201 protein-coding genes, 1 tRNA gene and 5 pseudogenes are annotated in these 222,769 nt (G+C 37.9%); 125 read left to right on the top strand and 82 right to left on the bottom strand.

Features of this window, described 5'->3' with window-relative positions:
- Positions 1 to 643 (top strand): annotated as a pseudogene (locus BWI92_RS27205) (hypothetical protein); the annotation flags it as partial.
- Between the two features lie 117 nt (positions 644 to 760).
- On the opposite strand, the gene BWI92_RS03825 reads toward BWI92_RS27205, so the two are convergent.
- The 8 genes from BWI92_RS03825 to BWI92_RS03795 form a co-directional block, all read right to left on the bottom strand.
- Positions 761 to 1,456, bottom strand: coding sequence for a head GIN domain-containing protein (locus BWI92_RS03825; protein ID WP_095160801.1), 696 nt, complete (start codon positions 1,454 to 1,456; stop codon positions 761 to 763).
- A 94-nt stretch (positions 1,457 to 1,550) separates the two neighbouring features.
- The gene (locus BWI92_RS28595; RefSeq protein WP_310588854.1) at positions 1,551 to 2,189 is read right to left on the bottom strand and encodes an anhydro-N-acetylmuramic acid kinase; all 639 of its coding nucleotides are present in this window, start codon (positions 2,187 to 2,189) and stop codon (positions 1,551 to 1,553) included.
- Complete coding sequence (locus BWI92_RS28590; protein ID WP_310588853.1) at positions 2,183 to 2,749, bottom strand: anhydro-N-acetylmuramic acid kinase; 567 nt, start codon at positions 2,747 to 2,749, stop codon at positions 2,183 to 2,185. Before BWI92_RS28590 ends, BWI92_RS28595 begins: the two co-directional genes overlap by 7 nt.
- Before the next feature lie 172 nt (positions 2,750 to 2,921).
- Positions 2,922 to 3,872, bottom strand: a complete 951-nt coding sequence (locus BWI92_RS03815; protein ID WP_095160800.1) for a DUF1080 domain-containing protein — start codon at positions 3,870 to 3,872, stop codon at positions 2,922 to 2,924.
- 248 nt (positions 3,873 to 4,120) lie between these two features.
- Positions 4,121 to 4,648: an REP-associated tyrosine transposase gene (locus BWI92_RS03810; protein WP_095160799.1), complete on the bottom strand. Its 528-nt coding sequence runs from the start codon at positions 4,646 to 4,648 to the stop codon at positions 4,121 to 4,123.
- A gap of 139 nt (positions 4,649 to 4,787) precedes the next feature.
- Positions 4,788 to 5,597, bottom strand: coding sequence for a hypothetical protein (locus BWI92_RS03805; RefSeq protein ID WP_095160798.1), 810 nt, complete (start codon positions 5,595 to 5,597; stop codon positions 4,788 to 4,790).
- 107 nt (positions 5,598 to 5,704) lie between these two features.
- Positions 5,705 to 8,539: an excinuclease ABC subunit UvrA gene (gene uvrA, locus BWI92_RS03800; RefSeq protein ID WP_095160797.1), complete on the bottom strand. Its 2,835-nt coding sequence runs from the start codon at positions 8,537 to 8,539 to the stop codon at positions 5,705 to 5,707.
- A 300-nt stretch (positions 8,540 to 8,839) separates the two neighbouring features.
- Positions 8,840 to 9,346, bottom strand: a complete 507-nt coding sequence (locus BWI92_RS03795; protein ID WP_095160796.1) for a phosphoribosyltransferase family protein — start codon at positions 9,344 to 9,346, stop codon at positions 8,840 to 8,842.
- A 214-nt stretch (positions 9,347 to 9,560) separates the two neighbouring features.
- Between BWI92_RS03795 and BWI92_RS03790 the strand changes: the two genes are divergently transcribed.
- On the top strand, positions 9,561 to 9,965 hold the full coding sequence (locus tag BWI92_RS03790) for a DUF4783 domain-containing protein (RefSeq protein ID WP_095160795.1): 405 nt from the start codon (positions 9,561 to 9,563) through the stop codon (positions 9,963 to 9,965).
- A gap of 191 nt (positions 9,966 to 10,156) precedes the next feature.
- Complete coding sequence (locus tag BWI92_RS03785) at positions 10,157 to 10,708, top strand: YcxB family protein (protein ID WP_205690772.1); 552 nt, start codon at positions 10,157 to 10,159, stop codon at positions 10,706 to 10,708.
- A 399-nt stretch (positions 10,709 to 11,107) separates the two neighbouring features.
- Here BWI92_RS03785 and BWI92_RS03780 read toward each other — a convergent pair whose 3' ends face one another.
- Together BWI92_RS03780 and BWI92_RS03775 are read right to left on the bottom strand one after the other, a co-directional pair.
- Complete coding sequence (locus BWI92_RS03780) at positions 11,108 to 12,388, bottom strand: hemolysin family protein (protein ID WP_095160794.1); 1,281 nt, start codon at positions 12,386 to 12,388, stop codon at positions 11,108 to 11,110.
- Between the two features lie 96 nt (positions 12,389 to 12,484).
- A complete protein-coding gene (locus BWI92_RS03775) occupies positions 12,485 to 13,702 on the bottom strand; it encodes an MFS transporter (RefSeq protein ID WP_095160793.1) in 1,218 nt (405 codons plus the stop codon).
- Positions 13,703 to 13,938: 236 nt separating this feature from the next.
- On the opposite strand from BWI92_RS03775, the gene BWI92_RS03770 reads away from it, so the two are divergent.
- The gene (locus BWI92_RS03770) at positions 13,939 to 14,163 is read left to right on the top strand and encodes a hypothetical protein (RefSeq protein WP_095160792.1); all 225 of its coding nucleotides are present in this window, start codon (positions 13,939 to 13,941) and stop codon (positions 14,161 to 14,163) included.
- Positions 14,164 to 14,371: 208 nt separating this feature from the next.
- On the opposite strand, the gene uvrA (BWI92_RS03765) is transcribed toward BWI92_RS03770, so the two are convergent.
- Positions 14,372 to 17,245: an excinuclease ABC subunit UvrA gene (gene uvrA / locus BWI92_RS03765; protein WP_095160791.1), complete on the bottom strand. Its 2,874-nt coding sequence runs from the start codon at positions 17,243 to 17,245 to the stop codon at positions 14,372 to 14,374.
- Between the two features lie 389 nt (positions 17,246 to 17,634).
- On the opposite strand from uvrA (BWI92_RS03765), the gene BWI92_RS03760 reads away from it, so the two are divergent.
- From BWI92_RS03760 to BWI92_RS03750, 3 genes are all read left to right on the top strand, one after another.
- The gene (locus tag BWI92_RS03760; protein ID WP_095160790.1) at positions 17,635 to 18,222 is read left to right on the top strand and encodes a hypothetical protein; all 588 of its coding nucleotides are present in this window, start codon (positions 17,635 to 17,637) and stop codon (positions 18,220 to 18,222) included.
- A 4-nt stretch (positions 18,223 to 18,226) separates the two neighbouring features.
- Complete coding sequence (locus BWI92_RS03755) at positions 18,227 to 18,463, top strand: hypothetical protein (RefSeq protein WP_095160789.1); 237 nt, start codon at positions 18,227 to 18,229, stop codon at positions 18,461 to 18,463.
- A gap of 373 nt (positions 18,464 to 18,836) precedes the next feature.
- Positions 18,837 to 21,644, top strand: coding sequence for a pitrilysin family protein (locus tag BWI92_RS03750; protein WP_095160788.1), 2,808 nt, complete (start codon positions 18,837 to 18,839; stop codon positions 21,642 to 21,644).
- A 191-nt stretch (positions 21,645 to 21,835) separates the two neighbouring features.
- On the opposite strand, the gene BWI92_RS03745 is transcribed toward BWI92_RS03750, so the two are convergent.
- Together BWI92_RS03745 and BWI92_RS03740 are read right to left on the bottom strand one after the other, a co-directional pair.
- Positions 21,836 to 22,522 carry a response regulator transcription factor gene (locus BWI92_RS03745; RefSeq protein ID WP_095160787.1) on the bottom strand — a complete coding sequence of 229 codons (687 nt, stop codon included), beginning with the start codon at positions 22,520 to 22,522 and terminating at the stop codon, positions 21,836 to 21,838.
- A 314-nt stretch (positions 22,523 to 22,836) separates the two neighbouring features.
- Complete coding sequence (locus tag BWI92_RS03740; RefSeq protein WP_095160786.1) at positions 22,837 to 24,585, bottom strand: sensor histidine kinase KdpD; 1,749 nt, start codon at positions 24,583 to 24,585, stop codon at positions 22,837 to 22,839.
- Positions 24,586 to 24,889: 304 nt separating this feature from the next.
- Between BWI92_RS03740 and BWI92_RS03735 the strand changes: the two genes are divergently transcribed.
- From BWI92_RS03735 to BWI92_RS03725, 3 genes are all read left to right on the top strand, one after another.
- Positions 24,890 to 25,534 (top strand): hypothetical protein, encoded by a 645-nt coding sequence (locus BWI92_RS03735; RefSeq protein ID WP_095160785.1) that lies wholly within the window; start codon positions 24,890 to 24,892, stop codon positions 25,532 to 25,534.
- Positions 25,531 to 25,776, top strand: coding sequence for a T9SS type A sorting domain-containing protein (locus BWI92_RS03730; RefSeq protein WP_229362673.1), 246 nt, complete (start codon positions 25,531 to 25,533; stop codon positions 25,774 to 25,776). Before BWI92_RS03735 ends, BWI92_RS03730 begins: the two co-directional genes overlap by 4 nt.
- Before the next feature lie 629 nt (positions 25,777 to 26,405).
- Positions 26,406 to 27,329 carry an alpha/beta hydrolase gene (locus tag BWI92_RS03725; RefSeq protein WP_095160783.1) on the top strand — a complete coding sequence of 308 codons (924 nt, stop codon included), beginning with the start codon at positions 26,406 to 26,408 and terminating at the stop codon, positions 27,327 to 27,329.
- Positions 27,330 to 27,450: 121 nt separating this feature from the next.
- Here the strand turns inward: BWI92_RS03725 and BWI92_RS03720 are convergent, their stop codons facing one another.
- Positions 27,451 to 27,948, bottom strand: a complete 498-nt coding sequence (locus BWI92_RS03720) for a DUF456 domain-containing protein (RefSeq protein ID WP_095160782.1) — start codon at positions 27,946 to 27,948, stop codon at positions 27,451 to 27,453.
- Positions 27,949 to 28,002: 54 nt separating this feature from the next.
- Entirely contained in the window at positions 28,003 to 29,067 is a 1,065-nt protein-coding gene (locus BWI92_RS03715) for an endonuclease/exonuclease/phosphatase family protein (protein WP_095160781.1), read from the bottom strand.
- Between the two features lie 316 nt (positions 29,068 to 29,383).
- Here BWI92_RS03715 and rpmB point away from each other — a divergent pair, with 316 nt between their 5' ends.
- The 6 genes from rpmB (at position 29,384) to BWI92_RS03685 (ending at position 34,240) form a co-directional block, all read left to right on the top strand.
- Positions 29,384 to 29,623: a 50S ribosomal protein L28 gene (rpmB, locus tag BWI92_RS03710; RefSeq protein ID WP_095160780.1), complete on the top strand. Its 240-nt coding sequence runs from the start codon at positions 29,384 to 29,386 to the stop codon at positions 29,621 to 29,623.
- Positions 29,624 to 29,775: 152 nt separating this feature from the next.
- A complete protein-coding gene (locus tag BWI92_RS03705; RefSeq protein ID WP_095160779.1) occupies positions 29,776 to 30,585 on the top strand; it encodes a hypothetical protein in 810 nt (269 codons plus the stop codon).
- Positions 30,586 to 30,714: 129 nt separating this feature from the next.
- Positions 30,715 to 31,524: a hypothetical protein gene (locus BWI92_RS03700; RefSeq protein WP_095160778.1), complete on the top strand. Its 810-nt coding sequence runs from the start codon at positions 30,715 to 30,717 to the stop codon at positions 31,522 to 31,524.
- 153 nt (positions 31,525 to 31,677) lie between these two features.
- Positions 31,678 to 32,805, top strand: coding sequence for a molybdopterin-synthase adenylyltransferase MoeB (gene moeB / locus BWI92_RS03695; RefSeq protein ID WP_095160777.1), 1,128 nt, complete (start codon positions 31,678 to 31,680; stop codon positions 32,803 to 32,805).
- A gap of 78 nt (positions 32,806 to 32,883) precedes the next feature.
- A complete protein-coding gene (locus BWI92_RS03690) occupies positions 32,884 to 33,597 on the top strand; it encodes a head GIN domain-containing protein (RefSeq protein WP_095160776.1) in 714 nt (237 codons plus the stop codon).
- Positions 33,598 to 33,703: 106 nt separating this feature from the next.
- Entirely contained in the window at positions 33,704 to 34,240 is a 537-nt protein-coding gene (locus tag BWI92_RS03685; RefSeq protein WP_095160775.1) for an RNA polymerase sigma factor, read from the top strand.
- 61 nt (positions 34,241 to 34,301) lie between these two features.
- Here the strand turns inward: BWI92_RS03685 and BWI92_RS03680 are convergent, their stop codons facing one another.
- From BWI92_RS03680 to BWI92_RS03670, 3 genes are all read right to left on the bottom strand, one after another.
- Positions 34,302 to 35,705, bottom strand: coding sequence for a tetratricopeptide repeat protein (locus BWI92_RS03680; RefSeq protein ID WP_095160774.1), 1,404 nt, complete (start codon positions 35,703 to 35,705; stop codon positions 34,302 to 34,304).
- Positions 35,706 to 36,023: 318 nt separating this feature from the next.
- Positions 36,024 to 36,317 (bottom strand): hypothetical protein, encoded by a 294-nt coding sequence (locus BWI92_RS03675; RefSeq protein ID WP_095160773.1) that lies wholly within the window; start codon positions 36,315 to 36,317, stop codon positions 36,024 to 36,026.
- A 258-nt stretch (positions 36,318 to 36,575) separates the two neighbouring features.
- The gene (locus tag BWI92_RS03670) at positions 36,576 to 38,171 is read right to left on the bottom strand and encodes an amidohydrolase family protein (RefSeq protein ID WP_095160772.1); all 1,596 of its coding nucleotides are present in this window, start codon (positions 38,169 to 38,171) and stop codon (positions 36,576 to 36,578) included.
- 159 nt (positions 38,172 to 38,330) lie between these two features.
- Here BWI92_RS03670 and BWI92_RS03665 point away from each other — a divergent pair, with 159 nt between their 5' ends.
- The 3 genes from BWI92_RS03665 (at position 38,331) to rimO (ending at position 41,766) form a co-directional block, all read left to right on the top strand.
- Positions 38,331 to 39,269, top strand: coding sequence for a hypothetical protein (locus BWI92_RS03665; protein WP_095160771.1), 939 nt, complete (start codon positions 38,331 to 38,333; stop codon positions 39,267 to 39,269).
- A gap of 161 nt (positions 39,270 to 39,430) precedes the next feature.
- Entirely contained in the window at positions 39,431 to 40,243 is an 813-nt protein-coding gene (locus tag BWI92_RS03660; protein WP_095160770.1) for a hypothetical protein, read from the top strand.
- 212 nt (positions 40,244 to 40,455) lie between these two features.
- Positions 40,456 to 41,766 (top strand): 30S ribosomal protein S12 methylthiotransferase RimO, encoded by a 1,311-nt coding sequence (gene rimO / locus BWI92_RS03655; RefSeq protein ID WP_095160769.1) that lies wholly within the window; start codon positions 40,456 to 40,458, stop codon positions 41,764 to 41,766.
- Positions 41,767 to 41,848: 82 nt separating this feature from the next.
- Here the strand turns inward: rimO and BWI92_RS03650 are convergent, their stop codons facing one another.
- Positions 41,849 to 42,436, bottom strand: a complete 588-nt coding sequence (locus BWI92_RS03650; RefSeq protein WP_095160768.1) for a DUF4833 domain-containing protein — start codon at positions 42,434 to 42,436, stop codon at positions 41,849 to 41,851.
- A 237-nt stretch (positions 42,437 to 42,673) separates the two neighbouring features.
- Between BWI92_RS03650 and BWI92_RS03645 the strand changes: the two genes are divergently transcribed.
- The 4 genes from BWI92_RS03645 (at position 42,674) to infB (ending at position 48,635) form a co-directional block, all read left to right on the top strand.
- Positions 42,674 to 43,114, top strand: coding sequence for a GNAT family N-acetyltransferase (locus tag BWI92_RS03645; protein ID WP_095160767.1), 441 nt, complete (start codon positions 42,674 to 42,676; stop codon positions 43,112 to 43,114).
- A gap of 211 nt (positions 43,115 to 43,325) precedes the next feature.
- A complete protein-coding gene (gene rimP, locus BWI92_RS03640) occupies positions 43,326 to 43,796 on the top strand; it encodes a ribosome maturation factor RimP (RefSeq protein WP_095160766.1) in 471 nt (156 codons plus the stop codon).
- A gap of 103 nt (positions 43,797 to 43,899) precedes the next feature.
- The gene (nusA, locus tag BWI92_RS03635) at positions 43,900 to 45,147 is read left to right on the top strand and encodes a transcription termination factor NusA (protein ID WP_095160765.1); all 1,248 of its coding nucleotides are present in this window, start codon (positions 43,900 to 43,902) and stop codon (positions 45,145 to 45,147) included.
- 215 nt (positions 45,148 to 45,362) lie between these two features.
- Positions 45,363 to 48,635 carry a translation initiation factor IF-2 gene (infB, locus tag BWI92_RS03630; protein WP_095160764.1) on the top strand — a complete coding sequence of 1,091 codons (3,273 nt, stop codon included), beginning with the start codon at positions 45,363 to 45,365 and terminating at the stop codon, positions 48,633 to 48,635.
- A 175-nt stretch (positions 48,636 to 48,810) separates the two neighbouring features.
- Here the strand turns inward: infB and BWI92_RS03625 are convergent, their stop codons facing one another.
- Entirely contained in the window at positions 48,811 to 49,635 is an 825-nt protein-coding gene (locus BWI92_RS03625; protein WP_095160763.1) for an OmpA family protein, read from the bottom strand.
- Positions 49,636 to 49,758: 123 nt separating this feature from the next.
- Here BWI92_RS03625 and BWI92_RS03620 point away from each other — a divergent pair, with 123 nt between their 5' ends.
- The 3 genes from BWI92_RS03620 (at position 49,759) to BWI92_RS03610 (ending at position 52,705) form a co-directional block, all read left to right on the top strand.
- Positions 49,759 to 50,208 (top strand): hypothetical protein, encoded by a 450-nt coding sequence (locus BWI92_RS03620; protein ID WP_141234685.1) that lies wholly within the window; start codon positions 49,759 to 49,761, stop codon positions 50,206 to 50,208.
- A 104-nt stretch (positions 50,209 to 50,312) separates the two neighbouring features.
- Entirely contained in the window at positions 50,313 to 51,512 is a 1,200-nt protein-coding gene (gene lhgO, locus BWI92_RS03615; RefSeq protein ID WP_095160761.1) for an L-2-hydroxyglutarate oxidase, read from the top strand.
- 377 nt (positions 51,513 to 51,889) lie between these two features.
- A complete protein-coding gene (locus BWI92_RS03610; protein ID WP_095160760.1) occupies positions 51,890 to 52,705 on the top strand; it encodes a phytanoyl-CoA dioxygenase family protein in 816 nt (271 codons plus the stop codon).
- A gap of 183 nt (positions 52,706 to 52,888) precedes the next feature.
- On the opposite strand, the gene ruvX is transcribed toward BWI92_RS03610, so the two are convergent.
- Positions 52,889 to 53,314 (bottom strand): Holliday junction resolvase RuvX, encoded by a 426-nt coding sequence (gene ruvX / locus BWI92_RS03605; RefSeq protein WP_095160759.1) that lies wholly within the window; start codon positions 53,312 to 53,314, stop codon positions 52,889 to 52,891.
- 105 nt (positions 53,315 to 53,419) lie between these two features.
- Here ruvX and BWI92_RS03600 point away from each other — a divergent pair, with 105 nt between their 5' ends.
- Positions 53,420 to 55,117: a S41 family peptidase gene (locus tag BWI92_RS03600; protein WP_310588852.1), complete on the top strand. Its 1,698-nt coding sequence runs from the start codon at positions 53,420 to 53,422 to the stop codon at positions 55,115 to 55,117.
- Between the two features lie 35 nt (positions 55,118 to 55,152).
- On the opposite strand, the gene BWI92_RS03595 is transcribed toward BWI92_RS03600, so the two are convergent.
- Entirely contained in the window at positions 55,153 to 55,725 is a 573-nt protein-coding gene (locus BWI92_RS03595) for a Crp/Fnr family transcriptional regulator (RefSeq protein WP_095160758.1), read from the bottom strand.
- Between the two features lie 228 nt (positions 55,726 to 55,953).
- Between BWI92_RS03595 and BWI92_RS03590 the strand changes: the two genes are divergently transcribed.
- Complete coding sequence (locus BWI92_RS03590) at positions 55,954 to 56,244, top strand: YciI family protein (RefSeq protein WP_095160757.1); 291 nt, start codon at positions 55,954 to 55,956, stop codon at positions 56,242 to 56,244.
- 52 nt (positions 56,245 to 56,296) lie between these two features.
- On the opposite strand, the gene BWI92_RS03585 is transcribed toward BWI92_RS03590, so the two are convergent.
- On the bottom strand, positions 56,297 to 57,040 hold the full coding sequence (locus tag BWI92_RS03585; RefSeq protein ID WP_095160756.1) for a glycosyltransferase family 2 protein: 744 nt from the start codon (positions 57,038 to 57,040) through the stop codon (positions 56,297 to 56,299).
- Between the two features lie 268 nt (positions 57,041 to 57,308).
- Here BWI92_RS03585 and BWI92_RS03580 point away from each other — a divergent pair, with 268 nt between their 5' ends.
- From BWI92_RS03580 to mnmD, 32 genes and pseudogenes are all read left to right on the top strand, one after another.
- Positions 57,309 to 59,015 carry a GMC oxidoreductase gene (locus tag BWI92_RS03580; protein WP_229362670.1) on the top strand — a complete coding sequence of 569 codons (1,707 nt, stop codon included), beginning with the start codon at positions 57,309 to 57,311 and terminating at the stop codon, positions 59,013 to 59,015.
- 581 nt (positions 59,016 to 59,596) lie between these two features.
- Positions 59,597 to 60,213 (top strand): annotated as a pseudogene (gene rplC / locus BWI92_RS03575) (50S ribosomal protein L3).
- 107 nt (positions 60,214 to 60,320) lie between these two features.
- Positions 60,321 to 60,950, top strand: a complete 630-nt coding sequence (gene rplD / locus BWI92_RS03570) for a 50S ribosomal protein L4 (RefSeq protein WP_095160754.1) — start codon at positions 60,321 to 60,323, stop codon at positions 60,948 to 60,950.
- A 41-nt stretch (positions 60,951 to 60,991) separates the two neighbouring features.
- Positions 60,992 to 61,279, top strand: a complete 288-nt coding sequence (gene rplW / locus BWI92_RS03565) for a 50S ribosomal protein L23 (RefSeq protein WP_095160753.1) — start codon at positions 60,992 to 60,994, stop codon at positions 61,277 to 61,279.
- A 72-nt stretch (positions 61,280 to 61,351) separates the two neighbouring features.
- Positions 61,352 to 62,173, top strand: a complete 822-nt coding sequence (gene rplB, locus BWI92_RS03560; RefSeq protein ID WP_095160752.1) for a 50S ribosomal protein L2 — start codon at positions 61,352 to 61,354, stop codon at positions 62,171 to 62,173.
- A gap of 7 nt (positions 62,174 to 62,180) precedes the next feature.
- Positions 62,181 to 62,459: a 30S ribosomal protein S19 gene (gene rpsS, locus BWI92_RS03555; protein WP_095160751.1), complete on the top strand. Its 279-nt coding sequence runs from the start codon at positions 62,181 to 62,183 to the stop codon at positions 62,457 to 62,459.
- Positions 62,460 to 62,545: 86 nt separating this feature from the next.
- Positions 62,546 to 62,917, top strand: coding sequence for a 50S ribosomal protein L22 (gene rplV / locus BWI92_RS03550; RefSeq protein ID WP_095160750.1), 372 nt, complete (start codon positions 62,546 to 62,548; stop codon positions 62,915 to 62,917).
- Positions 62,918 to 62,944: 27 nt separating this feature from the next.
- On the top strand, positions 62,945 to 63,793 hold the full coding sequence (gene rpsC, locus BWI92_RS03545) for a 30S ribosomal protein S3 (protein ID WP_095160749.1): 849 nt from the start codon (positions 62,945 to 62,947) through the stop codon (positions 63,791 to 63,793).
- A gap of 90 nt (positions 63,794 to 63,883) precedes the next feature.
- Positions 63,884 to 64,303 carry a 50S ribosomal protein L16 gene (gene rplP, locus BWI92_RS03540; RefSeq protein WP_095160748.1) on the top strand — a complete coding sequence of 140 codons (420 nt, stop codon included), beginning with the start codon at positions 63,884 to 63,886 and terminating at the stop codon, positions 64,301 to 64,303.
- Between the two features lie 56 nt (positions 64,304 to 64,359).
- On the top strand, positions 64,360 to 64,548 hold the full coding sequence (rpmC, locus tag BWI92_RS03535) for a 50S ribosomal protein L29 (protein ID WP_095160810.1): 189 nt from the start codon (positions 64,360 to 64,362) through the stop codon (positions 64,546 to 64,548).
- Positions 64,549 to 64,633: 85 nt separating this feature from the next.
- On the top strand, positions 64,634 to 64,888 hold the full coding sequence (gene rpsQ / locus BWI92_RS03530) for a 30S ribosomal protein S17 (RefSeq protein ID WP_095160747.1): 255 nt from the start codon (positions 64,634 to 64,636) through the stop codon (positions 64,886 to 64,888).
- A 106-nt stretch (positions 64,889 to 64,994) separates the two neighbouring features.
- Positions 64,995 to 65,363: a 50S ribosomal protein L14 gene (gene rplN / locus BWI92_RS03525; RefSeq protein ID WP_095160746.1), complete on the top strand. Its 369-nt coding sequence runs from the start codon at positions 64,995 to 64,997 to the stop codon at positions 65,361 to 65,363.
- An 18-nt stretch (positions 65,364 to 65,381) separates the two neighbouring features.
- A complete protein-coding gene (gene rplX, locus BWI92_RS03520; protein ID WP_095160745.1) occupies positions 65,382 to 65,714 on the top strand; it encodes a 50S ribosomal protein L24 in 333 nt (110 codons plus the stop codon).
- 71 nt (positions 65,715 to 65,785) lie between these two features.
- On the top strand, positions 65,786 to 66,343 hold the full coding sequence (gene rplE / locus BWI92_RS03515; RefSeq protein WP_095160744.1) for a 50S ribosomal protein L5: 558 nt from the start codon (positions 65,786 to 65,788) through the stop codon (positions 66,341 to 66,343).
- A 98-nt stretch (positions 66,344 to 66,441) separates the two neighbouring features.
- A pseudogene (rpsN, locus tag BWI92_RS03510) lies at positions 66,442 to 66,710 on the top strand (30S ribosomal protein S14).
- A 128-nt stretch (positions 66,711 to 66,838) separates the two neighbouring features.
- The gene (gene rpsH, locus BWI92_RS03505) at positions 66,839 to 67,234 is read left to right on the top strand and encodes a 30S ribosomal protein S8 (RefSeq protein ID WP_095160743.1); all 396 of its coding nucleotides are present in this window, start codon (positions 66,839 to 66,841) and stop codon (positions 67,232 to 67,234) included.
- A 105-nt stretch (positions 67,235 to 67,339) separates the two neighbouring features.
- Positions 67,340 to 67,894, top strand: a complete 555-nt coding sequence (rplF, locus tag BWI92_RS03500; protein WP_095160742.1) for a 50S ribosomal protein L6 — start codon at positions 67,340 to 67,342, stop codon at positions 67,892 to 67,894.
- 45 nt (positions 67,895 to 67,939) lie between these two features.
- Positions 67,940 to 68,287, top strand: a complete 348-nt coding sequence (gene rplR / locus BWI92_RS03495) for a 50S ribosomal protein L18 (protein WP_095160741.1) — start codon at positions 67,940 to 67,942, stop codon at positions 68,285 to 68,287.
- Positions 68,288 to 68,401: 114 nt separating this feature from the next.
- Positions 68,402 to 68,920 (top strand): 30S ribosomal protein S5, encoded by a 519-nt coding sequence (gene rpsE, locus BWI92_RS03490; RefSeq protein ID WP_095160740.1) that lies wholly within the window; start codon positions 68,402 to 68,404, stop codon positions 68,918 to 68,920.
- A 73-nt stretch (positions 68,921 to 68,993) separates the two neighbouring features.
- Positions 68,994 to 69,173 (top strand): 50S ribosomal protein L30, encoded by a 180-nt coding sequence (gene rpmD, locus BWI92_RS03485; RefSeq protein ID WP_095160739.1) that lies wholly within the window; start codon positions 68,994 to 68,996, stop codon positions 69,171 to 69,173.
- Between the two features lie 75 nt (positions 69,174 to 69,248).
- Positions 69,249 to 69,695 (top strand): 50S ribosomal protein L15, encoded by a 447-nt coding sequence (gene rplO, locus BWI92_RS03480; protein WP_095160738.1) that lies wholly within the window; start codon positions 69,249 to 69,251, stop codon positions 69,693 to 69,695.
- A gap of 134 nt (positions 69,696 to 69,829) precedes the next feature.
- On the top strand, positions 69,830 to 71,149 hold the full coding sequence (secY, locus tag BWI92_RS03475; RefSeq protein ID WP_095160737.1) for a preprotein translocase subunit SecY: 1,320 nt from the start codon (positions 69,830 to 69,832) through the stop codon (positions 71,147 to 71,149).
- Between the two features lie 6 nt (positions 71,150 to 71,155).
- Positions 71,156 to 71,962 (top strand): type I methionyl aminopeptidase, encoded by an 807-nt coding sequence (gene map, locus BWI92_RS03470; RefSeq protein WP_095160736.1) that lies wholly within the window; start codon positions 71,156 to 71,158, stop codon positions 71,960 to 71,962.
- Between the two features lie 85 nt (positions 71,963 to 72,047).
- A complete protein-coding gene (gene infA, locus BWI92_RS03465; protein WP_095160735.1) occupies positions 72,048 to 72,266 on the top strand; it encodes a translation initiation factor IF-1 in 219 nt (72 codons plus the stop codon).
- A 90-nt stretch (positions 72,267 to 72,356) separates the two neighbouring features.
- Positions 72,357 to 72,473, top strand: a complete 117-nt coding sequence (gene rpmJ / locus BWI92_RS03460) for a 50S ribosomal protein L36 (RefSeq protein ID WP_044172008.1) — start codon at positions 72,357 to 72,359, stop codon at positions 72,471 to 72,473.
- Positions 72,474 to 72,546: 73 nt separating this feature from the next.
- Entirely contained in the window at positions 72,547 to 72,924 is a 378-nt protein-coding gene (gene rpsM / locus BWI92_RS03455; RefSeq protein WP_095160734.1) for a 30S ribosomal protein S13, read from the top strand.
- Between the two features lie 87 nt (positions 72,925 to 73,011).
- A complete protein-coding gene (gene rpsK / locus BWI92_RS03450) occupies positions 73,012 to 73,407 on the top strand; it encodes a 30S ribosomal protein S11 (protein ID WP_095160733.1) in 396 nt (131 codons plus the stop codon).
- A 143-nt stretch (positions 73,408 to 73,550) separates the two neighbouring features.
- A complete protein-coding gene (gene rpsD, locus BWI92_RS03445) occupies positions 73,551 to 74,156 on the top strand; it encodes a 30S ribosomal protein S4 (protein ID WP_095160732.1) in 606 nt (201 codons plus the stop codon).
- Between the two features lie 299 nt (positions 74,157 to 74,455).
- Positions 74,456 to 75,445 carry a DNA-directed RNA polymerase subunit alpha gene (locus tag BWI92_RS03440; protein WP_095160731.1) on the top strand — a complete coding sequence of 330 codons (990 nt, stop codon included), beginning with the start codon at positions 74,456 to 74,458 and terminating at the stop codon, positions 75,443 to 75,445.
- Positions 75,446 to 75,590: 145 nt separating this feature from the next.
- Positions 75,591 to 76,109: a 50S ribosomal protein L17 gene (gene rplQ / locus BWI92_RS03435; RefSeq protein ID WP_095160730.1), complete on the top strand. Its 519-nt coding sequence runs from the start codon at positions 75,591 to 75,593 to the stop codon at positions 76,107 to 76,109.
- A 237-nt stretch (positions 76,110 to 76,346) separates the two neighbouring features.
- Positions 76,347 to 77,444, top strand: a complete 1,098-nt coding sequence (gene carA, locus BWI92_RS03430; RefSeq protein ID WP_095160809.1) for a glutamine-hydrolyzing carbamoyl-phosphate synthase small subunit — start codon at positions 76,347 to 76,349, stop codon at positions 77,442 to 77,444.
- Between the two features lie 180 nt (positions 77,445 to 77,624).
- Complete coding sequence (mnmD, locus tag BWI92_RS03425; protein ID WP_205749620.1) at positions 77,625 to 78,278, top strand: tRNA (5-methylaminomethyl-2-thiouridine)(34)-methyltransferase MnmD; 654 nt, start codon at positions 77,625 to 77,627, stop codon at positions 78,276 to 78,278.
- Positions 78,279 to 78,310: 32 nt separating this feature from the next.
- Here the strand turns inward: mnmD and BWI92_RS03420 are convergent, their stop codons facing one another.
- The 3 genes from BWI92_RS03420 to BWI92_RS03410 form a co-directional block, all read right to left on the bottom strand.
- Entirely contained in the window at positions 78,311 to 79,729 is a 1,419-nt protein-coding gene (locus tag BWI92_RS03420; RefSeq protein ID WP_095160729.1) for a nicotinate-nucleotide adenylyltransferase, read from the bottom strand.
- Positions 79,730 to 79,949: 220 nt separating this feature from the next.
- On the bottom strand, positions 79,950 to 80,798 hold the full coding sequence (locus tag BWI92_RS03415) for an acetate and sugar kinases/Hsc70/actin family protein (RefSeq protein ID WP_095160728.1): 849 nt from the start codon (positions 80,796 to 80,798) through the stop codon (positions 79,950 to 79,952).
- 79 nt (positions 80,799 to 80,877) lie between these two features.
- Positions 80,878 to 81,108 (bottom strand): cytochrome b5 domain-containing protein, encoded by a 231-nt coding sequence (locus tag BWI92_RS03410; protein ID WP_095160727.1) that lies wholly within the window; start codon positions 81,106 to 81,108, stop codon positions 80,878 to 80,880.
- A 107-nt stretch (positions 81,109 to 81,215) separates the two neighbouring features.
- Here BWI92_RS03410 and BWI92_RS03405 point away from each other — a divergent pair, with 107 nt between their 5' ends.
- The 3 genes from BWI92_RS03405 to BWI92_RS03395 all read left to right on the top strand — a co-directional run bounded on the left by BWI92_RS03405 (position 81,216) and on the right by BWI92_RS03395 (position 83,458).
- The gene (locus tag BWI92_RS03405) at positions 81,216 to 81,680 is read left to right on the top strand and encodes a hypothetical protein (RefSeq protein ID WP_141234684.1); all 465 of its coding nucleotides are present in this window, start codon (positions 81,216 to 81,218) and stop codon (positions 81,678 to 81,680) included.
- Positions 81,681 to 81,785: 105 nt separating this feature from the next.
- Positions 81,786 to 82,811: a thiamine-phosphate kinase gene (gene thiL / locus BWI92_RS03400; protein WP_095160725.1), complete on the top strand. Its 1,026-nt coding sequence runs from the start codon at positions 81,786 to 81,788 to the stop codon at positions 82,809 to 82,811.
- A gap of 41 nt (positions 82,812 to 82,852) precedes the next feature.
- Positions 82,853 to 83,458 (top strand): hypothetical protein, encoded by a 606-nt coding sequence (locus BWI92_RS03395; protein ID WP_095160724.1) that lies wholly within the window; start codon positions 82,853 to 82,855, stop codon positions 83,456 to 83,458.
- A 62-nt stretch (positions 83,459 to 83,520) separates the two neighbouring features.
- Here the strand turns inward: BWI92_RS03395 and BWI92_RS03390 are convergent, their stop codons facing one another.
- Positions 83,521 to 84,234 carry a thioredoxin domain-containing protein gene (locus tag BWI92_RS03390; protein WP_095160723.1) on the bottom strand — a complete coding sequence of 238 codons (714 nt, stop codon included), beginning with the start codon at positions 84,232 to 84,234 and terminating at the stop codon, positions 83,521 to 83,523.
- A 214-nt stretch (positions 84,235 to 84,448) separates the two neighbouring features.
- On the opposite strand from BWI92_RS03390, the gene eno reads away from it, so the two are divergent.
- From eno to gpmI, 5 genes are all read left to right on the top strand, one after another.
- Positions 84,449 to 85,726, top strand: a complete 1,278-nt coding sequence (eno, locus tag BWI92_RS03385; protein WP_095160807.1) for a phosphopyruvate hydratase — start codon at positions 84,449 to 84,451, stop codon at positions 85,724 to 85,726.
- 210 nt (positions 85,727 to 85,936) lie between these two features.
- Positions 85,937 to 86,245 (top strand): septum formation initiator family protein, encoded by a 309-nt coding sequence (locus BWI92_RS03380; RefSeq protein ID WP_095160722.1) that lies wholly within the window; start codon positions 85,937 to 85,939, stop codon positions 86,243 to 86,245.
- A gap of 66 nt (positions 86,246 to 86,311) precedes the next feature.
- The gene (locus BWI92_RS03375; RefSeq protein ID WP_095160721.1) at positions 86,312 to 86,845 is read left to right on the top strand and encodes a low molecular weight protein-tyrosine-phosphatase; all 534 of its coding nucleotides are present in this window, start codon (positions 86,312 to 86,314) and stop codon (positions 86,843 to 86,845) included.
- A gap of 58 nt (positions 86,846 to 86,903) precedes the next feature.
- A complete protein-coding gene (locus BWI92_RS03370) occupies positions 86,904 to 87,521 on the top strand; it encodes a DUF1684 domain-containing protein (protein ID WP_095160806.1) in 618 nt (205 codons plus the stop codon).
- A gap of 149 nt (positions 87,522 to 87,670) precedes the next feature.
- The gene (gene gpmI, locus BWI92_RS03365) at positions 87,671 to 89,194 is read left to right on the top strand and encodes a 2,3-bisphosphoglycerate-independent phosphoglycerate mutase (protein WP_095160720.1); all 1,524 of its coding nucleotides are present in this window, start codon (positions 87,671 to 87,673) and stop codon (positions 89,192 to 89,194) included.
- A 119-nt stretch (positions 89,195 to 89,313) separates the two neighbouring features.
- Here gpmI and BWI92_RS03360 read toward each other — a convergent pair whose 3' ends face one another.
- Positions 89,314 to 90,438, bottom strand: coding sequence for an acyltransferase family protein (locus BWI92_RS03360; RefSeq protein WP_176464345.1), 1,125 nt, complete (start codon positions 90,436 to 90,438; stop codon positions 89,314 to 89,316).
- Between the two features lie 190 nt (positions 90,439 to 90,628).
- On the opposite strand from BWI92_RS03360, the gene BWI92_RS03355 reads away from it, so the two are divergent.
- Both BWI92_RS03355 and BWI92_RS03350 read left to right on the top strand, forming a co-directional pair.
- A complete protein-coding gene (locus tag BWI92_RS03355; RefSeq protein WP_141234683.1) occupies positions 90,629 to 91,165 on the top strand; it encodes a hypothetical protein in 537 nt (178 codons plus the stop codon).
- A gap of 24 nt (positions 91,166 to 91,189) precedes the next feature.
- Positions 91,190 to 92,149 (top strand): hypothetical protein, encoded by a 960-nt coding sequence (locus BWI92_RS03350; RefSeq protein ID WP_095160718.1) that lies wholly within the window; start codon positions 91,190 to 91,192, stop codon positions 92,147 to 92,149.
- 61 nt (positions 92,150 to 92,210) lie between these two features.
- On the opposite strand, the gene BWI92_RS03345 is transcribed toward BWI92_RS03350, so the two are convergent.
- The gene (locus tag BWI92_RS03345) at positions 92,211 to 93,443 is read right to left on the bottom strand and encodes an RsmB/NOP family class I SAM-dependent RNA methyltransferase (protein ID WP_095160717.1); all 1,233 of its coding nucleotides are present in this window, start codon (positions 93,441 to 93,443) and stop codon (positions 92,211 to 92,213) included.
- A 227-nt stretch (positions 93,444 to 93,670) separates the two neighbouring features.
- On the opposite strand from BWI92_RS03345, the gene BWI92_RS03340 reads away from it, so the two are divergent.
- The gene (locus BWI92_RS03340) at positions 93,671 to 94,603 is read left to right on the top strand and encodes a methylenetetrahydrofolate reductase (protein WP_095160716.1); all 933 of its coding nucleotides are present in this window, start codon (positions 93,671 to 93,673) and stop codon (positions 94,601 to 94,603) included.
- A 203-nt stretch (positions 94,604 to 94,806) separates the two neighbouring features.
- Here BWI92_RS03340 and cysM read toward each other — a convergent pair whose 3' ends face one another.
- Both cysM and BWI92_RS03330 read right to left on the bottom strand, forming a co-directional pair.
- Positions 94,807 to 95,691, bottom strand: coding sequence for a cysteine synthase CysM (gene cysM, locus BWI92_RS03335; protein ID WP_095160715.1), 885 nt, complete (start codon positions 95,689 to 95,691; stop codon positions 94,807 to 94,809).
- 98 nt (positions 95,692 to 95,789) lie between these two features.
- Positions 95,790 to 96,590 carry a serine O-acetyltransferase gene (locus BWI92_RS03330; protein ID WP_095160714.1) on the bottom strand — a complete coding sequence of 267 codons (801 nt, stop codon included), beginning with the start codon at positions 96,588 to 96,590 and terminating at the stop codon, positions 95,790 to 95,792.
- 541 nt (positions 96,591 to 97,131) lie between these two features.
- On the opposite strand from BWI92_RS03330, the gene fbaA reads away from it, so the two are divergent.
- Both fbaA and BWI92_RS03320 read left to right on the top strand, forming a co-directional pair.
- Entirely contained in the window at positions 97,132 to 98,214 is a 1,083-nt protein-coding gene (fbaA, locus tag BWI92_RS03325) for a class II fructose-bisphosphate aldolase (RefSeq protein ID WP_095160713.1), read from the top strand.
- A gap of 126 nt (positions 98,215 to 98,340) precedes the next feature.
- Positions 98,341 to 99,102 (top strand): LytTR family DNA-binding domain-containing protein, encoded by a 762-nt coding sequence (locus BWI92_RS03320; protein ID WP_095160712.1) that lies wholly within the window; start codon positions 98,341 to 98,343, stop codon positions 99,100 to 99,102.
- A 2-nt stretch (positions 99,103 to 99,104) separates the two neighbouring features.
- Here BWI92_RS03320 and BWI92_RS03315 read toward each other — a convergent pair whose 3' ends face one another.
- Together BWI92_RS03315 and BWI92_RS03310 are read right to left on the bottom strand one after the other, a co-directional pair.
- A complete protein-coding gene (locus tag BWI92_RS03315; RefSeq protein WP_095160711.1) occupies positions 99,105 to 99,689 on the bottom strand; it encodes a bifunctional precorrin-2 dehydrogenase/sirohydrochlorin ferrochelatase in 585 nt (194 codons plus the stop codon).
- A gap of 142 nt (positions 99,690 to 99,831) precedes the next feature.
- Positions 99,832 to 101,490, bottom strand: coding sequence for a fatty acid--CoA ligase (locus BWI92_RS03310; protein ID WP_095160710.1), 1,659 nt, complete (start codon positions 101,488 to 101,490; stop codon positions 99,832 to 99,834).
- A 658-nt stretch (positions 101,491 to 102,148) separates the two neighbouring features.
- Between BWI92_RS03310 and BWI92_RS03305 the strand changes: the two genes are divergently transcribed.
- Complete coding sequence (locus BWI92_RS03305; protein ID WP_095160709.1) at positions 102,149 to 104,545, top strand: T9SS type A sorting domain-containing protein; 2,397 nt, start codon at positions 102,149 to 102,151, stop codon at positions 104,543 to 104,545.
- Between the two features lie 85 nt (positions 104,546 to 104,630).
- On the top strand, positions 104,631 to 105,665 hold the full coding sequence (locus BWI92_RS03300; protein WP_095160708.1) for a YCF48-related protein: 1,035 nt from the start codon (positions 104,631 to 104,633) through the stop codon (positions 105,663 to 105,665).
- 95 nt (positions 105,666 to 105,760) lie between these two features.
- Here the strand turns inward: BWI92_RS03300 and BWI92_RS03295 are convergent, their stop codons facing one another.
- The 6 genes from BWI92_RS03295 to BWI92_RS03270 form a co-directional block, all read right to left on the bottom strand.
- Positions 105,761 to 106,678 (bottom strand): DMT family transporter, encoded by a 918-nt coding sequence (locus BWI92_RS03295; protein ID WP_095160707.1) that lies wholly within the window; start codon positions 106,676 to 106,678, stop codon positions 105,761 to 105,763.
- A gap of 316 nt (positions 106,679 to 106,994) precedes the next feature.
- Positions 106,995 to 108,317: a ribosome biogenesis GTPase Der gene (gene der / locus BWI92_RS03290; protein ID WP_095160706.1), complete on the bottom strand. Its 1,323-nt coding sequence runs from the start codon at positions 108,315 to 108,317 to the stop codon at positions 106,995 to 106,997.
- A 209-nt stretch (positions 108,318 to 108,526) separates the two neighbouring features.
- A complete protein-coding gene (gene era, locus BWI92_RS03285) occupies positions 108,527 to 109,432 on the bottom strand; it encodes a GTPase Era (RefSeq protein ID WP_095160705.1) in 906 nt (301 codons plus the stop codon).
- 208 nt (positions 109,433 to 109,640) lie between these two features.
- Positions 109,641 to 109,713 (bottom strand) — tRNA-Met (locus BWI92_RS03280).
- A gap of 262 nt (positions 109,714 to 109,975) precedes the next feature.
- Positions 109,976 to 110,686, bottom strand: coding sequence for an ABC transporter ATP-binding protein (locus BWI92_RS03275; RefSeq protein ID WP_095160704.1), 711 nt, complete (start codon positions 110,684 to 110,686; stop codon positions 109,976 to 109,978).
- 89 nt (positions 110,687 to 110,775) lie between these two features.
- On the bottom strand, positions 110,776 to 113,220 hold the full coding sequence (locus BWI92_RS03270; protein ID WP_095160703.1) for a tetratricopeptide repeat protein: 2,445 nt from the start codon (positions 113,218 to 113,220) through the stop codon (positions 110,776 to 110,778).
- Between the two features lie 514 nt (positions 113,221 to 113,734).
- Between BWI92_RS03270 and atpD the strand changes: the two genes are divergently transcribed.
- The 12 genes from atpD to BWI92_RS03210 all read left to right on the top strand — a co-directional run bounded on the left by atpD (position 113,735) and on the right by BWI92_RS03210 (position 128,326).
- A complete protein-coding gene (gene atpD, locus BWI92_RS03265) occupies positions 113,735 to 115,252 on the top strand; it encodes a F0F1 ATP synthase subunit beta (protein ID WP_095160702.1) in 1,518 nt (505 codons plus the stop codon).
- A 102-nt stretch (positions 115,253 to 115,354) separates the two neighbouring features.
- Positions 115,355 to 115,585, top strand: a complete 231-nt coding sequence (atpC, locus tag BWI92_RS03260; RefSeq protein WP_095160701.1) for an ATP synthase F1 subunit epsilon — start codon at positions 115,355 to 115,357, stop codon at positions 115,583 to 115,585.
- Positions 115,586 to 116,069: 484 nt separating this feature from the next.
- Positions 116,070 to 117,101, top strand: a complete 1,032-nt coding sequence (locus tag BWI92_RS03255) for a cyclopropane-fatty-acyl-phospholipid synthase family protein (protein ID WP_095160700.1) — start codon at positions 116,070 to 116,072, stop codon at positions 117,099 to 117,101.
- Complete coding sequence (locus BWI92_RS03250; protein ID WP_095160699.1) at positions 117,102 to 118,367, top strand: NAD(P)/FAD-dependent oxidoreductase; 1,266 nt, start codon at positions 117,102 to 117,104, stop codon at positions 118,365 to 118,367. It abuts the gene before it with no gap.
- Positions 118,364 to 119,158: a DUF1365 domain-containing protein gene (locus tag BWI92_RS03245; protein ID WP_095160698.1), complete on the top strand. Its 795-nt coding sequence runs from the start codon at positions 118,364 to 118,366 to the stop codon at positions 119,156 to 119,158. The genes BWI92_RS03250 and BWI92_RS03245 overlap by 4 nt, the downstream gene beginning before the upstream one ends.
- Before the next feature lie 20 nt (positions 119,159 to 119,178).
- Entirely contained in the window at positions 119,179 to 120,423 is a 1,245-nt protein-coding gene (locus tag BWI92_RS03240; RefSeq protein ID WP_095160697.1) for a cyclopropane-fatty-acyl-phospholipid synthase family protein, read from the top strand.
- Positions 120,424 to 120,608: 185 nt separating this feature from the next.
- Positions 120,609 to 121,637 carry a hypothetical protein gene (locus tag BWI92_RS03235; RefSeq protein WP_141234682.1) on the top strand — a complete coding sequence of 343 codons (1,029 nt, stop codon included), beginning with the start codon at positions 120,609 to 120,611 and terminating at the stop codon, positions 121,635 to 121,637.
- Positions 121,603 to 123,978, top strand: a complete 2,376-nt coding sequence (locus BWI92_RS03230) for a hypothetical protein (RefSeq protein WP_095160695.1) — start codon at positions 121,603 to 121,605, stop codon at positions 123,976 to 123,978. The genes BWI92_RS03235 and BWI92_RS03230 overlap by 35 nt, the downstream gene beginning before the upstream one ends.
- A 103-nt stretch (positions 123,979 to 124,081) precedes the next feature.
- Positions 124,082 to 124,618, top strand: coding sequence for a hypothetical protein (locus tag BWI92_RS03225; RefSeq protein WP_095160694.1), 537 nt, complete (start codon positions 124,082 to 124,084; stop codon positions 124,616 to 124,618).
- A gap of 195 nt (positions 124,619 to 124,813) precedes the next feature.
- Positions 124,814 to 125,554 carry a hypothetical protein gene (locus BWI92_RS03220; RefSeq protein ID WP_095160693.1) on the top strand — a complete coding sequence of 247 codons (741 nt, stop codon included), beginning with the start codon at positions 124,814 to 124,816 and terminating at the stop codon, positions 125,552 to 125,554.
- Between the two features lie 290 nt (positions 125,555 to 125,844).
- Positions 125,845 to 126,306 (top strand): MarR family winged helix-turn-helix transcriptional regulator, encoded by a 462-nt coding sequence (locus BWI92_RS03215; protein WP_095160692.1) that lies wholly within the window; start codon positions 125,845 to 125,847, stop codon positions 126,304 to 126,306.
- A 217-nt stretch (positions 126,307 to 126,523) separates the two neighbouring features.
- Positions 126,524 to 128,326: an acyl-CoA dehydrogenase family protein gene (locus tag BWI92_RS03210; RefSeq protein ID WP_095160691.1), complete on the top strand. Its 1,803-nt coding sequence runs from the start codon at positions 126,524 to 126,526 to the stop codon at positions 128,324 to 128,326.
- Between the two features lie 456 nt (positions 128,327 to 128,782).
- Here BWI92_RS03210 and rplS read toward each other — a convergent pair whose 3' ends face one another.
- On the bottom strand, positions 128,783 to 129,139 hold the full coding sequence (gene rplS / locus BWI92_RS03205; RefSeq protein WP_095160690.1) for a 50S ribosomal protein L19: 357 nt from the start codon (positions 129,137 to 129,139) through the stop codon (positions 128,783 to 128,785).
- 375 nt (positions 129,140 to 129,514) lie between these two features.
- Between rplS and BWI92_RS03200 the strand changes: the two genes are divergently transcribed.
- A complete protein-coding gene (locus BWI92_RS03200; protein ID WP_095160689.1) occupies positions 129,515 to 130,984 on the top strand; it encodes an NAD(P)H-hydrate dehydratase in 1,470 nt (489 codons plus the stop codon).
- 122 nt (positions 130,985 to 131,106) lie between these two features.
- Here the strand turns inward: BWI92_RS03200 and feoB are convergent, their stop codons facing one another.
- Both feoB and BWI92_RS03190 read right to left on the bottom strand, forming a co-directional pair.
- Positions 131,107 to 133,227: a ferrous iron transport protein B gene (gene feoB / locus BWI92_RS03195; RefSeq protein ID WP_095160688.1), complete on the bottom strand. Its 2,121-nt coding sequence runs from the start codon at positions 133,225 to 133,227 to the stop codon at positions 131,107 to 131,109.
- Between the two features lie 126 nt (positions 133,228 to 133,353).
- On the bottom strand, positions 133,354 to 133,572 hold the full coding sequence (locus BWI92_RS03190; RefSeq protein WP_095160687.1) for a FeoA family protein: 219 nt from the start codon (positions 133,570 to 133,572) through the stop codon (positions 133,354 to 133,356).
- Positions 133,573 to 133,955: 383 nt separating this feature from the next.
- On the opposite strand from BWI92_RS03190, the gene BWI92_RS03185 reads away from it, so the two are divergent.
- The 7 genes from BWI92_RS03185 to BWI92_RS03155 all read left to right on the top strand — a co-directional run bounded on the left by BWI92_RS03185 (position 133,956) and on the right by BWI92_RS03155 (position 140,858).
- On the top strand, positions 133,956 to 134,621 hold the full coding sequence (locus BWI92_RS03185; RefSeq protein ID WP_095160686.1) for a heme exporter protein CcmB: 666 nt from the start codon (positions 133,956 to 133,958) through the stop codon (positions 134,619 to 134,621).
- An 84-nt stretch (positions 134,622 to 134,705) separates the two neighbouring features.
- Positions 134,706 to 135,368 (top strand): cytochrome c biogenesis protein, encoded by a 663-nt coding sequence (ccsA, locus tag BWI92_RS03180; RefSeq protein WP_095160685.1) that lies wholly within the window; start codon positions 134,706 to 134,708, stop codon positions 135,366 to 135,368.
- A gap of 160 nt (positions 135,369 to 135,528) precedes the next feature.
- Positions 135,529 to 135,753 carry a CcmD family protein gene (locus tag BWI92_RS03175; protein ID WP_095160684.1) on the top strand — a complete coding sequence of 75 codons (225 nt, stop codon included), beginning with the start codon at positions 135,529 to 135,531 and terminating at the stop codon, positions 135,751 to 135,753.
- Positions 135,754 to 135,784: 31 nt separating this feature from the next.
- Entirely contained in the window at positions 135,785 to 136,225 is a 441-nt protein-coding gene (locus tag BWI92_RS03170) for a cytochrome c maturation protein CcmE (protein ID WP_095160683.1), read from the top strand.
- A gap of 164 nt (positions 136,226 to 136,389) precedes the next feature.
- Positions 136,390 to 138,963, top strand: coding sequence for a cytochrome c biogenesis protein CcsA (gene ccsA, locus BWI92_RS03165; protein ID WP_095160682.1), 2,574 nt, complete (start codon positions 136,390 to 136,392; stop codon positions 138,961 to 138,963).
- A 14-nt stretch (positions 138,964 to 138,977) separates the two neighbouring features.
- Entirely contained in the window at positions 138,978 to 139,265 is a 288-nt protein-coding gene (locus tag BWI92_RS03160; RefSeq protein ID WP_095160681.1) for a hypothetical protein, read from the top strand.
- Between the two features lie 285 nt (positions 139,266 to 139,550).
- Positions 139,551 to 140,858, top strand: coding sequence for a hemolysin family protein (locus BWI92_RS03155; RefSeq protein ID WP_095160680.1), 1,308 nt, complete (start codon positions 139,551 to 139,553; stop codon positions 140,856 to 140,858).
- A gap of 150 nt (positions 140,859 to 141,008) precedes the next feature.
- On the opposite strand, the gene BWI92_RS03150 is transcribed toward BWI92_RS03155, so the two are convergent.
- Complete coding sequence (locus tag BWI92_RS03150) at positions 141,009 to 142,253, bottom strand: chorismate-binding protein (RefSeq protein WP_095160679.1); 1,245 nt, start codon at positions 142,251 to 142,253, stop codon at positions 141,009 to 141,011.
- Between the two features lie 166 nt (positions 142,254 to 142,419).
- A complete protein-coding gene (locus BWI92_RS03145) occupies positions 142,420 to 142,842 on the bottom strand; it encodes a hotdog fold thioesterase (protein ID WP_095160678.1) in 423 nt (140 codons plus the stop codon).
- 257 nt (positions 142,843 to 143,099) lie between these two features.
- On the opposite strand from BWI92_RS03145, the gene BWI92_RS03140 reads away from it, so the two are divergent.
- The 3 genes from BWI92_RS03140 to BWI92_RS03130 all read left to right on the top strand — a co-directional run bounded on the left by BWI92_RS03140 (position 143,100) and on the right by BWI92_RS03130 (position 145,997).
- Positions 143,100 to 143,750: a histidine phosphatase family protein gene (locus BWI92_RS03140; protein WP_095160677.1), complete on the top strand. Its 651-nt coding sequence runs from the start codon at positions 143,100 to 143,102 to the stop codon at positions 143,748 to 143,750.
- A 353-nt stretch (positions 143,751 to 144,103) separates the two neighbouring features.
- Positions 144,104 to 145,195, top strand: coding sequence for a sensor histidine kinase (locus BWI92_RS03135; protein WP_095160676.1), 1,092 nt, complete (start codon positions 144,104 to 144,106; stop codon positions 145,193 to 145,195).
- A 64-nt stretch (positions 145,196 to 145,259) separates the two neighbouring features.
- Positions 145,260 to 145,997: a LytTR family DNA-binding domain-containing protein gene (locus tag BWI92_RS03130; protein WP_095160675.1), complete on the top strand. Its 738-nt coding sequence runs from the start codon at positions 145,260 to 145,262 to the stop codon at positions 145,995 to 145,997.
- A 93-nt stretch (positions 145,998 to 146,090) separates the two neighbouring features.
- Here the strand turns inward: BWI92_RS03130 and BWI92_RS03125 are convergent, their stop codons facing one another.
- Complete coding sequence (locus BWI92_RS03125) at positions 146,091 to 147,176, bottom strand: AI-2E family transporter (protein ID WP_095160674.1); 1,086 nt, start codon at positions 147,174 to 147,176, stop codon at positions 146,091 to 146,093.
- A gap of 128 nt (positions 147,177 to 147,304) precedes the next feature.
- Here BWI92_RS03125 and BWI92_RS03120 point away from each other — a divergent pair, with 128 nt between their 5' ends.
- The 3 genes from BWI92_RS03120 to BWI92_RS03110 all read left to right on the top strand — a co-directional run bounded on the left by BWI92_RS03120 (position 147,305) and on the right by BWI92_RS03110 (position 150,860).
- Complete coding sequence (locus BWI92_RS03120) at positions 147,305 to 148,126, top strand: hypothetical protein (protein WP_141234681.1); 822 nt, start codon at positions 147,305 to 147,307, stop codon at positions 148,124 to 148,126.
- 182 nt (positions 148,127 to 148,308) lie between these two features.
- Positions 148,309 to 149,004 carry a response regulator transcription factor gene (locus BWI92_RS03115; RefSeq protein WP_095160672.1) on the top strand — a complete coding sequence of 232 codons (696 nt, stop codon included), beginning with the start codon at positions 148,309 to 148,311 and terminating at the stop codon, positions 149,002 to 149,004.
- A gap of 326 nt (positions 149,005 to 149,330) precedes the next feature.
- Positions 149,331 to 150,860, top strand: a complete 1,530-nt coding sequence (locus BWI92_RS03110; RefSeq protein WP_095160671.1) for a glycoside hydrolase family 10 protein — start codon at positions 149,331 to 149,333, stop codon at positions 150,858 to 150,860.
- A 238-nt stretch (positions 150,861 to 151,098) separates the two neighbouring features.
- Here BWI92_RS03110 and BWI92_RS03105 read toward each other — a convergent pair whose 3' ends face one another.
- A complete protein-coding gene (locus tag BWI92_RS03105; RefSeq protein WP_229362666.1) occupies positions 151,099 to 152,841 on the bottom strand; it encodes a capsule assembly Wzi family protein in 1,743 nt (580 codons plus the stop codon).
- 93 nt (positions 152,842 to 152,934) lie between these two features.
- Here BWI92_RS03105 and BWI92_RS03100 point away from each other — a divergent pair, with 93 nt between their 5' ends.
- Positions 152,935 to 153,384 (top strand): hypothetical protein, encoded by a 450-nt coding sequence (locus BWI92_RS03100; RefSeq protein WP_095160669.1) that lies wholly within the window; start codon positions 152,935 to 152,937, stop codon positions 153,382 to 153,384.
- A 38-nt stretch (positions 153,385 to 153,422) separates the two neighbouring features.
- On the opposite strand, the gene BWI92_RS03095 is transcribed toward BWI92_RS03100, so the two are convergent.
- The 19 genes and pseudogenes from BWI92_RS03095 to BWI92_RS03010 all read right to left on the bottom strand — a co-directional run bounded on the left by BWI92_RS03095 (position 153,423) and on the right by BWI92_RS03010 (position 173,682).
- Positions 153,423 to 154,160 (bottom strand): glycosyltransferase family 2 protein, encoded by a 738-nt coding sequence (locus BWI92_RS03095; RefSeq protein WP_095160668.1) that lies wholly within the window; start codon positions 154,158 to 154,160, stop codon positions 153,423 to 153,425.
- A 39-nt stretch (positions 154,161 to 154,199) separates the two neighbouring features.
- Positions 154,200 to 155,156: a glycosyltransferase gene (locus BWI92_RS03090; RefSeq protein ID WP_095160667.1), complete on the bottom strand. Its 957-nt coding sequence runs from the start codon at positions 155,154 to 155,156 to the stop codon at positions 154,200 to 154,202.
- Between the two features lie 277 nt (positions 155,157 to 155,433).
- Entirely contained in the window at positions 155,434 to 156,495 is a 1,062-nt protein-coding gene (locus BWI92_RS03085) for an NAD-dependent epimerase/dehydratase family protein (RefSeq protein WP_095160666.1), read from the bottom strand.
- Positions 156,496 to 156,626: 131 nt separating this feature from the next.
- Positions 156,627 to 156,878 (bottom strand): hypothetical protein, encoded by a 252-nt coding sequence (locus BWI92_RS03080; protein WP_095160665.1) that lies wholly within the window; start codon positions 156,876 to 156,878, stop codon positions 156,627 to 156,629.
- Positions 156,879 to 157,039: 161 nt separating this feature from the next.
- Positions 157,040 to 159,349, bottom strand: a complete 2,310-nt coding sequence (locus tag BWI92_RS03075) for a BamA/TamA family outer membrane protein (protein ID WP_095160664.1) — start codon at positions 159,347 to 159,349, stop codon at positions 157,040 to 157,042.
- 45 nt (positions 159,350 to 159,394) lie between these two features.
- Positions 159,395 to 164,347: a translocation/assembly module TamB domain-containing protein gene (locus BWI92_RS03070; protein WP_176464344.1), complete on the bottom strand. Its 4,953-nt coding sequence runs from the start codon at positions 164,345 to 164,347 to the stop codon at positions 159,395 to 159,397.
- 108 nt (positions 164,348 to 164,455) lie between these two features.
- Positions 164,456 to 165,181, bottom strand: a complete 726-nt coding sequence (locus BWI92_RS03065) for a hypothetical protein (protein ID WP_095160662.1) — start codon at positions 165,179 to 165,181, stop codon at positions 164,456 to 164,458.
- 354 nt (positions 165,182 to 165,535) lie between these two features.
- Entirely contained in the window at positions 165,536 to 166,768 is a 1,233-nt protein-coding gene (locus tag BWI92_RS03060; RefSeq protein WP_095160661.1) for a DUF3570 domain-containing protein, read from the bottom strand.
- Positions 166,769 to 166,780: 12 nt separating this feature from the next.
- On the bottom strand, positions 166,781 to 167,248 hold the full coding sequence (locus BWI92_RS03055) for a protein-disulfide reductase DsbD domain-containing protein (RefSeq protein ID WP_095160660.1): 468 nt from the start codon (positions 167,246 to 167,248) through the stop codon (positions 166,781 to 166,783).
- A gap of 3 nt (positions 167,249 to 167,251) precedes the next feature.
- Positions 167,252 to 167,437: a DUF4266 domain-containing protein gene (locus BWI92_RS03050; protein ID WP_304529114.1), complete on the bottom strand. Its 186-nt coding sequence runs from the start codon at positions 167,435 to 167,437 to the stop codon at positions 167,252 to 167,254.
- Positions 167,438 to 167,607: 170 nt separating this feature from the next.
- Positions 167,608 to 168,551: pseudogene (locus BWI92_RS03045) on the bottom strand (FAD:protein FMN transferase).
- Complete coding sequence (locus BWI92_RS03040; protein ID WP_095160658.1) at positions 168,541 to 168,978, bottom strand: thioredoxin family protein; 438 nt, start codon at positions 168,976 to 168,978, stop codon at positions 168,541 to 168,543. The pseudogene BWI92_RS03045 and the gene BWI92_RS03040 overlap by 11 nt, the downstream one beginning before the upstream one ends.
- 66 nt (positions 168,979 to 169,044) lie before the next feature.
- On the bottom strand, positions 169,045 to 169,458 hold the full coding sequence (locus BWI92_RS03035) for a Rieske 2Fe-2S domain-containing protein (protein WP_095160657.1): 414 nt from the start codon (positions 169,456 to 169,458) through the stop codon (positions 169,045 to 169,047).
- Positions 169,459 to 169,779: 321 nt separating this feature from the next.
- Positions 169,780 to 170,010, bottom strand: a complete 231-nt coding sequence (locus BWI92_RS03030) for a Rieske 2Fe-2S domain-containing protein (RefSeq protein ID WP_255406673.1) — start codon at positions 170,008 to 170,010, stop codon at positions 169,780 to 169,782.
- Between the two features lie 45 nt (positions 170,011 to 170,055).
- The gene (locus BWI92_RS26970; protein ID WP_141234680.1) at positions 170,056 to 170,277 is read right to left on the bottom strand and encodes a hypothetical protein; all 222 of its coding nucleotides are present in this window, start codon (positions 170,275 to 170,277) and stop codon (positions 170,056 to 170,058) included.
- 135 nt (positions 170,278 to 170,412) lie between these two features.
- Positions 170,413 to 170,664: a hypothetical protein gene (locus BWI92_RS03025; RefSeq protein WP_095160655.1), complete on the bottom strand. Its 252-nt coding sequence runs from the start codon at positions 170,662 to 170,664 to the stop codon at positions 170,413 to 170,415.
- A gap of 2 nt (positions 170,665 to 170,666) precedes the next feature.
- Positions 170,667 to 172,112 (bottom strand): S41 family peptidase, encoded by a 1,446-nt coding sequence (locus tag BWI92_RS03020; protein ID WP_095160654.1) that lies wholly within the window; start codon positions 172,110 to 172,112, stop codon positions 170,667 to 170,669.
- A gap of 51 nt (positions 172,113 to 172,163) precedes the next feature.
- Positions 172,164 to 172,964 carry an SGNH/GDSL hydrolase family protein gene (locus BWI92_RS03015; protein WP_095160653.1) on the bottom strand — a complete coding sequence of 267 codons (801 nt, stop codon included), beginning with the start codon at positions 172,962 to 172,964 and terminating at the stop codon, positions 172,164 to 172,166.
- Between the two features lie 40 nt (positions 172,965 to 173,004).
- Complete coding sequence (locus BWI92_RS03010) at positions 173,005 to 173,682, bottom strand: hypothetical protein (protein WP_095160652.1); 678 nt, start codon at positions 173,680 to 173,682, stop codon at positions 173,005 to 173,007.
- A gap of 429 nt (positions 173,683 to 174,111) precedes the next feature.
- Here BWI92_RS03010 and BWI92_RS03005 point away from each other — a divergent pair, with 429 nt between their 5' ends.
- Positions 174,112 to 174,588 (top strand): RNA polymerase sigma factor, encoded by a 477-nt coding sequence (locus BWI92_RS03005; RefSeq protein ID WP_095160651.1) that lies wholly within the window; start codon positions 174,112 to 174,114, stop codon positions 174,586 to 174,588.
- On the top strand, positions 174,578 to 175,876 hold the full coding sequence (locus BWI92_RS03000; protein WP_095160650.1) for a hypothetical protein: 1,299 nt from the start codon (positions 174,578 to 174,580) through the stop codon (positions 175,874 to 175,876). Before BWI92_RS03005 ends, BWI92_RS03000 begins: the two co-directional genes overlap by 11 nt.
- A gap of 538 nt (positions 175,877 to 176,414) precedes the next feature.
- Here the strand turns inward: BWI92_RS03000 and rho are convergent.
- The 7 genes from rho to BWI92_RS02970 all read right to left on the bottom strand — a co-directional run bounded on the left by rho (position 176,415) and on the right by BWI92_RS02970 (position 183,217).
- Positions 176,415 to 178,169: a transcription termination factor Rho gene (rho, locus tag BWI92_RS02995; RefSeq protein ID WP_095160649.1), complete on the bottom strand. Its 1,755-nt coding sequence runs from the start codon at positions 178,167 to 178,169 to the stop codon at positions 176,415 to 176,417.
- 509 nt (positions 178,170 to 178,678) lie between these two features.
- Positions 178,679 to 179,308, bottom strand: a complete 630-nt coding sequence (locus BWI92_RS02990) for a Crp/Fnr family transcriptional regulator (protein ID WP_095160648.1) — start codon at positions 179,306 to 179,308, stop codon at positions 178,679 to 178,681.
- 165 nt (positions 179,309 to 179,473) lie between these two features.
- Entirely contained in the window at positions 179,474 to 179,815 is a 342-nt protein-coding gene (locus BWI92_RS28045) for a hypothetical protein (RefSeq protein WP_229362662.1), read from the bottom strand.
- Positions 179,816 to 179,862: 47 nt separating this feature from the next.
- On the bottom strand, positions 179,863 to 180,678 hold the full coding sequence (locus tag BWI92_RS02985) for an FAD/NAD(P)-binding oxidoreductase (protein ID WP_229362660.1): 816 nt from the start codon (positions 180,676 to 180,678) through the stop codon (positions 179,863 to 179,865).
- Between the two features lie 282 nt (positions 180,679 to 180,960).
- On the bottom strand, positions 180,961 to 181,458 hold the full coding sequence (locus tag BWI92_RS02980) for a DUF6691 family protein (protein ID WP_095160647.1): 498 nt from the start codon (positions 181,456 to 181,458) through the stop codon (positions 180,961 to 180,963).
- 94 nt (positions 181,459 to 181,552) lie between these two features.
- Complete coding sequence (locus tag BWI92_RS02975; protein WP_095160646.1) at positions 181,553 to 182,125, bottom strand: YeeE/YedE family protein; 573 nt, start codon at positions 182,123 to 182,125, stop codon at positions 181,553 to 181,555.
- Positions 182,126 to 182,728: 603 nt separating this feature from the next.
- A complete protein-coding gene (locus BWI92_RS02970; protein WP_095160645.1) occupies positions 182,729 to 183,217 on the bottom strand; it encodes a hypothetical protein in 489 nt (162 codons plus the stop codon).
- A gap of 347 nt (positions 183,218 to 183,564) precedes the next feature.
- Here BWI92_RS02970 and BWI92_RS02965 point away from each other — a divergent pair, with 347 nt between their 5' ends.
- The 8 genes from BWI92_RS02965 to BWI92_RS02930 all read left to right on the top strand — a co-directional run bounded on the left by BWI92_RS02965 (position 183,565) and on the right by BWI92_RS02930 (position 195,042).
- Positions 183,565 to 184,074 (top strand): gluconate 2-dehydrogenase subunit 3 family protein, encoded by a 510-nt coding sequence (locus BWI92_RS02965; RefSeq protein WP_095160644.1) that lies wholly within the window; start codon positions 183,565 to 183,567, stop codon positions 184,072 to 184,074.
- 132 nt (positions 184,075 to 184,206) lie between these two features.
- Entirely contained in the window at positions 184,207 to 185,919 is a 1,713-nt protein-coding gene (locus BWI92_RS02960; RefSeq protein WP_095160643.1) for a GMC oxidoreductase, read from the top strand.
- A 222-nt stretch (positions 185,920 to 186,141) separates the two neighbouring features.
- Positions 186,142 to 188,481: a M1 family metallopeptidase gene (locus tag BWI92_RS02955; RefSeq protein WP_095160642.1), complete on the top strand. Its 2,340-nt coding sequence runs from the start codon at positions 186,142 to 186,144 to the stop codon at positions 188,479 to 188,481.
- Positions 188,482 to 188,742: 261 nt separating this feature from the next.
- On the top strand, positions 188,743 to 189,816 hold the full coding sequence (locus BWI92_RS02950; protein ID WP_095160641.1) for an acyltransferase: 1,074 nt from the start codon (positions 188,743 to 188,745) through the stop codon (positions 189,814 to 189,816).
- Positions 189,817 to 190,165: 349 nt separating this feature from the next.
- Positions 190,166 to 191,581, top strand: a complete 1,416-nt coding sequence (locus BWI92_RS02945; RefSeq protein WP_095160640.1) for a rhodanese-like domain-containing protein — start codon at positions 190,166 to 190,168, stop codon at positions 191,579 to 191,581.
- 301 nt (positions 191,582 to 191,882) lie between these two features.
- Positions 191,883 to 193,268, top strand: a complete 1,386-nt coding sequence (locus BWI92_RS02940) for a cytochrome ubiquinol oxidase subunit I (RefSeq protein ID WP_095160639.1) — start codon at positions 191,883 to 191,885, stop codon at positions 193,266 to 193,268.
- A gap of 32 nt (positions 193,269 to 193,300) precedes the next feature.
- On the top strand, positions 193,301 to 194,335 hold the full coding sequence (gene cydB, locus BWI92_RS02935) for a cytochrome d ubiquinol oxidase subunit II (RefSeq protein WP_095160638.1): 1,035 nt from the start codon (positions 193,301 to 193,303) through the stop codon (positions 194,333 to 194,335).
- A 386-nt stretch (positions 194,336 to 194,721) separates the two neighbouring features.
- On the top strand, positions 194,722 to 195,042 hold the full coding sequence (locus tag BWI92_RS02930) for a rhodanese-like domain-containing protein (protein ID WP_095160637.1): 321 nt from the start codon (positions 194,722 to 194,724) through the stop codon (positions 195,040 to 195,042).
- Positions 195,043 to 195,224: 182 nt separating this feature from the next.
- Here BWI92_RS02930 and BWI92_RS02925 read toward each other — a convergent pair whose 3' ends face one another.
- On the bottom strand, positions 195,225 to 196,142 hold the full coding sequence (locus tag BWI92_RS02925) for a hypothetical protein (protein ID WP_229362658.1): 918 nt from the start codon (positions 196,140 to 196,142) through the stop codon (positions 195,225 to 195,227).
- Positions 196,143 to 196,174: 32 nt separating this feature from the next.
- On the bottom strand, positions 196,175 to 196,558 hold the full coding sequence (locus BWI92_RS02920) for a helix-turn-helix domain-containing protein (protein ID WP_095160803.1): 384 nt from the start codon (positions 196,556 to 196,558) through the stop codon (positions 196,175 to 196,177).
- A gap of 124 nt (positions 196,559 to 196,682) precedes the next feature.
- Between BWI92_RS02920 and BWI92_RS02915 the strand changes: the two genes are divergently transcribed.
- Entirely contained in the window at positions 196,683 to 197,477 is a 795-nt protein-coding gene (locus BWI92_RS02915) for an SDR family oxidoreductase (protein ID WP_095160636.1), read from the top strand.
- A 19-nt stretch (positions 197,478 to 197,496) separates the two neighbouring features.
- Complete coding sequence (locus BWI92_RS02910) at positions 197,497 to 197,814, top strand: hypothetical protein (protein ID WP_095160635.1); 318 nt, start codon at positions 197,497 to 197,499, stop codon at positions 197,812 to 197,814.
- A gap of 88 nt (positions 197,815 to 197,902) precedes the next feature.
- Here the strand turns inward: BWI92_RS02910 and BWI92_RS02905 are convergent, their stop codons facing one another.
- Positions 197,903 to 198,265, bottom strand: a complete 363-nt coding sequence (locus BWI92_RS02905) for a helix-turn-helix domain-containing protein (protein ID WP_095160634.1) — start codon at positions 198,263 to 198,265, stop codon at positions 197,903 to 197,905.
- Positions 198,266 to 198,376: 111 nt separating this feature from the next.
- Here BWI92_RS02905 and BWI92_RS02900 point away from each other — a divergent pair, with 111 nt between their 5' ends.
- From BWI92_RS02900 to BWI92_RS02880, 5 genes and pseudogenes are all read left to right on the top strand, one after another.
- Positions 198,377 to 198,991: an FMN-dependent NADH-azoreductase gene (locus tag BWI92_RS02900; protein ID WP_095160633.1), complete on the top strand. Its 615-nt coding sequence runs from the start codon at positions 198,377 to 198,379 to the stop codon at positions 198,989 to 198,991.
- 50 nt (positions 198,992 to 199,041) lie between these two features.
- The gene (locus BWI92_RS02895) at positions 199,042 to 199,872 is read left to right on the top strand and encodes a helix-turn-helix domain-containing protein (protein WP_095160632.1); all 831 of its coding nucleotides are present in this window, start codon (positions 199,042 to 199,044) and stop codon (positions 199,870 to 199,872) included.
- A gap of 170 nt (positions 199,873 to 200,042) precedes the next feature.
- Positions 200,043 to 200,510 (top strand): Dps family protein, encoded by a 468-nt coding sequence (locus tag BWI92_RS02890; protein WP_095160631.1) that lies wholly within the window; start codon positions 200,043 to 200,045, stop codon positions 200,508 to 200,510.
- Between the two features lie 112 nt (positions 200,511 to 200,622).
- A pseudogene (locus BWI92_RS02885) lies at positions 200,623 to 201,443 on the top strand (alpha/beta fold hydrolase).
- Positions 201,444 to 201,483: 40 nt separating this feature from the next.
- Complete coding sequence (locus tag BWI92_RS02880) at positions 201,484 to 202,389, top strand: alpha/beta fold hydrolase (RefSeq protein WP_095160630.1); 906 nt, start codon at positions 201,484 to 201,486, stop codon at positions 202,387 to 202,389.
- Between the two features lie 231 nt (positions 202,390 to 202,620).
- On the opposite strand, the gene BWI92_RS02875 is transcribed toward BWI92_RS02880, so the two are convergent.
- Positions 202,621 to 203,538: an AraC family transcriptional regulator gene (locus tag BWI92_RS02875; protein ID WP_095160629.1), complete on the bottom strand. Its 918-nt coding sequence runs from the start codon at positions 203,536 to 203,538 to the stop codon at positions 202,621 to 202,623.
- 185 nt (positions 203,539 to 203,723) lie between these two features.
- Here BWI92_RS02875 and BWI92_RS02870 point away from each other — a divergent pair, with 185 nt between their 5' ends.
- From BWI92_RS02870 to BWI92_RS02860, 3 genes are read left to right on the top strand one after another with little or no spacing between them, the layout of a single operon-like run.
- The gene (locus BWI92_RS02870) at positions 203,724 to 204,548 is read left to right on the top strand and encodes an oxidoreductase (RefSeq protein ID WP_095160628.1); all 825 of its coding nucleotides are present in this window, start codon (positions 203,724 to 203,726) and stop codon (positions 204,546 to 204,548) included.
- 52 nt (positions 204,549 to 204,600) lie between these two features.
- Positions 204,601 to 205,467, top strand: a complete 867-nt coding sequence (locus BWI92_RS02865; protein WP_095160627.1) for an alpha/beta fold hydrolase — start codon at positions 204,601 to 204,603, stop codon at positions 205,465 to 205,467.
- Positions 205,468 to 205,521: 54 nt separating this feature from the next.
- Positions 205,522 to 206,418 (top strand): AraC family transcriptional regulator, encoded by an 897-nt coding sequence (locus BWI92_RS02860; protein ID WP_095160626.1) that lies wholly within the window; start codon positions 205,522 to 205,524, stop codon positions 206,416 to 206,418.
- A gap of 5 nt (positions 206,419 to 206,423) precedes the next feature.
- Here the strand turns inward: BWI92_RS02860 and BWI92_RS02855 are convergent, their stop codons facing one another.
- Positions 206,424 to 206,756 (bottom strand): helix-turn-helix domain-containing protein, encoded by a 333-nt coding sequence (locus BWI92_RS02855; RefSeq protein ID WP_095160625.1) that lies wholly within the window; start codon positions 206,754 to 206,756, stop codon positions 206,424 to 206,426.
- Positions 206,757 to 206,866: 110 nt separating this feature from the next.
- Here BWI92_RS02855 and BWI92_RS02850 point away from each other — a divergent pair, with 110 nt between their 5' ends.
- Complete coding sequence (locus tag BWI92_RS02850) at positions 206,867 to 207,670, top strand: enoyl-CoA hydratase/isomerase family protein (protein ID WP_095160624.1); 804 nt, start codon at positions 206,867 to 206,869, stop codon at positions 207,668 to 207,670.
- Positions 207,671 to 207,875: 205 nt separating this feature from the next.
- Here BWI92_RS02850 and BWI92_RS02845 read toward each other — a convergent pair whose 3' ends face one another.
- Genes BWI92_RS02845 through BWI92_RS02835 form a run of 3 tightly spaced genes read right to left on the bottom strand, consistent with a single transcriptional unit; the run spans position 207,876 to position 215,640 of the window.
- Positions 207,876 to 210,881, bottom strand: coding sequence for a PA14 domain-containing protein (locus BWI92_RS02845; protein WP_095160623.1), 3,006 nt, complete (start codon positions 210,879 to 210,881; stop codon positions 207,876 to 207,878).
- A 12-nt stretch (positions 210,882 to 210,893) separates the two neighbouring features.
- Positions 210,894 to 212,621 (bottom strand): RagB/SusD family nutrient uptake outer membrane protein, encoded by a 1,728-nt coding sequence (locus BWI92_RS02840; protein ID WP_176464343.1) that lies wholly within the window; start codon positions 212,619 to 212,621, stop codon positions 210,894 to 210,896.
- Positions 212,622 to 212,643: 22 nt separating this feature from the next.
- Positions 212,644 to 215,640, bottom strand: a complete 2,997-nt coding sequence (locus BWI92_RS02835) for a SusC/RagA family TonB-linked outer membrane protein (RefSeq protein ID WP_229362651.1) — start codon at positions 215,638 to 215,640, stop codon at positions 212,644 to 212,646.
- 248 nt (positions 215,641 to 215,888) lie between these two features.
- On the opposite strand from BWI92_RS02835, the gene BWI92_RS02830 reads away from it, so the two are divergent.
- Both BWI92_RS02830 and BWI92_RS02825 read left to right on the top strand, forming a co-directional pair.
- A complete protein-coding gene (locus BWI92_RS02830) occupies positions 215,889 to 219,863 on the top strand; it encodes a hybrid sensor histidine kinase/response regulator transcription factor (protein WP_229362648.1) in 3,975 nt (1,324 codons plus the stop codon).
- Between the two features lie 332 nt (positions 219,864 to 220,195).
- The gene (locus tag BWI92_RS02825; protein ID WP_095160620.1) at positions 220,196 to 221,608 is read left to right on the top strand and encodes a rhodanese-like domain-containing protein; all 1,413 of its coding nucleotides are present in this window, start codon (positions 220,196 to 220,198) and stop codon (positions 221,606 to 221,608) included.
- Between the two features lie 107 nt (positions 221,609 to 221,715).
- Here the strand turns inward: BWI92_RS02825 and BWI92_RS02820 are convergent, their stop codons facing one another.
- On the bottom strand, positions 221,716 to 222,063 hold the full coding sequence (locus BWI92_RS02820) for a LytTR family DNA-binding domain-containing protein (protein ID WP_095160619.1): 348 nt from the start codon (positions 222,061 to 222,063) through the stop codon (positions 221,716 to 221,718).
- 179 nt (positions 222,064 to 222,242) lie between these two features.
- Positions 222,243 to 222,473 carry a response regulator gene (locus BWI92_RS28805; protein ID WP_095160618.1) on the bottom strand — a complete coding sequence of 77 codons (231 nt, stop codon included), beginning with the start codon at positions 222,471 to 222,473 and terminating at the stop codon, positions 222,243 to 222,245.
- Positions 222,474 to 222,769 lie beyond the last annotated feature (296 nt).

The raw sequence follows: 222,769 nt of genomic DNA, 5'->3' as shown, positions 1-222,769 counted from the left end.
GGCTAATGAGTGGACCATCGAGTGGTTTACGCACTTCCAACAAGATTTCCTAGTCCGATGGAAGAAGAATCATTTACTTATACACTCAACTAAAGGTAAAAAGCAAACCCATCTTCTAGCTCGCTCTTTTAAAGCTAGAAGTAAAAAGATTGTGCTCGATTCCCAGAGAAAGATTCTCAAGAGCATTTCTATTGCTTGGACTCAAGTACAACACCCTAGTTTTGAAGACATTAACTTGTCGTTAGTAATAGTGAGAGATACCAAAAACTATCAGTCACCACTATATTTACTAACCTCATTGCCTGTAGAATCAGCTAAGGATGCTTGGGAAATATGTCATAGCTACATGCACCGATGGAATATTGAACAGGCGTTTAGATTCGCCAAAACTGAGCTAGCTATTGAATCTCCAAGGTTATGGTTTTTCGAGAATACCCTCAAATTATTAGCCATTGTCACGCTCATTTACGACTTCTTGATGAAACTCATCAGGAATTGGCCATCTATTATCAAGATAATCATCAATCAATTTGCTCATAGAACAGGAAATCGGTGCCAAAATGCTTTGACACCGATTTATCGATTGAGAACTGCCATCCAAAACATGCTATGGTGCTACTTCGCACAACAAAATTCGGGATGACTCATGTTATACTTATAATACAAAATGTCTCTGTTGTAGAGACGCAATCATTGCGTCTCTACAACAGAGACATTTAATAAAATCACTCATTCACACAATCACCATTCACTCAATATCCTAGTGAACATCTGACCCACCTGTTACGCTCTTTTTTACGACTCTGGCATTGCCTGAAATATACACATCCGAGCCACCTGTAGCAGAAATACTAATTTCTTTTTCAGCCCAAACATAAGCGTCAGAACCACCTGTTGCCGATACGCTACAAAAACTAGAACGTAGTTTATTAGCTTTCAAATCACTTCCTCCTGTTGAGCTTGCTTTCAAAACAGTGGTATTGCCTATTAGTGTGACATCCGAGCCTCCTGTTGTGCTACAGTCAATTTCGTCGGCATCTATTTCTAATTTAACATCCGAGCCACCCGTTGCACGAATGGTGAGTTTTATTAATTCAAGCTTTTTTTCTGAATATACATCCGAACCACCTGTTGCCGAAATAGAATTGAGGTCTTTTACCGTTACGTAAGCTTTTACAGGTTTTGAGTTCCATTTGAACCAGCCCCATTTTGAGTTTTCGATATATATGCGGATTACGCCGCCATTGTTATCTACTCTAATATCATCTTGGCGATCTTCAGCGGCACTAATACTAACCGACTCGCTGGAGCCTTGTGTGAGGTATAAATCAATTCCTCCCGAAACTTGAATACCTTTAAATGAGCCTACATTACGTTTTTGGGTTACTACTTGTGCCTGAGCAACAGTAATGCAAGAAATCAATACAATAGAAACGAGGAAAAGAATCTTTTTCATAGTAAAATCTTTATTTGATGACAGTATATTTTATGTCTATTAGATGCAGGGCTTCAACTAAAGGTTGCATCGACAAAAGATTATTCTAGCGTATTTAAGAAGGAAAAGAAATTTTCCCCATTGTCACCGAAGGAATTCCTCTTCGAGTACCAAAGTCAGACTCGCCTCCAGCTACTGTTTCGTTGGCTAGAATGGCGAATAATACAGCTTCTTTGGCATCGCCATTGATACCTAGTTCATTGGTTTTGGCAAATTTGGCAGGGATAAGTTCTTGAAGCCATTCCATTAGCAAAGGATTGTGCATCCCTCCACCCGAAGTATAAACTGTGAAGTCGGAAAGGTTAGATAGATTAAGCGAATGTACTGCTTCGGCAATCGTCTCGGCACTAAAGCGTGTGAGGGTGGCCAATAAATCATGACTCGGAATATGTAGCGTGTCGCTGATTTCTTGAGCACGATATACATAAGCTTTGCTAAATAATTCGGGGCCTGTAGTTTTTGGAAAAGGTTTTTTGAAAAAATCATCCTCCTTCAAAGCATCTAATAAAGCTTGATTGACAATTCCTTGCTTTGCTAAAAGAGCATCTTTATCATAAGCCATATCAGGGTAGAAGGTTCTGGTAAAAGCATCGAGCAAGGTATTTCCTGTTCCTGTATCTGTCACAAAAACCTCTTCAGGGTTCATATTGGCAGGCAAGTAGGTAAAGTTGGCAATACCACCCATATTTAGCATAATGCGATTTTCACCTTTTTACCAAAAATAAAATAGTCGCCATAAACAGCCAATGGCGCGCCTTCGCCACCTGCGGCTACGTGCTTTTGTCTAAAGTCAGCGATGGTAATAATGCCCGTGTTGACAGCTATATGGTCGCCATCTCCAATTTGAAGGGTTGCATTGGGGAATTTGTCTATCCCATGCAAAATTTTTGGCGCGTGCATCACCGTTTGCCCATGCGAAGCAATAAGGTCAACGTCTTGGGGTGAAACATTCCATTTTTGGAGGCATTCCAAAATCATATTGGCATGCAATACACCAATCCACTCGTTGAGCATCGTCAGATGTGGAAAGTTGACGGTTTCTTTAGCAAAAACCTGACGAATTTCTTCTTTAATATCTTCGGTGTATGGAATGGTGTCAAAATCTAACAATTTGACTTCTGTACTTTCGCCTGCACCCGAAATCTCGCAAAGAGCCACATCAAGTCCATCCATCGACGTTCCCGACATCAAACCAATAATTTTACGAGAAGGTTTTTGGGCAATTTGGTAAAGAGATTGAAGGTTTTTGTTCATGAGGTTGATTTTCGTTGATGATTCTCAAATTTACGAAGTTGGAATGTATTTAGTGTATCAAGGTGAGGTTTTGTTTTTTTAACTAAAAACTGTTTTAAATAATAAATCCTTTATCTGTGTGTAACAAATAAAGGATTTACCCAAAATGCTATTGATTACTATCAAGAATAAATTACTTAGCCGTTGCAATGGTGATGTTTCTAAACTCAATTGGTCCGTGGTCACCTTGGAACATAATTGGTCCTGCTTCTGCCTCATTGCTATCAATAGCGCCACCCGTAATGCCTGGTATCTCCGCTTTATAGATGGTTGTTTTGCCATTTAGCACTACTGTTACAACTCTCCCAACCAAGGTAATATCATAACTTTGCCATTCTCCCGCTTTTTTAGCAGGCATTTCTAAAGGCTTCACAAAACCATAAATACCTCCCAGCTCAATAGCGGATGGTTCTATGCCGAAACCGTCCGTAATCTGTACTTCGTAGCGTCCACGTAGATATACACCACTATTGCTACCCTCTGGCACACGGAATTCAACGTGTAATTTGAAATCACCGAAGGTTTTTGTTGTTCTGATATTAGCACCTGATTTTGGACTTTTCAAAGCACCATTCTCAACAATCCATTGGTTTTCGCCTGCGGCAGGGCGGTCTTCTCTTCCAATAATTTCCCATCCGTCTAAGTTTTTACCATTGAAAATAGGCATTGGTTTTCCAAAAATAGGCTCCTTAGACTTTATCAATTTTGGTGCTTTTACACCCACCCAATTTACCACCTCGCCGTTAGGCTGATTCATTGTTCCTTCCAATTTTCCGTCTTTCAAGATAGCCTCTACTACAAGGTCTTTATCTTCTCTGTCCCACTGTGGAGGAATGGCGAAAGACATTTTATTATCCTTGAAATATACTATTGAGATAGGTCTGGCACTACCGCCACTACCCACAAAACGCCCATTGAGGTATTTTACCCCAGAATGGTTAATTTCTAACCAAGACGGGAATTTTTTATTTCCTTTCGTAATGGTAATATCCCAACGTCCTTCTATACTTTGAGCCGTAATGGCCAAGGTTGAGCATAAAATACACAGAATTATCAAATGTAATTTTGTAATGAGTTTTTGCATGGTAGTATTGTTTTTGGTTAAATGGTTTTCACAACGATTTGTCGTTGTCGGCAAAACAACAATGCTAAAATTAATTAAAATTTTGTAAGATAAGCCGACAAATCGCAATGGAAGGCATATAGATAATGGTAGGAGTCATTATCTATTGAGTGAATTGGTGATTGAGCCAATGAGTGATTTCGCTCTTCGAGATGTTCCGAAGGACAATCTCGAAGTTCAAATAAAAAGGATTTCCAATCCGCTACAAACTAATAAGCTGCTAATTCCAATAAACCCTTCCTAACGCCATAGCAATCTCCACAACTACTGTATTGATATTCTTCCTCTTTTTCCACTATTCCAGCTCGAACAGGGTTAAGGTGAATATATTTCATTTTAGTATCAAAAAATGATTGACTTGTTATTTCTTCTCCGTGGTAGCCTTCTTCCCAAAAACAAACTTTGTCCTCTTTCTTGAGTAGCCAAAGCATCCATCTTTTTCGACTTTCTTTTGGATTTTTTTCAATAGCTCTAATAATAGCAGTGGCTGTAAACCGCTTAAAATCACGTAAAATATCACTTAACGGAACTGTATCGCTTTGGATAATCAAATGAATATGGTTACTCATTACAACCCAAGCATAGATTTTTAATCCTTTTTCTTTCTGGCAAAAGCGTAGGCTTTCTAATAAAATATCTACATATTCTTTTCTGGTAAATACGTCCACCCATTGATGGACAGTGCTTGTAATAAAATACAAGCCATACTGGTCTTTTACTCGGTATTCGTAAGGCATAGTTTTAAAATATGTTTATCTAAGTGTATTTTTTGTTTGTAACGGATTGGAAATCCTTTTTATCTAAACTTCGAGATTGTCCTTCGGAACATCTCGAAGAGCGGGACGAATGTTGGAGCTACTGATAGAAAAATACCAACTAATGATTAGTAATGAATTCTTCATATTTTGCTCCATCGCATCTGAAACATATTCCATTTTGAACATGATTGAACTCAGGAAATACCCCTGCCCCAAAACACCTTAAACATGGAGTTAAAGAGCCTACTACCTGTCCATTTTCATTTAACCATTTTGTTTTTTCTTTCCTATGAATGCCTTCATGGCATCTCCAACATAGAGTTATTAATGCCTCATCGGGATAATCCCAAGGTAATTTCCCCATTTGATAATATTTATGATGAACATGGAGATTTTTAACTTCTGACCAATTGAGAGCATTCAACTCTAAATTATTAATAGATGCTTTAATTTTTTTTTCAATGAGTTTACTAATAATTAGTCTACGAGGGGGATCGTAAGATTTTAAATAGTATCTTATTGCTTCACGCCTATGTGGCTCAAATTTTAAAAGTTCATTATTAATGTTATTTTCAATTTCTTCGTCAACTTCATTTTCACTAATACTTATATTAGTAGAGAAAAAACCAATGACCTTATTTAAGGTTGAATCTTCTTCATAAACTACGATTAATATATCTTTTAGAGAGCTTTTCAAACTTGAATAAAACGTAAAATTTCTTTCTGTAAAAACCTCTGTACCATTAGAATTATGAATATTTATTATGGTTGAATTACCTTTGCTTGGTTTTAAGGAGAAGGTTGATAAATTGTATTCTAAATGACTTTTATTAAAACAATGTTGGCATTTGTTATTATCTCGCTTAATAATTTCTTCTCTTTTGACTTTCCAATAGTCAGACTGTAATAAATCTCTGTAGATAGGCATTTTAAAGTAGTTTATTAATTTTTATTACTGCTTTCACTCTTCGAGACGTCCCACAGTAAAGTTCTGTGAAATAATCTCGAAGTTTAGATAAAATAACCCGTTAAAAACTACCCATTCAATTCTTCCTTCAAAAACTTAGCCGTAAAACTACCTTTCACCTTAGCTACTTGCTCAGGTGTACCTTCAGCGATGATTTGTCCACCGTTGCGACCACCGTCTGGACCCAAGTCAATCACATGGTCGGATACTTTGATGACATCCAAATTATGCTCGATAATCAACACAGTATTTCCTTTATCTACAAGCTTTTGTAATACTTCCATCAAAGCTTTAATATCTTGAAAATGAAGACCAGTCGTTGGTTCGTCGAGAATATAAATGGTTTTACCTGTATCTCTTTTCGAAAGTTCTTCGGCTAGTTTTACGCGTTGGGCTTCGCCACCCGAAAGGGTTGTTGCTTGCTGACCTAGCGTCAAATAGCCTAAGCCAACCTCATGTAAGGTCTGAACTTTACGCTGAATTTTAGGTTGATTTTCGAAAAAGCTTACAGCCTGTTCTACCGTCATATCCAGTACATCTGCAATGGATTTTCCTTTAAATCGCACTTCTAAGGTTTCTCTGTTAAAGCGTTTGCCTTTACATGTTTCGCAAGCGATATGTACATCAGGTAAAAACTCCATTTCGATTTTTTTCATCCCTGCACCTTCACAATCTTCGCAACGACCGCCTTTTACGTTAAAGCTAAAACGTCCTGCTTTGTAACCACGAATTTTAGATTCTGGCAATTCGCAGAAAAGCGTTCGAATATCCGAAAACATTCCTGTGTAAGTGGCAGGGTTGGAGCGTGGCGTACGACCAATCGGCGACTGATCCACTTCAATTACTTTATCCAAAAACTCCAAACCTTCCACAGCCTTGAATGGCATAGGTTCACGTTTGCTATTAAAGAAATGGCGATTGAGAATTGGGAAAAGCGTTTCGTGAATTAAGGTAGATTTTCCCGAACCACTTACCCCAGAAATCGCAATCATCTTGCCCAAAGGAAGTTTTAGCGTAACATTTTTGAGGTTATTGCCACTAGCACCTTTGATGACTAAGGTATTGCCATTGCCTTTACGACGTTGTTTGGGTACTTCAATATTGGTCTCGCCACTTAAAAATTTAGCAGTGGTCGAGTTATTTTTCAAAAACTCCTCAGGTGTTCCCTGACCCACAATCGAACCTCCGTGACGACCAGCACCAGGGCCAATATCCACGATATAGTCTGATTCGAGCATCATATCTTTGTCGTGTTCTACAACCAAAATAGAGTTGCCCAAATCACGCAAATCTTTGAGCGCTTGAATCAATTTGACGTTGTCACGCTGGTGCAAACCAATACTTGGCTCGTCCATGATATACAACACATTGGTCAACTGCGTACCAATTTGGGTTGCCAAACGAATACGCTGCGCCTCGCCACCCGAAAGCGTTCTGAGTGGGCGGTTGAGCGTAAGGTATTCCAAGCCAATGCCCGTCAAGAAACCGATACGCTTGCGGATTTCTTTAAGAACCTCACGACCGATTACATTTTGGCGTTCAGACATGCGCTCTTCGAGTCCTTCAAACCATTTGGCTAAGTCCGAAACATCTAGCTGTGCTAATTCAGCAATATTTTTATTATCTATTTTAAAGAAAAGTGCTTCTTTTTTCAGACGTGCCCCATTACAGTCTGGACAGGTGCGAATCATCATAAAATCCTTGAGCCATTCTTGAATTTTATCCGAGCCACTTTCTTGTTGTCTTTTCAAGAAATTGATAATTCCCTCGTACTTGGTATTCCATTCTGTACCTTCATATTTTTTGGAAGGAACTGGAACAGGCTCGTCAGAACCATACAACATAATTTCGACAGCTTCTTTGGGAAATTTGTCAAGCGGAGTAGTCAAACTTACTTTAAAAGGTTTGAGTAAAACCTCTAATTGCTTGAAAATCCACATCTCACGGTACTCACCAATGGGAGCAATGGCTCCACGGCTAATACTGAGACTTTTATCAGGAAGGATAGCTTCTTCTGTGATTTCCTCAACAACTCCCAAGCCCTGACAACAAGGACACCAGCCATAAGGAGAGTTGAACGAAAAGGTATTAGGCGCAGGTTCGTCGTAAGAAATCCCCGTTTTAGGATCCATCAAGAATTTAGAAAAATTGCGGACTTCACCTTTTTCATCACGAATCATCATCAAACCTTTTCCTTGATTCAGGGCTGTTTGAACAGATTGTGAAAGGCGGAAGCGATCTTCTGCTTTTACGACAATACGGTCAATGACAATCTCGATATCGTGGATTTTAAAACGGTCGAGCTGCATTTTTGGCTGAATATCCATCACCACGCCATCGACACGTACTTTGGTATAACCCAATTTGGCAATCTGCACAAAAAGCTCACGGTAATGTCCTTTACGACCTTTGACAATCGGAGCCAAAATGATTAATTTCTGATTATCATAATCATGCAGAATGACATCAATAATTTGGTCGACCGACTGTTTAATCATTTTTTCGCCCGACAAATAACTAAATGCTTCTCCTGCACGAGCATAGAACAAACGCATAAAGTCATAGATTTCGGTAACAGTACCTACGGTCGAGCGAGGGTTTTTAGAAGTGGTTTTTTGCTCAATCGAAATTACAGGCGAAAGCCCATTGATTTTGTCCACATTGGGGCGTTCCATACCGCCAATAAAGCTTCGGGCATAGGCCGAAAAGCTTTCCATGTAACGACGCTGTCCTTCAGCATAAATGGTATCAAATGCTAATGAAGATTTCCCCGAACCACTGATGCCAGTAATAACGACAAGTTTGTTGCGAGGAATAGTGAGGTCAATATTCTTTAGGTTATGTTCTCTTGCTCCGAGCACTTCGATATGCTCATAGCCTGTGTTGTCTGTGAGGTTGGACATGAAATAAGGAATATAATTGAATGCAAAGGCAAAGGGATAATTCACCAAGCCATTAATTGGATAACATTAATTGCCTTAGTAAAGTTACCAAAATTTGTGAAGGTTTTTGAAGAAAGCTTTTAATAGTGGAGAAGGTGCAAAGGCACAGAGGCACAAAGTGGAGAAAGGGGTATGCATAATTTAGTGATTGAGTGCTTGAGTGAGTTTGTGATTGATTTTAAGAAAAAAACCATTCTGTAGAGATGCAAACCCATACATCTCTACAAAATGGTTGAGTATTTCAATAATCACTAAATATCTCTAGCTCAAATAAACGCCAACTTCATCAGGGTTGTCTAGGATAACTTTTACGTGCTCGTTTATCGTTGTAGATAATTCGTATCCGATATAATTGGCAGCAATTGGAAAGCGATGGTAGCCACGATCCACGATAACGGCTGTTTGAAGACGCTTCACATGCAAACGCAAAAATGGTGATAAGCCATAAGCGAAAGTACGACCAGTATTCAACACGTCGTCTACAACAACAATAGCTTTTTGCTCTAGTAGGCTATCCTCACAGTCAAATGTGATACTTGGATTAGGTACTTCTTTGTCCATATCAATAAGTACCGCAATGGCTTTGATTGGAGAGATACTTCCAATCATTTCGGCAAGTAATTTGGCAAACGAATATCCTTGTCCTTTGATACCAGCAATGATAATTTCAGATTCTTCAAAATTGTTTTCGTATATCTCAAACGCAATACGTTTGATTTTTTGAAGTACCTGTGTTTGGTTTAGTATTTGATTATCTGTTAGTTCCATGATACGAAGATATTAAAACTTTATTGACCTCTATAGCTCTTTCTAAGCAATTATAGAGACGATTCTAATTGCAAGTCGCAATATTAAGACTTGAAAGATAAATTTTTAGATAATTGGATAAATAATATTCAAAAAAAAATGCTTTCAGGAGGGCTGGCACAATTTGTGCGGAATCACTGTCATATAACTTCATCCAGTTATATTGACACACAACATGAAAATACTACTTTCATTTATTCTTACTTTAATATTTTGGACTTCGTGGGGCGGTGCTGACCCACAAAGTTTTGCGGTTGGAAAATTACTTACGTCACTCAAACAAGGTCAGGCAAGTGAGCTAGCTTCGATGTTTGACGAGAATGTGGATTTATTAATTGATGCTGAACAAATTGATTTTAGTGAGATTTCACAAACGCACGCCGAAATCATTCTAAAGTCATTCTTTAAACGTTGGCCACCACAAGACTTTCAGTTAGTTCATCAAGGTGCCAATTCTTTGTCTCAGTATTACAGAGGTCTGTACAAGACCAATCGAGGGAATTATGCGGTGTATATCCTGCTCAAAAGAAATCAGGATAGGTTTTTGGTCGAAAGTATTCAGTTTAGAAAAGAAAAGTAATCTTTTGGAAGGTGTTGGAGATGTAGAGGTTAGCGCAAATAAAGTGGAGTGAATCCTCTCATAATGTAGATTTGTTAAGAAATATTGACAGCGTAGCAAGTGAAAATACTTAGCTACGCTTATTTTTTGTACATTTGCAGTCTGTTTGCGAACAATAGCATAATTTACAATAAAGCATAAAGAACAACGACATGGCAAAAGGATATGCACAGGGTCAGCAAAGACGAATGGTGCAAATGCCAGTAAATCCACTGGCTATCAAAACAAAAAAGTATGCGCTTGATAAAAACAAGTTTATTACTCTTAATATGAGCCAAATGGTCAAAAATCAATGGTATTGGGGTTTTGTACCACTTGGACTTATCGCTGTGAACGCGGTGCTCAATATTACAGGTATTTATCACAATTACTGGATTTATGTATTGACTCTTATTGGAGCGATTGGTTATGTTGCTTTCTGGGCAATTCAATTTACGGGTGTAACGCAGTTGGATCAATACAAACAACTTTTTGAAAAATATCGCTACGAAATTGATAGTCGTCAAATTTTGATGAAAATTACAGACGAACAAGGTGGTGTTATCAAATGGGATATGATCAAAACTGCTAGAAAAGAAAAAGAAGCTTACGTGTTGGATTTGGGTCAATATCAGTTTATCTATTTGCCATTCAGCATTTTCTCAAACGATAACGATAAGAAATTGATGGATAAAATCTTAAGAGATAAAGGTTTTATTTCTTAGATAATCCCGAATTGAGTGATTGGTGATTGAGTGCATGAGTGATTATGCTGAAATCTGTATTTAGTAGAGACGCAATGCTTGCGTCTTTAGCCGAGTCAAAACCAACATTCTGGTATCAAAAAAGCGGTCGGAAATTGTTTTCCGACCGCTTTTTTTGATGAACTTTCCCTAAAAAATAATAGCATTTTCAAATCTCTCTAATCTTTAATTTTTCAAATCTTCAAATTTTCAAATCTCCAAATTTTCAAATCCTCAAATCTCCAAATTTTCAAATTTTCAAATCCTCAAATCTCCAAATTTTCAATTCTCCAATTCTCCAAATCTCCAAATCTTCAAATCTCCAAATCCTCAAATCCTCAAATTTTCAAATCTCCAAATCTTCAAATTTTCAAATTCAAATTACCCCTCTGCATTTAAGATTTTAATTAAAAGCTTATCGACTTTAGCGCCGTCCATATCAATAATTTCGAAACTCATATTTTGCCAAATAATGGTATCTCCTTGTTGTGGCAAATCCGTCAATTCATTCAAGATTAGTCCCGCTACTGTATTGAAAGAGTATTCTTGAAAATGATTCGGTAAATCAAAAAACTGTAAAAAGTCGACCAAAGGATACTGTCCGTCAATTAACCAAGAGTCGTCTTCTCGCTTGTCTAAACGATAACCATCATGGTCAAAATCTGATACGTTTCCTACCAAAGCTTCCAGCAAGTCATTGAGCGTTACGATACCTTGGGTTTGACCATATTCGTCAATGACAATCCCATAATGGATTTTACTATCCTTAAAACGCTGTAAAGCTTGATAAGCCGAGGCATTTTCAAGAATAAATTGTGGAGGAGAAAGATATAAGCTCAAATCAAAATCGGTTTGACTCAAAGGCAAAAACAAGTCCTTCAGACGCACTACGCCAATAATATGATCTTTGTCTTTTTCGTAAACAGGATATAGCGAATGCAATTCTTCATGAATCACTTCTCTGATTCGGTCGGAGGAATAGCTCGCTTTCAAAAATACCACATCGTTGCGATGCGTCATCAACGATGATACATTTCTATCGCCCAGACTAAACACACGCCCCACAATATCTTGTTCTATTTCATGAACCTCACCACTTTCGGTACCTTCTTGCACAATCGCCTTGATTTCTTCTTCAGTTACTTTACTGTCAGTAGAAGGTTTGATATTGAGGATTTTGATGAGTAAATCTGATGAAAAAGTCAAAAGCCAAACAAAAGGAGCCGTAAGCGTCGATAGCATATTCATGGGGCGAGCCACCGTTTTGGCAATAAACTCAGGATTGGTGAGTCCAATACGTTTTGGAACAAGTTCCCCGAATACTAAGGAAAGATAAGTGATTAACAAAACTACAGTTGTTACAGCCAAAGTATGTTGGTAAGGAGCAAACAATTCAAATTGACCATAAAAAGCTTTTATATCATTGGTCATTTTTTCTCCTGAAAAAATACCTGTCAAAATACCAATTAGAGTAATTCCGATTTGAACTGTAGATAAAAAACGGTTAGGCTCATTGGCAATACTCAAAGCAATTTTGGCATTGCTATCTCCTTTTTTCGCAGCAGATTCGAGTCTTGCTTTTCGGGCAGAGACAAGTGCAATTTCTGACATTGAAAAAATGCCATTGATAAGGATTAATACAAAAATGATGAGTAGTTCCATGTAATAAAAATCAATCAACAGAATGATTTGAGAGTGAGTATTTGAGGTGCTAAGTTAGGGATTGTGTATGACAAATACTCACACGTAAAGACACCATTAATCCGAATGTTTAATAAAATGCTTTTGTAGCAATAAAAAACCAAGCATCGAAGTCAAACATAATCCTCCCATGACATACCAAAGTTCCGCAAAATCCCATCTTTGGATAATCTGCGCACCAATGGTAGGAGCACTGATTTGGGCAATTGAATAACACATTGAATATAGCGCTAAATATTGGCCTCTATTTTTTTCGTTGGCTCTATCCACGACCAACGTTTGCATGAATGGCATGGCAAACATTTCGCCAATGGTATTAAAAGCCACCGAAAACCATATAAACATGACGGCTGTGGATACATTGAGCACAAAAAACGAACAGGCCGTAAGCAACAAACCTATCGCTATCAACACAGGACGAGGTAAGCGTTTTTCGATGGTGTGAACGAATATCATTTCGGTGGTAGCAATCAACAAACCATTGAAAACCATAAATGCGCCAATTCGAGATTCAGAAAGCTTTATGACTGTTCTGAAATATAAAGGTTCTAGCGAAAATAGTTGAAAAAATGGGATAGCATACATGACTACCAAAACCAGAAATACCCAATAGAACTTATCCTTGTAAGCCGAATTGGGCAGATTACTTACATGATTTTCTCTAGACTTTGAGGCGGTGGCGTCAATTACTGGAGGTTTAACGAACACTCGCAGTAAAATGGCAGCTACGATACAGGTTACGCCATCGCCCCAAAACAGATAGTTGTAATCCATCTCTGCCAAAATACCGCCCATCCCGCCACCGATAGACCAACCTAAGTTGATAGCCAAACGATTGAGTGTGTACGAGCGTGTGCGATTTTCGGGTGTGCTATAATAGGCGATAGAAGCGCCATTGGCTGGGCGAAAGGTATCGCCAAGTGTTGTAAAAATAAATACCCCTGCACAAATGCTGTACAAGGAGGTTAATTGCATTAGAACCAATAAAGCAATTCCCGAAAGTAATAAACTGTAAAATTGGATAGGATAAAAACCTATTTTATCGGTTAGTTTTCCACCTAAAAAAGTGCCAAATAACGCTCCTGTGCCATAAAACGCCATGACAATCCCTGCATCAGCAACCGAGAAATGAAGTTTTTGAGTAAGATATAAAGTTAAAAATGGCAAAACCATCGTCCCACTACGATTGACAAACATAATGGCCGACAATAACCATACTGTTTTGGGCAATCCACCAAAGGCATTTTTGTAGATATATAAAGGTTTGAAAAACATATTTTTAGGTTGAGATTGAAGCAAATTATGGTCAATTTATGCCAGTACAAAATTGAAAAAAGTCTGTGAGGATTTGGTATGATTTTTGGGAGCTCTTTTAAAAAAATCTATCTTTGGTTAACGGTCAAGCAACGAATTTTGTAACTTTGTTGTTAACTAGTTGAATAACAATTATTTCTCTCCTATTTCGTGTAAAAGATTGTTTTAACCACACAACCCACCAAAAGAATAGTGTTATGAAAGACTCGCCAGTAATTTTAACGCCTGAATCCGTAGAGCTGCTTGTTGCGAATATCGCAGAGGAATTATTGAGAGGGCAAAATACTTATAAGTCTGAAACGCAAGCTGTGCGTAAAAGAATAAAGATAGGAATGTTGAAAACTCTTTCTTATCAAGAAATTCTTTACACAAATAGACAAGCGTCGAAACTTGAGCCTGTTGCTCAATCTGACTTAGCTTAGTCATTTGCCTTACCGCCATAAGGTATAAAAAAACAAGCCCCTTTTATCCTTCCTGACTTTATATAATCCTTTTTAAAACTTTGTATCAACTTTTCAGCATTATTGTAGCGATTGGAGCTATAATAGGTGAATTGTTATGACTTTAAAAATTCAGATGTCAGCTACACAATAGATATGCGTGGCTGACATCTGAGTGAGACGCTTTAGCTTATAATTTCTCTTTCAAAAATGTAGCAGTAAAGCTATTCCCTTCTTTCACCATGTCTTCGGGTGTGCCTGTAAAGGTGATGTATCCTCCCTGATTGCCTCCTTCTGGACCAAGATCAATGATATAGTCTGCCGATTTGATGACTTCCATGTTGTGCTCGATAATAATCACCGAATCGCCTTGTTCAACGAGTGCGTTGATGGCTTTCAAGAGTTTTTTAATGTCGTGAAAGTGCAAACCTGTCGTAGGTTCATCAAAAATAAAGAGGGTTTTTCCTTTACTCGAATTTCCTTTTCCTAAGAAACTCGCCAATTTGACACGCTGCGCTTCGCCACCCGACAATGAACTTGAAGATTGCCCCAGTTTGATATAGCCTAATCCTACTTCTTGTAATGGAATTAGTTTATCTGCCAATTTTGGGTCTTCTTTTGAGAAAAGATCTATGGCCTCATCAACGGTCATATCCAAGATTTCGGCAATATCCTTTTCTTGGTATTTTACGTCTAAAATCTCTTGTTTGAAACGCTTTCCTCCACAAGATTCACATTTAAGGCGTACATCTGCCATAAATTGCATTTCGATCGTTACTTCACCTTCACCTTGGCAAGTTTCACAACGTCCGCCGTCTACGTTGAACGAAAAATGCGCTGGTTTATATCCGCGGTTTTTCGAAATAGCTTGTTCTGAATACAACAAACGAATTTGGTCATACGCCTTGATATAGGTAACAGGGTTTGAACGGGAAGATTTACCAATTGGATTTTGGTCAATCATTTCAACTGCTTCTATTCGGTTGAGGCTACCACTCAATTCTGTAAACTTGCCCGTATCTTCGGTAAAGGTTCCTAAGTGTCTTCCTAAGGCAGGAAATAACACTTTACGAATAAGCGTCGATTTTCCTGAACCACTTACACCTGTCACCACCGTGAGTACTCCAAGTGGAAACTTGACATCTAAGTTTTTAAGGTTATTTTCTCGGGCGCCTTTGATATCTATAAAAGCAGTAGCTTTTCTGCGAAACTTTGGCACAGGAATACTATCTTTTCCTGTCAAGAAATTAATCGTATGGCTTTGTAATTGTGTGACTTGTGCGTCGCTCAATTGTTCGTAATTTCCTTGAAATACGAGTTGCCCACCATGACTCCCCGCGTCAGGGCCTATATCAATGATTTGGTTGGCTACACGCATGACTTCTTCTTCGTGCTCTACCACAATCACGGTATTTCCCAAATCTCTTAGCGATTCTAAGACAGATACCAAACGTTGCGTGTCGCGTGGGTGCAAGCCAATCGAAGGTTCATCTAAGATATACATTGAGCCTACAAGGGCACTTCCCAGTGAGGTTGCTAACTTGATACGTTGAAACTCGCCACCCGATAAAGTAGACGTAAGACGATTGAGTGTCAAATATCCCAAACCTACACGACTCATGAAATCTAGTCGGTTTTGGATTTCTTGAACAATACGTTTCGACAATTCCATTTGGTAGTCAGGAAGCTCGAGTTTTTCAAAAAACTCTGTTACCTCTGAGATAGGCATCAATACCAAGTCGATAATAGACTTTCCATTGATTTTGACATATCCAGCATCCTTACGCAAGCGTGAACCTTGGCAGTCGGGGCAAGTAGTACGACCACGATAACGAGAAAGTAAAACCCTAAACTGGATTTTATGTGTCTCGGTTTCGAGCATTTGGAAAAAGGCATTGAGTCCCGAAAAATAATCGTTTCCTGTCCACAATAGGGCTTTTTCTTGTTCTGTCAAATCTTTGTAGGCTCTATGAATAGGAAAGTCGAATTTGATGCCATTACGCAACAAAGGAATAAGCCATTCGCCCATTTTTTCGGTACGCCAGGGAGCAATAGCCCCTTCATAAACTGATAGGTTATGGTCAGGGAAAATAAGGTCGTGGTCTAAGCCTAATACTTTTCCAAAACCTTCACAACGTTTACAAGCGCCATAAGGGTTATTAAAGCTAAAAAGATTAAGCGAAGGTTCTTCAAAAACGATGCCGTCGGATTCAAATCTATCTGAGAAAAAACGGTTTTCTTGTCCTACAAGCTCAATATAGCAAGTGCCACTTCCTTCAAAAAATGCCGTTTGTACCGAGTCTGAAGCACGAAACTGTGTTTCTTCCTCGGGCTGACCGTCTTCTTCTTTTTTGATGACCAATCGGTCTATTAATATTCTGAAATTATTTTTTACTAAGTCAATAGGAGGGAGGGCTTCGATTTGGGCAGGATTTTCTAGTAATTCTTCCAAAAATAAAGTCTCGTCATCTACCACAATACGAGTGTAGCCTTTTTGCATCAATACCTGCATTTCTGCTTGTAGACTACGTCCTTCTCTCAAAAATAATGGTGCAAGAATCAACACTCTTTGTCCAGACTCTTGTTCAAACAACCAGTTGACCACATCGGTAACGGTATCTTTTCTAACAATATTTCCCGAAAGAGGCGAATACGTAATCCCTGTACGAGCAAATAATAATTTGAGATAGTCATATATCTCGGTAGTAGTTCCTACCGTCGAGCGAGGGTTTTTAGTTGAAACTTTTTGCTCAATCGCAATCGCTGGCGAAACCCCCTTTATATAGTCCACATCAGGCTTTTCCATTCTGCCCAAAAACTGACGAGCATACGAACTTAAGCTTTCGACATACATACGTTGCCCTTCGGCAAAAAGCGTATCGAAGGCCAAAGAAGATTTTCCCGAACCAGACAAGCCTGTAATCACTACAAGCTGGTTGCGAGGAATCGCTACGTCGATATTTTTGAGGTTATTAACTCTCGCTCCTTTAATGATGATATTCTTTTTGGGATCGAGGTTTTCGATGGAAGATTGTTGGTTCAGCGTGATTTCGGCAGTATTCATCAAAACGTCGGATAGTTGAATTTTGGCAAATGATTGGTAAGGGTAATTGCCAAATTTTGTCCAAAACAAGTACAGGCAAAATAAGGATAGACAAACCTTGAGTTGTCATCAAGAAGTTGTCCTCTCAAAGTTAGACAAAAAACTAGACAAGATTGTTTCGTATGTGCGCAAGAATGTAGCAAACTTTCCATTAATTTAAGGGTTTGATACAAGTGATTGCAACGAAACGATGGGTAAAATGTGTCTTTATGAATAAAGGATGATGGTTTATTCAGACAAAAAAACAAATAGGTTGTACTAATAAGCCTATTTGTTTGATGATAACGTCTTTTTGTTGATAGATGAAACATCTATAGCTTATTGAAACACAATAGATTAATTTTCAAACCATGAAAAAAATACTTCTTATTCTCTGCTTACTAACCGCAGGTAACATAACAAAAAGCTGGGCGCAAGAGCCTGTTGTAATCAAACAAGATGGCGCAACGGGTGACCTCGACGCTGAAGAAAATGAAGAACCAGATGTGAGAGATTTATCTTTCCGCGAAAGATTGAAGTTTGGGGGCGGTATTGGTGGCTTACAGTTTGGCAACCCAACGCTTATTTCTGTTTCGCCAATGGCTGGTTATTTACTAACAAACGAAATGACAGTTGGGCTGGCTGTAGATTATCAATATACCAAATACACTGGTGCAGCAGCTTACAACCTGTACGGGCCTAGACTTTTTACCCAATATCGTCTTCGTTTCTTGGAGTCTATTTTGTCTAAAGCATTTGCACAAGGGGAGGTACAGCAGTACTATGGTAGTGCTGGAACATTTAAACTCAATTATGACCCTCAATTTTTGGCAGGTGTTGGGTTAGGATATGGGGGCTTTCAGATTTCAGCCTTGTATAACTTTAGCTATTCATCTAATAGGATTGCGTCTCCTTATGGTAGCCCAATCGTTATCAGAGTAGGAGGCTTCTTCTTTTAAGCTTATGGTAAACGAAAAACGCGGTTTTGATGGTCTTCGCCAGCTCATCGTTCAGGTGATGATTGGCATAATGAGCTTTTTCCAAACAGTCCTTATCCTTATATTGGCAATTATTGCTTTTAAAGTATATCAAGACCCTAATTTTTGGGAGGAGGCTAATGGGGTCAAAATCGTAAGTATTACCGTAGCGTTACATATTGCATTGCTGATTTTGAAAAAGAGGTTCAAACAGATGAGTTAAGTAATTATTTTTTTATTACAGTTTAGAAACTGTAATAAAAAAATAAGTTCAAGACTAAGTCTTGAACTAGTAATAGACTCAATCTTGAACAAGTAACATATTTTTGGTGTAGCATCGACCCTTGTGGTTGCCATTTTGAAGGCGACAACTGCAAGGGTTGATGCTACACCATTTTTATTTTAATGGCAAGGGTCAAATTATCACTCATTCACTCAATCTCAACTCACTCAATAGTAAAACGCGCATGTTTCTGGTTTTAATTTTTACCGAATAATAGAGTGAAATCAAAACATTCATTAAATTTGGAAGATACGATAAGTAGGTCTTGTTGTATGAATCAATACTTTTTAAATCTCATAACTTTAAAACTTTCATGAAAAAAGTTGTTCACCTAATTGCTACAGTCGCTTTAGGAATCTCTTTGAGCTTTGTAGGCTATGGACAAACCGATTTGAGCCAAAAACTACCCATGGATCCGTCGGTGCGTGTGGGCGTATTGCCCAATGGAATGAAATATTTTATCCAGAAAAATGCAGAACCTAAAAACCGTGCTCAGTTGCGTTTGATGGTAAAAGCTGGTTCGGTGCTCGAAACCGACGAGCAACAGGGCTTGGCGCACTTTATGGAGCACATGAACTTTAACGGTACCAAAAACTTCCCGAAAAATGAATTGGTTAACTTCCTTCAAAAATCAGGGGTTCGTTTTGGTGCTGACTTAAATGCTTACACAGGTTTCGACGAAACGGTGTATATGCTTCCTGTACCAACTGACTCGATCGAAGTTTTCAAAAAAGGTATCCAAATTCTGGAAGACTGGGCGCATAATGCAACGCTCGAACCTAGCGAAATCGACAAAGAACGTGGTGTTGTATTAGAAGAATCTCGTTTGGGGAAAGGTGCTCAAGCTCGTATGCGTGACAAGTATTTTCCTTTGATTTTGAACAACTCTCAATATGCCAAGCGTTTGCCTATCGGGAAAGATGATATTTTGAAAAACTTCAAATATGATGTTTTAAAACAATTTCATCAAGATTGGTATCGTCCCGACTTACAAGCCGTGGCGGTAGTAGGTGATGTGGATGTGGATATGGTCGAAAAAATGATTAAAGAAAAATTCGGCGCAATTCCTGCGGTAGCAAATCCAAAACCAAGAGTGAAATATGATATTCCGTTGACTGGCGGAACAGACGTTGCCATCGTTACAGACCCAGAACAACCCAATACGGTGATTCAGGTAATCTCGAAACAGCCAAAGAAGAAAGATGTAACTTACCAAGACCGTCGTGATGGTATCGTTCGTTCGTTGTTTAATATTATGCTCTCTTCTCGTATTCAGGAACTCACACAAAAGGCTGATCCTCCGTTTTTGTATGGACAAGCAGGATATAGCGGTTTCTTGAGTAACCTCGACGGCTTTAGCTCGATTGTAGTAGCCAAAGGCGACAATATCGAAGGAGGTTTGAAAGCTATTTTGGAAGAAACTGCTCGTGCCAAAAAGTTTGGTTTTAACGCAAGCGAATTTGAGCGTGCTAAAAAAATGTATTTAGTAAGCCAAGAAAATGCTTTTAAAGAAAAAGATAAAACTAGCTCAGAAGATTTGGTAGATGGTTTGGTGAGTGCATTTTTAGAAGATGAAGTCTTGACTTCTATTGAGTTTGGTTATGATTTTACGAAAAAGTATATCGAGACAATCAAACTTGAGGATATCAACGCTGCTGCTAAAGCTTTGATTACTGATGACAACCGTGCAGTGGTTTTGATGGCGCCAGAAAAAGATAAAGACAAGTTGCCTTCTGCCGAAAAAATCAAAGAATTGTTGAACAATACTGGTAAAGATGTAACAGCTTACGTTGACCAATCTGTACAAAAACCATTGATTGAAAAATTACAAAAAGGAAGTAAAGTGGTTGCTACCAAGCAAATTCCAGAAATCGGGGTGACAGAATTGACTTTGGGCAATGGCGTAAAAGTAGTGGTAAAATCGACAGATTTTAAAAACGACGAAATCTTAATTAGCGGTTACAGTGTTGGTGGTTCAAACTTGTATGCTGATAAAGATGCAGATAATGCAAAATTGGCTTCAACAATTGCCTCTATTTCGGGCGTAGGAGAGTTTAACACTATCAATTTACGCAAATTGTTGACAGGTAAAACGGTAAGAATTGCACCATATATCGGAGCGACTACCGAAGGTATCAGTGGCTCGTCGACGCCAAAGGATTTTGAAACAGCATTGGAGTTGATTTACAGTTATTTCATGCAACCACGTTTGGATGCTGAGGTAGTAAAAGGATTTTTGAGTAATCAGCGTGATGGATTATTGAGCCAACAAAAAACGTTGACACCAGAAAAAGTATATAGTGATTCATTGACTGCGGTATTGTCGAGCTATCACCCACGTAGTATGCCTATTACGGCCGAACGTATTGAGAAAATTGATGCAAATAAAGCTTTCGCTATTTACAAAGAGCGCTTTGCCGATGCCTCAGACTTTACGTTCTTCTTTGTGGGTAATATCAACTTGAAAGAATCTCAACCTTTATTTGAAAAATATTTGGGTGCTTTACCTTCATTAAAGCGTAAAGAAGTTGCTAAAGATTTGGGGATTTATCCGCCAAAAGGTAAGGTCGAAAAAACCGTTTACAAAGGCACAGAACCAAAAGCTAGAGTAACAATGGTATGGTCGGGACCGTTGGTGTACAACGCCGAATCAGATAAGCAAATCGAGGCACTTTCTGAAGTATTAGAAATCAAATTGATTGAAAAATTACGTGAGGAAGAAGCAGGTGTTTATGGTGTACAAGTAGGAGGTTCGGCTTCAAAAATTCCGTCGGCTCGTTATAGCTTTAGAATTGGTTTTGCTTGTGCTCCTGAAAATGTAGAAAAATTGGTGGCTCGTACCTTGGTAGAAATTACTGCAGTACAAACAAAAGGTGCTGAACAAACAGACATCGATAAATTCAAAGCTGAATCAAAACGTCAAACAGAAGTTCAGTTACGTGAAAACGGTTTCTGGTTAGGATATCTTCAAGGACAATATCAGTACAAAGAAGACTTGAAAGATGTATTAAAAGAAGAAACTTTGATGAAACAAGTAACGGTAGAAAGCACTAAAAAAGCAGCTAACCAATACTTAGGTAAAGACTTTATTAAAGTTATTCTTTTACCAGAGAAAAAATAGAACTGAGATAAATCTCTAAATTTTCATTAAAAAAGGCGTTCGAAATGAATTTTTCGAACGCCTTTTTTAATGGTCTATTTCAAAATCCTACCGCCTTAGACGTAAAGTATTACGTCTCTACTGCAATAAGATAATTTTTAACATAATCACTCATTCTCTCAATCACAAATCACTCTATTTCTGACTAAGTATTAGCTCATCAACTTAAATCCTTCTCCGTGGAGATTGATGATTTGAATAGTTGGTTCTTCTTTAAAAAACTTACGCAGTTTGGTGATATAAACATCCATACTTCGAGCATTGAAATAGGTATCGTCGCCCCAAACCATCTTCAATGCAAAGCTACGACTGACTGGTTTGCCGATATTTTCGCAAAGTAATTTGAGTAACTCACTTTCTTTCGAAGTTAATTTTTGCTGACCTGAGGCATGAAATAGTAGTTGTTTTTCGGAATCGAACTCATAAGCGCCTATCACGAAAGTATTACTTTTAACAGCATTGTCGGTAGCTTGTTTTTGGCTTCTTCTCAAGATTGCTTGGATACGTGCCAAAAGCTCCTCCATCGAAAAGGGCTTGGTCATATAATCATCAGCGCCCACTTTAAAACCTTGCAAAGTATCTTCTTTCATGGCTTTAGCTGTCAAAAATATGATAGGTGTATCTTTATCAGACATTCGTACCTCTTTTGCCAAAGTAAACCCATCTTTTTTAGGCATCATGACATCAAAGATGCATAAATCATAATCTGTCAATACAAACTTCGAAAGCGCATCATCACCATCTTTGGCTAAGGTGGCTTCAAAACCTTTGATGGTAAGATATTCCTGCAAAAGCTGTCCTAAATTAGGGTCGTCTTCGGCCAATAAGATTTTATTCATAATGTGTAACGTTATACGTGTTGTCGATGGAATAGGTAAGGATTCCAATGTAGTAAAAGTGCGTTCCTTTATTGTGCAATAGGCAAAAAGCGATAGGTATTAGGCTAAAATGTCTCCTTCGGTTTATTAGAACCCCCTTTGACTTAAGTTAGTATTCAGAATAAAATTTACGATTGTGCTTTGGGCTTTCAGGTAACGGCTTTCGGCGGTGGGCTTTGGGAAAAGTATGGCTGTGGTTATTAAAAAACACTTTAACACTCTTTGCCTTGTGCCTAAAATACAAAGCTCAAATCTACTTCTGTACTAACACTTAATTAACTTTTAGCAATGGGTAAAATAATTTCGAAAGTACTACCTTCACCTAGTTTGCTTTGTACACGGATTTTACCTTTATGTTCTTCTACGATTTTTTTGACATAACTCAAGCCTAATCCAAAGCCTTTGACATCGTGAAGATTACCTGTAGGCACACGATAAAACTTCTCAAAAATATTCTTGATAGACTCTTTTGTCATCCCAATGCCCTTGTCAGAAACTCTGATGGCAATACCTTCGGGTGTTTCCTCTGTTTGAATAGAAATTTGAGGCTTTTCGGGTGAATATTTGTTGGCGTTGTCGAGCAAGTTAAAAATTATATTGGTAAGATGCACTTCATCCGCTTCTATTTCGGGGTTGTCTGCTTTAAAATCAAAGCTCAAATCACCTTCACGAAGCTCGATTTGTGGGCTCATATTTTCCAGAACGTGCTCTATTACCTGATGCACATTAACTAAGCCTAGTTTGAGTTTTAACTCTCCACGCTCCATTTGGGCGGTTTGTAATACCTTCTCTACCTGCGAACCTAGTCGTTTGTTTTCTTCCTTGATGATATTCAAATAACGACTAAACATCGTTTTGCTGGCAGCTACATCGTTGTCTTGTAGCATCTGAGTAGCCAACGAAATAGTCGAAATAGGCGTTTTGAACTCATGGGTCATATTGTTGATAAAATCGTTTTTGATATCAGCCAAATGCTTTTGTTTCACAATCGTATTGACAGCAATATAAAAACATCCGAGCATCACCAAAATCAACATCAATGAACTTGCATACATCACCCACATGGTACGAATAATATAGCGATCTTGATTGGGAAAATACAATCTCAAATAGCTCTCAGAGGCATTTAAGTCATTTGGGAAAAGGTTTACGATGTATGTGTCTTTGTCACTTTTCAAGCCATTTTCCTTGTATTTCAACGAAGAGGCATAATGTAATACTGGTGCTTCTTTTGTACTAATGCCATATTCAAAAGGTAGCGAAATGCCTTTGTTTTTAATTTCCTGTTTTAATAGAGAATCTAAAACAATGAAGTTGATTCGCTCAGTAATTTTACGTTTCTTGAAAAGAAAATCGCTCAATACCTCTTTGGCCATCTGTCCTTGCGAGTCGATATCGGTATGCTCATGAGCTAGTAAATCTTGTTGATGAGCTTTAGCTTTTTGTTCTTGCTTGCGTTTTTCAGCTAGTTTTTGCGCTTTCTTCGCCGAATCTTGCTTGTATTTAGCTACAGTGGCGTGATTATTTAGTGCTTCTGCTAAAATTTCGTCCAAACGCTTATTCTCATTAAGTCTTTTTTGTACTTCCTCCATGTCCATATTCACCGACCATTCCTCATATTCGCGAACTTCGCCATTAGGCAAAATTTCGGTGCTTTTAGATACCAAAATATCGGAAGGCAATGAGCTTTTGGCGAGAGCTTCGATTCCTGCAGGCAAATTAGGATAAGTTTTAGTAGCAGCGGGTACTTTATGAGTTTCTTTGGCTTTTGGGGGAGTAGGATTCGCAATGGCAACTAATTGCTTTTGCTTTTCTTCAATCTCCATTTTTTGTTTTGCCAAATAAAAAAACTCTTGTTGTCCCAATCGTCTTACTACTCGTTGCATGGCATCACGGACATCGCTGCCAAATTGTTCGTTTTTGGCACGAAGTGTAAAGCCCAACCAGTAAAATTGGAAGATGATTAACCCTAGCGAGCCAAATGCCATCAGGGCGATAATATATTGAATCTTACGTTTTGTCATGCGAATGTCAAGCCAATTAGTGCTTTGCTAATTACATCAAATTCAAGGTATTGATGCAACATTTTGTTTAAAGTGGTTTCTTTGAAACGTTCAAACGCATTGGTCGTGTGAATCAATTCAAAAGGTATATCGCAAAATTAGAAGGAATAGTATTACCATAAAGCCCTTTTAACATCTTTTAACAGAGTTCAACGCTTTGATATTGAATCGGTTCATTATGTTTGTTCCTGATAACAAAAACGCATTTACCACTAGCGTTTGGAAACGATAATTTGTACGTTGTTCCATTAAAATTTACAAAACTATGAAGGTCACAATTAAATCATTGAGCGTAGCTATTTTGTGCTTGGCAAGTGTATCATCATTTGCACAAAGTAAGAGTATTTCTCAAACAGTTCAGGAGAAAGACGGAAAATTGAAAGTACATGTCGAAACAACCGAAAATGGCAAAAAGGAGGTTTTCGAACGTAATTATAATGTGGAGGGTTTGAGTAGCGAAGCCAAAGAAAAGTTGGTTTCTGATATTACAGATTCACTTATGGCAAAAGCTGATGGCCCAAAAGCAAAAATTAAAATGAAGATTTTTGCTGATAAAGACGATCAGAAAAAGGATGATGTTGAAATCCAGTCATTCTCATTTAGTGATGGTGACTCTCTTGCTATGGCTCGTCCTGGTAAAAATATGAAACGTCGTATTATCATCAAAAAAGATGGTCAAACGATTGAACGTGAGTTGAATGGTGATGAAGAAAACTTGAATTTCAACTTCGACTTTAAAGGCATGGATAAAGAGATGCAGAAAAAATTCAAGGATTTTAATACAGAGGAATGGATGGCGAAAGCTCAACCGCGTTTGAAAAGCCTACAAAATGGAGCTAGAAATCTGCTCTTTTTGATGGAAATGGTACTTTTTCTGGTATGGGTGAGTCCAAAACGATTCATGGCTTGAGAGTATATCCTAATAAGCCTTTTGACGCAAAACTGAACCTTCGTTTTGATGCCCCTCAAAAGGGAAATGTGACGATTTCGGTTACTGATGTGAATGGTAAAGAAGTGGGTCATCAGGTGGTAAAAGACTTTGAAGGTGAATTTATGGGTCAAGTAGACTTGAAGAAAAACACAAAAGGCACTTTGTTCGTTACTGTTACACAAAATGAAGATGGTACCGTTAAGCGTGTAGTGGTAGAATAAAAGTATTTAATAGAATTAAGTGTTGCTGCAAAATTAGATTTGATTTGTGTGTTTTAGGGAACAGGCAACAGACACAAGGCAAAGAGTGTTAAATGTTTTTTAGTAATGATGGACTGATTACTGGACAAAATTGAAGTTACTAGTTCAAGACTTAGTCTTGGACTCATTTTTTAACAGTTTTAAACTGTTTTTAAACATTCATTGAAAAAGTCTAAATACCTTTTCTCTTTTTGTCCAGTAATTAGAACGATGGATATATTTTTTACCGATTGCCCATAGCTGAAAGCCGTAAGCTCAAAAATTTAAGTTTATTTTGCGTAATAACTTATCCAGTCATAATGCCATCGGTGAAAGCTGATGGCATTTTTTTGATAGAATAAGTATGAGTGCTGAATTACGAGTTGAGAGGGCTGTACGAAGGATTACAAAAAACATTTATTTCGGATATCGGAAGTTGAATTTCGGAAGTGTAAGTTTTTCTATTTTGTAAAAAATAAAAGTGTTTTACTTTATTTCCGAAATCAGAAATCCCCCCATCTGCAATAGTTAGAATTACTTGAATAGTATCCTTCTGATGATGAGTTCAACCCAATAACTGATATACTATTAACTGATAACTTCTTTTACCCATGAAGACTAAATTACTAATAGCTTTCTTGTTTTTGACATGGACAGGGCTGGCTCAAAAACGCCAAACTTATCAGTATTCAGATGAGGTCTTAGTAAAATACCAACTCGAAATCCATCCCGTTCATGCGCCCAAGGGCTGGTTGCTATTATTGCCAGGTTTTGGCGAAACCCCTGAATCTGTATTAAGAGAATCAGACATCCCCGTCGTAGCAGCGCAGAATGGTGTGTTGGTAATTATTCCTTTTTTGAATGCCAGTCCTCCGTCATTTTACATAGATGAGCTTTCTCAAAAAGCGCTTGAATCTATTGTAAGCAAAACTTCCGAAAGATTAAAACTCCATAAAACGCCTTTCTTTTTAGGAGGGTTTTCACTGGGTGGAAGCGGAGCTATCAGGTTAGCAAAGCGTTTGGTTGAGCAGAATACTCATATTCCAAAAGCTATTTTTGGGATAGATCCGCCATTAGATTTTGCTCGTTTCTATCAATCTATCGAGCGAACTATCTGGCTCAGTCAATCGGCTATTGCTAGCGAAGAGGCTAAATATTTGGTAGAAAGACTTAAAACAGAATTTGAAGGTACTCCCGAAGATAATCCTCAAAAATATCGGGATTTGTCGTGCTTTTCATATCAATCAAAAGACCTCAATCAGCTTGATTGGTTAAAGAAAATTCCTCTGAGGCTGTATACTGAAATAGCTGTTGAATGGCAAATGCAGGAAAGAAATAGAGATTTGTATGATATTAATGCCATCGACTGTGTGGCAATGATTAATACCTTGAAAATTTTGGGTGCAACTCAATCCGAATTGATTGTGACCAAAGACCAAGGCTGGCGACGCCAACAAAAGACGCGAAATCCTCATTCATGGTCTATTTGCGAACCACGAACTTTAGTAAAATGGCTACTGAAATGGACTTTGTAGAGACGCAACAGGAATGTTTTGCGGTTATCGGATGTTGGATTTCGGAAGGGTAGGCTTCTCTATTTTGTAAAGAATAAAGGTCTTTTTCTTTATTTCCGAAATCCGCAATCGTTACGTTTTCTCAAAAAAACATAATCATAATATATTCACCAAGGGCAAAGCCTGACCAGAGTAACATGGCAAGACATAAGGCAATTTTTCCGACCATACCCGTAATAAGCCCTATGAACGAACCAATAGCAGCTTTCAGCGCTTTTGAGAAATCTGCCCCATTGATAAGTTCGCCAACTAGCGCCCCTAAAAATGCACCTAATAACATACCAACCGCTGGAATAAAGAACATTCCGACCAATAAACCTATCGTAGACCCGATGGCTCCGTATTTGCTTCCCCCAAACTTTTTGGTTCCCCAAACGGGCGCATAGTAGTCAAAAATAGCCATTGCTACTGTCAGTACAGTGAAGACCACCAAGGTACTTTTATTGAACTCGACAAAGCGGGTGTAGTGTAAACAAAACATACCTGCCAAACTCAATGGTGGACCTGGGATAGGAAGTACAGCCCCTGCCAAGCCACCAAGTAATAAGCCAATCGCAAGAATAGTCAGAATAATGTCCATGGAGATACAAATTTTAACAGGTTTTGAATTTTAGCTGATACCCGATAGCTCCAATTAAGGTAACTGATATGATGCCGAAATAGGATAATGATCAGAATATTTGATTTCGCTATGTGTAGTAAAAGACTGTATTTTTATTTTATCACTAAAAAACTGATTGTCGATTCGAACAAATTTAGGACTTCTATTTAACGTAAAACCAAATCCATTACCTGCTCGCTCAAAAGCATTTTCTAATCTGTCTCTCACGTGCCCGTACGCTAGTCCATAAGGTACTTCGTTAAAATCACCACAAACTATAACAGGATATGGACTTTCATCAATAAGCTTTTCGATAGACTTAATTTCGCGCGCATGGTCAATAAAGCCTTTTTTCAAAGATGATAAAATATCCCGTCCTTCGGTTTTTACCAAGGCTTCATCTTTTTTAGTGAAAGCTTGGGCTACTTTTCCGACACGGATGCCCATAGACTGTAGTTGTAGGTTGATAATACGAACGGTATCTTTTTTGAAAATAATATCAGCTAATAAATACCCATTACTTGTACTATTCCCAGGGAAAGCCTTGCCTTTTTTGTTGATGATAGGATATTTTGAATAGATTACTAAAGTTGAGTAATAACCTTTTGGGTCAGCATTGATGGCTCTGTAGGGATATTCTTTTTTGAGTAAATCTGCGGCAAATTTTCCTTCTTCGTTAGAGGTTTTACTAAACTCCTGAAAGCATTTGATATCAGCGTCGAAGTGTTCGACATAGTCAAACAAGGATTCTTTGTCAGATGGCTTTAGCCCTTGAAAGCTAAATACATTATAACTCAAAACACTTAGGTCGTCTTCTGTTTTGTCATGACTTGGCGAAAGCTGAAAGGTTCGTACCGTAAAAGGCCAGCCCATAAACCAAATAATCAAAAATACCCAAGCTCTGGACGGACGAATATACAACCAGATGAGCCCCAGTATTAAACAAGCGCCTTGGGCTATAGGAATGGACATCATCACAAACCCCGCGAACCAATGTTCCCATACGATGGTATAGCCCAAAAAGTACGCAAACAAGGTGTACATACACAGTGGTAAACTGCTGAGCCAAAGCAAAGAAGTGGCGATCTTTTTTATCATAAGGTATTATTTGATATACAAATTTGGCAGGTTTTCTTTCAAAAACGATAGAATTTGCGAAAACTTGATATGATAGCATAAATCTTTTCATAATAAATTGCTAGTTTACAAAATAATTCATACTTTTGCGTTCCAATTTCAGAAAACACTGATTATCAAGTCTATTACATCGCCGAATACAGCATTAAGTTTAATTCTGAATTATTACAAAGCCTTTTGATAAAAATGTATTAATATTTAGTAGAAAGGTCAATTATAGTAAAGAATTGTTTGATAGTGAGGCGATTAACACATAAACAATTAACGCATTTTTATCATGGCGAAGGTTTGTCAATTAACAGGAAAGAAAACTCAAGTGGGTAACAACGTTTCTCACGCTAATAACAAAACTAAAAGAAAGTTTTATCCAAACTTGCACACTAAAAAATTCTTTTTAGAGTCTGAAGGTGTATGGGTAACTTTGAAAGTTTCAGCGAAAGCAATCCGTACAATCAACAAGAAAGGTTTGGAAGCTTCTTTGATTGACGCTGCTCGTAAAGGAACATTGAACGTTTAGTTATACTTGTCTCCGACAATTTTAAAGCCTCTTCGTAATTATATTGCGAAGAGGCTTTTATTTTGTATTGAGTTTTGACTTATCAAGCTATTATTCTAGACCAAAGCTACCTGATTAATGAGTAATAATGAATCATAAACCTATCGCGAAAAATGGATACATCTATCAAAGAACGGCAAATTGCAGAGTTCTGTCGTAAAGACTTATTGGAAGAGAATCAAAGTCAAGTGATTAAAGTCTATTGTTTAGCGGGGAGAGATATAAGAGTTGATAATGACTCATTAGGGGTTTATTTTTATGATGAGTCTCTGGCTAATATTTTATGTAAAAAAGGAGAATTTACTACAGAATATTTTGATGGAGTGAAAGAACTCCTAATTCATAAGGCTGATAATAGTGAAATCTATAGTGATTTGCTGATCACATTATATCCTGATGGAAATTATCAGTTTAAATATTGGTTTGATGAGAATCGAGTTTATAAAAATGAGTTTCACTCAGCATCGCTACGTTCTCAACGATTTCCTCATTCTATTGCAAATGACCTGATCTGTTACGATTTACCAGCCATCAACTTTAAGAAAAGATACTCTAAAATTGTAATAACACTTGAAATAAAAGCAGGACAAGCAGTTATTAATTTGCAATATATAGATGGTAGAAACCAAATAAAGCCTGTGTTTAACTTCACAGATAATACTAGCCAATCATATAAAGAAAGTGTGGACAAAATATTAAAGCTTATAGGGTATGGCTTATTAAATCAGGATAATATTACAAATGGGATATTAAAAGAGTTCTGGGAACCATGGAACAAAATCGTGATAGAAGTCCCACCAAGTGGTATTTTGAATGAGTTAGAGGATATACATTATTACTTAGATGATAAACCATTGGATAAAAAGTATTTTACACGTGGTTATTTTGACATGGAAAAATGGGAATATGTGAAATATAAGTAAATATGGTTGCTTTTATCTCCGATAGGCTACATGTTTTAAAAGTGAAATAGTTTTTCTTTCAAACTAGATACTCATGCTATTTAAGAGAAGAACCATAAACATATATTAGAGTTTTAATTATCGCGAAAAATGGATACATCTATCAAAGAACGGCAAATTGCAGAGTTCTGTCGTAAAGACTTATTAGAAGAGAATCAAAATCAAGTGATTAAAGTATCTTGTCAGACAGGAAGGGATGTAAAAAATATCCGTACCTCTATTGGTATATATTTTTATGATGAGTCGCTCTCTAATATTCTTGTTCGAAAAAAAGAATTTATTTCGGAATACTATGATGGATTAAAAGAGCTACTAATATACAAAGCTAATCATGGTGAAATATATAGTGATATACTAATCACATTATATCCTGATGGAAATTATCAGTTTAAATACTGGTTTGATGAAGAACGACTTTACAATGAGGAATTTAAAGAAGCTGCACTGCTTTCACAGAGATTTCCTCATATTGTTGCAGATGACTTATTAGATTATCAATTACCTGATATCAATTTTAAGAAAAAATATGCTAAGATTATAATGACTCTTGAAATTAGAGCAGGTGAGCCAGTTGTTGATTTACACTATAGGAATGGTAGAAACCAAATAAAGCCTGTGTTTGATTTTATGGATAATACTGGTCAATCTTATCAAGATAGCGTTGAAAATGTGTTGACAGTTCTTAAGGAGGGTATCTTAGATCAATACAATGTCACGCATGGGATCATGAAAGAGTTTTGGGAACCATGGAACAAAATTGTGATAGAAGTCCCACCGAGTGGTATTTTGAATGAGTTAGAGGATATACATTACTACTTAGATGATAAGCCATTAGATAAAAAATATTTTACACGTGGTTATTTTGACATGGAAAAATGGGAATATGTGAAATATAAGTGAAATCATGTTTTTTAAACACAGCACTCCAATATATCTACAACCAACGCGTCATTTTATTTTAAATTTATGAAACAAAATAGCGCTCGATAACCGTTTAGTTATTGCTTGTCGGTGATATGATTAACTCCTGACAACTTAATACCTCAATATACTATGCTGACATCTTCTGAAAAAACTCGTTATCAAAAACATTTATTACTTCCTCAAATAGGTATTGAAGGACAAGAAAAACTCAAATCTACCAAAGTGCTCGTGGTAGGAGCTGGTGGTTTGGGTTGTCCCGTACTTCTCTATTTGGCCGCAGCAGGTATCGGAAAAATTGGAATTATCGACAATGATGCCGTAGATTTGACCAATCTTCAACGTCAGGTTTTATACAAAGTCGAAGATATTGGTAATCCTAAAGCATTAGTGGCTACTAAGCGTCTTTTGGCTATGAATGACACTATCGAAGTGGAAGCCATTTTACATAGACTCAAAAAAGAAAATGCCCTTCAGTATATCCAACAATATGATATCGTAGTAGACTGTACCGATAACTTCACAACTCGTTATTTGATTAATGATATTTGTGTCAAGCTCAATAAGCCTTTTGTCTACGGAGCAATCCACCAGTTTGAAGGGCAAGTTTCGGTATTTAATTACACCGATGCCAGTGGTCAGCAAGGACCTACATATCGTTGCTTGTTTCCCGAACAACCCTCAGAACTAGAAATTCCTAACTGTGCTACTATTGGCGTATTGGGTATTTTGCCTGGCACACTCGGTATGTACCAAGCCAACGAAGTCGTAAAAATGGTAACAGGGATAGGCAAAGTATTGAGCGGTGAGTTTTTGATGATAGATTTATTAGAAAATACTTCTAGAAAAATAAAAGTAAAACGCCGTCCAGACGCCGAGCAACTTGCCCGCCAGTCTGAGACACAAGAACAAGAAGAAATTGCCTGTAAAACAAATATTATGAAAACACTTTCAGTGGAGGAATTACAAGAGAAGCTTGAGGCTCAAGAAGATTTATTTCTCCTAGATGTTCGTAATCCAAATGAATATGAAATTTGTCATCTCGACAATTCGGTATTGATTCCGATGAATCATGTCCCTAATAATATCAAACATATCCCACGTGACAAGCCTGTAGTGGTGTATTGTCATCATGGTATGCGTTCGGCTTCGGTTATTCAGTTTTTGGAGCAAAATCACCAATTCGATAATCTTTATAATCTCACAGGGGGTATCAATGCTTGGGCTTACGAAATAGACCCACAAATGGATACTTACTAAATTTTGACACTATCGATGCAACTTCTTCGTTAGTTTTTACATCTAGGATGTAATGTTTAACCTAAAGTTTGTGTAGAAATGAGAAAAATATTGATGGCGAGTATAGCAATACTCTTAGTAAGTATGACTGCTTGGGCTCAAAACTCTCAAGAAATGACTGTTCAGGCTTTTACTAAAGTAGACTTTCAGGGTATTATGAAAGTAGAAATCGTAAAAGGTAGTGCCAATAAAGTTACAGCTGAAGCCCATGGAAACCTCAGTTTAGATGATTTGACAATCTCCGTCTCAGGTGGTGAGCTGTCGGTAAAAACAAAAATTCTTAAACAACTTACCGAAAAAGACAAAAAGGCAAACGCAGGAAGCTATTATGAAGTCAAAGTGGTATATAGTGCCGATTTGAGCAGTATTAAGGGCGGTCGTGGTGCCGAGTTGCAGTTTGGCAATGTCTTAGCAGGAAACCATTTGATACTAGAAGGTAGCTCTGGAGCAATCATTAAAGCCGATTTAGACCTCAATACCCTCGAAGTAGCAAGTTTGCAAGGAGCTATTGTAAAGCTAGAAGGAAAAGCAAAATATCAGTCAGTAAGAGTAAATACAGGAGGACAATTGCACGCTTTTGATTTGAAAGCAGAGCAAACCGATGCCAAAGTAAATACAGGAGGAATGGCCGAAGTTGCCGCATCACAATCCTTGGATGCTTCGGCAGGTACAGGAGGTATGCTAACGTACAAAGGAAATCCTAGTCAAAAGAGTATCAAATCCAACTTGGGAGGCGAAGTGAAAAGCTTATAGTTGCCAAAAGGCTGACCACAATCATGAATGCTTTATGAATACCATCATAAAGCATTTTTGCTTTTAAGGGCAAATTTGTCATGTACAAAATCTATTCCCTTGTGTTATGAAGCCATCCCAAGATAAACTATCTCTATTCAATTGGTTAATACAAAAATATCAGCGTAAGATTTATTGGCATGTGCGTAAAATGGTCATTTCGCATGATGATGCAGATGATTTGACGCAAGAGGTATTTTTGAAGGTATGGCAAGGATTGGATAATTTTAGAGGCGATTCTCAATTATTTACTTGGATATACCGTATTGCAACCAACGAATGTCTCAATTTTTTGAGAAATAAACGCAAAATGCAGTTTTGCGAAATTGAAGACTTTTCAGAAGTATTTGCATCAGACCATAATCATGATGTGCTCATCTCAGGAGATGATATTCAGTTGGCACTTCAAAATGCCATTATGACTTTGCCCGATAAACAACGTTTGGTTTTTAATATGCGCTATTTTGATGAAATGCGCTATGAAGAAATTGCTAGAATAACAGGAACATCTGTAGGAGCACTAAAAGCAACCTATTCGATTGCTGTTCATAAAATCGAAAACTTATTACATGTTAATCAACATAAATTGCACTATGCTGCCTAATGAGATTTAGTGAATTGTGAATTAAGAATGAGTAATTCACAATTCATCATTCACCACTCGTCTATTCCTTACGTGCTTGGTACTCGTCAGAAATGAGTTTGAATACATAACCGCTAATCCATGCTACGTCACCACCTTTGATGAAATAGAAGCGTTTCTGAACGCCATCACGGTTCATTTCTTTAATCAAAGTTTCTAACAATGCCGCACCAGCAATAATATCTTGTTGGTTATAGATTTTCGTAGTGATATTCTTTACGTCTTCTTCAGCAATAGCACGAACGGCTGGATCTGTCACGCGAGAAAAATCTGGGTTGATCAACTCCTCGTAGCTACTAGCGCTCATTTGACGGAATTTACGAATATCTTCCAAACTTACTTCCACTGGACGACCGATAATCGCAGCACGCTCTGGGTGTAAGAATGAGTTCATTACAAAGACAATACCTCCCAATAAAAATACGTTTTTGCGATTTTTCAAACCTACTTTACGGTTAAGCTCAAGAGCTAATTCCTCGCCAACCACTTTTACTTCGTCGTTTACCCCTTTGGTATATTCTTCCAAATTAGCATCTGGCAATTTTTTCTTCACAATTTTCACAAAAGCCTTTGTACCATAAGGGAAGTTCACTGCTTCAAATTTGGTACGGCTCAACAAATAGCCACCTTTGATGTTTCCACCGCCAATATCCATTACTGATGATGACAAGTGTAACTCTGGTGCTACCATTGAAAGTGCTCCAAATTTAGCTTCATCTTCTGCCGAAATAATATCAATTTTTTGATTTGGATTTTTCAAGGCCTCACGAATGGCAGCAATTACTTCTGCTTCTTTGCCAGGCTGTTTGTCAGTAGCTTGTTTTAATCCACTACTCATCACAATAAACATACGGTCAGACAATACGTTGTTACGAACAGTAGCAGTATCGACCAAGTCTTTGATAGCAATGGCAGTTTCTTTGATAGCTTGAGGAGTCAAAGCACTAGGCTCAGTATTGATTGACATACTCTTTTTGAGGTTATAAGTAACACCTTTTTTAGGCGAAACGGTTACCCCAATGATACTTAACTTTACACCTTTCGAGCCGATGTCGATACCTGCATAAAGTTCTTCAGCTTCTTTTAAGCCATCGAGTAATTGCGAAATAGCTTTTTCGCTCATACCCATTTTTAATTTCTTATAGATATCAATCGCTTTGGAGAAGTTACGTGAAGCCTCAAGGATATTTTCTTGATCACGATACAAGAAGCCAAGGTTTTCATAAATAGCAGCTTCCCAGTATTCGTTTCGTCCACGAACCATTCCCAATGCTTTATTGAGATATTCTTCAGACTGGTCAAATTGTTTTACTTCGCGGAGGGTGTTAGCAATTTTAAGGTAACGTAATGCAGTATTTACATCTTGGGCTGTGGTTACAATAATACTACTAAGGAGCAAAAAAAGAGTAAAAATGAGTTTTTTCATGTTAAAAGAATTTTATTAAATCAGTCGTTGTGATTGAATACCTATTATCTAATCCAAGAAGTAAGGAGGAAATATCGGAGTTAGAACAAACCTTACCCTATTGAGTGTTAGAAATGACACTGAGCGACTTGTGGTTAGTAATGTACGATGGGCTTCAAACTATGGCTAATTTGGGATTCCTGATTTCGGAAATAAGGGCATACTACATAGCTTTTTTCTACAATAAGAGTCAAAAAAGCAGGTGGTACTTCCGCAATCCAAGATCTGATATCCGAAATAGATGATGCTTAAAATCCTTCGAACAGTTCCGACCTGTGGCTAGGGATTTTGGTATAAAGGAACTTTTACTTGAGTAGGATCAAGGTCTGTTGTATCTACTTTGGCAACTCGCTTACTCTTACTACCTTTTTTCTTTTTACTCTTAGTAGTGGATTTACTACTAGTGGTTGTTTTTGAACTGGTGCTTGGTTTAGCTTTAGCACTAGTCGAAGGTTTTTGTTGGAGTTTACTACTTACGGCAGAATGAACAGATGTACTACTCATGCTAAGAAAAAGTAAGCATAGCCAAATACCTGACCATGTTTTGAGTGGGGATAACACACGATTTAGCATAGGAAGTTGGATTTATGGGTTTGGATAATAAGGAATTATCCTTTTTTTGACTTTAGTAAAGTAATAGAAAAAAGCCTTTTTATCAATAAAATATTTGATAAATAAGTACTGTCACTTCACTCAATGATTTTAATTAATCCAACTGGTTCAAAAAACATACCATTACACTATAAAAAAACATGAAGCTCCTTGGTTTTTTCAAGGAGCTTCGTGATAAATAAGGGTTGTTGTAGACTTATTTGTTTGAAAATTAAATGATTATTTCTTTTCTAGGCCTGGCTGAAAAATTTCAAAATTTTCAGTCTTTTTCGCTTCAGCAACAATTTTGCGAACGTCAGATAAGAGTTTTTTCGCATCGTAGATTACGCCGTCTTTGATGGTGTATTTTACACCACCCACACGTTTTACTTCATTGCTTTCCGTCAAGTGAATGGCTCCAGTACCATACAAAACCTTGATATTTTTGAGAGGGTTTTCTTCTAAAATTACTAAATCTGCCAACTTACCAGTCTCTACACTACCAATTTTGTCTTGCATACCTAGTGCCTCAGCACCTTTGAGGGTTGCCGCACGGATGACCTCAAGCGGATGAAAACCAGCTTCTCGTAGCAACTCAAGCTCTCGGATATACGCAAAGCCATAAAGTTGGAATATAAAGCCAGAGTCAGACCCTGCGGTTACTCTTCCGCCACGGTTTTTGTACTCATTGACAAAGTTCATCCATAAACGATAATTTTCTTTCCAAGCTACTTCCTGCTCTGTACCCCAGTCTTGCCAATACGAGCCATGCGAAACACGTGAAGGCTGATAAAAACGCCATAACTGAGGCAATGTGTATTCTTCATGCCATTCGGCACGACGAGCCAACATTAACTCGCGATTGGCTTCATAGATATTGAAAGTGGGGTCAATCGTAAAATCAAGTTTCAACAATTCATCCATAACCTCATTCCAACGTTTTGAGCCTGGCTTGGCAGCTTGTTTCCAAAGTTTACCTGCTTCTTCAAAACGATTTTGTTCGTTGCCATAGTTATAATCCGCAGGATAGTCCTGAATCGTTTGGCTATCAAATAGCGCTTCTGGTAAGCCATACCAGTGTTCCATTGAGGTCAAGCCTGCTCTGGCAGAGTTGAGTACATTCCAACGAGCCACATCTACTTGCGCATGGTGACAAGCCGAGCGAAGTCCCAATTCTTTGTTGCGACGTAAAGCCGCATCCATAACTTCGGGTCTTGCGCCAAAAAACTTAATACCATCTGCGCCTTTTTTAGCATTTTCTTCTACCCAAGCACGAGCTTGATCTGCGGTAGTGATACTTTCTTTCGAACCCATACCAAAGGCTGTATAGGCCAAGATACGAGGAGCAGTGATTTCATTTTTTTCAGACTTTTGCTTTTGGTCTAGTACCCAATCCAAGCCATTTCCTGCCGAAGGGTCACGGATGGTGGTAATACCATGCGCTAACCATAGCTTGAAAACATACTCGGCTGGCGTACCTTGCGAACGCCCCCCAATATGCCCGTGCATATCTACAAAACCTGGGAGCACGTACATACCAGTACAATCTAATTCTTTGTCGCCTTTATCCGCTTTGGGTCTATCTTTTGGGTCAATAGGTACGCCTGGATAGCCCACTACCTTGATTTGGGTAATTTTGTTTTTCTCGATAACAATATCACAAGGTCCTTGCATAGGAGAGCCCGTTCCGTTGATGACGTTGACCCCTCGAATAATCATGCGATTAAATTGACCTTCGCCTTCCGTACGTGAGGGAGCTTTGGGAATTTGGGCAATGGCAGTGATGCCTGCGCATAGTGTCAGGAGTAAGAGTTTGATGCGTAAAATTGTATGCATGAGCTATATAAAGGTTGATTAGTAATGAAAGATGATGGGGCTTTTTGTCATAGGAAAAGGTAAGTGAGAAACAAATACGCCTAACCATCCTTACACAAGTTAGTGATTTTGACTAAAATGTGTAACTTGCTGTGAAACAATTCAACAAACTTCTTAGATATGAATCTACAAATACTCGACAAATGGATTCGGGGAAACTTCCTTTTTCTCTGTATTATCTTGGCTTGCTTATTTGCTGTTGTTAAAAAAGCAACTATTTTTCAAATAGAAAAACCTACTAATACTACCGCTCCATTAGAAGATAATCCTCTTGCCAAAGATCAAGCTTTTCAACAATATTGGAATACAGGATTGTCGGAGCTTAATACCTATGAATTAACACAAACTATGGATACAAGCCAGCAGAAAGGTCAAATACAACTGGTATTTACGATGGTAGATTTTGATACAAAAAAACGTATGCAGACTACTTCATCTGACAAATCTGCGTCTACAACTGTACTCAAACAAAATTTAATACAGAAAATAGCCTCAGGAGTATATGAATATTCTTTGACGAACTCTACTTTTACGCCCACAAATTATGTGGTATTTCCTCATGCATTAAAGGTAGATTATGCTAAACAAAATACACGAGGACAGGAATACAGCCAATTGAACTGGAAAGGTCAGACATTTTTGTATGAAGGTAAAAGCGATTTTCAAGCAAAAGCTCAACAAGATACGAGTGTAAAAACGGCATGGCTCGAAGACGAAATATGGAATCGTATACGCCTGAATCCACAGACTTTACCAGACGGAGAAGCCGAAATGATTCCTAGTCTTGAATACCTTCGTAGTACAAATCAAAAGGTAGAAGCTATTTCATGCAAAACTACGCTTGAAGAGAAAACAGACTCGTTGAGTAAGCAAGTTTTGAAGAATTATACGATAGAATATCCAGAAAAACATCGTAAAGTTAGTATTGTATTCGAAGCCCAATTTCCTTTTAAAATACTAAATTGGGAGTATACAACAACCGAAAATGGCAAGGTAACGACCACGGTAGCGCGATTAGTACAATCGAAGCAGGTGACGGTAGGAAGGTCACAGAAGTAAGAAATGAAGCATTTGTACTTTATGACCTATGGCTAACTTTACAATTCATAAGACAAAACGCCCGTTTATCTGTTTGCACAATAGATTGGTCAATTTGATGAACCTTCTTGGATTTTGAATTGTAATTTTATCATCCTCATATATAATGTTAAACAAGAAAAATGAAATTTCTCGGATTTAAACTTCCGAGCAAGTTGATAAGTTTTGGCCTTTCCATATTGGTGGGCCTTGTACTTTGGGCTTGTTCAGGACAAGACAAAAAACAAGAAAACACATTGCCCGAAACAAAGGTTTGTTCTATGATATTTATCGACAAATCAGTGAGCGTAAATGTGGATAAAGGTTTTGCGAATGAGAAATACACAAAAATTATCAATGACTTAGTAGAGAAGAATATCAGAGGAAAAGGCGATAAGTTAATTGTGTATTTTATCCATGAAAACACCGCAAAAGCTAAAGTGGCGGAAGTAATCAGTCGTACCGACATGGAGGAGACTGAAGGCTCAAATGCCAACGACTCAGAAGCTCTCAAAACAGAGTTTTTACTGGATTTGGGCAAAGAAAAAAGTATTTTCAAGCAGTTAGTCGTGAAACAACTAAGCGCTCGCAATACCTCGAGTAGCAATGAAAGTACCGATATTCTGGCTTCGCTCGAATTGATTGAAAAAGAAGCTGCCAGAGGATATGACGTCAAGGTCTATTATCTGTCAGACATGGTCGAAAGCATGAAAGGCGAGCATCGTCGCGATTTTCACAAAAATCCTCCCGTCGATGACGCCGCCGCAGTAGGTTGGGCCAGAGAAGATGCCAGTAATTTAAAAGCAAATCTCAATAACCTGACTTCAATACAGGTATTTGTTGCCAAACCTTTTGAACCAACGGCTTCAACTCGTGTCAACAACCCAGCCGTTTCGGCGTATTGGGAAAGACTATTTGCCGAATTGGGCGTAAGTACTGAAGTAGAAGAATTGTAAAAAAAGGCTGTGAGAAACGATAAAGGTTTCGCACAGCCTTTTTCTATAAATTATAACCTCGATGCTTGACCCAAGTTTACCAAAATCCTCATTTCTAAGTTTTTTGTTGTAACTTTGCAGACTTAATTAAAATGGAGAAATGTTGAAAACTGATAATTCTCGCAATTACAAATTTTATTAAGCTAGAAAACGACTTTCAAGCAACTAATTGAATGAAAACGAAAACGTTAAAGAAAAATAAAGTAAATATAGTTACATTAGGTTGTAGCAAAAACTTGGTAGACTCTGAAGTGATTTATACTCAGCTCAAAGGCAACGGTATGAATGTAAGCCACGAGTCTAAAAAGGACGATTCAAATATTGTTATTGTAAATACTTGTGGTTTTATTGATAATGCCAAACAAGAATCTATCGATACGATTTTACGATATGTAGATGCCAAAGAAGCTGGAGTTATTGATAAACTGTACGTAACAGGCTGTTTGTCGCACCGCTATAAGGATGATTTGGAAAAGGAAATCCCAACAGTGGATGCTTTTTTTGGTACAAACGAATTGCCTCGACTACTCAAAACCCTCAAGGCAGACTACAAGCATGAATTGATTGGCGAGCGTTTGTTGACAACTCCAGCACACTATGCCTATCTGAAAATTGCGGAAGGTTGTGATCGCCCATGTTCGTTTTGTGCAATTCCATTGATGCGTGGAGGTCATGTTTCTCGCCCAATCGACGAGCTCGTAACTGAAGCTAAATCTTTGGTAAAAAGAGGAACAAAAGAGCTTATCCTTATTGCACAAGATCTTACATATTACGGATTAGATATTTACAAAAAACGTAATCTTTCTGAATTACTCGACCGTCTATCAGACATTGAAGGTATGGATTGGATTCGTTTGCAATATGCATACCCAGCTGGCTTTCCAATGGACGTATTGGATGTAATGGCTGCCAAACCAAATATCTGTAACTATTTGGATATGCCTTTACAAAGTGGCTCAACAGAGGTATTGAAGAGAATGCGCCGTGGTATTACTCGTGAAAAAACAGAAGATTTAATCCACGCCATCCGTGACAAAGTACCTAATATTGCTTTGCGTACAACCTTGATTTCTGGTCACCCAGGTGAAACGGAAGAGGATTTTGAAGAAACTTATCAATTTGTTGAAAAAATGCGTTTTGACCGTCTTGGCGTATTTACCTACTCACACGAAGAAAATACGCACTCTCACACTTTCGAAGACGATATTCTAGAAGAAGTAAAACAAGAACGTGCCGACGAAATTATGGCATTACAGCAAGAAATCTCTCTGGAATTGAATCAAGCAAAAATTGGCAATACTTACAAAGTGCTTTTTGACCGTAAAGAAGGAGGATATTTTATTGGTAGAACAGAATTCGACTCACCAGAAGTAGATAACGAAGTCTTAATTCCAGCTAGTCAATATGTTCGTTTAGGCGATTTTGCAGATGTAAAAATCACCTCAGCCGAAGAATTTGATTTGTACGGCGAATTAGCTAAATAAATACAATGCCTGCAAGAACATCTCTTGCAGGCATTGTATTTTACTGAAGCAAACACGGTAATATTCAATCACTAAAGAGAATTTACGGCTTGAACTTCTCATATACATCTTTACCAGTTGTTGCGTCTTTACCCCAAAGCTCAATATAGTTGACAGAAGGCATCAAACCACTCTCATCTACACTCACAAATACTTTTTTCAGGATTTGCATTTTTCCGTTAATGGGAAACAAGGCAATAGCTTCGCCATGACTATCTAATTTTACAATAAATCTTCTTTTTCGATAAGCTAAAAAGTGACCTTCATAAGCATTAGCTTCACCTTCAAGAGCACTGGTATGCAAGCCATACGCTAAAGTTCTTTGAATGTTAGATAACTCCTGCTTTTTGCCACCTTCGGTATATCTAATCCAATAAGTGTGGACAGGGTTTTTGTGGTCTAATTTATTGTTAGGCAATACATTAGCGTCATAGAGGATAGTGTTGATATTGGAGCTACGCTGAATATAAAAAAGGCGATTTGGCCCATCGGCTGGAATAGGAAACTGTTCGACTGATGCGGGAGTATTATGCTTATTTTTTTGCGCAAAGCTTTCTGAGTGATTAACGAACAATGACAGAGATACTACAAAGGTGAATATGGCTGTCTGAGTGACTTTTGAGAGTTGCATTATTTTTGAAATAGTCCTGTTATAATTTTAAGTCTGCAAAGGTAATCAACGCAGATGAGTTAATCCGTAACAGAACGTTAGTATTTTGTAAAAAATGAAGACGAAACAAGAACGAAGAGAAAGTGTAAAGTGACATATTGGCTTCTGATTATCAGGTCGCAGTAGTTATTTTTTGTGAAAAATAATTACTTTAGAAAATCGGATTACTTATTTGCTCAATCTCTAATCATTCAATTCATGTTAATTCGTCAAGCGTCCACAAGCGATTTGCCATCAATTCTCCAATTATATGCAGAGGTGTTGGACAAAGGTCAAGTATTATCTCTGTCGGAAGCAGAAGTATTATTTCAAAAAATGTCTAGCTATCCCAATTACAAGGTATATGTAGCCGAGCAAGAACGCCAAGTGATAGGTACTTTTGCTTTGTTAATAATGGACAATTTGGCACATAGAGGCACGCCATCAGGAATTGTCGAAGATGTAGCAGTACAAGAAAATTTACAGGGAAAAGGAATAGGCAGACAAATGATGAAGTATGCTATGCAAGTTTGCAGCGAAGCAGGATGTTACAAACTAGTGCTTTCAAGCAATCAAAAGAGGGTCGAAGCACATGCTTTTTATGAATCCTTAGGCTTTGATAAACACGGCTTTAGTTTTCTTGTACCTACGCTTCTCTAAAAGAGGAAAAAATAACATCTTTTTGTTTTTTTATAAAAAAAGTACTAATTTTGTAACAGAAAAATTAGGAAGAGGGGTCGGAAATCCCTCTTTTTTATTTTGTATTACACGTTCAGACCAGAAAGTCATAGAGGAGGGTGAAGCGGTGGTTTTCTAGAGTTTTTCATCTTCATGCTTTCTTTTTTCTTTCCTGTAGGCTTCAAAAACAAGTATGTTAAAAGATAAAATTGCAGAAATGCTTGAGCCACTTCTCGAAAACGGATTGTTTTTCGTGGTGGATTTACAAGTCAATGTCCTAAAAACACGTATCAATATCACGATTTTAGTGGATTCAGATGAGGGCATCAAAATTGAGGAATGTGCCAAAATTAGCCGAAAATTAGCTAATGGTATCGAAGCACAAGAACTCATTCCAACAGCTTACAACCTTGAAGTGTCTTCTCCAGGTATTGACCAACCTCTAGTATTGACCCGTCAGTACATCAAGAATATTGATCGTACGCTCAAAGTTCAGTTCAAAGATGGTGCCGAGAAAGTAGGAGTACTACAAGAAGTAAAAGAGGATGGAATTATTCTGTTGGAAGAGCCTAAAAAGAAACTGAAAAAAGGTGAAGTAATCGAACCAGAATTTATTTCATTTTTGAATATAGAAAAAGCAAAGGTACAAATATCGTTTAAATAGTGGCTGCGTTGCTTGGCGTAGAACTTGTTGAGCGAATTAGTAATAATTCAACACTCCAGAGTCTTTTCTGTCAAGTTATTCAATCATTAAAAATTATGAACCAATGAATAGTGCAGAGTTAATAGCGTCGTTTGCGGATTTTGCCAAAGAGAAAAGCGTTGACCGCCCGACGATGATTAAGGTGTTGGAAGAGGTGTTTCGTACGATGATTCGTAAAAAATACGGAACAGATGCCAACTTCGATGTAATCATCAACCCGGAAAGCGGGGACTTAGAAATGTGGCGTACCCGCGAGATTGTCGATGACAACTCAGAAGATATTTGGGACTATGACAAAATTCCATTGGAAGAAGCTCGTAAAATCCAGCCTGACTTCGAAATTGGCGAAGAGGTGGCTGAATTGGTGAAGCTAGAAGACTTTGGTCGCCGTATAGTTCAAACGGCTCGTCAAACCCTAATCCAAAAGGTTAAAGACCTTGAAAAAGAAAGTCTTTACGACAAGTACAAAGACTTGGTAGGTGAGATGGTTTCTGGCGATGTTTACCAAATTGTTGGTAAAGAATTAATCATTTCTGATGCAGAAAAGAATGAATTGATTTTGCCTAAAGCAGAAATGATTTCTAAGGATCGCTACAAAAAAGGTGAGCCAGTACGTGCGGTTATCCACCGTGTAGAAATGAATAATGGTACGCCAAAAATCATTTTGTCTCGTACTTCTCCAGTATTTTTGGAAAGATTATTTGAGCAAGAAATCCCTGAAATCTATGATGGTCAAATCATGATTCGCAGAATTGTACGTGAGCCAGGCGAACGTGCTAAAGTAGCTGTTGAATCTTATGATGATCGCATCGATCCAGTAGGAGCTTGTGTAGGTATGAAAGGTTCGCGTATTCACGGAATTGTTCGTGAATTACAGAACGAAAATATCGATGTAATCAACTATACCGAAAACCTTGAGTTGTTGGTAGCGCGTGCGCTTAGCCCAGCTAAAGTAAGCTCGATGAACATCGATAAAGAGCGTAAACGTATTGCGGTGTATTTACAGCCAGATCAAGTGTCTTTGGCAATTGGTAAAGGTGGACAAAATATTAAGCTTGCGGGTAAGCTAGTAGGTTACGAGCTAGACGTGTACCGTGATATCAAACAAGAAGAAGTAGACGATGAGGATGTGGATTTGACAGAATTCTCAGACGAAATCGAAGACTGGATCTTGGAAGAACTTCACCGTATTGGTCTAGATACAGCCAAGCAAGTACTTAAATTGAGTAGCGAAGAACTTGTTCGTCGTACTGAATTGGAAGAAGAGACAGTGAACGAAGTACTGTCTATTTTACGTTCTGAGTTTGAATAAGATTGATTGAGTGAATGATAGAATGATAGAATAGTTGTTCGAAAACTTCAAGCTTCGGCTTGAGCATATCATTTACTCAATTCAAAACTATTCTATCATTCAATCCGGTCAACAGGTTTTCTCAAATAGGTTTCTATTTGATGAAAATGCAGACAAAACAGAAACATTCATAACATTAATCAATTAGTATTATAGAAAAGGAGATAAGCAAAAGTATGGCAGAAGATAAAATGATGCGTTTGAGCCTTGTGGCAAAGCAGATTAACGTGGGAATCTCAACCATTGTTCAATATCTCTCTGCCAAAGGTCACAAGGTTGATAACAACCCCAATACCAAGTTGAATTTCGAGCAGCTAAAATTATTGGCGAAAGAATATCGCAATGATAGCTTACTCGAAGGTATGCAACCAGCAGCACCAGTTGTACCAAAAGTAGTAGAGGAAGCACCAGCACCAAGTCCTAAAAAACAGGATGATGGTATGCCTTTATACTTCCGTGAAGGAGCAAGTGATGCAGGAAAAGCAGAAGATAAACCCAAAGAGGTAGTACCTTCTACAGAGCCAGAGAAAATCTCAGCTCGTGCAGAGGTAACTTTCAAAGTATTAGGAAAAATTGAGTTAGACGGAAAAGGAAATCCTGTGCCTCCAAAGCCAGTAACACCTCCTGTTGAACCAAAACCAGAACCTAAAGTTGAAAGTGTTATTGTTGAAACGCCTGTAGTTGAAACCAAAGCGCCTGAGGTACCACAACCAATAGCAGCTCCTACAGAAACGCCAGCTCCAGTAGCGCCAACCCCGACTACCACTGAACCAAAAGCTGAATTACCAGTAGTAGTAGCGCCGACACAGAATGAGAATACTCCTAAAGAGGAGGTAGTTGTTGAAAGTAAAAAAGTAATTGCTGAAGAAAACCCAATAGTTAAAGCTGAACCTGCTCCAGTGGTAGAAGAGAAAAAACAGCCAGAGCCACAGTCTCAACCTGTAGCTAAAACCGAAACGCCTACTGCTGCTGAAGTAAAGGCACAACCTCAAGCTCAAGTGCAACAAGGCAATCGCCCGCAACAGCACAACCAGCAAGCGAATCAACAACGCAACAACCAACAGAATCAACAAGGCCAAAAGCCTAACAATAATCAGTCAAATCAAAACAAACTGCAAAATCCTGTGCAACAGCCACAACAGCCTAAGCCACAGCCAAAGCGTTATGATGAGGTTCCTACAGATAGAAATATCGAGCTAATTGAAGCTAAAGGAGAAACCCTAAAAGGCTTAACTGTATTAGGTAAAATTGAATTACCAGTAGAACAGCCTCGTTCTTCTAATAACAAAAATAAGAAGAAACGTAAACGTATTAAGCCTGCTGAAAAGGTTACTGAAGCAGAAATCCGTAACGAAAAGGGTGCTCCGCGTCCTAAGAAAGACGAACCAAGTAAGCCTGGGGATGGTAATAAAAAACCTCAAGGACCAAATTCTGGAGGTGGTAACAACAACCATAACCACAATAACAATAATAATAACAACAACAGTAACAATAATAACAACAAGAAGAAGCCTAAGAAGGACGAAAAAGAGGAAGTTTCTGACAAACAAATTCAGGAACAAATCAAAGCGACTATGGCTCGTCTTCAAGGACAAACCTCAAAAGCAAACTTTGGTGCAAAAGAACGTCGCGAAAAACGTAAAGTTCGTGCCGAGCGTGAAGAAAAACGCCAAATGCGTGAAGAGGAAGAAGCAAAAATTCTTAAAGTTACTGAATTTATTTCTGCTAGCGAGTTAGCATCTTTGATGGATGTTTCTGTAAACGAAGTTATCTCTACTTGTATGAGTTTGGGAATGTTCGTTTCAATCAACCAGCGTCTCGAAGCAGATATTATTGCCATTATTGCTGAGGAGTTTGACTTTGAAGTACAATTTGTATCAGCTGAGGAAGAAGTTGAAGCGGCCCTTCAAGAAGAAGCAGATGCTCCTGAAACTTTAGAAATGCGTGCACCAATCGTAACGATTATGGGTCACGTTGACCACGGTAAAACTTCCTTGCTCGACTACATCCGTCGTGCTAAAGTTGCCGCTGGTGAAGCAGGTGGTATTACTCAGCACATTGGTGCTTACTCTGTAAAACAAGAAGATGGTCGTCGTATTACTTTCTTAGATACTCCTGGTCACGAAGCCTTTACAGCGATGCGTGCTCGTGGTGCTAAAGTTACTGACGTTGCCATTATTGTGATTGCTGCCGATGATGCTGTAATGCCTCAAACGGAAGAAGCTATCAACCACGCAATGGTAGCAGGTGTGCCAATTGTATTTGCATTCTCTAAAGTAGATAAGCCTGGTGCTAATACTGATAGAGTACGTGAGCAATTAGCGGCTCGTAACATCTTGGTAGAAGAATGGGGTGGTAAATACCAATCTCAAGAAATCTCTTCTAAATCAGGTATGGGTGTCAACGAATTACTTGAAAAAGTATTACTAGAAGCTGAATTACTAGAATTAAAAGCGAATCCAAACAAACGTGCCGTTGGTACTGTTGTCGAAGCTTCTTTGGACAAAGGTCGTGGTTATGTAGCCAATATCTTGGTTCAAGCAGGTACGCTTCGTGTTGGTGATATGATGTTGGCTGGTGCACACTACGGTCGTGTAAAAGCAATGTTTGATTATCGCGGAAAGAAATTGAAAGAAGCTGGCCCAGCTATTCCTGTACAGGTATTGGGCTTGAGTGGTGCTCCAGCAGCAGGTGATAAATTGAATGTAATGGAAAATGAGCGCGATGCTCGTGAAATTGCGAACAAACGTGAGCAAATTATTCGCGAACAATCGTTGCGTACTCGTAAGCACATTACACTCGAAGAAATCGGTCGTCGTAAAGCAATCGGTACATTTAAAGAACTTAACGTTATTGTTAAAGGTGACGTGGACGGTTCAGTAGAAGCGTTATCAGATTCATTATTGAAGCTTTCGACAGAAGAAGTACAAGTACGTATTATCCACAAAGGTGTTGGTCAAGTATCCGAGTCAGACGTATTGTTGGCTTCTGCTGCCGATGCCGTTATCGTGGCATTCCAAGTACGTCCAAGTACAAACGCTCGTCGCTTAGCTGAAACTGAACAAATCGAAATCCGTACTTACTCAGTAATCTACCAAGCAATCGACGAAATTCGTGATGCTATGGAAGGTTTATTGGCTCCTACATTCGAAGAATCAGTTACGGCTAATATCGAAGTTCGTGATGTATTCAAAATCTCGAAAGTGGGTACTGTTGCAGGATGTTACGTATTGGAAGGTAACGTTAAACGTAATAACAAAATCCGCGTAGTACGTGACTTCGTAGTAGTTCACGAAGGCGAAATCTCTGCTTTGAAACGTTACAAAGATGATGTAGCTGAAGTGAAATTTGGATACGAATGTGGTCTTTCTATCAAAAACTTCAACGATATTCAAGAAGGTGATATCATCGAATGTTACGAAATGAAAGAAGTTAAGCGTACGCTTTAATATTGAAGAGTTGAAAGTGTTAAGCATTAAATATGCTTAGGCACAACTCGTTTTATATAGTAAAAGCACCGTAGGTGTGACAACCATCCCACAATGTTGGACAATGTCGCACTTACGGTGCTTTCTTTTTGAAATGCCTCAACATCTTCTGTAATCCTGAGCCTGTAGAGTCTTCCTACTTTATATCAATTGGAACACCATTAACGGCATATCCTGTAATTTTTATCTCTGTACGACGGTTTGCTGCGTGTTCTACTTCACTGCAATTTACCCCATCAGCACATTTGTTGATTAATTGGCTTTCACCATATCCTTTTGCCGAAATACGAGTCCTCGCTATTTTTCCATGATTTACAATATATTCCACAGCAGCTTCGGCTCTTTTTTGTGAAAGGCTTATGTTGTAGTCAGCACCAGCTCGACTATCGGTATGCGAGCCGAGCTCAACACTAATGCCAGCATTATCGGTTAATAATTGAATTAACTTATCTAATTCTTTGGCAGCATCAGGTCGGATATTTGCCTTGTTAAAGTCATAATGAATATTTTCAACTTTGAAAACGTCGTTCAATTTGATACGCTTCATTCCGATGGCTCCTTCTATGAGGTCTGTTCCACCGCCCATTCTCGACATATTTTCAATTTCAATACCTGCAATACAAAATACTTTTTGAGGGTCTTGTAAATAACAAGCTGCGTTGAAATTGGCTCTTTTGGTTAAATATCTCGTGCGTTGCCCAACAATATCATAATCAAAACCTCTTTCAAGCGTAAAGGTGGCATATCCATCGAGCACGACGGTTGAATCTGCTAATTTGTTTTTGGTTAAATTGATCAATTTAAGATAAGCACCTGTGAGTTCCTCTTGGGTTTCTTTGTCATAAACTCTTATTTTAACTTGGTATTTCTTGGCAGGTTCTTTCATTCCTTGCGAAAAAATGAACGTTGAAATAAGACAGAACAAACCCATAAGTGAGGTTTTGAGGAGTGTGTTTTTCATGATTTAAAATAATGTTTAATAGAAGTTGAGCAATTTTAATGAAAAATATATTTCAAAATGCTTATTTTACGTTTTCTCTTTGCAAACTAATTTAACTATTTCAATCTTTTGAGAGAACATAGGATGAAAAAGCTATATTTATCACTATCATTATTCTTCGGAATGCTATCGGCGCAAAGTTGCGACGAAGCAATCAGTCCCAATGCCGAAACAATCGCTTCGCTTCAGTTAATAAACGCAAGAAAGAAGCTATTAGTAGATAAAACTTGGAAGTTTTATTTATATGTGACCAAAAATCCCGATGGCTCTACTTTCACAAATTATTCTGTGAAAGATGGGATAGGTCTTTCTTCTGACTATGCTAAGTTTACTTATACCTTCAAGTCTGATGGTACTTTTGTACTGGCATCGGCTAATACCTCTCTTCAGGGAGAATGGGTGCTTAGTTCAGATGGAAATGCTATTAGTACTCAAATAGGCGTTGGATCGCCTATTACGTATGCTATAGAGACCCTTACTAGCGATGAGCTAGAAATTGAATCGAGTTCGAGTAAATTGAAATTGAAAATTTAAGATATATCGCTCGAATGCACATGATATAAGCCCGTAAGAATAAAAACCTTACGGGTCTTTTTGTATCTTTGTGGTCTGTTAAAAAAAATCATAAGATATTGACAATGCAACAAGATATTATAGTAATTGGTGGCGGAATCGTTGGTTTGGCAACGGCACTCAAAATAAAAGAACAACGACCTGATTTGAAGGTTTTGGTATTAGAAAAAGAGACAGAGGTAGCCAAACATCAAACAGGTAACAACTCGGGTGTAATTCACTCAGGTTTGTATTATAAACCAGGGTCACTAAAAGCTACTAATTGTATTCGTGGCTATAATATGCTGATTGATTTTTGTGAAAAGGAGGAAATACCTTTCGAAATTACAGGAAAGGTTGTGGTGGCAACTAACGAAGAACAACGTCCATTATTGAATAACCTTTATGTGCGTGGTCAGCAAAACGGCTTGGAAGGATTACGTAAAATTTCAGCACAAGAGGTAAAAGAATACGAACCTTATGTTACGAGTGTAGAAGGTATGTGGGTACCTCAGACAGGTATTGTTGACTACAAGGTGGTAAGCGAAAAATACGCAGAAAAACTTCGTAGCTATGGTGCAGAATTAAATTTTGGAGAGAAGGTAACAGGAATAACAAAAGGACATTCTTTGTCTATCGTTAAAACCGAACGAAATACTTACGAGACCAAATTAGTGATAAATTGTGGTGGTTTGTATTCTGACAAAGTAGCCCAGATGTCACAAGAAAATCCTATCAACGTTCGAATTATTCCATTCCGTGGTGAGTATTACAAAATCCGCCCAGAAAAACACTATTTGGTAAAAAACCTCATTTATCCAGTACCAGATCCTAATTTTCCTTTCTTGGGCGTTCACTTTACTCGTATGATGCGTGGTGGTATCGAGGCTGGTCCAAATGCCGTATTAGCATTCCGTCGTGAAGGATATAAAAAGATGGATATCAATGCGAAAGAACTTTATGAAACGCTCACTTGGCCAGGCTTCCAGAAGGTAGCAATGAAATATTGGGAAACAGGTTTAGGTGAAATGTACCGTAGTTTCTCAAAGGCAGCCTTTACCAAAGCACTCCAAGAGCTTATTCCAGATATTCAAGAAAGTGATTTGATTGAAGGTGGGGCAGGAGTGAGAGCCCAAGCTTGTGACAGAGAAGGAGGTCTACTCGACGATTTCTCGATTATCGAAGATACAAAAGTGATCAATATCCTAAATGCACCATCGCCAGCTGCAACCTCGTCGTTATCGATTGGACAAACGGTATCTGAAATGGCATTGAAACGTTTTTAAGAATAAGTCTATCAATTTGGAATAGTAATACCTGAAAAATTACTTAAATCCAATAATCCAGTATAGTTACCATTCTTAATACCTTTAATATTTTTATTTGATAATATAACTTATATTTGTTTTACTAATCCACCAAGTACAGAGGGAGTTACCGCCGAATTAGATATTTCTCTAAATTAATGTAATTTTTTCTGGCTATAATAATAAAAATATTACAAAACGTTTAAAGTTTCATTACATTCTTTTAATTTGCAATGTTTTAGCAAATACATTTACGCTAAAATAACCACTTAAAAAATTGCGTTTGTAGTTCTGCCCAACCACACACGCTAACCATGAGATCAAAACGTTAAACTTTATTTTGTACAATTTTAGAAATGGTAAAGTTTGAGAATAAAACCTTCACCCTCGGTGAGAAGTTAACCGATGAACAAAAGGAATATTTCCGCAAATATGGAATTATTCAGTTCAAAAACTTCATAAATCAAGATACAGTAAAACTTTTCATCAGCGAGTTGCAAAAAATCGAAAAGCAATGGCTTGACGAAGGTGTTGAAAAAATCAATGGTATTCCGCTGAAGTTCGGGAAGAACGAAAATGGGGACAAGATGATTCAGCGTATGTGCTTTACTAACAAGTATAGTAAAGTATTGGGCGAATTAGTGAAAGACCCTCGTTTGCAGTTGTTGATTGAATTATTAGCACCTTACGATGGACGTATCAGCGAGAACGAAAAAGATGGTCTTGTATTTAACCATTATATCAACGCTCAAAACTCGAAGTTCTCTCAGATGGGATGGCATACAGACAGCCCTCGCGATTTGTTCTTGGGACAAAAAATCCTTCCTATGCTCAACGTGGGTATTCACTTGGATGATTGCCCTATGTCAAACGGTGGCTTGAGAGTATTGCCTGGTACTCAAAACCAAAGTGTGTTGAAGTTGTTGTTCGGTAAAAAACAGTTTATCGACCACACACCAGATGCTCGTGAAGTTGGGTTTGATATCAATGCTGGTGACTTGACTGTACACGATGGTCGTTTGTGGCATCGCGTGGAAGTATCTCCAAACTTTGGTGAAGCTTCTCGTCGTCGTGTAATGTATGTGCCAATTATTACTGGTAAATACATGCCTAAAGATTCTAATAGTAAAACTCCTTTCTACCACAGATTTGCAAAAGTGGTTCAGAAATAAGTAAACAGGAGGCGTTCCTAAGGTTCAAATTAGGACTATTCTCCAAGCATAAAAAAGCGCTCGAAAAACAATTTTCGAGCGCTTTTTTTGATAAATGATACATTTTCAGACGCAATACTTTGCTTCTCTACTGGTGAAATGTATGGTGCATCACCCATTCACTCAACCTTAATTCCCTAAATTTTATAGCCCACCAAACGACATCTTCTCCATAAAAGATTGTAAAATAATAGTGGCAGATACCTTATCAATGTTACCTTTCTGACTTCTATCTTTCTTAGAAGCACCTCCAATAATCATTGACTGTAAAGCCATGCGCGACGTAAAACGCTCATCATGTAAATGAATGGGGGTTTCTGGAAAAGCTTTTTGTAAATGTTTCACAAAAGTCTTTACATGTACAGTATTATTGGTGTCTGAGCCGTCCAAATGTACTGGCATTCCTACCACAAAACATTCTACTTCCTCTTTCTTTGAATAATCTATCAAATATTGTATAACATCTTTTGAATGTACTGTATCCAAAGCCGATGCAATAATTTTGAGCGGGTCAGTCACAGCTAGCCCGACACGCTTGGTTCCATAATCTACTGCAAGTACACGTCCCATTGATTTTAAGTTAGTTTCAACAAAGTTACGTCAAAATGATTGGTCAGGTAGTAGTTTTTTGTAACTTTATATAGATTTGAAAGTATGAAGATTAATTAAATTAGCATGATGAAGGATAAGCAGCCAGTTAATAGTTCACTTGTCGTTAAACTTCCCATTATTGTGGCTATTTCGGTCGTAGGAGGAATGCTTATTGGAGCTAACTTTTTTGGAGGACAATCCAAAATGAGTAATATTTCTCGTGGAGTTAACAAATTCAGAGAAATCCTTTCACTTGTCGAAACGAGCTATGTCGACTCAGTTAATACCGACACATTAGTAGATTTTTCTATCAAAAAAATGCTAGAAAAATTAGACCCACATACCGCCTATTTCGGAACGGAAGAAGCAGCCATGGCTCGCACTCAGTTGGAGTCAGGGTTTGATGGCATCGGTATCGAATACAATCTTTTCAACGATACAGTTTATGTAATGAGCGCTATGCCTGGAGGTCCTGCCGACTTGGTGGGTATTCGTAGCGGCGATATGCTAGTGGCTGCCGATGGAGCATCTTTGGTAGGCTCCAAAGTCAACTCAAATGTTATTTTCAATAAACTTCGAGGAAAGAGAGGTACAGAAGTAAAAGTAGAAATTTTGCGTCATGGAGAGTCTGCTCCGCATACTTTCACGGTTACACGTGACCGCATTCCTACGTTTTCGGTAAGTGCTGGATACATGGTCGATAGTCAAACGGCATATATTAAGATAGATAGATTCATGGAATCTACTTACCAAGAGTTTCGCAATATTCTGACCACACTAAAGAACCAAGGCGCCAAACGTCTTATGCTAGACTTGCGTGGAAACCCTGGTGGATACAAAGACAGAGCTGAAAAAGTAGTCGATGAATTATTGGGTGGTGACAAAATGATTGTGTATACCGATGGTAAAGGAACTCAATATGATTCAAAAACCATGACGAAATTTGATGGTATTTTTGAAAAAGGGGCAGTCATGGTACTTATTGATGAAAATAGTGCTTCGGCATCGGAAATCGTGGCTGGGGCTTTACAAGATAACGATCGTGCCTTGATTGTTGGACGTCGTTCATTTGGTAAAGGATTAGTCCAAATGCCGGTAAGCTTATCAGATGGCTCGGAACTACGATTAACGATTTCTCGATATTATACACCAAGCGGACGTAGTATTCAAAAACCGTATTTGTTGGGGCATGAAGAGGAATATGATAAAGACTATGACGACCGTATTAAACGTGGAGAGTTATTCAATTCGGATAGTATCAAATTTAACGAGAAACTGAAATATCGTACGACAGGAGGAAGGGTTGTGTATGGTGGTGGCGGTATTACGCCAGATGTATTTGTAGGTCGTGATACAACTTATTATACAAAATATATTTCAGAGCTTTGGGGTAAAAATATCATTCGTGAAATAGCCCTTGACTATGCCAATAGCCATCAGAATGAACTGAGCAAACAGTCATTTAAAGATTTTAACAAGCAATTTGTAGTTTCGGATGAAATGTTAACTACTCTTAAAGCTTTGGCAAAGCAAACAAAGGTACAACATAATGAAAAGGAATATCAACGTTCACTGCCTTACATAAAAGCTCAAGTGAAAGCCTACATCGCTAGAAATGTTTGGTCAAAGAAAACGATTAATAGTGGCTTAAACAATGAATATTATCAAGTGATGAGCACTACTGACGAAACTTTTCAAAAAGCATTAAGAAGCTTCGAAAAAGCAGAAAAGTTGGCAAGAGGTGAGTTGGTCGAAACGCTTTCTCATTCATTGAAAAGATAAAGAAAAAGCTCGGTTATAATAAACCGAGCTTTTTTTTACCCCCTTATATTTCTTCGAAGTCGACTCAACGATTGGGGCGTAATACCTAAAAAGTTGGATAGGTATACCTGCGGAACTCGATTGATTAGTTCGGGTTGAAATTTGAGAATCTTTTCGTAACGTTCTTGCGCTGTTTCCGAAATAAACGAACGCAATCTAATTTCTTGTTCAAGTGCTACCTGCTCGTAGGTGAGTCTCCCAAATTTATCCCAGTTATGATATTGGTTACACAACTTTTCAAGGGTCTCTTTTGAGATAACACAAATATCAGTATCCTCTATAGCTTGAATATAATCATTGCTCGGTTGATTGAGCACATAACAAGTCATACTAGTAACAAACTGATTTTCTAAAGCTAGTTGAAAGGTAGTTTCTTGATTATTTTGCACAAAAAAAGTGCGCATTAAGCCTTTATTGATAAAACCGATAGCGGTATTATGTTCGCCTGACTTGATGAAATATTCCCCCTTTTTAATAAACTTTTCTTCAAAGAGGCTATGAGCTGCCGCGATTTCTTCATCAGAAAAATCTACAAAGCGTCTCACAAATGCAATCATATTGGGTTTCATAAAGCAAAATTCTTGTTAGAAGAGATTAACTTTGAATAGGCGTCATGCTTGTTCAAAGTTATTGGCGTAATCATCAATTTATGTTTCGATTTTTAAATATAAGTATTTGGAAGAAGTATTTAAGAAATTGTAGAATATTATCTGTCTGAGAAACAAATAAATCTTTTTAAAGGAAGTATTCTACTAGATAAAATATAGATAACCATTGATTAATAACTATTTTTTAAGATGCAACAGTATGTAATTTATGCCTATGATGGCACCGATGCACAAGCCCTTGAGCGGAGAATGGCTGCCCGCCCACACCATCTGGTTGTGGTAAAGCAACTCAAAGCTAATGGTAATTTTATTATTGGAGGGGCTATTCTCAACGAAGCAGGCAATATGATTGGCTCAACGATGCTAGTACAATTTGATACAGAAGATGCTTTATATAATTGGTATAACAACGACCCTTATGTAACAATGAAGGTCTGGGAAAAAGTAGAAATCAAACCATTTAAAATAGCAGATGTATAAATAAGAATGCTCGGCAATTGCCTATTTTAGCAGATTGTCGAGCATTTTAAAATTAAGTAAATAGTTGACTTATCTTCGAAAGTGGTTTCATCCAGAGCGTGTACCATTTGGGTTGTAATTGATTGAGTTCCCATGCACGACGGTCTTCCATATTGGCACGATAGCGGTGCTTCCACGAAGCTGTACTAGTTCCGCCATTTCTCATGGTCATCAATACTTCGGGAATGTAACCCGCCGATAGTCTATGTTTGTACATCATGCGAAGCATAAGCTCATAATCGCCCGAACAGCTGAAGTCTATGATATAGTTACCATATTTTTCAAATGCCTCCCTTTTGATATAACATGAAAGGTGTGGCGGCATCCAACCCTTTAGCCAATTTTCCACTTTATATTCTCCCGAACTCCAATATCTGACAATCTTTTCATCATTATCAGGATTGATGTACTGTAAATCTCCGTAAATAACATCTTTTCCTGTTTGGATAAAAGCTTCTGCTACATGACCCAATACGCTGGAATTAGGTAAAAAGTCATCTGAACCAATTGTGCCAACAACATCACCAGTTGCTAGTTTTAGCCCTTTGTTGAGTGCATCATAGATTCCTTTATCTTTTTCTGAAATGTATTTAATGCGGTCACCATACGATTTTAATATATCCACTGTCCCATCTTTTGAAGCACCATCCACAACAATATACTCGACATCGGGATAGTCTTGTGCCAAAACGCTATCAATCGTTTGTTTGATAGTTGCTTCACTATTAAAAGAGACAGTAATAATGGTTATTTTCATAAATCAAGGTATTAATATTTTACAAAGATAAAGAAGACCATTGGTTTATGAAGGATAACTATTCTATGTGGCGCTAAATATTTGAGATATCTGTCGAAAACATCTATAATTTTATCAAATGATAGATCAGATCTTGAAATAAATAAAATTTGATTTTGTTGATAAAAAATAAAATAAATGCCAGTCAGCTCTGGATTGAGTTATAGAAAAAAAGGAGTAACTTGAGATTTTTGAAATGTGTTATTCTAGTCCCAATTTTCAACGGCTTATGTATATTTTACCAAATAAAGAAAAAAATACTTACGATGCTATCGTGGTGGGGTCGGGCGTAAGTGGCGGATGGTCGGCCAAAGAACTTACCGAAAGAGGACTAAAGGTTTTGGTGCTCGAGCGTGGTCGTATGATCGAACATGTAAAAGATTATCACACCGCTTTAATGAATCCTTGGGAGTTTCCACATGGGGGACAAGTGCCGCTTGAGGAAATGAAGAACTATCCTATCCACCAACGCACAGGGTTCACGATTACTGAATCGACCAAACATCATTTTGCTAAAGATATTGATTTTCCCTATGTCGAAGAAAAACGCTTCGACTGGATTAGAAGTTGGCAGGTAGGAGGAAAGTCTATTACTTGGGGGAGAGTCTCATTACGTTTAAGTGATATGGACTTGGAGGCTAATGCTAAAGAAGGCATTGGAGTAGATTGGCCTATTCGTTACAAAGACCTTGCTCCATGGTATGCTCATGCCGAAAAGTTCGCAGGAATCGCAGGAAACCGTGATGGTATTCCTCATTTGCCCGATGGTGTTTACCAGCCACCCATTCCGATGACTTGTGTTGAAGAACATTTTGGGAAAGAGCTCAAAGCAAAATTTCCTAATCGTCATGTGATTCACTCACGTACCGCAAACCTTACACAGCCAACTCCCGAACAGCTTGCCTTAGGACGTGCCAAGTGTCAGCTTCGAGATATGTGTATGCGTGGATGTCCGTTTGGCGCCTATTTTAGTTCGCAGTCTGCTACTTTCCCAGCGGCGCGTAAAACAGGCAATCTGACCGTCCGCCCACATTCGATTGTTAACTCTATCATATATGATGAGAAAAAAGGTAAAGCAACTGGTGTTAGAGTTATCGACGAAAACACCCACGAATGGACAGAGTTTTATGCAAAAGTGATTTTTCTGAATGCTTCGGCGCTGGGTTCGACCTATATCTTAATGAATTCTACTTCCAATCGTTTTCCCAATGGATTAGGTAATGACAGTGGTGCACTAGGACATTATTTGATGGATCATCATTTTGGTATTGGTGCACGAGGCAAGCATGATGGTTATAATGATAAGTATTACCTAGGGCGACGCCCCAATGCGATTTATATTCCAAGATACCGCAATATTGGAAGCGACAAGCGGGATTATTTGCGTGGATTTGGCTATGAAGGAGGTAGTTCAAAAGATAGAGGAGAGTCGCAAGAAGAGTTTGGCGCTGATTTTAAAACACAAATTACACAGCCACTCGGAGAGTGGAATTTAGATATTATGGGATTTGCTGAAACCTTACCAGATTATAAAAATCATGTCAGATTGAGCAAAGACCAAAAAGATAAGTGGGGACAACCACAAATGATTATGTCGGCAGAGTTTGGAGAAAACGAACGTAAAATGCGTATAGATATGAAGAATGACGCTGCTGAGATGCTCGAAGCCTCAGGATTTAAGCATATCGAAACGTATGATTATGAACCCGGCTTTGGTTTAAGTATTCATGAGATGGGTACTGCACGGATGGGGCGCGACCCCAAAACATCTGTTTTGAATGCACACAATCAAGTTTGGGGATGTTCAAACGTCTTTGTAACTGATGGCGCTTGCATGACGTCATCATCTAATGTGAATCCATCGCTTACGTATATGGCATTATCGGCTAGAGCTGCGGACTTTACTGTAAAAGAATTAAAAAAAGGCAATTTATAGTCGTTTTATACAACGGAGATAAGTAGGTCAAAAGGAGGAAAATGCGAAGGTATTTCCTCCTTTTTTTTGAGGGTAAAAAAAACTAAAAAAAATATTATTTTTTTACTGTAACTCATTGTATTTCAAAAACTATTCTCTAATTTTGCAGTCCAATTAGGGCGCCACGATTCGCTGTGTCTTACAAAGGGTTGGCAGAACTCAGTAAGAAATTAGAGAATACGAATCAAATGGCAAACTTCTTTGGAAAGTACAACCACGCAGCCCGCAAAGAACTACAGTGGTTGATTAGTGTCAGAACTGATACTGGCTTGCTTTACTGAATGCCCAGTTTGCAAAGTTGAGTATTAAGCTACACAGGACTCGTCTCACGAGCATAGCCTCGTCCGCACTTTTCTTGTCGCTTTTTTCCTCAATTTTCTGTCACTCAAATAGTTTTGAGATTTTTTTGTGTACTTTTTTGTTAGTGCCAAATAAAATCCCGACCTTTGCAGTCCGTTTTGCGTCGAGCCAATAGCTCAAAAACGTAACTCGTTGTAAATAAGTTTTTTATTTTATTTTTTAACGTTTTATTCAATAATAAAATGTCTGGAATTATCGGAAAAAAATCGGTATGACTAGCCTCTACAACGCGGATGGCACTGCTGTTCCTTGTACGCTAATCGAAGCCGGCCCTTGTGTTGTAACACAAGTAAAAACAGTAGAAAAAGAAGGCTATAGCGCTATTCAATTAGGCTACGGCGAGAAGAAAGAGAAGCACACTTCTAGACCATTATTAGGTCACTTCAAAAAAGCAGGAACTACTCCAAAGAAAAAATTGGTTGAGTTCAAGTCTTTCGAACAATCACTTGAATTAGGTGCAGTTATCACAACTGAGCTTTTTGCAGAAGGCGATTTCGTTGACGCAATCGGTACTTCAAAAGGTAAAGGTTTCCAAGGTGTTGTTAAGCGCCACGGATTTGGTGGTGTTGGTGGTCAAACACACGGTCAACACAACCGCGGACGTCACCCAGGTTCAATTGGTGCATGTTCATTCCCATCTCGCGTATTCAAAGGTCTTCGCATGGCAGGTCGTACAGGTGGTAACCGCGTAAAAGTTCAAAACTTGCAAGTATTGAAAGTTTATGCTGAGAAAAACCTTATCGTAGTGTCAGGTTCAGTACCAGGAGCGAAAAACTCTTATGTTATTCTTGAAAAATAATCAATTTGAAGATTTGAAAGGATGCTAGCCTTTCACACAATTGTAGGTTCGGCCATCAAGAATAAAGATTTTCAAATTTTCAAATTCACAAATTTTCAAATTGAAAAATGGAATTATCAGTATTAAATATACAAGGCAAAGATTCAGGTAAGAAAGTTGTACTTTCTGACGAAATCTTTGGTATCGAGCCAAACGAGCACGTTGTTTGGTTAGATGTAAAGCAATTCTTGGCTAACCAGCGTCAAGGAACGCACAAAGCAAAAGAAAGAGCTGAAGTTGCTCGCTCAACTCGTAAGTTGAAGCGTCAAAAAGGTACAGGTGGTGCTCGTGCAGGTTCAATGAAGTCACCATTGTTCAAAGGTGGTGGTCGTATTTTCGGTCCAGTTCCACGTGACTACTCTTTCAAATTGAATAAAAAGGTTAAGACTTTGGCACGTCAGTCTGCATTTGCTGCAAAAGCACAAGCAGGTGAGGTTTCTGTATTAGAGAACTTCTCTTTGGAAACTCCAAAAACTAAAGGTTTCTTGGCTATCTTAAATGCATTGTCATTGACAGATACTAAAACTTTGGTGATTTTGCCAGAAGATAACCAAAACATCTACTTGTCAGGTCGTAACTTGCCGAAAACTAAAGTTATTTCAGCAGCGCAAGTAAACACTTATGACTTAGTAAATGCAACTCGTCTTGTTATCTTAGAAGATGCTGTTGCAAAAATCGAATCATCTTTCAGCAAATAGTTATCAGTATAAAAACTGATGACAATTAACGTCATAAAGAAATGAGCATCATCAAAAGACCAATTCTTACTGAAAAAACTCAGGAGTTGCAGAAAGGCGGTCAGTACGTTTTCGAAGTAGCAGTAAAATCAAACAAGATTGAAATTGCGAAAGAAATCAAGAAAATGTACGGAGTTGACGTAGAATCTGTAAATACACTTCGTCAATTTGGTAAGAAAAAATCAAGAAGTACAAAATCTAAAATCACAACTGGTTATACTTCTACTTTCAAGAAAGCAGTTATTACAGTAGCTAAAGGCGAAGTAATCGATTTCTACGAAGGTATCTAAGACCAGTGAGAAAGCGAAAGCTTTCAAACAATTTATGGGTGTTCACCCCGATAATTTGAACAAACTAGAGAAATGGCAGTTAGAAAATTAAAACCAACGTCTCCGGGTCAACGTCAACGTATCGCTCCAACTTTCGAAGAAATCACAGCTTCGAAACCGTATAAACCGTTGTTGGCTCCAATTAAGAAAACAGGTGGTCGTAACGCCTTTGGTCACCGCGCAATGCGCTATATTGGTGGTGGTCACAAGCGTCGTTATCGTTTGATTGACTTCTATCGTGATAAATTTGACGTAGAAGCAACCGTATTAACAATTGAATACGATCCAAACCGTACAGCTCGTATCGCATTGATCGAGTACACAGATGGTGAAAAATCATACATCATTGCTCCTTCAGGTTTGAAAGTTGGTCAGACAGTAGTGTCTGGTACATCAGTAGCTCCTGAAGTTGGTAACACAATGCCATTGTCAAGCATTCCAGTAGGTACAATTGTACACGCTATCGAGCTTCGTCCTCGTGGTGGTGCTGAATTAGCTCGTTCTGCAGGTACTTATGCTCAATTGTTGGCTCGTGATAGCAAATATGCTACATTGAAGTTGCCTTCAGGCGAAATGCGTATGGTGTTAGTTAACTGTTTGGCTACAATTGGTTCAGTATCTAATGCTGACCACATGAACACAAACTTGGGTAAAGCTGGTCGTCACCGTTGGTTAGGCCGCCGTCCAAGAGTTCGTGGTGTAGTAATGAACCCAGTTGATCACCCAATGGGTGGTGGTGAGGGTCGCTCTTCAGGAGGTCACCCACGTTCACGTAACGGCTTGTTAGCGAAAGGTAAGAAAACTCGCGACAAGAAAAAGCATTCAAATCGTCTAATCATCAGTAGAAAGAAATAATACATAGATGGCACGTTCATTAAAAAAAGGACCTTATATTGACTACCGCCTTGACAACAAAGTAATTGCTATGAATGAGTCAGGTAAAAAGTCAGTTATCAAAACTTGGTCAAGACGTTCAATGATTTCTCCTGATTTCGTTGGACATACTTTCGCAGTGCACAACGGTAACAAGTTTATCCCAGTATATGTAACAGAAAACATGGTAGGACATAAACTTGGTGAATTTGCTCCAACACGCAATTTCCGTGGTCACATCGCTAAAAAAGATAAAGGCAAAAGATAATAGGGGATAGTGGAATGAGGATTGCGGATTGTAAGATTCAATCCTGATAATCCAAAATCCCAGAACCTAAATCCGAAATTATAGAAATGGAAGCAATAGCTAAATTAAACAATGTTCCGACTTCACCTCAGAAAATGAGAATCGTGGTAGACATGATTAGAGGTCAGAAAGTTAACAAGGCTTTAGGTATCTTGAAATATGAGCCTAAAGTTGGTGCTAGATTTGTTGAGAAATTGTTACTCTCAGCAATTGCTAACTGGCAAAACAAGCACGAAGACGTTAAGTTGGAAGATGCTGACTTATACGTTAAAACCGTTACGGTAGATGGCGGTAGCTCTTTGAAGCGTTTGCGTCCAGCTCCACAAGGTCGTGGGTACAGAATCTTGAAGCGTTCAAACCACATTACATTAGTGGTTGCTTCTGCAAGTGCTCCATCAATCGTAACATCAGAAGAATAATTAGAGAAAACATCTAAATATCATAAAATGGGACAGAAAGTTAACCCCGTTGGTCTTAGACTTGGTATCGTCAGAGGTTGGGATTCTAACTGGTACGGCGGTAAAAATTTTGCCGACAAGTTAGTTGAGGATGAAAAAATCCGTAAATACGTAGCTGCTCGTATTCCAAAGGGTGCAATCTCTAAGGTAATCATTGAGCGTACTTTGAAACGTATTACTTTGACTATCAATACTGCACGCCCAGGCGTTGTAATCGGTAAGGGTGGTCAAGAAGTAGATAAAATCAAAGAAGAATTAAAGAAAATCACAGGCAAAGATGTTCAAATCAACATCTTTGAAATTAAACGTCCTGAGATTGATGCTAAATTGATTGGCGAAACTATCGCTCAGCAATTAGAAGCACGTATTTCTTTCCGTCGTGCGATGAAGCAAGCAATTGCTTCTGCGATGAGAGTAGGTGCTCAAGGTATCAAATTGAAACTTTCTGGCCGTTTGGGTGGTGCTGAAATGGCTCGCTCAGAAGGATACAAAGAAGGACGTATTCCTCTTCATACTTTGCGTGCCGATATCGACTATGCAGTATCTGAAGCTTTGACAGTTTACGGTAAAATTGGTATCAAAGTTTGGGTATGTAAAGGCGAAGTGTACGGAAAACGTGATCTTTCTCCAAACGCTGGTATGTCAGCTCAACAAGCTGGCGGCGATTCTCGCGGTGGTAACCACAATCGTGGTGGTCGTGATGACGATAACGGACGTCGTGGACGCGACAACCGTGGTGGCCGTGGTGGCGATCAGCGTCGTAACAACAACAATAACAACAACCGTGGTGGTGGTAAAGGAGGAAATACCAACAACAGAGGAGGCGGTAAGAGATAATTTTTAATCTTAGTTTAAAGTCGCAAGTCCTAAGGTTACTCTCATGTACTTTAAGACTTACGACTTAAAACTGCAAGACTTCATAAGACAATGTTACAACCAAGAAGAACCAAGTTCCGTAAGCAACAGAAGGGTAGAGTGAAAGGTTTGGCTACTCGCGGTCATGAAATTGACTTCGGTACATTCGCTATCAAAGCTCTGGAGCCAGGACGTATCACTGCTCGTCAGATCGAAGCAGCTCGTATCTCAGTAACTCGTGCAATGAAACGTGAAGGTCAGGTTTGGATTCGTATCTTCCCTGACAAACCAATCACTAAGAAACCAGCCGAAGTTCGTATGGGTAAAGGTAAAGGTGCTCCAGAATACTGGGTAGCTAATATCAAACCAGGAACTATCTTATTCGAATCTGCTGGGGTACCTTTGGAATTGGCACAAGAGTCACTTCGTTTGGCGGCTCAAAAATTGCCACTTCGTACTAAATTCGTAGTTCGTAGAGATTATCAAGAATAGTATATCATGTCGTTGGAAGCCTTAAAACTTCTAACGACTCCATGACTGATAAAATAATGAAGAACGCAGAAATCCAAAAATTGAGCCTAGATGAGTTGAAAGCAACTCTAGCTTCAGAAAAAGATGCTTTGGCACGTTTGAAGTTTGCTCACGCTATTTCTCCAATCGAGAACCCTTTGCGCTTGCGTGAATCTCGCAAATTGATCGCTCGTTTGGAAACTGCTATTACAGCAGCTTCTAAATAATAGGAATTTCCTATCATTTTATTTTAACTGAACAGACCTCATCAACATACCGCTTGAGGTCAATCTAAAACAACCAAATCCAACGATGGAAAGAAATCTAAGAAAAGTAAGGATTGGGCGTGTGGTGAGCAACAAGATGGATAAATCTATCACCGTCGCCGTAGACAGAAAAGTTAAGCACCCTCTTTATGGTAAGTTTATGTTGAAAACTTCCAAATTGATGGCTCACGATGAAAATAACGAATGTGGAATCGGTGACACAGTGAAGGTAATGGAAACCCGTCCTTTGTCAAAGAACAAGCGTTGGAGATTAGTTGAAATTATCGAGAAAGCGAAATAATTCACTACTCCAGTTTTTATCCGACGTTCAACATCACTTATCTATATAGTTAGTGGTGTATCGTTAAATTTAATTTTTTCGCAATCTTTAATATACCAAACAAACAATGGTACAGCAAGAATCAAGACTCGGCGTTGCTGATAACTCAGGTGCAAAAGAGGTACTGGTTATCCGCGTGTTGGGCGGTACAGGAAAAAGATATGCTTCTATTGGTGACAAAATTGTAGTAACAGTGAAGTCTGCTTTGTCGTCATCAAACATGAAGAAAGGTACGGTTTCTAAAGCCGTAGTTGTAAGAACTAAAAAAGAAATTCGTCGTAAGGATGGATCATATATCCGTTTCGAAGACAATGCAGCAGTTCTTTTAAACAACAATGACGAGCCACGTGGTACTCGTATTTTTGGACCAGTTGCACGTGAATTGCGTGACGCAGGTTTCATGAAAATTGTTTCATTAGCTCCAGAAGTACTTTAATCATAATTTGTAATCATCATGGAAAGAAAGTTTAATAAGCAACCAAAGTTGCACATCAAAACTGGTGATACTGTTGTGGTTATCGCTGGGAACGCTAAGGGTCAAACAGGCGTAGTTAAAAAAGTTTTGATTGATAAACAACGTGCTATCGTAGAAGGCGTAAACTTTATCACAAAACACGTTAAGCCTAGCGCTGCTAACCCTCAAGGTGGTATCGTTAAAACAGAAGGTACTATCCATATCTCTAATATTGCAGTTTCTGAGAACGGTAAAGCTGTTCGTACAGGTCGTAAATTGAACGAGAATGGTAAGTTGCAAAGATATTCTAAAGCAACAGGTAAATTTATCTAATAATTCAATGAAGCGGTGTCTTTTGATACCGTGAAAAGTGGGTCGGAAATCCACATAAAGTTTTCATAATAATGGCAACTACAACAAGATTAAAGGACAAATACGTTAGCGAAATCGTTCCTGCTCTAAAAGAGAAATTTCAATTCAAATCAGTAATGCAAGTTCCTAAGATTACTAAAATTGTAATCAACAAAGGTATCGGTGCTGCTGTAGCTGACAAGAAATTGATCGACACAGGTGTTGAAGAACTAACTCTTATTGCTGGTCAAAAAGCAGTAGCTACAATGTCTAAAAAAGCTATCTCAAACTTTAAGTTACGTGAAAACATGCCAATCGGTGTGAAAGTAACTTTGAGAGGAGATAAAATGTACGAATTCCTTGATCGTTTGACGACAGTGGCTCTTCCACGTGTACGTGACTTCAAAGGTATCTCAGACAAAGGTTTCGATGGTCGTGGTAACTATACTTTGGGTGTGAAAGAACAAATCATCTTCCCAGAGATTTCTATCGACAAAGTGAGCAAAATCTCTGGTATGGATATCACTTTCGTTACGACTGCAAATACAGATGCTGAAGCTTACGCTTTGTTACAACAAATGGGTATGCCTTTCGCTAATTCGAAGAAGTAATAAATTATGTTATCCGTTATTCGTCGTCCCGACTTCGGAAACGCCATACGGATAACGAATAACAGATAACAGACAACTGATAAAAAGATTCAACCAACATGGCAAAAGAATCAGTTAAAGCAAGAGAAAGAAAAAAGAAGCAACAGTTGCTAAATACGCTGCTAAGCGTGCTGCTTTAAAAGCTGCTGGCGACTACTTAGGTTTGGATAAATTGCCTAAAAACGCTTCACCAGTACGTTTGCACAACCGTTGTAAGCTTACAGGACGTCCAAGAGGTTATATGCGTAAATTCGGCATCAACCGTGTGACTTTCCGTGAAATGGCTTCAGCAGGATTGATTCCAGGTGTGACAAAATCAAGCTGGTAATACTCTTACGATAAAAATTTGTCGTAATCTTTATTAAAATCAGCCACTTATGGTTGTTTTTTTAAATCCAATTCCGTAATTTTGCGAGCCTTTTCCCAAAGAAAAGTTCGTTTCAAATATCGAAAACAATGACAGATCCAATAGCAGACTACTTAACACGATTGAGAAATGCCATCAAGGCACGTCACAGAATCGTTGAAATTCCTGCTTCTAACATCAAAAAGGAAATCACTAAAGTGCTTTTTGATAAAGGATACATTCAAAACTACAAGTTTGACGATTCATCAGTACAGGGTACAATCAAAATCGCTTTGAAATACAACCCAGTTACTAAACAACCAGCAATCGTTAAGTTGGAGAGAATTTCTAAACCAGGTTTACGTAAATACAAAGGAGCAGATGAATTGCCTCGCGTATTGAATGGTTTAGGTGTAGCTATCCTTTCAACATCAAAAGGTGTTATTACTGACAAAGAAGCTCGCACACTTAATGTGGGTGGTGAAGTTCTTTGCTACGTATACTAATCTTACATTTGGGGAATAAGTCTTATACAGGTTTGTTCCCTAACTTATTTTCAAATAACGCTGAAAGAGGAGTTTCTCCTTCATTTAAGCAAAAACACACAAGTCATGTCACGCGTTGGTAATAAAGTTATCACACTTCCTGCCGGTGTTACTGTAACAGTTGAAAAAAGCACAGTAACAGTAAAAGGCGCAAAAGGTACTCTTACTCGCTCTATCGATCCAGATATTACTGTAGAAATCGAAGGAAGCGAATTACGTGTACAACGTCCTACAGATCAAAAACGTCACAAAGCTCTTCACGGTTTATACCGCGCTTTAATTAACAACATGGTTGTTGGCGTAAACGATGGTTTCAAAAAAGAAATGGAAATCGTTGGTGTAGGTTACAAAGCTTCTAACCAAGGAAACCTTCTTGAATTAGCGTTGGGTTACTCTCACGCAATCTTCATGCAAATTCCAGCTGAGTTGAAAGTTACAACTGCAATGGAAAAAGGTCAAAACCCTAAGGTTACTTTAGAAGGTATCGACAAAGAATTAATTGGCCAAGTTTCAGCTAAAATTCGTTCTCTACGTAAAGTTGAGCCTTACAAAGGTAAAGGTATTCGCTTCGTTGGTGAGCAAATTCGTAGAAAAGCTGGTAAAGCTGGTGGTAAGAAATAGAATTTAATCATCGTGGGTCGGTAATCCACAAAACTATATAAATTAATGGCTTCGCAAAAAGAATCAAGAAGACTTCGTATTAAGTTGTCTATCAGAGCTAAAATCTCTGGTACAGCTGAAAAGCCAAGATTGTCAGTATTCCGTTCAAACTCGGGTATCTATGCTCAGTTGATCGACGATACTAAAGGCTCTACATTGGCTGCTGCTTCATCTAAGGAATTAGGTTTGAAGAATGGTAATGTTGAAAGTGCAAAATTAGTAGGTGCTAAAATTGCAGAGAAAGCTTTGGCTGCAGGTGTTTCAACAGTTGTTTTTGACCGTAACGGTTACTTGTACCATGGTCGTGTTAAAGCAGTTGCTGAAGGTGCAAGAGAAGGAGGTCTTAAATTTTAATTAGTCAATTTGAATTTGTGCAATGCGGATATCCGCCGTTCCAAAATGAAAGTTTTTGATGTTAAAGCACAGATTTCAAATTTTCAAATTCAACAATTTTCAAATTAGAAAAAAATGTCGCAATTAATATCAAAACCTATCAAGGTTAACGAAGGCGAACTAAAAGAAAGAGTTGTTGCTATCAACCGCGTAGCGAAAGTAGTAAAAGGTGGACGTCGTTTCAGCTTCTCTGCGATCGTAGTTGTTGGTGATGGCAAAGGTGTAGTTGGCTTTGGTTTGGGTAAAGCAAACGAAGTAACTGACGCTATCTCTAAAGGTATCGAAGACGCTAAGAAAAACTTATTCCAAGTTGCTCTTTTGAAAGCAACTGTACCTCACGAACAAATCGGTAAGTTCTCAGGAGGTTTCGTATTGTTGAAGCCAGCAGCTCCAGGTACTGGGGTAATTGCAGGTGGTGCGATGCGTGCCGTATTAGAAGCTGCAGGTGTTCATGACGTATTGGCTAAATCAAAAGGTTCTTCAAACCCACACAACGTGGTTAAAGCAACAGTTGATGCGCTAGTTAAAATGAGAAACCCTCATACAGTAGCCTTCCAAAGAGGAGTATCTTTAGCAAAAGTATTTAACGGATAATTTATTTTAGTTGATGCTATAGGGTTTGTCGTATCACTTCAAGCCCTATACTGAGACTCCAAAATATAAGACCATGTCAAAGGTAAAAATTACTCAAGTTAAGAGTACAATCAAGCGTCCAGAAGTTCAAAAACGTACTATTCAAGCTTTAGGTTTGGGTAAATTGAACAAAAGCGTAGAGAAAGATTTGAACCCAGCTATCGCAGGTATGATTCGTGCGGTTCAACACTTGATTGTAGTTGAAAATCTTTAATCTAAACCACTAGGTTTGATTAAGCGAGTCATCTCACGGTGAGATGGCGTTTAGCAATTATTTAATTTCAAAAAAATGAATTTATCGTCATTAAAGCCCGCAGTGGGCTCTACTAAGGTAAGAAAAAGAGTTGGTCGTGGTGCAGGTTCTGGTTTAGGTGGTACTTCTGCTCGTGGTCACAAAGGTGCTCAATCACGTTCAGGTTACTCTCGTAAATCTGGTTTTGAAGGTGGTCAAATGCCTCTTCAACGTCGTATTCCTAAATTCGGCTTTAAAAATATTAACCGTGTTGAATACAAAGCAATCAACTTGGATACACTTCAAGCTTTGGTTGACACTACTGGTGTAACTGTAATCACTCACGATGTATTGTACCAAAATGGTTTGGTTTCTAAAAATGACTTGGTGAAAATCTTGTCACGTGGCGAAATCAAGTCTGCTGTAGAGGTACAAGTTAAAGGTTTCTCTGCTTCTGCTAAAGCTGCTATTGAAGCTGCAGGAGGTAAGGCAGTTGTAGCTTAATTTTCAATTGAAAAATCGATAGACAACAGAAATAATTGAGTAATCATTGTAAAATCTGGCAACGGATTTGTAAATAACGAAAAAGTTGAACATCTTTCGAGTTATATTCTATAACGATTACTTAAACAGATAGCATGAACAAGTTTATTAGCACTATCAAAAACATTATCTCAATAGAGGAGTTAAGAACTCGTATTCTTAACACCCTGTTGTTTATCACCTTTTTTCGCCTTGGATCTTACGTTGTTTTACCAGGTGTAGATGCCACGAAGTTAGCGCAGAAGGGTGAAGGCGGTTTATTAGGTTTGTTGAATATGTTCTCAGGTGGAGCGTTTAATAACGCCTCTATTTTTGCCTTAGGCATCATGCCATATATCTCTGCTTCTATTGCAATCCAACTTCTTACAATTGCATTGCCATATTTCCAAAAGATGCAGAAGGATGGTGAGTCTGGTCGCAAAAAGTTAAACCAAATCACTCGTGTTCTAACAATTTTTGTGACAGCTGCACAAGCCTTTACATATTTGCAAGTAACTATCCCTGCTGAAGCTATTCTAGTTTCTCCTTGGTCATTCCGTTTGTACTCAGTAATCATCTTGGTTGCTGGAACTATGTTCTGTATGTGGCTTGGTGAGAAAATCACTGACAAAGGTATTGGTAACGGTATTTCAATGCTTATTATGATTGGTATTGTATCTCGTTTTCCAGCTTCTTTATTAGGTGAAGCTCAATCAAGAGGTATGTCTGGTGCTTTATTATTCATTATCGAGGTTGTAGCCTTGTTCTTTGTAGTAATGGGCGCTGTGATGGTAACTCAAGCTGTACGTCGTATTCCAGTACAATACGCGAAGCAAGTGGTAGGAAATAGAGTTTCAATGAGTGGCGAACGTCAGTATATTCCTCTTAAGTTGAATGCTGCTGGTGTAATGCCAATCATTTTTGCTCAAGCATTGATGTTTGTACCTGGTCTTGTTGCTCAATCATTAGCTGATAAGAGCGAAGTAGCTCAATCAATCGCTCAAGCGTTTGGTGACTTTACTACTTGGCAGTACAATTTGTTATTTGCATTTTTAATTATTGTATTTACATTCTTTTACACTGCTATTTCTATCAACCCAACACAAATTTCAGATGATATGAAACGTGGTGGTGGTTTTGTTCCGGGTGTTAAACCAGGAGAAGCTACTTCAACTTTCATTGCTGATATTCTTGATAGAATTACGCTCCCTGGTGCATTTATGTTGGCAATCATTGCGATTTTACCAGCAGTTGCAAGCATCTTCGGAATCACTCGTGGTTTTGCTTCTTTCTTCGGAGGTACTTCTCTTTTGATTTTGGTTGGTGTTGTGCTTGATACTCTTCAACAAATTGAAAGTTACCTTTTGATGCGTAAATATGAAGGGTTGATGCAGTCGGGTCGTGTAAAAGGTAGAACTGAAGCAATCGCTCAGTAATATCAGATGATTTATTTAAAAACATCTTCAGAGTTAGAAATTATCCGTACTAATGGTGTAATTCTGGGGAAAACTCACGCTGAGGTAGCAAAGGTTATTAAACCTGGTATTACTACTAAAGAACTCGATAAAGTAGCCTACGAATACATTAAAGATAATGAAGCTCATCCTTCGTTTCTTAATTATAATGTAGGTGGTCATAAATACCCTGCATCTTTGTGTATTTCGGTTAATGACGTTGTCGTGCATGGGATTCCTAATAATTACGAACTAAAGGACGGAGACATTATTTCGATTGATTGCGGAGTTTATAAGAATGGCTTTCACGCAGACAGTGCATATACTTATGCAGTAGGCAATGTCAAAGAAGAAACGCTTCAACTCTTACGTGTCACTAAAGAATCGTTATACTTAGGTATTTCACAAGCTGTAGCTGGCAAAAGAATTGGGGATATTGGATTTGCTATTCAGTCATATTGCGAGAAAGCAGGATTTACAGTTGTGCGAGAACTTGTTGGCCATGGTGTAGGTAAATCACTTCATGAAGGCCCAGAAGTAGCCAACTACGGAAGAAGAGGCGATGGTCCCAAGCTTAAAGAAGGAATGGTGATTGCAATTGAACCCATGATTAATCTAGGAAAGAGAGCAATTCATCAAGAAAACGATTATTGGACTATAAGAACTCAAGATCGTAAGCCTTCAGCACATTTTGAACATACAGTTGCTGTGAGCAAAGACCAAGCAAGTATATTAACGACCTTTGAGTACATCGAAGATGTTTTGAAAAGTAACGAATATTTAGCTGAAATCTAAAAAACTCTTTGAAAGTAGTTGTTAATCGTTGACTCGTACAAATTCATTTATCACGCGAATTACGACTAACAAATAAAACAAATTTATGGCAAAACAATCATCCATTGAAGTCGATGGTATAATCATTGAAGCACTTTCTAACGCTATGTTTAGAGTAGAGCTTGAGAATACCCATCAAGTGATTGCCCATATTTCTGGTAAAATGAGAATGAATTACATTAAAATTTTACCAGGAGATAAGGTGAAACTAGAAATGTCACCTTACGACTTGTCAAAAGCAAGAATCGTGTATCGTTACAAATAAAAAGACAGTTGTTAGTTAGCTGGGCAGTTTGCAAAAGCTAATACTTTGGCACTGTCAGAATGAATTGACAACTTATAAGACAATACTACAATGAAAGTTAAAGCGTCTATCAAAAAGCGTAGTGCTGAATGTAAAGTAATCCGTCGTAACGGTAAACTTTACGTTATTAACAAAAAAAATCCAAAGTTCAAACAAAGACAAGGGTAATACTATTTGAGGCAGTAGTTGCGAAATTACTTTCCTTAAATTCCCTAAAAAACTAAAAAAGCTTTAGAACAATATGGCTCGTATTGCAGGGGTTGATATTCCCGATAAAAAAAGAGGCGAAATCGCTTTGACCTATATCTTCGGTATCGGTCGTAGCACTGCTCAGAAAATTTTAGCTCAAGCTGGTATTTCTTTAGACAAGAAAGCTGGTGAGTGGAACGATGAGGAAGCTAGTGCCATCCGTAACATCATCGCAGCTGAATTCAAAACAGAAGGTCAACTTCGTTCTGAAATCCAGTTGAACATCAAACGTTTGATGGACATTGGTTGTTACCGTGGTCTTCGTCACCGTAAAGGTCTTCCTTTGCGTGGTCAAAGAACTAAGAATAACTCTCGTACTCGTAAGGGTAAACGTAAGACAGTTGCTAACAAGAAAAAAGCTACTAAGTAATAATTAATATAATGTAGCAGGATGTACCTAAGATTCAATTTAGTTTGAAAAACTCGGTATAGCGCATTATTAACCAAATCTCTTAAAATGGCACAAGCTAAAAGAAAAGATAAAGCAAAAAAGAGAGTTGTGATTGTAGAGGCAGTAGGCCAAGTACACATCAAAGCTTCTTTTAACAATATCATTATCTCTATCACAAATAGCCAAGGACAAGTTATCTCTTGGGCTTCAGCTGGTAAAATGGGCTTCAAAGGCTCTAAGAAAAACACTCCATACGCTGCTCAAACAGCGGCTAGCAACTGTGCTGCTGTAGCTGTTGAAGCTGGTATGAAAAAAGCTGAAGTTTTTGTTAAAGGTCCTGGTGCTGGTCGTGAATCAGCTATCAGAACTGTAGCAAATGCTGGTATTGAAGTTCTTTCTATCAAAGATATTACTCCACTACCTCACAACGGTTGTCGTCCTCCAAAACGTCGTAGAGTATAGTTTGAAGTCGTTACGTTCTGTAACACTTTTAAAAAAGCATTGCGAAGGGTAATTAGTAATTATTACCCTTCGTTTTCATGTTTCTAATAACTTAATTACTTCATTGAGCAAAAGAGGCTCATTGACTCAATTTCCTAATAAAAATGGCAAGATACACAGGTCCAAAATCAAAAATTGCTCGTCGTTTCGGTGAGCCAATCTTAGGTCCAAGCAAAGCGTTATCACGCAAGAACTACGGTCCAGGTCAACACGGAAAAGGAAAACGTGCTAAGCAATCAGAATATGCTTTGCAGTTGAAAGAAAAACAAAAAGTGAAATACACTTATGGTATTCTTGAAAAACAATTCGAAAATCTTTTCCACAAAGCTGCCGTAAGAGAAGGTATCAAAGGTGAAAACCTTTTGAAACTTTGTGAAGCACGTCTTGACAATACAGTTTACCGTTTAGGTATTGCTCCAACTCGTCGTGCTGCACGTCAGTTGGTTATCCACAAGCACATCCTTGTTGACGGAGAAATTGTTAACATCCCATCATATTCATTAAAGCCAGGACAATTAGTTGGTGTTCGTGAAAAATCGAAGTCATTAGAAGTTATCACTAACTCTCTTGCTGGAAGAGCAGTTAAGCGTTTTAACTGGTTGGAGTGGGAAGCATCTACTTTAACTGGTAAATTCCTTTCTTACCCAGAGAGAAGTGACATTCCTGAAAACTTCAACGAGCAGGCAATCGTCGAGCTTTACTCGAAGTAATCGTAGCTTTAACAAAACTATTTATCTACTTGTTTTGTTAGTTGTAAATACGAAAAACTTTGTTAGCTATAAAATATCGAATATCAATTTACTTGGTATTCGATATTTTATAAAACGGAGTAGAGTAATTTAGGTTATGATTCTTGCTTTGAAAATTGTATTATAATAAAAAAAAACAATTTTGTCAAGATTTTTTTTAAAAAATACTCCACAAATTCCTAAAACTCACGAAGTTATTTAGTATATTACGCTCGGTTACTCTATTCTTATAAAATCTAAGATAAATTAAGCTACGAAATATGTCAATATTAGCATTCCAAATGCCCGACAAAGTCGTTATGGAGAAAGCTGACGACTTTCACGGGTTATTTGAGTTTAAGCCTCTCGAAAAAGGCTATGGCGTTACAATCGGTAACGCACTTCGTAGAATCTTGTTGTCTTCACTTGAAGGCTACGCTATTACTAGCGTGAAAGTAGGTGGAGTATTGCACGAGTTCTCTGCTATTGAGGGTGTTATTGAGGATATGACTGAGATTATCTTGAACTTGAAAAAAGTTCGTTTTAAGAAAACTCAGGAAATTCTTGAAAACAAAATCAATGTAAGAGTAAAGGGCCAGACTACGTTGACTGCTGGAGACATTAACAAATTTACAAACTATTTCGAAATCCTTAACCCAGATTTAGTAATCTGCAACTTGGATGAGTCGAAAGAGTTTGAAATGGAGATAATCGTTGAAAAAGGTCGTGGTTATGTTCCTGCTGACGAGCCTCGTAATGTAGAGCCTCCATTTGGTCATATCCCAATCGATGCTATCTACACTCCAATTAAAAACGTGAAGTTTAGTGTAGAAAACACACGTGTAGAACAAAAAACTGACTACGAAAAGTTAATCTTGGATATCGAAACAGATGGTTCGATTCACCCAGAGGATGCTTTGAAAGGTGCAGCGTATATATTGATTCAGCATTTCATGTTGTTCTCTGACCAAACAATGACATTCGAAGCTATGAAGGCTGAAGATGAAAATGTAGTGGACGAAGAAATGCTTCACATGAGAAAACTGTTGAAGACACCATTGGCAGATCTTGATTTGTCAGTTCGTGCTTACAACTGTTTGAAATCAGCAGACGTTAGAACTTTAGGCGATTTAGTTAAATTGGAAATTTCTGATATGATGAAATTCCGCAACTTCGGTAAGAAGTCTTTGACTGAATTGGAACAATTAGTAGAAGAAAAAGGTCTTCACTTCGGTATGGACGTAGCTCGCTACCGTTTGGATGAGGATTAATAATAGGAAATGCAAAGTTATACTTGGTAAGTAATTGCACATTGTATAACTTTGCACTCCAATTTTAACTAGTAGTAATAGGTGGATACCTTGAGGGTTATCTAACCGCAGCGAAATTCGATTTCGCTTTCAACTTACGAACACAATGAGACACGGAAAAAAATTCAACCACTTAGGCAGAACTGCCTCTCACAGAGCCGCTTTGTTATCAAACATGGCTTCTTCTTTGATTCTTCACAAAAGAATTCAAACTACTGTTGCAAAAGCTAAAGAATTAAGAAAGTATGTTGAGCCTTTGATCACAAAATCAAAGACTGACGATACTAACAGCCGTCGCGTTGTATTCTCTTACTTGCAAAGTAAGGAAGCTGTTAAAGAACTTTTCGGAACAATCTCTGAGAAAGTCGCTAACCGCCCAGGTGGATACACAAGAATTATCAAGTTAGGAAATCGTCTTGGTGACAACGCTGATATTTGCTTAATTGAGTTAGTTGATTTCAACGAAACTTTATTGGCTGCTGTTACTGAGAAAGCTACTAAAACTCGTCGTAGCCGTCGTTCGACTAAGAAAGCTGATGCACCTGCTGCAGAAGTTGTTGCTGAAACTCCAGCTGTTGAAGAAGCTCCTGAAGCTCCAGCTGCTGAAGAAAAATCAGAAGAATAGTCATGATGTAGTCCTGACATAAAAGCCTCAATCGTTTTTGATTGAGGCTTTTTTTTGCGCCCTTTGATGAGCAGTTCTACTCAAACTTTTAATAATTCTAAATTTCAATGGGAAAATGATAATTCTCATTTTTCAAATTTGAAATTGTCATGATGTACAAGGAGTTGATTACAAAATCTCTTCATTTTTATTCATTTTCGCTTAACTTTGCATAATTTTTTAACCAAAGAGCAACCAATGAAAGTAACACAAAGCCAACCAGCGATTTTGTTGTTGGAAGACGGCACAGTTTTTAGAGGCAATGCCCTCGGAAAAATCGGGACTAGTGGCGGCGAAATCTGCTTCAATACGGGGATGACTGGGTATCAAGAAATTTATACCGACCCTTCGTACTTTGGACAGGTAATTGTAAACACAACCTCTCACATAGGTAACTATGGTGTAGTCAATGAGCTTGAAGAAGAATCAGCTTCAGTGAAGATTGCAGGGATGGTTTGTAATGAATTTTCGCCAATTCACTCACGTAAGACTGCTGATGGGTCTTTGCAGGAGTATTTTGAAAAGGCGGGTATCGTAGGTATTTCGGGCATTGACACTCGTCAAATTGTAAGACATATCCGCGAAAAAGGTGTAATGAACTGTATCATTTCATCTGAAATTTTGGATGTTGAAGCGTTAAAAGCTGAACTTGCTAAAGTTCCTCCAATGGAAGGCCTAGAGTTGTCTTCTCAAGTGTGTACTCAAGAACCTTATTTCTTAGGCGAAGAAAGCGCTGAGAAAAAGGTAGCTGTTCTTGACCTTGGTGTAAAGAAAAGTATTTTGTCTAACTTGACAGACAGAGGTTGTTATTTGAAAGTATTCCCTGCAAAAACTAGCTTTGCTGAAATGGAAGCATGGGCTCCAGATGGGTACTTTATCTCAAATGGTCCTGGTGATCCAGCGGTAATGCCTTATGCTGTTGCAACAGTAAAAGAGATTGTAGAGAACGAAAAACCAACTTTTGGAATCTGTTTAGGACACCAAATTTTAGCGCAAGCATCAGGTTTGTCTACTTATAAAATGAAAAATGGACACCGTGGCTTAAACCACCCTGTAAAGAACTTGATTACAGGTTTGTCGGAAATTACTTCTCAAAACCACGGTTTTGCAGTTAAAATGGAAGAATTAGAGGCTAATCCATCAGTTGAATTGACTCATATCAACCTTAATGATAAAACAGTTGAAGGTTTGCGTCGTGTTGATAAACCAGCATTTTCGGTACAACACCACCCTGAAGCTTCTCCTGGCCCACACGATTCAAGATACTTATTTGATTCTTTTGTGGAAATGTTATAAAATTGTAAGCGGTTCGAATTTCGAACCGCTTTTTTTATAAAGTAGCTGGAGTTATATTTTATCCTTTATGATATTTCAACATTCTGGCTATATCCTAGTTTATTCTTATCAAAGGCTAGTTTTGTCAATCATTGAGTAAATGACAAAATAATAGATACAAGTACATTCTATTTGCAAATTATGATAGAGTTAATACTTACCAAAGATGGTTCACATACATTATATGACTCAGAGTTAGGAGTGTGGCATCACTCTGTAAATGGAGCATTGCAGGAGTCAACAAGAATTTACATTGAATTAGGTTTGTGGGAAAAAGCTCAAGCAGGTAAAGAGATAAGAGTTTTCGAAATGGGCTTTGGAACAGGGTTAAATGTATTACTAACATTCATTGAGGCACAAAAACATGATTATCATGTTGATTATACCACTTTGGAGGCATTTCCCTTATCAGTCGAAAAGTATAGCGCTCTGAACTATGACTCATTATTGGGTTCGGACGTGTTACAACGATTGCACCAGCTTTCGTGGAATCAGCAGCACGAGGTAATGAAAAACTTTTCTTTGACGAAGATTCAAGATGATTTACTAAAATATCAGTTTACTCAAAAAGTAGATTTAGTGTATTTCGACGCTTATTCACCCAATACGCAGCCTGAGTTGTGGACAGAAGAGGTTTTTCGAAAAATTTATGAAGCTATGAATGAAGGGGGAGTTTTGACGACTTATTGCTCAAAAACGGTCGTAAGAAAGGCATTGATAGCTGCTGGATTTATTGTAGAGAAACATCAAGGACCACGTGGCAAAAGAGAGGTCTTAAAAGCTATTAAAATATAAGAGCGAGCTACCTAGGTAGCTCGCTCTTATGGTTATACTAATTGACAAGGAAAGCCAAATAAGCAGTTTTCCTTAATCATTTTTGCTACACTTTTAGGAACATAATCTTCCCAACCACTTTCACCCGATTGAATCATTTTTAGAATGCTATCGGTGTGAATGCTCAATAGATTTTTATCGTAATTCAACACATCTTCAAACTTATCATTGTCGAGCATGTATTGAAATAGTCCTCTTAGATGTGCAGGAGGGCTAAATTCTCTTGATGTGACAACATTACCTTCCGAATCGGCTGTAGGATATAGATATAGCTTGATTTTAGGGCCAAAGAGCGTTGCAAAAGCAGCTAAAATACCTCCTGTAAGATTTTGATAATGTTTTTCTTCAAAGATATAAGCAAGGTTTGGCATACCCATAATCAACGCCATGCGTTTTTGAGTGAACCTATTGAGATATGATATTAGCTTGTAGTACTCATGGAAATTCGAAATCAATACAGTTTGTCCAAGAGAGCATAAAATATCTACACGATCGAGGAAGTCTTTTTCATTAATTTCTTCATCGCCACTTTGTAAGCTTCGTAAAGTAAGCTCTGAAAGTACCACTACTTTATCATCGTCAACGTCAGGCTCATTTTCGAACTGCATTTGACCTTTTTTCAACATATCTACAAATACATTGGTTACAGGACGGAAGCGTCCTCTAACTGCTAAAATATGTTTTTTGTAGAATGCCTCAGAAGGGTTCATTACGTTTCCGTCTGGGCCAAATAGAGCAGCATTTGTAAAACCTTTCTTTACAAGATATAAAGACATCAAACGGTTATCAACATCAGCAAAGTCAGGACCCGCAAAACGAATCATGTCAATCTCGATACGGTCGGTATGGAGGTCGTCCATTAACGACTGTAAAAGGATTTCTGGTTGCTCATGGTAAAAGAAACATCCATATACCAAATTGACTCCAATAACGCCTAAAGCCTGTTGTTGAAGGATATTATCGTTATCCTTCATACGTACGTGGATGATTACATCGTTTGGTTCAGAATCAGGATGTAACTGAAAACGTAGACCAATCCAGCCGTGAGGATCATTGGTTTTTTGATAATTCAATGCTGCTACTGTGTCAGCAAAGGCAAAGAACATTTTTTCTGAAGCACTTTCCGTAAGACGAACATTGAGTAGCTTATACTCACGATTGAGCATCTTCACCAAGCGCGGTTCACACACATATCTACCTGAAGGCTCTTCGCCATAAATAGCATCCGAAAATGCCATGTCGTAAGCCGAAATAGTTTTGGCAATCGTACCAGAGGCACCACCAGCTTTAAAAAAGTTGGCTGCCACATCTTGACCAGCTCCAATCTCAGCAAAAGAACCGTAAATGCGACGGTCTAAGTTGATACGTAGAGCCTTTTGTTTTGTGCCTAAATTTTTATCGTAAGTAATCATTAACAGTTGATAGTTTGCGGTGACTGGTTGTATAAAGATAACCTAAATTCTCTACTAATTTATATAAATAACCCTACTTTTAAACTGTTTTCTTGAAAAGATACAATTTTAATTTAAAAAATCTTTAGAAAGTCAAAACTGAATTAAAATCCAAATAGAATTCAATAAACTGGGTCAATTTTGTATAGGAATTGTCATATTTAAACAACATAACTCCTTCTTAATTAGTTTGTTGGTGATATAAGGTAAGTCCTGCAATGGGTGTTTCGGCAATAATCCCGACGGTACATTCCTTACTAGCAGCTACTTGGCGTAGAATATCAGAGTAGTAAAAGGCTACAGAGCCTGTAAAATGAATTTTGTATTGACTAACCTCTGGATATTTGAGTAGGTATTTTTCAAAGAAATCTGTAAATGCGTCGAACAACAAACGATATATAAAAGGATGCTGTCTATTGTCAAATAAAAACTTTGAAAATGAAGCAAAATAGCGATTAGGAAAGGGCTTATGGTAGGCATTATCCAAAATCTCCAAACGGTCTTTGGCACCATATCTTTTCTCAAACTTGTCACGTAGGTCCATAGGCAGATCCTTGTGCAGATATGCGAGCACTAATTGTTTGCCCAGATGCCCACCGCTACCTTCATCGCCAAGCCAGAAGCCCAAGGGAGGAACTTGATGGGCAATTTGTTCACCATCGTAGAAACATGAATTAGACCCTGTTCCCAGAATACAGACAATACCACTGTGATGCCCGGCTAAGGCTCTTGCAGCACCCAACATATCGTTATGAACATGAATGCTGTCGCAATCAGGGAAAACACTTTTGAAGGCGTCAATTAAGACCTGAGATTTTTCAGAATTGGTAATGCCAGTGCCGTAATAATAAATTTGTGTTAAAGGTTCTTGAACTTTAGGTAAAAGTTGAAGCTTTAACTCCTCTGCAATAGAGGTACTATCTTGATAATATGGATTGAATCCAATAGTTTTGACTTGCTGAATGCTGGCATCAGATGCCACAAGACGCCAATCTGTTTTGCTAGACCCGCTGTCTGCGATTAGAATCATAGTTTTTTAGTTTATTTTGAAGTGAAAATCAACTTCCATACAACCTTTTTTAGTAAAAAATAGTCATAATAGATACAGACTAAACCAGTTGACCTACAATGGTGAACTTCTCAAAGACGGCGCCATTATGCGGAGCGTCGGCCAGTTCAAGGGTAAGGTCTTGTCCAGCCCAATGCTCGTAATGTTTACCATTTTTCCAAAGACGTGATTTGCCAACATCATAAATAATTCCTTTGTAAGCAATCCAAATTTCTTCACGGTCTTGACCGTTGCGTAAAGCGAGTTGTGATTTGGTAAAGGTTGGTAGCATAGTGCGGTAAATGTCGAAGAATTTTGGGTGCAAAAATTCATTATCTCTTTGTTGAATTCAACTAATTTTATCTATTTTTATCAAAAAAATTAAAATTATTAATGGTTATGAAAAAAATATTGACCCTATTGCCTTTAATTGTATTAATCTCTGGAGTGCTTTTGAGCTGCAAAAGTACAGAGGCTGAACCTACTGTAGAAGCAAAATTAACACGTATTTGGACTGCAAAAGTTGTAAAAGAAGGTTCTGATATTGTTTATGATAAAACGGCTTCAAGTAACAAAATCCCTGGCTATGCCAATTACAAATTAGATCTTACTAGCAAAACAGCTGCTAAATTAACTGAAAAAGACGGCGTGATATTTACAGGAACATGGTCTATTTCAACAGATAACACAACTTTGACTATTTCTGGCTTGACTAGTTCGTCGGGTGTACCTACTGGTACGAATGGTACGTTGACTTACAAAATTGTAGGTACTCCAACTACCTCTGCTGTAACACTTGAAACAGCAACAGCATATATTAAGGCTAGTAATACAATTGCCAATTATCAATTGACTAATCCTTAAATCAAACTCAATACTTGCTATGGAGCCGTTCGACTTGTTTGAACGGCTTTTTTTTTGATATAGTACAAAATTGCTCGGCACTAAAAGACTGATTAACTTTGCAGTATGGAAACAAGAACTGAATTGAGTACAATTGGCGAATTCGGACTAATTAAGAGAATCGCCGAAAAATTTCCGATAGTGCAATCTGGCTCTATCAAAGGTATTGGTGACGACGCCGCTGTAGTAGATACTGAGGGTAAAAAATTATTGATTTCAACAGACTTGTTGATGGAGGGTGTTCATTTTGATTTGGCTTACACTCCTCTACGACATTTGGGTTATAAGGCTGTAGCCGTAAACGTTTCGGATATTGCTGCCATGAATGGTATTCCGAATCAGATAACAGTAAGCTTGGGCTTGAGTAATCGTTTTTCGGTAGAAGCCATTGAAGAATTGTACGAAGGAATCAAAATTGCTTGTGAAGAATACAATATTGATTTAATTGGCGGGGATACCTCTTCATCGAGAGGTGGCTTGGCTATCTCTATTACTGTTCTAGGAACTGCTGATGAAAACCAAATTGTTTACCGTAATACTGCCCAAAAAGGCGATATCGTTTGCGTAACAGGTGACTTAGGTGCAGCTTTTATGGGTCTTCAGGTATTGGAAAGAGAAAAGCAGGTTTTCATGGCAAATCCAGATATGCAACCAGAGTTGAGCGATAAAGATTATGTTGTAGAACGTCAGTTGAAACCAACTGCTCGCATGGATGTGATTCATGAATTGAGAGCTTTAGATGTGATTCCTACAGCAATGATTGATGTATCGGATGGCTTGGCTGCAGAATTGCTCCATATTTGTAAGAATTCGGGCATTGGTGGGGTGATTTTTGAAGATAAAATGCCAATCGATGACCAAACCTATTTGACTGGCACAGAATTGAATTTTAGCCCAATGACAGCAGCTTTGAATGGGGGAGAAGACTACGAATTATTATTTACAGTAAGTCAAGAAGATTATCAGAAAATCGAACAGGTAAGCGAAATCACGCCGATTGGTTATATCACTAACGAAGTAGAAGGCGCGCATATCATGATGAAATCAGGTAGCTTGGTAAAATTAACGTCTCCTGGTTACGAACATTTCTAATAATTTCAACGGATCCTTTGAATATCCAATCATTCCTAGCCATGTTATTGCAGATTAATGTTACAGAATTAGGTTCTTTCTTAAAATACGGTGTAACAGGATTGAGTGCTATTGCATTTATTCTGTCGTATTTCTTGTTATTTAGAGAAAGTAGCCGCCCAAAACCTAGACCCGAAATCATCAAGACGATTCGCTTGTTTATGTGGGTAACGGTCATACTTGGAGTGGTATCGGGGGTGTCTTCTATCTTGAAACCCAATACTTCGGAGGATACAATCGTGGTGTCTAAGCCTAAAAAAACGAGTCCGAAGAAAGCCGTTGCACATAACTCATTGACCTCATCGAGTGACGAATACACGATTGAGATTTTTTACGAAAATCCGAAAAAAGCTTTAGCAGAAGATTTGGCAGATGTTTTGAAAGATAAAACATCCTACGATGTGAAAGTGTCGGCGTTGTCATCTACTAAAAAAAGCTCGCTCAAAATAACAAGCTGTCAGATTAGACATGAGTTGCAAGAATCAAAAATTGCGGGTAAGCTCAAAAGTATTGCCGAAAATGTATTGCAAGATGACGGTGTAGAGTTTAAGTTAAAACAAATAACTTCAAGCTCACCTAATTATGTAAGTATGTTTGTTTGTAAATAAAAATAAAATAGGGCTGTAAACGGATGGTTTACAGCCCTATTTTATGAGAAATTATCTACTTTTTACAAATATTGCGTAAACAGTTTTTTCAAAGCAGATTCTTCTTGATACCCAATTGCACGCATTTTTTGTGTACCATCTTTAAAGATTAAAAACGTCGGAATTTCGTCAATATGATATTTTGTTAAAATAGCACGATTGGCATCAGCATCGACTTTTACGATTAATACCTTTCCTTTGTATTCTTCAGAAAGCTTTTCTACAGCTGGCATCATTTTGATACAAGGACCACACCATGGCGCAAAAAAATCTAAAATTACTATCGAATGCTGCGCCAATATTGCTTCTAGTTCTGCATCAGTGATAGCTTTTGCATCCTTGGTAGCACTAATACCTTCCACTGGTTTCATTTTGGTAGTCCATTTCAAATATCCACCTTGTAAGTCATATACTTGCGAAAAACCGCTTTTACGAAGGGCTTCTGTAGCAGCGGCACTTCGTCCTCCTGATAAGCAATAGACAAAGACAGGTTTAGTTTTGTCGAGAGTTTTGATTTTTTCCTGAAAATCAGCCCCACGATAATCAATGTTGGTTGCTTTGGGTAAATGCCCCCCTCCATATTCGCCTGAAGTACGTACATCAATTAATTGAGCTCCAGTAGATTCAGAATATTTTTTTTCAAAATCCTCTACAGACAAAACTTGTGCATGGGAAAAACTATAAAATCCCAAATAAACGATTGAAAATAATATAATTTTAGAAATAATATTTTTCATTTTTTTGTGCATTGACATTAATAGATTATGAAACAATTGGAAAAGTACAAGGAATCTTGAAAAAACACTTATTTTTGTGAGAAAATTATTCCTTTTTACTGGGTTGATAGAGGAAAATTTGACGAACTTACAGTCAAATTCATTTAGAGATACATCTCAAGAATCATTTCCCCTAAATTCACAAGTTTTTAACCAAAAACAAAAATTACAAAAGATGAGTGCTATTCAGTATGTTCATGCTAGACAAATCTTGGATTCACGTGGTAATCCAACAGTAGAAGTAGATATTCGCACAGAAGCTGGTGCTTTTGGTCGTGCAGCTGTTCCATCAGGTGCATCTACAGGTATTCACGAAGCTGTTGAGTTACGCGATGAAGATAAATCAGTTTATGTTGGAAAAGGTGTATTGAAAGCCGTAGAAAACGTAAATGAGGCTATTGCTGCGGAAATTCTAGGCATCGAAGTAACAGAGCAAAACCTTATCGACAAATTGATGATTGAACTCGACGGAACTGCTAACAAAGGCAAGTTGGGTGCAAACGCAATCTTGGGTGTATCTTTGGCAGTAGCTAAAGCAGCAGCACAAGAGTCTGGTCTATCTCTTTATCGTTATGTAGGTGGTACAAACGCAAACACTTTGCCAGTACCAATGATGAACATCTTGAACGGTGGTTCACACGCTGATAACTCAATCGACTTCCAAGAGTTTATGGTAATGCCTGCTAAAGCTGAGTCTTTCTCTCACGCTTTGCGTATGGGTACTGAAGTTTTCCACGCTTTGAAAGGTGTATTGAAATCTAAAGGTTATTCTACAAACGTAGGTGACGAAGGTGGTTTTGCTCCAAACATCAAATCAAACGAGGAGGCTATCGAAATCGTATTGCAATCAATCGAAAAAGCAGGTTACAAACCAGGTGAAGAAATCTTCATCGCTATGGATGCTGCTTCTTCTGAATTCTATGACGAAAAAACAGGTCTTTATACATTCAAGAAATCTGATGGCAAGCAATTGAACAATATGGAAATGGCTGCTTACTGGAAAACTTGGGTTGACAAATATCCAATCATCTCTATCGAAGATGGTATGGCTGAAGATGACTGGGCTGGTTGGGCTGAGCAAACTAAATTAATTGGTAGCAAATGTCAATTAGTAGGTGATGACTTATTCGTAACAAACGTTAAGCGTCTTCAAATGGGTATCGAACAAGGTGTTGCTAACGCTGTATTGGTGAAAGTAAACCAAATCGGTTCTTTGACTGAAACTATCGATACAATCAACTTGGCTAAACGTAATTCATACAAAAACATCATGTCTCACCGTTCTGGTGAAACTGAGGATGCTACAATTGCTGACTTGGCAGTAGCATTGAACACAGGTCAAATCAAAACTGGTTCAGCTTCTCGTTCTGACCGTATGGCTAAATACAACCAATTGCTTCGTATCGAGGAAGAATTAGGCGCTAACGCTTACTTCCCAGGTTTGAAATTCTAATTGGAAAAACCATATTTACAAAAAGACTGGCAAAGTAATTTGCTGGTCTTTTTTTTTACCTCAACAAAGTTGGTACCCTTACAGACTCCCAAAGTTTTTTTTGGCCGAGCGTGATGGTAGCCTACAAACAAGCGTAATTTCTCTGATTCGGTTTACTGATAGCCAAATAAATATGATAATTTTACATGATTGAATAATCTATATAATCCTATGATACGTTTGTTGTTCACAAAATACCGATTTTACACATTAAGCTTTCTCGCATTGACAGGGTGGATGCTTGCTTTTGATGATAATGATATTTGGACTCAGTTTAAAAGACGAGGAGAGTTAGGTCGTTTGGAAGATGAGAAAGTCTATTATCAAGAAAAACTCAAGGATGTTCAACGTGAGCGAGAAGAGGTATTAGGTAATCCAAAATTGATAGAGAAATACGCGAGAGAAAAATATTTGATGAAAAAACCCAAAGAAGAAATATACATCTTAGTAGACGATGAGAATCAACCTGTTGAGAAGTAATAGTTTTTGGGAAAGATACCTAGCAAAATCACAAAACCCCAATATCATTACCCTTTTTTGAATTATATGATTAAAGTCCTGTTTGTTTGTACTGGAAATATTTGTCGTTCGCCGATTGCGGAGGAAACATTCAGACATGCCGTAAAAAAACGAAATTTACAAAGAGTTATCCAATGCGATTCGGCGGCTACGCATAGCTATCACATTGGCGAATTGCCCGATCATCGTACTCGTAAAAATGCTAGTAGCCATGGAATCGAATTACTTCACCGTTGTCGTAAACTGACAGGAGAAGACTTTTCTGTGTTTGATTATATCGTTGGTATGGATGACTACAATATGGATAATATCCAGTCTATCTCGTATCGCGCTACGGGTATGCATCAACCCGACGATATTTGTTTTATGTACCGTCGCTTTGATCCCGAAGTCCCTATCCCGAACAGAGATTTTCCTATAGATTCTTCCGAATACAAAATTCCTGAGGTTCCTGATCCCTATTATGGACAAAATGAAGATTTTGAAAATGTCTATCAAATTGTGAGCCGTTGTGCAGAAGAGTTTTTAGACTTTTTGGTTAGAACGCATGGATTACAATAAGTTATTTGGATATAGAAAAATTGAGATGTCTCATGTGATGTCTAAAAAACCGAAGTTTATGGTAAAGCAATTCTGTCTTTTATTCGTAGGTTTATGCCTTGCCACTCATACTCATGCACAAGCATGGAAAGATTCGGTGGAGGTTTTTCGTGAAAAATACAAAAAAGCGTTTCTGGAAGAAGCCAATAGTCCTCTCAAAGCAAACGATTTACAGTATCTCCAATTTTTCGAACCCGACTCTTCTTATCAAGTAGTGGGAAATTTTTCCAAAATAAGTGATGGTACTATCTTCAAGTTTCCTACTTCTAATGGAAAAATTAAGGAATATGTTAAATATGGAGAAGTAAGCTTTGAGATTCATGGCAAAGCTTTAAAGCTGAATATCTACCGTAGTTTAGCGCTGTTGCAAATACCTCGCTATAGAGATTATTTGTTTATTCCTGTAAAAGACCAAACATCAGGCAAAGAAACCTATGGAGCAGGACGATACTTAGATGCCAGCGCAAAGGATATTAAGGACGGAAAAATAGCCTTGGACTTCAATAAACTTTACAATCCCTATTGTGCTTTTAGTGAAGGATATAGCTGTCCGATTCCACCCAAAGAAAATCATCTTCCTGTGAGAATAGAAGCAGGTGAAAAATTGTTTTTAAAAGAAAAGAGTAATAATCACTAATTCTAGTGAGCAATGCTAGGGTAGTAGGGCTTAAGCCGAAGACTATTTTCCCTAAAAAGGATTAACTTGCATAAAAATCCCTTTTGAAGGTCGTTTTTTAAAAAAAGCGACTTGAATAAATAATAATAACCAATTAACCAAAAAATTACGTGAACAAGAAGGTCGTATTAATGATTTTGGATGGCTGGGGTATCGGTACTAAGCCAGAGGTATCGGCGATTGAAGCCGCTAAAACGCCATTCATGGATTCTTTATATACAAAGTATCCACACTCAAAATTGGAAGCTTCAGGTTTGGCCGTAGGTTTGCCAGCAGGTCAGATGGGTAACTCAGAGGTAGGTCACATGAACTTGGGTGCAGGTCGTGTAGTTTACCAAAACTTAGTAAGAATTAACAAAGCCGTTGACGAAGGTACTTTGGCGCAGGAGCCGGTTTTGGCAGAGGCTTTTGAATATGCAAAATCAAATGGTAAAAAAGTACACTTAATCGGCTTGGTATCAAACGGTGGTGTTCACTCTCATATCAATCACCTAAAAGCACTTTGTACTGCAGCCAACACAGCAGGGGTTGAAGAAGCTTATATTCACGCTTTCACAGACGGTCGTGATACTGACCCAAAATCGGGCGTAGCTTTCTTGACCGAATTGCAAGCGCATATTGCTACTACAGGTACAAAAATCGCATCGGTAACAGGACGTTATTATGCAATGGACCGCGACAACCGTTGGGAGCGTGTGAAGTTGGCGTATGATGCCATGGTAAAAGGTACAGGTGAAAAAGTAGCAGCTTCTGGTTTAATTGATGCCATTGCCACTTCGTATGAGGCTGGTGTAACAGATGAGTTCATCAAGCCAATTATCATAGAAGAAAATGGTGCTCCAGTGGCAACTATTGCTGAAGGAGACGTGGTGCTTTGCTTCAACTTCCGCACTGACCGTGGTCGTGAAATTACCCAAGCCTTAACTCAGCGTGATTTCCCTGAGCAAGATATGCAAAAACTATCTTTGTACTACTTGACAATGACTGAATACGATAAGTCATTTGAAGGGGTAAAAGTAGTATTTGACGATAGCAATATTCCAATGACTTTGGGTGAAGTATTGCAAAATGCAGGCAAAAAACAAATCCGTATGGCGGAGACAGAAAAGTATCCACACGTTACTTTCTTCTTCTCTGGCGGTCGCGAAGAGCCATTCGTAGGACAAACTAATATTTTACGTGCTTCTCCAAAAGTAGCAACTTATGATTTAGCTCCTGAGATGTCTGCTCCTGAATTACGTGATGCTTTGATTCCTGAATTGGAAAAAGAAGAAGTAGACTTCGTATGTTTGAACTTTGCAAACCCAGACATGGTAGGACATACTGGTGTTTTCTCTGCTGTAGTGAAAGCAGTAGAAACAGTAGACCAATGTGCGCAAGCAGTGGTAGAGGCTGGTTTGAAACACGGATATTCTTTTATCATCATTGCCGATCACGGTAATGCTGACTTTATGATTAACGAAGATGGTTCGCCAAACACAGCGCACTCAACGAACTTGGTGCCATGTATTTTGGTAGATAACGAATACAGCAATCCAATCAAAGATGGTAAGTTGGGCGATATTGCTCCAACCATTTTGGAATTGATTGGTGTAGCACAGCCAAAAGAAATGACAGGTGTAAGCTTGTTGTAATTTTAGGAAAAAGCTTCGCAGAATCCCCGTGTAGATATGATTTACACGGGGATTTGTTGTTTACATGAAATCTATATCCTGATAAATATCTTCTTTTTGTATAACCAATTTAAAATCAGTCAATAAATTAATAACATCAATCCTCCATGAATTAAGGTCTGGTACGAATCTCCTAAAATACTGGCGTAATTTTCACCTAGATGAATCTTCAGTGATTTTGAGATATAAACGCCTAATCCATCAGCAATACAATAGGCTGCAATGGAGTTCATTCCAATAACCTTTAAGAAATAGGCATCTGTGGATTGCTTCATATCGATGACCCAATAAAAAAATGCCAATAGCAAAAAGCACCAACCACCACTAAAAACTACCCAAGTAGGTGTCCAAATTCTTTTGACATTTGGACATACTCCCAAAGCATCTAATACTAATCCCAAGATTATACCCGATATTCCCAAGATTAAAAAACGTTTCAACTTTTCTTGAGATGAACTACTCGACAGAAAAATATTCCCTGCCAATAAACCCAATATCATTGTTCCTAAGGTTGGAATAAAGCTTAAGGTCGCATAACCACCTCCATTAAATAAGAATGGTTTTTCTCTTGGAAAAAGATTGAGAAACCAACGGTCAAAAGCCCATGCCAAATTGGTATTCTTATTCCAATGGGCAGCAAAACCTGATAGGTTATATTCCCAGTCTTTGGTAATACCTGCATCGGTGTAATTAAAGTTGGCGTCAGGTAATTGATAAAGAGCAAAAGCTAACCAATATCCTATCAGAATAGTAATGAGAGCTATTATTTGCACTTTCTGAGAACGAAAAGCGAGTAGAAATAGGACAGTATAGCCCAAACCAATTTGGCTTAGCGTATCTTCAAAAGTAAAATACGTTTGTGTTTTATATTGAGAACGTAAAAATATACCGAGCGCAATTAAGATAATTGAGCGTTTGATTGTATGCCAAAGTGCTTGATTAAAATAGCCTCCTTTACTGAGTCGGTTTGCTACCGAATATGGCAATACCACACCAACAAGAAAGGAAAATGAAGGCTGAATCAAATCATGTAAAGCACAACCCACCCACTCGACATGGTCTTGGTGATGCCCCAGAAAAGCCCAGAACGAGCTATTAGGAAGAGCTTTTGAAACGTCGCCGAAATGCAGTACTTCGGCCATCATGAGTAGCATGACAAATCCACGATAAATGTCAGCGGAGGCAAGTCGATTTTGAGATATCATTTGTTTAGGGATTATCTCTCAATATACCTAAATGCCAAGATATTTCTGATAGGTAATATGCTGAACTGTAGAGGTTTTTTGATAAAATCATGGAGACAAGAAAACCATTTTATCCCATTCTTTGCTCGTGCTCGAATTATTACCTTAGAAGAAGGAACGACATAAAAGGCTTTTGTGTTAATTTTGTATCATGAAAAACATTCTAGCTAGTTTATTTTTAATGCTTTCTGTAATGGCTTGTAATCAGCAAGTAGAGCAAAGCAATCATAAATATTTTGACTTAAAAGGTACTTTCGAAACACAAATCAAAGAACTTTCAGGACGTAAGCCTACTGTGCAAAAATCAGTAAAGGTTGGTACTACTGCCGATACACAAACAAAGGTGATTCAGGATTGGGAAAAAGAGTTGGACTTTTTTATTCAAGCAGATTTGAATAAGCCCGCTTTTTTGAATAGCTACCAAATTTTACAAAATGACTCTTTGGTAACTTATACGCTCAAATCTACCGAAACACAATTGGTGAAGGAAATAAAGCTAGTTTTGAAAAATGGAAAGCTTCAACAGGTATATGCATTGTTGTCGGATGAAAATTATTTATACAAAACCAGAAAGGAAATTAAAGCTGATTTTGAGCAAAATCAATTGAAACATTATGAAATTGATGGGTTTCAGCAATTAGTTTTTGGTGAAAAAAAAGCCTACCAAATCAAAGCAACTATTCAGTAAAGTCCAATCTTCAATTATCATAGTATGTTACAAAAGTTTTGGCTTAAGCTAGCGTTGATTATATCGGTTCCATTGCTAGTTTTGAGTCTTATGGCTTATATGGTCGATTCGGGGCTACGAAAGTCCAACCATACCGTATTAGCCGATTGGAATGCGCTTTTTAATGCCAAAATCAATGCTGATTTGCTGGTATTGGGTTCTTCACGAGCAGCTTTTCATATTTCACCTTATATTCTGGATAGCACTTTACACCTCAATTCTTATAATTTGGGTATGTCGGCATGGCGATTCGATATGCAATGGACACGTTTTAAATTATATCTAGAACATAATAAAGCTCCCAAATACATTGTGCATAATGTGGATTTGTATGGTTTTGCTAAACGTAAGAATCTAGTAGATTATCAACAGTTTTTGCCCTATCTCAACGAGCCACTTTTACTCAATAACCTAACAGGTATAAAAGGAGAGTTTAATGGTTTTCAGAAATACATGCCTATGTATAAGTATGCCAATGATTTGGATTTGGCTTGGGAAGGTTTTAAGTGTTATACAGGGTCTAAAAATGTAGCACATACCAACAAATACAAAGGCTTCCAAGGAAATGATATTCCGTGGGATAATCAGTTTGAAAAGTTTAAGAAAAAATATCCTAAAGGCATCAATTATACCATCGAGAGCGATGTAAAGGCGAGTTTTGAAGAATATCTCCGTTTTTGTCAAAAGAAAGGAATAAAAGTTATTTTGGTATATGCCCCGGAATATTACGAAGTACAACCTTTTTATAAAAACAAAAAGGCGTTTAATACACTGTGTCAAAATGCTGTCAATAAATACGGATGTATTTTCTTAGATTACACCAACGATTCATTATGTTTTGAGAAGAAATGGTTTTATAATTCTCAACATCTCAATAAAAAGGGAGCGGAGGTTTTTTCCGCAAAGCTTGCAGAAGATTTAAAGAAGATAGGAGTAGGAAGATAAAATCAAAAAATAAACCCCGTCAATGTGTTATTCTGACGGGGTTTGTTATTACAAATAGAGTTTACTTTCTCTGCAAACAAGCCATATAAAAACCATCGTATCCATCCTCAGCAGGAGAAGTACGACGTTCTTCTAACAATTCCCATTGCTCGCCTTGTTCAGCCAAGAAACGACGTACGTGGTCTTCACTTTCAGAAGGTAGTAAACTACATGTAGCAAAAACCATTTTCCCACCCTTTTTCAACATAGATGAATATTGAGTAAGAATGTTATATTGAATTGTGCGAAGGTTTTCGATAAATTCTGGTGTAAGTTTCCACTTAGCATCTGGGTTACGACGAATTACCCCTAAGCCCGAACATGGAACATCAAGCAATAAACGGTCAGCACTTTCCTGTAAACGCTTGATTGTTTTAGGTTCAATCAAACGAGTTTCGAGATTCATGGCACCAGCACGACGAGCACGTTTTTGTAATTCTTGAAGCTTACGCTCTTCTACATCCATCGCAATAATGCGTCCTTTGTTTTCCATCAAAGCCGCAATATGCAAGGTTTTACCACCTGCTCCAGCACATGCATCAATCACACGCATACCAGCTTTTACATCTAACATAGGTGCTACCAACTGAGAGGCAGCATCTTGTACTTCAAAAAAGCCATCCTTAAACATAGATGTTTTGAATACACTTGGGCGACCTTCAAGGATAAGACCATCGGGTAATTCATTGTTGTAATCAGCATTAATGTCTTCATCGCCCAACAAATCCGCTACATGTTCACGGTTTGATTTAAGAGAGTTAACACGCAAAATAACAGGTGCTTGCTGATTTAGTGCATGAATTTCTTTATTCCACTTCTCAGTACCTAGCTCTGCTTCTCCAAGGGTATCTAACCAATCTGGAACAGATTCGATTATTTTACGAATATTTTTGGCTTCTTCGTAACGACTAAAAATGCGGTTGGTATTTACTTTCGAAAACTCAACCCAATCTGGTAAGCGAAAAAGTGCCTCGTCAGAATTGGCGTGCTTTGCTTTGAGTAATTGCCAAGCGCCAAATGCTTGCCAGAAATGATATTTATTGAGTGATTCGGGTGCTTCAATCACAAAATGGAGCATACGCCACCAGCGAACAATTTCGTAAGTGTTTTCAGCAATGAAACCACGATCACGGCTTCCCCATTTACGGTTTGATTTTAGTACATATTCTATAGCACGGTCTGCTTGACGTTTATTCAAAAAGATTTCTTGTAAAGTCCCAACAACGGCATCTGCCAAAGGGCGATGTATTCTCATGTGATTGTATTTTTGTATGAAACCACAAAGTTCCGAATTTTTTAGGAGTTTGGAAAGGATAAAGAATCATAGAGTGGATATTTCATTCATTATCAATTCTCAAGAAAACCTTTCATTTTGATTCTATAATCACAAATCTTCCTGCTACCTTTGTAGCCCAATAAGCTAAATGCTTATCTCTTACCACGTAATCCTGTTAACCGATTACACAATCTCGTAAATAATTTATGTTTTTAGATAAAATCAAATCAAAAGAGTCTGGTATCTTATTGTATGGAATTACGCCTCCCAAAGCACAGGTTGGTCCAGAAAAAGTAATAGAAATTGCAGAGAAAACATTAGCTCGTTTGCATAATCTTGACATTGATGCTTTAGTCGTGTATGATGTTCAAGACGAATCAGCTCGTACTAGCGAAGAGCGCCCATTTCCATTTATTAGTGCTCATGACCCTTTTGAGTTTGCCAAAGATCACCTATCTTCTCTACAAGTACCCAAAATTATCTATCGTCCAGCAGGAAAGTTTACCAAAGAAGAGTTAAATGCTTGGTTGAAAGAAGTGGTAAATCATGGTTTTTCACCTGTATTCGTGGGTGTGCCTTCTCCAGACTTTGTACCTGTTACCAGCTTACCAGAAGCTTATGGTGTTTGGAGACAATATCAAGATCAATCGGTAATTGGTGCTGTCACTATTCCCGAACGTCATGCTGTACTGAAGGATGAAGATCAACGTATTTTGGATAAAGTATCGTCGGGAGTAAGTTATTTTGTGTCGCAATGTGTATTTAATGTCGATTATGCCAAAGCGATGTTAGATGCTTTGGTACAAGCTTGTCAAGCGAAAAATCAGGAAATTCCAACGATTATCTTTACGCTAACAGCTTGTGGATCATTGAAAACATTGCATTTTATGGAATGGTTAGGTATTCACATTCCAGAGGAGTTGAAAGAAGAGTTTAAGGCTTCAGAAAATATCTTGGATAGATCTGTAGAAGTATGTATCACGATTGCAGACGAGTTAATAAAATACTGCATTCAATTAGGAGTACCAGTAGGGTTTAACATTGAAAGTGTAGCGATACGTAAAGAAGAAATCGAAGCGTCGATTGCGATGGTAAACCAGATAGGGGAGATGTTGAAAGCGGAAGGTTTAAGGAAATAATAGTTGGTGTCAACAGTAGAGACGTAATATTTTACGTCTCAAGCCAAGTTGGATCAAAAAAGCGGTCGGAAAATAATTTCCGACCGCTTTTTTTGATACTATCCTACTGTATGACTCCACATTAGACGCAAAGTATTGCGTCTCTACAAATAAAACAATCACTCATTCGCTCAACCACTAAATCACTCAATTAAATTCGGGTTTTACGCGCCAAAAAGGTCGCTTGATAAATATCTGTCGCCACGATCACAGATAATACATACAATTACTCCTGATTCTAATTCTTGTGCTAAGCGTACAGCCGCCGATGCCGCGCCACCACTACTCATTCCTCCAAAAACACCTTCCACTTTTGCTAAAGTATTGGCCATCGCACGAGCTTCATCTTCTGAAATATCCATCACGCGGTCTACACGACTTGGGTCATAAATTTTAGGGAGATACTCTTCAGGCCAACGACGTATACCTGGGATTTTTGAGCCTTCTGTTGGCTGACAACCTACAATTTGAATAGCTGGATTTACTTCCTTCAAAAATTTGGAAGTGCCCATAATCGTACCCGTTGTTCCCATTGAGCTTACAAAGTGCGTTACTGTTTGGTTGGTATCACGCCAGATTTCGGGCCCTGTGCTATGATAATGCGCCATGTAGTTGTCTGGATTAGCAAATTGATTCAACATCAAAAAGCCCCCTTTAGCCACCTGCGCTTCTGCATAGTCACGAGAACCTTCTATACCCTCTGAGGCTGGTGTAAGTGTAACCTTAGCCCCAAATGCTTCCATCGTCAATACACGCTCACGTGTAGAGTTTTCGGGCATTACCAATTCTATATCAATGTCAAAAAGACGAGCAATCATTGCCAAGGCAATACCAGTATTACCTGAAGTCGCTTCGATGAGTTTTATTCCTGGGGTGATTTCACCTCTTTCCAATGCACCTTTAATCATGCCATAAGCTGCACGATCTTTGACAGAGCCCCCTGGGTTGTTGCCTTCTAATTTTCCTAGAATTTTTACATTAGGATTAGGATTAATACGATTTAATTCAACCAGCGGGGTATTTCCCACCAAATCCAAAAGTGTTGCCATAATTTGTATTTTATATGAGCAAATTGCTATGAGATTCTAACAAGTGTACGATTTTCTGGATAATTCCTGCTCAAAGACCATAGCCAATCGCCCAATGCTTAATTTAATATCTTTACTTGTTCTTGATGGTAAATCTTGGTTTGAGGAGGCACACTTCTAGTTAGCCACACATTACCCCCAATAATTGAATGAGCTCCCACAACTGTTTCGCCCCCTAAGATAGTTGCTCCCGAATAAATCACCACATGATCTTCGATGGTTGGATGACGTTTAAGTGAAGCCATTTCTTTACTGACCGACAGTGCTCCTAAAGTTACACCTTGATACAGTTTCACATGTTTTCCAATGGTTGTTGTTTCTCCAACTACCACACCCGTGCCATGGTCTATCATAAAATACTCATCAATATCAGCGCCAGGGTGAATGTCAATGCCTGTTTTTGAATGAGCATACTCCGTCAAAATACGAGGAAGCATTGGTACATTCATTTCGTAAAGTGCATGTGCTAAACGATAAAAAGCAATTGCGTAAAAGCCAGGATAAGCTCGTATTACTTCATATTCACTTTGAGCTGCTGGGTCACCAAGCAGTGTCGCTTGAACATCAGTCAATAGAACTCTGTAAATTTCGGGAAGCTTTTGAATATAGTTGGTCGCTAAAATACGAGCGTCTTCATCAAGATGCTTTTGCATAGAGCGCAATAGACGTGTGAGTCTTAGCTCGATTTGGTCAAAAGCCTCTTGAAGTTCGTCCAAACAACCATAATGTCTTTGGGTCTGCTCTGGAAAGAGCGTGAGCATGATATCAGTAAACAACTCTTTGACCGCCGACGTAGAAGGGAAGGTATTGGACTTGGTATGTTTTTGGCTTAATGCCTCTAAAAAGTCTTTTGGTAACATGTAAGCTGAACGTTTGGTAAACGTCTATTAATCATTGAGAAATTATGAGACAAAATTAGGTAATTGCACCTAGACTAACGAATATCCTACTAATAAACTTGGTTATTGCTTTATACCTTCCAGACATTCCAACAATAAATCTTCCAGGGGTAATCATAAAATGTGTCAGGTCATTCAAATATCAATGTTATTTTAACGATAATAATGCCAAATAGATTCGTATTTTTGTGAAATAATCTCAAGAAGATAAGTTCCTAAATCTTCGATTGACGAATAAACGCTTGTTATAAAAAGCTTCCACATAGGTGACTAATATAGAATATGTTTGTTTCTGAAAAACAGCTAGTTATGGATTTTTATTGAAGGTAGTATTCGATTTCAAAAACACTCTAATAACTATATATTCAAATTAGCTACTTTATTGTTGTTGCCAAATTATATTTTGTGTTTTTGTCAAAAAGCAAGGAAAAATTATTAATTTTGACTACTATCTGATTGAAAAATTAGGTAAGGTACGTTTTTAACAAGAAAAAATTTCACTATGTCAAGTTTAGCTACTCAAAAAGGTGTATTGCATGGAGATGCAGTGCAAGAACTCTTCGAAGTTGCCAAAAAACATCAATTTGCATTACCAGCTGTTAACGTAACAGGTACAGACACGGTTAATGGTGTATTAGAAGCTGCAAAAGCTGTTAATTCTCCAGTAATCATCCAGTTCTCAAATGGTGGTGCTCAGTTCTATGCTGGTAAATCTTTACCAAATGGCAAACAAGAAGCATCTATTGCAGGTGCAATCTCTGGAGCTCATCACGTACACCAATTGGCCGAAGCGTATGGCGTGCAAGTAATCTTACACACAGACCACTGTGCAAAAAAATTGTTGCCTTGGTTAGACGGTCTTTTGGATGCAGGTGAAAAATTCTATGCACAATATGGTAAGCCACTTTTCTCTTCACACATGATTGACCTTTCTGAAGAGCCTTTGCACGAAAACATCGAAATCTGTGCTAAGTATCTTGAAAGAATGGCTAAGTTAGGCATGACTCTTGAAATTGAGTTGGGTGTAACTGGTGGCGAAGAAGATGGCGTTGACAACTCAGACGTTGATTCATCTAAATTATATACTCAGCCTTCTGAAGTAGCTTATGCTTATGAAGAATTGAGCAAAATTTCTCACCGTTTCACTATCGCTGCTGCATTTGGTAACGTACATGGTGTATACAAGCCAGGTAACGTGAAATTATCTCCAGTGATCTTGCACAACTCTCAAGAGTTTATCAAAGAGAAATACGGTTTGGAAGCTGAGAAACCAATCAACTTTGTATTCCACGGTGGTTCTGGTTCTTCTCGCGAAGAAATCCGTGAAGCTATCTCTTATGGTGCTATCAAAATGAACATCGATACAGACTTGCAATGGGCATTCTGGGAAGGTATCTTGAACTTCTACAAAGAGAAAGAAGGATACTTGCAAGGACAAATTGGTAACCCAACAGGTGAAGATTCTCCAAACAAGAAATACTATGACCCACGTGTATGGTTGCGTAAAGGAGAAGAAACTTTCGTTAGCCGCTTGAAATTGGCATTCGAAGATCTTAACTCTGTAGATGTTAACAAATACTTGTAGTCATACAATATAACATAAGTTCGAAGCCGTTCAATAGGATTTATTGAACGGCTTTTGTTTTATCAATTAATGCAAACAATTTTGCTACCTACTAAACATACCGCAATACTATAGAAATTAAGAATTATGACCATTTTAATCGTAGAGGATGAAGCTATTGTAGGGATGGACCTCGCTGCCAGACTTGAAGCCGAAGGATATGATGTACTCGAGGTAGCTGATAACGGAAAAGACGCATTAGCTTTATTCAAAGCCAACGAAGTGGATTTAGTCCTGCTTGATATTCAGTTGAAGGGTAGCTGGGATGGAATAGAGACAGCACAACACTTAAAACAAATAAAATCGGTGCCGATTGTGTACTTATCTGGTCAAACAGATGAGGAGACTCTCGAACGTGCCAAAGAAACTTCTCCCTCAGCCTATCTCACCAAACCCGTCGGTGATGTAGCCTTAAGAATTTCTATCGATTTAGCTATCCATAATTTTGCCAAAGCCAAAGCTGAAACTTCAAGTACGAAGGCTCTCAATGTAGTGCCAAAGGAGCCTAATGCCACACGGGAGTCAATCTTACAAATCGATAACTTTATCTTTATCAAACAAAGCTATCAGTTTAATAAAGTCAAACTGAGTGAAATTCTTTACCTAGAATCTGATAACAACTATGTTCATATTATCACAAGCTCAAAGAAATTTACTTTGCGTTTGACTTTAAATGGTGTACTAGAGCGTATAAATTTCGATAAACTAGTTCGTACGCATCGCTCATTTGCCATCAATATCGACCAAATAGAGTCTTTTAATGACCATGAAATTATCATGGGAAAGCATACGATTCCTCTAGGACGAAATTATAAAGACGATTTTATGCGGTATTTTGATTTTCTCTAAAATTATTTTTTCTTTTCTACCAGCGACGCAGTCACTTCGTTGAGCACTCGGATTTTTTCCTGAAAATCTCCTTGTATTGATTTTCTTATTTCACGAAGATTATCGAGTAGATTTTGAATATTGTCTGGGATAATGTCATCCAAAAACTCCCGAATACGTTTGGCCATAGTTGGCGATTTTCCGTTGGTAGAAATAGCAATTTTTAAATCTCCTTTTTGAACGATAGATCCTAGATAAAAATCACATAAGTGTGGTGTATCGGCTACGTTACAAAGGATTCGTCTCTGCTTGGTAGTAGCTTTTATAGTGGCGTGTAACTGTGGGTTGTCGGTTGCTAGAATTACCAAGTCCCTATTATCTAGGTCTTGTTCTTGAAATTCTCTTTCAATAATTTGAACCTGTTCAAAATGGCGAATATACTCCCTCAGACTGTCTAATATCATAGGCGCCACAACGGTGATGCGTGCTTCGGGACTATTTTGTAACATAGCTGAAATCTTTTCGAGGCCAACATTGCCACCGCCAACCAATAGAACGTCGAGCGTATTAAGTTTTAAAAAAATAGGAAATAATTCGTTTTGTGCCATAATTTTGGAGTGATTGTCTCTTGGTAAGACGAAGTTCTATAAAAATGTTTGAAATCTTTCTGAAAACAAACAAAAAACCTCGTCGGGAAGCCCAACAAGGTTTACGTAATCAAGCATTTATATAAAACATTTTTGAACCAATTTAGGTCAAAATCGTATCCACCGTAGCACGAATGGCTTTTTTGTCGATTTTCCCTACAGAGGTTTTTGGAATCATTGTCGTAAAATTAATTGCGTCAGGAATCGTCCAAGGAGTTATTCTCCCTGCCTCAACAAATTGCTTCATGTGTGCTTTGAGCTCTTCTTTACTGAGACTTTTTCCTTCTTTAAGGACGATGAGAGCATAAGGTCTTTCGCCCCATTTTTCATCTGGAATACCCACCACAGCTACTTCTTGAACAGCCTCAAGCGTCCCAATCATATTTTCGAGCTCGATTGAGCTTACCCATTCACCACCAGATTTAATCACATCTTTGATACGATCACTGATTTTGAGTGAATAATTTTCATTAAGCGAAGCCACATCTCCAGTGTGTAACCAACCATCTCGCCAGAGTTCCTCTGATTTTTCAGCATCTTTAAAATAGCCTTGTGTCAGCCATGGCGTTCTTACGGTAATCTCTCCAATATCTTCCCCGTTTGATTCTATAATTTGCCCTTCCGAGTCTATAAGTCTTAAATCAACTAATACAGAAGGAGTACCAGTACGAGTACGTGCTTCTACCTGAAAATCTAAATCAGGGTTCATTTTATCTACTGCATTCAAGTAAACGGTAGACAAAATTGGACAAGTTTCAGACATTCCGTATCCTGTAATAACATCCACGCCCCGTTGAAGTGCTGCCTTTGCCAGTGCTTTCGGTAAAGCAGAACCCCCAATTACAACCTTCCATTTAGATAAGTCAATTTGCTGGGTGGCAGGGTGTGACACGAACATTTGTAATATCGTAGGCACACAATGCGAAAAAGTAGGTTGTTCTTTCACGAAGCATTTTAGTACAACCTCAGGTTCAAATTTACCGATATATACTTGTTTGGCTCCTGCCATAGTGGCCACATAAGGAAAGCCCCATGCATGTACATGAAACATTGGGGTCAGTGGCATATAAACATCGGAGCTATTGAATCTACATGTGCCGTCTACTGTTCCAAAAGTAAAGCACAAAGCAAGTGTATGCAATACTAGTTGACGGTGAGTAAAAAATACACCTTTGGGATTACCTGTAGTACCAGTTGTGTAAAAAGTGGTAGCTACTGCATTTTCGTCAAAATCTTGAAATTGAAAATCAGACGATACTTGTGATAACAAGGTTTCATATTCACCCAAAATAGGCAGCTTATCACTTTGTGGCAATATCTGACCATCAGTACATACAATTATGCCTTTCACAGTTGTGAGTTCAGAGGCTAGAGACTCTAATAAAGGTAAAAAGTCTAGATGACAAATAATAAGAGCATCTTCAGCATGATTGATGGTGTACAAAATTTGGGCTGCCGACAATCGCCAGTTGATGGTATGTAGGATATTTCCTGTCATGGGAATACCAAAAAAGCACTCCAAATACCGATGTGAGTCATAATCCAATACTGCAACGGTCGCAGCACCATCCATTCCGGCAGAAGTAAGCACGTTTGCTAACTGTGCTACACGTTGATTGAGTGTAATATAATTATATCGAACAAGGTCGCGGTAGACTATTTCTCGATTAGGTTCAAGCTTTGTAGAGTAAGCTAAAATACTTTTAATCAACAGCGGATAGTCAAAAGCCTGAGAAGCAACAGGAAGTTTCTTAATTTTCATAGAATTAAGCATTTTTACTTAAAATATTCATAAAAAATATTAAATGGTTAATGTTTTTTCAAAGATACAAAACTATTTTAATTAACAAGTACAAAAAAAATGAATCCTTTGAAGAATAAATTCACTACGCAGAATTAGGTAATAGAAGAAATGGGCAAGAATGATATGAATCATTTTTACCTTTGAAAAGGAGCTAATCGAAAAATTAAACTATTAAATGTTGATTATTTCTTATATGTTTGTCGAAAATTCGATATATTTCGAAAGCCAATTTAATGCATTGTGCCTAAGAGCTAAGTAAAAATCAAAAAAGAAGCCGATTATTATTTCAATAAAATCTTAAATATTTCATAATCAACTTAAAAGCATTATTTAAATGGTTGAGATATTTTTTATGCAATAAGTTGATAATTTTGTAGTCTTAGACAATAGGGAAAGTTTGAAGGAAAACTTCTTGAAAAAGAAGAAAATAGGCATTATACCGTTTAAAAAGTTTACCCTTTTTTCTATGGTATATCATTAGTCATCCCTTAAATTTACTTAGTGTTTAACTATTTAATTGCAACTTTGCGAATATTCAAACACTACTCATTTGAATTTGATTCGCACGCAATGAGTAATCTTAACCTAATATCGTTTCTTAAATACTTGTTAACTTATGAGCACCCTTACTCGCAACAGTTTTTTAGCTTTAGCATTATTAGTGGTAGGTTCTGTGACCTCATGGGCTAAGCCATTGACAGAAGGCGGAGTCTTGTCCAATAAGAAGCCAAAAGCATTGGTGGAAGCAGCGCCTGTTGCTCCATATGCAACTTACAAGGTACTCAAATGTGGGTACGAGCTTAGTCCAAGTGATGAAGGTCTCTATGTAGGCTTAATTGCGGAGAACTGTAACTCAGGAACTGTTCACTGGTACAATAGCTCTAATAACTCAGAAATTGGTACCGGTGCATACCTTGAAAATCGTATTACTGCCAATACTAGTTATTATGCTAAGTGCGAAGAAAGTTCTGTTTACAGCTTACCTTCTGCTCCAGTAAATATTCCTTATGCTAAGATTCCTCCAAGACCACAAGTTTATTCTGTTAACACAGGAAGTTTCTCTTATTACGAAACATGCCAGAATCAGGCTAAGGAGCCAGTACGTTTAGCATCAACTGTAACAGACCCTAGTTTTGACTACGTTTGGGACAGAGACGGAATGAACGGGGTAACTTCAGCAAACACTAAAGGACAAGGTACTCCTAGATTGGAAATCGACTTAACTGGTAGATATTCCGTGAGGGCAATTTCAAGAAATTGTCCAACTCCTGCTGGTGTTCAATACTCAAGCAACAATATTTTTGTATTGTTTATCGAAATTCAAAAGCAACCAGTTATCACAGGGGACTCATTGTTCTGTCAGGGTAAAGTTGTGTCTCTGAAATCTGACAGTGCCACACACGTTGCTTACTACAAATGGTATGTAAACGGTGTTTACCAAGACTCGTTAGGAAATAAAAGCTCAATTAAATTTAATAAAACAGCGAAAATTCAAGTACAAACGATTGAAAATCGTCAGGCTTGTTATTCAAAGTTGTCAAATCCGATTAGCTTAAAAGCTCTAAACGTTCCTGCAAAACCTGTTATTACTCCCTCTAAGAAAAACGCAGGTATTTGTAATGGTGATACGTTGACTTTGACATCAAGCTTAGGCTTTAAGTACAAGTGGAACACAGGTGCAACAACTGCTAGCTTGAAAGGTATCAATGCTGTTGGTAAATATGCTGTTCAAGTAATCGATACAAGTGGTTGTGTATCTCCAACATCAGATACTACAATTGTTAAAGTATATGCTATTCCTGCAAAACCTACGATTTCTTCTGATGGTCCATTAGCGTTTTGTGATGGTTTTAGTGTGAATTTAACATCTTCAACTCAAAGCAAATATATTTGGAGTTCTGGTGAAGTAACTAAATCTATCAAGGTAACAAAGGCAGGTTCTTATACAGTGGCTGTTCGTGATACTAACAGTTGTTTGTCTCCAACTTCAGATGTAGTTCGTGTAACAGTATATGCTTTACCTGCTAAACCAACAATTACAGTTAAAGGTGATGGATTGGTTAAGGTTTGTGCTGATAGAAGTATCGTGCTAGAGTCATCAGTACTTGCTTCAGGTGAAACAACAAGATTCAGATGGACAACTAATGATACAACTCGCTCGGTGACTGTTAAAGTAACTACTAAAGCTGCTGTTAGAGTAGTTGATCCTAGAGGTTGTGTGTCTCCATTATCAGATACTATAGCAGTGACAGTATTGCCACTTCCTCCAGCTCCAGTGGTTACAGCTGAGGGTGCAATTACTTTCTGCTCAAGAGACGTTACTGATTATACAAAAGAAAATAGCGTAAGATTAACAGCTTCTAGTTCAAACGACGTTACATGGAATACTGGTTTGGTTAGTAAAGTTCTTGACGCAGTAAAATTATCAGGACAGTATTCAGCAACAGCAAAAGATGCTAATGGTTGTGTATCTGCTCGCTCAAATGTAATTACTGTTACAGTTAAGGAAAGCCCTAGTGCTTCGGCCGCAAGTATTGTAAAAGATGGCGCGTTTACTTTGAAAGCTACTAACTTCCCAGATGGTACAGATTATCAGTGGAAATATGGTTCTGAAGTGTTAACATTTACGACAGAAAGCATTAAAGCTAATCGTTATGGAGATTACTCAGCTCGTAGAAAGGTAGTTTACTCGGTGCCTGCTCCATTAAATACTTTGGTTTGTTATACTGATTACTCTAAAGCTTATACATTCAAAGAAGAGCCAGAGTTGAAAGGTCTAGCAATTTATCCAAACCCAAGTAATGGTCTTGTTACAGTAGAAACATTAGAAAATTATAACAAAGTAACTTTCTCTATCTACGATATGATTGGTCGTTTAATCTACACAGGCTCAATTCCAACAATTACTGGAAAAGCTGTAGTAGACCTTAGAAACCAACCTGAAGGACCTTATTTGTTCCGTTTCCAAGCAGATGGCTTCGAATTAACAAAACGTATTGTTATCAATAGATAATAAAAATATTCCCTGAAAAGCCCCGTCATTCTTACTATGATGGGGCTTTTCTTTTTATAAATGATTTCATTATTCAACAAGCTCTATGAAAAATTTATTCATTACTTTTCTATTATTTTCTTTTTTCAGCCTGTCATCAAAGGCACAATGGTTGCGCCAGAATATCAATACCACAGCGAGTTTTAGAACCGTTCATGCTCTTTCTGATAAAAATGTATGGATTAGTGGGAGTAAGGGTACTGTGCTAAGAACTATTGATGGAGGACAAAATTGGCAGGTAATTAATGTTCCTAATGCGGAGAAATTAGATTTTAGAGATATTTATGCATTTAATGAAAAAGAGGCAATTATTGTAAGTGCAGGAGAAGCCTCAGAAGGCGCTGCGAAGATTTATCGCACTGATGACGCAGGACAAACTTGGAATTTAGTTTTCCAAACAGAAGAAAAGGGTGTTTTTTTTGATGGTATAGACTTTTGGGATAAAAATACGGGGCTAGTTTTTTCAGATCCCGTGGCAGGGCACTGGTTTTTACTCAAAACCAAGGATGCAGGCAAAACCTGGGAAAGATTAATTCCAACGGCTTTACCAGCCAATAAAGGTACAGAGGCAGCATTTGCAGCTTCGGGTACAAGTATGATTACTGTAGGTAAAAAACAGGCTTATATATGTACTGGAGGAGCTGAGTCTGCACGAGTATTTAGAACTTTAAACCAAGGACAAACATGGGAGGCAATTGATACTCCTGTGCCTGCAGGTAAAGCATCAGGTTTGTTCGGAATGAAATTTTGGGATAACCAGCATGGTGTGGCTGTAGGCGGCGACTATTTGGAAGTTGAAAAAGACTTACCCAATGTATTGGTTACTGCAGATGCTGGAAAAACCTGGCAATTGGAGGCTAATACCAATCCTGCTGGCTTGAAAGAAGGAGTCGGTATATGGCAAAAGAAAATCATTATTGCTGTTGGTCCATCAGGCACAAGCTATTCGAAAGACTTTGGAAAAAGTTGGACTATGATTGATAAAACCCCATTCCATGCGATCAGTATTGTTGGTAATAGTGTGTGGGCCGTAGGAGGAAAAGGGACAGTTGCGCGCTTGAATACAGATTTTTTAAAGTAGACCAGTAAAATTAGAAAAGATAAAGGAACAAAGTAGAGAGCTTCATCTTTGATAGATGTGAGCGCTGCTACTTTGTTCCTTTATTTTTTAAGTGCTTATTTTCCTTTTACAGAAATCATCAATACTCCTATTAAGACTATTATCGTGCCTCCTATTTGCCAAATACTAATCGGCTCGTTAAGAAATACATTTGCCATGATAATCGTGGCAACAGGGCCAATACTCCCAATAATAGAAGCATTTCCTGAGCCTATTTTCTTAATGCCATCCGAAATCATAAACGATGGAATTACCGTGGTAAACAAAGCCATTACAAAAGAAAGCAAGTATGCCTCTTTAGGATAGGAGAATAGATTTGGGTGCTTGGTCAAAAAGAAATGTCCCATCACAATCACTGTCGAAATCAACATGGCATAACAAGTGAATCGCAAAGAACCTATTTTGGGAATCATTTCGCCACTGCCAATCAAATATAAAGCATAGGTAAAGGCACTCAGAAATACTAAAAACGAGCCTAATAATAAATCCTTTTGCATTCCAATTTTTAGGTCAGGAATAAAGGAAAAAAATACTCCAAGATATGTCACAACTAGTGCTAAATATTGAATTTTAGTAATTTTCTTTTTCAAAAAAATCGCTGAAACAATAACGACAATAGTTGGATACAAGAACAGAATTAATCTCTCAACACTAGCTGTTACATAGTTTAATCCCCAAAAATCGAATAGAGCCGCCAAATAATATCCAACAATACCAATCAAAATCATTGTTAGCCACTCTTTGCTACTGAGCGTTGGCTTTGTAGTATCTTTTATGTTTTTGAATACCAGAATACCTATATAAAATGGTGCCGAAAAAAGCATTCTTAGAGCAAGTAGTGAAATGGTATCTACATGATAATGTAGATAGTTATATCGTACCAACACGGCTTTTCCAGCGAAGGCTACTGCTCCTACAAAGACAAGAATAACTCCTGCAAAATAACTAGACTTGTGGGTTGATTTTGTTTTCATCGAGTTTAAGGGCTTTGTGCGATAAGAGATTTGGTTAATTATGGAAGAAAGACTCTTACGCTTATCGCAAAACAAAAAAGAGCCTTCCTTATGCAGAAAGACTCTTTTGAGTAGTACCTTTTACCCATGACAAACCTTCCTACAACAGAAAACTGTTGAGCCAGAGTGTCGAGATAATAGTACGATTGATATTCATATTTGTTAAAGGGTATTCAATCAGTGTTAGCTTTTACGAAGGATTTTCAACTATTTCAGAAATCCGATATCCGAAATAAACAGTTTTATAATCCTTCGTACACTACTGATTGCCAGTTCCTTATTTTTTTCTAAAGAATAATTGAATTGGTACACCAGTGAAGTCAAAGTGCTCACGCATTTTGTTTTCTAAGTATCGTTCATAACTTTCTCTGATATACTGAGGCAAGTTACAAAATAATACAAAAGATGGTGCTTTTGTTGGTAATTGAGTCAAATATTTAATTTTGATATACTTCCCTTTCCATGCTGGAGGAGGGTAGTTTTCAATAACCTGCAACATCACTTCATTCAACTTAGAGGTAGGAATACGTTTTGTTTTGTTTTCGTAAACCTCCAATACCTTTTCAACCGCTTGGAAAATACGCACTTTATCTTTTACCGAAGTAAAAATCATTGGCATATAGTTGAGCGGAGCCATACGTTGACGGATTGCATCTTCAAGACGTTTTGAAGTCATTGAATCTTTTTCCACCAAATCCCACTTATTGATCATCAACACAATTCCTTTTTTCGCACGGTGTGCCATCGAAATAATGTTCATATCCTGCGCTTGTAAGCCAGTAAGAGGGTCGATTGTAGTAGCATCGATTACAACAACTGCAACATCACATTCTTCCATGGCTTTCAGTGAACGAAGAATAGAGTAGTATTCTAAGTTATCATCGATTTTTGCCTTACGACGAATACCTGCGGTATCTGTAATGATAAACTCTTTTCCGTATAAAGTATAGTGATTGTCGATGGCATCGCGTGTTGTACCTGCGATATCAGTTACAATACTTCTTTGCTTACCTAATAGAGCATTCAAGAAAGAAGATTTTCCTACGTTTGGTTTCCCTAAAATAGCGATCTTAGGAATATCTTGATGTGGGTTTTCGATACCTTCTTCTGGGAAATGACTTACAATCCCATCAAGCAAATCTCCTGTACCCGAACCGTTTTCTGCCGAGATAGCAAATGGTTCACCTAAACCTAATTCATAAAATTCAGCAGCCATTAGACCTTTTTCGAAGGTATCAGCTTTGTTGGCTGCAACATATACAGGCTTCTTTGAACGACGTAGGACATTAGCAAAGTCTTTGTCTAAGTCGGTAATACCTGTGTGACAATCTACCACAAATAATAACACATCTGCTTCGTCGATAGCCAATTCTACTTGTTCACGAATAGCACCCTCAAATGTGTCTTCTGACCCATGCACGTATCCACCTGTATCAATAACTGTGAAGTATTTACCTGTCCACTCGCCAAAGCCGTAGTGACGGTCACGAGTTACACCAGATACGTTGTCCATAATCGCCTTCTTTTGTTCGATAAGGCGGTTGAATAATGTAGATTTACCCACGTTTGGGCGACCTACAATTGCTAAAATATTTGACATTTTGTTGGTTGTTTGAGCTGTTTCTCCAATTCATCCTGTCGAGCTTGTCATTGCAAGAAGGTGGTTAGAAATGGAGCACCTCTGGTTGATAATAAATGTATGACTCGACGGTCATTAAAACCCTATGTGATGAATAACCCTTGACAACACATGATTGATGGTCTCAAGTTGTTCTCATAATAGGAGAGTAGCACGACTGTTTCTACTCATTAATCTTGGCTATAGCCAAATTGCTTGAGTTTTTGTGCTTTCGAACGCCACTCTGGTTCGACTTTCACAAATTGTTCCAAGAACACTTTTTTACCAAAGAATTTCTCTAGTTCTTCACGAGCTTGAATTCCTACTTTTTTGATGGATTCGCCTTTGTGACCAATAATAATGGCACGTTGGGTTACACGCTCTACGTAGATTTCTGACGAAATTCTGATAATATTATCTTCCTCTTTGAAGGCTGTAATAGCTACCTCACAAGAATAGGGGATTTCTTTTTTGTAGTTTTTGAAAATTTTCTCACGAATAATTTCCGAAGCAAAAAAACGTTCAGGCTTATCTGTTAGCTCATCCTTTTCAAAATAAGGAGGATGATTAGGAAGGCTATTTACAATAGTGTCGAAAATAGAGCCAATATTCTTTTGTCCTAGTGCTGAGATTGGAATAATTGCTTGCGTAGGGAAACGTTCACGCCAATGAGCGATTTTTTCTTGCACTTGTTCTTCTGTAGCTAAATCAATTTTGTTGATTAACAAAAGCACTGGAACATGGTTGATGCGTGCTAATTTGTTGATTACATCATCTTCGTCATATTTTTCGAAAATATCCGTAACGAACAAAATAATGTCTGCATCTTCCAACGAACTATGCACAAAACTCATCATGGATTTGTGAAGCTCGTATTTAGGCAAAATAATGCCTGGAGTGTCAGAATAAACTAATTGAAAATCTACACCATTGTGTTGCCCATTCAAAATCCCCATAATACGATGGCGAGTAGTTTGAGCTTTGGAAGTGATGATAGATAGACGCTCACCTACCAAAACATTCATTAAGGTAGATTTTCCTACGTTGGGTTTGCCAATAATACTGACAAAGCCAGCTTTGTGATTGATTTGTTCCATGAACTAGTCCACGATTACCCTTGCCATGTTAATGGAGTCCCGTACAAGATAAGAAAACTCTATCTAGGATTCTTCTAGTATTCCCTAAAAATGAGTGTTTTGATGATGCTCGGGAGTTACCGTATCGGGCGATACAGCTCCCTTTGGAATGACAATGATAAATTATTAAAAATAAAAAGACGAGCTATTTCAGCTCGTCTTTACCTTGTAGCAGGAGCAGGACTCGAACCTGCGACCTTTGGGTTATGAGCCCAACGAGCTACCTACTGCTCCATCCTGCGGTGTTGTTGTGTTTGTTACTGGGTTGCAAAATTAGGGAGTTGGAATATGAAAAGCAAATTTTTGAGAAAGAAAATTTTAAAATTTCTGAAAATAATTTGTAATTGACTGTATTTCAGTGTGTTGAAAATGTAAAATTTTTTTAAAGAATATGATATCCATATCTCTATATTTCATAAAAGTCAAAAAAGTAGGCTTCCTTGAAAGCCTACTTTTTTGACTTTTATATAAATGTGTATCATGAAAATGAGCAAAGATCAGTTTTTAGAACATCCCTTTTGCCTTGCGTACATCTGGGTTTATCTTGTCACTTTCTACTAAGCCATCTCTCAAACGCAAAATTCGGTGCGCGTATTGAGCAATATCATCTTCGTGAGTTACCATTACAATCGTATTGCCTTTCGAATGTAATTGGTCAAACAAATCCATGATTTCGTAAGAGGTTTTACTATCAAGGTTACCTGTTGGCTCATCGGCAAGTAGGATAGAAGGGTCGTTTACCAAGGCTCTGGCAATAGCCACACGCTGGCGCTGACCACCTGAAAGCTCATTAGGTTTGTGACCAGCACGGTTTTCTAAACCAACTCCTTTGAGAGCAAGCATGGCCTTTTCGATACGGTCGGCTTTGGAATAACCTGCATAAATTAATGGCAGAGCTACATTTTCCAATGAAGACTGACGAGGCAATAGGTTAAAGGTTTGAAATACGAAACCGATTTCTTTATTACGAACCGTTGCTAAAGCATCGTCGCTCATTTTACTTACATCTTGTCCATTCAAAATATATTGTCCCGAAGTAGGTGTGTCCAAACAGCCAACAATGTTCATCAAGGTAGATTTACCCGAACCCGAAGGTCCCATAAATGCCACATATTCACCTTTGTTGACAGAAATAGAAATCGATTTGAGTGCGTCGATTACCTCTTCGCCCATGATATAGCGCTTTGAAATATTGGTAGTTTCAATAATTTTCATGAATGTTTGAATGGTTAAAGTGAAAGTAAACTTCCTCAGCAATAGGCAAAAGGAGACTTGAGCTTTTTTCCTAAAACAAACATACTTATTTATTGAAAACCTGCACTTTGTTTTTCGATAAGAGCGATTTTAGCTTGATATTGAGGCAGAAAACGCTGATAATCGGTAGGGAAGCGTTTTTGAAGTTCTATCATGGCGTCTTCGGCATAAGGTTCCATTCCGATAGTAAGACATTGCAATATATACATTTGCCAAATGGCAGGATTATCTTTTCTCCATTTCAAGGCATTGTTTAGCATTCGGTGTGCTTCTTCTGGTTTTTTATTATTGTTATAAAAAGCACTTACTTTTTCTAAGACCTTTTCATTGAGAGGATGCTGATATATGGCTAATTGAGCTGCTTTGGCATCTACAATATTTTCGGAAAAATTGTCGCTGGTACTCTCTTTTTTAACCAACGTATTTAACAAGACTTGGTAATATTGCGCTTTGTTAGAACTGGTATCTGAGCTTGCCCAAGCTTGTAATTGTTCAAAAGTAAGTTGCTTATCTCCCTTATAGAATTGTTGCATAGCATGGGCAAATTCTAAATCTTCAGAATATTGGTCATTTTCTGCTTTTTGGGCGAAGTCACGTAAAGGAATTGCTGTACCTAGATTTTTCTGGAATAAAGCCGCATTATAAATCCATGCAAACGTAGATACATCTAAGGCTTTTTGTTGGTTTGCTGAAATCTCAACCACTTCAGACTGCGCTTGCGTACTAAGCTTTAGCGCAAGTGCATTTGCCTGATAACTTGGGTAATCAAATGCTTTAAGCTGTTGAATATATTCTTTTTGAGTAGCCAGTTTTCCATTTTTTGCCCAAAATGCTACCAAATTACTGGCGGTAATGGGGGAGTTGCTCGAAAACTCTTGAGCTTTTTCTAAGTAAATTAAACTTGAATCTAGTTGCTTAGCTTTGTTGTAGAGATAGGCTAAATTAGTGAGAATTTCAGTGCTTTTAGGAAAATGCTTGCTTGCTTCTTTGAGGGTAAACAAAGCATCAAAAAAACGATCACGATCAGAGAATGAGCGCGCAAGACCTTCGTAGGCATATGGAGAAGGATTTTTAGCTAAAGCTCTTTTAAAATAGACTGCGGCAGTCTCATTATCGTTTTGTAAAAGTGCTAAACTGGCTAAAGCATAATTGGTTTTATGGTTACGAAATTCAGCTCCAATGGCTTGTTTATAGGCTACTTCGGCAAAACGATAATCGTGGTTTGCTACCTGATGGTCTCCCAATGAATTATAATAAGAGGCCACTGCTTGATTGAGTGTGTAGAAGGATTTCATCGAAAATAATGCCACCAAGATAATCAACGCCATGATGCGAAATACGTAAATTGGTAGACTCAATGGCTTGTATAGCACCTTCGAAACAGATAGCCCTTGTTGAAATAATCCGTAAAAATTGGAAAGTACATACAAGAAAAATAGAATCCCCATAACTAAGTTCGAGTATATGATAATATCTTCCCAAACCTCAATCATTGGGTCATTTGCGGTGGCAAAAGCATAAAAAATTCCCGATGTACTCAAAATTGCTAAACCAATATATATCAATGTTGTAGCGAACTCGTGGTTGAGTACTTTGGCGGCTAAAATCATACGGTCTGTGATACTCCAAATACCCAATATTGTGGACAATCCGAATAACAAAAATGGATTAAGATAGAGCATATCCCAATCAATTACTTTGTTGTTATGTAGAAAAACCAGTAAGATATTAAACCAGTAAATCAGCGTTAGCACTACAAAATTGAGTAAATTTTGAGAGCCTTGAGCACGCGTACTGATAAATACAAACCATTTGGGTATTTCGTATGCCATCCCAAAGATAAAAAGTGCGCTTAGGATAAAAACTTGTGGAATGAGTTGAGTAGAAAAATGGGTAATTGCACTTAAGTAAGAAGACATCTTTATGGTAATACTTCCAACAATTAACCAATAGACCAGAAAAGTCGAAAATCTTAATACTGTAGACGCATCACGTTTGAAGGCATGAAAAAAGTAGCTCAAGCCTGCAAAACCAATAATTATACAGAATCCTACCCAATTTCCTGTACGGTTGAGAAACAAATCCCATTGCAAGGTCATAAGTAAAAAGACACTTATACCTGTAAAAATGAGATACCAAGTACGAGAAATGAAGGTAATTCCGGTATAAATGAGCGACAATGCGATAATAGCTAAAATAGTAAAAATCCAAGAAGCTTCTATGTTGATACGCATCGTTGAAGCCAGAAATTGTTCACGAATTATATATGCTTTGCTTGGGATATGGAGCATTCCATCCGCACTTTGGGCAGGATCTAGACTGATGGTGATGTCATCGAGTTCGCTTAGAATATCCCAATGAATGACATTTTCTAGATAATTGACATAGTAATAAGCCAAACCAACCAAGCTAGTCAGTAGAAGAGCGAGTGCAGAGAGAAAAAGCCACTGAGTATTTTTTTGCCAATGTTTCCAAAAAGCGAAAGAATGATTCATGAATTTGAGGGAATAAGATGATGCTAAACCACTACTGGTCGAATTTGTAGCGCAATAATACAACGAAATCTTTAGAACGTATACCTGAAAAATTAAGCTATTTAGTCAAATTCAATAAACGAGTAAGTTGAATTTGAATTGTTTGTTGAATTTTTTTTGGGGAAAATTTCGAAAAAAAATCTCATTTCGAAAAGATGAAAATTTGCACTAATTTTTTTTATCAAATTCTGAAAAAAACGGATTATCTAAAACAAATAGATTTTTTTTGGAATATTGAAAAGGAAAAATATGGCAAAATCAAGAGTGTGCTGTGAAAAAAGCAGGATGGCCAAAAGAGCCAAACTAAATAAGATTCAACAAAACCTATACCTTTTCAGCAAAAAAACTGGTAAAAATCCAAAAACAACAATTGGTTATCTGAGATTTACAGAGTAATTTTGCGCTCCGAAACGGTATAGCAAATTCACACTTTGCTTAATCACTTGATAATCAGATAACAAAATCACAATACAAAATGGCAAATGCAGTCAATAAAGGAAAGGTTACGCAAGTAATCGGTCCGGTTGTAGACGTAAGCTTCGAAGGCGAAGGCTCTAAGCTTCCTGCAATCTTGAATGCCTTGGAGGTTCAGAAAGCCAACGGCACAAAAGTTATCCTTGAAGTACAACAACACTTAGGTGAAGACCGTGTACGTACAATCGCAATGGAAGGTACAGATGGTCTTCAGAGAGGTCAAGAAGTATTTGACTTAGGTCAAGCTATTTCTGTTCCTACGGGCGATGCTATCAAAGGACGTTTGTTTAACGTAGTAGGTGAAGCAATCGATGGTATTGCTCAACCAGTATCTGCTACAAGATTGCCTATCCACCGTCATGCTCCTAAGTTTGAAGAATTAGCAACTTCTACTGAGGTTTTATTTACAGGTATCAAGGTAATTGACTTGCTTGCTCCTTATGTAAAAGGTGGTAAAATCGGTTTGTTCGGTGGTGCAGGTGTAGGTAAAACGGTATTGATCCAAGAACTTATCAACAACATCGCAAAAGCTTACGAAGGTCTTTCTGTATTTGCTGGTGTAGGTGAGCGTACTCGTGAGGGTAACGACTTGTTGCGTGAGATGATTGAATCAGGTATCGTGAAATACGGTGAAGCATTCAAACACTCTATGGAAGAAGGCGGATGGGATTTGAGCAAAGTAGATGAAGATGCTTTGAAAGAATCACAAGCTACCTTTATCTTCGGTCAAATGAACGAGCCTCCAGGTGCACGTGCACGTGTTGCTTTGTCAGGTTTGACAGTTGCTGAATACTTCCGTGATGGTGATGGCGAAGGCAAAGGACGTGATATCCTTTTCTTTATCGACAACATCTTCCGTTTTACTCAGGCGGGTTCTGAGGTATCTGCCCTTTTGGGTCGTATGCCTTCAGCCGTAGGTTACCAACCAACATTGGCAACTGAAATGGGTGCGATGCAAGAGCGTATTGCTTCAACAAAACGTGGTTCAATTACTTCAGTACAAGCGGTATATGTACCTGCCGATGACTTAACTGACCCTGCTCCTGCAACAACATTTACCCACTTAGATGCTACTACGGTATTGTCTCGTAAAATCGCTGAGTTAGGTATCTATCCTGCAGTAGACCCATTGGATTCTACTTCTCGTATTCTTTCTGCTGACGTATTGGGTGACAAACACTACAATACTGCTCAACGTGTGAAAGAAATCTTACAACGTTACAAAGAATTACAAGATATCATCGCTATCCTTGGTTTGGACGAATTGTCTGAAGAAGATAGATTGGTTGTATCTCGTGCTCGTCGTGTACAACGTTTCTTGTCTCAACCATTCTTCGTAGCTGAACAATTTACAGGCTTGAAAGGTGCGTTGGTAGACATCAACGATACGATCAAAGGTTTCAACGAAATCATTGATGGTTTGTATGACCACTTGCCAGAAGCTGCATTCAACTTGGTAGGTACTATCGAAGATGCAGTTGCTAAAGGTGAGAAATTGTTGGCAGACGCAGCTAAATAATTTGGAAATTTGAAAATGTGTCAGTTTGAACAGAATTGACACATTTTTGATTTGAATTCTTTTCAAATTTTCAGGTTCTCAAATTTTCAAATTCTTATAGAAATGAACTTACAAATTATTACTCCGGATAAGACGGTTTTCTCTGGTGAAGTATCAGTGGTAACCTTGCCTGGAACTAATGGTTCTTTCCAAATTTTGAAAGACCACGCCCCAATCGTTTCTACGTTGGGTAAAGGCACTTTGATGGCTGATAAGCAAGAATTTACAATCGACGGCGGAGTGGTTGAAGTAGTTAACAACAAAGTGCTAGTTTTGGCCGAAGCTGTTTTGTAATTTGCTTTACAATGCCTTCTTCAAAAGCGATACAGTCTGACTGTGTCGCTTTTTGTTTTTATATGTTTCTACAGTTATTTATTCCTTCATAAATCTAAACTCACTTTTTCTTCGTAGATATTTTCAGAACACTTCAGATAAGTAAAAAGAAGTTAGCAGTTGTTAGTGTATTAGTTATTTTAGAATGCTTTCATAATCATCCGAAGAATACTACCAAAATATGCCGCAGATATACTGTTAATTTAATCTTTTTTGTTAAATGGAAGAAGCCAAGCTGTGGATAAATGATTACTATATACCCAACTGTTAGGTGATTTTTTATCTGAAATCGTAGCACTGTTGCTGCATTGGGGCTTTTAATCCTGTTTAGAAAGCTATTCTTAGTTCTTAAATTTTGAATCCTTTATTGTACAAATATTGGTGATGCCCCTTTGCATTCACCCTGATACTTTATTGTCCTTATTCACTAACCTTATTTTGTTTTATGTGGTATAATTCATTGCTCGAAAAAGATTTATTGCCCGATTTTTTAATTCGCTATGGCATCCGACAATTGGTCGAACAACGCTTGAGAGATGAAAATAAAGGCGAAACAGAATTACAGCATCAACATTTTCTGAATCTCCTTGAGGAGCTACGCAATTCGCCGATTGCTATCAATACGGCAGAAGCCAACGAGCAACATTATGAAGTGCCAACCCAATTCTATCAATATTGCTTAGGTAAGCACCTGAAATATTCTTGTGGCTATTGGAAAGAAGGAGTAACCGATTTGGATACTTCCGAAGCTGATATGCTTGAACTCACTTGCCAACGTGCCGAATTAGCCAATGGACAGGACGTGCTAGAACTTGGATGTGGATGGGGCTCACTGTCATTGTACATGGCTGCCAAATATCCTGCAAGCCGTTTTACAGTTGTGTCAAACTCAAAAACACAAAAGGCTCATATCGACGAACAAGCGCGTCAAAGAGGTATTGTAAACCTTCAAGTAGTAACCTCAGATATCAATGTGTTTGATACTCACAAAGATCATTATGACCGTGTAGTATCTGTCGAAATGTTTGAACACATGCGTAACTACAGGCTTTTATTACAGAAAATATCTTCATTCTTAAAGCCTTCAGGAAAGCTCTTTGTTCACATTTTTACACACAAAGAATATGCTTATAAGTTTGAAGTAATTGACGAGTCCGACTGGATGAGTAAATACTTCTTCACAGGAGGTATCATGCCTAGTGACCATTTGTTATTTTACTTTAACGACCACCTTTCGGTAGATAAGCATTGGCATGTGAATGGTACGCATTACGGCAAAACATCAGAAGTGTGGTTACAAAAAATGGATGCTCATAAAGCACAAATTATGCCTTTATTTGAGCAAACCTACGGAAAAGACCAAGCGGTGAAATGGTGGGTATATTGGCGTTTGTTTTATTTGGCTTGTGCCGAATTATTTGCCTACAACGGTGGTAATGAGTGGATGATTAGTCATTATTTATTCAAGAAAAACTAGATGGAAAAAATAGCAATCATTGGGACTGGCATTGCTGGGATGGGATGCGGTCATTTTCTTCATCAGGATTATGATATTTCTCTTTTTGAACAAAATAACTATATCGGCGGGCATACCAATACCGTGACCGTTGACGAAGCAGGTACGCATGTACATATCGACACAGGATTTATGGTCTTTAATTTTCAGACCTATCCAAATTTGTGTAAACTTTTTGATGAAATAAACGCTCCTATCAAAAAGACAGATATGTCTTTTAGTGTACAACACGTACCTTCTAAGCTCGAATATTGTGGCTCGGGATTCAATGGCTTATTTGCACAGAGAAAACAGCTTTTTTCATTGAAACACTGGAAAATGCTCTTGCAAATCGGTCGTTTTAATGAGCAATCTATCAAAATTTTGGACGATCCCAAATATCAAAATCATACACTAGGGGAATATATCCGTGAGTTTGGTTTTGGTGAGGACATGCTCTGGAAATACCTTGTGCCTATGAGTTCGGCAGTGTGGTCGACCCCTATGGAATTGATGCTTGATTTTCCTGCTGTTTCCTTGATACGATTCTTTTACAACCATGGTTTTCTGGGACTCAATACCCAACATCAGTGGTACACGCTCGATGGCGGAAGCCGTATGTATCGAGATATTTTGATAAAACCTTTTCAAGAAAAAATACAGTTAGGGCGTGCTGCGGTGAGTGTAAAGAAAGAAGCAAATGGCGTGAGCATATTGCTTAGTGATGGTACCACTGAACTTTTTGATAAAGTCATTATCGCTACGCATGGCGACCAAGCCTTAGGCTTGCTCGAAGAGCCCTCTGTTTTACAGGATAAATTATTATCAAAGTTTAAGTACCAGAAAAATATAGCAACGCTACACACCGACGAGTCTATTATGCCTCAAAATCGCTTGACTTGGAGTAGCTGGAATTACCGAATCGAGGCAACCGAAAATGGTTTGCAGCCTTCTATTATTTATTGGATGAATCAGTTGCAGGGCGTTTCAAAGAAGAAAAACTATTTCGTTTCGATTAATGCTCAGCCTAATATCGACCCTTCCAAGATATTGAAAGTAATCGAATATGAGCACCCGCTGTTTGATGTTCCAGCTATGCAAGCACAGCAACAATTGCATCTGCTGAATACCGAAGGTGGCATTTATTTCTGTGGAAGTTATTTCAAATATGGTTTCCATGAAGATGCTTTTACTTCAGCAGTGAACTTATGTAGAACGCTCACGGGCAAAAATATTTATGGCTCATGAAATCCTGTATCTATGAATGTAAGGTAATGCACCAGCGAAGCGAGCCCATCAAACATGGATTCACTTACAAGCTATTTATGTTTTACCTTGATTTAGATGAACTTGATATCATTCCAAAACATGTAAAATGGATTAGTCGAAATAGTTGGAATGTGTTTAGTTTTTTTGATAAAAACCATTTGCAATATCCTAAAGAAAAGCCTGAAACAAATAAAGATGTCAAGGAGCAAATCTTGACGTATTTGCATGCTAAAGGAATAGATTTGAAAGGTGGAAAAATTATGCTTTTGACCCACCTTACTACATGGGGATATCAGTTCAATCCAGTATCATTTTATTACTGTTTTGATGAAAAAGAACAACCTGTATGTGTTGTTGCGGAGGTGAGTAATACATTCAGAGAAATGAAACCCTACTTGATTCAGTCTTTTTTGGAAAAGGAAGAACGCTTTGAGCATCGAGAAATCAAGCATTTTTATGTGTCGCCTTTCATTGATATGGACGCCGAGTTTGACTTCAAACTTCGTATACCCAATGAGTCGTTGCATATCAAAATCGATGATTTCAAAGCTGATAAATCCTTTTTCAAAAGTACGCTTTGGGGTAAAAGGAAGCCACTAACCAATGCCAAAGTAGCTTGGTATGCCATTCGATTTCCGGTGATTACCCTTCGAATTATGTGGCTCATTCATTGGAATGCTTTGGTATTGTGGCTAAAACGGATTCCATTTTATGCCAAAAAATCGCATCCAGAGCTTCAACGAGACATATATAGACCCCTCTCTCACTAACCATAAATCCTGATTTTGTTATGACAACAACTTTGAAAAATACACAGCGTACCAAACCTAGCTTTTATCAAAAAGCGATTTTGGATGTTTTGCAAAAAATGACCTTGGGTAAATTACAAGTGACATTACCTAGTGGAGAAGTGTTGTTTTTTGGAAACACGCAGGTCTTTCCAACAGCTAAAATTGAGATAAAAGACGAACGATTTTTTAAGCATATTATGCTTTATGGAGATATTGGTTTTGGCGAAGCATACGTAATGGGCTTTTGGGATACTGATAATATTACAAATGTAATTCGTTGGTTTTTGGATAACCTCGAAAATGTCCCTGTTATTTCTGGAAATAAAACCCAAAACTGGCTTTTGAACTTACTCAAGCTGAGTAATAAAATCTATCATTTAGGGCGTGCCAATAGCTTGGATGGTTCAAGAAAGAATATCTCCGAACATTATGATTTGAATAATGATTTTTTTGCGCTGTTTCTTGACCCTTCCATGACCTATTCAAGTGCGTATTTTAAAGAAAAAGGTTTGTCATTGGAAGAAGCTCAACTCGAAAAGTATGAACGTTTGTGCCGTCAGTTGCATCTCAAACCTACCGACCATGTACTCGAAATTGGAAGTGGTTGGGGCGCTAATGCTATCTATATGGCCAAAAATTATGGTTGTAAAGTGACTTCTGTAACTATCTCGGAAGAGCAACACAAGCTTGCAACTGAGCGAGTAAAAGCCGAAGGCTTGAGCGATAGAGTCGAGATTTTGTTGAAAGATTACCGCCTGATTACTGGAAAATTCGACAAGATTGTTTCCATCGAAATGCTTGAAGCGGTTGGTCATGAATTTCTGCCAGTCTATTTTGCCAAATGTAACGAACTCCTCAAAAAAGATGGTATTCTGGCTTTTCAAGTAATTACTAGTCCTGATTCTCGCTATAGTTCTCTAAGAAAAGGTGTGGATTGGATTCAAAAATATATTTTTCCTGGCTCGTTATTACCGTCGGTAGGTGCTATTAACGAGGCTATCAACAAAACTAGCGATTTTACGATGGTCAACCTCAAAGATATGGGCTTAGATTATGCCTATACCTTGAAGTTATGGTATGACCAATTTCATCAAAATATTCAACAAGTCAAGGCGCTAGGCTTTGATGATACGTTTATTCGTAAGTGGAGTTATTACCTGAATTATTGCGAGGCAGCCTTTGCTAGTCGTAATATTCATGTGATGCAATTGACCTATACACGACCGAATAATACCACTCGATAAGTTTTTCGTACCTATATCGTTAACTCTCAAAACAAGCCTGTATTTTTGGCGAAGTATTCTTTGGGTAAAAGTAATTGAAATCGTATTAATACGAAGTTTATTGCTTTTACTCAAAGATTTTTTGCTATTACCCTATCATAAAACAGGAATAGGTATAAAATAGAAATACCTGAGTTTTGAGAAAAATGAAATTCCCTTTCTATTGCTTTTTGTTATTAATGACATTTGTTTGGGCTTGTAACTCTTCGGAGATTCCCAAGGATGTCACCCCAGCTTTTTATTATTGGAAAACTGTTTTTCAGTTGTCCGAAAACGAAGTACAAATCCTTACCGATAATCGTATTCAAAAGCTATACGTCAAGTATTTTGATGTAGATTTAGACGAGCGTACCGCAAAGCCGACTTTTAAAGCCGTATTGATACCGAAGCAAAAAGTGCCTCAAGGAATCAGTGTTGTACCCGTGGTATATCTGACCAATCAAACCTTGAAATGGCTTGAGCCTCGCTATTTGGAAGATTTTGCGGGTAAAATAGTAGATAAAATAGACATTGTTCATAAGAATTGGATAGGCGATCCGATAGGGAATAATGAAATTCAGATAGATTGTGATTGGACTTTATCTACAAAGAAAAAATATTTTACCTTACTAACGATTCTTCGTAAGAAGTACCCTCATATCAGCGTTACGATTAGGCTACATCAAATAAAATTTCCTGATAAGACAGGTGTGCCTCCTGTCGAAAGAGGTATGCTGATGTGCTATAATATGGCAGATTGGAAAAACGAAAAAACGACAAACTCGATTTTTACACCCGATGTCCTAAGCCAATATATCGGTGAATTGTCAGAGTATCCTTTGCCCTTGGATTTGGTAATGCCAGCCTTTCATTGGACAGTAGGGTATCGGAATCATCAATTTCAGTATTTTTTGAATGCTGTTAGCTCGAAGGATTTTAGCAATATCTCTTTGTTTGTGCGAGATAAAAATCGATTTGTTGCACAGCGAGATACCACTTTATGGGGGATTGGAATTCGTAAAGGAGACGTGTTCCGAACCGAGGAAGTTGCTTTTGATGACCTCTCAAAAGGTTGTAGATTGATAAAGAAGAAAATATCAAATCAAAAACTTACATTTGCCCTATATCATTTAGATTCCGAAAGTCTCAAAACTTACACACATGAACAAATTGAAGAACTATATCAACCTGAGTAGAAAGTCTGTTGCCTCGCTTGTGATTTTTACCATTTTGGCCTGTGGTCCTGGCATGGTAGATTATGATGAATTTATGAGTTTTTTCATGCCTGAATCTGCAACTGTAAATGGGGGTGATTTAAAATATGCGTATTCGTCACAGTTTTTTTATAATGATTATGACGATTATAACCTGACAAATGGTGATACTACTGACCACGAAAAAACACTCAATATTTCAGCTTGGAGCAAATATGTAGGAGGGAAGGTGTCTAAAAAACAAATAGAACAATCGCTTTACGGAACGTCTTCAGCACTGCAAGATTGGTTGACTAGTCATCAAAAAACTGAGGCCGCCGATTATATTACATTTGTTCGTGGTATCGACCAAGCGTATAAGCGTGAAACGGTTGATTATTTTACAGAAACTAAAGTTGATACAGTTGCTCTGGTTGAGTTATTTACAAATGCTAAAGCCGCATTGCCCCAGCTGAAAGATGAGTTTGTGAAGGAACGTTATGCCTTCCAAACAATTAAGTTGGCAATGATGAACGACCAACCGCAAGAGGCTTTGCAAGTATATGATGCAGCGATAAAACCGTTGAAAAAGAAGACCTATATCTCCGACTGGGCATTGTCTCGCAAGGCAGGAGCACTTATTGCCTTGGGCGATTCGGTACAGGCTTATTACGATTTTGCTCAAGTATTTGACCGTTGTCCAAGTCGTCGCCATGCGGCAGACTTGAGTATTCGCTCAAGAGGAATTGGATTTCAGGAAGGGGCGATTGCTTTATGTAAAAATAGCCATGAAAAAGCAGCAGTATATGCTTTCGCAGCCATCAAACCTAGCGAAGAAGGGTTGAAGTTTTTGGAGAAAATGGTTGATTTAGATCCAACACATCCTTTGATAGAATTAGTGATGTCGAGAGAAATTAATAAGAATGAAGCGCTTTATTACAAACAAGTAGATTATTGGATGGGCGAGCCTGATGCTAATAAAGAAAAAGAAAATCACGATAAGGCTATTCCATACTGGCAAAAACTAAAAGACTTTGCTACTGCTTGTTCGGCAAATCCACAAGTTCCCAAAACAGGTTTTTGGTTAGGAGCGCTATCTTATTTGGAATACATAGAAAAGAACTTTGATAAATCGGCTGAATATTTGGCTGAAGCAAAATTGGTGGTTAAGCCCAACACTGGTTTGAGCAAACAATTAGAAATTCAAGAATTACTATTGCTAAGTAACAAATCACCTAAAATTACGCCAGAATTAGAGGACGAAATTACACCTGTATTGGCATCATTCAGTAAACCAAAGGATTTTCGCATGAGTAATGCTTTGGCTGAGGCTTCAAAGCAATTGATAGCACGCTATTATGGTCGTTTGCCACACGAGAAGGAAGAAAAACAAGGATGGTTAGCGAGCTGTATGAATAAGAAAAGCGAACCTGAAAAAGTTACGATTCCTTATCCAAAAGCTAAGGCTTATTTGTTGGCTGCATTGACTAGCTACCAAACAAATGCGGGTTCTGAGTATGGAGGGTATATGTCGCAAACCGATATGTATGCCATCGAAGATACTACCGAATCTAAAACCATAGAACAAGTAATTGCTTATTTTCAAGAGAAAAAGAAATCAGCTTACGATACGTTATTACAATCGATGACAGGCTTTAGTCAAGATCATTTGTATGTTTTATTAGGTCGTCGTGCTTTGTCGGAGCATGATTATGCTAAGGCTGCCAAAGCTTTCGAAAAAGTAGCTCCAGAAGTCTGGCGTCAGGAGCCTTGGAAGAGCTATTTCAACGAGGATCCTTTCTTTATGACTACGACTAATAAAGAAAAGCGTAGTGCATATACTCCAGTAACTTTTGCACAAAAAATGCAAGAGTTGGCTAGTCGTTTGGCAGATAATCCAAATGACTTTGAGGCGGCTTATCTACTAGGTTGTGGAGCATACAGTATGTCTTATCAAGGCAACTCGTGGGTGCTATTGCGTCGCCAGTGGAGTTCAGGCGAGGTCAATGGTTATGTTCAGAAAGACTATGAAACGGACTATTATTTGGCTACTAAAGCAAAGAGTTATTTTGAAACAGCCCTAAAAAGTCCTGATGCCGAGCTTGCAGCTAAGGCTGCATTTGGAGCTGCCAAATGTGAAAATGCTGCCTTCTTTGTACATGCCAATAGCCAGTCTGGCGAAGAAGATTACACCGTATTTGAAGCACGAATCGCTAAAGATAAAGTTCGCGATTATGAGCACTATTTTACCCTTTTAAGAGAAAAATATAAAAATACTAAGTTTCAGAAATCCTTAATTCGTGAGTGCTCAGATTATAGCACTTTTGTGAAAGTCAAGAAGTAATAATTCTTTAAACGTCGGCTAGTCAAATAGATAGAATACCTATTCAATTTGATAAACAGGCACTTTTTTGTATTTTTACCATCAAGAATTAACATACAAAACAATGAAAAAAATATTTCTCTTCGTAGTACTGGTACTTTCTTTAACTAGTTGTCAAAAGACTGTTTATTTGACAGGAAGCTTGATGCACAACTTACAAGAAAACGAGCTAGATTTGACAAGAATACAATTCTACAATGACAATCCGCTCGTTTTGGAAAGAGAAGTTCCATCTTCAAATGCTAATATTAAATCAGGTAAAGTGTTTTTCAAAAATGGACGATATATCAACCGTATATCTTTGGATAAAAATACACCAGGAATGGTGCAGCGTGAAGAAAATGGTTCTTTGCTGATTACCTTTGAACAGTCTTCAGATGGAGAAAACTGGTTGCGTTTTGGAGCTGTTCCAGGAGAAAAAGGAGAATACTTTTATCAGTTGATTGATCAGAAGGGAAGTCCCAGTTTTTCAAGAATTGATTACGAAGGAAATATGTACTTAGTGATATATCCAACTAGAGTGAGATTGCTACTTGCAAAAAGTGTCTTAACGAATTTGAAGGTAAAAGAAAGACACATGAAAGGTGTTCGTGTAAAATAAATTGTGATTTCAGTTCACAAAAAAAGAGGCTTCGAAAGAGCCTCTTTTTTTTATCCATTGAAATAGAGCACTTAACCATTGAAAGACTCAGTAATGTAAAATATAGTATTTTTTTGATTTTCAGGAGGTAAGTGGCGTGAAATTTGATTCAAATAGGGTATCCGCCGTAAACCAACTAATCATTTATAAACTTGTATGAAATATACATTTTGGCTTAAGCTTTGCGTTTTGACAAGCGCATTCGCGAATCTTTCCTTTGTTGCTCCATTACCTTACAATAACAAAAACAAACTGAAGCAACTGACCTATAACAAAGATATAATCGCGACTTTAAAATCAGAAGATGACAATAGCGCTCCCAAGTCCTCATTAAGAGGTAGAGCAGTGGGACTTTCAAATGATCTTCTTAATCTTCAAACAATCGTTGAGCATGATCAAGTAAAGTTTGTATGGACATCAAGAGCAAATGATGTCCAAAAATACATCCTTCAAGCAAGCTCAGATTTAGAATACTATTCGGATGTTACCGAAATAAAAGCTGGGAAAAATAACGAAGTGCTCAGCTACACAGATGAGATTCAATCGCAAGATGCTGCAAAGTTCTATAGAATTCTTGCCGTGAAGTCAGACAAAAATATTCAGGCTTTTGCTCCACTGGCAGTTTATAGACCCGATTATAAAGGAGTAACTATTCATAGTAACGACGAATTGGATATGATTCGAGTACGTCAGGATGATGTTGAGTCAGCTGAAATTTTAGTAAGTACAGCATCAGGAATGGGTGTTCCATGTCAAGTAACAAAGAAAAGTGCTACAGAGGCAATCGTTTGGCCTAGCTATGAGCTATCAAATGGAGAATATAGCGTCCGTTTGCGTACCAGTAAAGGAGAACGTAAATTTAGACTACTCGTAGCAAAACCAGAAAAGATGTTTTAATATCATCAGACCACTAAATTATAGTCTTCAAAAAAGGATAGTCTTAACGATTATCCTTTTTTTATAAATAAATACAATGTTATGCTTGCATAATAATTTATTCTTGTACAAATTTACATATAATTTAGTATGCTTAGCATACCTTTTACTAACTGTAGCAATAGCCTAGGATATTCAAACCACTTAAACTCTTTTCAATCGTATCCGCGACAATTTTACAGTTATATTCTTGCCTCTCCTCAGAATTACACAGATGATTTATGTCCCAATAATGAAAATCTTGAAGAAATATGAAAGCAGACAAAACCGTAGATTATCATATCAAGGCAGGATGGCATGCAATTAGTAGAATGTATAATTCTTATGCAGCACAGTTTGATATGACCATGGCCATTGGATATGTTTTGTTGAATATCGACAAAAATGGAACTCCTGCCACCAAAATAGCTCCCGCACTAGGACTTGAGCCTCGCAGCTTGACTCGTATGCTCAAATCACTTGAAGATAAAAAGTGGATTCGTCGCGAAACCGACGAGGATGATCGCCGTGTCGTAAAGGTGTATTTGACAGAAGAGGGTAAACGTAAACGAGACAAAGCTCGCAATGGTGTGATTATGTTCAATAATTTAATTTATGAAAAAATTGGAGAAGAAAAACTACAGACTTTTTTTGAGGTAATGGAACAAATCAGTGAGGTAGTAGACTCTGAGGCTGCCAATTATAAGGCTGAGAATATCGAAGAGTTTCTGTAATAAAGAAGTCTTCGATAAGGGTATGAGCCAAAGGATAGTTTAGCGTTCTTTACTCTTTTGTTTCTGGAAAAAATACTATTTTTACTTTTTTTGAAAATATTTTAAATGTTATGCTTGCATAACATTTTTTTTATTTATTATATTTACAAAAAATTAGTATGCTTGCATACGATAGTTTAGCTTTTAGAAAATTTTCGAATCGTAAAATATTCAAAATATGGTACTTACAGATAGCAAATCATCCATCAAAGGAGGAGAGTTCTTGATAAAAGATATTGATGCTTCTCAAATTTTTATTCCTGAAGAATTCAATGAAGAGCAACAAATGATTGCTCAGACCTGTTTAGATTTTTTGCGTACAGAAGTACATCCAAGACTCGACGCTATTGATTATGCAAAAGATACTAACCTTATGGTTGAGCTTTTGGATAAAGCAGGAGAGTTAGGTTTGTTAGGAACTGCTATCCCTGAAGAGTTTGGCGGTTTTGGCATGAACTTCAATACTTCAATGTTGGTAACAGAAGCTTGCGGTGGAGGACACTCGTTTTCGGTAGCACTTTCGGCTCATACAGGCATTGGTACCTTGCCTATTTTGTATTACGGAACAGAAGAACAAAAAGCCAAGTATTTACCAAAATTAGCCACAGGCGAATGGAAAGCGGCATACTGTTTGACAGAGCCAGATTCGGGGTCGGATGCTAATTCAGGAAAAACCAAAGCGGTGTTATCTGAGGATGGCAAACACTATATTATCAATGGACAAAAAATGTGGATCACCAACGGTGGTTTTGCAGATTTGTTTATTGTTTTTGCCAAAATTGATAATGATAAGTCATTGACGGCATTTATCGTGGAAAAATCGTTTGGTGGTATTACCATGAACGAAGAAGAGCGTAAAATGGGTATCAAGGGTTCTTCAACACGTCAGGTATTCTTTAATGATTGTAAAGTGCCAGTCGAAAACCAATTGTACACTCGTGAGGGAGGTTTTAAGATTGCTGTAAATATTCTGAATATTGGTCGTATCAAATTAGCAGCTGCCGTAGTGGGGGCAAGCAAAGGAGTTATTTCGACTGCTGTAAACTATGCAAACGAACGTAAGCAGTTTGGCACAAGTATCTCTAGTTTTGGGGCGATCAAGCACAAAATTGGCGATATGATTGCTAAGGTTTTTGCCTCAGAATCGGCTTGTTATCGTGCAGGACAAAATATCGATGATGCCATTGATACGTTGCTTGCATCGGGAATGGAGAGTGGACAGGCTAAGTTAAAAGGCGTAGAGCAGTTTGCGATTGAATGTGCTATGCTAAAAGTACACGGCTCGGAGGTATTGGATTATGTTGTAGATGAAGGCGTACAGATTTACGGAGGCATGGGCTTTTCGGCTGAGGCACCAATGGATCGTGCATATCGTGACTCAAGAATCAATAGAATTTTTGAAGGTACCAACGAAATCAACCGTTTGTTGTCTGTAGGTACCATCGTAAAACGTGCCATGAAAGGTGAATTGAATTTGATGCCAGCGGCAATGGCAGTTGGTAAAGAAATTCTATCAATTCCTGATTTTGGTGCAGAGGAGGAAGATGGCTTATTTATTCCTGAGAAAAAAGCTCTCAAAAATATGAAAAAAGCCATTTTGATGATTGCTGGTGCATCGCTTCAGAAGTTTATGATGAAGTTTGAGGAAGAGCAGGAAATCATTATGAATCTGGCTGATATGTTGATTGAAACTTACGTGGCTGAATCGGCCTTGTTACGTGTAGAGAAACTGATTACACTTCGTGGAGAAGAGGCTTGTGCTTTGGAAAAAGATGCCGCATTGGTGTATTTACATACAGCAATCGACAAGTTGAACTCTGCAGGAAAAGTAGCTATCACATCATTTGCCGAAGGTGATGAGTTGCGTGTAATGTTGATGGGTTTGAAGCGCTTCACGAAAATCGAACCAATTAATTTGAAGGATGCAAGAAGAAGATTAGCTGATGCCGCCATCCAAAAGAACGGATATATTTTTATATAAGGATCAGTACTGTACGAAGGAATTCTAACTATTGCGGATTTGGGATTTCTGATTTCGGAAATAAAGAAAAATACCTTTATTTTTTACGAAATATAGAAGTTTACTCTTCCGAAATCCAACATCCGATATCCGAAATAAATGGTTTTTATAATCTTTCGTACAACCCTATATAAGGATTTAAAATCCATAGCAGGCAAAATTGTATTTGTAATATTATTAGAGACACTTTTTAACTTTGAGCTTACGGTATAAAGCCTAGCGCTTAAAGCGGGTAAAATGCCCACTAACTTAATTCGCTTAAAGCTATTAGATTAAAATTTATGAAGGGGATTTTTAGGTAAATAAAAAGGAGGCGATATTTTTCGCCTCTTTTTTTGTGTCATAGCTTGGGGATTGAGCATAAAAAAAGTCACTCCGTAAAGAGTGACTTTTTTATATATTGCTTTTGTCAAGAGACTATTTCTTTTTAGCTTCTTTAACTTTTGCAGCTCTACCGTGTTTGCCACGAAGATAGAACAATCTTGCACGACGTACTCTACCTTTACGCAATACTTCGATTTTGTCGATGTTTGGTGACAACAAAGGGAAAATTCTTTCAACACCTACACCGTTAGAAATTTTACGAACTGTGAAAGTCTCACCAGCACCGCTGTTACGACGTTGAATCACAGTACCTTGGAATACCTGAATACGTTCTTTGTTACCTTCACGGATTTTAACGTGTACGTTCAAAGTATCACCTGCTGAGAACTCGGGCAATTCTGCACGGCGTGCAGCGTTTTCAGCTTCTACCAATTTGATTAAATCGTTCATCTTGAATGATTTTTATTGTTTAAGTCCTAAATTTTTTGACTTGATTAATAACTAGCGGTGATATTAAAGGTCTGAAAAACAATACATTATTGTAGTTTGACTGCCCAATCACATAATTACTAAATCTTTGGGGGTGCAAAGTTCCGAAAAAAATATGTAAAACCAATAAATTGCTCAAGGATTTTAGAAAAAACTTGAAAGCCGTATGATGCATTTGGCTGTAAGCTACTATCATTAGGAGCAAAATCTTCAATTTTTCATCAGAAATACCATCTAACTTTTAGCCTACAGCATAAAGCCTAGAGCTACAAGCAGATAAAACTATTTTACTTTTGCCACTAACTTACTTTTGCACACATATTTAGCTTTAAAACAATGAGAAAGATATTTGATACCCAGCAGATTCGTAACTGGGATGCTTACACCATTGCACAGGAACCTATTGCTTCCATTGACTTGATGGAGCGCGCTTCTATAGCATTTACTGATAGGCTATTGTCTCTTTTTTCGGACAAAGATTTTACGATTTTCTGTGGAAAAGGTAATAATGGAGGCGATGGACTCGCTATTGCTCGAATGCTTGTGGCAATGAATAGGAAAGTTGAAGTTTATGTCGTAGACTATAGTGCTCAGGCTAGTCCTGATTTTGTGGTAAACTATGACCGACTAACTTCACTAACCACTATTCATCCCATTAAGAGCTTGAAGGATTTTCCCGTTATTGGACAAAACTGTGTTGTAGTTGATGCAATCCTTGGGTCTGGTACAAATAGACCCGTAGAGGGTATTTTGAAAGATGTTATTCAAGAAATAAACCAGAGTAAGCTTCCTGTTATTTCAGTAGATATTGCCTCAGGACTATATGTTTCTCAGCCAATTGCTAGAGGAAATACCATCATTCAACCTGATTATACCCTAACATTTGAAGCTCCCAAGCTGGCTTTTTTGATGCCGCAAAACCAATTATATGTGGGTGAGTGGGAGTGTTTGCCTATTGGACTTTCAAAAGAATATGTCCAAAATACCTCAACTTCCTTCTTTTGGACAGATATGGTGTCGCTTAAAAAAAGGGCAAAATTTTCACATAAAGGTACATTTGGGCACGCTTTACTGGCTGTCGGAAGTTATGGCTCGATAGGGGCGGCGGTACTTTCAGCAAAAGCTTGCTTACGTTCGGGAGTAGGCTTACTTACTACCTATATACCCGCATGTGGTTATGAAATCATGCAAGCTTCCGTGCCTGAAGCCATGTGCCAAACAGACCCAGCAGAAAAAGAATTGAGTGTTTGTCCCGACCTTGAGAAATACACTGTAATTGGTATAGGATGTGGCTTGGGGAAAAGTGAGAAAACAAAAGCTTTTTTGAAAGTACTTTTAAGACAAGTAAAAAGTCCTTTAGTTCTCGATGCAGACGCCTTAAATATCATGGCCGAAGAGGCAGATATGCTTGCTTTGATTCCTGCAAAATCCGTTTTGACACCGCATCCTAAAGAGTTACAGCGACTGATTGGATCTTGGGAAAATGATTTTGAAAAACTCGAAAAAGTAAAAGTATTTTCTCAAAAATATAATTGTATAGTTTTGGTAAAAGGAATGCATACTGCAGTTGTTTTACCAAATCAAGAAGTACACTTTAATTCGACAGGTAATCCAGGGATGGCAACGGGTGGTAGTGGTGATGTATTGACAGGCATAATTACAGCACTAATAGCACAAGGATATTCGTCGGAAGAGGCTGCGATTATTGGTGTATTCAAACATGGTGAAGCAGGAGATATGGCAGCACAGGAGAGGGGACAAATGGCCATGCTCCCAAGTGATATTATTGAGAAATTGAGATGGTAAAAGTTAATTAAGATTGATTGGATGAGTGATTATTTTAAAGTTTATATTAAAAATAATCACTCATCCAATCAATCACAAATCACTCAATTCTGGATGACTCGTGTATGCTCAAAATGAACTTCTTATTTCAACAATTGATAAACAATAAATGCCGATAAGTATGCTAGTGTAGTCATATAAACTAACTGAATCGCAGGATAGCGCCATGATTTTGTTTCTCGGTATGTTGTAGCTAAAGTACTCATACATTGCATAGCAAAGGCATAAAATATCATAAGCGAGAAGCCTAATGCTGCATCGTACATCGGTTTGCCTGTCTCAGGGTTGATTTCGGCACGCATACGGTTCATAACCGTTGTGTTTTCATCATCCACTTCACCTCCTAAACTATAAATGGTCGACATTGTACCTACAAATACTTCTCTTGCAGCAAATGAAGTTAATAAGGCAATACCGATTTTCCAGTCATATCCTAAAGGCTTAATGGCTGGTTCGAGAACCTTGCCAAAATGACCTGCATATGATGATTCCAGTTTTTGAGCAGCAATTTTATTTTCTAAATCCGCTCCTGTTAAAGTTGGATTTTCAGTTTTTACTTTTTGTTCTGCTTCTTGCATCGCATTGCCTGGACCATAGCTAGCCATTACCCAAAGTACAATCGAAATAGCAACGATAATTTTACCAGCTTCAAATACGAAAGCTTTGGTAGAATTAAGCAAAGAAATCATAATGTGCTTGAAACGAGGCCCTTTGTAAGAAGGAAGCTCCATGATGAAATAACTTCTTTCTTTGGCTTTTAATACTACTTTTAGTATCCATGCCGACAGAATCGCCATTCCAAAACCTAATAAATACAAACCAAATAAGGCAACTCCTTGTAAGCTGAAAATACCAAAAAGTGTACTTTTCTCAGGAACAACCAAGGCGATTAATACCGTATAAATTGGCAAACGTGCCGAACACGACATCAATGGCGTTACCATAATAGTAATCAAGCGGTCTTTCCATGAGCCAATGCTACGCGTACTCATAATGGCAGGCACAGCACATGCTACACCTGAAATAAGTGGTACGACCGACTTTCCGTTTAAGCCAAATCTACGCATCAATTTGTCCATAATAAACATTACTCTGGACATATAACCTGTTTCTTCCAGTAAGGAAATAAACAAGAAGAGGAATACGATTTGAGGAACAAATACCACCACACCACCAATACCAGCGATGAGTCCGTCTGTTAACAAATTGACTAGTTGACTTTCAGGAAGGGTGTCTTTGAGGTATTGATTGAGCCACGCTACTCCATTATCAATCAAATCTTGTGGATAAGCAGCCCAAGTAAATACAGCTTGAAACATCAAAAACAAAATACCCAAGAAAACAAAGTAACCCCAAAACTGATGAAGGAAAACTTTATCTAATCGGTCAGTCCAAGTTTTTACTGGTTCATCCTCAACAGGTATTTGGTGCAAACAACCATCTACGATTTCGTTGAGTACTGCATAGCGAGAAACTGTCTCTTGAGCTTGGAATTTTTTGGAATTCCAACCATATTTTTCTTGAAGTTTATCAAAACCTACTCTTTGTTCGGTATCAAATTGCTTCAGGTTGTCATGCTCCGAAAGCCATAACAATGCGTGGTAATCGTCGGTATCGCCATATTTCTCTTTGATTTCATCAATCAATTCGGGCGAATATTCTACTGGCAGCGAGTCGTTAGAATTGAATCTTTGCTCAAGCGTCTTGTTTACGGCAAGGCGTAAACCATTAAGTCCAATCCCTTTTTTAGCATTGACTTCAGCTACTTCAACATTAAGTTCTTTGGCGAGCTTGAAAGAATTGATTACGATACCTGAGTTTTCGGCAACGTCAATCATATTGAGTGCCAACACGGTAGGAATACCAAGGTCACGAACTTGGCTAAATAGTAGCAAATTGCGTTTAAGATTAGACGCATCCGCTACGACTATGGCCATGTCTGGATAGTCGGGATGTTGTGGATTGGCAAGAATGTTAATAACAACCTGCTCATCGACTGATTTTGGATATATACTGTAAATCCCCGGTAAATCTAGAATTTCGGCTTCGGTGCCTGTCTCCAAATTCCATTTCCCAATCAACTTGTCCATAGTTACGCCAGGGAAGTTTCCCGTTTTTTGGCGTAGCCCCGTAAGGCTATTGAACAAAGAAGATTTTCCAGCGTTGGGATTACCGATTAATGCTATTTTGGGTGATTTCTTCAAGGCTATTAGCAATTTTTGGCTTCAAACTAATAACGTAAATACGTAAAGTTTGTTCCTATCTATTCACTTTGTTATTGATTAGTACTTCACGTTTTTACGAATAGAAACTAACCAAAGTGGTATTATTTAAGCAACAACAATGGTTGAGGCTTCATCTTTTCGCATTGACAAAACATAGCCAGAAACCTTTACGGCGATAGGGTCACCAAAGGGGGCAATATGTGTCATTGTTACTTGAGTACCGGGCAAGCAGCCCATTTCTAACAATTTGAGTGATAGAAGTTCGTCGCTAAAGCTCACAATCACGCCCTTTTCCCCGATTTTCAAATCCGCAACTGTTCTCATGATTACGCTTTCGATTAATAGTAGTTGTAATATAAAGTACAAATTTCTAAAGACTTAACAAATTACGAATTTGCACTTTATTTAGACTTATTCAAAACAAGTGCAAATAAACAAAGAGTTCCTTGTTTAAAGAAATATTTGCGAACTAAACCTCAAATTTTCTTTTTGATTATGATTTTAATCATTTTGAAACATTAGTTTTTGCATTCTATTTGTCCTCTAAAAATCTCCCTACAAAGTTGTTGGGCGAATGTCTCAAAATATTACTTCCTTTTTGAGTTTGCAGTTTGTTTGTGTCGTAACTTTGCGGAAAATTTTGAAAAAGGCTACCAAATTTGATTCATCAACTTTATACCCAATGTAGCCTCAGAGGGTTATTCGATATGGTAAACGAAATAAAAGCATTAATTGATAAAGAGATACGATTAGAGTTGAGGCAAAAATATGCCATCAATGGAATGCTTTTATACATTGTAAGTACAGTATATGTGTGTTATTTGTCCTTTCGATTGAAGACGAACCATATCGATAAAATTACTTGGAACACGCTTTTTTGGATTATAATTCTCTTCACAGCCGTTAATGCTATTGCCAAAAGCTTCACTCAGGAGCGTTACGGACGTCTTCTTTATTATTATACCTTAGCTAATCCAGTCGGAATTATTGTTTCGAAAATTATCTACAACTCTATCCTGATGTTGGTATTGTCATTGGTAGGATTTGGGGTGTATGGTTTGGTGATGGGTAATCCAGTAGGTGATGTAGGGTTGTATTTGGTGGCGCTTATACTGGGGGCAATTGGTTTTGCAAGTACGCTGACAATGATTGCAGGTATTGCTTCAAAAGCCGAAAACAGTGCAACGTTGATGGCTGTATTGAGTTTTCCTGTGATTATTCCAATGTTGTTGATGTTGATTAAAATATCAAAAAATGCACTCGATGGACTAGATAGAGGTGAAAGCTTAGACGAAGTAATGATTCTGTTGGCTATTGATGCCATTGTATTAGTGCTTTCAGTAATTCTTTTTCCGTTTTTGTGGAGAAGTTAGAGAACTGAGTGAATGAGTAATTTATAGCAATTGTAAAAAAATTAAAAAACTCAATGATTCAACATAGAGTTAATAAGTGATAAAATGAAACAGAATTGGTATAAGTATTTGGCAGTATTGATGCTGTCTTATGTAATGGTTTGGGGCTTTTTGGGACATATACCTCGTCAGCCTGTATTGCACGAAACGGCTCGTAATTTGTATTTCCACGTGCCAATGTGGTTTTCGATGTTTGTCATGTTGACGATTTCGGTTATCAACTCCATCAAATATTTAAGAAACCCTTTGACTTCTATCGACGACAAAGCGGAGTCTTATGCCTATACTGGAATTTTGTTTGGCATTGTAGGTTGTGCAACAGGAAGTATCTGGGCACGTTATACATGGGGTACTTGGTGGACGAATGACGTAAAACTCAACGGTGCAGCTATCGGTTTACTAATCTACTTCGCTTATGCTATCTTGAGAGGCTCGTTTGAAGATGAGCAGCAAAAAGCACGTATTTCAGCGATTTATAACATTTTTGCGATTGCCTTATTGATCCCTTTGTTAATCATTTTGCCACGTATGACCGATTCGTTGCACCCAGGCAATGGTGGTAACCCAGGTTTTAAACCAATGGATACACAAGGTGCTATGCGCATTGTCTTTTATCCTGCTGTAATTGGATGGATTAGTTTGGGTTATTGGATTACCAATCTTCGTTTACGTATTCGTAAAATCGAACGACAAGCGAACGAAGCCTAGATAAGTTTTGGATGGAGAGTTGAGCATAAGGAGTTTTGCTGGACTCATCATTTGTTACTTACCATTCCGCACTAAATAAGAGTTTACTTATTTCTCATTAATAAAAGTCTTTTACTCAATAAAAAGCCTCAAGTTAACAGCTAAAGGCTCGATAGATAAAATGAAAAAGTTATTATCATTTTTAACATTAATGCTAGTTTCGCTAGCTTCTTTTGCTCAAGATAACGCTGCTGGTGAGCCAGAAATGGCTGATAAGTTATACGCTGATGGTCGCATTTATGTGGTTGTTGCGGTGGTGGTTACCATCTTTTTGGGCGTAGTAATTTATCTGGTAACATTGGATAAGAAAATTTCAAAAATCGAAAAAACTCTCAATTCGAAATAAGCGAAATCTCAAAAAAGACGCATCAATAATCATGAAAAAAACACACATCTTCGGACTAATTATCATTGCCATTGCAGTGGTGATTTTGGTGTCAACGGGTACCGACGCTAGTACTTATGTTGACTTTGGTGTAGCCGAAAATATGGCTAAAGACGGTAGTGCAGAGAAAGTACACGTAGTGGGTAAACTCAAAAAAGATGCTGGAGGTAATGTTACAGGAATGAGTTACAATCCTGCACTTGATGCTAATCACTTTGAATTTACATTGGTTGATAACAAAGGACGTGAACAGAAAGTTGTATATGATGCTCCAAAACCTCAAGATATGGATCGTTCTGAACAAGTCGTGATTATTGGTAACATGGAGGGTCAGGTTTTTAAATGTGAAAAAATCTTATTGAAATGTCCTTCTAAATACCAAGATGGAAATGTGGATTTCAAAGAAGTAGAAAAACCTGCTTCTAAATCATAATTCGGCAGTTGGCTGTTGCCAAATAGTTTATCAAAACTTGCTGCTTACTTCAACAGATACGACTTCCAAACTCTTTTACTGAGCGCAGGAGTCGTATTTGTCTTAAAAATGCCTCAATGGTATTCAAAAATTAGGGTCTATCTCCCCAAACCCATTTTATCAAGATGTTACATACAACTATCGGAAATGTGGGTCATTTGTGTATTATTATCTCGTTTGTGACGTCGGTAATATCTGCATTTGGCTATTTCAAATCACTACAAATTAAAAATCTCGAAGAGCAAGAATCTTGGAAGAAGTTTTCTCGCTATTCGTTTTATCTGCATGGACTTTCGATTATAGGTGTTATTGTTGCGCTTTACACAATCATTTATAACCATTATTTTGAGTATCAATACGCTTGGTCTCACTCGTCGATTGCTCTTCCTGTATACTATATTGTTTCATGCTTTTGGGAAGGTCAAGAAGGAAGTTTCTTGCTATGGATTTTCTGGCATGCGCTTTTGGGCTTAATTCTTATCAAGACTAATCGCAAATGGGAAGCGCCTCTGATGGTAGTTTTTGCTGCTGTTCAAGCCTTTTTGTGCTCGATGATTTTAGGGATTGTATTACCAATTATTGATTTCAAAATTGGTTCATCTCCATTCTTGTTGATGCGTGAAGCTATGCCTGATTTACCAGTTTGGAAAATGAACGCCAACTTCGTTCCAGAGGATGGCCGTGGCTTGAACCCATTGCTCCAAAACTATTGGATGGTGATTCACCCGCCAACCTTATTCTTAGGCTTTGCTACAACCTTGATTCCATTCGCTTATGCGATTGCTGGTTTGTGGCGTGGAGAGTACAAAGAATGGATTCGTCCAGCGTTGCCTTGGTCGTTATTTTCGGCGGCAGTACTTGGTATAGGTATTATTATGGGTGCTTATTGGGCTTATGAAACGCTCAACTTTGGAGGCTATTGGAACTGGGATCCTGTCGAAAACGCTTCTTTTGTCCCTTGGTTGGTATTGATTGCGGCAATCCACTGCATGATTATTTACAAAACCAATGAGTCGGCATTGCGTATCTCATTCATTTTGGTAATTACCACTTTTATTTTGGTTTTATACTCTACATTCTTGAACCGCAGTGGTGTATTGGGTGAGGCATCTGTTCACTCATTTACCGATTTGGGTCTTTCAGGACAGTTATTGTTATATCTTTTGTTCTTCTTAGTGGGTGCAGTAGGTTTGTTGATTTATCGTTGGAAAAACATTCCAACAGAAGAACAAGAAGCTTCAGTATATAGCCGTGAATTTTGGATTTTTATTGGCGCAACAGCTTTGTGTTTGTCGTCTTTCCAAATTATTGCGGCAACGTCTTTGCCTGTATATAACAAAATTGTGGAAGCCTTGGGCTTTGTGTCCAAACTAGCACCTCCCGCTGATGCGCCTACTTATTACTCAAAATTCCAGTTGTGGTTTGCCGCAGCGGTGGCTATTTTGACAGGTACTGGACAATATTTTTGGTGGAGAAAAATCAAGAAAGAAAACATAGCTCAACACTTCTTAACACCTGCTTTGGTGTCTTTGATTTTGACTTCTTTGGGAATATTAGCAACGACCAAATTAGAGTTAGGAGATTTTTTCAGTAACCCAACTTATATCGCTTTACTTTTTGCGTGTATCTATGCTTTTGTCACTAATGGTACTATTTTGTTTAATATCGCTCGTGGCAACTACAAGCTATCGGGTGGTGCTGTAACGCATATTGGTTTTGCGATGATGCTATTCGGTATTTTGTATTCGTCGGGTTATTCTAAAGTAGTTTCGATTAATACATCGGGTTTTGCTATTTCGAATAAAGATGAAGCTTTTACCAAAAACAACGATAAAGAAAACAAAGAAAACGTAGTATTGTGGTTGAATACGCCTTTAGAGATGGGCAAGTATACGCTCACTTACAAAGGTGTTAGAGTAGAAGGTCGTGAGTTACCTGAATATGTTCGTCCTGAGCTGGTAGAATTAATTGAGAATGATTTCCATGCAGTGGCGCTTCAAGATATTGAGCAACAAGGTAAAAAGTATTATGCCAAGGGTGACACTCTTCCTGTTTTTCCAGAAAACAAGTATTACGAAATTGATTTCCGTGATAAAGATGGCAAAGTGACAACCTTATATCCTCGTGCTCAAATCAATAAGAAAATGGGGAATGCTTTCTCGCCAGACTTGAAACATTCGGCCTTGGGTGATTTGTATACTTATGTAGCTTTGGCGCCAAATTTGGACGAGAAGGAGTGGAGTAAAACGGAGAAATTTACGGTTGCAGTAAAAGATACCTTTTTCTTGAATGATTATGTAGCTGTTTTGGATGAAGTAAAACGTGTTACAGAATTTGAAGGTAAACCTCTTGGTCCACAAGACGCTGCTGTTCAAGCACGTATTTTGATTTCAGGAAAAGAAGCTATTCCACATGAAATAAAACCCGTTTTTGTGATTCGTGATGGTATGGTAGCTATGCCTCCAGTGGAAAATGCAGAGGCAGGTGTACGAGCAAGATTTGTGAGTGTAGACCCTCAAACAGGTAAATTTACCTTTGATATTAATACAACCCAAAGAGATTTTATTATTTTGAAAGCCATCGAAAAGCCTTTGGTAAATATCTTGTGGATAGGTACAATTATCTTGTCGATTGGCTTCGTGATGGCAACAATCCGCCGTTATCGTGAATTCAAATTGATGCGAGATAAAGGATTTTAATTAAGCACAAACTCATGAGCAGAAAAGAAATATTATTGCTGTCAGCAGCTTTAGGTTTTTTAATCATTTGGGTTCTTGACCTTCGCGCAGGAACACCGCCAGAGGTAAATACCTTTTGGACAAAGATTTTTTACCACTATAGCTGGTTGATGATGTGTGTGGGTTGCTTGTTTTACTTTCAGTATTCAAAACAAATTCGTTTGAAAAAGGAAGAACAATCAAGCAAAAGTGATAAAAAAGAACCTGCTGTAGACCCTAAAAAGCTGCAACGTCAGGCTTTATCAAAAGGTAAGAAAAAGTAAAATGAAGCTGTCGGGCGTAGTATTTAAACATTAAGATTTTGTAAAAAAGCCCACAGATGTCAAATTTTTAGGGAGAGCGGTTTGATAAATCGCTCTTTCTTTTTGAAATTTGACCAAAAATATGCAATTTGATGTTTAGAGAATGTGAGTTTTTCTAAACCATACCTTCGTATTGTGTTCCTAATCAAATCACATACGTTTGTCTAACTCACAGATATAGATGTATTTAACCAATCAAGCATTCGACATCTATGTCTTCTAATTCAAAATTGAAACCAACCCCAGATGGACTCCCAACAAGCAATAGGTGTTATATTATCAATGGTTTTTTCAGCATTCTTTTCAGGTGTTGAAATGGCATTTGTTTCGGCTAACAAGTTATATTTTGAACTACAAGCCAAACAAGGTGTAATCACTGGACAAATTATTTCAAGATTTATCAAAAATCCTTCTAAGTTTATCGGCACGCTACTTATTGGCAATACCTTGTCGTTGGTAGCTTATGGTATATTTATGGAGGGATATCTGCATCATCAGATTGAACACTATTTCCCTGTTTTTGGTACGGGGCTTGTACCTGGACTTATCGCTTCAATCTTGGGAACTGTTATTATTTTGGGTACTTCTGAGTTTACCCCCAAAAGTGTGTTTTTACTTAATCCTGATGGCTTTTTAGAGGTTTTATCTATCCCAATTTGGATTATTTATACACTTATGTATCCATTGGTTTGGGCAATCGTAGGACTTTCAAGTTGGTTTATCAAAAATGTACTTCGTTTAGAATATTCGGAGGAAAAACCTGCTTTTGGTTTGACAGATTTGAACCACTATATGCAAAATCTTAATCGTAAAATTTCGACTGAAGAGGAAGCAGAAGTGGATACCAAAATCTTTAATAATGCTTTAGAATTTAAGCAGGTAAAGGTGAGAGATTGTATGATTCCACGTACCGAAATTGTAGCGATAGACTTCGAAGATGGCATAGAAGAACTAAAGAAAACATTTGTAGAAAGTGGTCACTCAAAGGTATTGGTTTATAAAGATACCTTAGAAGATGTCATTGGTTATTGTCACTCGGTAGCTTTGTTTAAGAAACCTAAAGACATTCAGAGTATTTTGAAGCCAATTTTGATTGTGCCAGAGGCAATGCCTGCCAAAGATTTAATGCTCCGTTTTTCTAAAGAACGTAAATCATTAGCTTTAATCGTAGACGAATTTGGAAGTACTTCGGGTTTAGTGAGTATGGAAGACGTAATGGAGCAGATTTTTGGAGATATCGAGGACGAATATGATGATAACGAAGATTTGATAGAGAAACGATTGGAAGATAAAGTCTATTTGTTATCAGCTCGTTTGGAAATTGACTATCTCAACGAAAAATATGAGTGGAATCTCCCAGAAGGCGATTATGATACCTTAGGAGGTATGATTATTAGTATTAATGAAGATATTCCAGAGGTAAACGAAACGATTATTGCACATCCTTTCAACTTTCAAATTATCTCCATGATGGACGCTCGTATCGATACCGTGAAGTTGACTATCATAGGTGAGATTGAGAAAAAGACTGAAAGCTTTTCGATGAAACACTGAAGTTGAGTAATGTCTTTACCAAGAATAGGTTGCCCTCAAAAAGTAACAAACGTTGGTTAATGCTACATTTAATCCTGAAAAATAAACGAAAAGGGGATAGTAAGCTTATGCTACTATCCCCTTTTCATTTATCTAACATGAAAAAACATCCTATAAAATAACTCTCAGAAGTGTTTGGCTTTTCATTTCCGTCTCATACCATTCTTTGACAGGATTAGAATCTTCGGTAATACCACCACCTGCAAAAAGTGTAGCTTGATTTCCTTGAATTTTCATCGTACGAAGATTGACAAACAAATGGCTTTCGTCGTGAATATTTACAGGGCCTAAAAAACCACTGTAATATTCTCTAGAGTGCAATTCATTTTCAGCAATATAGCGTAAGGCTGGCTCTTTGGGCATACCACATACGGCTGAAGTTGGATGCAAAAGGTCTATCATAACAGTGCCCAATTGCGGGAAATTCACCTCATGGGTATTGACACTATAATCAGTGCGAAGGTGCATCAAATTTCCTGCCTGAACGGTTTTAGGCCCTACTTCATAATATTCACGAAGACGAATCTTTTTAAAGCATTCAATGATATACCTACTTACAAAAGCTTGTTCTTCGATTTCTTTAGATGCCCAGCGAATTTCAGCAGGATGATATTTTTCGCCATTAGGACCAATCGCCGATTGGGTACCCGCTAGAGACATAGTTCTGAAAATCCCTTCTTTGTCCATGCTAATAAGCGTTTCGGGCGTGGCACCAAGCCATAAAGCTTTTTCTTGTGGCAAATATACCAACGACACAAAGGCATTTGGATATGCCACACAAAGCTTATTGAATGCCTCAACTACCTCAAAATTTTCTGGCAAAGTAATTTGCTTAGTTCTCGAAAGCACTACCTTTTGCATGTCACCACGCTGAATAGCATCGATGGCATCAGACACCATTTCGGCATAGGTAATCTCGTTGTAAAGAGATGACTCAGTAGGCGATTCGAAGTTTTTGGTATAGTTTACGGTAAAATTAGCTGATGAAATGTGAGTGTCCTCATGTTGTTCGTCGTAGGTGAGCTGAACTTTTCTGAAAAACTCTTGGGCTTGTTCCGAACTAGGATGAATGTTGTTTTCTATCAATTGATTATCTTGGTCAAAATGATAGTACAAATCTCCTTTTAGAAACAAAGATTCGCCAATAAAAGGACTCATAGCAAAGCCCGAAGGGAGCTCCTCTAAGTCGATTTTAGTTTGGCGAGTACGTCCAGATAAATCTATAAGTAATTGTTTTTCAGTGGATTTAGGTAATCTCCAAAGGGCAACAGGTAGCCCTTCTGAAATAGCAGTTTTCCAGAAAAATTCTAGTTGTGGCACTTGCGTCGAAATATGAGTTTCCGAAGTTGGAGTCATATTTTTGAAATGTTTATATACGTTTTAAAAATATGCTAACTATTTGTTTTGTAGATAGTTAGGTAAAAACAGCCCATAGGGTGTTTTTACATTTTCAAATATAACATAATTTAGAATTTACTTGTTTCAAAAAAATAGAAAATTCTATCGACTCATTAGTGTTTCTTTATTTTATATCAATTACCATAGTGGTTAATCGGCTTACACAAATCAGGTCGCCAGCTTCGTTGGTAATTTGAGTTTCCCATACCTGAATATTACGTCCGATTTTAATTGGAGTACATTTACCATAGACAAAACCCGATTTGGCAGATTTGAGGTGATTTGCATTTATTTCTACACCAACTGCTGTTTGTTTGGTAGGGTCGGGAAGGCTTAAAAATGATGCAACGCTACCCATCGACTCAGCCAAAACCACCGAAGCACCTCCGTGGAGAAGTCCCATAGGTTGTTTGGTACGATGGTCTACGGGCATTTTGGCCACAAGGTAATCGGCAGTAAGTTCTACAAATTCGATGCCCAGATGATTAAGCATATTGTTTTGTCCCATGGCATTTAATTGCTCAAGGCTGTAAGAAGTATTAAACATAGCGAAGTGAATTAAATTTTTCTAAAGATAGAAAACCTTAGTTAGAGATTTGACCTATTTATCATTTATTGAACCAAATCTAATTATCAAAAATCCATTATTAAGATAGCTAGCTATATTATCATTTTTTTAACAAAAGCTTACTTTTCTGTCAAAAATCATCTCTTTTTTAGTCATGAGATAGCATAATCACCTAAAAAATGTATTTTTGTGACAATTTTTCATAGCTCTATATTACTCCATATCAACTAAATAGCATGTCTAATACCCAAAGCAATATTCCTACTAAAAAAACAATTTACCTGATACGTCATGGTGAAACAGACTTCAACCGCCAAGGTATCGTGCAAGGAAGTGGTGTAGATTCGGATTTGAATGAGCTGGGACGTGCGCAGGCAGAGGCATTTTTCCAAAGTTATCAAAATGTCAATTTTGACAAAGTCTATACATCTGCTCTTAAGAGAACACATCAATCTGTTCATAAATTTATTGAAGCTGGTATTCCTTGGGAACAGCATTCAGGCTTAAATGAGATAAGTTGGGGTATCAGAGAAGGACGTGTTCCGAATGATATCGATAACGAATACTATAAAGTTCTTATCGAAAGTTGGGTAACCGGAGGCGTAGATATGGCTGCAGAAGGAGGCGAAAGTCCTTTGCAGGTATTGGAAAGACAAAAGCCAGCAATTGAGACAATCTTATCTCGCCCACATGAAGAAACCGTTTTGGTAGCCATGCATGGTCGTGCTATGAGAATTATCCTGACCATGTTGCTCGACAAGCCTCTACATGAAATGGATACATTTGAGCATTCGAACTTGTGTCTGTACAAATTGATTTACGATTACGAAACTAAATCATTTTTTGCTGAACTAGAATGTGATACAACACACTTGTTTGGTCTATAGTTTTGTAAAGTCTATATCTTAAGAAGCCCATCGCCATGGGCTTCTTTTTTTGTGCCTGATTATGGGAGGTAACTATTTAAAAATGCATTTACTAATATTTTTCTACCCTAAATCCAAACCTTTTATCATCTCCTGATGCCATTCAATGATTTTGTGGGATAAATGTGCTTATTTTAACTGTAATTTTAAAAGAATCCTCCTGAGCAAAGCAGACATGAGTTATTACTCTAAATAAAGTTTTGAAGGTAATGAAAAATTGTCGCTAACTCATTTTAGCATGATTCAAAAACGATTATTTGCTTGTTGATACGAGCATAAATTTTTATTAATACAGACGAATTAGATAAGAAATAATGCCAAGAATCAAATTATATTGGACTCTACAGATTGTTGGTTGGTTAGCTTGGCTAGCCAATGAAGCCTTGATTTATGTAAACTCTTTTGGGTGGTCGATTGACTGGTTTATTTCGGCTGACTTGAATATTGCTTTTGCGATTTTTTTGACACATAATTTTAGAAAAGTAATCAAAAAATACGGTTGGGTCGAAATGCCCATTCGTCAGGTAGTACCTCGTATTTTGGGCTCGGTGGTGTTGATGTCGATGATGATGGCGAGTATCAATATTCCGCTAGATGGCTACATTTTGCGCGAGCGTGAGCATGCTGACTTTTGGTCGATATTTTTCTTCATCCAGTTCAGTTTTAGCTTTATGAAGCCATTAATGATTTGGACTTTGTTTTATTATGCATCTCATTATTTTGAAAGAAAATCAGAAATTGAGGTCGAAAAAGTTCGTTTGGAATCCTCTATTCGTGAAACTGAATCGAAGGTTTTGCGGGCTCAAATGAACCCACATTTCATGTTCAATGCCCTGAATAGTATTCGTGCTTTGATTTTGGAAGAGCCCGAAAAAGCACAAAAGGCAGTGACGCAGCTATCCAATATTTTGAGAAGCTCTTTGTTGGCCGACCGACGTAAGACCGTTTCACTCTCAGAGGAATTAAGAACAGTAGAGGATTATTTGGCGCTCGAAAAAATCCGCTACGAAGATCGTTTACAGATTCGTAAGAATGTTTATCCCGAAACACTTACTTGTCAGATTCCACCTATGTTGTTACAAACTTTGGTTGAAAATGCCATCAAACATGGAGTATCAAAGCCAGTGAAGGGAGGATTTGTGAGTATTGAAACCAAAGTGGTTGATAGCAAAGTAGTAATCGAAATTAGTAATACAGGTGTTTTAGAGACTACAGAATCGGGAGGTTTTGGACTCGAAAATACAGCACATCGTTTGGAGTTGTTATTTGGTGCTGATGCCAAATTTAAGATTTACCAAGCATCCAAAGACGTAGTAACGGCAGAAATTACCGTACCTATACCGAGTCAAGTGGTAGAAAATAAAGACAATCCTTTTGCTAAAATCACACATATCGTGCGAGGTTAAACTATAGGTATTAGTCTTCAGTAATATACTTTTTATATATCCAACGCTATTACTCCAAAACCGAATGAAAGCAATTATAGTTGATGACGAAAGGTTAGCACGTAATGAATTGAAACGTTTGCTAGAAAATTTTCCTAAAATCAATATTGTAGGCGAGGCACCCAATGCCGACGAAGCGATTCAATTAATTGATGAGCTTCATCCAGACCTTCTATTTTTGGATATTCAAATGCCTGGCAAAACAGGGTTCGACTTATTGGCTGAGTTGGACGGCAATGTTCCAGAGGTGATTTTTACGACAGCGTACGACGAATATGCCATCAAGGCATTTGAATTTAATGCGCTTGATTATCTTCTCAAACCAATAGAGTTACATCGTTTGAGTGAGGCTATCCAAAAAGTAGAGGAGGAGTTTGAACGTCAAAAACAAATTTCGGATACAGCCAAAGAGGGAGCATCCGTTTTGAGCGAAAACGATCAAGTTTTTGTCAAAGATGGTGAAAAGTGCTGGTTTGTTCGCTTAGGAAATGTTCGTTTGTTCGAATCAATGGGTAATTACGTTCGTTTGTATTTTGATGACCAAAAACCATTAGTTCTTAAGTCGTTGAATGCTCTTGAAGAGCGTCTTGACCCTAAAGTGTTTTTCCGTGCCAATCGTAAGCATATCATTAACTTGAAATATATTCAAAAAATCGAGCCTTGGTTTTCTGGAGGTTTGCAAGTAACCCTTCGTGAGAGTGGCGACAAAATCGAAATTTCTCGCCGTCAAGCTATTAGATTTAAGGAGTTGTTGAGTTTGTAAGAAGGCTCAAAGGCAACAGTGACAAAGGCACAAAGTGATTTCTGTATTAATAGAACCACTTTGTGCCTTTGTCACTTTGTTACTTTGTGCCTACTAGCCCAAAATCCTTCCCCCGCCTTTATGATGAATTTCGGCTTCGCCTAAGAGATAGCCGTAATGCTTCAAAGAGTCAATATTGTCAAAAACTACCTTGAGTATTGCAATGAATGGCAAAGCCAGCACCAAACCCGAAATTCCCCAAAGTTGACCACCCAAAATCAAAGCAATCATAGCTGCTAGTGGATTGATACTTACTTTTGAGCCTACTATATGAGGTGTAATGAAGTTCCCTTCCAAAAACTGTACAAACAAAAATACTCCTGCCACACCCACAGCATACATGGGCGAATCTTTGGTGATAAGTGCCATCAGCATAGGCAAAATTGAGCCTATCATGATACCGATGTAGGGAATCAATAATAAGAACGCCGCAAGTGTTCCGAAGAAAATAGCATATTCGATATCGAGTAGCCAAAGTCCCAAGGTGTTGAGTGCCGCCACGATCAAGATTACGGTAAATAACCCAAGCAAATAGCTCTGAACCACCGTATAAATTCTGCTACAAACGAGATCTATCTTTTTCCGATTTCCTCTACCAAAAGCCAGATAAAAGAAACGACGGAAAAAATCACGATAGAGTAAAAAGAAAAATACAAAAATAGGAATCAACATCGCTGATGATAGCGAGTTGAGCGTTGTGCCCAAAGCGTTAGTAATGATATTGCCACTATTTTTGAGCAAAGTCAACGACTGATTACGAAGCTCTGTTACTTGTTTCTTACGGCTAATATGTAAGTTATGTGACGCCCAAGATTGCAGTTCATTAATGAATGTTTCGCCTTTTTTCAGAAAAGTAGGAAAGGTATCTGAAAAATCGGCAATTTGCAGAGCAATTAGACTAACGACCCCAGCCATGATGGCAAGTGTAACCAATAGACAAACAAAGATGGCCAAGGTTCGAGGAAAATGCCATTTTTCAAGTCGATGACATAAAGGATATAACAACATCGAAAATAGCACTGAAAACGAAATCAAAATAAGGATTTCTTGTAAAAGATACATCCACCAAACGATAATCGATACCGTTAGGAGACCAACGAGCAATTTGATAGATAGAGGAAGTTTGAAGTCTGATAACATAGCAATGGGTTATAGTCTTGTCGATGCCTGAGAATAAAAAGAGAAAAACCTTATCTTCAAAAATACTTAAAAAACTGAAAATAGCTAGTTTTATTATTGAGAACCTAAAAATTACACACAATCCATTTATGCTCAAATACAAAATTCTATGGTTCTTATTTAACCTCAAAGCATCCTTAGCAAGTTACCGTTATGACGTTCATAAACTAGGTTTTCAGAAGGGAAAGAAACACTTGAAAGTTGAGAGAATAGGGCATCTTCCTAAGCAAGTCAATGAGAGTTCAGGATTGGTGTATCGAAAACAAGATTCAACCTTACTGACTCATAATGATAGTGGTGGTGCGCCCCACATTTATCAAATAGATTTGTCTGGAAAGTTACTGAATACCTATCCTATTTCTCAGGCTAAAAATATAGATTGGGAAGATATGTCAGCCGATGAGCAAGGGGATATTTATGTAGGTGACATAGGTAATAATTCGTATCAGCGTCGGGATTTATATATTTATCAAATAAACAAAAAGATAGATGCTGTTTTGCAAAGAATTCCGATATATTATCCTGACAAACAATATGTTCCAGATGCAGAGGCTATGTTTGTGGTACAGGACTCTATTTATATTTTTACCAAAAACTGGGATAAATCAGGAACAGATTTATTTGTGAGAAAAATAGGTATTAATGCTGATACTTTACAGCTTAAAGCGCATATCAATTTGAGGACGCCAATTACGGGAGCTGCTATTAATCAACAGAAAAATAAATTTGTGTTAATAAGTTATGGAAAGATTTATTATTTTAGAATTATAGAACACCAAATTGACTTTTCGAACCCGCTTTACTGTATAAAATTCCCACATAAACAGACCGAATCTATAGCATTTTTAGATGAAAATGTAGTAATTATCACCAACGAACAGGGTGAAATATATAGGGTTCGTGAGAATTAACAATTCCTTAATATTGAGATAACTAATTTTGTATTGGCTTTTGAGTGCAAGTAGTTATTAGCCGCGTTACTTAATGACACTTAATGCTGGGGTAATATTGGATTAATTTTTAATTAATTGCATCCAGTGTGTTGATTTTGTTGAGTAATGATACTTTCGCTCAACGACTAATTATCAAATATATGAGCAATACGCTACCAACTCCCAAAATCCTTTTGGTCGACGACGACCCAGATATTATTGAGCTATTAGAGTACAACCTTACCAAAGAAGGATTTGACACAGCTTCGGCAACAGACGGACTTCAAGCCTTGGAGGTGGCAAAAAAATTTAAACCAGATTTGATTTTGCTCGATGTGATGATGCCAAAAATGGATGGAATCGAAACGGCTCGTCAATTGAGATTGCTGTCGGAGTTTAAAGATACCTACATCCTGTTTTTGACCGCTCGTGCTGAGGAATACACTGAAGTAGCGGCTTTTGATGTCGGTGCAGATGATTATGTTGTAAAACCCATCAAACCTCGTGCTTTGCTAAGTCGTTTGAAAGCACTTTTGAGAAGAGATTCGCAGCAGTCAGAAGCTGAAGATAAATTAGAGATAGGCTCACTTTTTATCAACCGAGTAAATTACACAGTACTCAACGACGGTAAGTCTTTGGTAATGCCCAAAAAAGAATTTGAATTATTGTCGTTTCTTGCTCATCATCCCAACAAAGTATTTAGTCGTGATGAACTGTTGGAAAAAGTTTGGGGTAGCGATGTTTACGTAGTAGAAAGAACTGTCGATGTTCATATCAGAAAGCTACGTGAAAAAATCCCTGAATATTACATCAAAACACTTAAAGGTGTTGGCTATATGTTTTCGGTAGATTCTTAAAGGTAATGGCGTAAGATATTTTCCTTAAAAAAATATAACAAAAGTCCTCTCATTGTGAGAGGACTTTTTTATTGCCATTTACTCATTTTAATCCTATTGAGGATGATAAATTCTGCCATTGAATCAAGAAAGGATAAGATTCTGATATTTTATGAATAACTTGCAAAATAATGCTGTTGAGGATTTTTTGTCACTAAACCACCAACTCCCAACTAGCATTCCTGCCACAATTCTTTGACTGAAATTGAATAGTATATCCTTATTTTTGATTTAAAATACTAAAAAGAGTTGCTTATGTGGCACCGAGTAAGAGTTTTGGAATGTGTATGTATAAGATTATTTTCCATGTATGTCTATTTTGTGTTTTAGTATGTTCTAGCTGCCATTCTCAACAAAATGGAACCGCAGAGTTGACTTCTAAATATGAGTTCAGAGCTGTTTGGATAGCTACTGTCGACAACATAGACTGGCCCCGAAAAGGGCAATATAATTCAGAGGAACAAAAAAGAGATTTCATTAGAATTCTGGATGAGCACAAACGCTCAAACATGAATGCTGTGATGGTTCAGGTTCGTGATGCCTGCGATGCCTATTACGCCAAAGGATTAGAGCCTTGGTCTGAGTTTTTGACGGGAACTCAAGGCAAATTTCCTTCCCCATTTTACGATCCCCTCGATTTTATGATTCAAGAGGCGCATGCTCGAAACTTGGAGTTTCATGCGTGGCTAAACCTCAATCGTGCTACCTTCAAAAGGGCTGGCTCTATTATGCCTGAGCATATTAGTATGACCAAACCCGAATGGATGATTCAGTATGATGGTCAAAAAGTATTGAACTTCGGTATCCCCGAAGTACGAGATTATATTGTGCAAGTGGTGGTTGAAGTTGTAAAGAACTACGATGTTGACGGCATCCACTTCGATGATTATTTTTATCCATATCCTGTGCCAGGACAACAGTTAAATGACCTCGACACTTTTCGGAAATATGGTGCAGGCTATAGAAATATCGAAGATTGGAGAAGAAGTAATACCGATATTTTGATTCAACAAATAGGAGAGGCAATCAAGCGAATAAAACCCTATGTAAAATATGGTATTAGCCCATTTGGTGTTTGGCAAAACTATAGCCCTATCGTGAAAGTAGGCTCCAAAACCCAAGCTGGTACTACCTCGTATCAAACACTTTATGCAGATACTCGTAAATGGATTGAAAAAGGTTGGGTAGACTATATTGTGCCACAGGTATATTTTGAGCGCAGCCATCCTAAAGTACCTTACAGAGTACTCATTGACTGGTGGAGCCAACATACCTATGGGCGTCATTTGTATATCGGACATGGTATCTATAAAATCAAGTCAGGCTGGAACAACGCCGAGGCCACAAGTCAACTTCGTTTGGATAGAAATAATGTAAATATTCAAGGAGGTATGTTTTTTAGTTCGAAGTGCCTAACTGAAAATTATGGTGGCATTCAAGATTCCCTCCGAGCATCGCTATATCACTATCCTGCTATTATTCCTCCTATGAGATGGAAAGATAGTATTGCTCCTAAACCACCGCAAAGAGTCATTGCTTTGAAAGATAATGGAATGAACAAATTGGTGTGGCAACCAGGGGAAAAGGCCTCAGATGGTAACGAGAATGTGTATTTTGCCGTTTACAGATTTGAAAAAGCAGAAAAGATTAACCTTTACAGGGTTGATAAAATTCTTTATGTCGGAAGAGATGTTTCGTTTTTAGATTATACCTCAGAAAGAGCCAGAGGCTATGTATATGCCGTCACTTCCTTCGATCGCCTGCACAATGAATCAACACCCACAATGGTTGTTGTAAATTATGGAGAGACGCGGTAGTATTTTGGGTCACGGGTGAATAAATTCACCCGCTAAGTGGAATGGTTGGTCAAGAACGAGTAATAATAGTAGCTATAACGCTAAAACCCTATTTGGCTTTACTTCAAGCATCCTTTCTTTCGCCAAATCATAAAGTTTAAATAGCTTCTAAAAATCTAAATATGTTTTGGAAAAGAATGGAAATATGTTGTTGTGCTTGCCTAATGCCTATAGCTTATTGCTTAAAGCGTAATCATACTTAATAATACTGTCCTCTATCGGCAGTATTCCAACGAAGACCAATCGAGAGCAGATTGGTGACATTATTAAGATTACTTTGTTGACTTTTAAAATCCCTATGTAAATAATGCAAATCAACAAAGAAGTTGTGTTTGAACTGATACGAAGCTCTTATATCAAAAGTCAAGTGCTGTGAAGCCACTCCTTGCCCCAAGGTGTTGCCTTCATCATCTTTGTATAAAACCCATCTACTTCGAGAATTGTAATCCAATAGAATATTTCTTCCCCAGTTGGTACCATTGCTATCGTCGCCATAGCTGGCAAAAATCAACCTACTTACTAACTGTAATTTGGGCACAGGTTGAGCTCGTAAGGTGTGAGTCCATTCATAAAAATTGGCACCTAATGGGTGTGCAAGTGCTTGATTATAATGTGAATAACTGAGACCTGTGTAACTATGACTGTAAGTGTAAGGTCTTGCTACATTATACTCACCTAAATAATCCAAATGTTTGATTCCCAATACGTCGATATACTTGAGTCCCAACTGTGCTCCGTACTTGTTCGTCCATGAGCCAGTATTCGCGAAGATCTCTTTTATGATGAATTCATCTAACATAAATTGTCCATATAAAGAGAATTTTTTGGCGAAATTGTATTTAAAATCAAGTCCTACCAATGCATTATCGCCACTTCCTTGAAAACTTTCTACAAATCGATAAAAAATAACAGGATTGAGATAATTCAGTTCAAAGCCTCCCACGCCATTTGTGCTATCTCTTTTAAAAATGACACTTTCTGTCAATCCAATATTTAGTTTTGGCGTCACATTAATACTAAGGTGGTGCATCGCCATGTATTTTTTAGGGAAAGTTTGGTCTGGAGAAATACGGCCAGGGTTGATCAGTTCGGCAAATAGGTTCTGATATTGAAATGCCCCAATTTGAGTGGTAAGTTTTAAAAACAGATAAGGTGCCGCATTATCTGAAAGAATCATCGAACGAAACCCATTACCAATAATATTTTTATCATGCCCAAATTGGATACCTATATTTTTGGTAGCCTGAAAAGTTAAATAAGCACGAGCAGAAAAGAAATCTGTGGTGAGAGGGTCTTTTTTAAAGTATTTTGTCAAACCTTCCCCAGGCATTCCTGCAATTTGAGTAGCAGTTGTTGGCGTATTTTGGTTAATATAATCGGCATATCCTTTAATATAGTCTGGTATTCTTGAGATATTATCAGTCATATAAGTATAAAAACCAATTTTGCTATTAATCATCCCTCGAATTTCGATGCCACGCGTATTGAGTGAATAGAAAGATTGATTCCCACCCGATACCGAGCCAATCTGGACATTCATAACAGGGTTGATATGGATATCTATATCTTCATTGTGGACAGAATATGCGTCAGAAGGTTTTTTATAAAAATATTTCCATAATGATTTTTTACTACTTTCTGTTTCTTCAGAGACCCACTCCCAATTATCATTTTTGAAATAATTAAAATTAAATTGGTCAATCGCATCGGTATGAAGACTTGTGTCTTGGGCAATGGTTTCGATAAATTGTGCGATATCTCTACGGGTATAAGGTTTTATACCTGTGTGAAAGGTTTTTGAGAGTCGACCATATTTAATCTCATAGCGATCGAGTAAGTCATAATAGTCGGCATTGAGGGGTACAAAAACACTTTGAGCTTGGGAGCTAGTGATTACCGCAAACATGAAGAATATTAAACCAAGAAGGCGTTGAGAGAACATAAGCAAGGCTTGTATGAAACAAGATTAAGGTTTATATATAACAAATGACGAGAGAGTTGTAACTTTGTAACGAATCAAAATTGCTACTTTGCTATGGCCATAGGGAAATATTTTACGGTAATGGTGGCTACTTCAATCAAATTTTTTAACGGTCCAATTGCGGGACTATTATTGGAATTGACGTGGTGGGAGACCGCTGTTTGTACCATTTTGGGAATGATGCTTACCGTAATCAGTGTCTTGGTAATAGGAACAAGTGTTCGTAGCTTGATACAAAAATATAGAAAAACTCCTGCAAAGCTATTTTCTCGCCGTACAAGATTTGCGGTAAAATTGTGGAAAAGAGTCGGTATTTGGGGAATATCATGCTTTACGCCCTTGTTTTTTACACCAATTGGAGGCACATTATTGGCACTATCTTTTCGGGTATCTGTGCTTAGAATCCTAGTTACAATGAGCATTTTTGCTGTATTTTGGGGCATTACACTTACGTATGCACTTTTTCAGCTAAGTACTTTACAAGCATTACTTTTGCACAAATAAAAAGGATGAGGGAATAAGCCTCATCCTTTTTATTTGTATTAATTCTTCTTCATATAATCTCCTCTAGAGAAAAACTTCTCGATCATACAGTAAAGTAAAATAAAGAAATAACGACTACCCATTTCCTTAATTTTGAGCTTTGATTCACCGTACTTACGATTGGTCCAACTGTTTGGTACAACCGCATAAGAGTAACCTCGAACGTATGCCTTTAGCGGTAGTTCAACCGTTAAATTGAAGTGTGGAGATAAGAATGGTTTAATACCTTCGATAGTTTCACGCTTGTACAATTTAAAGGCGTTTGTCGTATCGTTGGTTTTGATACCTGTAGCAAGCTTAACAATGAAGTTAGCAATGCGGTTGATGAATAGTTTCAAACGAGGATAATCATATACTTTTCCCCCTTTGATAAAACGACTACCAAAAACAGCATCTACGTTTTTCTCAAGCATGGTATTATAATATTTTACCAAGTCTTCTGGGTCATCAGACATATCGGCCATCATGACAGCCACACAGTCGCCCGAAAAGCGTTCTAAGCCATATCGTACGGCATACCCAAAACCATTAGGTCCTTTGTTGGTAAAATATACCAAGGTTGGAATTTCGGTTTGTAGGGATTTCAATACCTCTTCTGTACGGTCTTTAGAGTTATCGTTGGTTACACAAATTTCGTGGTCAATATTGTATTTTTTTAGTGTTGCATACAGGGTTCGTAGTGTTTCAGGAATAGATTCCTCTTCGTTGTATGCAGGGATAACTACACTTAATTTCATTTTTATGAGGTTGATTTATTTGGCAAATGATCTATAATATTAGCTAATCTTAGAAAGCTCTGTCGAGTCTACTTGTTGTATTAATTCATGATATTCCAATGCTGGAATAAAATGCTTTTGAGTACGATAGTTTAATACGGTAAAAACCAAAAAAAGTGAACTCAAAAAGGCTTGGAGTATCACAATTACTGCTGTTGAAACAAGCGTTGTTGCCCAGCCAGGTGAGGCATAAGGAGTTGTAAGACGAATAATGGATACAACCAATGCTACTAAGATAGACAAAACAACCAATACCAGAGAACTAATGACGATTCGAACAGCCACAGTATCTAGATATACAGAAATAGCACTTAAGCCATGAAGAATCAAAGACACAAAATTCATCTTAGATTTACCTGCCAAACGAGTACCTCTGATAATCGGGATAGAACTATATGATAATTTGGATCGAATAACTCCGCCAGGGAAGTGATTCCATATCTCGGAAACGTAAGCTAATTTCTTGGCTTGTTCAAATGGCAGTATGCTAAAATTACCAAATTCTATTACTTTTCCTGTTAATAGACCAAAAAGTGCTTTATATACCAAGTAGCCCATTCGGAAGATTGGGCCTTCGCTACGTTTGGCGCGTTTAGCAAATACAATTTGATTTGTTTTTACGCAAGTATCATATAAGCGCTCCATGTCTTCAGGACGATCTTCACCGTCTGAATCCATGATTAGCAGATAATCAAAAGTACGTTCTTTGGTTAAATAGGAGAGACCCAGTGCAATGGCTTTTTGATGACTTACATTGCGCCAAAGTCTGATAATCTCAAGGTTGTATGCCGAAAAACGATTTACATCACACGGAATGGAAGAACAATCATCCACAATCACAAAAGATAGCTGCTCAAAGAAGCTTGCTTCAACTGTATGTTTGATACGTTCAAGTAAAAGCTCTAAAGCATCCCAATCGTTGTAAAGTGGAATGAGGATTTTTATGGAATTGGGCATGATGTTTTTAATTGTAATACCAATATGCTGATTGGAGTATTCAAAATTAATGCAAATTTACCCCAAACCTATGTAATTTTCCTACTTAAATACCTTGAGACGATATTAATTAGCCTAATTATTAACGAAGCTTTCAATATTTTTTTTGGTTTAGGAGGGGATCTAGGAGTTTCAATGATCGATAGGCATAGATAAAATGTATTTTTTTAAGTGTAAACCCTATTTATCAAGAGCATAAAAAAGGACTTAAGCGTTTGTCTTAAGTCCTTTAAAAATATTACAATCGGCTAGTGATACCGTCGTGAATTTGTTGGAGTGTTTCGTTCAAACCATATTTCCAGTTCCAAGTTGGATAATGCTCTTTGAACTTCGAAAGGTCTGAAATATACCAAATGTGGTCACCAATACGGTTTGTTTCAGAGTAACTATAACTCATTTTCTTACCAGTAATTTCTTCACAAATTGTGATACCTTCTAGCATTGAACAGTTAGCAAAACGACCACCACCTGCGTTGTATACTTCACCTACACGTGGGTTTTGGTAGAAATGCCAGAACATATTTACCAAGTCATAAGAGTGAATATTGTCACGAACTTGTTTTCCTTTGTAACCAAAAATAGTGTAATGGTTACCAGTAATAGCACATTTCATCAAATATGCCAAGAAGCCGTGCAATTGCGTACCAGAGTGGTTTGGACCAGTCAAACATCCACCACGGAAGATACCCGTTTTCATGCCGAAGTAACGACCGTATTCTTGTACTAAGATATCTGCTGCTACTTTCGATGCACCAAACAAAGAGTGTTTAGTATGGTCGATACTCAAGTTTTCATCGATACCATTTTCGAAATACTGGTGGTTTGTATCAATTTCCCAACGAGTTTCAGTTTCGATTAATGGCAAGAAGTTTGGATTATCTCCATAAACTTTGTTTGTCGACGTAAAAATAAATACAGCCTCAGGACAGTGCAAACGAGTCATTTCAAGCATATTGAGTGTACCATTTGCGTTTACTGAAAAGTCTGTAAATGGTTCTCTTGCTGCCCAGTCGTGAGAAGGTTGTGCTGCGGTATGTAAGATTAATTTGATGTCTGCACCAAATTCTTTAAAAATTACTTCTAATTGAGAAACTTCTCTAATATCAGCTTGATAGTGTTTATAATTAGCAAATTGTTCTTCTAGACGATTGCGATTCCAAGCAGTTGAAGCCTCTTGACCGAAGAAATATTGACGCATATTATTATCGATACCAATGACAAGGTCGAATTTTTCAGAAAAGAATGATACTGCTTCACTACCAATAAGGCCAGCTGAGCCTGTTACTAATGCAATGTTCATAATTATAAAAAAGAGGGGTTTAAATAGAGAAAGAATAGGCTTTTGTCTTATGTCTTTCTAACTAAAAAGCGTTACAAACAGAGTCGCAACGCTTTTTATAATCTATAAAAAAAGATTAAAATCTTAGAATATTAATTTCCTTGAGTAATTTCAGCAGCAGGACCGTACAATTTTTCACGGATTTTAGCAGCTCTTACTTCGTTTTCTGGCTTAGCTGTGTATTTATTTTTTGTTTGACGTGCAGCACTGTCTGGGTGAACGCCGTACACATACTCATCTCCTGCGCGTAGGTCTTTTTGCTTGATAGTATTGTTTTTTTGGTAGTCACAAGCTACTGCTAACATGGCTACTGCTGCGATGGCTAAGATATTTTTGCGATTCATTGCTATGTATTTATTTGACTCGTTATCAGAAACTAGGTTACAAAAATAGTCCCAGTTTTTTAATTAAAAAAGTTTCTTGCAAAGTTAAACTACCTTTTTTCGCAAATATGATATATCAGTTCTTCTACAAGCATTTAGATTTTAGCAAGCTTGTACTTTTCTTAGAATGGCAAACCTATCGCAATGTTTAGAATTAGGTTCTCTTTGCGCCAGTCAGAGCTTGAAAAGTCGATATCTTTGATGACCCATCTTTCTGCCTCTGGTAAATAGGGCTTGCGAAGTGGCGTCGCTAAATCAAAGCGAAGTAAGAGATACGTAAAGTCGAAACGCAAACCAACACCAGCACCTATTGCAAGTTGTTTGTAAAAATCTTTTCCAAATACACCATCAGCACCGTATAAAACTTCATCCTTGTACATCCAAACATTCCCTGCATCTACAAATAATGCTCCTTGTATAAAGTCGTTTACCTTGGCTCTAAGCTCGGTATTCATTTCTAGCTTCATATCACCCGCTTGTGCTCCTAAGAACGTTGTGGCGTTATCGCCTGAGGCATAATAGGCTCCAGGTCCAATACCACGTGCCACAAATGCCCTGATACTATTGCTACCGCCTACAATGTACTGCTTCGGAAAGGGTAGTGAATTTGAGTTGCCATAAGGCAAGCCAAAGCCAAGCATGACACGATTTGCCCATTTTATTTTACTATTGATCGTTTTGCTATATCGCATATCCAAATCACTTCGAATATAACGTGCATAACCTACACCAAATAAGGTTTGTGCTTCGGTTGTTGAATTGGCAGATTTGGCAAGTGCGCTGGCCAAGTTTCCTGCAATTTCAATGCTTCCAGAAAGAGCAAAACTTGAACTTTTGGTAGGTCTGGGATTATAAAAAAACTGATAAATAGAACTTGGTATAATGGTGTTTTGATCCAGAATAGTGCCTAATTGTTGTGGTGCAAACATGATCATATAATTGATATAATCAAATGAAAAATCAAATGTTCGAACGTAACTGATAGATAGTGGCGTAAAGGTATGTCTAAGTGTTGAGTTCTGACTCCAATCATAAGCCAATGAACCACTCAAGGAGGTAGTGCGATACATATTACCTCGATTGATGTATTCGTAATTGACATTGAATGTCGTGGAAGGCAAGGACTGATTTCGAGTTGGATTGAATTTAATAAATGGGACTGCAAAACGTGGAAGTGTAAGCGAGGTTGCCACTTTATAAGTCGAGTTGTTGATAGCATTGGCTCCACCGCCTACTTGGAATTGAAGGCCCGTTGAGGCTGAAATGGTAAAAATTTCGGCACCTCTAAACAAGTTAAGGTTACGCCAGTTGACTGCAATGTCAGTACCGTTAAAGTTGTTTGACTTCGACGATCCGCTCAGCTCTGCCTGCAAAGATTTGTGTTTTTGCGGGGTCAGATAATAGTATACATCCAATAATGCTGAGTCTGAACGAGGGACTAATTCAAACTTATTCTTGACAAACTTGAAATTTTTGAGATTAATCAAACGAGATAATGAAACATCTTGAAAACGGCTCGAATAATTACGTCCATGACGAAATCCAATCGCATCTGCAAACACTTTTGGACGGTATCTGTTGAGGGGATCTTGAATATCAATTCCTTGATAGTTCGTTTGTTTAATATTGGTTGTATCTACTCTCAAATCACCATAATCAGCAATGACATGAATGTCGTTGATATAGTAAATCTTTTTGGCTACCTGAGCAACATTGGGTTTAATTTCAACCGAAACATCCACCTTCGTTTTTTTACTCATCGAATCAGCTTTGAAGATTACATAGTCGGGACGGAAATAGTAAAAGCCTCGTTGCTTCAACTCTCGTTCAATACGATTGCGTTCTGCCACTAAGGTTTCATAATTATACGGATTACCCTTTACCAAAAGTGTTCTTTTTTGAGTATTGAGTAATGCTTTTCCAAAAACACTGGTATCTCCATCTGTTTCAAAATGAATCGAATCGAGCAAATATTGTGGTTTTAAATTAATAGTATAAACCGCTTTTGCTAAACGATTTTTATCGATAATATCACCTGATGCTGTAGTACGAAAAAAGCCTTGATTGTTCAGCAAGACATTAATTTGTTTGGTATTGGCATTAATGACTCCACGACTTGCAAGAACGGGAGGTTCACCAAATTTGCGACGAAACCATGTTCTAAAACCCTTTGGTTTGCGAGGCTCACCCATGACATAGTATAACCATACTCGGTACGGAAACCCCATGATGGCTGTATTGGGCTTGGGTCTTACAAATTCTGCTAGCTCAGCATTAACACGTTCTATTTCTGATTTTTTGATGCTCGAATCGGCTTTGATTTTAATGTCTGCACCCGTGTATAAGCTTTCGCCAGCAGGGAGCTTCTTCGTTACCGAGCAGCTGGCTAGTAGAAGTATGAGACCAATATATAGTGCACTCTTTTGAATCATGTTTGTAATGGCTATGTTAGGCTTTGAGCATACTGCTATCAGCCATTAATAATTACTTATTATTTTTTGGAAAAACTCTTTCACAGACTGATATTCCAAGGTAATGACAAAACTCACGCCTGTTTCTACCACAAAACCTTCGAGAACTGTTTGGAATTGATTTTTACGGAATGCCCTAAAACGATACCTTCCATCTTCTGTAAGACTATAGTTTACAGCGACGTTATCAAATACCTCAGTTGGATTTCGTTGCACACCGTTGGTGTTTTCAAGCTCAAAGTTTTTCCCAACCTCAACTTTCAATCTATCATTGAAAAAAGCTTTGGATAGTCCAAGGTTCAAATCTGTTCTGGCAGATGACTGCCCTGCAATATTACTTTGGCTAGAATTGAGATTCACACTCAAGTTTACCCCTTTAATCACGTCGGCAGCCAATCTTTCGAGCTGGTCAGAAAGAAGTTTACTCACACTTTGGCGAGCAATGGCTTCGGGGTTGATTGTAGAGAAAAAGTCAGATGATTTTTCAGAGAAAAATCTATTTAAAATCAATAAAGCAAAAACCTGTTTGTTGTTTTCGGCAATATCGGTTTGAGCCAAATACTTTAATCTATCATTTATTTTTGTTTTGACATCGTTGTCTATGGCCTGTTGTGTTTTATCATTTAGGGTAATACTAAAAGACGTTTCCAATTTTTTCATTGGACCGTTTAGGTTTAGGTTTACATCAAAAGGCATTTTTTGACGATATTGCGATTCGGTAGAACTCAACAGGTCGGACGGAGAGGCCATGGTCTGGTAAATCGCCGTAATGTCGATATTACCACTCAAAGGGTCGCCCATCCAAACGATGTTACTGCCTGGTTTGATTTTAAACTGTTTTTTGAGAAGTTCAAATGACAAATCGTAGCTACCTTCTGTAAGTGAGTAAATCCCTAAAATGTAAGGCTGACCATTGGAGCTTATCCCAGCATTAAGTTGAGCTTTGCCTCGTACTTTGAGGTTATCGCCATTTAATTCATCTACAACAATAGTCATTTCTGACTTTTCGTCGGCTTCCAATAACAAACTTACTTCTGAGATAAAACTAGTATTATATTTCGTCTGATTGCTATTGGTAGAGTCTTTGGTCAATGCCTTTTTATTTTTATCCACAAAAACCACTACATCGTTGATGGCTTCTTCACTTACGCTATTGTCGGGCATCAAAACGAAAATGCTACTTTTCTCAATCAACTTTACATTGCCATCAACCACTGCCGTACTTGTTGAGCCACTGATATTCATGTTGGCATCAACAAAGGCTTTGCCATAGAAGAAATCATTGTCTTTGCGCGTTGAATTGAGCACCATGAAGTTTTTAGTAGATATCGCCAGTTTGTATTCTACTTCAGGAAGTTTTTGGAAAATAATCTTACCGTTGACTCTCAAAGGTTGGTTGAGCGTATCGCTGAGGGTAAAGTTTTTGAATTCCATTTCATGGTTTTGGAAATAGATTTTTTGTTTATCAATCAAGAGTTTTGTACCTAATTGAGAAACATCAAATGCCACTTTTTCAAAACCAATAAATCCTGCAATATCTGGTTGTTCGTTTGCTCCTTTAATTGTGATATTTCCGTTGAGACTACCATTGGCACGTCGCATTTGTCCAAAACTAAATGCCTGAATAGTTTTTGTGCTCAACTTGTTGATATTCAGTGAGAAATTTAATGGCTTTTTGTCACCCAAGATATAATTTCCGATTAAGGCTATATCATTTTGGTCGTTTTTCAAAGTGGTATTTACCGAAATCTTCTCAGGTGTCTCGTTATACACATGTGCTACCAAATCCCCAATTGGTGTATTTTGGAAGGTAAACCCTTGTATGGTTACATCGCCTGTAAACGAGGGAGATTTCATATAGTTGGCCAAAATGATTTTACCGTCAATCGTTCCGTCTGCAATAGTGGAATCTGGATATACGAGTTTAATCATTTTGTGTAAATCCAGCTTTTGGACAAGAATCTCTAAAGGAGCATTCGGTGCCATTTCTGGGGTATGAATCTGAAGTAATTGTTCTTGGTTTTGTAAAGAAAAATTACTCACAATCAATCCCGCCTGACCGTATTGTAAGAACCCATTTTCTGCAACTTTCCATGGCTCATAATTGAGTTTTAACCCATCAGGCAAAAGATTGATTCTGAATTGGTCTGAAAAGTTGGCGACTTGACCTGCTACTCGGTGATGCTCTTTCTGAAGAGAATCTAATAAAACAAGGTTGAATTTTGCTATATCGTCGTTTACTTGTCCATCAAGCTTGGTTTTAAGCATTTGGAAAGCATTAAAGCTCAATTTTTCTAGACTCGTTTGGTAAGTAATTTTACTCGAATCAGAGCGCATGCCAAACGCTATTTGTTGCACACGAATGGTATCGTATTCAACAAAAGGTATTTTCAAATCCATTTGCATGGTATGACCAGCTTCGTTGCTTAGTGTTGCATTGAAAGTGGTGGAATCTAATCTTGTCAAAGCTGGTACAAATGCTTTAATGGCAGGGTGCCCAATCGCTTTGGCTTTGATGGTGATATCGTAAGGCTCGGTGATAAGTTTCGGATTTTGATTCGGGATTCTGAAATGACGATTAATATCCGAAATGATAATGTCGGCTAACTGGACATAATTAAATTGACCAAACATTTGGGCTTTGAGAAATGGCGCTTGAATACTGAAAGCGTTACGCTCGTTATTATTTTGTGCCAAAATCTTAATATCGTCCAAAGGAATAGGCTTACCATCTTGCGTTACCGCGGCTTCATCAATCGCGATGCTTCCATTGAGCTTGGCAGGATTAGTATTGGTTAAGTTCATTTTTACTTGTCCTTTGATAGCAATGTCATCGGGGTAAAGGTGAAGATTTTTGAGCTTGAGCTGTTTAATGGCTAAAGTACCTTGAATAGCAGGATATTCATTCGCGAGATTAGCTTTTGCTTGTAGATTGAAATTTGCATTTGGGTCTTCAAAAAGAGCATTAATCTGCGCTTCCTGATTACGAATCGTGGTGGCAAATTGCAAATCTTTATAGTCATATCCCTTGAAAACTGCTTGTTCTATTTTGCCTTTTATTTCGGCATCCATAGTTTTAGGATTTGTTCCTTTACCATGAAAATCCGTTACTAAGGTCATTTTGCCATATTGCTCTGGCTGTTTGAGTAATTTGCCCAAATCAAACTCGTTGAGTGATAACTGACCGTCGTATTGCTGTTTGTTCGGGACGGTAATATTGACAAGTGTGCCTTTAAATTGTGCTTTGCCCAGATCAGAAATCAATTGTGTATTTACATTCAGATTGTTGACTTTACCTCCGATTGTCCCTTTCAACACAATCGTTTCGGGCAGTTCAATAGTCGCAGGAAGCATTTCTTTTGGTACGATTTTCTGAATATCGCTCTTAGTCACTGATACTTCATCGATACCGACTTTTACACTTGTTTTTTCAACAGAAGGTAAGCCAACGATATTGCCATGCAACTGAATTTTGCTATGGTCAAATCCTTGAATGGTCAATCCTGCGATGCTCAAATTGTTGATAGTACCTGTGGCTTTGCCTTTAAAACGCAATATCTCCTGACTATTTCCTGCGAGAGGAGGCGTTTGCGCTAGCTGTGGCGCAAGTAAGAGTATGTCAGAAAAAGCTAGTTTGCTATCTTTGAGGTTGACTACAACTCTTGTGGCTCCAATATTTTTACTTAGTTGGTCGAGTGAGTTATAACTTAAACTTACCTCATCACTAATAATACTTTTGGGTGTCTGAATAGTAAGTTTTTTAAGGAATGCTTTTTTGTCTGTATAAGCGAAGTCGGTTTGAAGTTTTTGTAAAACAAAACCACTTTTTTCCTTCATCGAAATGTTTTGAAGCCAGCCTGTTACCCCTTTAGGAGAGTATTGAATTCTTTCGGCTTCTATATTCAAGGGCGTAATGCCGATATGTGCAGGGTCTAAACCTTTACTTTGACGAGGTTTTCCAAAATCATCATAAGTAATGGTATTGTTTTTCATCAAAATCTTTTGCACCCCAAATGTCCAGCCTTTTTCTGGTGTTTTAGACTGTGCTACAGTAGGAGCAGGGAGAGGCTTTTGTGAAGATTTTGGCGTTGGTTTGATACTTACTTTAACGGATGAATTGTCGAGGTAAAAGGTTTTGAGATGCATCAGTTGCTCTGCCATCGAAAATTTGTCAGCCTCGGCACTAGCTTTGGCAATGCGACCTTTACTTGAAAGTCCACCTACTTGGTCGCTAATATCAAAAGTGATATCATCGAGATTAATTTTTTTAAAACCAAAATTTACAGGACTTGAATTTGTATCTGGAGGTGATACTTTTAATGCTGGATAGGTTTTTAGCTGCAAATTTGCTCCATTGAGCTTCGCATTTGCCAGTTGATAAGTAGATGAGTTAAGGTCAATTTTTTTGAAAGTCGTTTCAAACGATTTGAATGCTACATCGGCATCAGTACCGATGACATTATCCAGATAAGTAACATGAATATCTTTTAGACTTACCTTACCAATGTTCATCAACAAACTACTTGGGGTTGTATCATTTTTGGCAGGGGTCGTATTAGGAGAGGCAAAAGCTTTTACAATATGGTCAAAATTGAAGGTAGTATCAGGTAAAGTCCTTTTGATTTTGGCACGAATACCTTCTAGTTCCACTTTATTGATGGCTACCTTGCTTTTGAGCAAAGCAAACATATCTAAGTCAACATACAGTTTGTGGGTAGCTACGAGTGTATCTTTTTTATGATCAGCAACAAATACCTCGTCAAGTTCTATCCAATCGGGGATATGATAGGCAATACGTTTGGCTGATACTTTCGAGCCAAATTTGTTTTCTAAGAATTTCGTCACTTCCGTAGTAACTAGTGCTTGGCCACTTGGTGTTTGCAAATAGACAAAAGCCCCTATAATGAATAGGAAGATGATAGCAATTGAAAATAGTATGATGCGGATATATGACTTCATAAGTAGGGTAAAAAACATTATGAGTAGTGTTTTATGACTCAAAATCATAAAAGAACTACTCATAATGTTATCTATCAAAAAGCACTTTGGGTTGTAAGGTTATTACAACTATTTTTTAAATACGCTGGCTTCAATTTTATCATTGAATGTCACCGTGGTTGTTACTTTAGTATTACGTTTTTCAACGCTGCTGTAGTAAGTTGAGGCACTTGGATAGCTAATGCCATACGGAGTTTTTGTATAAGTAGTAAACTCCTGTGTGATTTCTTCGCCTGACGCCAAGTTAGTTTTCAACTTTGCAAGAAGATAAGTCGTAGCGTCAAAAAACAAGTTGTATTTTACATCTTTACCTGATAATTCAATCTGATGAACAGGCTTTCCGTTGTCTGCTTTCAAACCTACATAAGTGGCAATATAGCCTTTTTTAGCATAGTCGATAAAAGGCAACAAACCGTCAGTCATTTCACGTTTGAGACCAGCTTTGTCTTTGTCGCTAAGGTCTTTTGTTTCATAAACAACATTTTTGTCAAGACTACCTGTTGGCACTCTAAAATAAGCTTCTGTCGGATTGGCGCCATAAATAAAGGCTCTTTTTAGGATAGTCTTAGTTTTTAAGATACCCTGACCTGCCACAGAAACTTTAGTCTCTTGAGTAAAATCTGTTGGAGCATTTGCTACAAATGCTTGTTTGATGATATAGCTATTAACACCTTTCCACAATTCTGTGCCACCAGTTGCGTCATAATATCTGCCAAAAATTTCGTCTGCCGTTTGAGCTTGGACCTGTAGAATAAGTGCAAAAAGTAGTCCAAAAATAAAGCTAATCTTTTTCATAAAATTGATTGTTTAATATGTCTGTAAATGCGGTATATATCTTCCTTTATTTTTGAAGTACAGTTTCTTGTAATGCCTACATAAACCTTTCCAAAAATCGAAAATATACCTCTTTATAACAAATTTAACGGCAGATTATTTTAATCGTCACCCTAAAATGTCATTAGTTAGACTGGAAATTGAGTATAAGGTTCAAAATAAAATTTCAGGTCAGAATTTTCTTGAAAAAATCCTAACCTGAATTTTAGTGATGAATTATGAGTGATGAATTAGGAATGTAAATAGATAATCAAATTTTACTTCATGTCCGAAATCAAAAATCCCCAATCTGAAATTGAATAAAATCCTTCGTTGTTACTTGAATTTTGCGTAGAGGGTAATGGTATTTGAGGTCAAGCCATTTGAGCGCATATAATGTCCGTAGCGAAGCTCAAGCGAAGCCCAGCTTTGGATACCAAATACACCATGAGGAGGCATAATACGAATACCTGTTCCTACCATATTGCTATTAAGTTTTGACAAATCGTAGTCACTTGTATAATATTTGTCACTCAACTTATGCGAACCATAAGCGGCAAAGTAGTCCGCAGCGGTTTGCGTATAATAACGATAGTATGGACTTAGGGTTAAGAATGGCGTCATTTTGATTGGAGTTTCCAATTCAAATGTATGAGCCTTTACGCCCCAGTCGTCTTGATAATAACGATAGAATGTACGGATTACGACTTTGTTTCCTGCAAAGTAATTCAAACGAGCACCAATAGGTAATTTGACACGGGTATCAGGAAGCTCTTCTGACTTTACGGTTCCGTCAGTAAAATACACACGTTGGTATTTGGTAGCCAACAAACCTGCTTGATATGCTGGGTCAACCGTTAGTAACACTTGCATTCTTTTATTGATAACTTGTGCCAAAGAGAATGAGGAACTGTAAGAGTTACGAGGTTTATAGTCAACTGGATATGGGTCATTTTCGCCACCTGATCCATAGAAATAAAAAGTGCCATCTGGACGGTAAATTGTACGAAGTTCGGAAGGTAAAATTACTTTCCACGTATCAAAGAATGCGTTGACTTTGGCACTAAACTCGCGATTCCCGTCTTTAGATGTTTTTGAAAAATTTAGTCCTGTTCCATACGATTGGTAGTCGTATTCGGTCGAATAAGAGGCTACTGCTCCGAAGGTTGTTCCTTTTTTGGCATTATTCACACTCCAAGCCAACGACGGATAAATACGCTGGTCAGTCATTGAGGCAGAAGATACTGTAAAAGGGTCGATTTTATCTGAAGATGCCGACGAGTAAGCATCTACACCTAATTCAAAAGTGAAAAAATGCTGACGAGCTTTGCTATCCCATTTCGAGAAACGAATATCAAAAGTGTTACCAAAGTCGGTTAGTTTTTCGGTACCAATACCGCCCGTTACAGCCGAGTTGTTACCATCTTGATGATAATAACTAGACACGATATTAATTTCTTCTACTTTTAACTTACGGCTTTGGTAATTGCTAGTATCAGCCGTTTTTTGAGCAGATGCACTAATAAGTACACCCATATATAAACCTATCGCCAGTGTAAGCTTTTTCATATTTCAATGAATTTAGTGTAACAGAACCTGGAAAGAGTCTTGGTATTGGACACAAGAGCTATTGTTGGTCGTACACAATTGGTAAATGATTTTGCCTGAGATTTGAGTATTTGATTCGAGAATTTGAATGGCTTGCGTAAATCGTGCTTTTTTCTCAAAATATACTACTTGTCCTTTCCAGTATGGGTCTCTCTCTTTGTGAGGATTAATAGATTTTAGCTCTCCAACAAGTTTAAAACTGGCATGAGGCTGAATCACCAAATGAGCAGGTTTAGGCCCTGGGACAACCTGTGGCTCGCTAGCATATAATTTCCAATTGGGGAAAATCTGTGCTTCGAGTACAAGTTGAATTGTCTCGCCTTTTTTCGGGTATTTTTTGGTGGTAGATACCGAAAATTTTGCTCGTTTGTTCTGCGCTTGTAGAGGCGTATGACCTATACAAAAGACAATTAGTAGTATTCTTAAAAAGCAACTCATCATAGACTAGTTACAGCCACAACCGCCGCCTGTTTTACCGCCGTTGGCACCCGAAGCACCTTCACGATACAGTTGGAAGTTTTGTTCAAATTTGACAACCTTACGAGAACTCAATTCCATGTCAGAATCATTGATATAGGCCTTTTGGTAGGGCTTTACAGTTTGGCAAGCACTTGTGGCTAGGCCTCCCATCAATAGCAATGCTGCTATTTTTTTGTTAAAACGTGTTGACTTCATACTGAGAGTTGATTTGTTTTTGAAATATCAACAAAGCTTTGGCAATATGCGAAAAATTGAAAATTGTAAAACGGACAAAATATAATTTTACGATTTGATCATCATTAACTTTCGGACTTACACTACTACTTTATGTTAATATTCCGTGAGGTATAAATTTTGTTTTGGTCATCAATAATAATACAAGCTATCTGTCGCATTTGATTGATTAAATCTAGTCCGACTCTGATACCCATGACCATCACGGGAGTTGCCATAGCATCAGATAGCTCTGCATTGGGACTTATAATGGTTACGCTTTGTATGCCTGATACTGGTAAGCCTGTTTGTGGGTCGATGGTATGGGAATATTTTTTCCATCAATCATCACATATTTTTCATAATTTCCCGATGTAGCCACAGCCACATCGCTAATGGACAAGTATGAAAAAGGACTTTCGCCAGCTTGTGGATTGGCAATGCCAATGGTCCAAGGTTTTCCATTGGGCTGATTGCCCCAAGTAGTAAGGTCACCAGCGGCGTTGACAATGCCACTTTGTATACCTAACGATTTTAGCAACTGTTTGGCCTTCTCTGCGGCATAACCTTTTCCGATACCACCAAATCCAATACGCATACCCTTTTCTTTTAAAAAAACCGTGCGACGTTCTGGATTCAGGATAACATGCTGATAATTTATCAATCGAACAGACTCCAAGGCGATCTCTTTACTTGGCAAAGCGGTCATGTTGGTATCAAAATTCCATAAGCTTTTGTCAATCGATCCATAAGTAATATCAAATGCACCTTGTGTCAGTGCTGATATGCGTTGTGCACGAGCAATCAAATCAAACATTTCTGCGTCCACTTCAACAGGCGCAATTCCTGCCATTGCATTCACTTGATTGGTTTGACTTTGGTCGTTGAAGGTAGTCAAAAGTCGTTCAATACGTTTGATTTCTTCTACGGCCTGATCGATACAACGATTAGCGTAGTCAGCATTATCGCTGACTACGCTAATTTCAAAATAATTACCCATCAATCGATGTCCCTGCTTATGTACTTCGACGTGGCTCATGCTATTGGGCATTCGTAATCTTGTTAATTTGAGCGATAAATTCTTCTGGTGACGTGTTGGTATAGCCATCCCATGTTTTTATGACTTTACCATTGGCATCAATCAATAAGGTATAAGGGAATTTACCTTCAGGATTATATTTGTCTGCTAAAGCCTCATTATGTTCGGTTTGCTTTGGGCTCAATTTGTTTTTTGATAATCGAGGAAAATCAGCACGAACTAATATCAGCTTTTCGGTAGCAAAGTTTTGAAAAGTACCTGTTTCAAAAACATCTTTTTTCAATCTAATACAAGGCACACACCAATCTGAACCAGAAAAGTTCAGTAAAATATACTTGTGTGATTGCGTAGCTTCTTGTTTGGCAGAAGCAAAGTCAGTTTTCCATTCGGGAGCTAAGCTCAAAAGAAAGGAAAGGACAAAAGCACTTAGTATTTTCATCTTTTTGTGAGTTAAAATGACTTTATTCTAAAACGCAGTCATTGACGTTGACATTACTATTTTATTCTAAGAATAAATACGTAACGAATTTCCAGATAGTTCGGTTTTATACACACTTAATCCTGCACTTCCATAACTATTTAGTCCAACCCCTGCTGTAGTGAAGCGAGCTCCATGTTCTGAACAATAAAATTCATTGTTTAGAAATACCACTTTTGTTCTTGCTTCATGTGAACAAATGTGTGAACCTGCCACATAGGTACCTTGTGAAGTACGTGCTACTACCACATTGCTATTGATGATATATCCGCCGCTATTTTTTAGGGTAGCATTTGTGGACGCTGTTAAATCAAGGGTAAAATCTACACTTCCAGGGGTGGCAATAGGAGATAAATCTGAGCTTTTACTGCATGCTGTAAGAAGAGTCATTAGGGCGGCTCCGCCAAACCCTGCGTTTTTTAAGAATTCGTATCGTGTCATTGTTAAGATGGTTAGTAAATGGACTTATTTGAATTGTGAGAGCTGGATTCGGAGTTTTGTGTTTTAGGCAACAGGCATAAGGCAAAGAGTGAAAATTTGTTTTTTAGCAACGATAAATATGTTTTGCCGAATGCCCAAAGCTGAAATCCGAAAGCTAAAATTTAAGATTGTGCTTTCAGGTAAGGGCTCTCGGCGGTGAGCTTTGGAAAAAAGCATGTCTGTGGTTATTAAAAACATTTTAACACTCTATGCCTGTTGCCCAGTGCCTAGGCACATAACTTAAATCTTATTCTGCACGATTATTGATGCTTATGTGTAATCTTATGAAATTTCTAATGTATTACCGTTGACGGTCACTGTATATACTGCTAAACCTTTGGCTCCATAACTATTAAGTCCCACACCTGTTGTACTGTATCTAGCGCCATGTTCTGAACAGAAAAATTCACCGTTCACGAAGGTTACTTTTTTCTTTGGCTCATGGCTACAAGTTTGCGTAGCTGCCACATAAGTATTTTGAGCAGTACGTGCTACAACAATACTGTTGACAATAATATAGCCCCCACTGTTTTTTAAAGCCGCATTTGCAGTGGCAGTTTAGTCTACAGACGCTAAAAGAGTTGAGCCAGAAGAAGAACCAGACGAAGTGCCTGACCCGGAAGTAGACCCAGAAGTGCTCCCCGAACTACTACTTGATGATGAACTAGAACTCGTGGTAGTAGTAGGCGTTGGGTCATTGTTTGACTGGCAAGAGGCAAGCAATGTCATTAATGCGCCTCCCTGAAAGCCCATTGATTTTAAGAACTCATAACGTGTCATTGGATGAAAGATTTTGTTAAAATATATGGTTAGTAAAACGTAAAGATGGCACGCGTAATAGTTTGTAGCAGAAAGATGAACGGTTGGGTTTAAGATTTCATCCATAAAAGCTATGGATGAAACCTTATGGCTATATTATGCTAGGGGGTGTTGCTCTACCAAGTCAAAGAAATAAGTCGGAGTTTTTTCTGACGAAAAATCTTTTAATTCAAATGTAAGTTCTTGGTTAGCAATCGTAATAGCCATCTGAAAGCCTTTGAAAAGCTGTAAGCCAAGTGTTTGTTTGCACCAATAACAACACTGGGAAAGCTTTTGGACAATTTCATCGTAATGAGGTCTTTGCGTGGTTTTAACCGTGCAAAGTGTCATACTTTCTGATACGTTCATAATTATTCGTTAATTAATTTGGGGAGATAGTTTTTGATCATAAATTTCTCGTTCCTCATCGGATTATCTGCATAATTTTCATGGGTGGTGTAGTTTAATAAAATTCCTGCATTCTGGCGAGCGCCGTTGGTATTTGGTATCGACACGCCCATCACAGTTAAGGCTTTGTTAAACAACGGTTCATAATCATTACCTAAAGGCTGTATTGGCAATACATTGTCATCTACAGCATAGGTGGGTGCGATTCCGTTTATATTTCCATAGTCTGATTCTCCATTTGCATTTTGAGTGATACCCAACATCATGTAAATTCCCCATTTCCAACGTTTTTGGTCGTCAGCTATCAGTGTTCCAAACAGGTTTTTACCGTAGGTATGCTCTCCAATCGTAATGACTTGCATATAGGGCTTTAATCCATTGATCACTAGCTCACTTGAGGATGCCGTTCCGTTAGATGTTAATACGAACACTCGGTTTAGATTATTGCCAATATTATTTTTTTCAATAGAAAAATAGTTGTTAAATATATTGCTTCCATATTGCTTCGCAAAATAAGTTTGATATTTACTATTGTATTGATCTTTAAAGAAAATCTTATTAGTAGTCAAGTTGTTAACAATCAGAGAAGCCAAGGTTGTGGCACTACTGATATACCCTCCTGGATTAAATCTCAAATCTAATACTAGCTCATTTACGCCAGCCGCTTTGAAGTCAGCAAAAATACTTCGTAACTGATTGTCGTATTTCAGGGTGTCGCCACTGTCAAGCCCGGGTACAAATTGTGTATAAACCAAATACCCAATAGTTTTATTAGCAGATGGCTTTTGAACAATACTAGAAAACGCTATCGGATTTTCAGTAACTTCTGCTTTGGTTACTGATACCGTCTTCGAAGTAGCTGTTATGGTACCATTGCTTATACTTCCTAAAGTAAAAGTAACGGTTTCGTTACCCATCAATGAAGAAAAATTACTGCTAGTAATATTCTGTCCATTGATTTTTACAATAATATCACCTCTATTAAGCCCTACAACCGCAGCAGGACTTCCTCCTATTACTTGAGTTAAAACAATGCCAACGTTAGTTTGGGTATTGTCCAAATAACCAAGCATGTAACGAATACCAAAAACTTTAGAAACACCATTAAACTCTTTTGCGAGTTCATCAACATCATCTGTTACCATCGAAAATCTATCGACAGAACTACGTTGATATACCAACTTTTCAAAGAAATCATCAGAAGCATCTGTCAACGTTAGCGTACTAATGGCTGGCAATTGATCGAACCAATAATATGCATCTGACATCGTATCATAAATCCACTGATTAATCTGCTGGGTATTGTCTGAAGGAGTAACAGTTGTGTCATCCTTTTTTGAACAAGCCGTAAATACCAACAGACTAATACTGAATACGGTTATAAATTTGATGTTGTTGAAACGTAGCATACTATTTATAAAATTTAGTGAGTGTTATAATGCTTGACTGCATAGCTAAGACTAATTGTCACATAGCTGGAAATAATATTGATGTTTACGAACTTCAAAACGATAGTGTCTTAGTATCTGACTTGCCAACACTCGATGTCCAAGTGCATTGAGATGCTTGCCATCGTTCAAGAAAAAATAGGGGTGAGGTTCAATCACCTCCATTGTTTTGAACCAATTAAAATCCTGTGCTTTACAAACGTCTTTGAGGATATTTTCTCCTAGATTTCGTAGTAATTGCGTACATGGATTCAAACTAGGTTGTGGACCAATTAAGATTACCTTTTCTTTAAAGTTTTGAAGCAGATTTACCATTACTTTAAGCTGTCGCTCAAAGTGTTTGATAACTCCAAGCTTCTCTGTACTCGCTATTTTATTTAATAGCACCCTTTTGATATAAGGAAGCCAAGGGAAACTTAAAGATGGTTGCTTTAAATTAGGATCTGGTCGATATAATTCCCGCATTAGACCCAAATTGGATGGTACAATTATCGCTTTACGGTACACTTCGTCTGTTTCTACCTGATTATTAAATGAATCAGAAGAGTCATTTAATAATTGCGTCCATGGTCGCTCTCCATCAAGTTCATCCAATCCACTTTGAATGATTATTAACTGATAATTGGAAATATAATTGCCAAGTCCCATAAGCGCCTCGATGGTTTTTTCCATAGAAAAATGCACCAAGGTATCTACAACTACCTGCTCGTGGTCGAGTGTACTTACGCTTTCGGTAAGTACATCGACAAATCCTTTAGATGTAGCGACACCATATCCAAAAACCTGATGCCCACCAATTACCAAGATTCTCATGTTGTATTAGTGCTAATTTTTGAACCTTTTCCAGTATACGTTATTTGCTTTTCTTTTGAAGAGAATGGTCAAACAAACCAAACTTCAACCCTAAATTTACCGACAGACCACTCACTTGATTATAATCTAATGTACTGGTTGAGCGACGATTGTCAATGCCTGCAAAACGGTAACTCGCTCCAACAAAAACTTTAGCGTATTTAAACAAATTACCTTCCAGATTTATGCCTCCTTGTGCTACAAAAAAGCGATTTCCAAAGCCATTTCTCGATGGACCACCCCAAGGCTGAGAATTTCTATTGTCATTGTATTCTCTATCATTGGCAGAGCCCATTCCTAACAAAATTGGAATACTAAAGTGGAAGCGTTTGCTAGGTCTGAAAGTGTATTCAACCTTTACACCACCATATCTAAAATCAACTCCATCGCCACTGCGAAAACCACGCCCTGTACTATACCCACTCAGCCCTATACCTAATTTTTGATTTAATAAAATCATTGCCGAGCCTCCAAACAAGGGCTTTACATGACCATCCAAATAACTGATTTGAGTTTCGGGAGCCACATATACTCCTATCTGCTTTATTTTTACGGGTCTTAGGCCTTTTAAAATGTATTCTGTCTTACTAGAATCTTTTACAACAGCGCTTTGCTGAGCCATAGCGCCAATAGTCATGGTAGTTAGGCTGATTAATACAAGTGTTCTTAATTTTTTCATAAAATGTATATAATAAATGGTTCTTGCTATACAGTTACATACTAAGATTTGAGGTTACTCATTCTCAATATGTTATTGGTTTGAATTCAATAAACATGACCTCAATCGTGTGATAAAACGTTGCCTAATTTTTTTTTTTTTTTTCAGGCAACGAAAAACACTTAATCGCAGTCAAGCTATTTAGAAGGATTTCAGATAAAGAAAATACAAGATTTTGATGGGTATAATTGAATATCAGCCCATTACCATAGTAGATAGTCTGTTCAAATGTTTAACTTAGCTTTATAAAACACTTAAGCCTTTGTTTTTTAGAAAAAAAATACCGACTTTGACAAGGATGACCTTGAAAGTGTCTTAAGAGCTTGCCGAGAACAAAATCCCGACGCTCAAAAGGTACTCTTCAAGAGTTACTTCAGTTATGCCAAAAATATCTGTCAAAGGTATGCCTCCAATCAGGAAGATGCGGAGGAAATACTTAATGATAGTTTTATGAAGGTATTTCAAAATATCCATCGTTATGAAAATATTCAATCGTTTAAGGCGTGGTTTAGAACGATTCTCGTAAATACGTGCATTAATTACTATCACAAACGAGAAAAGAACTTATACAGCTTAGAGGTTGAGCATGCCACCATGCCCGTATATGACGAAAATGTGATTGACAAAATGGCGGCAGAAGATATTTTGGCATTGGTGCAAAAGCTACCTACCTCATACCGAACGGTTTTTATGATGCACGTAGTAGATGGATACAATCACCGTGAGATTGCAGAGATGTTGGGTATCAATGAAGGAACGTCACGTTCTAATTTTATGAAAGCCCGTTTGAAACTTCAAGAGATGATAAAGACATATTATCCGCATTTATTCTCAGTCGGATTAACAAACAATTTTTATGAAAACTGATCAATTTGATGATTCTATCAAGAAAAAACTTGATGGAATTCAACCCACTTTTCGGGAGGAAGATTGGGACAAATTCCAAGCTTTCGCTCAAGCCCACCAAGTACCATACTGGAAAGTACTTGTGAGCAAACAAGCAATGTATATTGCTGCTAGCATCACGATTGTGAGTCTGCTTTTTACCACCTTAACCCAATACTATGCAAAAAAAGATTTACAGCAACAATTAATTTCAGTTACAGAAACAAAAGACAGCCTTTTGGTAGAAAAGGAAATGCTAGCTCAGCAGGTAGAACAACAAGAACAAAAAAATGCAGAATTGGCTCTTGCTTTGGGTGCTAGTCAAAACCAAGAGAAACACTTGAAAGCTTCCGTTCAACGATTGAATGCTGAGAAACATCAAGCAACTGAGGCCGACTTTGGCTCAGGTGATTGGGAGGTGGCTCATCAGGGTTCGTTGTACAAAGGACAAACGGGCATTGGAAATACTGAAAGAGATAGCCAAGGCAACTTGATTATCAATAAAGCTGATGAATCTGAAGAATCAATCGTGAAAAATTTGGCTATTCCAGATTGGCGTAGGCTAAAATCCAAAACATGGAAATTGGATTCTGCTGATACCAAAGCTCAAATTTCGAAGACTGATTTTAGTTATTACGAGCCTGAAGATACCACTCAAGGCCCACAACGAATGCGTTTTTCGCTAGCTGATGCCTATGTACGTGCTGGTGTTGGAGGAGTTGTGTCTAGTGCACAATTGGGCGTTGGTGCCCACGTGGAATTGTTTTTGGATAAACGCTTGAGTATAACTGCGGGTATTCAGTATTCGCAATTGGCTGTGCAGCGCTATCCAAATGACGATCATTTCAAAATGCGTAACGATTTTGATTTTAGAGTAAAGTTTGCACCTAAAATACCATTTGGTGCACCAATCAAAAATATTGCAGAACAAAGTACACTAGTACAGGTTCCAATTCGAATTGGCTATTATTTGCCATTAAAGAGCGATTTTTATGTGCTGGGTAAGGTGGGTACAGACTTGGATATTTCAGGTACAAGAAGAGTAGATTTTGACTTTAGAGATAAGAATATTGAACAAACCATCAATAATGTCAATTCATCAATAGAGACCAAATTGTTTAATAATTATTTGGTTTCGTTGGGTATTGAGAAACGTTTCAATAATTTCTCTGTACAGCTAACACCAACCTATACTTTTGAACAAAAAAGTGTGAATTACCGCAAAGAATACGGACTAGGAGGGGAGTTGAAGTTGAATTACACTTTTTAAGGAAGAATCATTTTGAATTTTAGATAGAGGCTAAAGCCTGTCGTCCTTTTAGAGATGGCAGGCTTTTTTGTTTTATAAACCAAAGTAAGGATCGCAATGAAAAAGCTAATCAAAAACCTAAAAACTTGTGCACTAGTTTTTCTAATATTTGATTAGCTTTTGAGAAAGCACTCAAGCATATTAGCTCAAAGACTAATTTATGGACTGTTTGAGTGACTCGACATTAACACTATGCTCATGAGGCTTCTTTAATCCCCGCCATTGAATTAAAGAGCTATGACGTGCTTGTGATTATTGATTCAAAGGTACTTAGTTTATGCTTTGAAAAATTAGCTTAAATATGAGCAGCACGATAAATGCAATGAACAGTTGTTTTTAAATAACAAACTGTTTTTGAAGAGGTGTTTGTCACTAACGAAAAGAGTGGAATATGCTCAGAGAAGAATATAAGGGAAGAGAAACAAAAAGCATTTGCTCAAAAATAATGCTATACATTTTTTATGAGCAAATGCTTTGATATATATATGCAGATAAAATACTAGCGATTCATCGAAGCTAAAAACTCTTCGTTGCTGCGTGTATTTCTCATTTGTTGTAGTAGGAAGTCCATCGCCTCTACTGAATTCATGTCGCTCATGTGCTTGCGCAAAATCCAAACACGTTGTAGTGTTTCTTTGTCCATGAGTAAATCTTCACGACGAGTACCAGAAGCAGGAACGTCGATAGCAGGGAACATACGACGGTTAGATAACTTACGGTCGAGTTGTAGTTCCATGTTACCCGTACCTTTAAATTCTTCGAAAATAACTTCATCCATTTTCGAACCTGTATCGATAAGGGCTGTTGCAATGATTGTTAATGAACCACCATTTTCAACATTACGAGCAGCACCAAAGAAACGTTTTGGTTTGTGAAGCGCATTGGCATCGACACCACCTGATAAAATTTTACCTGATGACGGAACGACAGTATTATACGCACGAGCCAAACGAGTGATAGAGTCAAGAAGAATTACTACGTCATGACCACATTCAACCATACGTTTTGCTTTCTCTAAAACGATACTCGCAACCTTTACATGGCGTTCAGCTTGTTCGTCGAACGTAGATGAAATTACTTCTGCACGAACACTACGTTGCATATCTGTAACCTCTTCAGGACGTTCATCTATAAGCAAAATTAGCAAATATACTTCAGGGTGGTTTTTGGCAATAGCATTAGCAATTTCTTTCAACAAGACTGTTTTACCAGTTTTGGGCTGAGCTACAATCATACCACGCTGACCTTTACCAATTGGTGCAAATAAGTCAAGAATACGAGTTGAGTATTGGTCTCCTCTTGATGAAAGATTTAATTTTTCATCAGGAAACAACGGCGTTAGGTATTCGAATGGAATACGATCACGAATTTCTTCGGTCGTTTTACCGTTGACAGACTCTACTCTCAAAAGGGCAAAGTATTTTTCACCTTCTTTTGGAGGACGAATCGCTCCACGCACAGTATCACCTGTTTTCAGACCAAAAAGCTTGATTTGAGAAGGCGAAACATAGATATCATCTGGAGAAGCCAAATAATTATAATCAGCCGATCTTAAGAATCCATATCCACCATCTTGCATGATTTCGAGTACACCTTCGTTTTCGATGATACCGTCAAATTCACGGATAGCTTGGTTATAGATAGGTTTACGAACAGTTGCAGCGGTATTTGGTGCATTATTCGGTTTGTTGCCTTCTGGACGAATATCGGTTGGTGGATCTTGTTTGAAACCTAAATCAAAATCTTCACCTCCTGTTGTGATAAAAGAAGTATCGATGTCAGCAAATTCGTTTTCTACGTCTTCTGGCAAATCGATAACAATTGGGTCTTCATCAAAATCAAAGATAATATCTTCTACCGCTTCATTTTTAGCTTTGGGCTCTTTAGCGGTTCTTGTTCTGACGGTAGTTTCCTTTAACGCAGGTTCCGATTTAGTAATTGGTTCTGCTTTTGCGATCGTGTTGGCTTCTGCTACAGGATTATCAACTTTTTGAATTCGTTGTCTTTTTGGGCGTGGGCTGTCTGAAGCAGGGGCTGTGTCTTTCCTCACTTTTCTCTCTGGTTTTTGTTCATTTTCCATAGCATCGCTAATTGCAGGAGTCGATAACGGGGTGTTACCTTTTACCTGCTGGTCAAATATTTTATAGATGAGTTCTTTTTTTGGTAGGTCAATTGTATTGTTGATATTTAATTTTTGAGCAAGTTCACGAAGCTCCGATACGAGCTTAAACTCTAATTCTTCAATAGTATACATACGAGTAAAAAATAAGGCTGATAGTAATGAAAAGAGCCTTACAGGAAAATGGTGGTTAAGTCGTCTTTACAGTCGTACAACAAGATGATAAATGTTACAATTAAAATTCGGAAATCTGGTACGAGGTGGAAGATAATTGTTAAGCAATTATTAGTAAGGAGCTTAACTGAAGAATATCACTGAACAGTTATTCGTGATGCAATGATAATACCAATCTTTTAATTTGTCAAGGAGTTTGGTTATTTTTTTAAGTCTATTCCCTGTATCCTAGGCTTTTATCATCTAGTTATTTTTCTGACAATTCTTTGTTAAAATGGTTTAACGCATTTCTGGGAAAATAATTGAAGCTTGTTCGAAGTAAAATAGTGCTATCTGTGTGAGTATGCCGATATTTCTCCAAGTATTTTTAATTGAGTCACTTAAAGCAGCATACTCTTCCAAATGTGAGTGGTGAAGGTAAAGGTAAATCTACGGTTTATGAAGACGGCTAATGATCATCAGTGTTTCATTTAACAGAGTTCTATTTTATTTCTGGAGAGTTTTACTTTTCCTATTTTTTCTAATTGTTTCAACAAACGAGATACCACCTCTCGTGATGTAGCGAGCTCGCCCGCCAATACTTCATGCGTGATATTGATGGTAGAGCTTTTACTTTGTTTGCTTTTGCGTTGTAACAAGTTGAGTAAACGTTCGTCGAGTTTATGAAAGGCAATCTCATCAATGGCATTCAGTAGATCTTCAAAGCGGCGCTGGTAAGTCAGGAAAACAAACTGCTTCCATGTGCTGTATTTACACATCCATTCTTCTACTTTTTCGACTGGAATAGTAATTAGTGTGGTCTTTTCTTCTGTAATAGCCAATATCTCACTTTGCTTGCGATCAAGACAACAGCTCAATGACATGGCGCATGAATCCATTCCTCCCAAATAATAAAGCAATGCTTCTCGTCCTTCATCGTCGGGGCGGAGGATTTTGATTGAACCACTCAGCACAATTGGTACGGTACGGATATATCCTCCTGGGCGCATAATTACATGACCTTCTTCAAGCTCCATGTAATTGCCAATTTTCTCTAATTCGTCGAGCAATCCTTTTTCAAAAATGCCTACAAACTTTTCTTTTACAAAAGATAAATTCATGCTAAGGGTGTCTATTTAAGTTGGGGATAATATCTTACAAGATACGACAATATATTAGTATATGAATCATTGTTAATATACTTTATCAAGGTTTTAAAATAACATAAGCCGAAGAAGGATAGTTTCGAGCTAGCTTCTTCGGCTTGAAAATGAGGGGTTAGGTTATTAAGCTTTTCCTGTCAAAATTCTATTCCAATACAACCACGGTAATATATATTTTTTGAGCAACCACATCGTCCATCGTGGTTTGGCTTGGTCAAATGGGAAAGTCATTTTGGGAGTATTACTATAATCAAACTCTGCAAGCATCAGTTTGCCATATTTCGTTGGGATTGGGCAAGCGCTGTAGCCCGTATATTCAGCAGTCGGAGTTTGTTGTGCTAAGACTTTCAAGACATTTTCGACAACCACAGGAGCTTGCTTACGAATAGCAGCACCCGTTTTGCTACAAGGTGCATTGGTACAGTCACCAAGGGCAAACACGTTCGAATAGCGACTATGTTGCATCGTATTTTTGTTGATTTCAACATATCCTAAAGCATTGTTTGGGTCGGCTAAAGGGCTTTTTTGATAAAATCAGGCGCACTTTGTGGAGGCACCGCATGACACATATCGAAGTTCAGACTTTTCTGAACAATTTCTCCCTCTGCATTTTTTTGTTCATATACAACGGTTTTGCTTTTTCCGTCGATTGCTACGGTATTAGCACCAAAATGTGTGTGTATGTGATTGTCTGCTACAACTTTTTCCAAGGTTTGAGCATATTCCTTTACGCCAAAGATAACACCAGCGCCAGACACATAATGCACTTCACATTGGTCTAAAATGCCTTTTTTACGCCAATAATCGCATGCCAAATACATAATTTTGTGAGGGGCTCCACCACATTTAATGGCAGTACTTGGATTGGTAAAAACAGCAACGCCTCCATTGAAATTCTTGATAAGTTCCCACGTGTAAGGCGCAATATCAAAAGAGTAATTGCTGGATACTTCGTTTTTGCCTAATGTGTCGGATAAACCTTTAATTTTTTGCCAGTCAATCTGAATGCCCGGTGCTACAATCAAAATCTTGTAGGTATATTTTGCTCCGCTTTTACAAGTAACTTGATTTTGCTCTGGCTCAAAGGTTGCTACAGCATCTTTAATCCACGTACTTCCTGCTGGAATATAATCTTTCTCGTTCTTTTCAGTATCGGCAATATCAAACTCGCCAGCACCTACCAAGGTCCAAGCTGGTTGATAATAATGTTTGTCTGATGGCTCAACGATACCAATAGATAATCCAGATTTGTTTTGTAACAATTGTGCCGCAACAGACAAACCTGCGTTGCCGCCACCGACTATAAGAACTTCGAATTGATTGTTCATGGCTCAGAATTTGGTTTTTTCTGCAAATTCTATAAATAATCTAAGAGGTTCTGTGATATTTGTTACATAGTAAGAATGTTAAGTTAGTGGGCAAAATAAAATTTAATTTTTGAGCTTACGGCTTTCAGCTCTCGGCAATCGGCAAAAAATATATCCATCGTTACTAAAAAATATTTTAACACTCTTTGCCTTGTGCCTAAACACATAACTTAAATGCAAAAAGCACCCTTGTGAGGTGCTTTTTCTTGACTGATAATGCTTTAATATTTAGCCTTGTCGCCTTTAGTTTGGTAACTTTTCTTTGAAATACCCATACGTCCAAGTACCTGCAATAGCACTCAAAAGTGTAACAATGACCGCTACAAAACCGCTACCAATTTGAGCGAATAATGGTCCGGGACATGCTCCTGTAATAGCCCAGCCCAATCCAAAAAGTAAACCACCGTAGATTTGTCCTTGTTGGAATTTTTTGGGATGAAACTCTACCGTTTCCCCTGATAGCGTTTTGATATTGAATTTTTTGATGAGAAATACCGAAATCATGCCTACCACCACAGCGCTACCAATAACGCCATACATGTGGAAGCTTTGCAAACGGAACATTTCCTGAATTCTGAACCAAGAAATAATTTCTGCTTTTACGAAAACGATACCAAACATAATTCCTACGATGAGGTATTTGAGATTGGATAAACTGCTTTCTGAAGTTTTCATATCGTTTGGCGCTTCGCAAACGAATTCTTCTTTTTCTACTATTGGAGTTTCAAATGTCGATTTCATGATAATATTTCTATGAAAAATATGTGCGAGAAAAGTGAGAGTTGTGTGCTCTATTGAACACTTTGTGCCTTTGTCCCTTGTGCCTGTTCCCTTTTTAAAATAACTTAAATATCAATGGCAACAACAGGTGCGTTGAAGCAAAACCGCCAACCATAAAGCAACATGTAGCAATCACCGACGGAACTTGTAAGTTAGAGATACCCATAATGGCATGCCCTGAAGTACAGCCTCCCGCCCAACGGGTTCCGAAGCCAACCATAAAGCCACCGATGACAAAGAATATCAACCCTTTTAAGCTAAAAATATTTTCAGGCGCAAAAATATCGGAAGGCATCAAGCCATTAAAGTCCTTAATTCCTAAGGTGCTTAAATCTTTGATAGTTTGAGGATTAATAACAATGGCATTAGGATTCGCTAAGAAATTAGTAGCAATAAATCCACCAATTAAAACGCCAAAGACAAAAATCAAATTCCAGATTTCTTTGCGCCAATTGTATTTGAAAAATGGTATATCTGCTGGCATACAAGCCGCACAGATATGTCGTAATGACGATGATATACCAAAAGATTTATTTCCGATTAATAACAAAGTAGGGACTGTAAGTCCGATTAAAGGACCTGCCACATACCAAGGCCACGGTTGTTTAATGAATTCAAGTAGTTCCATGATTATGTTTAAATTGTTTTAAAATAATGTCTATAGATTAAGTATTTTATTTTCTAATTTCTTAAAAATTTATAGGATTTCTATAACGTTGAGTAATTTATTGGTAAAAAATGCTTGAGAATCAAAAGATGTCTATCCGAAGAAGTAGAAAGCATAAGTATCATTTAAACAAATAGTTAGCGATATTTAGTTTCAAAAAGAATAAAGATAAGTAGTCATTCATTGTATGATTATTTCTTTTTGATGATACAAAGTTATTTTAATGACAGGGCATTAAATGTAACTTTTATCACATAGCACAAATTTTCTATAGCCCAAATCTGGAAATGAATAGAATTACCTTCCTCTGTGAAGTAGACAAAATAAAAAATGCCGAAGGTGGTTTGATATCATCTTCGGCATTTAAGTACTCAGACGTAAGAAGCTTGCTTACAAAATTGGTTGATTAGTCCTTTGTTAACATTCAAGTTGATTATAAAAAAGCTTTAAAACGCTCTTGGTATTCGGCTGTCAGCTATGGGCATTTGGCAAAAGTATTTCCCATGAATCTGTAGAAGTTTTTTGCCTAATGCCTACGGCTTATTGACTAAAGCATATTGATACTTAAATGGTCACCAAATTTGCTTCAACTTTTTCTTCGTTCATGAACGACAAGTCTAACTTAATATTAGGTAACAATTCTTCTTCTAATTGATTCGCCCATTCGTTAAGATAAAGAACTACATCGTCACGGTAGTTGTGGCGCATTTTGTCACGACGCTCTAATGGAATTCTAGCTAAAACTTTTTTATCACTCAAACGTTCTAAGTTCTGTAAGTCGGAAGTTGTTAGACCATGATTGAGCATATCCGAAATAAGTAAATCCATCGGAAGCCCACTCGTTGGGCAAAACTCTTCTACTTGCTCGCGCCAATCGCCACGACCTTGCATGGCAAATTCATGAATTTGTGCTTTGGTGAGTTGGGTTAATTCTTGCGCTAAGTTGCCACAGTTACAACTTCCCATGTGCCCCCATTGGTATGGATTTCCGATAGCCAATTTTTGGGCAGTACGACGCAAGGCTTGGATGAGTTCTGGATTTGCATGTGCCATAAAATACAATAGGATATAATGAAACAATCTCTTGAATGAAGGCTAAACTCGCTGTTTGTATATTTTGTTTAAGTAAATTTTTTCTTAAAAATGTTATATTTTCCGCTTCAGCAACCTTGTTAATAAGGATAAGCATTTATGAAAATATGTGTATATTGGGAGTTATTGCTCATAAAAATCTGTCCTAATATTTTTTTGCAAAGATTTAGGATAAAAAAGTATTAGTCCTTGCATTTAAGGGTTTAACGAGTGATTATTCAGGATGATTTTATAAGTTATAATAAAGATAAGAAATATCCCCAAAGACTAAAAATAATCCCATTTTCTTACTACTAAAAAACAAACTTATGGAAAGACGTAATGCCTTAAAAAGTATGGCGATGCTCATTGGAGTAGCGGTAGCTTTACCCGAGTGGGCAAATGCTTGGTCGACCAACTCAATAACCGCAAAAAATTGGTTGCGTCCTAATTTGGCGAGTGTACTAAGCGAAGCTGTTGAGACCATTATTCCCAAGACAAACACACCTGGAGCAAAAGACCTTGGATTGGACACTTTTGTTCAAAAAATGGTAGCCGATTGTTACTCTAAGGAAGTACAGTCAGCTTTTGCCAAAGGTATTGGCCAGATAGACTCTGTTGCTCAGCAAAAATACAGCAAACCATTTACTCAGCTTGATACACCACAGCGCATCGAATTGTTGAAAAGCTTTGAAAGTGGAGCCGAAACCAAAGATTTTTATGGCTTGCTTAAAGGTTTAACAGTACGTGGATACCTCAATTCTGAATACGTAATGACCAATATTACGCATTATGAAATGGTGCCAGGCAGATACCACGGATGTATAAAAGTGAAGTAAAATAAGTAAAAGGCTTTCGGTAGTGAGCTATGGGCGTTCGGCAAAAATGTCTCGATGATTTAATCAGTAGTGCTTTTTAGCAACAACGCTGTAAACCGAACTTCGACAGCTCTTCAAATAATCATTGATTTCATGAGTAATTTTAATATAGATAGCACAAAAAATAGAACCTATGATGCCATTGTGATTGGCTCAGGTATTAGCGGTGGCTGGGCAGCCAAAGAACTTACAGGAAAAGGCTTACGTACCTTGGTGCTCGAACGTGGGCGTGATGTGCGTCATGTAGTAGATTATCCGACCACGATGTTACAGCCTTGGGAATTCGAACACAGAGGGCAATTACCTTATGAGGTCAAACAAGAAAATCCTATTGTAAGTAAATGTTATGCTTTTTACGAAGGTACAACGCAGTTTTTTGCCAAAGATAAAGAACATCCTTACGTACAAGAAAAGCCTTTTGATTGGATTAGAGGCTATCAAGTAGGTGGAAAATCTTTGTTATGGGCACGTCAAACGCAACGCTGGAGTAATTTTGACTTTGAAGGACCAGCACGCGATGGCTTTGCGGTAGATTGGCCTATTCGTTACAATGACTTGGCTCCTTGGTATAGTTATGTAGAGAAGTTCGCAGGTATTTCAGGTAACAAAGATGGTTTGGATACACTTCCAGACGGTGAGTTTTTGCCCCCTCACGATTTGAATTGTGTTGAAAAGTATTTCAAGGAACAAGTTTCCAAAAATTACAAAGACCGTCATATCATTATCGGTCGTGCGGCGCATATTACCAAAGCACAACCAATTCACTTACAACAAGGTCGTGCGCAGTGTCAGCATCGTACGATTTGTGAAAGAGGTTGTCCATTTGGAGGATATTTTAGTAGTAACGCCTCAACAATTCCTTGGGCAATGAAAACAGGGAAAATGACACTTCGCCCTGATTCGGTAGTTCACTCGATTATTTATGACGAGAAAAAAGGGAAAGCAACAGGTGTAAGAGTAATTGATGCCAATACCAAAGAAATGATTGAGTTTTATGCAAAAATCATTTTTGTCAACGCAGCGGCTTTGAATACCAACTTGATCTTGTTGAATTCTACTTCAAATCGTTTCCAAAATGGTTTGGGTAACGACAGTGGAGTATTGGGTAAATACGTGGCTTTCCACAACTACCGTGCACGTGTGTCAGGCGAGTATGATGGGTTATTGGATTCAACAACCGATGGTCGCCGCCCGAACAGTGGTTATATTCCTCGTTTCCGTAATGTGTATAAGCAAGAAACAGACTTCTTACGTGGATATGCCGCAGGGTTTGATGGTCGTCGTATCGAGTATAACAGTAGCGAAGGTATCGGAGAAGATTTGAAAGCAAATCTAGGAAAGGTAACCCGTGGAGGCTGGAGCGTAGGTTCGCACATGATGGGCGAGACTATCCCGAAAGAATCCAACTATGTAGCTCTCGACAAAGCTTTGAAAGACCCTTATGGCATTCCGCAATTGCGTATTGCTGTAGGTTATGATGATAATGACGAAAAGATGGTCAAAGATTACTTGCAACAAATGACAGATATGTTTGAGAAAGCAGGTTTTAAAAATATCAAGACCTACGATTCAAAACAAGCTGCTGGTTTGGATATTCACGAAATGGGTGGCGCTCGCATGGGTAAAGACCCTAAAACATCGATTCTCAACAAGTGGAATCAAATGCACGCTTGTAAAAACGTATTTGTCACCGATGGAGCATCGATGACATCCACCTCAACACAAAACCCATCATTGACCTATATGGCCATGACTGCTCGTGCAGCCGACTACGCCGTGAAGCAAATGAGAATGGGTAATTTATAAGCTTATCCAAAAACACTTTTTAGCCCAATACACTGGTTGTATTGGGCTTTTTTGTTTTGTATAAAAGAATAATATTTGTAAAAAAGGTTACTAGACAGTTGTAAAATCTACTCAATTCGCTCAACTCCTTACTTTACCTGCCAAATAGCATACAAAAACCAACTGCTTAAAACTGTTTTTTTCTTAATTTCGTCAAAAACATTTTTCACCAACAAATCGACCATGAAAAAAATACTGTTGATTTTTTCTGGCTTGGTTGCTTTCTCTAATTTAGGGGCTTTGGCACAGCAAACAGCCAGCCCTTATAACGGCAACAAGCGTTTTGAACAACTAGGCACCGACTTGCCTACGCCAAACTCGTATCGTACTGCATCGGGTGCGCCTGGCAAGGACTATTTCCAACAACGTGCTGATTATGACATCAAAGTAGAACTAGACGATATTCAACGTAAAATCACTGGTTCTGAAACTATCACGTATTTCAATAACTCTCCTGACGAGCTTCGTTACCTTTGGTTGCAATTAGATCAAAACCTTTTTAAGGAAGATGCCATCGGTAATACTACCAAAACGGGTGGCTTGGGTCCGCAAGCTAGTACAGCTCAATTCAAAAATTTGACTGATCCTAAAAAGTACGGTTATAACATTACATCAGTGCGTGATGCTAAAGGGGGTAATTTACCTTATACCATCAACAACACGATGATGCGTATTGATTTGCCTACCCCATTAAAATCAGGTGCAAGTGTTTCTTTCTCAATCGACTGGAACTACTTGATTACTGAGTACTATGGTCGTTCGGGTTATGAATATTTTGCAAAAGATGGTAACTGTAACTATTTCATTGCTCACTGGTTCCCTCGTATGGCTGTGTACAATGACGTATATGGTTGGCAACACAAGCAATTCTTAGGTCAAGGAGAATTTACCTTGAACTTTGGTAACTACAAAGTAGCCATTACCGCGCCAAACGACCATGTGGTTGGTGCTTCTGGTGAACTGCAAAACCCAACTCAAGTATTGTCAGCTGAACAATTGAAGCGTATGGAGAAAGCAAAAACTGCTACTCGTCCAGTATTAATCGTTTCTCAAGAGGAGGCAGAAGCTGCTGAAAAGGGTAAACCAACTGGTAAGAAAACATGGGTTTACAAGGCTGATAACGTTCGTGACTTTGCTTTTGCTAGTTCACGTAAATTTATCTGGGATGCTATGCAAGTAGACGTAGAAGGTAAAAAAGTTTGGGCTATGTCCTTGTATCCAAAAGAAGGTAATCCACTTTGGGGACAATACTCAACAATGGTAGTAGCACATACATTGCGTTCGTACTCGAAACATTCGGTGGCGTATCCTTATCCTGTAGCGTATTCTTGTCATGCTACTTCGGGTGGCGGTATGGAATATCCAATGATTTCGTTCAACGGTGGTCGTCCTGAGCCAGATGGTACTTATTCTGAAGCTACAAAGGCTGGTATGATTGGTGTAATTATTCACGAAGTAGGTCACAACTTCTTCCCAATGATTATCAACTCTGACGAACGTCAGTGGTCTTGGATGGACGAAGGTTTGAACACTTTCTGTCAGTATTTGGCTGAGCAAGAGTGGGATAGAGATTTCCCTTCTCGTCGTGGCGAGCCTCAGTATATTGTACCTTACATGAAAACCGACCCTACTCAACAAGTACCTATCATGAGTGGTTCTGATAATATCATGGCATTTGGTCCAAATGCTTATGCAAAACCTGCAACAGCTTTGAATATCTTGCGCGAAACGGTTATGGGTCGTGAATTGTTCGATGCGGCATTCAAAGAATACGCTCGTCGTTGGGCTTTCAAACAACCATATCCTGCTGATTTCTTCCGTACCATGGAAGATGCTTCAGGTGTTGACTTGGACTGGTTCTGGCGTGGATGGTTCTACGGTGTTGAGCCAGTAGACCAATCTATCGAAACAGTTGAATGGTTTGGTATAGACAACCAATCTCCTGAACAAAAGAATGCGAAAGCAAAAACAGAAGCTGAAGCAAAACGCCAAACGATGAGTAATATCCGTAACAAAAAAGATATTACTCAAACAGTAGTAGAGGCAAATCCAGATATGCGTGACTTCTACAACAGCTATGACCGTTATGCAACTTCTGAAGCAGATAAAAAACGTTTTGAGCAAGCAACAGCAGGTCTTTCTGACGAAGAGAAACAATTGGTAAACGGCAACAAAAACTTCTATGTAGTTAACTTGAAAAACAAAGGAGGTTTGCCAATGCCAGTGATTATCAAAATGGTATTCGAAGATGGTACAGACGAGGTAGTTCGTATTCCAGCAGAAATTTGGCGTTTGAACGACAAAGACGTGAAAAAAGTAATCCCTACAGATAAAAAAGTAGCAAAATGGGTACTTGACCCATTCTATGAGATTGCCGATATCAACACAGAAGACAACGCATTCCCTCGTGAACCAGAGCAACCAACTCGTTTCCAAGTGTTCAAAGGACAACGTCCTTCTATGCCAAACCCAATGCAACAGCAAAAACAAGCAGCAGGAGCGGTACAAGGTGCTAAGAAATAATAATTCTTTCTAGCATAAAAAGGAGGTCAAGCAATTGACCTCCTTTTTTATTGGCTAAAACTCAGAAATGGCTTTTCAATGGAATTTTAAAACATTCTTCACTAAAGTTCTGACAATTTTGTTATCTTCGAAACTTCAACTTCAAGAATTGCTTCTTGAAATAAATAGATCATAATCTTTATTTTACCCTTTTAAATATCCTAGTAAATCGCTGATAACCTGTTTGTTATTGTCTTTGCTAAAGATGGGTCGTTTATCTGTATGTCTTCAAAACCTCAACACAACTATCTTCCACAGCTAGACGGTATTCGTACCATCGCTATTGGTTTAGTGTTAATATTTCATTGGTTGCCAACCAACCATTGGGTCAATACCCTTCCTAATGGTACGATAGGGGTAACGCTCTTTTTTGTCTTGAGTGGATTTTTAATTACAGATATTCTTATCAAAAACAAAACAGAGTCTTTGGGTGATGCTGTGCAGGTCTATAAAAATTTCATGATAAGAAGAGCACTTCGTATTTTCCCGATTTACTATCTGACTTTAGCCGTTGGTTTTGCATTACCCAAATTGCATATTCCTTTTACGACTGATTTGTATCAGCATCCTTGGTACTATATTCTTTATACATACAATCATTTGCTGGAAAAAACAGGGTTCTGGGCAGACGCATTTTCGCCCTATTGGTCGTTGGCAGTAGAAGAACAATTTTATTTGGTTTGGGCATTTGTAGTGCTCTTAATACCTAAAAAACATACGATTACCCTGCTTTGGGCAACCGTAATTTTGGGCATTATTTTCAGATTTTACTTTATCTATATTCAACAAGGACAAGGTTTAATTACTCTTACTTGTATTGATTGTTTTGCGTGGGGAGGATTACTTTCTTGGTATCGAATCAATCAAGTGCAGGACCAATTACATCGCCTATTGCGATACACAGTAATACCTTCACTCGCTATACTTTTGTATGTGTCTTTTGTGAAAGATAACACTGCCACTTTGGTGAAAATCTTATTCTTGCGTACCGCAATTTCTTGTATCAGTACATATATTTTATCGCTGATTTGTAGTCCGAAACCCCATTGGCTCAATGCAGTGTTATCGAGCGCACCAATGGTTTTTATTGGTAAAATCAGTTATGGCGTATATGTGTATCACATGACAGTGCCTTTATTGTTTTGGTTTGTCTGGCAAAAATTTCATCTACCAGCCATCGGTAATCACTTTACGAGCTTAATTGTTTTATTGGTAGCTAGTTATCTTTCTTGGATTCTTTTCGAAAAACCGATTAATAACCTGAAAAAGTATTTTCCATACCAGACAAAAAAATAGGAAATACAATCATCAAAATCAAAGCTGGAGCTCATGTTTAAACCATGTTTTCCAGCTTTGATAATTTTAGACCATTCTTTTTTACTTTTATCAGTAATAAGAAAGATAAAATTGTAATATGTCTGATTATGATAAGGGATATACTATTAACGAATAACACCATCTCATAATCACGCTGCTCTAGCAAATTGTCCAAGATTAACTTCGGATATTAGTATTTATCATTTTTTTTCAAAAAACTTTTAATATAAGTAACATATATCACAGAATTCTGTGTTATAAGCTTATAATTTTGAAGCATAAATCGATTAAATAGACTTTTAAAAATATTCATAACTATCTTAAAGCCATGAAAATAGAACAAATTTATACAGGTTGTTTAGCGCAAGGAGCATATTACATTGAGTCAGAAGGTGAAGCTGCTGTAATAGACCCACTTCGCGAAGTACAGCCTTATATCAACAAAGCTCAGCGTAATAATGCAACGATCAAATATGTTTTCGAAACCCACTTTCATGCGGATTTTGTTTCAGGACATATCGACCTTTCGAAGAAAACAAACGCACCTATTGTATATGGTCCTAATGCAGTAACGGGCTTTGATGCTCATGTGGCAAAAGATGGCGAAGAGTTCCAGTTAGGAAAAGTGAAAATCAAGGTATTGCACACACCAGGGCATACGATGGAGTCAACTTGTTATTTGTTGATTGATGAAAACGGACAAGAAAAAGCGCTCTTTAGTGGTGATACTTTGTTTATCGGAGATGTTGGTCGTCCTGATTTAGCACAAAAATCTGATTTGACTATCAATGACCTTGCTGGATTTTTGTTTGATTCATTGCGTAATAAAGTGATGACTTTGCCCGACGACGTGATTGTATATCCTGCACACGGAGCTGGTTCGGCTTGTGGTAAAAACATGAGTAAAGAAACAACCGACACTTTAGGCAATCAAAAACAAACCAATTATGCGCTTCGTGCTGATATGTCGAAAGAGCAGTTTATCAAAGAAGTAACGGATGGTTTGAGTAAGCCACCGCAATACTTCCCACAAAACGTGATGATGAACAAGCAGGGTTACGAAAGTATCGACGTAGTCATGAATCGTGCGGCACAAGCTTTGTCTCCAGAAGCATTTGAAGCGGCAGCTAACGAAACAGGTGCCGTATTGTTGGATACTCGCAATGCTCAAGTTTTCAACAAAGGATTTGTACCAAACTCAACCAATATTGGCTTGAATGGACAGTTTGCGCCATGGGTAGGGGCATTGATTCCAGACTTGAAACAAGAAATTTTATTGATTACCGAAAAAGGACAAGAAGAAGAAACCATCACACGATTGGCGCGTGTAGGATATGACTTTGTTATTGGCTATTTAGATGGCGGTTTTGAGTCGTGGGAAGCCTCAGGTAAAGAAATAGACACGGTAGAGTCGATTGATGCAACCGAATTTGCGACAAGACTAGCTTCAGAGGAGGCTCCTTTGGTAATCGATGTGCGTCGTCCTGGCGAGTTTTCCGCAGAACATGTAGACGGAGCTATCAATTTGCCATTAGATTATATCGACGAAAATTTGTCGGAGTTTCCTAAAAATAAACCATTTTATATTCACTGTGCGGGGGGCTATCGCTCGATGATTGCTTCTTCGATTTTGAAAGCACGTGGTATCGAAAACTTCATTGATATTAACGGAGGCTTCGGTGCTATCCAGAAAGCAGGTATCAAAACAACCGATTTTGTATGCCCATCGACGTTGAAAAAATAGGGACTTAAAGTGTAAAAGGGAACAGTGACAGAGGCACAAAGTGGATATGTTATCAGATAAAGTAGAACCCTTTGTCTCTTTGTGCCTCTGTCACTGTTCCCTAATTAACAACCTTTTTTTAGTATGATTTTAGGTAAAAATTGTAAAAGATACAGTTGCTTTAACTGTATCTTTTTTTTATCATTTTCTGCCCCAACTTTAGGGAAATTGATTTCAGGGAAACAGTTTTGAGTAATAATTTTCTTGAAAAACGCTAGCCACTATCCCCTCAATACAATCTCAATCTAAACTCCACAATGTTATGGATACAGCGTTTCTATCTCGCATTCAGTTCGCCTTTACGGTGGCGTTTCACTACATTTATCCCCCTCTTAGTATTGGTCTTGGTATCGTGATGGTAATCATGGAAGCCCAGTATCTGCGCACAGGCAAAGAAGCCTATGCTCAGATGACTCGCTTTTGGATTAAAATCTTTGCCTTGATTTTTGGTATTGGCGTAGCCACAGGTATTGTCATGGAATTTGAGTTTGGGACCAACTGGGCTGTTTACTCTCGCTATGTAGGAGATATTTTTGGCAGTGCCTTGGCGGCAGAAGGGATTTTTGCTTTTGCGCTCGAATCGGGCTTTTTAGGAATATTACTTTTTGGATGGAACCGAGTAAGCCGACGAGTACATTTCTTCTCAACCGTTATGGTGGCAATGGGTTCGATGTTTTCAGCAATTTGGATTGTAGTCGCCAACTCATGGCAACAAACCCCTGCGGGTTTTCGAATCGAAGGTAAGGGACTTTATGCCCGTGCAGTGATAACCGATTTTTGGGCAATGGTTTTCAATCCATCTTCTGTCGAGCGTCTTTCTCATGTGTTGTTGGGTTCGTTTTTGGCAGGTTCATTTTTGGTATTGAGTGTCAACGCCTATTATTTACTTCGTAATCGTCATGTCGAAATTGCTCGTAAAGGATTTAAGATAGCGCTGGTTGTGGCTACAATTGCTTCGCTTTTACAACTATTTTCTGGGCATAAATCGGCCGACGGAGTGGCACATAATCAACCAGCTAAACTAGCGGCTTTCGAAGGTCATTATGAAGCTTCAGCCGTAGCGGATATGTATTTGCTGGGCTGGGTAGATACCAAAAAGCAGGAAGTGTCAGGACTTAAAATTCCGAAAGGATTAAGTTTTTTACTGTATCAAGATTTTAACAAACCTGTTACAGGCTTAAATGCCTTCAAGAAGGAAGATCAACCGAAGGCGGTCAATTTTGTATTTCAGACATATCACTTAATGGTCGCCATTGGTATGACTTTAATTGCATTGACATTGCTAGCGTCGTTTTTGTGGTGGAAAGGTACTTTGTTTGAACAACGTTGGTTACTACAAATTTTTGCTTGGTCGGTATTATTGCCACAATTGGCCAATCAGCTAGGCTGGTATTCGGCGGAGGTGGGTCGTCAGCCCTGGGTGGTATATGGTTTGCTCAGAACATCCGACGCTTTGTCTCAATCCCTGAAGGCTTCACAGGTAGTATTTTCACTGGTATTGTTTACCTTGGTGTATATTCTCTTGTTTGGTTTGTTTGTGTATTTACTTAATAAAAAAATCAAACATGGTCCGACCGACGATTATTCAGGCGATTATTCGGACGATATTCCTGATTATTCAAAACGTGATAATCCAATTTTGCAATAAAAATAACCTCTGATTCAAATAGATAAAAAATCATGGAAACAATCTTTGGACTCGATTTACCTACGTGGTGGTTTTTGGTCGTGGGTGGTGTATTTACAGGATATGCCATTTTGGATGGATTTGATTTGGGAGCAGGAGCTTTGCATTTATTTTTCAAAAAAGAAGAAAGTCGTCGTATTGCACTCAATGCCATCGGACCTGTGTGGGACGGAAACGAAGTGTGGCTAGTAATAGGAGGAGGGGCGCTGTTTGCGGGTTTTCCAGTAGTATATGCAACGGTATTTTCGGCTTTTTATGAGTTGTTTATGCTGTTTTTGGTATTATTAATTTTTCGTGCTATTTCCATCGAATTTCGTTCCAAAGAACCAATGGCTTGGTGGCGTCAGCTATGGGATGTGAGCTACAGCGTTTCGAGTATTATGCTGGCTTTGTCGTTGGGATTGGTACTCGGTAATATCATTCAAGGTTTGCCAATCGACGACCAATTTATTTATAGAGGAACAGTTGGAGATTTCTTTAATCCATTTTCTATTTTGATGGCGATTACAACATTATCGTTGTTTATGATGCACGGGGCTATTTATTTGGTTATGAAAACAGAGAATCGTCTTTATGCTAAATTGACAGTTTTGGTAAAAAATACCACCATCTTTTTTGTGTTGATGTTTGCTTTAAGTACAGTTTACACGCTGTTATATTTGCCACACATGGTCGAAAGATTTAAGGAAGTACCGATGATGTTTTTCTTTCCTGTACTGACGATTTTGGCTGTAGCTAACATTACACGACAAATTACGAAGCGTAAGTATCGTTTTGCCTTTTTCTCTTCGGCTTTTGTAACGGCTATGTTGATGGCATTGGTGGCTGTAGGTTTATTTCCCAATATTGTGTTATCCACAATCGACCCACAGTTTCACATAGATATCCACAATGGAGCGTCAACCGATAAATCTCTCAAAATTATGCTAACGTTTGCCGCCATCGGCGTGCCTTTGGTGGGACTATACACAGGTTTTGTATTTTGGACTTTTAGAGGAAAAGTAAAATTGGACGAAACAAGCTATTAAGAAGTTTAGAAAGATGGGTAATGTTTAATATTTGCTTTATCAAACATGAGTCATCCCGAATTTTCGAATTAGAATTATTCTTCAAATTTTCATCAAAAAAGCGGTCGGAAAATTATTTTCGACCGCTTTTTTGATGCTACTATGCTAGATATGAATTGGCTTGAGACGCAATCATTGCGTCTCTACTGCGAGAATACAGATTTTAAAATAATCACTCATTCTTAATTCACTTAATTAAATGAAGGATGTAGGGATATTTTTTTCTTATAAAAAAGTCTTATGTAACATATATCACTGTACAGCAGTGACTTTATACCGAATTTTGGTCTATAGTTAAAGATGCCAAGAGGTATCATTTAACCATTAATATTTAAACGTCTAAGATCATGTTCGATTTTTTTAAAACTAAGAAAAACTACGAAAATATTTCATCATCAGCATTCAAGGCTATGATTTCTGAAAATCCTAATGCTGTAATTATTGACGTACGTACTGCTTTAGAATTTAAACAAGGTTCGATTCCAAAAGCAATTAATATAGATTTGATGGATGTGAATTTCTCACAAAAAATAACACAATTAGCTAAAGATAAAACCTACTTGGTGTACTGTCGCAGTGGTAATCGTAGTGGTTCTGCATGCAAATATATGGGAGACAACGGTTTTGAGCAGGTGTATAACTTGTCAGGTGGAATTATGAGTTACTAAAAGGCTATATTTTCAAATACCTTAACCACTAACAAATTTTAATAGAGTAGATTATAGAAAGGGCAACTCAAAACTCGACGGAAAGTTTCTGTCGAGTTTTTTGTTTTATGTTGTGAAGAGAAGGAGCTGTGCTGTAAAGCTAGAAAGCAAATGATGTAATTGTACAATCTTGTGTTATACGATTACTTGACGTATAAAAAGTTGAGTTTTTTAGCTCTTTGCTTTACTAAAGCATTCGTCATCGGTTCAAATCTTGAAATAACTTTACCATTTTCTTTCACATACACTACAAATGGCTGATTCAGCTTTTGCGTCAAATGGTAAATTGTAATGAGTTCAGCGGCATCTTCATACCAAGAAGCCATGCCGTAAAGTGATGTAAAGGGAGTTGTTTTGAGAGTGTTATAAATCTCCGAAGCAGAAGTTATGGGTTGTATTTTTCCGCTTCGGAAACGCGTTTTTTCCAATGTAGGATTCGTGAATTGAGCGGTTGGTTTGTTAAATAAACGCCATATATTTCTTGTGAATTCCGTATGCGCTACCAAAGAATCCGCTTCTACTGCGTGTGGCGTAAATCCCAAAACGGCATCAACCACATGTGTAGCTTCGTGTAGCAGAACGTATTGAATAGCATCTAATTTGCCTGCATCTATCTGTATTTCTATAGTGGGATTGGCTGAATTATCGAATACGGATTTTTCCTTCCATGTTGCCCATTCAGAAATTGTTTCGTTCAAAATTCCTGCACGGAAAGTGATATTAAATTGTTTGCTTGAACCAGTCGTTTCTAGGGTCGATGTTAGAGCCGTATTGGGCATATTGTCCATAAAGCTGATACTCTGAAGATGCTCTTTAAGTACCTTTTTATACAATGGAGGCAGTATTGCAAAGGCTTTACCTACTTTGACCTTTTCAGTCTCTGGCAATTCGTGGTTGGTTGGCTGCATTCCAGCCTCAATAAATTTTTCAAAAACACTTTGTGGAGCTTTCGATATTCTATCTTTATAAAATGAGTGTTCATCGACTTTCACTGTTTGAGCCGAAAGTTTACCCAAGAAAAGTATGCAGAATATCGCAAGTATAAGTTTTTCATATATCATAAAATAGATTTAAGTTGTTGATTTTAAGTGTGTTATTTTGGAGATTTTTGTTCGTCTTCAGCATTTAATCGTTTCATAATAACCGATCGTAGTTTTTCTTCGTTATTATCGCCCCATTGACCCAAAACCGACAGCACAGGAATTAAGGATTTGCCAAATTCAGTCAGGCTGTACTCTACTTTTGGTGGAACAACAGGGTAAATTTTCTTCGTTACTAAATCGTGGGCTTCTAACTCATTCAACTGAATATTCAACACCCTTCGAGTTGCATCGGGTATCTTACGTTGTAGTTCGCTGGGGCGTTTATGACCTTCATTGATAAACCACAACAAGCGGATTTTCCACTTGCCATAAAGCACCTCTCCAATCAAGTCGAGACCACAATTTAAGTTTGGCAAAATTTTTCTCTCATACATAAAACAAAAGTAATCCATAGTTCTAAAAGGTGCAATATGGGAATAATTTAACCCTATACGAATCGTATTTCCGTAATTGTTTCATGTGTATGTATGTCAGAAATTTGTACAAAAAACAACAGAAATGGAACAACACTTTAATTTCAATAATGAATTATCGGGCAAGATTGCCTTGGTAACAGGAGGTACAAAAGGGGCAGGGAAAGCCATTGCAGAAAGGCTTTTACAAGCTGGTGCAACTGTCATTGTCACAGCCAGAAATGCTCCCGAAGATGAAGATGAACAATTAGATTTTATAGCCGCCGATTTGAGTAAACCAGCAGGAACACAAAAAGTAGTGGATGAAGTTTTGGCAAAATATGGCAAGCTCGACATTCTGGTAAACAATTTGGGAGGCTCTGATACTAAAGGTGGTGGTTTTGCGGTGCTGAGTGATGATGATTGGGAACAGACCATCCAGACTAATTTGCTCGCACCCGTACGTTTAGATAGAGGATTTCTTCCCCAAATGCTCCAACAGAAAAGCGGAGTTATCATTCATATTGGCTCAATTCAGGCAAAGTTGCCTTTGTATGATTCAACCTTGCCTTATGCTGCCGCAAAAGCTGGTTTGATAAATTACAGCAAAAGTGTATCAAACGAAGTCTCTCCCAAAGGTGTTCGGGTGCTGACGGTTTCGCCAGGTTGGATAAATACCAGTGCATCCAAGGCAATGATGGAGCGAATAGCCGAAAGTTCTGATATAAGTGTCGAACAAGCTACTAAAAGTGTCATGGATGCTTTGGGTGGAATACCTTTTGGTCGCCCTGCACAACCCGAAGAAGTTGCCGAATTAGTAGGCTTTTTGGTTTCGCCAAGAGCCAATTATCTCACAGGAACAGAATTTGTCATCGACGGTGGCACAGTACCAACCATTTAATCATCTAAAAATCAAGAATATGAACTTACCAAATGTAATTGTAGCTTTGACAAAGGCACAAAATAATTTCGATAGTGTGGCTTACGCCAATTGTTTTTCGGAAAATGCCACTGTCTTTGACGAAGGGAAAAACCATAATGGAAAAACAGAAATCCAAGAATGGATTAAAAAAGCTAATGAAGAGTACCAAGCCGTGATGAAACCTGTAGAATATTCTGCAAAAGAAGAAGTCCTAAAAGCAGAAGTCTCAGGTAATTTTCCGGGTAGTCCAATTATATTGTCGTATCATTTTACATTCCAAAACGGACTAATTGAGTCGTTGAAAATTACGGGATAAGACCTTGAGGAATTTTGGAGTTTGGCAAAAAGTAAAAAGAACATACAACGTGGTTATATGTTCTTTTTACTTTATCAATGTAAGGTTTTTAGACCAGCTCTTCCTGTTTTCTAATCACTTTCTCACGGTGCATTTCGCCCCATGATACCAATGCTGAGAGTACTTCTTGTAATGTTTCAGCGTAGGGTAACAGTTCGTACTCAACTACTATAGGCACACCAATATCCACTTTTCTTTTTACAAAACCATTTTCTTCAAGGTCTTTCAATACGCTCGAAAGGACCTTTGCTGAGATACCATCAATAGTTCTCTGAATGTCATTAAAGCGTGTATGTCCATCTTTTAGAGCAATTATTACTCGTAAAGTCCATTTTCCGCCAATTACATACATGGCATCTTCAAGGGCTTTGATAGAGTTTCTACACTTTTCGGCACTAATTCCATTTTCCATAATTAAATCATTTACTAACCTAAAGGTTACTACTTACCTTATGTATAGTAGTAACTTTTTGAAAGCAAATGTACATAGCTTTGTGGCATCATTAAAATAAATATTAAAGAAATGTCAAAAAAGAACGTACTTCATATTAAGGCAAGCATCAACGGCGATGCTTCTAAAAGTAATCAGCTATCAAATTCAATCATTGAAAGGTTAAAAGGCACTTATTCTGACTACACTGTTGAAACACTTGATTTATCGGAAACCCCGCTTCCTTTTCTTACTGCTGAAATGTACCAAGCATTTTCCACACCAAAGGATGTACGCAGTCAAAAGCAACTGGAAGTTATTCAACCTTCTGAAAAAGCAATTAAGCAGATTAAGGAGGCAGACATTGTGGTTATTGCGGTTCCATTATATAATTTTAGTATTCCCGCCAGTCTAAAAGCATGGCTTGACCAAATTGCTCGTGCCAATGAAACTTTTAGTTATGCCACAGGTTCGCCTCAAGGTTTATTAACGGACAAAAAAGTCTATTTGGCTATAGCGTCGGGTGGTATTTATTCAGAAGGTATGATGAAAGCGTATGATTTCACGGAGAATTATTTGCGTACGGTTCTTGGATTTTTGGGTTTAACGGATGTTAGTACTTTCCGTTTAGAGGGTATTTTTGTGCCAAATGTTGGTGAAAATGCTGTCACAAAAGCCTTAGAAACTGTGGAAGAATATAGTTTTTAAATCTTTCAGTGTCAATTTTTTGATACCTTTATCGCTTACTTGTATAAAACATGACTAAGCAATTTAACTACAAACAATTTGGTAACATCGACTTGGCCGTGTACAACAACACCACCAAGTCGGTGTATCGTATCGAAGACCACATAAAAGTCATCTTTATTCCGCAGAACTACGGTATTAAAATTGATTTTCAAGAATTTATCTTGCCGCACGATGCACTACTCTTTGTAAATCCCAAAGTGGTAGTCCAGCCATTGAATATTGATACATCTGGTGCTGAGCTAATTCATTTCAACCGAGACTTTTATTGTATCGAAATTCATGACCAAGAAGTGGCTTGCGATGGTATTTTGTATAATAATGTTTTTGAAGTGCCTTTTATCGAATTGGATGAAAATCAATCAGTGGATATTCAGAATATCATTGCCAACATAAAATCTGAAATGGAATCGCATGATGCCAGCACCGAAGAAATGCTCAGAATTTTATTGAAACTGATTATTATAAAATCGACACGTATTTGGAAACAGCAACATCAATTGGCTGAAAATGAGCAGTATTCGGATGTTCAGTTTTTACGAAAGTTTAGCAAATTGGTTGAAGAAAATTACAAAACCCACCATACAGTAGCTGACTATGCCGATATGCTGGCTATTACTCCCAAAAGCTTAAGTAAGAAAATAGGGTTACTTAGCAAAGATACCCCAAACGACATCATCAAAAATCGGATAATCTTAGAAAGTAAACGTTTGTTAGCCCATACTGCCCTTTCTGTAAAAGAAATTGCCTATAGTTTAAATTACGAAGATGACGCTTATTTTGTAAGATTCTTCACTAAAAACACAGGAATATCACCTACTTCATTTCGGAAACTTTTCTAATTTCTTGAATCTATAATATACCAAGCATGAACCTTAGTTCATGCTTTTTTTGTGTCTAAATTTTCAATTTCGATGATTTAGGAAAAAAGTGCAATTCATGGCGAAATACGTCCATTGAGTGGCTTGGCTATTTGGCGGAACTTTGTATTATCAAAATAACCAAGACGAAAATGAATATTGGAATAGCAGAAAATAATCGTAAAAAGGTAGCCGATGAGCTATCAAAATTATTGGCCAATGAGTATGTACTTTTTACCAAAACAAAAAATGCTCATTGGAATGTAGAAGGACTTGACTTTTACGATAAACATCAATTATTCGATAATCAAGCCAATCAATTAGCTTCCACAATTGACTCTGTTGCCGAAAGAATCAGAACCTTGGGCTTCGCGGCACCTGCCAGTTTAAAGGCATTTCTTGAATTGACAAGTTTGCAAGAAATAAATTTGACTATCAACAGCAGCACCGAATTTATCAAGGATTTACTATCAGCCCATGAAACAATTATCCTTCAATTAAGAAGTAATATCAGCCTTTTTGCCGATTCCTACAAAGACTTTGGCAGTAGCGATTTTATCACGGGTCTTTTGCAAGAACATGAAAAAACGGCTTGGATTTTAAGAACGCTTTTGAAATAAATCACCCGGGGAAAAAGTGCAATTCAAAGCGAAATGCGTCCATTGATACCCCCAAAAAATAGCTCCAATTTTGTATCATCAAATTAATCATAAACAATTTAATTATAAAAAAATGAACAAGTTAACAGTTAAAGACGGAACAGAAATTTACTACAAAGATTTAGGACAAGGTCAACCCATTTTCTTTCACCACGGGTGGCCGTTATCATCAGACGATTGGGATGCCCAAATGATGTTTTTCCTCGAAAAAGGATTTAGAGTAATTGCACACGACCGCCGTGGACATGGTCGCTCTACCCAAACTTACCAAGGCAACGACATGGATACGTACGCAGCCGACGTAGCCGAACTTACTGCTCATCTCGACCTCAAAAATGCCATACACGTTGGACACTCAACAGGCGGTGGAGAGGCCATTAGATATGCCGCAAAATACGGCAAAGACAGGGTAGCCAAAGTGGTTTTAATCAGTGCCATTACACCATATATGATTGCTGATGAAAGAAATCCAGATGGAGTGCCATTAGCAGTTTTTGACGACATCCGTTACAATACACAGCACAACAGAGCTCAGTTTTACCAAGACATTACTATTCCGTTTTTTGGATATAACCGAGAAGGTGCCGATGTAAAAAAGGAATCCAAGATAATTGGTGGAGACAAGGCATGATGGGTGGCATTAAGGCTCAGTATGATTGTGTGAAAGTATTTTCTGAAACCGATTTTACCGAAGATTTAAAAAGCGTAAGCATTCCAGTGTTGGTATTGCACGGCGAAGATGACCAAATTGTGCCTTATGCTACCACGGCGGTAAAAGCACACGAATTGCTACAAAACGGTACGCTTATTTTATATCCAGGTTTCTCTCACGGTATGCCAACAACCGAGGCCGCAACCATTAATAACGATATTTTAACATTCATTAATCAATAATTATCCAATCAATATCGCAAACTCTTAAATACCACATACAATGAAAAAGTCAATTTTAGCAATAGCAATTTTAGTTTTTCTATTTACAAATGTCGTTTTTTCACAAAGCAATAGAAAACCCGCTTCGGCAGGTAGATTAGAGTACATAGAAGTAGAAAAAAATGTAAAACTTCATGTAACCGATCTAGGCGAAGGTCAACCAATTGTATTAATTCATGGATGGCCACTGAGCGACGAAATGTATGAGTACCAATACCAATATTTGAGTCGTAAAGGTTTTAGAGTCATTGGTATTACACTACGTGGTTTCGGAAAGTCAGACAAACCGTATGGACGTTATGATTTCGATGTTTTTTCGGACGATATTAAGGTAGTTTTAGAAAAGCTAAAAATAGAAAATGCGGTTTTGGGCGGTTTTTCGATGGGTGGTGCGGTCGTTATTCACTATGTAACCAAGTATAATGCGGCTCATATTAGCAAATTGGCACTATTTGGTGCGGCAGCACCCTCGTGGAGACAGAGAGAAGGATCTCCGTTTGGAATTTCGGAAGCTGATGGCAACGGATTGGTTTTGCAAACTATGACCGCCAGACAAGATTTAATTGCAGGCTTTGGCGCTGCATTTCCTGCCAAAGAAGGAAATATTTCTAAAAATGTAGAAAAATGGTTAGAAAACATCAATTTAGAAGCTTCACCTTATGCCATCACGGAGTCAATAAAAGCCCTTTTAAACCTTGATTTACGTCCACAACTACCTAAAATCAGCATTCCAGTGGCGATTTTTCATGGCACACAAGACAAATTATGTTCATTTGAATTTGCCAATGAATTGAATAAAGGCATTAAAAACTCCCGCATCATTCGCTTCGAAAACAGTGGCCATGCCTTATTCGTAGAAGAGTCAGAAAAATTCAATACCGAACTTGAAAAGTTTGCCAAACAGTAAAAGTTTAACTCAGTACAAAAGCAATGTAAGCAGAAGTTTCACTTTTGGTAAAAAGCTCGAAATACATTTTGAATCCAATCTATGTTATTTGAAGGGTAAAAAGTTAAGCGTAGAATATAAAAAACTCGACAGAATATTTCCGTCGAGTTTTTTATATTTTACAAGGTAATGCTGCGCTCAGATATACTTTTAAGAAAAGCAAAAGCTTTATAATTTGATATTACGAGTGGTTTACTTGGCTACTGCTATATGATGCTCCTTGTATTGACCGGGTGTCTGTCCAACTACTTTTTTAAACAATCTTGTAAAATAGGAGGGACTTTCAAAGCCTAGTTCGTAGGCAATTTGGGAAATATTTGCGTTAGCACTTAATAAAAGATTTTTCGCTTCTTTAATCAAGTAAATATGAATATGCTCGAGTGCTGTCATACCAGTTTCTTGCTTTAATACATCACTCAAATATCTTGAGGAGAGAAACAGCTCATTAGCAAGGTAATTGACCGTAGGGAGTCCGCTATCTTTATGAAAGCCTTTCTGAAAATAAGTATTGAGGATATCTTGAAACTTCTTGACGGTGGTGCCAGATACGTTACTACTACGGTCGATAAACTGTCTTTTATAGAATCTATCCGAGTATTTTAGCATGGAATCTATATGAGAAAGGATGATTTCTTGACTAAATTCATCTTGATTTTGGTCGTATTCGGTTCTGATTTTATCATAAAGCTCCCACATAATCTTTTCTTCGGCAGGCGAAATATGTAAGGCTTCATTGATTTCATATTCAAAATAACCATACTGCTTTATGAGGTTGTGAAGCGTATGCCCCGATAGGTAATCTTCATGCACAAAAATCACAAAACCTTTTTCGGCAAATTGTACATTACTTACTTCAATAATTTGACGTGGTTTCATAAAAACCATTGAACCACTCTCGTGGTCGTACTTGGTTTTGCCATACAAAATGTAGCCTGATTTAATTTTTTTCAGGGCAATCATATAAAAATCCCCTGTAAATCTTGATTCTCCCAACGAATAACTCATCAGTTCTTTACAAGTCATAAGGCTGATTAAAGGATTGGCAGGAGGTGGATAGCCACTTTTTTCGTGTAACTCTGAAACGCTTTTATAATGGATCAGTTTGTCCATGGCTGTTGTAAGTAGAGATAAGAAATGAGTCTACAAGATAATAAATTATAAGGAAACGAAGCTTTTTCTGAGGACACTTTCACTTTCGTATTTCTGTGCTATTCTTCCGCTGAAATGGGTTAGTCGTCAGCTAAGGGGGCTAATTAACTTTGTCATATCAAAATAAACAAAAAACGAACAACATCATGAGCAAGACAATTTTTATTACAGGCGCATCAAGAGGATTTGGTAAACTTTGGGCAGAAGCATTTTTGAAACGTGGCGATAAAGTTGCCGCAACGGCCCGCAACATCGCTGCTTTAGAAGACCTTGTAAGTACCTATGGCGATAATATTTTACCCGTACAATTAGACGTAAACAACCGCCAAGATGTAATCAACGCTGTGAGTCAAGTAGCTACCCATTTTGGAGGCATTGATATTTTAATCAATAATGCTGGTTATGGTTTATTCGGTACAGTAGAAGAAACGACCGAGCAACAAGCCAGAGACCAAATGGAAACGAATTTCTTTGGACTTTTGTGGGTGACTCAAGCAGTTTTGCCCATTATGCGTCAGCAAAAAAGTGGACATATTATTCAAGTATCCAGCTTTTTAGGACTTACTACTTTGCCAATGTTAGGTTTGTACAACGCATCAAAATTTGCTGTAGAAGGACTTAGCGAAACCATTGCCTCGGAAGTAGCTCATTTAGGAATCAAATTTACACTCATCGAACCAAACGGTTTTGCCACAGAATGGGCAGGTGCTTCGGCTATCCAAACTACCGACAGTATCGAAGACTACGCACCAGTACGTGCAGCCTTTGCAGCCTCTGGCGAAAATCCAGCGACTTGGGGAAAACCAGAAGCTACCGTAGAAGCCATTTTGAAAGTAGTCAACAGTGAAAATCCACCACAAAGATTACTGTTAGGAAAAATCGCTTACTATGTTGTGAATCAAGTTTATAAAAATCGCCTTGAAGAAATTGAAGCTTGGAAAGAGGTAAGTATTGCCGCTCACGGACATTAATATTGATTCACTCAACCTGTCAAATCATTTAACAATTTAGAAAATAACTCACATGAAAAATGCACAAGAATTTCTCGAAAAAGAATCTTTAGCATTAACCGCAGCAACTCAATTTGCCACAATTGGTGGTAAAAAAAGAGCATATCGTCAGTTTGGTACTGGTGAACACCTTGTTTTAGTGAACAGATTTAGAGGTGTTTTAGACACTTGGGATCCACTTTTTTTAGACGGATTAGCGTCTCAAAATACAGTTACGATTTTCGACTATTCGGGTATTGCTCTTTCGGAAGGCGAACTTCCTTTAAATACCATTGATGTAGCCAAAGAAATTATCCAACTCCTTGATTATTTGGACATTCAACAGTTTAATGTATTGGGTTGGTCGTATGGAGGTTTGGTTACTCAAAGTCTTATGTTTCAGTATCCTGACCGAGTGCTGAAAACGGTTTTGGTAGGAACAAACCCTCCAGGAAATACTGAAATTCCAATTCAGCCTATCTTTTTTGAAAAAGCCTTGAAGCCTACCAACGATTTAGAGGACGAATATGTATTGTTTTTTGAACCATCTTCTGAAAAAAGCAAACAATTGGCTCAAGCTTCGCACGAACGTATTGCCCAACGTTTAGACCGCAGTCTCATCCCTGCCACTCAGGACATTCTGCAACGATACTTTGCGGGCTCGATAGCTTTTAGAGAAGACAAGCTCAATTTAAGGGAACGTTATAAAACTCTACAAACACCAGTCTTTGTGGTTTCGGGTGATAATGATATAAGTTTTGCCGTGGAAAACTGGTTTCCCTTATTGAAAAATGCCCCTACCATCCAGCATCTTATTTTGCATGAAACTGGACATGGTCCTCAGCATCAATATCCAACGTTTGTGAGTGCTTACATCAATTTGTTCCTTCAGCAAGCTTAAAGAAGAGTTTTTCGTATAGTTAAATACGTTAGATTTTTTGTTTCGAAAAATACCATGAAACACTACAAAACCCTTAGCGAATTGCATCGTGGCAATGGCTGGGCAATGCCCGAGCACCCACTTTTCAGTGTAGTTGGTTGCCAGTCGGGCTGTCCATTGGGCGACCGAGAATTTACAAGCGATTGTTATATGATTGGTTTTAAAAAGATAAAATCGGGCGTAATTCTGTATGGTCGTACCCCTTACGATCATACCAATGGCTCGATGATATTTATAAAACCTCGGCAGATTATCGAAATGAAAAACCTGCAATTTGAGGAAAAAGGTTTTATGTTATTGATTCATGAGGATTATTTGAATGGACACGAATTGCATCAGAGTATTGAGAAATACGGTTATTTTGACTATGAAACAAACGAAGCTTTACACCTTTCGCCCAAAGAAGAAGCGATTATGTGGGAACTTCACAACAAAATAAAAGGCGAATATCTCAATAATACCGACGAGTACAGCCGTGAGATTATTCTGAGTCATGTAGCGTCGGTACTCATGTATGCTCAACGGTATTACAAAAGGCAGTTTATCAATAGGGCAGAGGTAACGGGCAAAACTGCTACGAAGTTTACAGATTTATTAAAAGCATATTTTAAAAGTGGAGAGTTGCAAGCAAATGGGCTACCCTCCGTCAACAAACTGGCGGAGCAACTGTATCTTTCTCCACGCTATTTAAGTGACTTACTGAAACAAGAAACGGGCAAAACCGCTATGGAGTTAATTCATATTTCGCTTATTTCAGAAGCTAAAAATCTTTTACAAATTGCAGAGCAAGGCGTAGCCGAAATAGCTTATGAATTGGGCTTTGAAAGTCCATCTTATTTTACCCGCTTATTCAAAAAGCAGACAGGAATGACGCCTGTTGAATTTAGAAAAATGAGTTTTAATCTCAATTAATTTAACTATGTGGTCGATAATGAGAGGTACTGATTACCCCATTCTCGCATTTCGATAAGTACGTTTTTTAAGGCTTTTCCTTTATCAGTCAACGAGTACTCGACACGCGGAGGAACTTCGGCATAGACTTTTCTCGTAACAAGCCCATTGTCTTCTAATTGCTTGAGTTCTTTCACGAGCATACGAGTATTGATGCCCTCGATACTTCTTTCCAACTCTTTAAAACGTTTGGTTTCGTATATCAAAGCAAAAATAATGGGTAAAGTCCACTTACCACCGATGACATCCGCAGTTCTGGTAATAGGACATTCAATATAATTACATTTTTTTTCAGACATAAGTAGATGATTATCAATATTAGTTTACTTTTTGTTATTACTTCACATATTAGTAACTACTTGCAAAAGTAAAGTAATGGATTTTGTTTTGCAAATAAAAACGTAATACCATGATTTTAACAACACAAAAAGTAAGCGATAGTTACTGGAAAGTAATTATAGACAATCCGCCAATCAATCTTTTTGGCCCTGAAATGTCAGAAGAATTAATCGTCCTGATAGATGAGTTTGAAGCCGCTGAAAACCTAAAAGTCGTAGTTTTTGAAAGTGCCAATCCCGACTTTTTTATTGCTCATTTAGACGTGTTAAAAGCAACGGGCTTCCCGAAAGGAGCTGGAAAAACAGGACTTTCAAAATCTTGGCCAGACATTGCCAAACGTTTTGAACAAGCTCCATTTGTAAGTATTGCTTCTATTAGAGGTCGTGCCAGAGGATTGGGTAGCGAATTTGCACAGGCAATGGATATGCGATTTGCGAGTAAAGAAAAAGCGATTTTTGGTCAGCCCGAAATTGGCTTCAGTATCTTCCCAGGTGGTGGCGGAATGGAACGATTATATTTACTGACTGGCAAAGCAAAAGCATTAGAAATTATTTTGAGTGGAAGTGATTTCGATGCCGAAACTGCCGCCGCTTATGGCTGGGTAAACCGTGCTATTGCCGACGACGAATTAGATGCTTTTGTAGAAAATTTGGCTCAACGTATTGCGTCGTTTGATAAAAAAGTAATTGCAGAAATCAAATCAATCATCAATGAAAGAGCGGTAAATCCTAAAAATGAACAGATTATGGATACCCAAACTCGCTTTTTTGAAGCCTTGGCACAACCAGAGGCGGCTATTAGAATGAAAAACCTGTTTGCTAAGGGGTTGCAACAGAACAGCGATGCCGAATTGAATTTAGGTAGGTATTTGTAAGGTGAAAGGTTATTGCATTATTGGGCTTTATGCAAAAATATGAGCCATCCCTAATTTAGTGATTGTCTAAATGAGCGATTATTTTACAATTTATATTCTATCAGTAAATACAAAATGATTGCGTCTTATGCTGAGTGAAAACTTGGTAAATAATCTCAATTTTAAAATTAGGGATGACTCATGTTCGATTACATCTTATTCTTCATTATGGTAAAACATTCATGTTGTACCAAGCTTCCGTACTCCACAGATTATTGCCATTTTGACTAACAATCGTTTTTCTGTTTAAGTGGATATAAACAACGTGTTTACTTTTCATACCAGCTAGTTGTAATGTTACTTTCTTGCGGTCGGCAGATACACTTACTGATTTTACAGGTAAGCTTTCATTATCCAATTTTGGACCACCATAATCGCCAGTTGGCTTAAACCACCATTGACGAATGTCATAGTCTGACGCTTTTTCGCCAACACCTTCTTTCAATGGTTCTGTAAATTCAATTTCTACGCCATCCGATTTGGCACATACTGCCAGCATTTCAAAAGTTACTTTATTATTGAAGGTCATTTTTTGTAAACCATAACTAAATTTACCAGCGTGCCCCCAGTTGCCTGTTGAACCCACACCACCAATATACAATGCGCCGTCTGGACTCCACACAAGGCGATTTACACCAGCTTCTAAACCTTGCGTAAATCTAAATACTGCACCTTGATACGTACCGTTTATTTTTTCGGCAAATACTCTTTTGATTCCTCCGTGGGTTACATCTCCGTGAATCATTTGATTCTGATAAGGGCCTATATTAAGTTTGGCTGGCTGGCTTGGCGAATTACCAATTTCGTCTTGTGTAAGCCACACCACAGGCAGTGTTTCTTGACGATTGGCAGTACCTTCAAAATCTACCGAACGAGAACCATACCAAGCACCTTCTTGTAAATGAACAATTTTGTTGGCAGGTAACCAGTCTCCTTGATTATCAGCGATAAAAATTTCATTATCTACGCCTAAACCTATGCCGTTAGGCGTTCTTAAACCCGAAGCTACAAACGAGAATGAACCATCTTTCTTTGAAATTTTGATGGCTTTTCCACGGTCAGGAATTTGTGGTTTGGTACTTGCACCACCCGGATTGATGGCTGTAGCGAGTGTTCCGTAGAAATAGCCATCTTTATAAACTAGTCCAAAAGCAAATTCATGGAAGTTGGCCGAGACTTTCCAGCCATTGCAAATGGTTTGGTACTCATCAATTAGCTCGTCTTTATTTAAGTCAACTAGTTTGGTGAGTTCTTGCTTTTGCATGATGTAAATTTCATCATCCACCACTTTCAAACCCAAAGGTTCGGCAAGCCCATAAGCGATACGCTTCACTTGGATATCACTTGGAGAAGCCGCTTTTCGTCCGTCAATAATATATACAGAACCCAGAGAATCCCAAGTACTCACGACCATTCTACCATCAGATAGAAAATCCATTCCACCTACTTTGGGCTGAAAATTGTCTGGTCTTGCCTGCGATAAAGTAAAGCTTGGATGCACCGCAACTAATGGTGATTGGTCACCCGGAATATCATTTTTCTGAACCTTAATCGCTGTTTGTCCTGTATTTTTTATGGCAGATTCTTTATAAGTAAACACAGAAGGCGGTACTACTACAAAAGCCTTGCTACCGTAAGGTCGCCATTGCAAGGAAAGCCCTTTACCGTACAAACCTTGGTAATATTCTAATCTGAAAGGATGCTTACCTGGTTTTAAAATAATTTCGCCGTCGGTAGGTTGCAAACCGTGATTTACACCATTATCGATAATGAGTTTGTTATCAATAAAGAGTTTACCGCCATCATCACAAACTAATCTAAAGTCAATATTGGTTGTTTTCTTGATGTTGATAAAACCGCTGGCATAAATGGCAAAGTTATCTTTCAAGTCACCAAAATCTTGTTCATCTAAGTGCAAAGCATTGATAGAACCAGATTTTACAGGCAACATTTCATCATTTACTTCAGGGACTTCACCAATTGCATTGGCAAATTGATACACGTTGATGGCGATACCTTGTTTTTCGGTTTTAGCGGATTGGTTTGGTTTTTCTGCTTTGAGAATAATCTTATAGGCAGGTCTTGGCATCAGTTTACTCGCAGCTTGTTCTCTTTCTTTGGCTGCATCGAGACTCATGATGTAAGAAACCATTGCGTCAGCATCTTCCTTTTTTAGAGTAGGGTGTGGCGACATCGGGATTTGTCCCCAATTTCCAGCTCCGCCTTTGATTACCTTGGCAATAAGCGTATTGCGGTTTTGCTCATTGTTTTCGTAACGTTCAGCGATGGCTTTGTACGATGGCCCCACCGTTTTTACGTCCTGATTATGACAGGTATTACAATCACTTTTGGCAAAAAGATTCGCAATCATTTCAGATCTGCTCATCGTTTGCGTAGCTAGAGGTTGTTCAGGTTTTGGTGTTAGGTGAATAGAAAAGGTAGTTTTACCCGTATTGTTTAACGTCAGTTTTCCATCAATTGCTTTAAAAGCCTGATTTTGGCTTTGCTCATCACGTTGATTACTTATTGTAAATTTCCCATCTGTTGAATAATCAGTGGTAGCCAGCATCGAAGCCAAGTGCATATTTACAGATACTTTAGCATCAGTGGGTATATTTTTTACTGTAAATACACGTTCGTAACCCGCTTTGCCATTTCCTACCTCAAAAAATTCTGGTTTTTCTTCTACTAAAATTTTCTGACCTTGATAGGCTAATTCGTATTTCAGGATAACCTGATTGTTCAGAATAGTATGACCTTTGTAGTTAACTTCGGGTATAATTTGTTTACCGTTTACTTCGATGTGCCATGGGTTTTCGTCGGTTTCCTCCATATAGGTAATACCCGTTGAAATGGGTTGTGGGCCATGCGAAGAAGTGTAAACTGGGCCATTGAAATTGATTTTTCCAGACCAAGCTTTGTACAATGAAGCTGTTTTAGTATTGTAAGCAAGCCAAAGATTATTGTGTAAGGCAATACTTAAAATTCTAGGTTTTGAATCAAGTACAGAGCGTAAAACCCAAGCTTCACGAGGACGTGGATTGGGGGCGATAGTTTGTTTTGGGGATGGTTTAAAGCCAGTAGAAGTACTGCCTGAACCAAGACTGGCTGTACCAAATACCGCACATAAAAATGCGGTACTTAGCACAGCCAAGGGCTTGTAAGATTTCATTAAAAATTATTTTTAGTAACCAGGGTTTTGCTTTAATTGTGGAGAAGCGTTCAATACATTTTGTCCGATTGGGAAGATGTCTGTATGGTTATCTTTATCAGGATTTTTATCCCACCAAATACCAGTACTGAATACACCCCAACGTACTAAGTCTGTTCTTCTTCTACCTTCTGCCAAGAATTCACGCATCCATTCGTCAAGCATTTCGCGGTCTGTAAGTTCGTTACCACTAGCGCTATATAAACTTGGTGAACCTTCTGGGTAGTTACGCTTACGTACGGCATTCAAGAGTGCTGCTGCACCTGCTTTGTCACCAGCTCTGTATTTACATTCTGCTAAAGAGTAGTAAATTTCAGCATAACGAACTTCTGCATAAGCTGAAGAGATTTTGTTGGCGTCGCTACTTGGGTAGTATGGATACTTCACAGGGAAAATTCCAGAGTTGTTATCGGCATTGTTCATATTTGAAACTTTGTCGGCAATTACAGTTCCTGGTTTTGCATCAAGGAATTTACCAACTTGGTCTCTTATGTAAAGAGGGTATGGACCTTTGAAACCTCTAACAGTATCCTGCTTACCAGATGAGTTGACATAAGGTAAATAACCATACAAGAACATACCTTCACGCTTGCTATTTCCAAGATTTTTATATTTTTTCAAACGTAAGTCATCCTTGTATTTTTGGAACTTCACAAATGGTTTTCCTAGTGTATGACTATATTCAACTCCATCTACATCAAGACCTGGTTGCATCGCATATTTAGGGTTGGCATTACCAAAATCAGTAAATCCAAAATAGCTAGGAGCAAGGTTAGGTAACATCCAGAAATACATACCACCATCATACTGCCAGTGTGTTAAGCTGAAACTTCCCGGAAAACCGAAGATTGTTTCTTTAGAAGTAGGGTTAGTATAGTCAAAAGGAGCATCCCAACGGCTTTCTAATTCATAGCCACCATACACGCCATTAATAATATCCTGAGATACTTTAGCACAATCAGCAAAGCGATCTGTGCCCGTGTATACCTTAGCATTTAGATACAATCTTACTAATAATGCTGCAGCACCGCCTTTTGTCCAACGTCCAGCTACGTTATTACCCAAAGTGGTATTGGTAGAAAGTTGTGGAATGGCATCTTTCAGTTCTTTTTCAATGAAATTGAAAGCTTCCTGAGGAGGTACTTGTAAGCCACCAGCACTTTGTCCTTTTACTTTGGTAACGATTATGATATTTCTGTAAAAATCTAACAAACGAAGATTTAACCATGCGCGAAGTACCTTTAGTTCGGCAATCATTCCATCTACTTCAGCACGTGTCATGTTGAATCTAGCTGGGTCTGAAATTCCCTCCAAGTCTTCAATGGAGTTTGTTGCTAGTGTTACACCACCATAAAGGGCATTCCAAGGGTCGCTAGTGAAACCGTCGTTTGGCGTCCAAGTGTGGTAATGCACGCGCTGGAACTGACCGCCATCAAACCAGTCACCTTGGCGGTTTGGCGTCATCATTTCGTCTGAACTATTTTCTTGTAGCATGAATGTATTGCCACCTTGAATACTCCAATAACTGTGTTCAAATGGACGTAAGAAATCTCGGATTACGTCGTCACGTGTTTGGAGAAAGTTTTCTGAAGTAATCCTGTCGTATAGCTCTTCGTCCAGATTAGTACAGCCTATCGTCATTGATAGCAGCATACAGATAGAAAACCGAAGTAAGTATTTTGAAATAATATTCTTTTTCATGTTTTGAGTTTTAATCAGGAAATTAAAAAGTAAGTTGTAAGCCCATCAACAATTGGGTTGTAGAAGGGTAGTAGTTTAATGAACTGTTGACACCCGGATACAAACCGTTAACTTGTACTAAGTCTGGGTCGCCACCAGTGTATTTCGTGAACGTAGCCAAATTTCTAGTTGTAGCATAGATACGTGCCGATTTCATAAACTTAACTTTCAAAGGCTGAGTATAACTTAAGGTAATATTGTCCACTTTCAAGAACCCACCCGGTTCCAAGAAATAATCTGAAAGTGACGAGTAAGTTGAGGTACTGGTAAGTTTTGAGTATTTACCGCCATCGTAAGCTGAAGCAAGAACATTTGCATTTTCTTGTGTAGCAGGCGTACCCAAGTAGAAAGCATAAGTATTAAATAACTGATAACCAAATGCCCCACGAAGGAAGATACTCAAATCCCAATTTTTGTATTTGAAATTGTTTGAAATACCTGTCGTGAATTTAGGAAGACCGTTTCCTATAAATTGTTTGTCGTCGTTGTTAGCTTGATTTGCTGGGATGATATCGCCGTTTTTGTTGTACACCAATAATGCGCCACTCTCATTTACTCCTGCTGATTTGAGTGCATAGAAACTACCAATGCGTCTATCTTCTTGCAAACGTTGAAGAGTACCTGGGCTGCCCGGTGCTGGCATTCCTACTACGTCGATATAAGTTTGTCCTTTGAACAAGTCGCTAGAGAAGGATACAAATTTGTTATCATTGTATGCACCTGTCAAGCTAAGGTTGTAGCTAAAGTCTCCTTTATTTACCACAGCGGCACTTAATTGTAATTCAACCCCTGTGTTTCTCATAGTACCTACGTTGGCGAAGGTACTTCCCTGAATATTCGGAGGGTTCGGTACGTTGTAAGAACCCAACAAATCCTTGTTAGTACGCACGTAGTAGTTTATGCTACCGCTGATTTTATTATCCAATAGTGCAAAGTCAAGACCAGCATTGAAGTTGATAGCCTTTTCCCAACGTAAGTTGTAGTTGGTGTTTTGGCTTGGTCCCCATACTTGGTAAGAAGTACCATTGAACGGATAATAACCATAACTACCATAGGTATCAAGGGATAAGTAATTGCCAAAATCTTGGTTACCTGTTTCACCATAATCGGCACGTAGCTTTAATTCATTCAACCAAGAAACACCCTTCATGAAGTTTTCTTGCGTTAGGTGCCATGCAGCAGAAGCCGCAGGGAAGTAACCCCATTTGTTATCGTAGCCAAATTTCGAAGAACCTTCTTTACGAAGACTTACTGATAAGTAATATTTTTGATCAAAATCATAATTCAAACGACCAAAGAAGGCAATCAATTTAGAGCTATTTCTGTATGAGCCTACGTTGTTGATTCCTTTTTCTAAGTTCCAAAGACCTGTTCCTAATGCATTGTAAGTAAGTACATTTGATGGGAACTTCTCGTTGCTAGCGCTAAAACCTGATGCCGTAAAATATTGGTATGAATATCCAGCGAGTAGTTTAACAGAATGTTTTTTGATGTCTAAGAAGTAATTGCCTAACCATTCCACACTTTTCTGGTCATATTCATCCAACGATTGTGAAGCTGTATTACGACCACTACCATTGATTACTGGTGTAATAGTAGATGGTGTAAAGTTCATATTACGATACGAAGAACTTACTTCTCCAAAAGTTACACTAGTGTTTAAGTTTTGAAGAATATTCAACTTGGCAGAACCATTGAAATCCAACAACTTAAACTCTTGGTCAGCCAAAATATTCTTGGCAATTTCTACAGGGTTGTTGGCAAAAAATCCAGAAGTAATATAGTTGTATTTGCCCGCAACATCCTTAACTGATAACGTTGGGTTTAGGGTTAAAGCATAGTTAAATCCGCTGTAGTCTGCTCCACTTGTTTTGGCATAGCGTGGTGCTGCACTAAAAGTCAAAGCCACCAAGTTGTTAGCTGAAGTATGGTTGATGTTAACACGACCGCCGTATTCTCTTTTTGCTGAACGTAAGTCAATTCCTTCAGCATCTCTAAAGTCTAAGGAAGTGAAGTAGTTCGTTTGACCGTTTCCACCAGAAAATTGTAAGGTATGCTTTTGAGAGAAAGAAGGCGCACGACTTACTTCTTTCATCCAGTTGGTATTTCCACCAAAATCTACACCACGTTTATTCGCAAGGAACTGGTCTTTAGAAAGTACCTTCAATTCATTGGCTAGATAATCAAAAGTGACATAGCTATCATAAAACAAACGAGGTTCGGCAGAGCCTTTTTTCGTAGTGATTACAATAACCCCATTACTACCACGTGTTCCATAGATTGCAGATGCCGCACCGCCTTTTAGTACGTCGATAGATTCAATCTCGTTTTGATTGATGTTGTCGATATTTCCTCCGGGGATACCGTTTACGACAAACAATGGTCCAAGACCTGCACTACGTGAAGATGCTCCACGGAGCTGAATACTAGGTGAAGAGTTAGGGTCTGCACTGGCTGTGTTGGTTACCGAAAGCCCTGCTACTTTTCCTTGGATAGCCATCAATGGGTTATTGCCACCCACACGTAATAAATCCTTCGAACCTAAGTGTGTAATAGCACTTGAAACCTCTCTTTTGTTCAATGAACCATAACCGATTACGACTACTTCCTCTAAGGTTTTTTGGTCTTCTTCTAGTGTAATTTCAACCAAAGATTTGTTTTTTACATCGACTTCTTTGGTGAGATACCCTACGTGAGAAATGATTAATATTTTTGCATCAGAAGAAAGTGTTAAGGTAAATTTTCCATTACCATCACTTCTCGTTCCATTGCTAGTACCTTTCTCAAGTATCGAAACACCCGGTAAAGTACCTTGTTTGTCCATAATTTTACCAGAAATAGAGGTGTTTTTCTGAGCCAGAGCGGCTCCAGATATAGCTACAAGCATACTGAAAAGCACTGCAAAGGCTGTCTTTGGAGATAGTCCGCTTTGCAAAAGCTTTTTCGTACCTTGTGCCAATTTGTACAAGTTTTTTTTCATCAAAATGGTTGTTTAGATGGATTTTTAGAATCCATTATTGTTACTATTTGATTAATAAATTGGATATAATTAAAATTTTTTACGAAGTTCCTGCTTAATTTATTAATGGAATAATCGCTGAGTCTCAATTTAAAATCAATCTGTCTCAATGTTTATTTTTGTGAAAAAATAGTAATTACATAGGGATATATTTACAAAAGTTGCTTCACAAGCATACTTTAATACTATCATTATTTAGAAAGAATTAGGTGAAAAATCTTCTCATTACGATTTGTGGTTTACTCTTTAGTATGGCTTGTGCAGGGCAGGATGTTCGGTATTATTTCAAAAGCTATAAGGTTTCAGATGGGTTGTCGGGCAATGCCACTCGTGATATTATTCAAGATAAAAGGGGTTTTATTTGGATTGCCAGTCGTAATGGGTTGAATCGATTTGACGGAAATACATTCAAAATCTTCAGAAACAAACATGGTGACTCTACTAGCCTTGGCGATGATGCGATATCGTCTATATATGAGGCTAAAGATGAAAAACTATGGATAGGAACACATAAGGGTATATACATTTACAACCCTCTTACAGAGCGATTTACGGCTTTCAAATTGATTCCTCCAGGCGAGGTTCGGATGTTGAGAGGCGATTATAACGGGGGTATTTGGGTTATCGCTGATCATCAATTGTATCGGTATAATCAAAAAACAGGTAAAGTTCAGACCTTTGGTTGGGCAGGTTATACCGTCTCTATTCATGTTTCAGAGGCACGGAAAGTTTGGATTGCTAGTGGTAATGGCACGATTAGCCATTACAATGCTCAAAAAGGAGATTTTACCTCGTATGATTTTTCAAAATTAACAGGAGGGAAAGAGATATTCACCGATATGATTCTTCATACAGTTTCAGATACAACCTTGTTGGTCGGAAACATGAAAAAACTATGGTTATACAATTATAAGGCTGGAAAAGTTGTTGATATTTCTAAAAATGCCGCTCAAAAAGATGGCATTCATGTTTATTCCATCTTGCAGAATAATGGTAAGTTGTGGCTTGGTACAGAATCAGGGCTTTTTATTTTAGACCTCAAAAAACTTCAGTTTAAACATATCCAAAAAGAAAAATATAATCCCTATTCCATTTCCGATAATATTGTCAACCGGATTTTCAAGGATAAAGAAGATGGTATATGGCTTAGCACTCAGTTTGGAGGTGTAAATTACTATTCTTCCGAATTCAATCGTTTCAAAAAGTATTTTCCTTTACCTAACAATAGTATCAGCGGAAGTCTGATTCACGAAATTTGTATGGACCAGTACGGCAAACTCTGGATTGGTACAGAAGATGCTGGGCTCAATCAACTAGATTTGAAAACAGGTAAAATCAAATCTTTCCTACCTGATGGTAAAAAAGGAAGTATTACCTACCGAAATTTGCATGGCTTAGTAGCCGATGGCGACCGCCTATGGATAGGTACCTATGAGCATGGACTCGATGTAATGGATTTGAAAACCAATAAAGTTATTCGGCATTATTCGAGAGAATCCCCTCGATCATTTGGGAGTAATTTTATTGTCACACTGTACAGAACTCGAGAGGGAGATATTTTGGTAGGTACATGGTCTGGTTTGTATAAATACAATCGAGATACCGACGATTTTACAAGAATGGAGTTCTTTAATACTCAAATCCAGAGTATTCATCAAGACGCACAAGGTACACTTTGGGCTTCTAGTTATGGGAACGGCGTCTTTTATTATAATCCTATCACCAACAAAAAAGGCAGAATTCAATACGTGGCAGGTAACAAAAATGGACTACTTGATAACTATGTTAACAGCCTTTTCCAGAGTAAAAATGGCGATTTTTGGTTTTGTACCGAACATGGGCTTTCGAGATACAACCCAATTTTAGGGAAATTTAAAAACTATCGTATCGAGGATGGACTATTAGATAATCAGGTTTTTAGAGTGGTGGAGGATGATAAAGGAAACTGTTGGGTCTCTACATCCAGAGGCTTGTCCATGCTCAACCTAAAAACAGATAAATTCTCCAATTATACAGAAGCAAATGGGCTTCCTAGCGAACAGTTCAATTATAATTCTTCTTACAAGAGCGCAGATGGCACCTTGTTTTTTGGTACAGTAGCTGGGATGATTAGCTTCAAACCCGAATCTTTTATCAAAAACACCTATATTCCTGCCGTGTATATCACTGGTATTAGAGCCAACGGTAAAGAATTAAGTATAGCCGATAAGGAAGCATCAATTACCCAATCACCCATTTATACTGATAAAATTAAACTTCCCTACGACCGCTCCAACCTGAGTTTTGATGTAGCGCTACTCAGTTATGTTATTCCCAAAATGAATAGTTTTCAGTATCAAATGCAGGGCTTAGATAACCAGTGGTATAGCTTGTCGAGTCAGCGTAAAATATCTTTTTCCAAACTCCAACCTGGTCATTATGTGTTAAGGATTAAAGGAGCGAACAACGATAATGTTTGGAGTATCCAAGAAACAAAACTCAGTATCGACATTATGCCACCTTGGTGGGCTTCTGGCTGGGCTTATGTGTCATATTTTGTTCTATTCTGTACAATTGCCGTTGTGCTATTTAGGTACTATCACTTAGCAATTAGCGAAAAAAATAAAAGAGAAATAGAGACTATCCAGATTGGTAAAGAACGAGAAATTTATAATGCCAAAATTGACTTTTTTACGAATGTTGCCCACGAAATCAAAACACCTTTAACATTAATCAAAATGCCATTAGATAAACTACTATCTGATAAGAATACCAATCCAGAAACATTTGATAATTTGAACATGATTAAAAAGAATACCAATCGCCTCATCGACCTTACTAATCAATTATTAGATTTCCGAAAAGCAGAAGCAAATAACTTTAGTTTGAATTTCACCAAAACCGACATCAACGAGTTACTCAATGAGGTGTTTACGATCTTCAAGCCAGCAGCAGAACAGAAAAAACTAAACTATAAAATTGAGCTGCCTAGAATAACCCTACATGCCTATGTCGATATCGAGGCATGTAAAAAGATTATTAGCAATCTAATCAATAATGCTGTTAAATATGCCGACACTTCGGTGAAAGTAAAGCTCCTGCCATTTAGTAGCGATGATTTACTTTTTCACATTGAGTTTACCAATGACGGTTTTATTATTGATCATGAAAGTAAAGAAAAAATCTTCGAACCTTTCTTTCGACTAAAAGTCAATCAAAAGCAAGAAGGAACAGGCATAGGGCTTCCGTTGGCGCGTTCGCTTGCCGAATTGCACAAAGGAAAGGTTGAAGTTCATCTGCGTAATGAGCAACAAAATACTTTTCTGTTGTCGCTTCCTATTCATCAAGACTACGAGATGGATTTGAAGGGTAATCAAGAAGATGCTCAAACCGAGATATTCAGTAACGAAGTCATCGATGCCGACGATACAGGCAAACCTGTGATTTTGATTGTGGAGGATAATGTCGAAATTCTTAACTACTTGAGTCGCGAGCTAAGTGCATCTTATCATGTTATGCGTGCTTTGGATGGCGTACAGGCCATTGAAATATTAGAGCAGGAAAATGTTCATTTGGTTATTAGTGATATTATGATGCCTGTAATGGATGGTATCGAGCTTTGTAAAAAAATAAAAACAGATGTGCAATTCAGCCACATCCCGATTATATTTTTAACGGCAAAAAGTTCGATTAATTCCAGAATAGAAGGTTTGGAAGTAGGGGCAGATGCCTATATCGAAAAACCTTTTTCGCTAGAACACCTAGCGGCACAAATTACAAACCTGATTAATAACCGAAATATTATTAAGGAATACTTTGCACGCTCACCGCTGACGCATATCAAAGGTATTGCTTTTTCAACAGCCGATAAGCAGTTTTTGGAACAGCTCCACGCTATTATTGCCGAACGCATTGCAGATAGTAATCTGGATGTAGATTTGCTTTCCTCTCTAATGAACATGAGCCGACCTACGCTTTACCGAAAAATTAAAGGAATATCAGACTTAAAGCCAAATGAGTTAATCAATTTATCTCGACTGAAAAAAGCAGCAGAGTTATTGGCAGAAAACAAATATAAAATCAACGAGATTGCAGACATGGTGGGCTATAATATCCCTACCAATTTTTCGAGAGACTTTCAAAAACAGTTTGGGATTACCCCTTCTGCCTATGTGAGTAAACTTCAAAGTGAGAATATGCAATAAGGCTTAAAATGACAGTACTTGTATTGAGTTGGGCTTGTGTTTTTTGGGGTTTTTATTGAAAATGAGATAGTTATGTTTTTTGTTCTGGTGGATAAATTATAAAAAATTTCTAAGTTTTTATAAAATAGGGGTTGATATGACACAAGCTACTCTCTGTATTTTTCCAATACTACCTAAATCTTTATATCAAAAATAACCCTTTCCATCATTTTTTCCACTGACATTTATCACCGAGTCTTTGTGAGGAATGTTACAGAAGAGCGTAGAGGACTAGACTAATTTTGTTCTATCAAATTTCAATCAGGAAAACATTTTTTAACCAACTGAAAGTCATGAAAGTAGAACAAATTTATACAGGATGTTTAGCTGAAGCAGCGTACTATATCGAATCAGCAGGAGAGGTTGCCATCATTGACCCACTTCGCGAATCAAAACCGTATATCGAGCGTGCTGAGAAAGATAATGCGCAAATCAAATACGTTTTCGAAACGCACTTTCATGCCGATTTTGTTTCGGGACATATCGACCTTTCTAACAAAACTGGTGCTACCATTGTATTTGGACCGACTGCTCAACCTGCTTATCCAGCATACATTGCAGAGGATGGCGAAGAGTTTAAAGTGGGTAATATCAAAATCAAGGTATTGCATACCCCAGGTCATACGATGGAGTCTTCTACCTTTTTGCTGATTGATGAAAACGGTAAGGAGAATGCCATCTTCTCTGGCGATACACTTTTTATTGGAGATGTAGGTCGTCCTGACTTAGCCGTAAAATCTGATCTTACACAAGAAGATTTGGCTGGGTTATTATATGAAAGTCTTCAAAACAAAATTTTGACTTTGCCCGATGATGTTATCGTATATCCTGGACATGGAGCGGGTTCGGCATGTGGTAAAAACATGAGTAAGGAAACAACCGATAAATTGGGCAACCAAAAGCGTTTTAACTATGCTTTACAGGCCAAGTCAAAAGAGCAATTTGTCAAAGAGGTACTTACAGGATTAGTAACGCCACCTCAGTATTTTCCTAAAAATGCCGTAATGAACAAAATAGGTTATGCCAACGTCGATGAGGTAATAGCCAAAGGAACACAAGCGCTTAGTCCTGCGGCATTTGAAGCGGCAAGTAACGAAGAAAATGCCCTTGTGTTGGATGTTCGTGCTGCCAAAGATTTTGCTAAAGGGTTTATTCCTAATGCCATTAATATTGGTCTTGAAGGTCAGTTTGCTTCGTGGGTAGGTACATTGATTACCGATTTACAACAACCTATTTTGTTGATTACAGAGGAAGGAAAAGAGGAGGAGGCCGTGTTGCGTTTGTCAAGAGTAGGTTATGACAATTGTATAGGATATCTGAAAGGAGGCTTCGAAGCTTGGGCTGCCGACGGTCGTGAGGTAGATACGGTAGCTACAATTTCGGCAGAAGATTTTGTGGATAAATTTAGTAAAGATAATACGCACAAAGCTATAGATGTACGTCGTAAAAGCGAGTATGATTCTGAACATGTGATTGGTATAGAAAATGCGCCTTTAGATTTTTTAAACAATTATATGGCAAGTATCGACCGTGATGCCACTACTTATGTACACTGTGCAGGCGGTTACCGTTCAATGATTGCTATTTCTATCTTGAAAGCGAGAGGTTTTGAAAATTTGGTAGACGTATCGGGTGGTTTTAGTGCCATCAAAGCAACGAATAAATTGAAACTCACAGACTATGTTTGTCCTAGTACACTTTTGTAATTGATTGAATTAGCGAGTTGTGATTGAGTGATTATGTTATGTTTTACCTGTAGAGACGCAATGCTTTGCGTCTTGCGTCTCTACCCATTCATTCACAGCTCATTTAATTATTTGAGTCTTTCCCAAAACTCGTCTACTTTTTCAGGAGAGATTCCAGCCACCAATCCGCCTTTGATATTCAAATAGCCTCCATCACTTTTGACAAATTCTACTACTGTTTGCAAATTGACAAGATAGGATTTATGTGTTCTGAAAAAATAAGGAATATGAGAAAGTATTTCTTCAAAATGCTTTAGATTTCTACTAGCCAAAATTCTGCTTCCATCTTGTAAATACAATTCACTGTAAGAACCTTCGCCTTTTACCATCAAGATATCTGATGGACTCAAAAGCTTGTAGTTTTGTCCATTGGGTACAACGATTCTTTTTTCTTCCCAAGATTTTGAAACATTCAAATTACTTTGTAGAGCTTTTAGTTGCTGATTTTGCGATTGTTCCTTTTTGCGACTAAATCTTTCAACTGCCTCTATCAGTTGGGTGTGCTGAATAGGTTTAAGAAGATAATCAATCGCTGAAAACTTAAATGCTTGAAGGGCATATTCGTTGTAAGCCGTAGTGAAAATGATACCAAAGTTTACTTCTTCCTCGTCAAAAAATCTAATAATTCTAGTCCACTGTGTCCTGGCATTTCTATGTCTAAGAAAATTAGATCAGGTTTATGCTTTTTGATGGCTTTGATGCCAGACGGTAAGTCATTACATAATGCCTCTACACGGACTTCAGGGCAATATTGCTCAATTATTGCGTTGAGTAGTACCCGTGCTTTGGGTTCGTCGTCTATGATTATACTTTTTATGATGCTCATTTTTTGGGTGTTTTAGGGATATAGGGTTTAGTGGTTAGGGGTTAGGGTTTAGGGGTTAGTGAACAGGGGTAAAGGCACAGAGGCACAAAGTGTTTTTTTTAGGGTTCAGGGGTGAGGGGATAGGGGTTAGTTTTTTTTGAAAAAAAAGCAAAAAAAGCAAAAAAAGTTTGTAAAAACCGAGTAGATAAGGTTGGGGTCGATTTTTTTTTCTAATTGCCTATTGCCTATTGCCTATTGCCTATTGCCTATTGCCTATTGCCTATTGCCTATTGCCTATTGCCTATTGCCTATTGCCT

This window comes from Flectobacillus sp. BAB-3569 (assembly GCF_002270355.1).
In the GTDB taxonomy this organism is placed as follows: Bacteria; Bacteroidota; Bacteroidia; order Cytophagales; family Spirosomataceae; genus Flectobacillus; species Flectobacillus roseus.
Note: the sequence above shows the minus strand (reverse complement) of the source record. Positions and strands in the feature narration are given on the sequence as shown.

Excerpts from the sequence above, each read along its gene's own strand:
- BWI92_RS03825 (WP_095160801.1), bottom strand. The coding sequence starts at position 1,456 with ATGAAAAAGATTCTTTTCCTCGTTTCTATTGTATTGATTTCTTGCATT.
- BWI92_RS28595 (WP_310588854.1), bottom strand. The coding sequence starts at position 2,189 with ATGCTAAATATGGGTGGTATTGCCAACTTTACCTACTTGCCTGCCAAT.
- BWI92_RS28590 (WP_310588853.1), bottom strand. The coding sequence starts at position 2,749 with ATGAACAAAAACCTTCAATCTCTTTACCAAATTGCCCAAAAACCTTCT.
- BWI92_RS03815 (WP_095160800.1), bottom strand. The coding sequence starts at position 3,872 with ATGCAAAAACTCATTACAAAATTACATTTGATAATTCTGTGTATTTTA.
- BWI92_RS03810 (WP_095160799.1), bottom strand. The coding sequence starts at position 4,648 with ATGCCTTACGAATACCGAGTAAAAGACCAGTATGGCTTGTATTTTATT.
- BWI92_RS03805 (WP_095160798.1), bottom strand. The coding sequence starts at position 5,597 with ATGCCTATCTACAGAGATTTATTACAGTCTGACTATTGGAAAGTCAAA.
- uvrA (WP_095160797.1), bottom strand. The coding sequence starts at position 8,539 with ATGTCCAACCTCACAGACAACACAGGCTATGAGCATATCGAAGTGCTC.
- BWI92_RS03795 (WP_095160796.1), bottom strand. The coding sequence starts at position 9,346 with ATGGAACTAACAGATAATCAAATACTAAACCAAACACAGGTACTTCAA.
- BWI92_RS03790 (WP_095160795.1), top strand. The coding sequence starts at position 9,561 with ATGAAAATACTACTTTCATTTATTCTTACTTTAATATTTTGGACTTCG.
- BWI92_RS03785 (WP_205690772.1), top strand. The coding sequence starts at position 10,157 with ATGGCAAAAGGATATGCACAGGGTCAGCAAAGACGAATGGTGCAAATG.
- BWI92_RS03780 (WP_095160794.1), bottom strand. The coding sequence starts at position 12,388 with ATGGAACTACTCATCATTTTTGTATTAATCCTTATCAATGGCATTTTT.
- BWI92_RS03775 (WP_095160793.1), bottom strand. The coding sequence starts at position 13,702 with ATGTTTTTCAAACCTTTATATATCTACAAAAATGCCTTTGGTGGATTG.
- BWI92_RS03770 (WP_095160792.1), top strand. The coding sequence starts at position 13,939 with ATGAAAGACTCGCCAGTAATTTTAACGCCTGAATCCGTAGAGCTGCTT.
- uvrA (WP_095160791.1), bottom strand. The coding sequence starts at position 17,245 with ATGAATACTGCCGAAATCACGCTGAACCAACAATCTTCCATCGAAAAC.
- BWI92_RS03760 (WP_095160790.1), top strand. The coding sequence starts at position 17,635 with ATGAAAAAAATACTTCTTATTCTCTGCTTACTAACCGCAGGTAACATA.
- BWI92_RS03755 (WP_095160789.1), top strand. The coding sequence starts at position 18,227 with ATGGTAAACGAAAAACGCGGTTTTGATGGTCTTCGCCAGCTCATCGTT.
- BWI92_RS03750 (WP_095160788.1), top strand. The coding sequence starts at position 18,837 with ATGAAAAAAGTTGTTCACCTAATTGCTACAGTCGCTTTAGGAATCTCT.
- BWI92_RS03745 (WP_095160787.1), bottom strand. The coding sequence starts at position 22,522 with ATGAATAAAATCTTATTGGCCGAAGACGACCCTAATTTAGGACAGCTT.
- BWI92_RS03740 (WP_095160786.1), bottom strand. The coding sequence starts at position 24,585 with ATGACAAAACGTAAGATTCAATATATTATCGCCCTGATGGCATTTGGC.
- BWI92_RS03735 (WP_095160785.1), top strand. The coding sequence starts at position 24,890 with ATGAAGGTCACAATTAAATCATTGAGCGTAGCTATTTTGTGCTTGGCA.
- BWI92_RS03725 (WP_095160783.1), top strand. The coding sequence starts at position 26,406 with ATGAAGACTAAATTACTAATAGCTTTCTTGTTTTTGACATGGACAGGG.
- BWI92_RS03720 (WP_095160782.1), bottom strand. The coding sequence starts at position 27,948 with ATGGACATTATTCTGACTATTCTTGCGATTGGCTTATTACTTGGTGGC.
- BWI92_RS03715 (WP_095160781.1), bottom strand. The coding sequence starts at position 29,067 with ATGATAAAAAAGATCGCCACTTCTTTGCTTTGGCTCAGCAGTTTACCA.
- rpmB (WP_095160780.1), top strand. The coding sequence starts at position 29,384 with ATGGCGAAGGTTTGTCAATTAACAGGAAAGAAAACTCAAGTGGGTAAC.
- BWI92_RS03705 (WP_095160779.1), top strand. The coding sequence starts at position 29,776 with ATGGATACATCTATCAAAGAACGGCAAATTGCAGAGTTCTGTCGTAAA.
- BWI92_RS03700 (WP_095160778.1), top strand. The coding sequence starts at position 30,715 with ATGGATACATCTATCAAAGAACGGCAAATTGCAGAGTTCTGTCGTAAA.
- moeB (WP_095160777.1), top strand. The coding sequence starts at position 31,678 with ATGCTGACATCTTCTGAAAAAACTCGTTATCAAAAACATTTATTACTT.
- BWI92_RS03690 (WP_095160776.1), top strand. The coding sequence starts at position 32,884 with ATGAGAAAAATATTGATGGCGAGTATAGCAATACTCTTAGTAAGTATG.
- BWI92_RS03685 (WP_095160775.1), top strand. The coding sequence starts at position 33,704 with ATGAAGCCATCCCAAGATAAACTATCTCTATTCAATTGGTTAATACAA.
- BWI92_RS03680 (WP_095160774.1), bottom strand. The coding sequence starts at position 35,705 with ATGAAAAAACTCATTTTTACTCTTTTTTTGCTCCTTAGTAGTATTATT.
- BWI92_RS03675 (WP_095160773.1), bottom strand. The coding sequence starts at position 36,317 with ATGCTAAATCGTGTGTTATCCCCACTCAAAACATGGTCAGGTATTTGG.
- BWI92_RS03670 (WP_095160772.1), bottom strand. The coding sequence starts at position 38,171 with ATGCATACAATTTTACGCATCAAACTCTTACTCCTGACACTATGCGCA.
- BWI92_RS03665 (WP_095160771.1), top strand. The coding sequence starts at position 38,331 with ATGAATCTACAAATACTCGACAAATGGATTCGGGGAAACTTCCTTTTT.
- BWI92_RS03660 (WP_095160770.1), top strand. The coding sequence starts at position 39,431 with ATGAAATTTCTCGGATTTAAACTTCCGAGCAAGTTGATAAGTTTTGGC.
- rimO (WP_095160769.1), top strand. The coding sequence starts at position 40,456 with ATGAAAACGAAAACGTTAAAGAAAAATAAAGTAAATATAGTTACATTA.
- BWI92_RS03650 (WP_095160768.1), bottom strand. The coding sequence starts at position 42,436 with ATGCAACTCTCAAAAGTCACTCAGACAGCCATATTCACCTTTGTAGTA.
- BWI92_RS03645 (WP_095160767.1), top strand. The coding sequence starts at position 42,674 with ATGTTAATTCGTCAAGCGTCCACAAGCGATTTGCCATCAATTCTCCAA.
- rimP (WP_095160766.1), top strand. The coding sequence starts at position 43,326 with ATGTTAAAAGATAAAATTGCAGAAATGCTTGAGCCACTTCTCGAAAAC.
- nusA (WP_095160765.1), top strand. The coding sequence starts at position 43,900 with ATGAATAGTGCAGAGTTAATAGCGTCGTTTGCGGATTTTGCCAAAGAG.
- infB (WP_095160764.1), top strand. The coding sequence starts at position 45,363 with ATGGCAGAAGATAAAATGATGCGTTTGAGCCTTGTGGCAAAGCAGATT.
- BWI92_RS03625 (WP_095160763.1), bottom strand. The coding sequence starts at position 49,635 with ATGAAAAACACACTCCTCAAAACCTCACTTATGGGTTTGTTCTGTCTT.
- BWI92_RS03620 (WP_141234685.1), top strand. The coding sequence starts at position 49,759 with ATGAAAAAGCTATATTTATCACTATCATTATTCTTCGGAATGCTATCG.
- lhgO (WP_095160761.1), top strand. The coding sequence starts at position 50,313 with ATGCAACAAGATATTATAGTAATTGGTGGCGGAATCGTTGGTTTGGCA.
- BWI92_RS03610 (WP_095160760.1), top strand. The coding sequence starts at position 51,890 with ATGGTAAAGTTTGAGAATAAAACCTTCACCCTCGGTGAGAAGTTAACC.
- ruvX (WP_095160759.1), bottom strand. The coding sequence starts at position 53,314 with ATGGGACGTGTACTTGCAGTAGATTATGGAACCAAGCGTGTCGGGCTA.
- BWI92_RS03600 (WP_310588852.1), top strand. The coding sequence starts at position 53,420 with ATGATGAAGGATAAGCAGCCAGTTAATAGTTCACTTGTCGTTAAACTT.
- BWI92_RS03595 (WP_095160758.1), bottom strand. The coding sequence starts at position 55,725 with ATGAAACCCAATATGATTGCATTTGTGAGACGCTTTGTAGATTTTTCT.
- BWI92_RS03590 (WP_095160757.1), top strand. The coding sequence starts at position 55,954 with ATGCAACAGTATGTAATTTATGCCTATGATGGCACCGATGCACAAGCC.
- BWI92_RS03585 (WP_095160756.1), bottom strand. The coding sequence starts at position 57,040 with ATGAAAATAACCATTATTACTGTCTCTTTTAATAGTGAAGCAACTATC.
- BWI92_RS03580 (WP_229362670.1), top strand. The coding sequence starts at position 57,309 with ATGTATATTTTACCAAATAAAGAAAAAAATACTTACGATGCTATCGTG.
- rplD (WP_095160754.1), top strand. The coding sequence starts at position 60,321 with ATGGAATTATCAGTATTAAATATACAAGGCAAAGATTCAGGTAAGAAA.
- rplW (WP_095160753.1), top strand. The coding sequence starts at position 60,992 with ATGAGCATCATCAAAAGACCAATTCTTACTGAAAAAACTCAGGAGTTG.
- rplB (WP_095160752.1), top strand. The coding sequence starts at position 61,352 with ATGGCAGTTAGAAAATTAAAACCAACGTCTCCGGGTCAACGTCAACGT.
- rpsS (WP_095160751.1), top strand. The coding sequence starts at position 62,181 with ATGGCACGTTCATTAAAAAAAGGACCTTATATTGACTACCGCCTTGAC.
- rplV (WP_095160750.1), top strand. The coding sequence starts at position 62,546 with ATGGAAGCAATAGCTAAATTAAACAATGTTCCGACTTCACCTCAGAAA.
- rpsC (WP_095160749.1), top strand. The coding sequence starts at position 62,945 with ATGGGACAGAAAGTTAACCCCGTTGGTCTTAGACTTGGTATCGTCAGA.
- rplP (WP_095160748.1), top strand. The coding sequence starts at position 63,884 with ATGTTACAACCAAGAAGAACCAAGTTCCGTAAGCAACAGAAGGGTAGA.
- rpmC (WP_095160810.1), top strand. The coding sequence starts at position 64,360 with ATGAAGAACGCAGAAATCCAAAAATTGAGCCTAGATGAGTTGAAAGCA.
- rpsQ (WP_095160747.1), top strand. The coding sequence starts at position 64,634 with ATGGAAAGAAATCTAAGAAAAGTAAGGATTGGGCGTGTGGTGAGCAAC.
- rplN (WP_095160746.1), top strand. The coding sequence starts at position 64,995 with ATGGTACAGCAAGAATCAAGACTCGGCGTTGCTGATAACTCAGGTGCA.
- rplX (WP_095160745.1), top strand. The coding sequence starts at position 65,382 with ATGGAAAGAAAGTTTAATAAGCAACCAAAGTTGCACATCAAAACTGGT.
- rplE (WP_095160744.1), top strand. The coding sequence starts at position 65,786 with ATGGCAACTACAACAAGATTAAAGGACAAATACGTTAGCGAAATCGTT.
- rpsH (WP_095160743.1), top strand. The coding sequence starts at position 66,839 with ATGACAGATCCAATAGCAGACTACTTAACACGATTGAGAAATGCCATC.
- rplF (WP_095160742.1), top strand. The coding sequence starts at position 67,340 with ATGTCACGCGTTGGTAATAAAGTTATCACACTTCCTGCCGGTGTTACT.
- rplR (WP_095160741.1), top strand. The coding sequence starts at position 67,940 with ATGGCTTCGCAAAAAGAATCAAGAAGACTTCGTATTAAGTTGTCTATC.
- rpsE (WP_095160740.1), top strand. The coding sequence starts at position 68,402 with ATGTCGCAATTAATATCAAAACCTATCAAGGTTAACGAAGGCGAACTA.
- rpmD (WP_095160739.1), top strand. The coding sequence starts at position 68,994 with ATGTCAAAGGTAAAAATTACTCAAGTTAAGAGTACAATCAAGCGTCCA.
- rplO (WP_095160738.1), top strand. The coding sequence starts at position 69,249 with ATGAATTTATCGTCATTAAAGCCCGCAGTGGGCTCTACTAAGGTAAGA.
- secY (WP_095160737.1), top strand. The coding sequence starts at position 69,830 with ATGAACAAGTTTATTAGCACTATCAAAAACATTATCTCAATAGAGGAG.
- map (WP_095160736.1), top strand. The coding sequence starts at position 71,156 with ATGATTTATTTAAAAACATCTTCAGAGTTAGAAATTATCCGTACTAAT.
- infA (WP_095160735.1), top strand. The coding sequence starts at position 72,048 with ATGGCAAAACAATCATCCATTGAAGTCGATGGTATAATCATTGAAGCA.
- rpmJ (WP_044172008.1), top strand. The coding sequence starts at position 72,357 with ATGAAAGTTAAAGCGTCTATCAAAAAGCGTAGTGCTGAATGTAAAGTA.
- rpsM (WP_095160734.1), top strand. The coding sequence starts at position 72,547 with ATGGCTCGTATTGCAGGGGTTGATATTCCCGATAAAAAAAGAGGCGAA.
- rpsK (WP_095160733.1), top strand. The coding sequence starts at position 73,012 with ATGGCACAAGCTAAAAGAAAAGATAAAGCAAAAAAGAGAGTTGTGATT.
- rpsD (WP_095160732.1), top strand. The coding sequence starts at position 73,551 with ATGGCAAGATACACAGGTCCAAAATCAAAAATTGCTCGTCGTTTCGGT.
- BWI92_RS03440 (WP_095160731.1), top strand. The coding sequence starts at position 74,456 with ATGTCAATATTAGCATTCCAAATGCCCGACAAAGTCGTTATGGAGAAA.
- rplQ (WP_095160730.1), top strand. The coding sequence starts at position 75,591 with ATGAGACACGGAAAAAAATTCAACCACTTAGGCAGAACTGCCTCTCAC.
- carA (WP_095160809.1), top strand. The coding sequence starts at position 76,347 with ATGAAAGTAACACAAAGCCAACCAGCGATTTTGTTGTTGGAAGACGGC.
- mnmD (WP_205749620.1), top strand. The coding sequence starts at position 77,625 with ATGATAGAGTTAATACTTACCAAAGATGGTTCACATACATTATATGAC.
- BWI92_RS03420 (WP_095160729.1), bottom strand. The coding sequence starts at position 79,729 with ATGATTACTTACGATAAAAATTTAGGCACAAAACAAAAGGCTCTACGT.
- BWI92_RS03415 (WP_095160728.1), bottom strand. The coding sequence starts at position 80,798 with ATGATTCTAATCGCAGACAGCGGGTCTAGCAAAACAGATTGGCGTCTT.
- BWI92_RS03410 (WP_095160727.1), bottom strand. The coding sequence starts at position 81,108 with ATGCTACCAACCTTTACCAAATCACAACTCGCTTTACGCAACGGTCAA.
- BWI92_RS03405 (WP_141234684.1), top strand. The coding sequence starts at position 81,216 with ATGAAAAAAATATTGACCCTATTGCCTTTAATTGTATTAATCTCTGGA.
- thiL (WP_095160725.1), top strand. The coding sequence starts at position 81,786 with ATGGAAACAAGAACTGAATTGAGTACAATTGGCGAATTCGGACTAATT.
- BWI92_RS03395 (WP_095160724.1), top strand. The coding sequence starts at position 82,853 with ATGTTATTGCAGATTAATGTTACAGAATTAGGTTCTTTCTTAAAATAC.
- BWI92_RS03390 (WP_095160723.1), bottom strand. The coding sequence starts at position 84,234 with ATGAAAAATATTATTTCTAAAATTATATTATTTTCAATCGTTTATTTG.
- eno (WP_095160807.1), top strand. The coding sequence starts at position 84,449 with ATGAGTGCTATTCAGTATGTTCATGCTAGACAAATCTTGGATTCACGT.
- BWI92_RS03380 (WP_095160722.1), top strand. The coding sequence starts at position 85,937 with ATGATACGTTTGTTGTTCACAAAATACCGATTTTACACATTAAGCTTT.
- BWI92_RS03375 (WP_095160721.1), top strand. The coding sequence starts at position 86,312 with ATGATTAAAGTCCTGTTTGTTTGTACTGGAAATATTTGTCGTTCGCCG.
- BWI92_RS03370 (WP_095160806.1), top strand. The coding sequence starts at position 86,904 with ATGGTAAAGCAATTCTGTCTTTTATTCGTAGGTTTATGCCTTGCCACT.
- BWI92_RS03360 (WP_176464345.1), bottom strand. The coding sequence starts at position 90,438 with ATGATATCTCAAAATCGACTTGCCTCCGCTGACATTTATCGTGGATTT.
- BWI92_RS03355 (WP_141234683.1), top strand. The coding sequence starts at position 90,629 with ATGAAAAACATTCTAGCTAGTTTATTTTTAATGCTTTCTGTAATGGCT.
- BWI92_RS03350 (WP_095160718.1), top strand. The coding sequence starts at position 91,190 with ATGTTACAAAAGTTTTGGCTTAAGCTAGCGTTGATTATATCGGTTCCA.
- BWI92_RS03345 (WP_095160717.1), bottom strand. The coding sequence starts at position 93,443 with ATGAGAATACATCGCCCTTTGGCAGATGCCGTTGTTGGGACTTTACAA.
- BWI92_RS03340 (WP_095160716.1), top strand. The coding sequence starts at position 93,671 with ATGTTTTTAGATAAAATCAAATCAAAAGAGTCTGGTATCTTATTGTAT.
- cysM (WP_095160715.1), bottom strand. The coding sequence starts at position 95,691 with ATGGCAACACTTTTGGATTTGGTGGGAAATACCCCGCTGGTTGAATTA.
- BWI92_RS03330 (WP_095160714.1), bottom strand. The coding sequence starts at position 96,590 with ATGTTACCAAAAGACTTTTTAGAGGCATTAAGCCAAAAACATACCAAG.
- fbaA (WP_095160713.1), top strand. The coding sequence starts at position 97,132 with ATGTCAAGTTTAGCTACTCAAAAAGGTGTATTGCATGGAGATGCAGTG.
- BWI92_RS03320 (WP_095160712.1), top strand. The coding sequence starts at position 98,341 with ATGACCATTTTAATCGTAGAGGATGAAGCTATTGTAGGGATGGACCTC.
- BWI92_RS03315 (WP_095160711.1), bottom strand. The coding sequence starts at position 99,689 with ATGGCACAAAACGAATTATTTCCTATTTTTTTAAAACTTAATACGCTC.
- BWI92_RS03310 (WP_095160710.1), bottom strand. The coding sequence starts at position 101,490 with ATGAAAATTAAGAAACTTCCTGTTGCTTCTCAGGCTTTTGACTATCCG.
- BWI92_RS03305 (WP_095160709.1), top strand. The coding sequence starts at position 102,149 with ATGAGCACCCTTACTCGCAACAGTTTTTTAGCTTTAGCATTATTAGTG.
- BWI92_RS03300 (WP_095160708.1), top strand. The coding sequence starts at position 104,631 with ATGAAAAATTTATTCATTACTTTTCTATTATTTTCTTTTTTCAGCCTG.
- BWI92_RS03295 (WP_095160707.1), bottom strand. The coding sequence starts at position 106,678 with ATGAAAACAAAATCAACCCACAAGTCTAGTTATTTTGCAGGAGTTATT.
- der (WP_095160706.1), bottom strand. The coding sequence starts at position 108,317 with ATGTCAAATATTTTAGCAATTGTAGGTCGCCCAAACGTGGGTAAATCT.
- era (WP_095160705.1), bottom strand. The coding sequence starts at position 109,432 with ATGGAACAAATCAATCACAAAGCTGGCTTTGTCAGTATTATTGGCAAA.
- BWI92_RS03275 (WP_095160704.1), bottom strand. The coding sequence starts at position 110,686 with ATGAAAATTATTGAAACTACCAATATTTCAAAGCGCTATATCATGGGC.
- BWI92_RS03270 (WP_095160703.1), bottom strand. The coding sequence starts at position 113,220 with ATGAATCATTCTTTCGCTTTTTGGAAACATTGGCAAAAAAATACTCAG.
- atpD (WP_095160702.1), top strand. The coding sequence starts at position 113,735 with ATGGCAAATGCAGTCAATAAAGGAAAGGTTACGCAAGTAATCGGTCCG.
- atpC (WP_095160701.1), top strand. The coding sequence starts at position 115,355 with ATGAACTTACAAATTATTACTCCGGATAAGACGGTTTTCTCTGGTGAA.
- BWI92_RS03255 (WP_095160700.1), top strand. The coding sequence starts at position 116,070 with ATGTGGTATAATTCATTGCTCGAAAAAGATTTATTGCCCGATTTTTTA.
- BWI92_RS03250 (WP_095160699.1), top strand. The coding sequence starts at position 117,102 with ATGGAAAAAATAGCAATCATTGGGACTGGCATTGCTGGGATGGGATGC.
- BWI92_RS03245 (WP_095160698.1), top strand. The coding sequence starts at position 118,364 with ATGAAATCCTGTATCTATGAATGTAAGGTAATGCACCAGCGAAGCGAG.
- BWI92_RS03240 (WP_095160697.1), top strand. The coding sequence starts at position 119,179 with ATGACAACAACTTTGAAAAATACACAGCGTACCAAACCTAGCTTTTAT.
- BWI92_RS03235 (WP_141234682.1), top strand. The coding sequence starts at position 120,609 with ATGAAATTCCCTTTCTATTGCTTTTTGTTATTAATGACATTTGTTTGG.
- BWI92_RS03230 (WP_095160695.1), top strand. The coding sequence starts at position 121,603 with ATGAACAAATTGAAGAACTATATCAACCTGAGTAGAAAGTCTGTTGCC.
- BWI92_RS03225 (WP_095160694.1), top strand. The coding sequence starts at position 124,082 with ATGAAAAAAATATTTCTCTTCGTAGTACTGGTACTTTCTTTAACTAGT.
- BWI92_RS03220 (WP_095160693.1), top strand. The coding sequence starts at position 124,814 with ATGAAATATACATTTTGGCTTAAGCTTTGCGTTTTGACAAGCGCATTC.
- BWI92_RS03215 (WP_095160692.1), top strand. The coding sequence starts at position 125,845 with ATGAAAGCAGACAAAACCGTAGATTATCATATCAAGGCAGGATGGCAT.
- BWI92_RS03210 (WP_095160691.1), top strand. The coding sequence starts at position 126,524 with ATGGTACTTACAGATAGCAAATCATCCATCAAAGGAGGAGAGTTCTTG.
- rplS (WP_095160690.1), bottom strand. The coding sequence starts at position 129,139 with ATGAACGATTTAATCAAATTGGTAGAAGCTGAAAACGCTGCACGCCGT.
- BWI92_RS03200 (WP_095160689.1), top strand. The coding sequence starts at position 129,515 with ATGAGAAAGATATTTGATACCCAGCAGATTCGTAACTGGGATGCTTAC.
- BWI92_RS03190 (WP_095160687.1), bottom strand. The coding sequence starts at position 133,572 with ATGAGAACAGTTGCGGATTTGAAAATCGGGGAAAAGGGCGTGATTGTG.
- BWI92_RS03185 (WP_095160686.1), top strand. The coding sequence starts at position 133,956 with ATGGTAAACGAAATAAAAGCATTAATTGATAAAGAGATACGATTAGAG.
- ccsA (WP_095160685.1), top strand. The coding sequence starts at position 134,706 with ATGAAACAGAATTGGTATAAGTATTTGGCAGTATTGATGCTGTCTTAT.
- BWI92_RS03175 (WP_095160684.1), top strand. The coding sequence starts at position 135,529 with ATGAAAAAGTTATTATCATTTTTAACATTAATGCTAGTTTCGCTAGCT.
- BWI92_RS03170 (WP_095160683.1), top strand. The coding sequence starts at position 135,785 with ATGAAAAAAACACACATCTTCGGACTAATTATCATTGCCATTGCAGTG.
- ccsA (WP_095160682.1), top strand. The coding sequence starts at position 136,390 with ATGTTACATACAACTATCGGAAATGTGGGTCATTTGTGTATTATTATC.
- BWI92_RS03160 (WP_095160681.1), top strand. The coding sequence starts at position 138,978 with ATGAGCAGAAAAGAAATATTATTGCTGTCAGCAGCTTTAGGTTTTTTA.
- BWI92_RS03155 (WP_095160680.1), top strand. The coding sequence starts at position 139,551 with ATGGACTCCCAACAAGCAATAGGTGTTATATTATCAATGGTTTTTTCA.
- BWI92_RS03150 (WP_095160679.1), bottom strand. The coding sequence starts at position 142,253 with ATGACTCCAACTTCGGAAACTCATATTTCGACGCAAGTGCCACAACTA.
- BWI92_RS03145 (WP_095160678.1), bottom strand. The coding sequence starts at position 142,842 with ATGTTTAATACTTCTTACAGCCTTGAGCAATTAAATGCCATGGGACAA.
- BWI92_RS03140 (WP_095160677.1), top strand. The coding sequence starts at position 143,100 with ATGTCTAATACCCAAAGCAATATTCCTACTAAAAAAACAATTTACCTG.
- BWI92_RS03135 (WP_095160676.1), top strand. The coding sequence starts at position 144,104 with ATGCCAAGAATCAAATTATATTGGACTCTACAGATTGTTGGTTGGTTA.
- BWI92_RS03130 (WP_095160675.1), top strand. The coding sequence starts at position 145,260 with ATGAAAGCAATTATAGTTGATGACGAAAGGTTAGCACGTAATGAATTG.
- BWI92_RS03125 (WP_095160674.1), bottom strand. The coding sequence starts at position 147,176 with ATGTTATCAGACTTCAAACTTCCTCTATCTATCAAATTGCTCGTTGGT.
- BWI92_RS03120 (WP_141234681.1), top strand. The coding sequence starts at position 147,305 with ATGCTCAAATACAAAATTCTATGGTTCTTATTTAACCTCAAAGCATCC.
- BWI92_RS03115 (WP_095160672.1), top strand. The coding sequence starts at position 148,309 with ATGAGCAATACGCTACCAACTCCCAAAATCCTTTTGGTCGACGACGAC.
- BWI92_RS03110 (WP_095160671.1), top strand. The coding sequence starts at position 149,331 with ATGTATAAGATTATTTTCCATGTATGTCTATTTTGTGTTTTAGTATGT.
- BWI92_RS03105 (WP_229362666.1), bottom strand. The coding sequence starts at position 152,841 with ATGTTCTCTCAACGCCTTCTTGGTTTAATATTCTTCATGTTTGCGGTA.
- BWI92_RS03100 (WP_095160669.1), top strand. The coding sequence starts at position 152,935 with ATGGCCATAGGGAAATATTTTACGGTAATGGTGGCTACTTCAATCAAA.
- BWI92_RS03095 (WP_095160668.1), bottom strand. The coding sequence starts at position 154,160 with ATGAAATTAAGTGTAGTTATCCCTGCATACAACGAAGAGGAATCTATT.
- BWI92_RS03090 (WP_095160667.1), bottom strand. The coding sequence starts at position 155,156 with ATGCCCAATTCCATAAAAATCCTCATTCCACTTTACAACGATTGGGAT.
- BWI92_RS03085 (WP_095160666.1), bottom strand. The coding sequence starts at position 156,495 with ATGAACATTGCATTAGTAACAGGCTCAGCTGGCCTTATTGGTAGTGAA.
- BWI92_RS03080 (WP_095160665.1), bottom strand. The coding sequence starts at position 156,878 with ATGAATCGCAAAAATATCTTAGCCATCGCAGCAGTAGCCATGTTAGCA.
- BWI92_RS03075 (WP_095160664.1), bottom strand. The coding sequence starts at position 159,349 with ATGATTCAAAAGAGTGCACTATATATTGGTCTCATACTTCTACTAGCC.
- BWI92_RS03070 (WP_176464344.1), bottom strand. The coding sequence starts at position 164,347 with ATGAAGTCATATATCCGCATCATACTATTTTCAATTGCTATCATCTTC.
- BWI92_RS03065 (WP_095160662.1), bottom strand. The coding sequence starts at position 165,181 with ATGAAAAAGATTAGCTTTATTTTTGGACTACTTTTTGCACTTATTCTA.
- BWI92_RS03060 (WP_095160661.1), bottom strand. The coding sequence starts at position 166,768 with ATGAAAAAGCTTACACTGGCGATAGGTTTATATATGGGTGTACTTATT.
- BWI92_RS03055 (WP_095160660.1), bottom strand. The coding sequence starts at position 167,248 with ATGATGAGTTGCTTTTTAAGAATACTACTAATTGTCTTTTGTATAGGT.
- BWI92_RS03050 (WP_304529114.1), bottom strand. The coding sequence starts at position 167,437 with ATGGGAGGCCTAGCCACAAGTGCTTGCCAAACTGTAAAGCCCTACCAA.
- BWI92_RS03040 (WP_095160658.1), bottom strand. The coding sequence starts at position 168,978 with ATGAAAATACTAAGTGCTTTTGTCCTTTCCTTTCTTTTGAGCTTAGCT.
- BWI92_RS03035 (WP_095160657.1), bottom strand. The coding sequence starts at position 169,458 with ATGACACGATACGAATTCTTAAAAAACGCAGGGTTTGGCGGAGCCGCC.
- BWI92_RS26970 (WP_141234680.1), bottom strand. The coding sequence starts at position 170,277 with ATGACACGTTATGAGTTCTTAAAATCAATGGGCTTTCAGGGAGGCGCA.
- BWI92_RS03025 (WP_095160655.1), bottom strand. The coding sequence starts at position 170,664 with ATGAACGTATCAGAAAGTATGACACTTTGCACGGTTAAAACCACGCAA.
- BWI92_RS03020 (WP_095160654.1), bottom strand. The coding sequence starts at position 172,112 with ATGCTACGTTTCAACAACATCAAATTTATAACCGTATTCAGTATTAGT.
- BWI92_RS03015 (WP_095160653.1), bottom strand. The coding sequence starts at position 172,964 with ATGAGAATCTTGGTAATTGGTGGGCATCAGGTTTTTGGATATGGTGTC.
- BWI92_RS03010 (WP_095160652.1), bottom strand. The coding sequence starts at position 173,682 with ATGAAAAAATTAAGAACACTTGTATTAATCAGCCTAACTACCATGACT.
- BWI92_RS03000 (WP_095160650.1), top strand. The coding sequence starts at position 174,578 with ATGAAAACTGATCAATTTGATGATTCTATCAAGAAAAAACTTGATGGA.
- rho (WP_095160649.1), bottom strand. The coding sequence starts at position 178,169 with ATGTATACTATTGAAGAATTAGAGTTTAAGCTCGTATCGGAGCTTCGT.
- BWI92_RS02990 (WP_095160648.1), bottom strand. The coding sequence starts at position 179,308 with ATGAATTTATCTTTTGTAAAAGAAAAGTTTGTAGGCATTTTTGAAAAA.
- BWI92_RS28045 (WP_229362662.1), bottom strand. The coding sequence starts at position 179,815 with ATGCAACATAGTCGCTATTCGAACGTGTTTGCCCTTGGTGACTGTACC.
- BWI92_RS02985 (WP_229362660.1), bottom strand. The coding sequence starts at position 180,678 with ATGAACAATCAATTCGAAGTTCTTATAGTCGGTGGCGGCAACGCAGGT.
- BWI92_RS02980 (WP_095160647.1), bottom strand. The coding sequence starts at position 181,458 with ATGAAATCGACATTTGAAACTCCAATAGTAGAAAAAGAAGAATTCGTT.
- BWI92_RS02975 (WP_095160646.1), bottom strand. The coding sequence starts at position 182,125 with ATGGAACTACTTGAATTCATTAAACAACCGTGGCCTTGGTATGTGGCA.
- BWI92_RS02970 (WP_095160645.1), bottom strand. The coding sequence starts at position 183,217 with ATGGCACATGCAAATCCAGAACTCATCCAAGCCTTGCGTCGTACTGCC.
- BWI92_RS02965 (WP_095160644.1), top strand. The coding sequence starts at position 183,565 with ATGGAAAGACGTAATGCCTTAAAAAGTATGGCGATGCTCATTGGAGTA.
- BWI92_RS02960 (WP_095160643.1), top strand. The coding sequence starts at position 184,207 with ATGAGTAATTTTAATATAGATAGCACAAAAAATAGAACCTATGATGCC.
- BWI92_RS02955 (WP_095160642.1), top strand. The coding sequence starts at position 186,142 with ATGAAAAAAATACTGTTGATTTTTTCTGGCTTGGTTGCTTTCTCTAAT.
- BWI92_RS02950 (WP_095160641.1), top strand. The coding sequence starts at position 188,743 with ATGTCTTCAAAACCTCAACACAACTATCTTCCACAGCTAGACGGTATT.
- BWI92_RS02945 (WP_095160640.1), top strand. The coding sequence starts at position 190,166 with ATGAAAATAGAACAAATTTATACAGGTTGTTTAGCGCAAGGAGCATAT.
- BWI92_RS02940 (WP_095160639.1), top strand. The coding sequence starts at position 191,883 with ATGGATACAGCGTTTCTATCTCGCATTCAGTTCGCCTTTACGGTGGCG.
- cydB (WP_095160638.1), top strand. The coding sequence starts at position 193,301 with ATGGAAACAATCTTTGGACTCGATTTACCTACGTGGTGGTTTTTGGTC.
- BWI92_RS02930 (WP_095160637.1), top strand. The coding sequence starts at position 194,722 with ATGTTCGATTTTTTTAAAACTAAGAAAAACTACGAAAATATTTCATCA.
- BWI92_RS02925 (WP_229362658.1), bottom strand. The coding sequence starts at position 196,142 with ATGATATATGAAAAACTTATACTTGCGATATTCTGCATACTTTTCTTG.
- BWI92_RS02920 (WP_095160803.1), bottom strand. The coding sequence starts at position 196,558 with ATGTATGAGAGAAAAATTTTGCCAAACTTAAATTGTGGTCTCGACTTG.
- BWI92_RS02915 (WP_095160636.1), top strand. The coding sequence starts at position 196,683 with ATGGAACAACACTTTAATTTCAATAATGAATTATCGGGCAAGATTGCC.
- BWI92_RS02910 (WP_095160635.1), top strand. The coding sequence starts at position 197,497 with ATGAACTTACCAAATGTAATTGTAGCTTTGACAAAGGCACAAAATAAT.
- BWI92_RS02905 (WP_095160634.1), bottom strand. The coding sequence starts at position 198,265 with ATGGAAAATGGAATTAGTGCCGAAAAGTGTAGAAACTCTATCAAAGCC.
- BWI92_RS02900 (WP_095160633.1), top strand. The coding sequence starts at position 198,377 with ATGTCAAAAAAGAACGTACTTCATATTAAGGCAAGCATCAACGGCGAT.
- BWI92_RS02895 (WP_095160632.1), top strand. The coding sequence starts at position 199,042 with ATGACTAAGCAATTTAACTACAAACAATTTGGTAACATCGACTTGGCC.
- BWI92_RS02890 (WP_095160631.1), top strand. The coding sequence starts at position 200,043 with ATGAATATTGGAATAGCAGAAAATAATCGTAAAAAGGTAGCCGATGAG.
- BWI92_RS02880 (WP_095160630.1), top strand. The coding sequence starts at position 201,484 with ATGAAAAAGTCAATTTTAGCAATAGCAATTTTAGTTTTTCTATTTACA.
- BWI92_RS02875 (WP_095160629.1), bottom strand. The coding sequence starts at position 203,538 with ATGGACAAACTGATCCATTATAAAAGCGTTTCAGAGTTACACGAAAAA.
- BWI92_RS02870 (WP_095160628.1), top strand. The coding sequence starts at position 203,724 with ATGAGCAAGACAATTTTTATTACAGGCGCATCAAGAGGATTTGGTAAA.
- BWI92_RS02865 (WP_095160627.1), top strand. The coding sequence starts at position 204,601 with ATGAAAAATGCACAAGAATTTCTCGAAAAAGAATCTTTAGCATTAACC.
- BWI92_RS02860 (WP_095160626.1), top strand. The coding sequence starts at position 205,522 with ATGAAACACTACAAAACCCTTAGCGAATTGCATCGTGGCAATGGCTGG.
- BWI92_RS02855 (WP_095160625.1), bottom strand. The coding sequence starts at position 206,756 with ATGTCTGAAAAAAAATGTAATTATATTGAATGTCCTATTACCAGAACT.
- BWI92_RS02850 (WP_095160624.1), top strand. The coding sequence starts at position 206,867 with ATGATTTTAACAACACAAAAAGTAAGCGATAGTTACTGGAAAGTAATT.
- BWI92_RS02845 (WP_095160623.1), bottom strand. The coding sequence starts at position 210,881 with ATGAAATCTTACAAGCCCTTGGCTGTGCTAAGTACCGCATTTTTATGT.
- BWI92_RS02840 (WP_176464343.1), bottom strand. The coding sequence starts at position 212,621 with ATGAAAAAGAATATTATTTCAAAATACTTACTTCGGTTTTCTATCTGT.
- BWI92_RS02835 (WP_229362651.1), bottom strand. The coding sequence starts at position 215,640 with ATGAAAAAAAACTTGTACAAATTGGCACAAGGTACGAAAAAGCTTTTG.
- BWI92_RS02825 (WP_095160620.1), top strand. The coding sequence starts at position 220,196 with ATGAAAGTAGAACAAATTTATACAGGATGTTTAGCTGAAGCAGCGTAC.
- BWI92_RS28805 (WP_095160618.1), bottom strand. The coding sequence starts at position 222,473 with ATGAGCATCATAAAAAGTATAATCATAGACGACGAACCCAAAGCACGG.